General features: G+C 45.3%; 216 protein-coding genes and 2 riboswitches (2 of these 218 cut by a window edge). Of the genes, 32 read left to right on the top strand and 184 right to left on the bottom strand.

Translation table 11 applies throughout. The annotated features are described in order from the left end of the window. The 10 genes from KIK04_RS21355 to pdhA all read right to left on the bottom strand — a co-directional run. Positions 1 to 2222 carry the start of a non-ribosomal peptide synthetase gene (locus KIK04_RS21355; protein WP_232275635.1) on the bottom strand. 13108 nt of this gene lie to the left of the window's left edge, so only the first 2222 of its 15330 coding nucleotides appear in the window; it begins with the start codon at positions 2220 to 2222; its stop codon lies off the left edge, out of view. Positions 2223 to 3119: 897 nt separating this feature from the next. Then, positions 3120 to 3509: a hypothetical protein gene (locus tag KIK04_RS21350; protein ID WP_232275634.1), complete on the bottom strand. Its 390-nt coding sequence runs from the start codon at positions 3507 to 3509 to the stop codon at positions 3120 to 3122. Positions 3510 to 3750: 241 nt separating this feature from the next. Beyond that, a complete protein-coding gene (locus KIK04_RS21345; protein ID WP_232275633.1) occupies positions 3751 to 4515 on the bottom strand; it encodes a thioesterase II family protein in 765 nt (254 codons plus the stop codon). Positions 4516 to 4684: 169 nt separating this feature from the next. Next, positions 4685 to 6172 (bottom strand): glutamate synthase subunit beta, encoded by a 1488-nt coding sequence (locus KIK04_RS21340; RefSeq protein ID WP_232275632.1) that lies wholly within the window; start codon positions 6170 to 6172, stop codon positions 4685 to 4687. 238 nt (positions 6173 to 6410) lie between these two features. Beyond that, positions 6411 to 6902, bottom strand: a complete 492-nt coding sequence (locus tag KIK04_RS21335; RefSeq protein WP_232275630.1) for a dihydrofolate reductase — start codon at positions 6900 to 6902, stop codon at positions 6411 to 6413. A 124-nt stretch (positions 6903 to 7026) separates the two neighbouring features. Continuing rightward, complete coding sequence (thyA, locus tag KIK04_RS21330; protein ID WP_232275628.1) at positions 7027 to 7821, bottom strand: thymidylate synthase; 795 nt, start codon at positions 7819 to 7821, stop codon at positions 7027 to 7029. 221 nt (positions 7822 to 8042) lie between these two features. Then, positions 8043 to 9461 (bottom strand): dihydrolipoyl dehydrogenase, encoded by a 1419-nt coding sequence (gene lpdA, locus KIK04_RS21325; protein WP_232275626.1) that lies wholly within the window; start codon positions 9459 to 9461, stop codon positions 8043 to 8045. A gap of 4 nt (positions 9462 to 9465) precedes the next feature. Further along, entirely contained in the window at positions 9466 to 10758 is a 1293-nt protein-coding gene (locus KIK04_RS21320) for a dihydrolipoamide acetyltransferase family protein (RefSeq protein WP_232275625.1), read from the bottom strand. A 33-nt stretch (positions 10759 to 10791) separates the two neighbouring features. After that, on the bottom strand, positions 10792 to 11769 hold the full coding sequence (locus KIK04_RS21315; protein ID WP_232275623.1) for an alpha-ketoacid dehydrogenase subunit beta: 978 nt from the start codon (positions 11767 to 11769) through the stop codon (positions 10792 to 10794). 142 nt (positions 11770 to 11911) lie between these two features. Next, positions 11912 to 12979 carry a pyruvate dehydrogenase (acetyl-transferring) E1 component subunit alpha gene (gene pdhA, locus KIK04_RS21310; protein WP_232275621.1) on the bottom strand — a complete coding sequence of 356 codons (1068 nt, stop codon included), beginning with the start codon at positions 12977 to 12979 and terminating at the stop codon, positions 11912 to 11914. A gap of 330 nt (positions 12980 to 13309) precedes the next feature. Between pdhA and KIK04_RS21305 the strand changes: the two genes are divergently transcribed. After that, complete coding sequence (locus tag KIK04_RS21305) at positions 13310 to 14038, top strand: alpha/beta hydrolase (RefSeq protein WP_232275620.1); 729 nt, start codon at positions 13310 to 13312, stop codon at positions 14036 to 14038. 106 nt (positions 14039 to 14144) lie between these two features. On the opposite strand, the gene KIK04_RS21300 is transcribed toward KIK04_RS21305, so the two are convergent. Together KIK04_RS21300 and KIK04_RS21295 are read right to left on the bottom strand one after the other, a co-directional pair. Then, complete coding sequence (locus KIK04_RS21300; protein ID WP_232278851.1) at positions 14145 to 14627, bottom strand: low molecular weight protein-tyrosine-phosphatase; 483 nt, start codon at positions 14625 to 14627, stop codon at positions 14145 to 14147. A gap of 28 nt (positions 14628 to 14655) precedes the next feature. Then, entirely contained in the window at positions 14656 to 15261 is a 606-nt protein-coding gene (locus KIK04_RS21295; protein ID WP_232275619.1) for a trimeric intracellular cation channel family protein, read from the bottom strand. A 189-nt stretch (positions 15262 to 15450) separates the two neighbouring features. Between KIK04_RS21295 and KIK04_RS21290 the strand changes: the two genes are divergently transcribed. Then, entirely contained in the window at positions 15451 to 16131 is a 681-nt protein-coding gene (locus tag KIK04_RS21290) for a thiamine diphosphokinase (protein WP_232275618.1), read from the top strand. Positions 16132 to 16266: 135 nt separating this feature from the next. Here KIK04_RS21290 and thiE read toward each other — a convergent pair whose 3' ends face one another. The 28 genes from thiE to metH form a co-directional block, all read right to left on the bottom strand. Continuing rightward, entirely contained in the window at positions 16267 to 17025 is a 759-nt protein-coding gene (thiE, locus tag KIK04_RS21285; RefSeq protein ID WP_232275616.1) for a thiamine phosphate synthase, read from the bottom strand. Then, entirely contained in the window at positions 17015 to 17908 is an 894-nt protein-coding gene (gene thiD, locus KIK04_RS21280) for a bifunctional hydroxymethylpyrimidine kinase/phosphomethylpyrimidine kinase (protein ID WP_232275615.1), read from the bottom strand. The genes thiE and thiD overlap by 11 nt, the downstream gene beginning before the upstream one ends. Before the next feature lie 146 nt (positions 17909 to 18054). Next, on the bottom strand, positions 18055 to 18828 hold the full coding sequence (locus KIK04_RS21275) for a thiazole synthase (RefSeq protein WP_232278850.1): 774 nt from the start codon (positions 18826 to 18828) through the stop codon (positions 18055 to 18057). A gap of 58 nt (positions 18829 to 18886) precedes the next feature. Then, the gene (thiS, locus tag KIK04_RS21270; RefSeq protein ID WP_232275613.1) at positions 18887 to 19093 is read right to left on the bottom strand and encodes a sulfur carrier protein ThiS; all 207 of its coding nucleotides are present in this window, start codon (positions 19091 to 19093) and stop codon (positions 18887 to 18889) included. A gap of 110 nt (positions 19094 to 19203) precedes the next feature. After that, a complete protein-coding gene (gene thiO / locus KIK04_RS21265) occupies positions 19204 to 20424 on the bottom strand; it encodes a glycine oxidase ThiO (protein ID WP_232275611.1) in 1221 nt (406 codons plus the stop codon). 25 nt (positions 20425 to 20449) lie between these two features. Beyond that, on the bottom strand, positions 20450 to 21106 hold the full coding sequence (locus KIK04_RS21260; RefSeq protein WP_232275610.1) for a thiamine phosphate synthase: 657 nt from the start codon (positions 21104 to 21106) through the stop codon (positions 20450 to 20452). 279 nt (positions 21107 to 21385) lie between these two features. Next, positions 21386 to 21493, bottom strand: a riboswitch (TPP riboswitch). 92 nt (positions 21494 to 21585) lie between these two features. Next, positions 21586 to 22554 carry a hypothetical protein gene (locus tag KIK04_RS21255; protein WP_232275608.1) on the bottom strand — a complete coding sequence of 323 codons (969 nt, stop codon included), beginning with the start codon at positions 22552 to 22554 and terminating at the stop codon, positions 21586 to 21588. After that, positions 22541 to 23092: a hypothetical protein gene (locus tag KIK04_RS21250; protein ID WP_232275607.1), complete on the bottom strand. Its 552-nt coding sequence runs from the start codon at positions 23090 to 23092 to the stop codon at positions 22541 to 22543. Before KIK04_RS21250 ends, KIK04_RS21255 begins: the two co-directional genes overlap by 14 nt. Before the next feature lie 10 nt (positions 23093 to 23102). Continuing rightward, entirely contained in the window at positions 23103 to 23483 is a 381-nt protein-coding gene (locus KIK04_RS21245) for a hypothetical protein (RefSeq protein ID WP_232275605.1), read from the bottom strand. 106 nt (positions 23484 to 23589) lie between these two features. Then, positions 23590 to 24066 (bottom strand): ABC transporter permease, encoded by a 477-nt coding sequence (locus KIK04_RS21240; protein ID WP_232275603.1) that lies wholly within the window; start codon positions 24064 to 24066, stop codon positions 23590 to 23592. Positions 24067 to 24155: 89 nt separating this feature from the next. Next, the gene (locus KIK04_RS21235; protein ID WP_232275601.1) at positions 24156 to 26174 is read right to left on the bottom strand and encodes a GTPase SAR1; all 2019 of its coding nucleotides are present in this window, start codon (positions 26172 to 26174) and stop codon (positions 24156 to 24158) included. Positions 26175 to 26215: 41 nt separating this feature from the next. After that, entirely contained in the window at positions 26216 to 28096 is a 1881-nt protein-coding gene (locus tag KIK04_RS21230; RefSeq protein WP_232275599.1) for an ATPase, T2SS/T4P/T4SS family, read from the bottom strand. After that, the gene (locus KIK04_RS21225; RefSeq protein WP_232275598.1) at positions 28053 to 28994 is read right to left on the bottom strand and encodes a hypothetical protein; all 942 of its coding nucleotides are present in this window, start codon (positions 28992 to 28994) and stop codon (positions 28053 to 28055) included. Before KIK04_RS21225 ends, KIK04_RS21230 begins: the two co-directional genes overlap by 44 nt. Further along, entirely contained in the window at positions 28981 to 29712 is a 732-nt protein-coding gene (locus KIK04_RS21220; RefSeq protein WP_232275597.1) for a hypothetical protein, read from the bottom strand. The genes KIK04_RS21225 and KIK04_RS21220 overlap by 14 nt, the downstream gene beginning before the upstream one ends. Next, the gene (locus tag KIK04_RS21215) at positions 29709 to 30968 is read right to left on the bottom strand and encodes an SAF domain-containing protein (RefSeq protein WP_232275596.1); all 1260 of its coding nucleotides are present in this window, start codon (positions 30966 to 30968) and stop codon (positions 29709 to 29711) included. The genes KIK04_RS21220 and KIK04_RS21215 overlap by 4 nt, the downstream gene beginning before the upstream one ends. Before the next feature lie 57 nt (positions 30969 to 31025). Then, positions 31026 to 32591, bottom strand: a complete 1566-nt coding sequence (locus KIK04_RS21210) for a serine/threonine protein kinase (RefSeq protein ID WP_232275594.1) — start codon at positions 32589 to 32591, stop codon at positions 31026 to 31028. A 156-nt stretch (positions 32592 to 32747) separates the two neighbouring features. Continuing rightward, complete coding sequence (locus KIK04_RS21205) at positions 32748 to 33866, bottom strand: SAM-dependent methyltransferase (protein ID WP_232275593.1); 1119 nt, start codon at positions 33864 to 33866, stop codon at positions 32748 to 32750. A gap of 37 nt (positions 33867 to 33903) precedes the next feature. Next, complete coding sequence (locus KIK04_RS21200; RefSeq protein ID WP_232275591.1) at positions 33904 to 34677, bottom strand: ABC transporter ATP-binding protein; 774 nt, start codon at positions 34675 to 34677, stop codon at positions 33904 to 33906. Next, the gene (locus KIK04_RS21195) at positions 34670 to 35119 is read right to left on the bottom strand and encodes a thioredoxin family protein (RefSeq protein WP_232278849.1); all 450 of its coding nucleotides are present in this window, start codon (positions 35117 to 35119) and stop codon (positions 34670 to 34672) included. The genes KIK04_RS21200 and KIK04_RS21195 overlap by 8 nt, the downstream gene beginning before the upstream one ends. After that, on the bottom strand, positions 35109 to 35453 hold the full coding sequence (locus tag KIK04_RS21190; protein ID WP_232275589.1) for a cyclic-phosphate processing receiver domain-containing protein: 345 nt from the start codon (positions 35451 to 35453) through the stop codon (positions 35109 to 35111). Before KIK04_RS21190 ends, KIK04_RS21195 begins: the two co-directional genes overlap by 11 nt. Positions 35454 to 35582: 129 nt before the next feature. Then, positions 35583 to 35888 (bottom strand): hypothetical protein, encoded by a 306-nt coding sequence (locus tag KIK04_RS21185; protein WP_232275587.1) that lies wholly within the window; start codon positions 35886 to 35888, stop codon positions 35583 to 35585. Positions 35889 to 35978: 90 nt separating this feature from the next. Then, positions 35979 to 36758 (bottom strand): DNA-formamidopyrimidine glycosylase family protein, encoded by a 780-nt coding sequence (locus tag KIK04_RS21180; RefSeq protein ID WP_232275586.1) that lies wholly within the window; start codon positions 36756 to 36758, stop codon positions 35979 to 35981. A gap of 87 nt (positions 36759 to 36845) precedes the next feature. After that, positions 36846 to 37685 (bottom strand): TIGR01457 family HAD-type hydrolase, encoded by an 840-nt coding sequence (locus KIK04_RS21175; protein ID WP_232275584.1) that lies wholly within the window; start codon positions 37683 to 37685, stop codon positions 36846 to 36848. A 1-nt stretch (position 37686) separates the two neighbouring features. After that, complete coding sequence (locus tag KIK04_RS21170; protein WP_232275582.1) at positions 37687 to 38586, bottom strand: DMT family transporter; 900 nt, start codon at positions 38584 to 38586, stop codon at positions 37687 to 37689. Further along, positions 38577 to 39662 carry a Gfo/Idh/MocA family protein gene (locus KIK04_RS21165; RefSeq protein WP_232275580.1) on the bottom strand — a complete coding sequence of 362 codons (1086 nt, stop codon included), beginning with the start codon at positions 39660 to 39662 and terminating at the stop codon, positions 38577 to 38579. Before KIK04_RS21165 ends, KIK04_RS21170 begins: the two co-directional genes overlap by 10 nt. Positions 39663 to 40023: 361 nt before the next feature. Next, a complete protein-coding gene (locus KIK04_RS21160) occupies positions 40024 to 40884 on the bottom strand; it encodes an Mbeg1-like protein (RefSeq protein ID WP_232275579.1) in 861 nt (286 codons plus the stop codon). 282 nt (positions 40885 to 41166) lie between these two features. Continuing rightward, the gene (rnz, locus tag KIK04_RS21155) at positions 41167 to 42087 is read right to left on the bottom strand and encodes a ribonuclease Z (protein WP_232275577.1); all 921 of its coding nucleotides are present in this window, start codon (positions 42085 to 42087) and stop codon (positions 41167 to 41169) included. 84 nt (positions 42088 to 42171) lie between these two features. Then, complete coding sequence (metH, locus tag KIK04_RS21150) at positions 42172 to 45609, bottom strand: methionine synthase (protein WP_232275576.1); 3438 nt, start codon at positions 45607 to 45609, stop codon at positions 42172 to 42174. A 168-nt stretch (positions 45610 to 45777) separates the two neighbouring features. On the opposite strand from metH, the gene KIK04_RS21145 reads away from it, so the two are divergent. Beyond that, the gene (locus tag KIK04_RS21145) at positions 45778 to 46320 is read left to right on the top strand and encodes an acireductone dioxygenase (protein ID WP_232275575.1); all 543 of its coding nucleotides are present in this window, start codon (positions 45778 to 45780) and stop codon (positions 46318 to 46320) included. A 97-nt stretch (positions 46321 to 46417) separates the two neighbouring features. Here KIK04_RS21145 and KIK04_RS21140 read toward each other — a convergent pair whose 3' ends face one another. The 5 genes from KIK04_RS21140 to KIK04_RS21120 all read right to left on the bottom strand — a co-directional run bounded on the left by KIK04_RS21140 (position 46418) and on the right by KIK04_RS21120 (position 49382). Then, positions 46418 to 46825 carry a FixH family protein gene (locus KIK04_RS21140; RefSeq protein WP_232275573.1) on the bottom strand — a complete coding sequence of 136 codons (408 nt, stop codon included), beginning with the start codon at positions 46823 to 46825 and terminating at the stop codon, positions 46418 to 46420. Between the two features lie 185 nt (positions 46826 to 47010). After that, complete coding sequence (locus KIK04_RS21135; protein WP_232275571.1) at positions 47011 to 47832, bottom strand: HAD family hydrolase; 822 nt, start codon at positions 47830 to 47832, stop codon at positions 47011 to 47013. Between the two features lie 25 nt (positions 47833 to 47857). Continuing rightward, the gene (locus tag KIK04_RS21130; RefSeq protein ID WP_232275570.1) at positions 47858 to 48373 is read right to left on the bottom strand and encodes a methyltransferase; all 516 of its coding nucleotides are present in this window, start codon (positions 48371 to 48373) and stop codon (positions 47858 to 47860) included. 346 nt (positions 48374 to 48719) lie between these two features. Continuing rightward, a complete protein-coding gene (locus KIK04_RS21125) occupies positions 48720 to 48929 on the bottom strand; it encodes a DUF896 domain-containing protein (RefSeq protein WP_232275568.1) in 210 nt (69 codons plus the stop codon). A 72-nt stretch (positions 48930 to 49001) separates the two neighbouring features. After that, positions 49002 to 49382 (bottom strand): LysM peptidoglycan-binding domain-containing protein, encoded by a 381-nt coding sequence (locus tag KIK04_RS21120; RefSeq protein ID WP_232275567.1) that lies wholly within the window; start codon positions 49380 to 49382, stop codon positions 49002 to 49004. 234 nt (positions 49383 to 49616) lie between these two features. Here KIK04_RS21120 and lexA point away from each other — a divergent pair, with 234 nt between their 5' ends. Next, positions 49617 to 50246 (top strand): transcriptional repressor LexA, encoded by a 630-nt coding sequence (lexA, locus tag KIK04_RS21115; RefSeq protein WP_232275566.1) that lies wholly within the window; start codon positions 49617 to 49619, stop codon positions 50244 to 50246. A gap of 319 nt (positions 50247 to 50565) precedes the next feature. Here lexA and KIK04_RS21110 read toward each other — a convergent pair whose 3' ends face one another. From KIK04_RS21110 to KIK04_RS21100, 3 genes are all read right to left on the bottom strand, one after another. After that, positions 50566 to 51024 (bottom strand): hypothetical protein, encoded by a 459-nt coding sequence (locus KIK04_RS21110; RefSeq protein ID WP_232275565.1) that lies wholly within the window; start codon positions 51022 to 51024, stop codon positions 50566 to 50568. Positions 51025 to 51083: 59 nt separating this feature from the next. Beyond that, entirely contained in the window at positions 51084 to 51560 is a 477-nt protein-coding gene (locus KIK04_RS21105) for a hypothetical protein (protein WP_232275564.1), read from the bottom strand. Between the two features lie 324 nt (positions 51561 to 51884). Beyond that, the gene (locus tag KIK04_RS21100; RefSeq protein ID WP_232275563.1) at positions 51885 to 52163 is read right to left on the bottom strand and encodes a hypothetical protein; all 279 of its coding nucleotides are present in this window, start codon (positions 52161 to 52163) and stop codon (positions 51885 to 51887) included. A gap of 177 nt (positions 52164 to 52340) precedes the next feature. Here KIK04_RS21100 and KIK04_RS21095 point away from each other — a divergent pair, with 177 nt between their 5' ends. Then, a complete protein-coding gene (locus KIK04_RS21095) occupies positions 52341 to 52808 on the top strand; it encodes a hypothetical protein (protein ID WP_232275561.1) in 468 nt (155 codons plus the stop codon). 343 nt (positions 52809 to 53151) lie between these two features. On the opposite strand, the gene glnA is transcribed toward KIK04_RS21095, so the two are convergent. The 23 genes from glnA to KIK04_RS20980 form a co-directional block, all read right to left on the bottom strand. Then, complete coding sequence (glnA, locus tag KIK04_RS21090; RefSeq protein ID WP_232275559.1) at positions 53152 to 54480, bottom strand: type I glutamate--ammonia ligase; 1329 nt, start codon at positions 54478 to 54480, stop codon at positions 53152 to 53154. Positions 54481 to 54515: 35 nt separating this feature from the next. Beyond that, complete coding sequence (locus tag KIK04_RS21085) at positions 54516 to 54926, bottom strand: MerR family transcriptional regulator (RefSeq protein WP_232275558.1); 411 nt, start codon at positions 54924 to 54926, stop codon at positions 54516 to 54518. Between the two features lie 257 nt (positions 54927 to 55183). Next, the gene (locus KIK04_RS21080; protein WP_232275556.1) at positions 55184 to 56443 is read right to left on the bottom strand and encodes a methionine gamma-lyase family protein; all 1260 of its coding nucleotides are present in this window, start codon (positions 56441 to 56443) and stop codon (positions 55184 to 55186) included. Positions 56444 to 56586: 143 nt separating this feature from the next. Beyond that, positions 56587 to 57870 (bottom strand): GTPase HflX, encoded by a 1284-nt coding sequence (gene hflX, locus KIK04_RS21075; RefSeq protein ID WP_232275554.1) that lies wholly within the window; start codon positions 57868 to 57870, stop codon positions 56587 to 56589. Between the two features lie 138 nt (positions 57871 to 58008). Continuing rightward, positions 58009 to 60093: a TerD family protein gene (locus KIK04_RS21070; RefSeq protein WP_232275552.1), complete on the bottom strand. Its 2085-nt coding sequence runs from the start codon at positions 60091 to 60093 to the stop codon at positions 58009 to 58011. Positions 60094 to 60523: 430 nt separating this feature from the next. Further along, positions 60524 to 61384, bottom strand: coding sequence for a CPBP family intramembrane glutamic endopeptidase (locus KIK04_RS21065; RefSeq protein ID WP_232275551.1), 861 nt, complete (start codon positions 61382 to 61384; stop codon positions 60524 to 60526). Positions 61385 to 61409: 25 nt separating this feature from the next. After that, positions 61410 to 62060, bottom strand: coding sequence for a TetR/AcrR family transcriptional regulator (locus KIK04_RS21060; RefSeq protein WP_232275549.1), 651 nt, complete (start codon positions 62058 to 62060; stop codon positions 61410 to 61412). Positions 62061 to 62897: 837 nt separating this feature from the next. Next, positions 62898 to 63698 carry an SIR2 family NAD-dependent protein deacylase gene (locus KIK04_RS21055; RefSeq protein ID WP_232275547.1) on the bottom strand — a complete coding sequence of 267 codons (801 nt, stop codon included), beginning with the start codon at positions 63696 to 63698 and terminating at the stop codon, positions 62898 to 62900. Positions 63699 to 63701: 3 nt separating this feature from the next. Further along, positions 63702 to 64256, bottom strand: a complete 555-nt coding sequence (locus KIK04_RS21050) for a non-canonical purine NTP pyrophosphatase (RefSeq protein ID WP_232275546.1) — start codon at positions 64254 to 64256, stop codon at positions 63702 to 63704. A gap of 9 nt (positions 64257 to 64265) precedes the next feature. Continuing rightward, positions 64266 to 65255 carry an amidohydrolase family protein gene (locus KIK04_RS21045; RefSeq protein ID WP_232275544.1) on the bottom strand — a complete coding sequence of 330 codons (990 nt, stop codon included), beginning with the start codon at positions 65253 to 65255 and terminating at the stop codon, positions 64266 to 64268. Positions 65256 to 65539: 284 nt separating this feature from the next. Then, a complete protein-coding gene (locus KIK04_RS21040; RefSeq protein WP_232275542.1) occupies positions 65540 to 67552 on the bottom strand; it encodes an ATP-binding protein in 2013 nt (670 codons plus the stop codon). Positions 67553 to 68160: 608 nt separating this feature from the next. Then, positions 68161 to 68472: a hypothetical protein gene (locus tag KIK04_RS21035; RefSeq protein WP_232275541.1), complete on the bottom strand. Its 312-nt coding sequence runs from the start codon at positions 68470 to 68472 to the stop codon at positions 68161 to 68163. A gap of 107 nt (positions 68473 to 68579) precedes the next feature. Beyond that, complete coding sequence (locus KIK04_RS21030) at positions 68580 to 69569, bottom strand: AAA family ATPase (RefSeq protein ID WP_232278848.1); 990 nt, start codon at positions 69567 to 69569, stop codon at positions 68580 to 68582. A 111-nt stretch (positions 69570 to 69680) separates the two neighbouring features. Continuing rightward, positions 69681 to 70361, bottom strand: coding sequence for a YdcF family protein (locus KIK04_RS21025; protein WP_232275540.1), 681 nt, complete (start codon positions 70359 to 70361; stop codon positions 69681 to 69683). Between the two features lie 76 nt (positions 70362 to 70437). Continuing rightward, on the bottom strand, positions 70438 to 71169 hold the full coding sequence (locus KIK04_RS21020; RefSeq protein WP_232275539.1) for a peptidylprolyl isomerase: 732 nt from the start codon (positions 71167 to 71169) through the stop codon (positions 70438 to 70440). Positions 71170 to 71219: 50 nt separating this feature from the next. Next, a complete protein-coding gene (locus KIK04_RS21015; RefSeq protein ID WP_232275537.1) occupies positions 71220 to 73916 on the bottom strand; it encodes a PBP1A family penicillin-binding protein in 2697 nt (898 codons plus the stop codon). Positions 73917 to 74128: 212 nt separating this feature from the next. Beyond that, positions 74129 to 74371 carry an RNA chaperone Hfq gene (hfq, locus tag KIK04_RS21010; protein ID WP_232275535.1) on the bottom strand — a complete coding sequence of 81 codons (243 nt, stop codon included), beginning with the start codon at positions 74369 to 74371 and terminating at the stop codon, positions 74129 to 74131. 50 nt (positions 74372 to 74421) lie between these two features. Then, on the bottom strand, positions 74422 to 75360 hold the full coding sequence (miaA, locus tag KIK04_RS21005) for a tRNA (adenosine(37)-N6)-dimethylallyltransferase MiaA (protein WP_232275534.1): 939 nt from the start codon (positions 75358 to 75360) through the stop codon (positions 74422 to 74424). Beyond that, positions 75353 to 76144: a class I SAM-dependent methyltransferase gene (locus KIK04_RS21000; RefSeq protein ID WP_232275532.1), complete on the bottom strand. Its 792-nt coding sequence runs from the start codon at positions 76142 to 76144 to the stop codon at positions 75353 to 75355. Before KIK04_RS21000 ends, miaA begins: the two co-directional genes overlap by 8 nt. A 74-nt stretch (positions 76145 to 76218) precedes the next feature. After that, on the bottom strand, positions 76219 to 78420 hold the full coding sequence (mutL, locus tag KIK04_RS20995; protein ID WP_232275531.1) for a DNA mismatch repair endonuclease MutL: 2202 nt from the start codon (positions 78418 to 78420) through the stop codon (positions 76219 to 76221). A gap of 402 nt (positions 78421 to 78822) precedes the next feature. Further along, entirely contained in the window at positions 78823 to 81756 is a 2934-nt protein-coding gene (gene mutS / locus KIK04_RS20990) for a DNA mismatch repair protein MutS (protein ID WP_232275530.1), read from the bottom strand. A gap of 86 nt (positions 81757 to 81842) precedes the next feature. Then, entirely contained in the window at positions 81843 to 83663 is a 1821-nt protein-coding gene (locus KIK04_RS20985; protein WP_232275529.1) for a putative amidoligase domain-containing protein, read from the bottom strand. Between the two features lie 192 nt (positions 83664 to 83855). Continuing rightward, complete coding sequence (locus KIK04_RS20980) at positions 83856 to 84425, bottom strand: outer spore coat protein CotE (RefSeq protein ID WP_232275528.1); 570 nt, start codon at positions 84423 to 84425, stop codon at positions 83856 to 83858. A gap of 432 nt (positions 84426 to 84857) precedes the next feature. Between KIK04_RS20980 and KIK04_RS20975 the strand changes: the two genes are divergently transcribed. Further along, positions 84858 to 85505, top strand: a complete 648-nt coding sequence (locus tag KIK04_RS20975; RefSeq protein WP_232275527.1) for an isochorismatase family protein — start codon at positions 84858 to 84860, stop codon at positions 85503 to 85505. A 174-nt stretch (positions 85506 to 85679) separates the two neighbouring features. Here the strand turns inward: KIK04_RS20975 and KIK04_RS20970 are convergent, their stop codons facing one another. The 5 genes from KIK04_RS20970 to KIK04_RS20950 all read right to left on the bottom strand — a co-directional run bounded on the left by KIK04_RS20970 (position 85680) and on the right by KIK04_RS20950 (position 92338). Then, on the bottom strand, positions 85680 to 86666 hold the full coding sequence (locus tag KIK04_RS20970; protein WP_232275525.1) for an aromatic acid exporter family protein: 987 nt from the start codon (positions 86664 to 86666) through the stop codon (positions 85680 to 85682). A 177-nt stretch (positions 86667 to 86843) separates the two neighbouring features. After that, positions 86844 to 87767, bottom strand: coding sequence for an ABC transporter permease (locus KIK04_RS20965; protein WP_232275523.1), 924 nt, complete (start codon positions 87765 to 87767; stop codon positions 86844 to 86846). Continuing rightward, positions 87764 to 88549 carry an ABC transporter ATP-binding protein gene (locus KIK04_RS20960; RefSeq protein ID WP_232275522.1) on the bottom strand — a complete coding sequence of 262 codons (786 nt, stop codon included), beginning with the start codon at positions 88547 to 88549 and terminating at the stop codon, positions 87764 to 87766. The genes KIK04_RS20965 and KIK04_RS20960 overlap by 4 nt, the downstream gene beginning before the upstream one ends. 24 nt (positions 88550 to 88573) lie before the next feature. Beyond that, positions 88574 to 89581 (bottom strand): ABC transporter substrate-binding protein, encoded by a 1008-nt coding sequence (locus tag KIK04_RS20955; protein WP_232278847.1) that lies wholly within the window; start codon positions 89579 to 89581, stop codon positions 88574 to 88576. Between the two features lie 1239 nt (positions 89582 to 90820). After that, entirely contained in the window at positions 90821 to 92338 is a 1518-nt protein-coding gene (locus KIK04_RS20950) for a carboxypeptidase M32 (RefSeq protein WP_232275520.1), read from the bottom strand. A gap of 137 nt (positions 92339 to 92475) precedes the next feature. On the opposite strand from KIK04_RS20950, the gene KIK04_RS20945 reads away from it, so the two are divergent. From KIK04_RS20945 to KIK04_RS20930, 4 genes are all read left to right on the top strand, one after another. Then, positions 92476 to 92829 (top strand): iron-sulfur cluster biosynthesis family protein, encoded by a 354-nt coding sequence (locus tag KIK04_RS20945; RefSeq protein ID WP_232275519.1) that lies wholly within the window; start codon positions 92476 to 92478, stop codon positions 92827 to 92829. 18 nt (positions 92830 to 92847) lie between these two features. Beyond that, positions 92848 to 93480 carry a beta-class carbonic anhydrase gene (locus tag KIK04_RS20940; protein WP_232275517.1) on the top strand — a complete coding sequence of 211 codons (633 nt, stop codon included), beginning with the start codon at positions 92848 to 92850 and terminating at the stop codon, positions 93478 to 93480. Positions 93481 to 93570: 90 nt separating this feature from the next. Next, on the top strand, positions 93571 to 94656 hold the full coding sequence (locus KIK04_RS20935) for a permease (RefSeq protein ID WP_232275515.1): 1086 nt from the start codon (positions 93571 to 93573) through the stop codon (positions 94654 to 94656). Between the two features lie 42 nt (positions 94657 to 94698). Next, on the top strand, positions 94699 to 95664 hold the full coding sequence (locus KIK04_RS20930) for a TIGR03943 family putative permease subunit (RefSeq protein WP_232275513.1): 966 nt from the start codon (positions 94699 to 94701) through the stop codon (positions 95662 to 95664). Between the two features lie 124 nt (positions 95665 to 95788). Here KIK04_RS20930 and KIK04_RS20925 read toward each other — a convergent pair whose 3' ends face one another. Together KIK04_RS20925 and KIK04_RS20920 are read right to left on the bottom strand one after the other, a co-directional pair. Further along, on the bottom strand, positions 95789 to 96925 hold the full coding sequence (locus KIK04_RS20925) for a CobW family GTP-binding protein (protein WP_232275512.1): 1137 nt from the start codon (positions 96923 to 96925) through the stop codon (positions 95789 to 95791). Between the two features lie 127 nt (positions 96926 to 97052). Beyond that, positions 97053 to 98528, bottom strand: a complete 1476-nt coding sequence (locus tag KIK04_RS20920) for a DHA2 family efflux MFS transporter permease subunit (RefSeq protein ID WP_232275510.1) — start codon at positions 98526 to 98528, stop codon at positions 97053 to 97055. 123 nt (positions 98529 to 98651) lie between these two features. Here KIK04_RS20920 and KIK04_RS20915 point away from each other — a divergent pair, with 123 nt between their 5' ends. Continuing rightward, positions 98652 to 99197, top strand: a complete 546-nt coding sequence (locus KIK04_RS20915) for a PadR family transcriptional regulator (protein ID WP_232275508.1) — start codon at positions 98652 to 98654, stop codon at positions 99195 to 99197. Positions 99198 to 99394: 197 nt separating this feature from the next. Here the strand turns inward: KIK04_RS20915 and KIK04_RS20910 are convergent, their stop codons facing one another. Continuing rightward, positions 99395 to 99937 carry a DUF309 domain-containing protein gene (locus KIK04_RS20910; RefSeq protein WP_232275506.1) on the bottom strand — a complete coding sequence of 181 codons (543 nt, stop codon included), beginning with the start codon at positions 99935 to 99937 and terminating at the stop codon, positions 99395 to 99397. A 195-nt stretch (positions 99938 to 100132) separates the two neighbouring features. Between KIK04_RS20910 and KIK04_RS20905 the strand changes: the two genes are divergently transcribed. The 3 genes from KIK04_RS20905 to KIK04_RS20895 all read left to right on the top strand — a co-directional run bounded on the left by KIK04_RS20905 (position 100133) and on the right by KIK04_RS20895 (position 101394). Further along, entirely contained in the window at positions 100133 to 100588 is a 456-nt protein-coding gene (locus tag KIK04_RS20905; RefSeq protein ID WP_232275505.1) for a hypothetical protein, read from the top strand. Positions 100589 to 100591: 3 nt separating this feature from the next. Then, positions 100592 to 100882 carry a YxcD family protein gene (locus tag KIK04_RS20900; protein ID WP_232275504.1) on the top strand — a complete coding sequence of 97 codons (291 nt, stop codon included), beginning with the start codon at positions 100592 to 100594 and terminating at the stop codon, positions 100880 to 100882. Positions 100883 to 101160: 278 nt separating this feature from the next. Beyond that, positions 101161 to 101394 carry a 3-dehydroquinate dehydratase gene (locus KIK04_RS20895; RefSeq protein ID WP_232275503.1) on the top strand — a complete coding sequence of 78 codons (234 nt, stop codon included), beginning with the start codon at positions 101161 to 101163 and terminating at the stop codon, positions 101392 to 101394. Between the two features lie 9 nt (positions 101395 to 101403). On the opposite strand, the gene KIK04_RS20890 is transcribed toward KIK04_RS20895, so the two are convergent. From KIK04_RS20890 to KIK04_RS20875, 4 genes are all read right to left on the bottom strand, one after another. Next, positions 101404 to 102315, bottom strand: a complete 912-nt coding sequence (locus KIK04_RS20890) for a YncE family protein (RefSeq protein WP_232275502.1) — start codon at positions 102313 to 102315, stop codon at positions 101404 to 101406. Positions 102316 to 102346: 31 nt separating this feature from the next. Next, positions 102347 to 102991 carry a DUF1796 family putative cysteine peptidase gene (locus tag KIK04_RS20885; protein WP_232275501.1) on the bottom strand — a complete coding sequence of 215 codons (645 nt, stop codon included), beginning with the start codon at positions 102989 to 102991 and terminating at the stop codon, positions 102347 to 102349. A gap of 129 nt (positions 102992 to 103120) precedes the next feature. Further along, on the bottom strand, positions 103121 to 103549 hold the full coding sequence (locus KIK04_RS20880; RefSeq protein WP_232275500.1) for a hypothetical protein: 429 nt from the start codon (positions 103547 to 103549) through the stop codon (positions 103121 to 103123). 101 nt (positions 103550 to 103650) lie between these two features. Then, on the bottom strand, positions 103651 to 105705 hold the full coding sequence (locus tag KIK04_RS20875) for a sensor histidine kinase (protein ID WP_232275499.1): 2055 nt from the start codon (positions 105703 to 105705) through the stop codon (positions 103651 to 103653). Between the two features lie 244 nt (positions 105706 to 105949). Between KIK04_RS20875 and KIK04_RS20870 the strand changes: the two genes are divergently transcribed. The 4 genes from KIK04_RS20870 (at position 105950) to KIK04_RS20855 (ending at position 109784) form a co-directional block, all read left to right on the top strand. Beyond that, positions 105950 to 106648, top strand: a complete 699-nt coding sequence (locus KIK04_RS20870; RefSeq protein WP_232278846.1) for a response regulator transcription factor — start codon at positions 105950 to 105952, stop codon at positions 106646 to 106648. Positions 106649 to 106749: 101 nt separating this feature from the next. Further along, on the top strand, positions 106750 to 107613 hold the full coding sequence (locus tag KIK04_RS20865; RefSeq protein ID WP_232275498.1) for a class I SAM-dependent methyltransferase: 864 nt from the start codon (positions 106750 to 106752) through the stop codon (positions 107611 to 107613). 1 nt (position 107614) lies between these two features. After that, the gene (locus tag KIK04_RS20860) at positions 107615 to 108328 is read left to right on the top strand and encodes an RluA family pseudouridine synthase (protein ID WP_232275497.1); all 714 of its coding nucleotides are present in this window, start codon (positions 107615 to 107617) and stop codon (positions 108326 to 108328) included. Between the two features lie 139 nt (positions 108329 to 108467). Beyond that, a complete protein-coding gene (locus tag KIK04_RS20855; protein WP_232275496.1) occupies positions 108468 to 109784 on the top strand; it encodes a CapA family protein in 1317 nt (438 codons plus the stop codon). Here the strand turns inward: KIK04_RS20855 and KIK04_RS20850 are convergent. Continuing rightward, positions 109762 to 110247, bottom strand: coding sequence for a MarR family winged helix-turn-helix transcriptional regulator (locus KIK04_RS20850; protein ID WP_232275495.1), 486 nt, complete (start codon positions 110245 to 110247; stop codon positions 109762 to 109764). The two genes, KIK04_RS20855 and KIK04_RS20850, sit on opposite strands and share 23 nt — an antisense overlap. 253 nt (positions 110248 to 110500) lie before the next feature. On the opposite strand from KIK04_RS20850, the gene KIK04_RS20845 reads away from it, so the two are divergent. Then, positions 110501 to 110668, top strand: coding sequence for a hypothetical protein (locus tag KIK04_RS20845; protein ID WP_232275494.1), 168 nt, complete (start codon positions 110501 to 110503; stop codon positions 110666 to 110668). Positions 110669 to 110705: 37 nt separating this feature from the next. Here the strand turns inward: KIK04_RS20845 and gyrA are convergent, their stop codons facing one another. From gyrA to KIK04_RS20780, 13 genes are all read right to left on the bottom strand, one after another. Continuing rightward, positions 110706 to 113153, bottom strand: coding sequence for a DNA gyrase subunit A (gyrA, locus tag KIK04_RS20840; RefSeq protein ID WP_232275493.1), 2448 nt, complete (start codon positions 113151 to 113153; stop codon positions 110706 to 110708). A gap of 12 nt (positions 113154 to 113165) precedes the next feature. Then, a complete protein-coding gene (parE, locus tag KIK04_RS20835; protein WP_232275492.1) occupies positions 113166 to 115157 on the bottom strand; it encodes a DNA topoisomerase IV subunit B in 1992 nt (663 codons plus the stop codon). A gap of 148 nt (positions 115158 to 115305) precedes the next feature. After that, a complete protein-coding gene (locus KIK04_RS20830; RefSeq protein ID WP_232275491.1) occupies positions 115306 to 116295 on the bottom strand; it encodes an ABC transporter permease in 990 nt (329 codons plus the stop codon). Further along, a complete protein-coding gene (locus tag KIK04_RS20825) occupies positions 116288 to 117253 on the bottom strand; it encodes an ABC transporter ATP-binding protein (RefSeq protein ID WP_232275490.1) in 966 nt (321 codons plus the stop codon). The genes KIK04_RS20830 and KIK04_RS20825 overlap by 8 nt, the downstream gene beginning before the upstream one ends. 30 nt (positions 117254 to 117283) lie before the next feature. Further along, entirely contained in the window at positions 117284 to 118102 is an 819-nt protein-coding gene (locus KIK04_RS20820) for a GDSL-type esterase/lipase family protein (RefSeq protein ID WP_232275489.1), read from the bottom strand. A gap of 166 nt (positions 118103 to 118268) precedes the next feature. After that, positions 118269 to 119450, bottom strand: coding sequence for a formate-dependent phosphoribosylglycinamide formyltransferase (gene purT, locus KIK04_RS20815; RefSeq protein ID WP_232275488.1), 1182 nt, complete (start codon positions 119448 to 119450; stop codon positions 118269 to 118271). Between the two features lie 88 nt (positions 119451 to 119538). Next, positions 119539 to 121410: an ABC transporter ATP-binding protein gene (locus KIK04_RS20810; RefSeq protein WP_232275487.1), complete on the bottom strand. Its 1872-nt coding sequence runs from the start codon at positions 121408 to 121410 to the stop codon at positions 119539 to 119541. Then, complete coding sequence (locus tag KIK04_RS20805) at positions 121407 to 123320, bottom strand: ABC transporter ATP-binding protein (protein WP_232275486.1); 1914 nt, start codon at positions 123318 to 123320, stop codon at positions 121407 to 121409. Before KIK04_RS20805 ends, KIK04_RS20810 begins: the two co-directional genes overlap by 4 nt. Before the next feature lie 376 nt (positions 123321 to 123696). After that, the gene (locus KIK04_RS20800; protein WP_232275485.1) at positions 123697 to 127587 is read right to left on the bottom strand and encodes a dynamin family protein; all 3891 of its coding nucleotides are present in this window, start codon (positions 127585 to 127587) and stop codon (positions 123697 to 123699) included. Between the two features lie 83 nt (positions 127588 to 127670). After that, positions 127671 to 127943, bottom strand: a complete 273-nt coding sequence (locus tag KIK04_RS20795; RefSeq protein ID WP_232278845.1) for an NAD/NADP transhydrogenase alpha subunit — start codon at positions 127941 to 127943, stop codon at positions 127671 to 127673. Between the two features lie 54 nt (positions 127944 to 127997). Next, positions 127998 to 128666, bottom strand: coding sequence for an endonuclease III (gene nth / locus KIK04_RS20790; protein ID WP_232275484.1), 669 nt, complete (start codon positions 128664 to 128666; stop codon positions 127998 to 128000). An 89-nt stretch (positions 128667 to 128755) separates the two neighbouring features. Then, on the bottom strand, positions 128756 to 131554 hold the full coding sequence (locus KIK04_RS20785) for an S-layer homology domain-containing protein (protein WP_232275483.1): 2799 nt from the start codon (positions 131552 to 131554) through the stop codon (positions 128756 to 128758). A gap of 237 nt (positions 131555 to 131791) precedes the next feature. Further along, positions 131792 to 134266 carry a S8 family serine peptidase gene (locus KIK04_RS20780; RefSeq protein ID WP_232275482.1) on the bottom strand — a complete coding sequence of 825 codons (2475 nt, stop codon included), beginning with the start codon at positions 134264 to 134266 and terminating at the stop codon, positions 131792 to 131794. 366 nt (positions 134267 to 134632) lie between these two features. Here KIK04_RS20780 and KIK04_RS20775 point away from each other — a divergent pair, with 366 nt between their 5' ends. After that, positions 134633 to 135382, top strand: a complete 750-nt coding sequence (locus tag KIK04_RS20775) for a metallophosphoesterase family protein (protein WP_442951188.1) — start codon at positions 134633 to 134635, stop codon at positions 135380 to 135382. Between the two features lie 99 nt (positions 135383 to 135481). Here KIK04_RS20775 and KIK04_RS20770 read toward each other — a convergent pair whose 3' ends face one another. The 6 genes from KIK04_RS20770 to KIK04_RS20745 all read right to left on the bottom strand — a co-directional run bounded on the left by KIK04_RS20770 (position 135482) and on the right by KIK04_RS20745 (position 143123). Next, complete coding sequence (locus tag KIK04_RS20770; RefSeq protein ID WP_232275480.1) at positions 135482 to 136327, bottom strand: MetQ/NlpA family ABC transporter substrate-binding protein; 846 nt, start codon at positions 136325 to 136327, stop codon at positions 135482 to 135484. Continuing rightward, positions 136324 to 136992 (bottom strand): methionine ABC transporter permease, encoded by a 669-nt coding sequence (locus tag KIK04_RS20765; protein WP_232275479.1) that lies wholly within the window; start codon positions 136990 to 136992, stop codon positions 136324 to 136326. Before KIK04_RS20765 ends, KIK04_RS20770 begins: the two co-directional genes overlap by 4 nt. Continuing rightward, the gene (locus tag KIK04_RS20760) at positions 136989 to 137996 is read right to left on the bottom strand and encodes a methionine ABC transporter ATP-binding protein (RefSeq protein WP_232275478.1); all 1008 of its coding nucleotides are present in this window, start codon (positions 137994 to 137996) and stop codon (positions 136989 to 136991) included. Before KIK04_RS20760 ends, KIK04_RS20765 begins: the two co-directional genes overlap by 4 nt. A 94-nt stretch (positions 137997 to 138090) precedes the next feature. After that, a riboswitch (SAM riboswitch) is annotated at positions 138091 to 138201 on the bottom strand. Positions 138202 to 138283: 82 nt separating this feature from the next. Continuing rightward, on the bottom strand, positions 138284 to 140668 hold the full coding sequence (locus tag KIK04_RS20755) for a S8 family serine peptidase (protein ID WP_232275477.1): 2385 nt from the start codon (positions 140666 to 140668) through the stop codon (positions 138284 to 138286). A 348-nt stretch (positions 140669 to 141016) separates the two neighbouring features. After that, positions 141017 to 141583 carry a GerMN domain-containing protein gene (locus KIK04_RS20750; RefSeq protein ID WP_232275476.1) on the bottom strand — a complete coding sequence of 189 codons (567 nt, stop codon included), beginning with the start codon at positions 141581 to 141583 and terminating at the stop codon, positions 141017 to 141019. 76 nt (positions 141584 to 141659) lie between these two features. After that, positions 141660 to 143123 carry an N-acetylmuramoyl-L-alanine amidase gene (locus tag KIK04_RS20745; protein WP_232275475.1) on the bottom strand — a complete coding sequence of 488 codons (1464 nt, stop codon included), beginning with the start codon at positions 143121 to 143123 and terminating at the stop codon, positions 141660 to 141662. 608 nt (positions 143124 to 143731) lie between these two features. Between KIK04_RS20745 and KIK04_RS20740 the strand changes: the two genes are divergently transcribed. Together KIK04_RS20740 and glpK are read left to right on the top strand one after the other, a co-directional pair. After that, positions 143732 to 144436: an MIP/aquaporin family protein gene (locus KIK04_RS20740; RefSeq protein ID WP_232275474.1), complete on the top strand. Its 705-nt coding sequence runs from the start codon at positions 143732 to 143734 to the stop codon at positions 144434 to 144436. Positions 144437 to 144826: 390 nt separating this feature from the next. Beyond that, positions 144827 to 146371 carry a glycerol kinase GlpK gene (gene glpK, locus KIK04_RS20735; protein ID WP_232275473.1) on the top strand — a complete coding sequence of 515 codons (1545 nt, stop codon included), beginning with the start codon at positions 144827 to 144829 and terminating at the stop codon, positions 146369 to 146371. A gap of 85 nt (positions 146372 to 146456) precedes the next feature. Here the strand turns inward: glpK and KIK04_RS20730 are convergent, their stop codons facing one another. The 3 genes from KIK04_RS20730 to leuC all read right to left on the bottom strand — a co-directional run bounded on the left by KIK04_RS20730 (position 146457) and on the right by leuC (position 149908). Further along, positions 146457 to 147686, bottom strand: coding sequence for a DUF5780 domain-containing protein (locus tag KIK04_RS20730; protein WP_232275472.1), 1230 nt, complete (start codon positions 147684 to 147686; stop codon positions 146457 to 146459). Positions 147687 to 147860: 174 nt separating this feature from the next. Further along, a complete protein-coding gene (gene leuD / locus KIK04_RS20725) occupies positions 147861 to 148466 on the bottom strand; it encodes a 3-isopropylmalate dehydratase small subunit (protein WP_232275471.1) in 606 nt (201 codons plus the stop codon). A gap of 17 nt (positions 148467 to 148483) precedes the next feature. Further along, entirely contained in the window at positions 148484 to 149908 is a 1425-nt protein-coding gene (leuC, locus tag KIK04_RS20720; RefSeq protein ID WP_232275470.1) for a 3-isopropylmalate dehydratase large subunit, read from the bottom strand. Positions 149909 to 150039: 131 nt separating this feature from the next. Between leuC and KIK04_RS20715 the strand changes: the two genes are divergently transcribed. Then, positions 150040 to 150972: a LysR family transcriptional regulator gene (locus KIK04_RS20715; RefSeq protein ID WP_232275469.1), complete on the top strand. Its 933-nt coding sequence runs from the start codon at positions 150040 to 150042 to the stop codon at positions 150970 to 150972. A gap of 160 nt (positions 150973 to 151132) precedes the next feature. On the opposite strand, the gene KIK04_RS20710 is transcribed toward KIK04_RS20715, so the two are convergent. Continuing rightward, a complete protein-coding gene (locus tag KIK04_RS20710; RefSeq protein WP_269670969.1) occupies positions 151133 to 151993 on the bottom strand; it encodes a carbon-nitrogen family hydrolase in 861 nt (286 codons plus the stop codon). A gap of 106 nt (positions 151994 to 152099) precedes the next feature. Between KIK04_RS20710 and KIK04_RS20705 the strand changes: the two genes are divergently transcribed. From KIK04_RS20705 to mtnB, 8 genes are all read left to right on the top strand, one after another. Then, a complete protein-coding gene (locus KIK04_RS20705) occupies positions 152100 to 152651 on the top strand; it encodes a type IV secretion system protein VirB6 (RefSeq protein WP_232275468.1) in 552 nt (183 codons plus the stop codon). A gap of 159 nt (positions 152652 to 152810) precedes the next feature. Further along, entirely contained in the window at positions 152811 to 154004 is a 1194-nt protein-coding gene (locus KIK04_RS20700; RefSeq protein ID WP_232275467.1) for a pyridoxal phosphate-dependent aminotransferase, read from the top strand. Positions 154005 to 154577: 573 nt separating this feature from the next. Continuing rightward, positions 154578 to 155675 carry a glutamate 5-kinase gene (proB, locus tag KIK04_RS20695; protein WP_232275466.1) on the top strand — a complete coding sequence of 366 codons (1098 nt, stop codon included), beginning with the start codon at positions 154578 to 154580 and terminating at the stop codon, positions 155673 to 155675. Between the two features lie 52 nt (positions 155676 to 155727). After that, on the top strand, positions 155728 to 156975 hold the full coding sequence (locus KIK04_RS20690) for a glutamate-5-semialdehyde dehydrogenase (protein ID WP_232275465.1): 1248 nt from the start codon (positions 155728 to 155730) through the stop codon (positions 156973 to 156975). Between the two features lie 56 nt (positions 156976 to 157031). After that, positions 157032 to 157913, top strand: coding sequence for a pyrroline-5-carboxylate reductase (gene proC, locus KIK04_RS20685; protein WP_442951116.1), 882 nt, complete (start codon positions 157032 to 157034; stop codon positions 157911 to 157913). Further along, positions 157910 to 159124 (top strand): 2,3-diketo-5-methylthiopentyl-1-phosphate enolase, encoded by a 1215-nt coding sequence (locus tag KIK04_RS20680; protein ID WP_232275463.1) that lies wholly within the window; start codon positions 157910 to 157912, stop codon positions 159122 to 159124. The genes proC and KIK04_RS20680 overlap by 4 nt, the downstream gene beginning before the upstream one ends. A gap of 2 nt (positions 159125 to 159126) precedes the next feature. Continuing rightward, complete coding sequence (locus KIK04_RS20675; RefSeq protein WP_232275462.1) at positions 159127 to 159795, top strand: 2-hydroxy-3-keto-5-methylthiopentenyl-1-phosphate phosphatase; 669 nt, start codon at positions 159127 to 159129, stop codon at positions 159793 to 159795. A 78-nt stretch (positions 159796 to 159873) separates the two neighbouring features. Further along, positions 159874 to 160539 (top strand): methylthioribulose 1-phosphate dehydratase, encoded by a 666-nt coding sequence (mtnB, locus tag KIK04_RS20670; RefSeq protein ID WP_232275461.1) that lies wholly within the window; start codon positions 159874 to 159876, stop codon positions 160537 to 160539. A gap of 66 nt (positions 160540 to 160605) precedes the next feature. Here the strand turns inward: mtnB and KIK04_RS20665 are convergent, their stop codons facing one another. The 76 genes from KIK04_RS20665 to ypeB all read right to left on the bottom strand — a co-directional run bounded on the left by KIK04_RS20665 (position 160606) and on the right by ypeB (position 230359). Further along, positions 160606 to 161313, bottom strand: a complete 708-nt coding sequence (locus KIK04_RS20665) for a 4'-phosphopantetheinyl transferase family protein (RefSeq protein WP_232275460.1) — start codon at positions 161311 to 161313, stop codon at positions 160606 to 160608. Between the two features lie 77 nt (positions 161314 to 161390). Further along, positions 161391 to 162065 (bottom strand): DnaD domain-containing protein, encoded by a 675-nt coding sequence (locus tag KIK04_RS20660; protein ID WP_232275459.1) that lies wholly within the window; start codon positions 162063 to 162065, stop codon positions 161391 to 161393. Between the two features lie 192 nt (positions 162066 to 162257). Then, positions 162258 to 163553: an asparagine--tRNA ligase gene (asnS, locus tag KIK04_RS20655; RefSeq protein WP_232275458.1), complete on the bottom strand. Its 1296-nt coding sequence runs from the start codon at positions 163551 to 163553 to the stop codon at positions 162258 to 162260. 32 nt (positions 163554 to 163585) lie between these two features. After that, on the bottom strand, positions 163586 to 164782 hold the full coding sequence (locus tag KIK04_RS20650; protein WP_232275457.1) for an acetate/propionate family kinase: 1197 nt from the start codon (positions 164780 to 164782) through the stop codon (positions 163586 to 163588). Then, on the bottom strand, positions 164779 to 165651 hold the full coding sequence (locus KIK04_RS20645; RefSeq protein ID WP_232275456.1) for a 3-hydroxyacyl-CoA dehydrogenase family protein: 873 nt from the start codon (positions 165649 to 165651) through the stop codon (positions 164779 to 164781). Before KIK04_RS20645 ends, KIK04_RS20650 begins: the two co-directional genes overlap by 4 nt. A 132-nt stretch (positions 165652 to 165783) precedes the next feature. Further along, positions 165784 to 167316, bottom strand: coding sequence for an AAA family ATPase (locus KIK04_RS20640; RefSeq protein ID WP_232275455.1), 1533 nt, complete (start codon positions 167314 to 167316; stop codon positions 165784 to 165786). Continuing rightward, on the bottom strand, positions 167285 to 167845 hold the full coding sequence (locus KIK04_RS20635; RefSeq protein ID WP_232275454.1) for a quinolinate synthase: 561 nt from the start codon (positions 167843 to 167845) through the stop codon (positions 167285 to 167287). Before KIK04_RS20635 ends, KIK04_RS20640 begins: the two co-directional genes overlap by 32 nt. 228 nt (positions 167846 to 168073) lie before the next feature. Further along, complete coding sequence (locus KIK04_RS20630) at positions 168074 to 168595, bottom strand: cell wall elongation regulator TseB-like domain-containing protein (RefSeq protein WP_232275453.1); 522 nt, start codon at positions 168593 to 168595, stop codon at positions 168074 to 168076. Positions 168596 to 168609: 14 nt separating this feature from the next. Then, positions 168610 to 169920: an amidohydrolase gene (locus KIK04_RS20625; RefSeq protein ID WP_232275452.1), complete on the bottom strand. Its 1311-nt coding sequence runs from the start codon at positions 169918 to 169920 to the stop codon at positions 168610 to 168612. Next, the gene (locus tag KIK04_RS20620; protein WP_232275451.1) at positions 169917 to 170564 is read right to left on the bottom strand and encodes a redox-sensing transcriptional repressor Rex; all 648 of its coding nucleotides are present in this window, start codon (positions 170562 to 170564) and stop codon (positions 169917 to 169919) included. The genes KIK04_RS20625 and KIK04_RS20620 overlap by 4 nt, the downstream gene beginning before the upstream one ends. Before the next feature lie 13 nt (positions 170565 to 170577). Then, on the bottom strand, positions 170578 to 173448 hold the full coding sequence (gene dinG / locus KIK04_RS20615; RefSeq protein WP_232275450.1) for an ATP-dependent DNA helicase DinG: 2871 nt from the start codon (positions 173446 to 173448) through the stop codon (positions 170578 to 170580). A gap of 152 nt (positions 173449 to 173600) precedes the next feature. Further along, the gene (locus KIK04_RS20610; protein ID WP_232275449.1) at positions 173601 to 174284 is read right to left on the bottom strand and encodes a tetratricopeptide repeat protein; all 684 of its coding nucleotides are present in this window, start codon (positions 174282 to 174284) and stop codon (positions 173601 to 173603) included. Between the two features lie 202 nt (positions 174285 to 174486). Beyond that, positions 174487 to 174870 carry an aspartate 1-decarboxylase gene (panD, locus tag KIK04_RS20605; protein WP_232275448.1) on the bottom strand — a complete coding sequence of 128 codons (384 nt, stop codon included), beginning with the start codon at positions 174868 to 174870 and terminating at the stop codon, positions 174487 to 174489. Between the two features lie 52 nt (positions 174871 to 174922). Further along, positions 174923 to 175804, bottom strand: coding sequence for a pantoate--beta-alanine ligase (panC, locus tag KIK04_RS20600; RefSeq protein ID WP_232275447.1), 882 nt, complete (start codon positions 175802 to 175804; stop codon positions 174923 to 174925). Then, positions 175801 to 176694: a 3-methyl-2-oxobutanoate hydroxymethyltransferase gene (panB, locus tag KIK04_RS20595; RefSeq protein WP_232275446.1), complete on the bottom strand. Its 894-nt coding sequence runs from the start codon at positions 176692 to 176694 to the stop codon at positions 175801 to 175803. Before panB ends, panC begins: the two co-directional genes overlap by 4 nt. Positions 176695 to 176960: 266 nt before the next feature. Next, on the bottom strand, positions 176961 to 177929 hold the full coding sequence (locus KIK04_RS20590; RefSeq protein ID WP_232275445.1) for a biotin--[acetyl-CoA-carboxylase] ligase: 969 nt from the start codon (positions 177927 to 177929) through the stop codon (positions 176961 to 176963). Continuing rightward, the gene (locus tag KIK04_RS20585) at positions 177926 to 179347 is read right to left on the bottom strand and encodes a CCA tRNA nucleotidyltransferase (RefSeq protein ID WP_232275444.1); all 1422 of its coding nucleotides are present in this window, start codon (positions 179345 to 179347) and stop codon (positions 177926 to 177928) included. Before KIK04_RS20585 ends, KIK04_RS20590 begins: the two co-directional genes overlap by 4 nt. Further along, positions 179344 to 180510 (bottom strand): N-acetyl-alpha-D-glucosaminyl L-malate synthase BshA, encoded by a 1167-nt coding sequence (gene bshA, locus KIK04_RS20580; RefSeq protein ID WP_232275443.1) that lies wholly within the window; start codon positions 180508 to 180510, stop codon positions 179344 to 179346. Before bshA ends, KIK04_RS20585 begins: the two co-directional genes overlap by 4 nt. Before the next feature lie 92 nt (positions 180511 to 180602). Continuing rightward, complete coding sequence (gene bshB1, locus KIK04_RS20575) at positions 180603 to 181310, bottom strand: bacillithiol biosynthesis deacetylase BshB1 (RefSeq protein WP_232275442.1); 708 nt, start codon at positions 181308 to 181310, stop codon at positions 180603 to 180605. After that, a complete protein-coding gene (locus KIK04_RS20570) occupies positions 181310 to 181732 on the bottom strand; it encodes a methylglyoxal synthase (RefSeq protein WP_232275441.1) in 423 nt (140 codons plus the stop codon). Before KIK04_RS20570 ends, bshB1 begins: the two co-directional genes overlap by 1 nt. A gap of 76 nt (positions 181733 to 181808) precedes the next feature. After that, on the bottom strand, positions 181809 to 182615 hold the full coding sequence (gene dapB, locus KIK04_RS20565; protein ID WP_232275440.1) for a 4-hydroxy-tetrahydrodipicolinate reductase: 807 nt from the start codon (positions 182613 to 182615) through the stop codon (positions 181809 to 181811). 33 nt (positions 182616 to 182648) lie between these two features. Continuing rightward, positions 182649 to 183014, bottom strand: a complete 366-nt coding sequence (locus KIK04_RS20560; RefSeq protein ID WP_232275439.1) for a nucleotide pyrophosphohydrolase — start codon at positions 183012 to 183014, stop codon at positions 182649 to 182651. A 150-nt stretch (positions 183015 to 183164) separates the two neighbouring features. Further along, on the bottom strand, positions 183165 to 183998 hold the full coding sequence (locus KIK04_RS20555; RefSeq protein WP_232275438.1) for a sporulation protein YpjB: 834 nt from the start codon (positions 183996 to 183998) through the stop codon (positions 183165 to 183167). Positions 183999 to 184051: 53 nt separating this feature from the next. Continuing rightward, on the bottom strand, positions 184052 to 184717 hold the full coding sequence (locus KIK04_RS20550; protein ID WP_232275437.1) for a DUF1405 domain-containing protein: 666 nt from the start codon (positions 184715 to 184717) through the stop codon (positions 184052 to 184054). A 198-nt stretch (positions 184718 to 184915) separates the two neighbouring features. Continuing rightward, positions 184916 to 185791 (bottom strand): menaquinol-cytochrome c reductase cytochrome b/c subunit, encoded by an 876-nt coding sequence (locus tag KIK04_RS20545; RefSeq protein ID WP_232275436.1) that lies wholly within the window; start codon positions 185789 to 185791, stop codon positions 184916 to 184918. A 16-nt stretch (positions 185792 to 185807) separates the two neighbouring features. Further along, a complete protein-coding gene (gene qcrB, locus KIK04_RS20540; RefSeq protein WP_232275435.1) occupies positions 185808 to 186479 on the bottom strand; it encodes a menaquinol-cytochrome c reductase cytochrome b subunit in 672 nt (223 codons plus the stop codon). Between the two features lie 21 nt (positions 186480 to 186500). Beyond that, positions 186501 to 187034 (bottom strand): QcrA and Rieske domain-containing protein, encoded by a 534-nt coding sequence (locus tag KIK04_RS20535; RefSeq protein ID WP_232275434.1) that lies wholly within the window; start codon positions 187032 to 187034, stop codon positions 186501 to 186503. 177 nt (positions 187035 to 187211) lie between these two features. Continuing rightward, the gene (locus tag KIK04_RS20530; protein WP_232275433.1) at positions 187212 to 187658 is read right to left on the bottom strand and encodes a DUF2487 family protein; all 447 of its coding nucleotides are present in this window, start codon (positions 187656 to 187658) and stop codon (positions 187212 to 187214) included. Positions 187659 to 187770: 112 nt separating this feature from the next. Then, the gene (locus KIK04_RS20525) at positions 187771 to 187950 is read right to left on the bottom strand and encodes an IDEAL domain-containing protein (RefSeq protein WP_232275432.1); all 180 of its coding nucleotides are present in this window, start codon (positions 187948 to 187950) and stop codon (positions 187771 to 187773) included. A gap of 25 nt (positions 187951 to 187975) precedes the next feature. Next, a complete protein-coding gene (locus KIK04_RS20520; protein ID WP_232275431.1) occupies positions 187976 to 188485 on the bottom strand; it encodes a gamma carbonic anhydrase family protein in 510 nt (169 codons plus the stop codon). Positions 188486 to 188558: 73 nt separating this feature from the next. After that, positions 188559 to 189716 carry a hypothetical protein gene (locus KIK04_RS20515; protein ID WP_232275430.1) on the bottom strand — a complete coding sequence of 386 codons (1158 nt, stop codon included), beginning with the start codon at positions 189714 to 189716 and terminating at the stop codon, positions 188559 to 188561. Between the two features lie 145 nt (positions 189717 to 189861). Then, complete coding sequence (locus KIK04_RS20510; protein WP_232275429.1) at positions 189862 to 190470, bottom strand: histidine phosphatase family protein; 609 nt, start codon at positions 190468 to 190470, stop codon at positions 189862 to 189864. A 27-nt stretch (positions 190471 to 190497) separates the two neighbouring features. Then, the gene (locus tag KIK04_RS20505) at positions 190498 to 191085 is read right to left on the bottom strand and encodes an anti-sigma factor family protein (protein WP_232275428.1); all 588 of its coding nucleotides are present in this window, start codon (positions 191083 to 191085) and stop codon (positions 190498 to 190500) included. After that, on the bottom strand, positions 191085 to 191669 hold the full coding sequence (locus KIK04_RS20500; protein ID WP_232275427.1) for an RNA polymerase sigma factor: 585 nt from the start codon (positions 191667 to 191669) through the stop codon (positions 191085 to 191087). Before KIK04_RS20500 ends, KIK04_RS20505 begins: the two co-directional genes overlap by 1 nt. Positions 191670 to 192116: 447 nt before the next feature. Continuing rightward, positions 192117 to 193211, bottom strand: a complete 1095-nt coding sequence (locus KIK04_RS20495; protein WP_232275426.1) for a prephenate dehydrogenase — start codon at positions 193209 to 193211, stop codon at positions 192117 to 192119. After that, the gene (hisC, locus tag KIK04_RS20490) at positions 193208 to 194305 is read right to left on the bottom strand and encodes a histidinol-phosphate transaminase (protein WP_232275425.1); all 1098 of its coding nucleotides are present in this window, start codon (positions 194303 to 194305) and stop codon (positions 193208 to 193210) included. The genes KIK04_RS20495 and hisC overlap by 4 nt, the downstream gene beginning before the upstream one ends. 88 nt (positions 194306 to 194393) lie before the next feature. Continuing rightward, a complete protein-coding gene (gene trpA, locus KIK04_RS20485) occupies positions 194394 to 195224 on the bottom strand; it encodes a tryptophan synthase subunit alpha (protein WP_232275424.1) in 831 nt (276 codons plus the stop codon). Further along, on the bottom strand, positions 195199 to 196464 hold the full coding sequence (gene trpB / locus KIK04_RS20480) for a tryptophan synthase subunit beta (RefSeq protein ID WP_232275423.1): 1266 nt from the start codon (positions 196462 to 196464) through the stop codon (positions 195199 to 195201). The genes trpA and trpB overlap by 26 nt, the downstream gene beginning before the upstream one ends. Next, entirely contained in the window at positions 196427 to 197215 is a 789-nt protein-coding gene (locus KIK04_RS20475; RefSeq protein WP_232275422.1) for a phosphoribosylanthranilate isomerase, read from the bottom strand. Before KIK04_RS20475 ends, trpB begins: the two co-directional genes overlap by 38 nt. Then, positions 197212 to 198069 carry an indole-3-glycerol phosphate synthase TrpC gene (trpC, locus tag KIK04_RS20470; RefSeq protein ID WP_232275421.1) on the bottom strand — a complete coding sequence of 286 codons (858 nt, stop codon included), beginning with the start codon at positions 198067 to 198069 and terminating at the stop codon, positions 197212 to 197214. The genes KIK04_RS20475 and trpC overlap by 4 nt, the downstream gene beginning before the upstream one ends. After that, positions 198059 to 199108 (bottom strand): anthranilate phosphoribosyltransferase, encoded by a 1050-nt coding sequence (gene trpD, locus KIK04_RS20465; RefSeq protein WP_232275420.1) that lies wholly within the window; start codon positions 199106 to 199108, stop codon positions 198059 to 198061. The genes trpC and trpD overlap by 11 nt, the downstream gene beginning before the upstream one ends. After that, positions 199105 to 200745 (bottom strand): anthranilate synthase component I, encoded by a 1641-nt coding sequence (trpE, locus tag KIK04_RS20460; RefSeq protein ID WP_232275419.1) that lies wholly within the window; start codon positions 200743 to 200745, stop codon positions 199105 to 199107. Before trpE ends, trpD begins: the two co-directional genes overlap by 4 nt. Before the next feature lie 496 nt (positions 200746 to 201241). Beyond that, positions 201242 to 201610 (bottom strand): chorismate mutase, encoded by a 369-nt coding sequence (gene aroH / locus KIK04_RS20455; RefSeq protein ID WP_232275418.1) that lies wholly within the window; start codon positions 201608 to 201610, stop codon positions 201242 to 201244. A 2-nt stretch (positions 201611 to 201612) separates the two neighbouring features. Continuing rightward, complete coding sequence (aroB, locus tag KIK04_RS20450) at positions 201613 to 202758, bottom strand: 3-dehydroquinate synthase (protein ID WP_442951115.1); 1146 nt, start codon at positions 202756 to 202758, stop codon at positions 201613 to 201615. Positions 202759 to 202779: 21 nt separating this feature from the next. Beyond that, the gene (gene aroC / locus KIK04_RS20445) at positions 202780 to 203949 is read right to left on the bottom strand and encodes a chorismate synthase (protein WP_232275417.1); all 1170 of its coding nucleotides are present in this window, start codon (positions 203947 to 203949) and stop codon (positions 202780 to 202782) included. Positions 203950 to 204197: 248 nt separating this feature from the next. Next, complete coding sequence (locus KIK04_RS20440) at positions 204198 to 205046, bottom strand: CheR family methyltransferase (RefSeq protein WP_232275416.1); 849 nt, start codon at positions 205044 to 205046, stop codon at positions 204198 to 204200. A 173-nt stretch (positions 205047 to 205219) separates the two neighbouring features. Next, positions 205220 to 205663 carry a nucleoside-diphosphate kinase gene (gene ndk, locus KIK04_RS20435; RefSeq protein WP_232275415.1) on the bottom strand — a complete coding sequence of 148 codons (444 nt, stop codon included), beginning with the start codon at positions 205661 to 205663 and terminating at the stop codon, positions 205220 to 205222. 99 nt (positions 205664 to 205762) lie between these two features. Then, entirely contained in the window at positions 205763 to 206737 is a 975-nt protein-coding gene (gene hepT / locus KIK04_RS20430) for a heptaprenyl diphosphate synthase component II (RefSeq protein WP_232275414.1), read from the bottom strand. Positions 206738 to 206745: 8 nt separating this feature from the next. After that, complete coding sequence (locus tag KIK04_RS20425; RefSeq protein WP_232275413.1) at positions 206746 to 207633, bottom strand: menaquinone biosynthesis protein; 888 nt, start codon at positions 207631 to 207633, stop codon at positions 206746 to 206748. Next, complete coding sequence (locus KIK04_RS20420) at positions 207608 to 208243, bottom strand: UbiX family flavin prenyltransferase (protein WP_232275412.1); 636 nt, start codon at positions 208241 to 208243, stop codon at positions 207608 to 207610. The genes KIK04_RS20425 and KIK04_RS20420 overlap by 26 nt, the downstream gene beginning before the upstream one ends. Further along, positions 208237 to 209112, bottom strand: coding sequence for a UbiA-like polyprenyltransferase (locus KIK04_RS20415; RefSeq protein WP_232275411.1), 876 nt, complete (start codon positions 209110 to 209112; stop codon positions 208237 to 208239). Before KIK04_RS20415 ends, KIK04_RS20420 begins: the two co-directional genes overlap by 7 nt. Next, positions 209105 to 209851 (bottom strand): demethylmenaquinone methyltransferase, encoded by a 747-nt coding sequence (locus KIK04_RS20410; RefSeq protein ID WP_232278842.1) that lies wholly within the window; start codon positions 209849 to 209851, stop codon positions 209105 to 209107. The genes KIK04_RS20415 and KIK04_RS20410 overlap by 8 nt, the downstream gene beginning before the upstream one ends. Positions 209852 to 209942: 91 nt before the next feature. After that, positions 209943 to 210803 carry a heptaprenyl diphosphate synthase component 1 gene (locus tag KIK04_RS20405; protein WP_232275410.1) on the bottom strand — a complete coding sequence of 287 codons (861 nt, stop codon included), beginning with the start codon at positions 210801 to 210803 and terminating at the stop codon, positions 209943 to 209945. Between the two features lie 91 nt (positions 210804 to 210894). Next, entirely contained in the window at positions 210895 to 211518 is a 624-nt protein-coding gene (locus KIK04_RS20400) for a hypothetical protein (protein WP_232275409.1), read from the bottom strand. Between the two features lie 68 nt (positions 211519 to 211586). After that, positions 211587 to 211817 carry a trp RNA-binding attenuation protein MtrB gene (gene mtrB, locus KIK04_RS20395; protein WP_232275408.1) on the bottom strand — a complete coding sequence of 77 codons (231 nt, stop codon included), beginning with the start codon at positions 211815 to 211817 and terminating at the stop codon, positions 211587 to 211589. Between the two features lie 111 nt (positions 211818 to 211928). Next, entirely contained in the window at positions 211929 to 212201 is a 273-nt protein-coding gene (locus KIK04_RS20390; RefSeq protein WP_232275407.1) for an HU family DNA-binding protein, read from the bottom strand. 284 nt (positions 212202 to 212485) lie between these two features. After that, positions 212486 to 213499, bottom strand: coding sequence for an ABC transporter permease (locus tag KIK04_RS20385; RefSeq protein WP_442951114.1), 1014 nt, complete (start codon positions 213497 to 213499; stop codon positions 212486 to 212488). Then, entirely contained in the window at positions 213499 to 215025 is a 1527-nt protein-coding gene (locus KIK04_RS20380) for a sugar ABC transporter ATP-binding protein (protein WP_442951187.1), read from the bottom strand. The genes KIK04_RS20385 and KIK04_RS20380 overlap by 1 nt, the downstream gene beginning before the upstream one ends. A 178-nt stretch (positions 215026 to 215203) precedes the next feature. Continuing rightward, entirely contained in the window at positions 215204 to 216349 is a 1146-nt protein-coding gene (locus tag KIK04_RS20375) for a sugar ABC transporter substrate-binding protein (protein ID WP_232275406.1), read from the bottom strand. A gap of 223 nt (positions 216350 to 216572) precedes the next feature. After that, positions 216573 to 218051 (bottom strand): stage IV sporulation protein A, encoded by a 1479-nt coding sequence (spoIVA, locus tag KIK04_RS20370; protein WP_232275405.1) that lies wholly within the window; start codon positions 218049 to 218051, stop codon positions 216573 to 216575. Between the two features lie 403 nt (positions 218052 to 218454). Then, positions 218455 to 219189 (bottom strand): hypothetical protein, encoded by a 735-nt coding sequence (locus KIK04_RS20365; protein WP_332329983.1) that lies wholly within the window; start codon positions 219187 to 219189, stop codon positions 218455 to 218457. Positions 219190 to 219230: 41 nt separating this feature from the next. Further along, the gene (locus KIK04_RS20360; protein WP_442951113.1) at positions 219231 to 219587 is read right to left on the bottom strand and encodes a 2Fe-2S iron-sulfur cluster-binding protein; all 357 of its coding nucleotides are present in this window, start codon (positions 219585 to 219587) and stop codon (positions 219231 to 219233) included. Between the two features lie 76 nt (positions 219588 to 219663). Further along, entirely contained in the window at positions 219664 to 220266 is a 603-nt protein-coding gene (locus tag KIK04_RS20355) for a nucleotidyltransferase family protein (protein ID WP_232275404.1), read from the bottom strand. Positions 220267 to 220368: 102 nt separating this feature from the next. Next, on the bottom strand, positions 220369 to 220668 hold the full coding sequence (locus KIK04_RS20350) for a 2Fe-2S iron-sulfur cluster-binding protein (protein ID WP_232275403.1): 300 nt from the start codon (positions 220666 to 220668) through the stop codon (positions 220369 to 220371). Positions 220669 to 220689: 21 nt separating this feature from the next. After that, the gene (locus KIK04_RS20345) at positions 220690 to 220869 is read right to left on the bottom strand and encodes a DUF2768 family protein (RefSeq protein ID WP_232275402.1); all 180 of its coding nucleotides are present in this window, start codon (positions 220867 to 220869) and stop codon (positions 220690 to 220692) included. A 124-nt stretch (positions 220870 to 220993) separates the two neighbouring features. Beyond that, a complete protein-coding gene (locus tag KIK04_RS20340; protein WP_232275401.1) occupies positions 220994 to 221272 on the bottom strand; it encodes a stage VI sporulation protein F in 279 nt (92 codons plus the stop codon). Between the two features lie 75 nt (positions 221273 to 221347). Next, complete coding sequence (locus KIK04_RS20335; RefSeq protein WP_232275400.1) at positions 221348 to 222391, bottom strand: NAD(P)H-dependent glycerol-3-phosphate dehydrogenase; 1044 nt, start codon at positions 222389 to 222391, stop codon at positions 221348 to 221350. Then, positions 222381 to 222992 carry a glycerol-3-phosphate 1-O-acyltransferase PlsY gene (gene plsY, locus KIK04_RS20330; RefSeq protein WP_232275399.1) on the bottom strand — a complete coding sequence of 204 codons (612 nt, stop codon included), beginning with the start codon at positions 222990 to 222992 and terminating at the stop codon, positions 222381 to 222383. The genes KIK04_RS20335 and plsY overlap by 11 nt, the downstream gene beginning before the upstream one ends. Before the next feature lie 14 nt (positions 222993 to 223006). Beyond that, positions 223007 to 224329 (bottom strand): ribosome biogenesis GTPase Der, encoded by a 1323-nt coding sequence (gene der / locus KIK04_RS20325; protein ID WP_232275398.1) that lies wholly within the window; start codon positions 224327 to 224329, stop codon positions 223007 to 223009. Positions 224330 to 224435: 106 nt separating this feature from the next. Beyond that, positions 224436 to 224663: a hypothetical protein gene (locus KIK04_RS20320; RefSeq protein WP_232275397.1), complete on the bottom strand. Its 228-nt coding sequence runs from the start codon at positions 224661 to 224663 to the stop codon at positions 224436 to 224438. Between the two features lie 472 nt (positions 224664 to 225135). Then, positions 225136 to 226347, bottom strand: coding sequence for a 30S ribosomal protein S1 (rpsA, locus tag KIK04_RS20315; RefSeq protein WP_232275396.1), 1212 nt, complete (start codon positions 226345 to 226347; stop codon positions 225136 to 225138). A 134-nt stretch (positions 226348 to 226481) separates the two neighbouring features. Further along, positions 226482 to 227081 (bottom strand): lysophospholipid acyltransferase family protein, encoded by a 600-nt coding sequence (locus KIK04_RS20310; RefSeq protein ID WP_232275395.1) that lies wholly within the window; start codon positions 227079 to 227081, stop codon positions 226482 to 226484. 5 nt (positions 227082 to 227086) lie between these two features. Then, the gene (gene cmk / locus KIK04_RS20305) at positions 227087 to 227788 is read right to left on the bottom strand and encodes a (d)CMP kinase (RefSeq protein ID WP_442951112.1); all 702 of its coding nucleotides are present in this window, start codon (positions 227786 to 227788) and stop codon (positions 227087 to 227089) included. 136 nt (positions 227789 to 227924) lie between these two features. Continuing rightward, on the bottom strand, positions 227925 to 228167 hold the full coding sequence (locus KIK04_RS20300) for a hypothetical protein (protein ID WP_232275394.1): 243 nt from the start codon (positions 228165 to 228167) through the stop codon (positions 227925 to 227927). Between the two features lie 68 nt (positions 228168 to 228235). Beyond that, positions 228236 to 228883 carry a flagellar brake protein gene (locus KIK04_RS20295; protein ID WP_232275393.1) on the bottom strand — a complete coding sequence of 216 codons (648 nt, stop codon included), beginning with the start codon at positions 228881 to 228883 and terminating at the stop codon, positions 228236 to 228238. Positions 228884 to 229018: 135 nt separating this feature from the next. Then, entirely contained in the window at positions 229019 to 230359 is a 1341-nt protein-coding gene (gene ypeB / locus KIK04_RS20290) for a germination protein YpeB (RefSeq protein ID WP_232275392.1), read from the bottom strand. Between the two features lie 72 nt (positions 230360 to 230431). Here ypeB and KIK04_RS24260 point away from each other — a divergent pair, with 72 nt between their 5' ends. After that, on the top strand, positions 230432 to 230554 hold the full coding sequence (locus KIK04_RS24260) for a hypothetical protein (protein ID WP_269671044.1): 123 nt from the start codon (positions 230432 to 230434) through the stop codon (positions 230552 to 230554). Positions 230555 to 230664: 110 nt separating this feature from the next. Here the strand turns inward: KIK04_RS24260 and prsW are convergent, their stop codons facing one another. After that, positions 230665 to 230686, bottom strand: the 3' portion of a protein-coding gene (gene prsW / locus KIK04_RS20285) for a glutamic-type intramembrane protease PrsW (protein ID WP_232278836.1). It continues 704 nt past the right edge of the window; only the last 22 of its 726 coding nucleotides appear in the window; its start codon lies beyond the right edge, outside the window; the stop codon is at positions 230665 to 230667.

Here is a 230686-nt window from a genome sequence, read left to right as displayed (position 1 = left end):
GCTAATCCCTCCGGTACGACTAATTGTTCGCCAGCGGTAATGATATGGCGTACACACGTTGGAAAGCGCTCAGCCAAGCCGCTCTCCATGAACAAAAACTTGGTCAACGCTGTTGGGAACAGCACGACATCGATATGCCAACGATTAATAAATGACAACAAGTAGTCCGTATCTTTTTTCGCTTCTTCGTCAATAACGAACAAGCACCCACCCGCAGCAAGCGTAGATAAAGTCTCCAAATAAAACATATCAAAGCTGCTTGTGAAGTACTGAAGTACGTTCTTGTCGTACGGAATATTAGTATCCCTATATTGAAAATGTAGCAGATTGACCATATTGCGGTGCTCAAGGATTACACCCTTAGGCTTACCTGTTGTCCCAGATGTATAAATAATGTACAACGGATCATTGGACGCTCCATTTGACACCACATTAGAGACGTCTTCAATCCCCTGATTGTGAGTGAGGCCAAGCAATTCTACATCTGCAAATTGTGCCTGTACCTGCTCGATTCGAGTCGCTTCAGTAAGCAGTAACCGAATGCCGCTGTCCTCCATCATGTATTGAATACGATCAACTGGATACTGTGGATCGATTGGGACAAGGCAACCTCCCGTCTTCAAAATACCAAGTACCCCGGCTACCATATCCGGTGAACGATCCGCCATTAGACCGACAACACTTCCGGACTTCACACCCCGTTGTTGCAAGGATCGTGCGATTCGGTTAGCTTGCTCATTTAGCTCGCGGTATGTGTATTGCTTATCTTCACCTACAATCGCTACTTGCTCAGGAGTTTTCACTGCCTGTTCTTCAAACATTTGATGGATCGTCTTCTCTTTTGGATAATCCGCTGCTGTATCATTAAAGACGTTTAAAATTTTATTTTTTTCATCTTCGCTAATTAATGAAACATCGCCAATTTTTTGCTGTGGGGCGTTAATAATCGACTCTAAGGTTGTAATGAACTGTTGGATGATTTGCGCAATTTCATCTTCTTCAAATAGATGAATGCGGTAATCAAAATCCAGAATGATTTGTTTTTTATCCATAAACTCCATAATATGAATATCCAAATCATTAACGACTTCACCACAAAATTGATTTTGAAATTCTACACTTAAATCATTATCTAAATGCACAAAACTCATAGGCTGATATTGAATCGTAACGCCAAATAGATCCTCGATATCGCCGTGTGGTTGAGCCTCTTTCAGATCTTGGATCAGTTTATTGTAAGGATACCGCTGATGACGTAAGATCGATGTCTGATCCTTCGCAACGCTCTTCATAAATGGAATGATATCCATCTCTGGATCTACGAACGAGCGTGTCGTAACCGTACTTACGAACATTCCTAACATCTCTTTTTCTTTTTTAGTTACCCGATTTGCGTAGAACGTTCCGATTCCAATGTCGTTCTGATTCGTTATTTTGTGGATGTAAATGTACAATACGGATAAAAAGTAAGTGAGTACGCCGATATTGTTTTGTTCACAAAATGCTTTAATGGCCTGATAATGTTCATCGCTCAGCGTTATCGCTTTCCGTCTCGCTGAAGTGCTCATCGTTAGAGGATTGTATGACTTCAACCCTGTTACCTCAGGTAATGTGCTGAACTTTTCTAACCAGTATGATTTATCTTTTTCATGACGATTTGACAGTTCATACTGCTGCTCTTCATGAATAAAATCGATGTAAGAGTGGTTCGGGCCTTTCTCAACGAACACCCCATTCGTCAATTCCAAGTACGTTTGGACAATTTGATTTCCGATTATATTCATAGAAATACCATCTGAAATAATATGATGCGTTCTAACATTACACCAGTACTCTTCGTCACTGATCTTCAAAAAGGTTATCTTATATAGAACCGAATCCAACAGCGTAATAGGCATCTGGTTATGCTCCTGCTGCCACTCTGTTGCTTTACTTTCCTGTCCGTCTTGAGAAAAGTCAATAACTTCAAATTGTTTTTCGATATAATCTTCTACATATTGTTTAGGAACCCCATCTTCGGCAATGACTTTAATCCGGAGACCGTCATTTTGCTTAATTAACAATTGCATAGCTTGCATAAAAGCGTCGATGTTCACATTACCTTTGAGCTTCATTGTTCCAGAAACGCCAGAAACGTTTTTGCCCGGGTAAAATAATTCGGAGTACCAAATTCTTAATTGGGGATGTGTTAACGAAAACGACTGAATGATATCTTTACTCATATCTCTGCACCTCTTGTAATCAATGATGATTTTTAACATCATTTCATTAAGTTGACTTATAATAAATCCTTACTTCGGCAAATGCTTGATTGGAATACGTACACGCCGAATTGATTTTGCTTCGTCATGAGATGTTTGAAAGATACATGTTAGAGATGCACGGCATCATCTAACTCGGTATTACAAGTTCACGTTCGAGGGAATGGAACAGGATCAAAAGTTAAGAAAGAAAATTTGCGCGGATACTGTACGATAATCATCTTGAGACTAATCTGTCGATTGAAACACACCCTCCTTTAATGTATATTTTTGTTTAAAATAGGCTCAAATACAAAATGATATAAACATTATTAATAATATCATAGTTATTATATATTTAATTATAACTATATAATATTTAACTAATCTTTAAAAACGAAACAGAAAACGATAATAGGAATACGGCCTCAGAACTTGCTCAAATAGAGTGTCGGTTAACCATGAAGTTGGCGAGTTGTAAGAGGAATTAACGGTGCTATTTTACGAAGACAACAGATATACAGAACTTACTTAACAGTTAATTTCATATGCAGATACAAAACGCGATACTGTAGCCAAATACTAAGAGGAGTGTATAACAGGGAAGCCTTACATTGTTAGTCGCGTGGGAACGGTCATATACATGGAAAAATAAAAGTGTTAAACATCATATTACACTCATTTCCATATAAGCATGAACTTTTTGAATATGTGTAATTAGTGCTGATTATGCCTTATTGTATAATATTTGTATATCTCGTTTTTTTGAGGCCTTGTTATTAATACTTCTAGCTAATCAAGCATACGAAGAGCCGCGACTAATGTATCGATAGACGCAGCCCCATTGATTAGTAATATGCCATTTTCATTATATGTTCACTATTGGTAGAATTCATTTCTTGCAGATATGACCCGTTGTTCTTCTAGCTCGGCAATAAAGTCGCTTGCGTGATCCACTCGCAGCACGATTTTCGAAATCATTTTCTTCACTCCATACGAGCCTTGCATTTGCACGGGCTCCTGTAAGCAAATTTCAAACTGTGGGGCATCCAAACGCATCAACGACACAAATATGTCGTCCGGAACTTTCGCCCCTAGCTCAAAAGACTTGGCTTCATGTACGGCTTCGATATTGTCCAATCTAACGGTGACACTTCCTTGGAAGCCTAAATTCACTTGCAGGTGATGATCGAACAGGCGATGCGGTCGATGCTCAGACGGAGTTATAAAATAAGTTAAAGCGATGGCAAAAACATACCAGACATACACCTATTCTCTCGGCATTGATCTTGGACGCGCACATAACAAGTAGAACGTGGACGGTATGAGTACGATCATTCCTAAGTTAGAGCTCATAATAACGGTGTTGCTTACATTAAACTGTCGAAGTAAAAAGAAGAGGCCGCACGTTAGTATAGCCGTGAACATCAGAAATAAGAGCAGAAAAAGAACATGGGATGTTTGTTTAGGTTTCTTGTTGGTTGGAGTAGTGTGTATTATGGGCAGCTCATCATCTAATCCCATACGGTTGTGTTTCCAACTTTAGTTGGTTTAAGATAGCAGAAATGATTGCAGATTGTTGTTCATGAATAAAAAAGTGATTTCCCTCGAACAGCTGAATATGCACGTCTCCTTCTGTATATTGCCCCCATTCCGCCAAAGCATCTACACTTACTCTCGGGTCATGCGTGCCACCAAACACGGTAAGCGGGCATTTAAGCTTGTCCTGCTCGATAAATTGATACGTTTCACACACTTTAAAATCGGCTCTAATGCGCGGTAGCACCATTTTCATCAATTCCTCATTTTGCAAAAGAATTTCAGGCGTGCCTTGCATTTTCCTAAGCTCCTCCGTGAAATCAGAGTCAGATAGACGATGGAGCTCACGTGACAAAAGAGGAAGATGCGGTGCATTTTTAGCTGAGACAAACAAATGAGTTGGGCTGACTTGATACTGACGAAATAGTTCTCTTGCCAACTCAAAGGCGATTAGTGCGCCCATACTGTATCCGAAGAAAGCGAATGGCGTACGGATCATTGACCTCATTTCAGGCAAAATCGCAGCTATGATGGCAGATAACGATTCTAACGGTTGTTCTACAAAGCGATTTTCTCTCCCCGGCAATTGCACAGGACATACTTGTATACCAGTTGGAAATTCTTTTTGCCAAGTCTGATATATAGAAGAACCTCCTCCTGCATAGTGAAAGCAAATCAATCTTAAATCAGGATGGTGATCTTCATTATCTTTGAAAAATAAGGTTGGTGAATGCACGGAAGCACCTCTCTACATGTGATTTTATTTGTTAAATAATGTATACCAATTTATTATATCTCAAATTATTTTTACTGTGCAACTCCTTTTACGATGGAGCTTAGCCAGAACTGTGTAAACAAAAAAACTGCGCTTAAATAAAACTTTAGCGCAGTTTAGTACATTCTTATTATGGCAGCAACGAGCTACCCATTAAATATTTATCCACTTCACGAGCCGATTCGCGGCCTTCATTAATCGCCCACACGACTAAACTTTGTCCGCGACGCATATCTCCTGCCGCAAATACCTTCTCCACATTCGTTCGATATTCGCCATAGTTCGCCTTTACGTTCGTCCAACGATCTGTTGCCAATTGGAATTGCTCAATCAGCGTTGCTTCTGGGCCGTTGAAGCCGATTGCGATCATGACTAGCTGTGCTGGGAAGACGCGCTCCGTACCTGGAACAGGCTTATAGGTTTTACGACCAGTCTCATCGACGGAACGCTCAATTTGCACCGTATGAAGCTCTTTAACCTTACCGTTCTCATCCCCAATGAACTTCGTCGTCATAATCGAAAATTCACGTGGATCGTGTCCGTACAATGCTTTTGCTTCCTCATGCGCATAATCAAGTGTATACACATTAGGGAATTGCGGCCACGGATTCGCAACAGAGTCACGCTCAAGCGGCGCTTTCGCGTGCGTACCGAACTGCGTAACACTGCTGCAACCGTGTCGAAGTGCTGTCGCAATACAGTCGGTGCCCGTGTCACCGCCACCGATAACAATAACGTCCTTGTCCTTAGCTGAAATGTAGTTACCGTCCTCTAAGTTCGAGTCCAAGTAGCTCTTAATCGTTCCATTCAGGTAGTCCATTGCATAGTGAATGCCGTCTAAATGGCTGCCTTCAATATCGAATTCACGCGGCTTTGTAGCACCGCCACACAGCACAACCGCATCAAATTGCGACAGAACCTCTTGTGCGGATATATCCTTGCCAATTTCCGTGTTGACAACAAACTGTATGCCTTCTGCTTCCAATAAATCTACCCGGCGCTGCACGACTCCTTTATCCAATTTCATGGACGGGATTCCGTAAGTAAGCAAGCCGCCAATCCGATCTGCACGCTCGTATACCGTCACCGTGTGTCCAGCTTTGTTCAGCTGCGATGCACACGCCAAGCCTGCAGGGCCCGAACCAACTACAGCTACACGCTTCCCTGTACGCTTTGCTGGTGGCTGTGGCTTTACCCAGCCTTCATCAAAACCGCGATCAATGATCTCTTGCTCAATCGTCTTAATCGTAACCGATTTGCCGATTAGTCCCACAGTGCAGGAGCCTTCGCACGGTGCTGGGCACACCCGTCCTGTAAATTCAGGAAAGTTGTTCGTCTTATGTAGACGATCCAACGCTTCATGCCATAACCCGCGAAACACAAGGCTATTCCACTCTGGAATCAAGTTGTTAATGGGACAACCTGACGTTCCACCAGTCAATTCAATGCCCGTGTGACAATATGGCGTACCGCAATCCATGCATCGCGCACCTTGCGTACGCAGTTCCTCTTCACTCAAATGCTTGTGGAACTCTTCCCAATCATTCAATCGCTCCAACGGGTCACGATCAGCTGGGATTTGTCTAGTATACTCCATAAAGCCCGTAGGTGTTGACATGCGTTCTCCTCCATCCGTCTGTCCGTATCTCTTTTCATGTAAGCTTATATAACATATTAAACGGTGCCGGAAAAAGATGCAATAAATAAATTGCAAGCTTCGACATGAGATTTCCCCATATGTTACAGAAATTGAGCACAAATGAAAATGGAGAGAAAGGCAGATCATTTGCACTCTTTTGCAGTTACGCATTACTAGAGCACAGAGATCGGTCTTCTCTCCATATTTATACTATGTTTTAGCTTGTAGATTTGCGCCTATATGTTAAAAAACGGTGCGCATAGCGGTTTTTCTCATCGACTTCACCAGTAACTTCGCTCACCAGTTCCCACAAGGATTCGTCGTAAGGTGGAAAATAATCCTCACCTTCGAACTCCTCCTCAATTTCCGTTACAAGCAGCTGATCCGCGTGTTCCATAAATAAGTCGTATATTTGTGCCCCGCCAATAATCATCACTTCTTCGTTCGGTGCTAACGCAAGCACGTCATCTATGCCGAAAATCACTTCAGCATCCGGCACGCTCCAATTCGAATTACGTGTTAATACGAGATTGCGACGCTTAGGCAGCGCCTTTCCAAACGATTCAAACGTACGCCGCCCCATCACGACCGTTTTACCGAGCGTCTGCTTACGAAAATACGCTAAATCGTTCGGCAAATGCCATGGCAATGTATTATCTTTTCCTATAATACGCTGCTTATCCATCGCCCAGATCATTGTAATTGGCATCCTATATTCTCCTCTCCTCTTGTCCACCGCATACAGACAAATATGAAGCAGAATCATTGAAGTGCTGATTGAAGTGCTAATCTAAATATTCAAAATACTCCATATACTCTAAACACTTACATGCTTACACCGCTACCGGCGCTTTAATCGTTGGATGATGTTCATAATCTGCAAATTCAAAGTCTTCAAATGTATAGTCGAAAATAGATTCCGGCTTACGCTTAATGACAAGCTTAGGCAGAGGTAAAGGCTCACGCTGCAATTGTGTGTTCACCTGCTCCAGATGGTTCGTGTAAATATGAACATCTCCACCCGTCCAAATAAACTCACCTACCTCAAGATCGCACTGTTGAGCGATCATATGCGTCAACAGGGCATAACTTGCGATATTGAATGGCAATCCCAAAAACGTATCTACCGAACGCATGTTAAGCATGCAACTGAGTTTGCCGTTTGCGACATAAAATTGGAACGCATAATGGCATGGCGGCAACTTCATTTGATCGACTTCGCCCACATTCCATGCCGAAACGAGCAAGCGGCGTGAATCAGGATTTGTCTTAATTTGCTCGATTACGTTCGTAATCTGATCGATCACACGTCCATCTTTCGTTTCCCAGTTCCGCCACTGTGAACCATATACAGGCCCTAAATCCCCGTTCTCGTCCGCCCATTCATCCCATATCCGCACACCGTTATCCTTTAAATAACGTATATTCGTATCTCCGCTCAAAAACCATAGCAGCTCGTGCACGATCGATTTTACGTGCAGTCGCTTTGTCGTTACAAGCGGGAATCCATTGCTTAAGTCAAAGCGGAGCTGACGTGAAAACACAGAAATCGTACCTGTACCTGTCCGATCCTCTTTATGCACCCCATTGTTCAATACGTCTTGAAGCAGCTCTAAGTATTGTTTCATCTCATTTACCCTCTTTCATTCCGATCGATATCCTTATTCAGTTTAACATTCTGTTTGCAAAAAATCATTATTGTGCAGTCCAACATTTCTGTAAACCGCATCCTAACATGATGGGTTACATAAAAAAATCCCTCACAGCTATTGGCTGCGAGGGGAACAAAAAAGCATCATTATTCAGAACCGTAACAGAATTATAACAGAACCTTCAGAGAGATAGGAGATTACTTACCTACCGCGTGAATCGGGTGGCCCAGCACAACTTCTGCTGCTTCCATCACGATTTCACCAAGTGTTGGGTGAGCATGGATTGTCAACGCCAAATCTTCCAACGTTGCAGCCATCTCAACCGCCAAGCCCATTTCCGCGATCAAGTTGGACGCTTCTGGTCCAACCATTTGCGAGCCAAGCACGATGCCTGTCTCTGCGTCAGCAACGATTTTCACGAAACCGTCTACGCTGCCGCCGAGGGACAGAGCACGGCCGTTCGCTGCGTACGGGAACTTGCCAGATTTAACTTTGTAGCCTTTTTCTTTTGCTTCTGTTTCAGACAGACCAACGCTAGCGCATTCTGGATCTGTGAAGCATACAGCTGGCATAACTTTGTAGTCAACAACGCTAGGCATACCTGCAATCGCTTCAGCCGCTACTTTACCTTCGTAGGACGCTTTATGCGCCAACGCAAGACCAGGAACGATATCGCCGATAGCGAAGATATGAGGTACGCTTGTGCGTCCTTGGTGGTCAACTTCGATCACGCCACGGTCAGTCATTTTAATGCCAACCAAGTCAAGACCAAGTTCACCATCTGTGTTTGGACGACGGCCAACTGTTACGAGCAAGTACTCAGCTGTAACTTCTTTCGTTTCGCCACCAACCGTATATTTAACCGTAACGTCTTTATCTGTTTGCGAAGAGCTTTCCGCTTTAGCGCCTGTAACGATATCGACGTTCGTTTTCTTCATGTTTTTGGACACGATTTGCGTCATGTCTTTATCGAAGCCTGGCAAGATCATGTCTGCGCCTTCGATAACCGTTACTTTAGTACCGAACTTGGAGTACATTTGACCAAGCTCTGCACCGATGTAGCCACCGCCGATAACGATCATGCTCTTCGGAATTTCAGGAAGCTCAAGCGCTTCTGTCGAAGACAAGATGCGTCCGCCGAACGGGAATGCTTTCAATTCGATCGGGCGGGAACCTGTAGCGATGATACAGTTCTTGAACATGTAACGTGGCGCTTCTTGGTCGTTAAACACACGCGCTTCGTTTTCGTTGATGAACATGCACTCGCCTTGGAATACTTGAATTTTGTTCGCTTTCAAGAGCGCACCAACGCCGCCTGTCAGCTTTTTAACTACGCCAGCTTTGAACGCTTGAACTTTTGTAAAGTCAACTGTTACGTTCTCCGCTTGAATTCCGATATCGGAAGCGTGTTGTGCTACTTCGTATTGATGCGCTGCACTGATCAACGCTTTAGAAGGAATACAGCCACGGTTCAAGCACACGCCGCCGAGTTCCGACTTATCAACTACGAGTACGCTTTGACCTAGTTGAGCAGCACGAATAGCTGCTACGTATCCACCAGGACCTGCGCCGATTACCAATGTGTCGATTTGTAAAGATGCGTCTCCTACTACCATTAGATTATACCTCCATGACTAGCAACTCAGGGTTAGCCAGCAACTGTTTGATATAGTTCATAAAGTTTTGTGCAGTAGCACCGTCGATCAGACGGTGGTCGAAGCTCAAGGACAATGCCATTACTGGCGCTGCTACGATTTCGCCGTTCTTCACAACTGGCTTCTCAGAGATACGGCCAGTACCCAAGATCGCAACTTCTGGGAAGTTGATGATCGGAGTAAAGAACATACCGCCAGCGGAACCGATGTTTGTGATTGTGATTGTGGAGCCTCTCAACTCGTTCGGGCCAAGTTTGCCGTCACGGCCGCGTGCTGCCAAGTCACGAATTTCGTCAGAGATCATCCAGATGCTGCGGCGATCTGCGTCCTTAACAACAGGAACGATCAAGCCGTTGTCTGTGTCTGCTGCGATACCGATGTTGTAGTACTTTTTGTACACAATTTCTTGTGCTTCTTCGTCGATCGTTGCGTTCATCACTGGGAATTGGCGGCAAGCTGCTACCAAAGCTTTCACGATGAATGGCAAGTAAGTAACTTTCTTGCCTTTTTGCTCCATAACTGGCTTCAAGCGGTTGCGGAATGCAACAAGCTCAGTTACGTCCACTTCGTCCATAATTGTAACGTGTGGAGCTGTGTAAGCAGATTTAACCATCGCATTGGAAATCGCTTTGCGGATACCTTTGAATGGTGTGCGCTCTTCTTCCACGAAACGATCTGCTGCTGGAGCTGCCGCTGCTTTTTTCTCAGCTGGAGCTGCTGCTTTTTCGGAAGCTGCTTCTTCAGTTTTAGCTACTGGAGCTGCCGCTGGAACGCCACCTTTAGCAAATGCTTCTACATCTTCACGTGTAATTTTGCCGTTGTTGCCTGTTGCAGGAACTTCAGCGATGTTTACGCCAAGGTCACGAGCAAGCTTACGCACGCTTGGAGTAGCCAAAACTTCACGGTTAGGTGCTACTGGAGCTGCCGCTGGTGCAGCTGCATCCGTTGTCGGAGCTGCTGCTGCCGGAGCCTCTTCCTTCGCTTCTTCAGCTGGAGCAGCTTGCTCAGGAACGTCGCCTTCTGCGTCGATAATCGCAACAACTTCGCCCATGTGCATAACTTGACCGTCTTTTGCAAGAACTTCAAGTACTGTTCCGTTTACCGGGCAAGGAACTTCAACGATAGCTTTATCGTTTTGTACCTCCATGATGATATCATCATCTGTTACTTTGTCACCCGGTTTAATAAGCATTTTAATAATTTCGCCTTCATGCAATCCTTCGCCTAGCTCAGGAAAGCGATACTCGAATTTTGCCACAGGGATAACCTCCTACTCTCTATCGGTCCTTCTTTAGAAGTTCAATACCTTGTTAACTGCCGCTACGATGCGCGCAGGGTTAGGCAACCATTGATCTTCGATTTGTGCAAATGGATAAATCGTATCTGGACCAGCAACGCGAAGAACTGGAGCTTCAAGATGAAGAATAGCCTTCTCGTTAATTTGAGCGATAACTTCCGCTGCAACGCCGGATGTTTTTTGTGCTTCTTGAACAACAATTGCACGGTTTGTCTTTTTAATGGACGCAACAATTGTGTCAATATCAAGCGGCATCAATGTGCGCAAGTCGATAATTTCTGCTTGTACGCCTTCTTTTTCAAGTTCAGCAGCAGCTTTCATCGCTGTGTGCACCATCAAGCCGTAAGCCAAGATTGTAACGTCTTTACCTTCACGTACAATGCTAGCTTTACCAAGTTCAACTGTGTAGTCGTCTTCTGGAACTTCTGCACGGAATGCATGGTACAAGTTCAAGTGCTCCATGAAGAATACTGGATCGTTATCACGAATCGCAGCAATCATCAAGCCTTTAGCATCGTAAGGGTTCGAAGGAACTACTACTTTGATACCTGGTGTTTGAATCATCAAACCTTCCAAGGAATCTGTGTGCAATTCCGCAGCTTTTACGCCACCGCCGAAAGGCGTACGGAATACGATTGGCGAGTTGTAACGTCCGCCAGAACGGAAACGCATACGTGCAGCTTGTACGCACATTTGGTCCATTGCTTCGTAGATGAAGCCGACGAATTGAATCTCAGCTATTGGACGGAAGCCTTGGATACCCAAACCTACTGCCAAACCACCGATTGCAGCTTCTGCAAGTGGTGTATCAAATACACGATCCTCACCAAATTCTTTTTGCAAACCTTCTGTTGTACGGAAAACACCGCCAACATGACCAACGTCTTCACCGAAAATAATGACGTTAGGGTCGCGCTTCAACTCAACGCGCATTGCGTCGCGAATCGCTTCTTTCATATTCATTTGTGCCATTGCTTCGTGTCCTCCTTACCGTTATCGCAAAGCCTTGCATACAAGGCTGGAATCTATATGTCGGTGCCAAGCAGTGTTGTACGCTGTACGGTATACAAAGTACGTTGTACACACTCTGCCCAGCCTATTTGCTAAGTATTAATTATTGAAAGTCAGCTTTTTGCTCTTCCAAATGTTGCGGAGTCGTTTCGAACATCGTGTCGATAAGACCAGCAACTGTCATTTTTTCTGTTTGCTCTGCACGCTTGATCTCTTCGTTGACTTTCGCTTTCGCTTCTTCTTTCACGCGAGCTGTGTCTTCTTCTGTCCAGAGACCTTTTTTCTCCAAATATTTACCAAAGCGAACGAGTGGGTCTTTAATAGCCCATTCAGCTTCTTCATCTTTGGTACGGTATTTAGAAGTGTCATCCGCCATGGAGTGTGGACGGTAACGGTAAGTCAATGCTTCGATAAGTGTTGCACCTTCACCTTTGCGTCCGCGCTCAGCAGCCATTTGAACAGCTTTAATAACTGCAAGTACGTCCATTCCATCGATTTGCAATCCCGTAATTCCGACAGCAATCGCTTTATGTGCGATAGATTTCGCAGCTGTTTGCTTGGAGAACGGTGTTGTAATTGCATAGCCGTTGTTTTGTACAAAGAAGATAACTGGCAATTTGTAGGCACCTGCGAAGTTCAAGCCTTCGTAGAAGTCGCCTTCGGAAGATCCGCCGTCACCTGTGTACGTGATTGCAACTTGAGCTTGCTTTTTGAGCTTGAAGCCCATTGCGATACCCATAGCATGCAAAATTTGCGCACCGATGATGATTTGCGGCATCATAACGTTTACGCCAGCTGGAATTTGTCCACCATGCTGATGACCACGGGAGTACAAGAACGCTTGGTACAGCGGCAAGCCGTGCCATACGATCTGTGGCATATCGCGGTATGCTGGTACGACAAAATCTTCTTTTTGCAAAGGATAAACACTACCTACCATAGATGCTTCTTGACCAGAAACTGGTGCATAGAAACCTAGACGACCTTGACGGCCCAAGTTAATAGCGCGGTCATCCCAAGCGCGAGTAAATACCATACGGTACATAATTTCTTTCAGTTGATCGTCGCTCAAATCCGGTACCATGTCCGGATTGACAACTTCTCCTTCAGGAGACAAGACGGATAAAGGTGTTACGTCTTCCGTCTGAACTTCGAAATGGAACTTGCTCATCTGATTTTCACCTCAATAAAAGTTTGAAGATTTTGTTGCACTGTTATAGAATCATTATACACCTGTTTTAATCATTTGGTCAAAACAAAACGCGAAAAAATTGAACATTTTGTAGAATTGTAGTTATAACAGTTCGAAATTGGCACTATAACAGTGTACAACAAAGTTGTCGAAGTTGTGAACATTTGGAACTCGCTAATCCCTTTCTTCCTATTAAAAAGGATCGTTTCTTGGCATTGTCCATTCTTTTAGCGAGGCCGGCACAAAAAACGTTATGAATAATAGTGTTGACCAAAATCAACAAATTTTTGCATGTAGGCGGTGACCTTAATGTCTGATTCATCTTTGTTCAAGCGTACAATTGTAAAACATGATATCCCAAGCTTCCATCTCGGGGAAAGTCGACACGTTCGAGTGTACTTACCACCTGGATATCAAGAAATGCTTAGCTACCCTGTCGTGTATTGTCAGGACGGCGAGGACTTCTTTAACTTCGGTCGCATTGCAACGCATGCCAACCGACTTATATTAGAAGAAGATATGGAGCCCTTCATTATTGTCGGTGTAGATGTGGATAAAAAAATTCGCACCTCCGAGTATGCACCAGACGGAGATCGCTTCGAGTCATACTGTAAAGCCTTTGCCGAAGAAATCGTTCCTACAATTGAACGACTGTATCCGGTTCGTACGGATTGGACGGACGTCATCCTTGCTGGAGATTCGTTAGCAGGCACCGTATCGCTCCATCTTGCGCTTCAGTATCCAGAGCGCTTCCGTCAAGTTATTGCCATGTCCGGCGCTTACTATTCGGCCTCACAGCAGTTGATTGCGGCGGAACGTGACTTGTCATGGCTGCATATGCACATGATTGTCGGTCTGCAAGAAACAGCGTACCCGACAGATCGCGGAACGTTCGACTTCGTTGATTTGAACCGAACAGCTAAGAAATTGCTGGAGGAGCGCGGTGCTAAGCTCCATTACGAAGAAATGGACGGCAACCATTTGTGGGGCTTTTGGCAAAAGCATCTGCCAGATGCACTTAAATATTTTTTAATGTAGAAAATGATTAATGATATTAAATATTTCATTTTCCACATGAAGCACAAAAGAAGTGACTCGTCTGCATAATCGAGACGGCACTTCTTTTTTACATGGAATTCACTTTTTATTTGATCTGAAGCTGATGATCCGTCACAATTTGCGCTAACAAACGAGCGCTGCCGTCGTTTATGAGCTTGTACACCTCATCGAAATTTCCTGTATGGTACGGATCAGGCACCTCAGTAATAGGTTCTTCTGGCAACAGCGACATAAAGCGGATAATAGAGCCCGTTGCTTTGTTCGCTCCTTTCCATGCCCGCACATTTCTTTCGTTACTACTATCCATACATATGATATACGTAAACTGAACGAAATCTTTCGGCACAACTTGTCGTGCCTTCATCCCTTCATACGTAATTCCCAGTTTATCCAAAATGGCACGCGTTCCTTTATGCGGTGGATGCCCGATATGCCAATCCCCTGTACCCGCAGAGTCAATCTGAATCTGTCTCGCTAAACCAGCCTGGCGAACATGTTCACGAAACACAGCTTCTGCCATCGGTGAACGACAAATATTACCTAGACATACGAATAGAACTTGTATCATCATACCCTCTCCTTACTTGTTTCATTTTTTAAAGCGAACGTTTTGGAGCCGACCAATTATAATAAACGGACAACATACGAAACATGACGACGGAAGTAAACAAAATAAGCAGTTCAATTGTCGTATTCGCCCACCCTAGTGCGATAAATAAACCTGCTAAAATCGCCCACAACGCATAAACTTCATGCTGGAGCACAATCGGTTTCCGCCCTGCCAATATATCTCGTATAATTCCTCCGCCTATTCCAGTCAGCATCGCTGCAACCACGACTGCACTTACGGGGTGATTCATCTCGACAGCATACATCGCTCCTTGAATGGCGAAAGCTGACAGTCCGATTGCATCAAAGTACACTTCCGTTTTGCGCCACGTTTCGATCCAGCGAAGAGGGACAACAAACAATATTGCAATTGAAATCATCGCTACGGTCAACAACGTATTTTGCGACCAAAGTGTAGTAACAGGAACGCCAATCAATACGTTTCGCACAACCCCGCCACCGAAAGCAGTAACCATCCCGAGTACAAAAATGCCGAGCGCGTCATATTTCTCTTCCATCGCGACAACCGCACCTGAGAGTGCGAAGGCAATCGTACCAATAAAACTGAACACTGTAAAAATGTCAACGTCCATCTGTGCTGTGACTCCTCTTCGCCGCTGGTCTACATATTTTTTTGACAAAGCAAACTTTCATTATTGTATCTGCTGTGCGAAATTCGTTCAAGCTAGAATTTCAGTTCAAAAATAAGCTATACTTGTATGATGAAGTGCGGCTAGTGAAAGGTTGTACATACTGTAGTTTAACGTAAAGGAAGGTTTGTCATGCTGGAGTCATCCAAGTCACAGAAACAAGACAACTATAATCATATCGTTATTTTTGCCGGCGGGCAGTTGCATACAGAACTTATTCTTTATACCGATTCAGCGGATTTCATTATTGGTGCGGATCGAGGAGCGTTATTTTTAATATCACACGGTATTATACCCGATCTTGCAATTGGGGATTTTGATTCGGTTACAGACGAAGAACGAGCTCTGGTTGAATCGACAAGCAAGCGGTACGTCGGTTGTGATGCGGTTGATAAAAATTACACGGATACGGAGCTGGCCTTCCAAACCGCTTTGAGCTATAAGCCTGACCTCATCACGATTTGCGGAGCGACTGGCACGCGGCTTGACCACACATTAGCGAATATTCATCTGCTGCGTCAAGCTGTTGAGGCTAATATCATGTGTCGAATTGCGGATAACAACAATTTAATCATGTTAACTAAAAAGGAGATCGTCGTTTCAGCCCAGCATTTGCAGCATTTCAAGTACGTCTCGTTACTCCCGCTAAGTATGGAAGTGCGAGGCATTACACTAAGCGGATTTGCTTATCCTTTGCAGGATGCGACTTTGCAAATTGGCCAGTCCGTAGGCATTAGTAATGAACTTGTTGCTGCGACAGGGAGCATTCGCATTGTTTCAGGTTATTTACTCGTTATTTGCAGTCGCGACTAGCAACTATATGGTAGAAAGAGCAGGGCACATCGCAAATCGAATGAATCGTAAGCTTTTGTGCCGCTCTCCTCTGCACCATTTCGCATCATCTCTGCAACTTTCCATACCTTCTGCAATTTTTTGCTTAACCACGCATTACCGTTGCTTATGAAGAACCACTTCTTTTTTTAAAGCCTTAACAGTTGAAAATACATCGCTTGCACTTGCAATATGACTTACAACGGCAACTCCGTCAGCCCCTGCGTTCATAACCTGCTGGATACGTTCAACCGTAATCCCTCCGATCCCAACCATAGGAATGGTCAGTTCCGCTGCGCGTATGGCAGCAATAACTTGTGGTCCTTGGACGGGACGAACATGAAGCTTCGTATTTGTCATAAACATCGGACCTACACCAATATAATCGGCGCCTAAAGCGACCGCAGACCGCGCTTCCTCCACGTTGTGAGCGGACAACCCGATCATCGCGTGCGGCATTTTTCGCCGCGCTTCCGCAAGGGGCATATCCTCTTGACCCAGATGAATCCCGTCGGCATCTACCACAGTAGCTAAATGTACATCATCATTCACAAAAAAAGGAACGGCATAAGTACGGCACAGTTGTCGAAGTTGTAGTGCCAATTCGAATCGTTCTGTAGGCGTTAGCTTTGATTCACTGGGCTTTTCGCGATATTGAAAAGATGTTATGCCTCCCCTCAATGCGGTAACCAACACGTCAACAAGCGTGCTACTTGCAGGAACATTGGCAGTTCCCGCCACAAACATAACCTGGCACATGTCTGCTAGAGCTTTGTTTGTCGAGGAAATACGGTTTTGCCGCTGCTCACACTCACCCTTAGCTTCATTTTCATTACCCTTCTCATCAGTCCTACTTCCTAACTGTTCACTTTGCATATTGCTGTCCCTCCAGTTGAACGGTCTTATCAAGTGGAGTCGGCTCCAATCGAGCTGCATTCCATTGTTCTGGCTTTAGCTGCATGTACAGACCACGCTGCGCCCAATGGTTTACTGGGCCGTGTCCATTTCCAATGCCAAGCGGATGTGCAATCGCAAGCTGGATATACGCTTTGGCACGTTCAAATGCGGTTGTCGGTTCTGCACCTGACGCTAACGAGGCTGTTATGGCAGCTGAGAGCGTACAGCCTGTGCCATGCGTATGAACTGTTGCAATTCGTTCACTGCTGTACCAGCGTGCTTCTTCTCCATTAAATGCGAGATCAGTCGCATGTTCTTCATTATCGTCATGGCCGCCTTTGATGTACACCCATTTTGCCCCATATGCATGAATACGACGGGCGGCCTCTAGACGATCCTCCCGACTTTGAATCGTCATCTTGGCCAGTACTTCTGCTTCGAGGAGATTCGGCGTTACAACCGTCGTTAGCGGAAGAAGTTGCTCGATCAGGGCCTCTGCAGCATCTGATCGCAGCAAACTAGCCCCACCTTTCGCAATCATCACCGGATCGACGACAATATTGCGCCAATGATAACGTTGAATGCGGTCGGCAACGAGGCAAATCGTATCCTTATCGTAGAGCATCCCTGTCTTTACGCCGTCTGGTCGGATGTCGTCTGCAATAGCATCAAGTTGAGCAGCTACTTCTACCAGTGGTAATGGAAAGACGGAGTGTACACCCAGCGTGTTCTGAGCTGTAACGGCTGTTATCGCGCTCATGCCATATACAGCACACTCCTGAAACGTTTTTATGTCTGCTTGAATACCTGCGCCACCGCCGGAATCGGAACCGGCAATCGTCAGCGCTGTCTTGATATGCATTCGCTCCCCTCCTTTCTGTGTGGTGTTTTTCCTGCTCCTGCTTGCAATGTTTGTGGTATGGAAATAGGTATGGACTTGGATATGATTAGGGTTACCATTACTGTTGTCCATTGTTGCTACGGTTACGGTTATTGTTACGCTTACTGTTATTTAACTAAACCTTCCATTGGACTGCTGGCCGATGCATAGCGCTTCATTGGAACACGACCTGCTTCATAACCGAGTCTGCCCGCATGTACAGCCCATTTCATTGCTTCAGCCATGCGAACGGGATCTTGGGCACCAGCCACGGCAGTATTTAGTAGAACTCCGTCTGCGCCTAATTCCATCGCCTTCGCAGCATCACCAGGTGACCCGATTCCTGCGTCTATGATAACAGGAACATTAGCCTGTTCAATAATAAAAGATAAGTGCAATGGGTTGAGCAATCCTAGTCCAGTACCAATTGGAGATGCTCCAGGCATAACTGCGTGAACCCCTAGCTGCTCTAAACGCTTTGCCAGTATGACATCATCTGAGATGTATGGTAACACGATAAAGTCTTCATCTAGCAGCATTTCACAGGCGCGATACGTTTCAATCGGATCTGGCAGCAGTGTTTTCATATCGCCGATCACTTCTACTTTAATCATGTCACAAAGTCCAGAGGCTTTAGCAAGGCGAGCGATGCGAACCGCCTCTTCAGCTGTCGATGCTCCTGCTGTGTTGGGCAGTAAGGTATACTTATTTAAATCGAGCTGTTCCAAAAAGTTCGGCTGCTGCGGATCGTAAATGTTCATACGTCTTACAGCGAACGTCAAAATTTCTGATGCAGAAGCGTCTATGGCTTGCTGTTGCATAGTAAAGTCGGGAAACTTTCCGGTTCCGAGAAGCAACCTCGACTTAAAAGAGTACGGCCCTATTTGCAACTGTTCTTTCATTTGCTCTTTCAACTGCTCTGCCAACTGCCCATTCAACTCCAATTGGTCCATATTCAAATTAACCCCCTCCGACAAAATGTACGATTTCGATTTTGTCACCATGTTGAATTCGTTTATCGACATGCTCGGTTTTCATCACGATCTGTTCGTTATGTTCGACAATAACGATACGATTGCTCATCTGCAGCCACTCCAACAAGTGCTGCACGGTATGAACTTCTTCTGGTATGTCCATGAATTTTCCATTAATAGTTAGTTGCTGCATACGAATCCTCCTGTTCTTTGAGATGAAGCGGCATAAATGAAGGCACCCTTAAAGGCATTAGTAACGGCATTAGCGACATAATTTGTGAGTGACTTCATCCAATGGTCAATTTAAGTCATACGAATCTCGGCATTCATTTGTGCAGCAGGATGTATTGACTTGGAATGTTGTCTATCCGGACTGAATGCCGCCAACATCTCCCACGGCATATGTTCCTTCGCCGCTCCCGCTAATAACCATTGCGCAACCCCTTGTGCCGTTGCGGCACTGAGCAAAATCCCATTGCGGTAATGCCCGGACGCCATCCACAACCCTTCAATGTCCTCCACCGGCCCTATGTATGGCAATTCATCTGGCGTGCACGGGCGTAAACCTGCCCAAGCTTCCACGAAACGGGCATCTGCAATAGACGGCACATATGCAGTTGCCTGCTCGATCAATCGCTGCACAGCTAGCGCACGAACATGGTGGTCATAACAATGCGCGTTAGACGTGGCACCGATATAAAAATACCCGTTTCCTTTCGGAACGATATACGTTCCCGCTCCATAAACAACTTGCTCCAAATGAATGTTATGGGATTGAACAACGACGAGTTCGCCTTGCACAGCATGTAATGGAAGGTCTAGTCCGAACGATTGGGTAAACATAGCGCTTTCCAATCCAGAACAGATAACAACGTGGTCAGCATGCCACACCCCGTCCATCGTCTCCACACCAACAACGCGGCCTTGCTCGTGCAACAGTCTCACTACGGCACGATGCTCTAGCAATTGCGCACCATGAAGACGTGCGCTTGTTGCTAATGCTTGCATCAGCAGCGTCGGCATAACGTGGCCTTCCTCCACATAGAAGGCTCCAGCAAGCGAATCATGAAGCGCCGGATACAGCCGTGCTAGTAGATCGCTTGCAAGCCAATGGCTGCTAGCAGCAGCTGTATTATCAGCAAATGCTGCGGCAGCATGCAGTTGCGCTTCGATTTGCTGCACATTTTCATTCGTCGCTACAGGTATTAACAAGCCACGCAGTCGTAGCTCTACATCCACATGGGCACACTCCCATAGCTCTTCTGTCCAGCTAGGAAACAGCGATTTGCTCAAGCATGCAAACTGAGCAAGCTCCGGCTGAGCAATACGCTCCGCAACAGGTGCCAACATTCCAGCGGCCGCGCAACTCGATCCAGAACCGATCGTTCCTTTTTCCAGCAGCGTTACACGCACGCCACGCTTACTTAATTCATAAGCAACACTACAACCAATTACTCCACCCCCAACAACGACCACATCCGAACTGTTAACCTTTTTCCCGTTGTAAGTTAACCCGCTCCCCATACAACCCCTCCTCGTTTCCGTTGGCTCAGTCGGACAATTTACCTCTAGCGCATACCGCAGCATGCAGCGCATCACGAAACCGTTGCACGGAGCTGGCAGGATTGTCTGCCCCCCAGATGGCCGACATAACAGCTACTCCTGAAGCGCCAGCTGCAATTACTTCTATTACGAGCTCTTCTTTAATGCCGCCTATTGCAATAGTAGGAATATATGGCACAGCATCACGACATGCACGCAGAGCTGTGATCCCGCGCGGTGCTAAGCCTTCTTTGGATGCAGTCGGATAAATGTGACCAAACAACATATAATCTGCTCCCGCAGCAGCGGCGCTTCGAGCTTCTTCAGGATTATGCACCGATACACCTATAGCTAACTGTGGAAATGAAGTTCGTATGACATGAGCAGGCAAGCTATGATAAGCAAGCTGTACGCCTCGTACATGCAATGCGGCTGCAACGTCTACGCGATCATTAACGATAATTTTGTGCATCGACACGCCCGCATGCCTACAACGTTCAACAACGTCCCAAATTTGCCGAGCCGACCACTGCTTTTGCCTAATGTGCAATACATCGACCTTGTCATGAATTTCACATGCAATATGTACGATCTCATCTGGGAGAACGGCATCAGGTGTAACAACATGCAGCCACGGCTCGATCAATCCGTTCACTTCCTTCATTATTTAAGCTCGCTAATTCTCGATATTTCTCAATATTTCCACACAAAAAAACCACTCTCACGTAGAGAGTGGTTATGATCGTTGGTTGACCATAACGAGTGTCAAAAACTTGGAAGCAGCTCAGCTAGTCAACTTGTCGTGGCACAATGATACGTCCCTAGCGGACGGAACCACGTGCACAGTTGATATTCGCAGTATCATACAGACAATGTATTCGTCTGCCCAGCATGATTGAGCTTGCCAATTCGTTAGACACATCATTTAATGGTTGTCGTTCTCACCAATCAATCCACACTTCCCTACGCTGGCATAATCCAGATCAGGTGCTAAGGGTCCGAAGCATTTGCTTCATCTCAGCCATCCAAGATGGCACCCCTAGTGATAGATATGTATTCTTATTGTGCAATGCTCCGTAAGTGTATCACGATTTTTTTCGTTTGGAAAGAACTTGTTACCAAATTACCCCTGCATATTTTCCACTATTTACACCGCTTCGGATAATACCCTTGTTTTGCTGCTTCACGCGCACCTGTGAACGTTTCCTCGATCACTATCGGCTTACAAGCTTGAGGATAAGCAACCTTTATCCCCTGAATAGTCGTACCATAGACATACTCATTCCTTATTAATCTTGCTCCACCTAACGCATAATTGTTGTAACGAGCCGTACCCATCGGCAATCCCTGAACGAAAGCGATAATACCTACATCGTCTATTGAATTATGCCACTCCTCTGTTGAAATGGTCGGCAGTGTAAATGTGTATGCAACACCGTTTCGTTTTGACCACTCATTGTGCAAATTAATACGATAAGCTACATCTTCTTGTACCCGATTAACAATCATCGTACGGCGCACAGCATCAAACGATTTTTCATCTTGCAAAAGCGGAATATGAGTCGACAATTGCAATTCACGTTGGTATCCTCTAATCCATTGTCCAGTGGTGGTGTACACCGTAACAAAATCATCTAGTGTAAATGAGAACACGTTTCCATGTGGATCAACATAACTGTATGGCCGTTTAGGCATCCAAACATGTGTGAACTGTACTTGTTGTTTCGTATCGACAAATTGTTCCTCAGCATACAGCTCATACCCGTCGTAACCGAGCAAGAGCACGACTGGAATATAATTTTTCAGTTGTAATTGACTAATAGGATCAGTCACAATTTGCAAATTAAGGTGCAATGAACGAAAAAAAGTTTGCAGCGCCAGCTCTTTGTTTAATTGTAGCCGTTTATCCGATTCGTACCCCTCTTCTGCCTCTTTCCAAACTGCTGATTGCTGAAGAATCAAGGCTGCATCATCGACAGCCGTATTTAACATCTGATTGTATTTTTGCTCCGTATGTAAATTGAACATTTGTTCTTGCGAATAAAGACGGTTATGCCAAAAAAAAGGCGACAAAATAAGTACGAAAAAAATAGCTAATTTAATAGTCTTCATTACGCACCATTCCCCCTACAGGAATGACGATCTTTTCATTTGAGCTTAAAGATTGAGTTAAAAACTCGTGCAACACTGTCGCTTTAGTGCGGTTTGCATTGTTTACGATAACATTAAAATAATCGCCAGCTTTCATCTCATAACGACGACTAAGTGCATCCATAGGTTCTTTAGAATCGGGGAACATCACCAATAATATACCCTCCGTATTTACAAGCTCATGATGGACAAGAAAATCATTTTTAAAGCTTGATGCATGATTCGGATCTTCATAAAGGGGATCATATTTCTTCTGATAATGCTCCATTTGTACATGAAACATATTTCCGGTTTGCTCCAACTCACGTGTAAAATCTACATACATTTGCGGCGTAACGAACCCCTTGTCCCGTGCAGCATCAACAAAAGCAGTTACACTTTTAAACACATACATGGAAGAAATATCATCCTGTCGCTGAAAAAAGTCCATTAGCGGGTAAATGAACAATAGCAAAATGCACAGCAGCACACCTACAAGCTTTTCGATTGAATTTGACACACAACTCCCCCTAGTCGTAACGAAGACGTACGAGCTTGCCCACTTCATCTCGTATTTGAACGACGCTGTACCTTTTTTGCGTTGCTATAAAAGATAAATCTAGTGAATCAATAGCTGTGTCCGGTCTAAAAAGATGCCCTTCCACTTCGATGTCAATACTCAGCTCGGAAATGAACCTTATCATGTGTACAATTTCAGCACCTAAAATAACCGGAGCTTGAGCTTGTGTCAAAGTGTGGTTGACGTTGCGATCTTTAATCAGATTTTGTGAAAACAGAGCTGTTATCGTACTCGTATTACTCCGCACTAACTCAAACGATAATCCTAACGCACTCATAAACATGGTGCATGCGACAGCAAACTCAATCATGCTGCGCGTGTTAGCTTCCACAGAACTCCCCCCTTACTTTTAGAAAAAAAGGGTACTTGTTGTATCTGATATCCTAAGTACCCTAACTAATTACCCTAATTATCCTTACACTTGTAACTACCTTAGTTTACTGCTGATTAAAAACGATCCCGCGAATGACATTGCTAGAATCCAAAATGACTTTAGCTTTGAACTTTCCGCTCGGATTCACATATGCATCCTTTGATTCAGAGATAGCCTCCTCGATACTGTCATTCCGATTAGAGCCGTCGAATGTTCCAGCATCTGTAACGCTCAAACCATAATATTGACCTTTATGATTTTTATCACTGAATTTGTTTTTCCCTGTAATAACACGAATTCCAAACTGATCCTGCTTATGAAATTTACGAATCGCATTAATAACTTGCGAACCACTTACTGATGTATTGTCATACACCGTAAAGGATGCCTTACTTAACTCCGTCTGAATCGACGAGAACTCATTTTGCGCCGTTTTCGTCGCTTCTTGTGCGGATACGAACAGCAATACAACGATTGTAATCAAAGCTATTGTTAAAAAAATACCTGCCGCCACCTTGAGAGCCGTCTGTGCATTATTCATTGCTTCAACCCCTTAATTATTATTTAGTCCCATTAATAGTTAGATATCTATTCATTAATTTAGTTATCAATGGCCAATGTCGCGTCCTGTTATAACTGTCTAATCTGATCAAAAGATTGCTGCATCTGCTGCGTACTCATCCACAACAGCGGAATAACTAAGTAAATAAAAATTAAAGCATACATAGGAGCAAATCCAATCCATTGCCCCCAACCCGCTTTGGCGTCAATCGTGCGCTCATGATGCTGCTTACGCATTTCTTGTTCATACAGCCAATCTTGATCTACATCATCGAAAGCTTCCTGAAGCGGTACATAATTGTGCGCCAGCGCAATCCGATCGACGAATCTTACAAAGTCAGGGAATGGCGCGTCTTTTTTCAAGGTGTCAAGCGCGTCATCCGCCCCGCTCTCCCAGTTCAATAAACAGCGCTCCAAAGCTCGTCGATACACGACGGCACTACGCGTCATCCATTCCAGTAACTGCTCAGCCGTCAGTTTACGAAAAGCACGCAGCAGTAGAGCAAGCGAGTGGAATTGGCTTAATTCTGTGCGCATTTCCATTTCTTTAAGCCGAATACGTAGCAGCAGCATCCACACAGGCACGTAGTATGTCGTATAGCTGACGAATAAAATAAGCAGCATCTGTTGCCAGCCTAAGCTATCATTCCGTATTCGCTCAGCAGAATGAACGATCGCTTCAACTGCATGTCCCAAAAAAACATCTCCTGAGCTAGTGTAAAGCTCGCTTATCTCTTGTTGTAAACGTCCCTTCCCTTCAAGCCTGCTCTCATCTTGTACGACCTGCCGCAGCCAATGCTCGTGAGAATGTATCCGTACAGCATTATGGCTTCTGGCATTATATTGAGGATGGTATCCGTGCGCCTGCTCCAAGGATATAAGACGTTCGGCAAGACGTTCAATATGCCAATCTTTAGCCTGTACTTGTAGGAGCACCACGAACACAAATGCCAGTAGCGTTGTTAGTGAGCTATATAAAAGTCGCCGCAAATAAAATCTAGATAGCGGAATCGTTTCATTCGCTTCTTGCAGTCGCTTATGCAAAATGCTCAATTTCCTTACCTCAATACGAGACATCCAGCGCTTAACCGCATGTTGAGCGAAAGTAAGTTTCCAGATCGGTTCATCCCAGCGGCGGCGAGCTTGTTCCTGCGGACGCGGGCGCTCACTCCGCCACTGTAAATATCCAAGCAGTTTATGGCTAGTCAGCACAACAATAAACACGGCAACTTGCAGTGACCAACCTAATTTACTGTCATAAAAGGCATCCATAGTCGGAAAATGAGTTCTAGCCCACATTTCTAATGGATCTGCAAACAACACAGGAGCCACCGCAATGACTTTCAATCCTTTTAATAAATAATCTAGCTTTGTTCGCAATACGACCTCGGTTTGCATTTCTTGCACTATCATTGATATGCCTTGCAAATAAGACGACCCTTTTTGCTGTGGCGGATCACCGTACTCCGCCACTAACCGCGATAACCCTGCGAATAGTTTGTAATGCCGATTGGGAGCCGCTTCCTCGTATGCTGCAAGCGCGACATCTGGATTTGGCTCTTGCAGCATTTGAAGCAGCCGCTGCATATGCGGGGCCGCATACGCAGCAGCACGCTCCAGTGCTTCCTCGAGCGCAGATTCAACGATGCGGCATCGATGGTAAGACTGGCGGACATCGGCCAGCACATAAACGGATTGACGCAGCAATTGAAGCTCAGCTCGCTGAATGACGAAATCAGTATACAAACTTTCAGCAACACTAAGCAGGACAATAAGCATCAACCAAGACAGCACATCCTGCTCAAATGATAAAAATAAGCCCAAGGCCATCATCATAACGAGACTACTGCCAACAATAATAGCCGCAGTCTGCTCCCTTAGCTTCCACTCATCGTAAGAATAAACAGGAGCGAGTTGTTCCCGAACGGAACGCGCTTTAATGCGAACGAGTGGCAACCTAATAAACAGTACGTATAACCGTCGCAACAGCTGTCTAAGCACCTTCTTCACAGAAGATTCAGCACTCAACGTAATCCCTATTTGCTGTCGCTCTTTACGCCTAGCCATTTTCCATAATAAAAAACTCATTAGGACACATAAAAAAGCAATAGTGATTAGCCAAGTTGTATTCATGCGCTCACAGGCACCCTCCCTTCCTGGGCCAGCCAATCATAAAAACGCTGTTTATCCAAAGCGGTCATATGCGTAGCCATATCCGCTACTTGCCCCGCAGTCAAACTGTTAACCCATATGTAGCTACCATTCCGATACTCCACAATGTTGCGGTATTGAAACTTTCGTGATCGCGTGAAATGACGAACAGCTGAAGCCGTTGTATGTATAAACTGTCCCCAGTTCGCCCCCTGTTCCCCTTGCTCAGCTTGATCTAATAAAGCAAAATCTTCAGCAGCAGCTTCAATTGGAATACATTCCGTAATCCGCTCAATATAACGTTTCCCATCTGCACTTCGCGCTAAATGAATATCAAAATGTATGACGTTAACGACCTGTTGCTCAGCTACTTGCTCGTTATGAAACATGCCTGTTTTTAATAATGAATTGCGAAGTGAGAACACGAGGTCTGAAAACGTCTTCGCATGATGTGTGAACACCGTAAACAAGCTCGCTACTTGCGCCATCTGCACCATCCATGCTGCAATAGGGTCTGTTGCGACTTCTCCTAAAATGTGTACAGTGCCGTCCGTTTTTTTCTGTACATCCAACCCTGCCTGTCCTGTAATTCGTTCTGTTTCGCGTAACGTTAAAATATTTCTGTCCGGGTAAATACGGCGCAAATTCAATTCAAACGCCTGCTCCTGCACACGCAGTGTATGGAAGCTGTATATCGACTGCACTAATGCCATGAGCATTGTTGTTTTTCCTGAACCTTGCGCACCCGTAATCGCTGTAATACGTGCTCCTTTCATCATAAACTGTAGCAAGCGTATCGGAATTTCCGCATTTCGGTCTGTAATCAGATGCTCAAGCGTCGCATGCTCAGCGTCAAATTTGCGAACAAAGAAAGCCCAAGATTCACTAAAAGGTGGTCTAAGTACGACAACTCGCGAACCGTCCTTCATATCATTCACTCGATACCCATCCGCTTCCGTTAACGGCCCAGGAGCACCATATTTATAGATGTTATGACAAACCCTCTTCAACTCTCGTTCACTACCGAACGATAAAAAAGCTAGTCGAATTGATTTTCCTCGGTAAAAAATCCACACGCTATCATGCGCATATATCGGCACAGTACCTTTTCGAACATGACCTGTTATCCCGTTCACGCCCCCAGACACCCCGTCTATACACATGTCACGAATTTCATCGATCACAGAGAAACCTTTAAACCGTTGATAGAGACGTTGTGCGATTATGGCCAATTTTTCTTCGTTCGTAAACGTAAACCTCTCTTGTCTAAAAGCAATCTCTACGTCCTGCACAGTAATGACATAGCATTGCTCATCCTTGCCAGAAAGGTCATCTAACTTTTTCAATTCGTCCCAGCTATACGCTTGTATAAGTTCATGCAACGCATCATAGCCACAACGACATTTATATCCGAATAGCAGCAAATCAAATTTGTCAGTAGCGGACAATTGCGCGGGCTGTTCAAAATCTATTAATTGGTTCATTTGATTAGCCGACAATTTTACATGCTTGACCAACATATCGACGATCACGTCTTTAATGAATTCTTTGTCTGCCGGATCCCCGCTACAACAGCCTTTTAAAGCTTGCTTCAATGCTAACCGCCGCTGATACTCTCGCTTGAATTTTTCATCGTCTGCAAAATAATCAAGTACAGGCTCTGATGTCCATGATTGAAATGATTCACGTACAACCGTATCAAGTTTATCCCATGTCCAATGATGATCGGGTTGTGAAATACGCTGTCTCCTCGTTTGACGCCACCGCCATATGAACCAACCTGCAGCGATCACAATCATGCCAATGAGCAGCCACTTAACCACTTCGGTCACGCCCTTCTGTCCATGCGGGACGTTCATTCATGCCCGACTCTTGCATAACATACTGCGCAAGTCGCAACATATGCTTGACTAAGGCCGACTCTTTCCCCTTTTCATAAAGTTGGCATTGTCGTATAAACCAAGTAGTCATATTTCCATCCTCATGTGCATTTCGATACGCTGTCACATATGGCATAGCAAAAATAGGTTGGGGCAACTTAAATTTTCGCCGTACATTTGCAATATTCCATCGCGCCATTTCATCATAGGCGCCTATCACGTACGCTGAAGCACCCTGACGCCCTTGATCCACCAGTGCTTGCTCAATAAGTGCCTTTTGCTGCGGGAGCACAACAATTTGATGCAGCAAATGTGATCGCACATCGTTGTGTATCAGCTCTGCAACGCGCTTATTCGCCTTTGGCCCCCCTGCATAGCTACCTTGCATACGTACATTGTCAGCCCACAGCACAATGTCATAATGAAGAGCCCCTTGTTCCAGCAGCGCAGCTATCGTTTGTTGCGTTTGCTGGTGCGTAGCCGTCATATTCAGCGTGGCCGTGGCAGCTTCTAGACTCGAATCATCATATCCTGGCAAAATGTCTAAATTGCGCATGACGGGTATCGTACAAGAAATAAGCAATGACGGATTCAGCCGACCGTGAACAGCCAAACGTTGCAAAGCATCCCAGCCATTTGGGAGTAAAGTACTGGATGGATTCACACTGCTCGATTCATTAAAATGATTCATGTCCAGTTCGGGTTGATGCCCCGCAAACATCTCCTCTACCCCGTCTCCCCTGCGACCAAGATGAGCGATCAGCACTTTGAACCCAAACTGCCAAGCAAGGATCATGCCAAGGCAAGCCGTAATCGACGTAACACCTGTGCATCCGTGTACACCTGGTGTTACAACCCAATTTTTACATGGCAGCATAATTAGTACGTCCCTTCCGGTCAGTTTTGAGGCACTGCTTCCATGACTTGTCTGCGATCGGGCCAACAATCAGTTCACACAATTGCCGCCATGCTATTTTGGTCTGTTTGGCATATTCATGCAAAGCGATAAACTCCTCATACTCATAGGTTAGCTTCGCTACCCAATCCACTTCGTCATCAGGAATTGAAATAACCGCTGACGCCCATTCATGAGTAAATGCAGAACGATACCGCTCCGCAACAAACTCGAAATCATCATCATCCAGCTCTCGCAGCATAACGGGTATAAACGTTAATTTCTCTTCTTCGTTTTGCACAATATTAAACGTGTGCAGCCACTCTATATTTTTGTGCACACAATACCTCTCCATCGTTTGTGTCAACAAACGATGTTCAGCTTCAGACCAACGCTGTGGCTCACAAAACACAACCCGATCCGTATCAACGATAACATCGTCATACATAAACACCGACTCGCCACTACAAGCTGTCCGCTCTTCAAGCTCCTCCCAATTCATAATGTTCACAGCGACATCAAAACCGCTCCAACTCACAATTTTTATTTTTTCTGCCCACTTTCCAATTCGATAACTCATCCACTGTGACGTCGTCGCATCAACTAAGAGCACTTTACGCCCTAAGCGCGATAAAATGGTCGCAATCGCAAGTAAATGGTCGCTCTTATCACAAGAACCGATAAATATCGTCGTCTTCATCGTACTCCCTCCACCCCATTTCGCTGCATCTCGGTTTGACTGCTAGCATTTCGTTGGCTATCTTGTGGGACTTGCTGCCCTTCAACGTGATGATTGGCACCCTTATCATCATTCTGATTTCGTTTCGGATCTAGTTTCGAATCTGCCGGCTGCTCTTTCTGTTGCTCTTTCTGCTGGTCCTGTTTCTGATCAGCCGAAGGAAACTGCTTCTGACCTACAAACGGTGCCGTTCGGCTTGATTCAGGACCAAGGCCTGTAAATGGAGAATAAGAATAACCTGCCGGCCCGTAACGGGCTGTGTCATGTGTTGCGGGCTGTTCTCCATTCCCAGTATTCGTAGACGTATGACTTGCTGTATTCGTATGTGAGCTATTTGTGCCATTAGATTGCGGATAAGATGATGAATAAATCGTTGAACCTGCGCTGTTTCCTTGCACAGCATCCTTTTTACGCTCTTCGACCCATTGCCGCTCTAGACGTTCACGAGCAAATGTAGACAATGCAGCACTGGCTCTTTTGACAATATGCGGCTGTTCCGAAATAAGCTTCTGCACCGCTGCATTTGGTGGATAATTGACGGGGGCTTTCTTTTGCATGTGGGGCTCTACGTAACGCACCGCATACAATTGACCTCCGTTCACATAAGCGTCGACACAAGCGCTTGAGATCGTTAACAATTCTTGCTCATCCAAGTGCATCCATAGCGTCGGTAAGACCAGCCGCTGAATAGCCTTGTGTGACAGAACAACGTAATCTTGACCGTTTTGAAAACGAATGCGCACATCAATTCGATCCTGAGTGGACAGCGCGAGCGGAAGTTGAATCACGTTCGTTTCGATCCATCTCGTATCATCGCGTAACTTAACTTCGTCGTAGAGCATCGTCGGAATAATCGCCGTTTGGGAACTGACATCAATTTTGAGCACTTTTCCGACAATTTCATTTTCATGCTGAAGACGTACTTTGGGGACATTATCCATATTCATATCTACTCGGCGAACATCTTCAGCACTGATTCGCTTTCCTGCTGCCAAAGAATCACTAAATACCCATACAGATGCTTTTCGCTTTTTTTGTTCATCTGCTAATCGCTGCAAGCGCTCAATCTCCGATTCGTACTGATCTTTTATCGCATCTCGTTGCACAACCATTCTCGATTCAACAAAATAAATGTACCCTCCGAACAGCAGCCCCACCGCCAGTGCGCCGGATGCCGCTGACCAAGCTAATTGCTTTTTTCTTCTCGTCCATCGCATAATTAGACTCGTCGGCTCCTTTCTATGTCATCTCATTGCCTTTGGCCATTACCTTCATTATCTTTTTCGAAACCATTCATGGACAGTTCGAAACCAGTCCGTCCAGACACGCTTATTTTTTGTCGTACCTAACAATTGCGCTAACCATTCTTCACTTTCTGTAAACTCAAACGGGCGCGCACATGTTGGAATTAAGACAACGCGCAAATCGTTGCACATTTTAGCCGCTGACCATTGCAAATCCTCGCGCTTATTTACTTGCCTGTGACAACTTCCATGCGGAGCGGCCAGTAGCCATCCCTTCCAACCACGAGCCTGAAACTGTTCGACTATGCCGTATGTTTCATCCTTTCGCCAAGGCATTGTTGAACAAATAAGTACGGGCGCATGTGCACGCATGAACTCACTTATCCGTTCCTCTGTACCTAGCAAGCCTAAATCAAGTACGATGAAATGGAACTCGGCTTGCAATATCGGAACAAAACTAGGTTCACTCCCCCAAGCCATCATCGTCACCCCATACAACCGTTCGCGTGCTGCCGCAACAGCACTAGGTTCGCCTTCATAATCTGCTCGTAGCTGGCTAATGACAAGCCCATCACGAGTACCCGCATCAACGTACACCACTTTTCCGTTGCGTGCTTGGCTCAAGCTGTAAGCGGTAAGCAGTGCTGCATGTGTACAACCTAGGCCACGCCCTGCACTCGCAAAAGCGATAACGGTTGCTTTCTCACCAACGTTCATCGCTGTAGAACGAATCCCGCGAAACCGCTGAACAGAAGCTGATTCATCCTCAATCACGTTGCTTATACGTGTATTGGACTCGCTGCCTCCAAAAGACAGCAGCTCTAATTTAAGTTCGTCCGCATCGGTATATCGATCTTCAGGCCGTTCAGCGAGCAGCTTTAACAACACATGTCCGAACGATTGGGGGACGTCCGCCTGCAACAGACGTATTCGCAGCGGCTCCGCTCCCTGCCAACGACCACCTGTAAGCATGTGCGACAATAATGCACCTATCCCATACAAGTCTGTACGGGCATCGCTCTGATCGCCCGTATATTGTTCTGGCGCTGCAAAGCCAATCGTACCGAGCTTCACCGTATCAGCGACCGCCCCCTCTTTCACATTGCGAGCAATCCCAAAATCAATCAGCTTGACGTCATCCTGCCACGTAATCATCACATTAGAAGGCTTCACATCGCGAAACACAATTGGCGGTTGCTGCCGATGTAAATAGGACAGCGCATTACATAACTGAATGCCATAATGAAGTGCTTTCGCAAATGGTACAGGCCCTCGCTTCATCGTCTCCGCCAAGCTTTCCCCCTCCACATATTCCATGACCATGTACGCAAGACCGTATTCGTCTGGCGGAAACAAGTCCACGATAAGCGGCAAATTCGGGTGCCGCAAAGCAGTTAACAGCCTTGCTTCATGCATCAAATGACTAACTTCATTCGGACTTGGCTTCGAAATCTTGACCGCCCACCGCTTTCCCATTAGCCGCTCATCATGGGCCAAATATACCGTACTCATTCCACCTGCACCGATACAATGCTCGATGCGATAACGCCCATGCAACAGCTTCCCTGCCGGCAATGTTGGCGTTAATTGCGACACAATACCCCTCCTCCAAAACGAAAAAAAGCATCCCGAATACGAACCTGTACAGGTCGTAATCGGGATGCTTTCCCTATTCCATCATTTGGTTATGTCGTTATTGTAGTAGAGTCTTGACTACTTGTCTACTATTTTTTGAAAATACAGCTGGACTGATTAATATTTCATCATGTACAGCGTAATTTCGTCACGGTTGTGGAACAATTGCTTCGCACGCAAAATATGCAAATGCTGCTCGTACATTTCCGTCACATCGCGAATCGTTTGCAGCGGCTTTTTGTGCATCAGCTTCAACGTAACAATGACCGTACCACCTGGCTTAACGGCATCCAACAGCTGATATACGAGCTGTGCGGTCACCTTCGGACTCCAACTCATATCGCAGACGAGCAAGTCGAATTCATTCGATTCAAACGCAACGTCGGCTGCATTTTTCCCATAATACTGAAGGTTGGGATGATCCATAAGCGATGGATGCATCTTAGCTGGATCTACAGCCGTGACAAACACACCACGCTCCAAGAGGAGGCTTGTCCAGCCGCCGGGAGCTGCTCCAATATCAAGCGCCGTATGGTATGCCGAAAAATCAAGCCCAAACGTCTTCTCTGCTTCAAGCAACTTAAACTTAGCGCGTGAAATTTGACCGTCTTCCCGCTGGAAACGCATCGCTCCACCTGACCAGTCGGAACCGTTCTCCTCTGGAGTAGACAACCCCGCATACACGACTCCGTCATGGATATAAAGGGATACAACAAGCTCAGCAGCCTGCAAGTTATGCGTACCATTTAACTGTTCAATAGCTTGAACTGTGGCATCACGTAGCTGACGCTCATCGCTGCCCGCACCGCTGCGGCGCACATGAACAGCAATAGACTTGCCTTCCAGCGTCCATTCCCGTGCAGCCATAACCGTGTTCAAACATTCTAACAGCTCAGTCGTTTGCCATAATGCAGCTTCAACTTCAGCACCACCGTCAACATCGGCAGGTTCTGCCTGTTGTGCTGCATTTTTATCCACAAAAGTAGCCTGAACAGGCTGAAGATGACGTACAAAAATAGTAGGCTCGTTGCGCATCCAAGACCATACGTCATCATGTGAAACGGGAAGCTCCATCAAAGCTACTTCACCTGACAATAAAATGCGGCTTTTTAATTGCCCAAAACGACGGCGTAGCTCTTCTTGCGCATAAGCGATATAACCATGATTAGCCGTCACGACCCAATGTGAGCCCGGCGTATAATGTTGTTCCAGTTGTACGTTCTGTAATTGATTCAATCGATTTTACCCTCCAAAAAGTAACCTTAACACTTCGTTAAACCGTACTGCCAACTCGAGTCCAAGGCCGATCATTTACCCAATCTACTTGCAGTGACAAATCATACGTCTGCGATAACAATTGCGGACGCAATACTTCATGCTTCGGGCCAGCAGCGACCATACGTCCTTGATGCAGTAAGGCAACATGCGTAAACAACGGCGTTATCTCTTCCAAATGATGCGTCACATAAATAACGCTTAACTGCCGATGCAGCGTAACTTCTAAATCTTCCAGCAACTTTTCGCGCTCAAATAAGTCAAGACCCGCACACGGCTCATCCATGATGAGCAGCTTGGGTTGGCCCATTAGCGCGCGCGCGAGCAATATTTTTTTACGCTCACCTTGTGAACAAACGGCCAGCGGCTGATCAGCTAGATGACCAATACCGAGTCGCTCCAGCAAGTCATGAGATTGTTCTTTAATATTTTCAGGAATATGTTCATAAAAACGTAAAAAAGCAAATGCACCTGTTGCGACAATCTCCCAAACCGAGTCAGTCAGCGTTAATTTTTCGACAACAGACTGGCTAATGTATCCGATCTGCTTACGTACTTCACGTACATCTGTCTGACCATACGTTTGCCCCAGCACCTGAATAGTCCCTGAACTTGGGAATTGGTAAGCGGTCAGCAGTTCCAGCAGCGTCGTTTTTCCTGAACCATTACGACCTAATAGCACCCAATGTTCCCCATCGTTCACTTGCCAATTAATATCATTCAAAATATGACGTTCTTCTCGCTGAAACGATACATGACTAACGTTAATCATCCGCTCTCCCGCCTTTCAGACGTTCATACAAATACGTTACGGAATGAAATGCATACACGTACTGAATATCGCTTTCCTGCACAACTTGCTCAGCCTCACGTGACCATAGCAGCAAGCACGGAACACTTTGAATACGCAGCCGCTCGGCCGCTTCCCGCGCAGACTGTACATTCAATTTAGCTAGTCGAAGTTCCGACATGGCCGCAGCAACGATCGTCAACATTTGTTCGGCCAGCTTACACGTGCCACACATCGGTGAATAAATGTATATTCCGTCCCAAGATGACGCGACTAGTCCCGAATCTAATGCTTCCAACAGCTCCGCTTGTGAGCATGAAACAAACGACGAGCTAGGGAGATTCCCTGGCTCGCTTGACTCCTGCTGCTGGCGCTGCTGCTTCTGTTGCTGCTCCTGTTCATTCATTCCCTGATCAGCGGTCATGTTCAACTCTAACCCGCTCCAGCACAGCATCAGGCATCGGGCCACTTATAAGTTGTACGTGTTCAGGCTTGCTCGTATACAACAGTTCATACATGCGCTGCTTGCCAATAAGGCTCGATGTATGCAAATATATCGCTTGTGAAGGATACGCCTTCCTCCGAACCATTTCCATGACGAGTTCAGTTCCTGTTGGCTCGCCTGGCCCAAGATCGTGATCCAACGATAAAATGCCTACTTCCTCTTCTTCCAGCAGCAACAAACATTCTTCCATATTTTTCGCTAAAGCAAATCCGGCCGGACAACGCCGCCAGTCATCTAAATATACATGTATCATATTGACCTCATGTCAATTATAAATTTTTAATCTACGTCGTTTAACGACATTAATAATTTCTATTCTAAACATGACCACCGGCACCGTTTTTCCGTGTTTTCAATACGATCAGCTTGTCCCGCAAATCAGCTAAGTGCAGTAACACAGACATGCTTTCCCAACCGATGTAATCGACACCGATATTTGCATGACGATCGCTACGGGAGGCAATTGTAGCAAACATGCCCCCGAATCCTTGCCTTTGTACGCATCAACATAAACGACAATGCCTACTGAAATACAAGCTTCCGCGATCATGAAATCATGCAATAAAGATTGAACAGTTAGCTGAAATGCATCCGGAGAAGTTGAAAATCCACAGCTACATTTGTCGGGCCAAGCCGTCTCGACCGCACGCTCATCCCCACCTCTTAACGACCAATGACAACCGTACATGAAACGTTGTTTCTCGGGATCGCGCTTCATTTCCCTTTCAGCCGGATGCATTTCGATTTTATAAAGAAGTAATGGCTTGTTTAGAAAAAATTATAGCGATTGACACTTTGGACAAAATGTCATGGCACGAACACCACTGCCAACTTCTTCGATTATGGATTGACAACTTGTGCAATGCTCGCCTACTTTTCCATGGACGTGTAAGTTTACCTCTTCACCAGCTTCAATACGATCAATAGCGTCTTCCAGTACCGTAATCGTGGCATGATATAACGTATCCCACTGATCGTCTGTCAGTGCTTCTGTCTTGGCAGAAGGGTGCAACCCCGCAACAAATGCAATTTCTTCTGCATAGCGACTACCTATACCTGCAACGATAGCTTGATTCGTCAATGCTGATTTAATCGTTACCCGACGTCGTGCAAAACGTTTACGGAACGCTTCACTATTCAGATGACGAGATAGCGGATCAGATCCGAGCGCCTTCAAATCATCGTCAAGCTCTCTAGCACTGAGCCAATGGAGACTGCCTGAACGAGCCCCGTGGATGATAAACGAACCTTTTTCCGTATTTAAAATGAATTGTGCGCCCTTCGTGTCTACCTCTACTTCCATATCGGTTAGTGACGTTAATTCTGCACCACCGCCTACTTGTATAGACAAGCGACGTCCATCATCTAAATGAAAAATAATCGCTTTTCCACGTCGTTCTACAAACAGTACCTGACGGCCAACAACACCATTATCCAACTGTTCGCGATCAATATTCAACCATGAATCACGCTGGATGTGAATGCTTTTAATCCGTTGACCGACGATCCACTTATTTAATTTTCTACGTAATCCTTCGATTTCCGGGAGTTCCGGCATCGAGCATCTTCCTTCCTGTTCACATAATCATCTATTTTTTGCAAAGACGCTCAATTAACACGCTTTGAAAGTCAAAAATGGTTCACATTATATCGTAGCGGATACTTCTTCTATAATCCATTGTCTGATCTCTTGTAAATTATGGAACACGAGATCTGGGATCACACCAGACTTCTCTTTATACGATGCAAAATTGTTTGGTGTGGTCACACCTGTGTACACTAATGCCGTACGGCAGCCTACCTGAGCACCCGCTTTCATATCGGTTAACATATTGTCGCCAATGACAATAGCCTCCTCAGCCGAGCATCCAAGACGCTCTAACGCTGCATTCATAATAATATGACTAGGTTTACCAATTACGACTGGGTCTACCCCCGTAGCCGCTTGCAAAGCTGCGCCGATTGTACCTGCGCCTGGGGAAATTCCTTTATCCGAAGGCAGCATGAGATCGGGATTTGTTAACACAAACGCCGCACCGCGCAATATAGCTGCCGAGGCAGCTTCAAGCTTCGCATAAGATAATTGGCGATCAATGCCTTGCACGACAACGCCGATATCGGTTGTCCATGCCTCTTCCACACAATCCGTCCAGTTCGCCCCAGAGTCACTTAGCGCTTGTTGTAACCCTTCTTCACCAATGACAAACACTTTTTGCTTCGTATAATGTTTCTGAATATACGATGCAGCAGCTTGCGCAGAGGTGAGTACATGATCGTCACGTGCGTCGATGCCAATTGAATTTAGGAACTTTGCAACAGCCTCTGGTGTCCGGGATGAATTGTTCGTGACGAATAAATACGGCACATTCAATTGATTCAGCGTTGCAATAAGTTCGTTCGCTCCTTCGATCATCGTCGAGCCATGATATAACGTACCATCTAAATCAATGAACGCTCGTAGTCTTTGTTGTGTCTCTTTGTTCATTTCATGACAGCGCCCTTTCTTTGTTCATGCGTAATATTCCAGCTAATGTAAACCCGAACACCCCGATCATCACGATTGCGGCACCAAGCCATTGTGCCCCCACCATCTGTTCACCTAACAGAAAATAGGCAAACGTTCCGGTGAAAATCGGATTTAAATTTAAAAATATACCGGCTTGTGTTCCCCCAACTTGTTGTACGCCCACATTCCAGAACAACATCGCTAACATCGTTGAGCCAAAGCTTATGTATAAAATACTACTCCAAAACGTCATATCACCGGATAACGTGAGCAGCTCGTCCGTTTTAAACGGAAGCAAGCACACCACGCCAAGCACACCGCCCCAAAAGGTGGACATATACGGGGACACATAGCGCAAGGCCCATTTTCCCGTGACCGAATAAATTGCCCAAAATGCAACCGCACACAACATCCAGAGATCGCCCACGTTAAATTGCAGCGACCACAGACGGCTCATTTCCCCTCGCAACAGGAACAACAACGCGCCACCGAGTGACACGATCATAGCAACCACTTGCCATCGGTTAAGCCTTTCGCGGTATATGATAAAGCTAAGCAGCGCAATCGCTACAGGATTAAGAGCTGATATTAACCCCGTATTCGTAGCCGTCGTCTGCTCTAATGCCATAAACATACTGACGTTAAACAAGACGACTCCCGTTAACCCCATTAAAGAAAGGGGCAACCATGCTTGCTTGGGCGGCAAAATACGGCGTTCCTTCAGCCAAACGATTGGCAGCCAGAACAATACAGCAATCCCCCAGCGGCAAAGGGTTAAAGTTAACGCATCTGCATGCTCGACGAGTAGCTTGCTGGCAACAAAATTGCCGCCCCACAACATGCTTGTGAATACGAGAAGCAAATATATTCCTACCCGCACGGATTTATCTTTCTGACGGAATCGACCCATTTTTCAACGACTAATCCGTCTGCCAACGTTGGCGCTAATTCATCCCACCGCGAATCCCCTGTATATCGCAAAATAAAATGATGCAGTGCTGCAAAATGGCTATCCTGAAACAGCCCCATCGTCGCTTTATCATCTGGCAGTAAAGCAAGGCACGCAGGTTCAGGGATGATGCCAGACGTTCCATTAATCAAGTGGACCTTCGGATGCTTATCACGCTCCAGATCGCATGTAATGCTACCTTTCGTACCTACAATGTCAATTCGGAATGCATCTGCACCGTACGCAATACGAGATAATTCAACAAGACCGCGCACACCACTGGCAGTCTCATACGTCATTGCCGCCCAATCATCAACTTGGATATGTACTCGTTCTGTTGCTCCCGCAGAAGCTGGGCGAGAAGGTACAAACGTATGCGTCTGTCCGTTTACAGATGTAAACTCACCAAACCAGTGCCTAATAAGATCAAGTGCATGCACACCAATGTCAGATGTGGCCCCACCGCCAGACAAGTTATCGCTCAAGCGCCAACTAAATGGACGATTTTCGTCCAAATAACCTGAACGCAAATAGGCTATTTTGCATTGTAGTACATCACCAATCATTCCAGCCTGCAAAGCAGAGCGTATACGCATCACTGCTGGATGATAGCGGAACACGAATGCTAGCTGCTGTGGATAGCCGTGCGGAATGTCGTGCAACAGTGCAGCTGTCGCTTCCGCACTTTCGGTCACAGGCTTCTCACAATAGATCGCACGCTCGTGGCGTACGCATGCCTGTACTTGCTCCGCATGCAGTGCATTCGGTGTACAAATGCTTACTGCTTGCACGTCTTCGCGCAGCAATGCCTCCTCCAAGTTATCCGTTACGGTACGGAACCCAATTTGGGCCGCTTGCTGAGCAAGCTCTTCAGGCCGTCGCGTTACTAGCGCAGCTAAGACCGGCGTTACCGGAAGCGGCTTAATGATGGGCAGCGTTCGCAGCGCAACCATATGTGTTTTTGCAATCGTGCCGAAGCCGACAATCGCAAACCCAAGCTCCTTCATGCTTGAACTCACCTTCTTCGTATCTATTGTGTGGAAATAAAAGAAACTTACAGTCTAGTATAGCTTTTTTCATTGTAATGAACCGTCTCCTTGCTTGCAACCGTTCATTCCATATCGGTTATGTTCGACTCGTTGTGACAACGCCATCCGTCGAATGCTGATTGTTATAGACTGTTCAATGCACAAGCCCATTCCTTATGTCATTTCCTGCGATTTCCCAGGAAAAGTTGCTTGCCAGCTACCTGCAAACCGATGATTTGCATCGCACAACGCAAAAAATAAAATCAGCCAGAACACTCTGGCTGACCTTATCATACAACACTTTTCAAGTTATCTCTTCGACATCTGAGCATTTTATTTACTAAATACGATGTGCATAGAAGCCTAAAATGCTGTGCGAACCATGATGGCCCTTGTTTACGATGCGTTGCTTGCCTCCAACATGACCATCAAAATAAACATCGCTGACAAGATCGGAAACAACGGTGTAGTTCGTTATTTTTTTATACTTTAAAGCTTTGTCCCAATCTCTTTTACTAATAAAAGCATCATATTTCTCTTGGCCTCTTTTGTTCGGGTCCCAGAAACCAGGCGCATTGAATGTTTCTGTATTAAGTAATCTAGATGGTTTGATTAACCGGTTTTCTCTAATTTGATAGGTCATGTTTTGAGCAATCCAACCACCCAGCGAATGCCCTGTAAGTGTAATATCGTAATTTGGATATCTATCAGCCACTTTTTTCACAAAATATTTTGCATCCACGAGCTGGTTTCTTTTCGAATTTTTATCCAAAGCTAACTCCATGTCCTGTTTAATATCACTGATATCTGTTGCTTCCGTGCCGCGAAAAGCGATCACTATTTCAGTCGTTTTTGGATTTTTAAATGCGATCCCATAAAAACCACTTCTACGCTCATTCAACACATCCGCTATGATCCAATCATTCATTTTATCAATCGAAGTTTTGCTTGAGCGGTAGCCTTTCTGGTCCATGTCCGCAATTTCTTTTAACAGTAATTTCATCTGCCGATCATCTGCTGGGATCCTACTGATTTTACTTCCCTCATGACGATCAAAATTAAAATACGCATAATGGCTTAATCGTACTAAATCAATGGTAGAAGCGCTCCCTGAAAGAGCCTTGGCTTGATTCACCCCCATTTCTGGCAGTAATGATAGCGATAGCAGAAATGCCAACAACATGAACGATACTTTCTTCAAATCAACAACCTCCTCATGTTTATTTGCTACTTTCGCAAATAGCATTAGGAATTATATTCTATAAGTTTACTTATTTTCCCTTCACTTAAATTGAACAAATTAGATAAAGTTTTTATAACTGAAAATAGCAAAAAGCACCCCTATGGGGCGCTTTAATCGTTACGTATCTATTTCGCATCGGACAGCGGATTTTGTCTGCTCCTGCGATTTCCCAGGAAAAGAAAAAGAAACGGTTGCCCGTTTCACATTCTCAATGTATGTGCCAACTCTGATCACGCTTCATTAGTCAAGCTCAATAACAGCATGCTCATCCGCCAATACCGTATTTGGAAAAATGGACTTCGCTTCTTCTAGCAGCTGTTGCATCTGATCATCATCTTTGTAGCGTGAGCTAAAATGAGTGAGCACTAGCTTTCTCGCTCCCGCATCACTTGCAACCTTAGCGGCTCCCATAGCTGTGCTATGGCCAAATTCACTAGCGGACTCTACTTTTTCCTCCAAAAACGTGGCTTCATGCACAAGCAAATCCGCATCACGTCCTAAACGAACTGCATTTTCACACAAGCAGGTGTCACCTAAAATGGTCACCGTTCGCCCTGGCACAGGTTCACCAAGGACGGATGCCGCAAACAATAACTCACCGCTCGGCAACTCGATGTCCTCGCCGCGTTTTAATTTGCCATACAAGGGGCCTGGCGCGATACCATGCTCCTGTAGCAACTCAAACTTAAGCTTGCCTGGACGGTCTTTTTGTTGAACCCGATAGCCAAATGATGGCACTCGATGCTCTAATGGTAAAGCCGTCACACTAAAAGTATCATCCGACCATACGACTCCCTCTTGAATTTCTTCAATGTGTAGCTCGTATGGCAAATGGGTCTCGCTAACCTCAAATGCCGTTTCTAAAAATCGCTTTAATCCAGTCGGACCAAACACCGTCAATGGTGTTGTTCCCCCTTGAAAAGCTCGACTGGATAACAGTCCAGGAAGACCAAATAAATGATCGCCATGCAAATGAGTAATAAACACAAATTCACATTTGGACAGCTTAATTGGGGAACGAAGCACCTGATGCTGTGTTCCTTCACCACAATCGAACAGCCAGAACGTTCCACGTTCATCATACAGCCTTAAAGCCAAGCTACTAACGTTCCGCCGTGTTGTCGGCATTCCTGCCCCTGTTCCTAAAAAATATACGTCCATCACTTCACCTCAATCAACCATCCCGCCTCATCTCACCCTAACATGAAGAGGCGGCGATGCGCTTATCTATCATGATTAATAATATTATGCCTTTTCTACATTGAAATATTGGGCTTGCGGATGAGCAAATACCATCGCGCTAACTGACGCTTCTGGCTCCATCATAAACCCTTCTGTTAGCTCCACCCCAATATGCTGTGGCTCCATCAGCTTGAACAATGGCTCCTGATCTTCCAAGTTCGGACATGCTGGATATCCGAAAGAGACACGAATTCCTTGATAACGAGCGCCAAAACGTTCCTTCATCGTCATGTCATCACGGTCAGGGTACCCCCATACATCGCGCATCATATGATGAACTTGCTCCGCCAACCCTTCCGCCAGCTCTAAAGCGACTGCTTGAATGGCGTGCGATTTTAAATATTGTCCCTGCTCTTTTAGCTGTTCTGCCCGTTCTCGAATTCCTTTGCCTGCTGTTACAACTAGGAAGCCCACATAATCCATGACCCCGCTATCTTTTGAGCGCAAAAAGTCCGCCAAGCATAAATAAGGCTCAACCTGCTGCCGCGGGAACGTGAATGTGTGCAATACCCGCTCCTTATTTTCAGGATCATAAATATGAATCGAGTTTCCTTCCGATTGCGCTGGGAAAAAGCGATACATGGCGTTCGCTTGCAGCAGACCATCTTTGCCGCCTTCACGGAAAATATCGTCTACGACTTCTTTAAGCTCCACTACTTTAGGGTCGCGTTCTTTAAGTCCTTTTTCAACTGAACCGCGTAAGCCTAAGTGATGTCCAATTAGCATTTGCAAATTGACATACGGTTGAATTTGATTAATTGGAATGTCCCGTAATACATGACGATCAAGATCAGGCGCGACGTACACATTCGCGTCTTGGATTGCAGAACGTTCCACACGCGTTTGCTTGGGCAAGGAGGTTTGTTCCTCTCCCTCTCGTGCCAAGCGCTCCTTATGCGCGCGCAGCTCTTCAACGAGCCGCTGTCGGCCCTCGGTATCCATTATTTTATTAGCTAAATCTAGGCCATCCATCGCATCTTTGGCATAAAGCACTAGACCATCGTATTCGGGGCTAATCCGATTCTTCGTGAACTTGCGCGTCAATGCCGCGCCACCTACTAGAATAGGCACATCGATTCCAGCGGTACGCAAGTCTTGCGCCGTGATGACCATTTGCTGCGCGGACTTGACTAAAAGTCCGGACAAACCGATCGCATCGGGCTTTTCACGACGGCAAGCTTCAACTATTTGATCAGGCGGAACTTTAATACCTAAGTTCACAATCTGGTAACCATTGTTTGCCAAAATAATTTCAACTAAGTTTTTGCCAATGTCATGCACATCGCCTTTTACTGTTGCCAGCACAATTTTACCTTTGACGGCTGACTCGTCTTTTTCCATAAACGATTCCAAATAGGAGACGGATGCCTTCATAACTTCTGCGCTTTGCAGCACTTCAGCAACAATCAACTCGTTATTATTAAATAACCGGCCTACTTCACTCATACCTGTCATAAGTGGCCCGTTAATAATTTCAAGTGGGCTATACTTCGTTAATGCCTCAGCCAAATCAGGTATAAGTCCTTCTTTCGTACCTTCAACGACATAAGCAGCAAGCCGTTCATCCAGCGTCAGATTACTCTTTATTTCTTTTTTCTCTACTTTTTTATTCCGAAATTGAGCGACAAACGCAGCCAACGTCTCATCACTCGTCTCATATATTAACGCCTCAGCCATTTTACGTTCATGTTCCGGTATCGAAGCATATCGCTCTAGCTTCTCCGTGTTCACGATGGCATAATCCAACCCTGCTTTCGTACACTCGTACAAAAATACCGAATTTAGCACCTCACGGCCAGCCTCCGGCAATCCGAACGAAACATTACTTAATCCAAGGACGGTTTTCGTAGCGGGCATAGCTTCCTTAATTAATCGAATTCCTTCAATCGTTTCCTTCGCTGATCCGATATATTGCTCATCCCCTGTACCGACTGGAAAGACGAGCGGGTCAAAAATAATATCCTCAGGTGGAATTCCGTATTCATTTACTAAAATATTATAAGATCGCTGAGCGACTTCCAACTTATCCTCGCGGGTAATGGCTTGTCCTCGCTCATCGATCGTGCCGACGACTAACGCGCCCCCATATTGATGAACGAGTGGAACGACTTGCTCAAACTTTTCTAAGCCATCTTCTAAATTAATGGAGTTAATAATCGCTTTTCCTTGCGTGTACTTGAGCGACAACTCGATAACAGACGTATCCGTAGAATCAATTACGAGTGGTACCTTCACTTTTTTCACAACTTCTTGTAAAAATAGTGCCATGTCCACAGCTTCGTCCCGGTCAGGGTCTTGTAAGCAAACATCTATGACGTGAGCACCATTTTTCACTTGTGCTCTGGCAACTTCAGCCGCTTCTTCGATTTTCCCTTCAGCAATGAGCCGTTTAAACTTTCGTGAGCCAAGCACGTTTGTGCGCTCACCGATCATATAAGGGCGTCCTTCATCCTCAATATATACCGTATCTATACCTGAAACGGCTGGTGGATGGCTGCCGTATGCAGTGCGCGGCTTATATTGGCTAAGCACTTCTCTTAGCACACGAATATGCTCAGGTGTCGTTCCGCAGCAACCACCTGCGATGTTGAGCCAACCTTGCTCAGCGAACGTCGCAATTTTGCGGGCTAACGACTCCGGAGATTCGTGGTATTGACCATTCTCATCTGGCAAGCCTGCGTTCGGATAACAGCTCACTGCTGAATTCGCAATTGAAGAGAGCGTGCGCAAATGATCGCGCATAAATTCAGGCCCTGTGGCACAGTTCAAACCGATCGAGATTGGACGCAGATGTTCTAACGATACGTAAAATGATTCGATATTTTGACCTGCCAAAGTTGTTCCCATCGGCTCAATCGTACCCGAAATCATCAAAGGTAGTTCCACACCCAGCTTTTTATAAGCACGCTGAATGGCAATAGCTCCTGCTTTAACGTTCAACGTATCTTGCGACGTTTCTAGAAGAATCGCATCAACACCTGCCTCAACTAAGGCCACCGCTTGCTCATAATAACTTTCCACCAATTCATCAAAGGTGACACCACCTGTAACAGATAACGTCTTCGTCGTCGGACCTATAGCTCCGGCCACATAACGAGGCCACTCCGGTGTACTAAATTTTGCAGCCGCATCAACCGCCAGCTTAGCAGCCGCAAGATTGATTTCCCGCGCTCGGTCTTGCAAGTCGTATTCAGCGAGTACGATACTAGCCGCGCCAAACGTGTTCGTTTCTAATATATCAGCACCTGCCGCTAGGTATTGTTCGTGAATGGATTGAATAACATCAGGACGAGTCAGCACGAGCATTTCATTACAACCGTCAAGATGCTCGCCTCCAAAGTCCTCAGGTGTCAGATCCTCTTGCTGAATCATCGTTCCCATCGCGCCGTCAAGAATGAGAATTTCTGCTTGTAATCGTGTCTGAATTGCCGGTTTGCTCATCCGTCTCCCACCCTTATCTATCAAGAAGTTAGACACTAGTGTAGCAGAACTGCCTGATTTAGGAAAGACCATCTACTTACATCTAACTGAAAATGTTTCTTGCCCAATCTTTTCCTCTGTACTATAATACCTAGTAAACCAATCATCTTTACGAAATGAGGGACGCACATGGCACAAATTCGCATTCGTAATACGAACGAACTCATTACCGGTGAGCAAAACGTTCGTTCTTTTTTAGACGAACAAGAAGTGTTATACGAACACTGGGATCCAACGAAGTTAGACGAATCGCTGCGGGAAAAATTTGTCCTTTCTGATGAAGAAAAGCAAGCGATTTTGAACACGTATGACACAGAAATTCGCGACTTAGCTGGCCGCCGTGGTTATTTAACGTGGGACATTGTGGCTTTGTCAGATGCGACCCCTAATCTAGATGAACTTCTAAAAAAGTTCGAGCAGGTTCATACTCATACGGAAGATGAAGTTCGCGCCATCACAGCGGGCAATGGTATTTTTGTCATTAAAGGCGCAGATGAGGTTGGCTACTTTGATGTCATTCTTGAAGCAGGTGACGTCATTTCTGTCCCTGAACATATTCCGCACTTCTTTACATTAGTAGAAAATAGACAAATTGTAGCGGTTCGCTTGTTTATAGAAACAGAAGGCTGGATTGCACATCCGTATCAAGATGAATCCTTTCAAAAAGCATAAGTAGATAAGTAAAAGGGTTACCTCAACCGTTGTCATTCATGACCGGCAGGTAACCCTTTGTTGTATCTGTATTTTAAGGTCCAACTATTTCATTGGATTATTTCACTTCAATCGTCTTATTCGGCATGGAATGCATGCCATTAGCGGAAACGTGAGAAATAACTTTGTATTTCCCTGCTTTATCAAACGCTTTTGCAAGCTCATAATTGCCCGCTTCTTTATGTTTGACGCTTATTTTTTCCGATTTTCCACTTTCGTCAACGATTTCAAACTCCACTTTTTCCGCATTTTCAACAGCCTTCTCGCTTAATGTCACGTTCGCTGTCATGACAACCGACGCGTTCACCTTTGCTGTTTGTGGTACAGTAAGTTCTACTTTAATGAGTTCGCCTGTCGTCTGTTCTTTACCGTGACCTTCGTGACCCCCGTGGCCTGCATGATCCCCGCCACAACCTGTCGTAATAGCCAATATAAGGCTTACTGCTACAGCAGCTCTTTTCCACATGATTCATTCATCTCCTTGTATCTTCCATGCAACATTAGATCTTGTATTATTATAGACAACTTTAGCCTTTTACGAATGACTCCTTCGGGCTATATGTCGTCCTTTCATGTGACGATACTGTGTCAAAACATAGTGGTCACAAATGAAAAACAGAACCTGCATAGTTATACAGGCTCTGTTTTTTACTATTTAGAATTCAATTCTAATTGTTTCTTATTAATCGTTTCAATAATAGAGAATAATTCAGAGAGATGGCGAACTTCATACTCTGGCTGTATAGAAGCGGAAAGCGACTTATCATTCCGGTTAATCCAAACGTTGTGCATTCCGACTCGTTGCGAACCTAATATATCCGTTGTCAACTTATCTCCGACCATAACCCCTTCGTGCGGTTCAATGTCAAGCAAAGAAAGTGCATGATGAAATAAACTAACTGCAGGCTTACCTTCCGCATGATCCCCGGAAATAACAATATGTTTAAAGTAAGGCTCCAGCTCTGGAATACCGTCAAGTTTTTCTTGCTGCAAGTCAGGAGACCCATTTGTTAACAAAAGTAATGGGTACTGCTCCTTCAATTGGGCTAACACGGTAAACGTTTCTTCATATACATACCGACGAGCACGGCGCTCACTCATAAATCGCTCTGCTAATTGTGCCCCTAACTGTTCATCATGAATACCGCATGCTTTTAAACCTTGTGTCCATACAGCTGTCCGATAAACAGGTACGATTTGCTCCATTTTTCGAAACTCCGCGTGTTCGCCTGCCTTAAAATGTCCCCATAACGCTTCAAATGGATTAATTCCTATCATTTGCGTAAACGGATATGTATCATAGGTAGCATACAATTGACGAGCATAATCCTGAACTGCTTGCATTAACTTCTCAGCATCTACCGCTGTTTGCGCAACAGCAAATTGGCAAGTGTGATAAAATGCCTCTTCAACACTGCGCTCATCCCATAACAAGGTGTCATCTAAATCAAACAATACCGCTCGAATCGCCATCTCGATTTCTCCCCTATTTAGATTACTACTTTGTTACCCGCTCGAATGCGATGCCATGCTTTTGAGCAAAAGTTGCAAGACGTTCACTCATAGCACTTGTATCATAGCGATTCATCGCGCGGGAAAACACCCAATTTCCGCCTTTATTTTTATGCTCAACAATGATGTAGCCTGGTTGGGCCACAATTTTTTTCATATCTTCTGCTTGCAATGTACGCAATCGATTCCAGCGAATCGTAGACAGACTGTCCTGCGATACACGTAAAAAAGGACGACGGAAAATAAAGATCAATCCCAGTCCCCCGTAACAAACAACTGTTACCCAGTAAAGCAACGGTGATTCCTTAACACCTGCTACAGCACCTAACATCGCGTATATAAGCGCGAATCCGATAAGTACAATCGGTAAAATGATACTCCGACCTTTAAACTCATCAAATCGGTCGCCAGGTGACTGAATCATCGTTTTCCCTTGCTTGCTTAGTTTCTTGTTCAATTGTGTGCTGTTCTTTCGAACTTTCCGTTCCCAACTGCGTGACATAGACGTTGTAACCCCCTAAAAAATAGACAGTAAGCGTTGAATACGCTCGATAACACGACTTCCTTAATCGTATGCGATAGTGCTTTAAGCAAACAACGTAATTGACACCTTCTATGAAGGTTGAACTTACGGACAGCAGTTCATTTATATGAATAAGGCGATATAAGGAAAATGTACTTCAAACGTCACATATGTCATGACAGTTTGTTCCATCTTCCTGCAATCGCCTTATCGATTATAATTTCAGATGCCCATAAAACACCAACATCAGATGTCAATATAGTAGCTACTCATGAATAAAAGGATGATTAGTCATCTAAGTAGCATCAAACCCACTGTCCTATAATTAATGAACGACAGGCTTGGAGTCGTTATTATCTTGTTCGTCTTCAACCCACTGAATCGTGTCCAAGTTGTTACGCACTTGTTTGCGGAATTGTACAAGATATTTCTCTCGTAATTGTGCACGTTCAGCCAATTCTTCTTCGGTCAAGCCAACAGATTTGTGCTTACGTGCCAGTTCATTGATGCGTGCAATCATTTGATCTAAATTCATACATTACCTCCGTAAATACTGGCATACTCATTACTTTGACACGGAGGTGCAGGCTTGTCAAGTTAAGTGACACTATCTAGAAGTATTAATACTTGGAGTCAATAGAGGAATATGTATGGTGTCTCCAATCTGAAGCACTTTATTTTGTATCCCATTATTTTTAATTATTGTACTTACATAGTTACGAATATCGATTTCATTCGGGCAATATTGCTTTGCAATTCCCCACACCGTATCCCCTGGCTGCACAATTACTTTCTTATATGTAATAACATAATCGTCCTGAGTAGTATCTCCCCAAGCTTGCACGATGCCAGAACATACGACGAACATAAGCATCATCATAAGCGCAAGCAAGCGCAGACGCCTCATTCGCTTGCGTCCTTGAGAAATTTTTTCAAACGATTGAATTTGTGTCTTTTCATAAATAGAACGATAAGTTGTATATATCATCGCACTAATCCCCCAAACGTGTGTTCTTAAATTTACTGCCAGCTAAATTTAACACGAACAAACGTTTGTGTCAACGACAAATTAGAACATAAGTTCTCTTTTTATTATCTTTTTCTACATATTAAAACCGTCTGAATAGCTCTCCAAACCGCATCATTAAAGAACTTATGTTTGTACGAACGGTAGTTCTATGGTATAATTTTGACAAAAGCGTATTCATTGGAGATGATATTTTTGTCTAAAATTTCTAGCCGTCAACAAGCCATTCTTGATTTTATACGTAACGAAGTACGCGCTAAAGGCTATCCTCCTTCTGTTCGTGAAATTGGAGAAGCTGTTGGACTAGCTTCAAGCTCTACTGTTCATGGACATTTGGATCGTCTAGAGAAGAAAGGATTTATTCGTCGCGATCCAACTAAGCCACGTGCTATTGAACTGTTAAGCCACGAACAATCAGAGAAGGTACATGAATTTAGTCGTACGATCGCACGTGTTCCGGTCGTTGGTAAAGTAACAGCCGGTGAACCAATCACAGCGACTGAGAATATTGAGGATTACTTCCCTCTCCCAGCACATATGGTTGGTGACGATAATAACGTGTTTATGCTGTCTGTAATTGGAGAAAGTATGATTGAGGCAGGCATACATAACGGTGATTACGTTATAGTTCGTCAACAGCAAACTGCTAACAATGGGGACATCGTCGTCGCGATGACAGAAGATGATGAGGCTACTGTAAAGACGTTTTATCGCGAGAAGGACCATATTCGCTTGCAGCCGCAAAACCCAACGATGGAGGCGCTCCGTCTGAAGAATGTTTCGATTTTGGGTAAGGTAATCGGTATATTCCGGGACATACATTAGATAAAGCAGCACCTTGCAACAAAGTTCGGCTCACTTGAGAGATGGACTACGATGTTGTATAGGTGCTCTTTATCTTTTAGGGATTCGTAAATTAACCAACCAATTTAGTCCTCGTGGGCTTTACGTGCTGTACCAACTCCCTAGTAAGGTGATTCGCCTCGAAGATGACCAAATCATTTGAGATCAATTTTTCCCTGCTCAGGTATTGACTGTTCGAAAAATCTTGAGAATTTTAGTTCCTTCTAACCTGCTCACTTATTACACCTTCTCAACAAAATAAAAAGCACCACAATGGGTGCTTTAAAAATGGCAATAAAATTTACATATTCAAGAATGAGTGGTACAACTTATATTGTCCGTTCATTCCATTTTTCGATTCCACAACATAATATACTGTTGCTCCTGGAGGGATAATCACCTTATTTATCTGTTGAATACTACTTCTTGACCCCCCAGAATCCTCTAAATCTTTTGCGATAAGCAAATCAAATTCTTTTCCATTATTGTAATCAACAATCATTCCAAATCTATATCTGCAATCGAGTCCCATTGGGGTTAAAAAATTATATGAGTACTTCATTGTGCCTGTATTGTTAGTCCATTTATACCAGTCTTGATCCCCAGCACCTTCTATAACCAAGCTCATCTGTTGTCCAAATGGAATGTCCATTGCATTCTGCCTTGTGTCAGCTATACCTTTAGCAGCAAACGCCGAAGGATCCATAACCGTCATACTAGCAGCCAGCATGAGTATTGCTAATAACTTTTTAAATTTCATGCTTACAAACTTCTTATTTACACAATAATTGTTTAACCACATTCACGATTTTATTCTTTTTAAAGGTCTGATGAATGGAGACCAATTGTATACTGACTCCCACCAAATTTTGTAGAATCGACCTTGAAATACGCCGTAGCCCCTGGTGGAATAATTGCTTGAATAAGCTGAGCACTATAAGAGTTAAGAAAACCCGCGTATACCATGTCCGACTCATAATCATAGTTACTTGCCGTTCTATACTTATACTTAAATCCAAATCTAAAGTTTGATTCGCCATTATTCGGTTGCACATGTGTGTTTAATTGCTGAAATTTACCTGATTTATTCGTGTACTTAAACCAATCTTCATCTGTTGGACTAGAAAGAAAGTGAGTAAATGAAACTCCAGGAATAAGATCAAGCGCCTGGGCTTGTGTATCACCCACCCCAACAGAAGTAGTCCCATAATCACTTGCAAATGCAGATGGTGATGATGCAAGAACCGTCAAACTACTAGCTACCATCAAAATCGCCAAAAGTTTTTTGAATTTCATATACAAACCTCCTAATGAATTTGTTTGGTATATTCCCATATATACCCTTTACAAAATATCACAAATTATTAGGTTTGTATATAATACTACCCAGTACATATTTTATATCCTGGCTCTCCTAACGGGTTGTGCCTTAGGATGTGACCATGTGTCCGCGTGTTGCCTTGCTCTATCATTCGCGTTAAAGTGTGCTCGCTCCACGATGTCTGCAACGGTGTCGAAGAACACCTCGTCAAGGCCAAGCCCAAGAATCAAACGTACATATTCGGGAAGTAGAAGGCTGCGGTAATGCGCTTGACTTATATCCATTTGATATGACTTCCATTACGGGAAGCGATACGGCGCACATTTGACGTGGAAGCAGTCACTTGTACATAATTGATTCAAATATGAGACGGCTTCATTTGCTTGCATCGTGGGCAGATAACCGACCACTAACGCTCCCTTAGATTTGACTGTCTTCACCATTTCTTTTGTTAGAACGTTTGCCTCCATGATGACCAACCCGTAATCAGCTAATTTAAGCTGCTGTTCTGGCGTCGGGTTCTCGTAAAATACACGATAACTTTTTACTCCTTCTAACCTACTACTTACTTCCCGCACCTCTCTCACTCCCCCAACAAAAATTAAAAGCCACCCATATGAGCGACTATCCGATGTCTAATTATGCTGTTATATATGTTTTCGTAAGGGAAATATTTTTTGCCTATAAAGAAGGGTTTTCGATAACAACATAGAATATGTTAATTATTTCTATTATATCCCTCAGGAGGTTTTTACATGAAGAAGAAATTATCTTTATTACTACTATCACTTGCCATGTCATTCAGCTTAGCGATTCCAGCAAGCGCTTCTATTAACGACCCTGATGAGCCGATGAATAATAATTATCTTACAGCTCCGGTTATCGAAAATAAGGCTAATCCAAGTGGCGGGTACGTTCTAGGATACATCCAACAAAATGACGTCGATTACTACAGCTATACATCAAAAACTGGCGGAAAAATAGAATTTATTTTTGCACCTCCTGATAAGCAAAAATATGTGGTGCTAGTAACTAAGAAAAGTGATAATGGTGGGACCGGTCAAATTCCAACACAAGTTGGAAGATTTATTGAGAATGGGGAAGCTCAACAATTTGGTTTTTACCCAGAACCAAACACCGAATACATCATTCAGATTGTCGGTTGGCAGGGTATCTTTAATCTATCATCGACCTATTACTTATATGTAACTCAACACAGATAACATATAGAAAAAACTGCCCTAGTTTGATGCCAAGGGCAGTTTTTTCTATATAAGTAATCAAATAAATCCACTTGGATAATATGATGACGTAGCTTAGTGTCAGCCGACTCCACAAACCACTGTACTGATCCCTTGGCCAATTCTAGCAACTCTGCTGTCTCAGCGTATAATAAGGCCGTTCCCTCAAACCATTTCATAGCATTCACTTTCCCTTGGTGTGAGCTGTCCCCAAGCAAAAATAGTTGGGCATTTGTTGGGCAAGTAGAAAAAGACAAGTTTAGTCGCAAAAATGCTAAAAAACATAAAAAACCCTCACGCCAGACGGCGCAAGGGTTAAAAGGTATTAGTACAAAGTCATATACTGATCGCGTTCCCATTGGTGAACTTGCGTTCTATACATATCCCACTCAATTTCCTTCAGCTCTAAGAAGTGCTGCAAAGCATGCTCCCCTAAAGCATCGCAAATAATATCATTACGCAGAAGCTCTGTCAAAGATTCTTGCAAGCTTGCAGGCAAGCTTGGAATACCTTCTTCAATCCGCTCTTCTTCTGTCATCACATAGATGTTGCGATCCGTCGGAGCTGGAAGTGGCAATTGATTCTTAATGCCGTCCAAGCCCGCTTTCAAAATAACAGCCAGCGCCAAGTAAGGGTTAGCCGATGGATCCGGGTTACGAACCTCGACACGCGTGCTCATTCCACGCGAAGCTGGAATACGAACCATTGGGCTACGGTTACTTGCAGACCATGCCACGTAACAAGGCGCCTCATAACCTGGCACCAAACGCTTGTAAGAGTTAACCGTTGGATTCGTAATGGCTGCGAATCCACGCGCATGCTTCAGAACACCTGCCATAAATTGACGAGCAGCTACACTCAAGCCGAGCTTATCCGTTTCTTCGTAGAACGCGTTCTCCTTGTCGTTGAACAATGAGATATTACAGTGCATACCCGAACCATTCACACCGAACAGCGGCTTAGCCATAAACGTTGCATGCAAGCCATGCTGGCGGGCAATCGTTTTGACGACGAGCTTGAACGTCTGAATTTGGTCGGCTGCTTTAATCGCATCCGCATATTTAAAATCGATCTCGTGTTGGCCAGGAGCTACTTCGTGGTGAGAAGCTTCAATTTCAAAGCCCATCTCCTCAAGCTTCAATACGATTTCACGACGGCAATTCTCACCTAAATCAGTTGGAGCCAAGTCAAAATATCCACCCTGATCGTTCAGTTCCAGTGTAGGGTTGCCTTTCTCGTCCGTTTTGAACAAGAAGAATTCCGGTTCTGGACCTACGTTCATCGCTGTATAACCAAGTTCCTCTGCTTCTTTCAAAGCACGCTTCAGGATACCGCGCGGACAACCAGCAAATGGCGTTCCGTCTGGCATATAAACATCACAAATGAGACGAGCTACACGGTCTTCTTGCACCCAAGGGAATACAACCCATGTGTCCAAATCAGGTACGAGATACATGTCAGATTCTTCGATACGAACATATCCTTCGATTGATGAACCGTCGAACATCATCTTGTTGTCCAGCGCCTTAGGCAGCTGGCTCACCGGAATTTCCACGTTCTTAATCGTGCCCAGCAAATCGGTAAATTGAAGACGAATAAAACGAACATTTTGTTCTTTAGCAATGCGCTCAATGTCTTCTCTTGTGTAACCCATAGGAACCTCTCCTTTTTGGCCTGGATTAAATCAATCTATGGTTTAAAAAATCGGGAAAGCTCGCCTTGAATAAGCGATACTTGGCCCGGTCTCTTGCCAGCCATTAGTTGCTGCTTCAGCATGCGGTGCAAATGTGCATCCGAAAGTTCCTTGCGCTTGCTTTCAGAATCTGGACTAAGCACGGTTGCTTCATCTGACTCTTTCGTCACAGGATTCAACACTTGCTTAATACCAGCAATGTTAACGCCCTTTTCTATGAGCGCTTTAATTTCAAGTAGTCGTTCCACATCATTAAACGAGAACAGCCGTTGATTTCCCGATGTGCGGGCAGGCATTATCAACTCATGCTGCTCGTAATATCGAATTTGACGTGCCGTCAAATCGGTCAATTTCATAACGATGCCGATCGGGAACAACGCCATATTTCTGCGAATTTCATCTCCCATCGCTCATCAACCTTCCTCTGTCATCCATGTACTTTGCTTACCTCATTGTATCCATTGTTCGAAAAAGTGTCAACACATGTTAGATAAACTCACAAAATTATTTTCAGAGCGCCTACACAGCTACTTTTAACACGTTTCACTACGCTTTCGCTATGCCTTCGCTATGCCTTCGCTATGCCTTCAAAACGTCTTCCGAACATCTTCAGTACGTCTTCAGTAAGTCTCCACAACGAATTTACAGCACTACCATGTCACTTTTACAATTCCAAAAGCTCTCTATCCAGCATCGTCTGCAGCGCCATCAATGCCCCCAACTTCGCATGCGCATAAGTTAGACCACCTTGCATATACGCCGTAAACGGTTCCCGAATAGGTGCATCAGCGGACAACTCCAAGCTGCCCCCTTGAATAAACGTACCTGCCGCCATAATGACAGGGTGTTCATACCCTGGCATATCCCACGGCTCCGGAACAACGTGTGCATCGACAGCAGACGCACGCTGAATGCCTTGTACGAATGCAATGAGATGCTCAGCAGAACTAAACCGGATCGCTTGAATCAAATCAGTACGCGGCGCCTGCCAATGTGGAGACGTGTTAAAGCCCAGTTCCTCAAACAGCGCTGCCGCAAATACGCTGCCTCGCACAGCTTGACCTACAATGCTTGGTGCCATAAACAATCCTTGGTACATCGAGCGAGTCATACCTAACATCGCACCGACTTCACCACCGATACCAGGCGCCGTCAACCGATAAGCTGCTGCATCCACGTAAGCTTTTTTACCAACAATGTAGCCTCCTGTAGCAGCCAAGCCACCACCAGGATTTTTAATGAGCGAGCCAGCCATGATATCTACGCCGACTTCTGTCGGTTCCATAAGCTCCGTAAACTCGCCATAGCAATTATCAACAAACACAATCAAATCAGGCTTGATCGCCTTTACGCGTGCAACCATCTCACCAATTTGCTCGACTGTAAAGGAAGCACGCCATCCATAGCCGCGCGAACGCTGAATGCCGATTACTTTTGTCTGCTCCGATATTTGCGCCTCTACTTCATTCCAATTAATAGAACCATCCATAGTTAGCTCTACCTCATTGTAATGAACACCCCAGTCACGTAATGAACCTGTACCATCATCCACCTGACCGATCACTTTATGCAGGGTGTCGTAAGGAGTTCCCGTAATGTAAAGCAGTTCATCACCTGGGCGCAACACGCCAAACAAGGCTGTACCGATCGTGTGTGTTCCAGAAACGAAATGCGGACGCACAAGTCCAGCTTCTGCACCAAATATTGCGGCGTACACTTCATCCAGCACTTCACGTCCACGATCGTTATAGCCATAGCCGGTAGAACCAGCAAAATGATAATCACTTACTTTGTGCGCTTGAAACGCGCTTACGACTTTCCATTGATTGCGCTCAGCAATTTGCTCGATATGACGGACTTGTCCAACAATTTTTTGCTCGACTACCGCTTCTAAATTCAATAACTTTTCTGAAAATTGCAACATTTTTCACTTTCCCCTTGCCTATTCATGGTTGTTTATTTTTCTAATTCGACTGCTAGAGCCTCGTCTGAACCGATCGTGCGAAGCTGCCCATCTGTCCAACTCCCAGCAGCAACCGCAGCGATGGGCCGGCCAAGGCCAGCCCATTACACTTTATATTCTGCTAAGCGGTAACCGTGTTGCTCCGCCTCTGCTTTATTCAAGCGAACTTGCAAAATCAAATCGTTATCTTCAACGTCCTGTTGAAGCACCTCGCCCATCCGATAAATGAGTGCGATTAAGTCCCCACGATCTGCTGGAATCCGGTACGATTCCGTCTGCCCAACAAGCTGTTCTTGTACAACTAAGCGGACTCTGCCCAGATCTGCTTCATCAAGCGCACTGATCAGCAGATGCTCTTCGTTTTGTGGCAGAAGTTGACGTTGCTCGTCCGTGCAAGCATCTTTTTTGTTGTAAAGCGTAATTTGTGCTTTCGCACCAGCGCCTAGATCTTGCAAAATTTTACTAACAACTCGCATTTGATCCTCACGCATCGGTGATGAAGCATCTACAACATGCAACACAAGATCCGCTTCATTAACTTCCTCAAGTGTTGCCCGGAATGCAGCAACAAGGTCATGCGGCAAGTTCTGAATAAAACCTACTGTATCGGTTAAGACAACCTCTTTGCCGTTCGGGAGTTCCCACGTGCGCGATGTCAGATCTAGCGTCGCAAACAATTGGTTCTCTACATACACGTCAGCCGCCGTCAATTGACGCAGCAACGTGGACTTGCCTGCATTCGTATAACCAACGAGTGCAACTTGATACACGCCACTTTTCTTTCTACGTTCACGGTGCAGCACACGATGGCGGACCACTTCCTCAAGCTGGCGCTTCAAATCGGAAATGCGATCACGAATATGGCGGCGATCCGTTTCTAGCTTGGTCTCACCTGGACCACGTGTTCCGATTCCACCGCCTAGACGGGATAAATTTTTGCCGTGGCCAGACAAGCGCGGCAGCAAATAGGACAACTGTGCCAGCTCAACTTGAATAATACCTTCACGTGTCTTCGCACGCTGCGCAAAAATGTCCAAAATAAGCTGTGTACGGTCAATTATTTTGACGTCGAGCGCTTCTTCCAAGTTGCGCACTTGCGCACCTGATAAATCTTGGTCAAAGATAGCTGTTGTCGCGCCCAGCTCATCAATGATGGCTTTCAGCTCCTGCACTTTTCCTTTTCCGATAAACCACTTTGGATCACGTGTTTCCTTAGACTGCGTCAACGTAGATACGACTTCTACACCTGCTGTCTCTGCCAACTGGACAAGTTCGTCCAGCGAATTTTGCGGATCAACGCCGCTGCGTTTAACATCATCCGTTATTAAAGTGACTAGCACCGCGCGATCAGGGATATTTGAATTTGTATCATGAGTTGTATTTCGCATTTGTGTACTCTCCTTCAACTGTCACTATGATTGCTTATTAGCGGCAGATGCCACCATGACAGGTACATGTTAACCAGTATACCTTATTTTCGCTTACATTTTAAATATTGTGGGCACAAAGTCCATTATTCGATCTGTTTATAAATATTCAGCAATTATCGTTTCATACGCATATGGTGTAATGCCTTCCGTTACTGAAAATACAGTGTCTGCCTCTTCACGATTGTCAACCATAACTCCTCTGGCTAACGCATGGAGATGGAACAGCTCGTATAAGGTCGGTTTAGCAATTGTCGTCATTGCTTTTCCCATTAACACCATTCCCTGTTGATTTCCTTCTACATTATTGTGGTATTCTGGGTGGTTCCTGAGCGCCAAATCAGACCATATGACTTTTCGTGCAGCTAGATCGAGTATGACCGGAATACAAATTTGTGTATCCGCAGATACATCAATCTTGTTCACAACCGTTGCAGGTTCAAAAATTTCACCAGACTTCGGGCGATCCCGCAGCATCCACCCAACATAACATTCAGGCAGGTTACAGTAAGCTTGATCTGTAAACGACATCAATGAGGCGACAACGTACCGCCCACCACTTTTCAATATCGAGTCGATATCTAAATCAATAAACTCACAAGCACCATGGGGTGCAGAAGTAATGTCGCCACTATGTGCCGCTCTATAAGTGCTCGATTTTAGATTCGTATATGAAATATGCTCTACATAATTCCAGTGCTCGTCATACATGACCGCTGATAAATCAATATCTACTCTTCCTGTTGGTGTTCCATTTACTGTTCCTTCTTTCCACCAAGTGAACAACCGAATCGTATGTCCCGCTTCGATCACGAGCTTGCTTCCGCGCGCAACCGTATGAAGCGATTTACTGGCCGAACGCTGTGAAAATGGAACATTAAAATCGTGAAGCTGACGATCGATGTAAACTTTACCCAGTGGTGTTAAATTGGAGAATCGATTCACTAACTCCGCTCTGCACCTTTTTACAAGCTCATCACATGAACACTGGTCAATTTCCGCTAATTGATTTTCAATTGCCACACATTTCGCCACATTTCCTTTTGGGAAAAATGTCCGTAATTCATGGTCGTTATTGCGATTCGAAAAATGAGCGATAAGTTGCAGCAATACAGGTGAAGAACACGCTTGGATCACATGTGCAAAAGACTCAATTACAAAAGTCGGGTTATCACTTATACGAAGTAAATGATCGAGCCTTCTGGCAAATTCACCTGAGCGAGTCTCTAATAGCTTAACAGCAGCATAAGTATCTTTGGCGGCTAAATACTTCTCTAATTTTGAGTTAAACGTTTCAAACGTTTTATTATTTCGTATAATATCAAATGCTTCCCTAGCTTTATGGAATCGATGTTTGTATTCATTAGGATGCAAGATCTCGCCGATTCTAATCCAACGCTGCTTATAGCGAATCATATCTTCAGTTAGATTCGGACATTTTTCCAACAATTCTAATAACATTCTTCGTTCTTTACGTTTGAACTTTATGTATTTCGTATTTGCGGCTAGGCTTACATCACCATCTGATAACGACGTAATCAGCCGTAATACATCAGTTGCTGTCTTCACGTATTTTTTCACATGATTAATGGATGCTTTATCGTACTTGATTAGTAATGCTACAACGAAGCCCACGTTTTCTTTTAAATAGATTTCTTCTGGTAAAATGTCTTCTATATGCTCGTAATTGCAAATGGCCCATTCAATGTCGGCTTTATCTTGTTCTGAAATGGACGTTTTAGCTTGAATGAGGTGTTGAATAAGCTCGTCAAATTCCTCGTCCGTACCTAAATCGATGACTTTTAATGCATGTTGTTCATTTAATGGGATGGTATCTTCCTTGCTATACGATGGTAACAATCCGGTTAGGTAGTGAATAAGCGCATTAAGAAATAGCTCTGAGTCATCTGCACTCATGACTTGTGAGGGGAAATTAGGATACATCGGAGTGTATTTTTTGTTAGCGCCTAACATCTTGCGCAGTTCCAGGGTAATCATATTGCACCATTCAACAAATTCGATGGTCGGGAGTGTCTTAACCGTGTTAAGCAACTCTAATGATAAGGTATAGCCCAGAGACTGAATATGATGCAGGCCCGTTGCAAGAACTTGCTTATCTAGTTGACTATTCCTATTATGTAGAATCGTTTTATTTTTTCTTCTCAAAAAAATTGTATTTTTCATAAGATGCGCCAGGAGAATGTTCCTTAATCTCCATTGTTCAAGTAGATAGAAGGAAATATGTAACCTGACTATCTCCTCTCTATGTTTAAGTGTATTAGGAAATTAGCACCTCTAAATTCGCATCATGAAGGTAGAAGGAAGAAGTGCTATAGCCTAATAAGTTCAGGAAATTTATAACCCTAAATTAATTTTTGCTATTAGAGTAGAAGGAAGGATTATAATAGCCTGAATGTTTTGTTGCTCGAATATTAAATATACCATCATCATCCAGAATTATCAATAGTGGCTTTGTTGCTGTGCTGCTTTTTGGAAGATTAGTTTCAGAGTGAAGGAAAAATATCATAGTTTATTTCATTAACACCAAGAAACAGGTATACCTTGTTGAGCAGAGGTTCCACCATGCAAGCTCCTAGCTTGGGTACTGATTCTATTATATATGCAACTTCTCAGTCTTTTGTAATCTGCTAGCATTGGCAGTCTTTACTATCGGCTTGATCCGAAGCAGCAAAAATGAAAATACGAGTCCAATTAGAAGTGCTGGTACAAATTGTAGCGCATTAAATAAATCGGTCCTTATAATAACACTATGTGCAACATCTGAAAAAAAGGTGTAAGCCCAATGAAATAATACTACTGCAAACAAATTTTGATTTGTTTTGATATAGATGTAAGTATAAATGAAACAACTGCTCGTAATGGATATCATGAAAGTAAAAAATAACTGTTGATGCTCATGCTGATTCGTACCGACGATATAAAACAATGGCAAATGCCATAAAGACCAGACTACCCCAATTATTAAACTCGCCATGTTAGGGCTTACAATGTTTAACAACCTTTTTAAAGCAAAGCCTCTCCAACCATACTCTTCTGATAAGGGGCCTAGTATTAGCAAAGGAAAAATAGTAGGTAGTACAGACAAAAATGCAGCGTAATAAAAGTGTCCACCCGAAGCTAAATTGATAACCATCCAAGATACAGAAAAATAGGCTGCTGTTAGAACAATAACCGAAGCCCACTTAAATCCAATTTTAATCCGAAATGCTTCCTTCATAAATGGTTTAACTTGTTGTTTACCTTCAAAAACAGATGTCAGAATGATACCTGTTATCGAAGGGACAAAGCCTCCTAGCATGAACAATATAATGGCCCAAATCGGTCCAACTGCCCCACCTTTAAAGCCGATAGTTGGAATTCCCCATAAAGCAAGCGGCCCCCAAAATACAAATAAACTTAAGAAAATAGTAATGATGAAAAATACGATAACCTCTTTTAATTTTTTATTTTTCATACATAGTCCCCCAAGGAAATTTTAATTATTTAACCCCTAACATATGTACAACCGAGCAGGATATCATCTTAAACATTTGTCTGACATCAATAGGATTGGCATTGACGTTATAACATCTTTGCATGACTACTTTATGAACGGCACCATCAATGGAGGTCAGAATAAAAGTAAAGATATCATGTAGCGGAAAGACCGTCTGAAGCTCTCCCTTATTTACGCCTTTCGTTATCTCATTAAAAAGCGTGCTTATAAAGTATTGACCATTTTCCTGTTCTGTGAGACTGCTTTTGAACTTTTCTGACTTTTCAGGGTGATTGGCATAATATACAGTAAGTTCGAATTGAAATTTGCCCAGTGTAGCTGGGCTGTTATGAATATAATTTGCCAGAAAATCAAATAGAGCTTCGATGGTACGTACTGTTGTATTTGTACTTGCAATTAGCTCATCAATTTGATGCTTATAATTGTTTCTAGCTGTTTCTCTATTAAGTAAAGCGATAATCACTTCATCAATATCACCAAAATATCGATATATCCCCCCTTTGCTTATACGCGCTTCCTTAATCACATCTAGCATCGTCATTTCATATAGTGGTTTTTGTTGAAATACTACAAAGGCTGCATCTAATATTTGTGCCTTCTTTTTATGAATATAGTCTTCATTTACTTTTGGCATTAGCATCTCTCCTTTTTAAAATGAGATACCTCTCATTTTTATATTCTTATCTTAATACGAATAACAGTTAATATCAATATTAAAATGAGAACATTCTCATTTTAAACGTATATTTATGATATCCGGCTCCGGTACTACGATTGCTGCTGAAGCAAATTCTGTTTATATGGATATGATTCAAATAAGCGCGGATGAATACAAGAAAAAGCAACGACAACATATAAGGACTATATGCTCTTCTCTGGAAGTAATATCAAAATCGATGGAATCATGTTCGAGGGCGTAGATGTTACATCTCTGGAAGCCAGATTAGCGGTACAGGGGCAATATCGGGCTCGGCAAAATAACATATTCATGGTCATCAAATGAAAAGTCCCTTTGATACAGAAAAGACGACCTTCACTCTTTTTTAGGGCGAGGGTCGCCTTTTCTGCATAAATGCAAGCTTATATGGCTTGGTTTCATACGTCATCAACTCTTTGATTAGACGTGTTTGAGGCTTTCATTGGCTTGCAGTAACATTCCTGCAAGACCCATGTTCAGCTAGAGAACACCTAAACAACACCCGCAACGACGAAAAAAGGCTACTCCGCAAGAGACGACTAAAAAGCATCACTCTCTCTCCCGAGCAGCCTTCCTCACACGAGGCGCATTTTCCATCAACAAAGTAAACTCTCTTACGCCATAATCTACACCCAATTTTTTCGCCTTACTTATGATATGGTTCACTATATCACTTATTAAGCGAAAAATGCAAAGCAACACTCTTGTCGAGTGCAAATTTACAGATTTCATTCTCTACTTATTCTCAATCGAGAGGTCGGCATAGAAAAACATTCATTTGTTAACCTCTTGCAATAGCTTCTCTAAAAACATTGGTAGTGCAGTGTTAGGATCATCAGAATCTGCGACAATTACTTTTACTCCCCGTTTTTCTAGCACTAACTCTTGAATTGGATTCGGCTTTAGAAGAAACAAATACGATGTTGGTTTTCTATTTGCATAAGAAGAATCATCCCATATTTTCTGTAATTTATATAATAAATACCTAATGTTAATATCAGATAGACTATATCCAATAAATAATATAGATTTCCCAAGAGTATCTGATCGTAATTTAATATCCAATGGCCCTTCAAAATCTAATCTATCAAAATAACTAGACTCAGTAAGAACCATAGAGTTGTCATCATCAAAATCACCATGAAACTTTATTAATTGTGGTTTTCCTTCTTTGATGTTTCTAAGATCACCAACATTTTTTATCTTAATTATTTCTCTTGTATAATACTGATAAGCTTTTTCGATCCATCTATCATAGTTTGTTGTATATATTATTGGAAAATCTAAATCAACAATAAATTTATGTGCAGGTGAATCCTCTATTTTAACATTTGTATGCCAATTGATATCCATCCAGCTTCTTAACTCACCGATAGAACCTTTCGATGAAGTATAATACTCTGCGAGAGCAAGGGAGTCACCAAACATATTAAAAATTTCTGGATCATAGCTAATCTCATTTGCAATATGATTAATTAAACTTCTCCATGTAGGGAGCCCTAATTGAGCTGAAAGACCTGCACCTGCGAATAAAATAACATTTCTATTACGAATTGATTCAACGAGTTCTTGCATGACTTAATTGCCTCCTTTAATTAAATACGATGCAAAACTACTTAAAGCCATCCTCCTCATTGATATTTCATTCTTTCTATCGCCCAACTCGGCAAAGGTTTGATCAAATCCATTTGGAGTAAAAATACAGTCCCATTGAAATTCTCTGTTTCCTCGTGGCTCTGAAGAAATTTCGCCATCAATCTCGCCGTAAAAATAATGTATCTTATTCCCATCGCAATAACCAATTGTTGTTTTGGCTGTGACGGACTTATTGTCTATTTCTTTGAATAATTCGGAGAATTTATCTGCTTGTAGTGTATCCCAAAATATCTGAGTTAGTCCTCCGGGAAACCCATTTAAATATTTTATGTATAGTCCTGTATGTTCAACAAATAGCGGTCTTCCAATGATGTTAAAAGCCTTTAAAACCTTATCTCTAATTAATTTTTCAGATTCATTTGTTTGCAATTCCTCGATTTTAATATTGTATGGAATAACATTTATGCCTGAATCACTTAATATAAGCTTCGCTTCCTCGATTTTAAACTCATTTCCAGAAATAAATCTAATATCCATAAATACCTCCTAATTGAATTTCCTAAAAGAATATGATGTTGAATTCGCTATTATTTTATTGAGAAGTGTTCTGTCACCAAAGTGCTTCAAAAATACAGAATACTCGTCAGTTAGTGTAATGTTGTGAACTCTAGGATTATCGGTACAGAGAACAAATGGGATATCATGTTCAATAAACATTGATATGGGATGACTAGTGATTGATGAACAGCAACCTGACATTATATTACTAGTTAAGCATACCTCAAGACAGACATTCTTTTCTTTAATAAGTTCAAGTATTTTATTTGACTTTGCAGAGGCTAATCCATGTCCTATTCTATCTGCCTTACATTCATTAATCGCCCATTCTACATTTTCTTCATTGCCTGTTTCACCTGCGTGAATTGTAACTCCAAGCCCAAGATCGAACTTTACATTTAGAAAAAATTTGGATAAATCTCGCTTGTTTAAGATGTAATCTTCATCTCCAGATAAATCAACACCAACAATTACTCCGTTTGAATTAACTTTTTTTATTGCTGAAATTAGGAGGTGTGCATCTTCATTTTTATATTCATGCCTAGTTAATGAAAGGATTAATCGCGCATCAATATTAAACATTTCAGAAGCTACATTTATACTCTCTAACAACCATAAAAGCGCTTCCTCTAGGGAAATATTATTAATTCTACCAATATAAAACGGGGAATTTCTTATCTCAATATATCTTACATTATCTTCAGACAATTTTTTAAAAGCTCCAATCATCATAATCTGTAACGAGTTATATCCAACAGGTAACAGCTTGAATATCCTCCATGGTTTAAAATACTCATTTAAACCGTTTACAGAATCTAGTATCTGAAGATCTACTTCTAAATCTAATCCTGAAGGCACAGTAATATCGAGCTCGCTTATAAGTCTTTTAATAATATCTGTAGGTACCGCTCCATTAAAGTGGACATGCAAGTCACTTTTTGGTATATCTTCTATATTGAGAAAGATGCTATCATTCAAAACAATATCCTCCGTCTTCGAATTTACCAATTCGAAAATAATTAATAATATATCATGTTTTGAAATGTATTCGCCCTGCTTATGGTAGGATTCAACGTATCGGTCTAACCCGAATTTAAAGGCACCCAATTGGGTGCCTTTATCAATTTAGAGCGGCGAGTCGTGGTATAATCTCAGCTCATTCATGGTGCAATTAATTAAAAATTCTCCTGTGGCTTCATGTCGAGAAGACTACTGGTAGCTTGAGCATAATTGTTAAAAATTCAGCGCCCATACGTGCACCTTTATTTTCTGGGAATGACATATTGTTCTGGCATTATTGCTGTGTTTTTCTCTTGATTTTCAATAATTTGACCAGCATGTTCAAAACGATCACTTAATTTCGCCCTTTCTAGTTGCAATTTTTCGTCTAGATATTTATGCCTAATTTCAAACTCGGTAAAGATGTCTGCCCAAGTCTTTATATAAACTTTGAACTTTCCTGTTTTAAAAACTAGCCCCTTTGAGCGTTCACCATGGTTAGCGGCGTTCTCTAACAATTGTTCAATATATCCTGTCTGATCAAACTTATTTCCAATCAGAATAAACTCCCACTGCATTTGTGATGCATTGAATTCTTGTTGACTGAGAATTACTTGTAGGTAGCTAATAACTTGATCATATTGCTTTTTACCAAGACTAATCGATGGATGCTTTAATTCGACAACAATGTTGCTAATCTTTTCGACCTGTTTGTCTACTCTAACCATAAAGATATCCATTTCTTTAAGTTTATCAGGATGATCGATTTTCGCTTCAATTTCAACATTTGTTAGTAAATGTACGTATCTTCTCAATGCTTCTTCAAATTTAGGTTCGGCTGCTGTGACAAGATGATATTGTTCACCGAAAATCCAATAATGCTTTTCAATAAACTTTTGTAAATGATTAACTTCATTAGTTCCCAGATCCTTACGAAAAACCATTTCCTGTAGATGATTTATTGCCTTAAATCGATCTTGTATCAAGCGAATAGTTTTAATAACACTTGATAAGTGATTAGTCTTTAGCATTTCTGTTAGCTCTTTTCGCTCCGTACTATCTAACTCAACAATGCCATTAAGAATATCGAAGAGCTTTTCTCGCTCCCCTGCATCCATAATTAGATCGAGAAAGCGAACAAATGTTTTTTTCTGTTCAACATTCATTTTAGCAAAGATTTTAGGTTCCACTTGGTACAACTCTCGAACTAAATTCTCAAGTTCTTCCCTACGGACTTCATCCCATGGATTTTCTCCGTACTCCGGAAACGCTTTTACAGCCTTGAAATCTTGAATAATAATATCAGTGTATTTTATTAAGAAAGGTTTTCTTTTATTTCTAAGATAATCAGTCAGTTTCTCGATCATAAATTTATATTCATCTGATTCAATACTGTAACCAAAAAGCATTTGTTCCCCTTCTTGAATATCGCCGGACGCAAAATCATCAAAAATATGACTTTTAATATATACACTATGGTAAAATGAATCGCCTTTATTGTTAAATTTTGTGTTTGTTTTATGTTTCTCATTATTGTTTGAATCAATAAAGTAATATTTCGAGTATTCGTGATTCAACTTCTCGTTCCAACGCACATATTTAATAGTAAACGAATTATCCTTCTGAGGGAAATCAAACTCATTATATTCAATTTCACCTATAATGCTATTGTAATCTAAGAGTTTCCCATTTATTTTAATCTTATATTGTTGACCTGAGTACAATTCTAAATACCATCCAAATTCACGACAAAGAAATTTTTTTATTTCAACTATATTAATGCTTGTCTCGTAAATCCCTTTAAGAATAACGCATGTACCGCAATCCTCTTCCACTATATCAGGGTCGGTTATGCTGTATGTGTCAAGACTGTTTCCCTTTATATGTATCGAGTATTTTTTATTTACTGATTCATCTTCAAAAACGGTTATCCACTCGGCTTCGGAACAAAAACGATGAAATGTCAACCGTCCTATACCATTTTTTCCATGAGTAGTGGATAGCATTTTTCTTATTCGAAGAGTAGGATCAATTGATTTATCAGACTCAAAGAAAGGTGTGAATTTCCCCTCGAGATCTTGAATCTTTATTCCATACCCATTATCAGCAATTCGTATTTCGTTAATAGAACCAAATTCGTTTTGATTTGTTTGAAGCTCAACTGTTGTTGCTTTCGCATCAAAACCGTTCCAAATATATTCAGAAATCGATTGTAAGTATGTGTATTTTTTAAGTGACTTTTTTATCCCTTTAGTAGAGATCTGAATTTTCTTCATACTCTCAGTCCACTCCAATCACATCCATTATCACTTAATTGTATTCCAATATTTTCTTTTTGTATATATGAATAGTGGGCCTACTATTTTCGGAACATTTACAGTGTCCTCACCCACCACAATATTACAATTGCACATAATCATTCTCCTGTTAGATTTCCATTAATTGAACTATAGTTTAATGTGATTTACACAACAGAGAGGAAGATTTAATATGCTTAAAAAAGTTAGTAGTGATTGTTTTTTCACTATTACTATTCACCAGACCCAGCACATCTACATACACGTGTGGTACATCAAAAGAATACTACTGGGAACCCTAATAAAAAGGGATTGGGCTCATATAGAACTTTTACGTAAATTCTTTAAGGTAAAGAAGATAGGAAGTTTACATTTTGGTCTCTTTAATGCACATGGGAAAAAGATTTTTGCACCGAAATTTAGAAACCTCATATTAGTAGATGAAAACACTGCCATAGCTCAATTACCAGTCGGAAATACTTCTGATACTCTTTTTTTATAAGTAGTACTTACAGTCCAACCATCATCCAGAATTATCAATACAGCCCTTGCTGTAGTTCCAATTAAAAATAATTAGACTCCTTCATTTAGTAGCTTATGAGGGTTTTAACTCCTACCTCTTCTACCTCATATAATTTAAGATTGTTATCTCCAAATCCAATCTTCTGCTTTTCATTAAGAAATACAATTAAAGTAGTCCCTTGGTCCCCAAACAACATTTGTTCTTTCGAGAAAGTAATAACTAACGACTTTGGAGAGTGTTTGATAAGTGTTTCTTTTGGTTCAGCCGTACATTTACTACAATCAACACTTTTAGAAGCAATTCCATCAAGCTGTTCGCGCGTTTTATTGTATACACGAGAATCTTTACTTATCGCCTTATGCTCTTTATCATACAAAAAAACAGGAATACCTTGTTCAATCCATACAAGGCATCCCTGCTATTTGACATTAGACGAGCTTGAAGGCACTTCTAAGTCATTTAAAAGTAGTTTTTAGGTACGCTTCACAAAGTATTAAAAGCATCTTGTGCTTCATACGCATCTTGCTTGGTGTAAAACAAAAAATCTTCATAAACAAGATTTTTTAAATTATTATGCGTCATTTTCCCTTTGTGATTTTTAACCAATCTAACTGCCTGATTACGCATCGCTCTTTCAAGTATATTTCTTACATATCGAGCGTTACTAAAATTAAAGTTTATTGTTTTTTCTTTGGAGATAAGCTCTTTAATTTTAGCTACCGCTTCAGGCAGTATAATATACTCCCTCTCAAAAGCCATCTTATACGTGATTTTCAGTAATTCATCCACACTATAATCAGGAAATTCTACATGCATCGGAAAACGAGAAGGAAGCCCCGAGTTGCTGCTCAAAAAATCATCCATCTCACTCGGATACCCTGCTAATATTAAGATGAACTCATTACGAAAATCCTCCATACCTTTTACAAGGCAATCTATAGCTTCTTTACCAAAATCCTTTTCCCCACCGCGAGCTAAGCTGTACGCTTCGTCAATAAACAGCACGCCACCAAGCGCTTTTTTAATTAAATCACGCGTTTTCTGTGCTGTATGTCCAATATATTCGCCTACTAAATCTGCACGCTCAACCTCAAGCAAATGTCCTTTTGACAGTAACCCCATACTTCTGAATAGCTTTCCAATGATTCTTGCTACCGTTGTTTTTCCCGTACCGGGGTTTCCCTTGAACATCATATGATACACATGCGAGTTAACTTGCAGCCCTTCTTCTTTACGAATTTTTTGTATTTTTAGCATGGCGTATATTTGAAAAATGATTTCTTTTACTTCCTCCAGCCCGATCATTTCATCAAGTTCGCTGAAAATTTCCAAAGTCTCATCACTGTTATCATCATGACTCTTGCTTTCGGTTAAGGGTACATCCAAATAGCGTTCCTGCTTGTCAGTAGTCGTATTGAACACGATGCTTATTTTTCGGTCTTGCGTTGTAATCGAACGGTTATCATTTCCCATCATAATCACTTCCCACCAAAGTTTGTAAGTGAGCAATGAATGTGTGTATGTTAGAGCTCGCTCTCGCTATGCAATCATATGTATTCAAGCAAGGTACAGGTTATTAGCAGATTACATAAGCCACAGCTGGTCCCATTTCCACTTCGTATAGGCTAGCGACTCACGCGAAAAATGCCATACGGTAGAAAGCACGCGACTTTCCGTCGATTCAACGGTTGGATGAGCATAACCTAACGAAGTAGCGATTTCATAAGCTCGAGTTGCGTGAAAATCGTGCGTCACTATGGTAGCGCTGCTCCATCCTTGTTGTTCAAGGAAAGGTTGACTAAACTTCAAATTCTCTAATGTGCTGGTAGATTTCTTTTCCAACCAGATTCGATCTTCTGGAATACCCTTCTTTATTAAATAAGCGGCCATTCCTTCTGCCTCACTCAATCGTGATTGCGGTGTATCCAAACCACCTGTGACAATAATGTTCTTAAAACGACCACTCTCGTAGAGTTGAAGCGTATAGTCGAGTCTTTCTTTCAGCCCAGGACTTGGCTCATCTCCCCATAAGGAGGCTCCTAGCACGATTCCAACATCGGCGTGAGTAGTCTTATAAGGCCCACCTTCTTGAGCTATTTTCCATTGTGTAAATGACAACCAAATGATTGCTGAAAATAGTAAGCTGCCACCAATCGACAGCAGTCGCTTGAGCCAAGGCTTAGAGCGTTGCTTCGCATGTAACGCACTCTCTATGTTTACTGTTGATTCGCTACTCGTTCGCTGCTGTTCTATACCGCTACCCACTGTATCTGATCCCTCCCGTATTTGCCTATGAAAAATGCGCGCAATATATAAATTGCACGCATTCATCTTCGTTCTATTACGTTGTTTCAATCGTTACAGATTCAATTTTTATTTCCGATGCAGGTTTACTTACCTCACCTGTATCTGGATTAGATTCCACTGGCGTTTTGGCGATGCTCGTCACGATATCCATACCGTCTTTTATTTTGCCGAAAATCGCATACGTCGGATTTTGATCTAGACCTGCTGCGTCTGCTCCTGTGCAAATAAAGAACTGGCTACCTGCGCTGTCTGGCGCCATCGTACGCGCCATTGCAACAACACCTGGCTCATACGAACGCTTCACATTATACTCATCTTTAATCGTATAGCCAGGGCCGCCAGCACCTGTTCCGAGCGGGTCCCCTGTTTGCACCATAAAGGATTCAATAATGCGATGGAACGTTACGCCATCATAAAACTTCTCATTTGCTAAAAAGACGAAATTGTTCACCGTTTGCGGCTGTTCCTTCGCAAATAGCTCAATCGAAAATTCACCCTTATTCGTCTTCACTTTTGCCACATAATTTTTAGTCGGATCAATCACCATTTTCGGTGGTTCACTCCAAGACTTTGTAGGCTTGGATGAGCTGTCCTTGCTATTACTTGATGGTTGTTCGGTGCTGGAACCAGTCTTACCCTGCTCGTTGGCTACAGCTCCACCCGGTGTTTGTTCAGCTTGCGGCTTATCACCGCAAGCTGATAGCAAACTAACAGCAATTATAGTCAACAACAGCAACATACTGCTACGTTTCATCATACGTTTCATTACCATCTAACTCCTCAACTGAGCATTTATTGTACTGCGTTATATTCTATTTACGTACCGTTATTCCCATTGTTGTTGGGAGTATTGCCTTGACCATTATTGTTACGATTGTCAGCACCATTGTTGCCATTGCCGTTTCCATTACCGTTACTATTTCCGTTGCCATTACCATTACCGTTACCATTTCCACCGCCGTTGCTGAAGCCATTTATGCTTCCATCACCGTTTGAGGAATTTCCTTCACCAGATCCAGGATTCGGCGTTATCTCCCCCGTACTGCCGTCCGGGTTCTGCCCCTGCCCTTGTCCCTGACCTTCTCCTTGATCCGTTCCTTCGCCCTCGGAGCCGTCTTCTCCTCCACCTGGTGTGACACCGCCACCATTGTCAGGATTCGTCGGATCGGTCGGTACATCTGGATTTGTTGGGTCAGTAGTTGGAGGTTGGACCGGATCTACAGGCGGTTCAATCGGCTCTTCCACTGCAATTGCAACCGTCACCTCATTCGATCTCGGTGTCTCTTCCTTCTTCTCACCCACGTTAGCTGTCACATAATATTGATACGACTCACCTGCAAAGACACCGATATCCTCAGCGTTCGTTTCTTTGAGGCCGCTCAACAATTTCGTATATGCGCTGTCTTTAGACGATTTCCGATACACGTTGTACGAAGCATCGCCCTCGCTCACGGCTTTCCACGACAGTGCTACCGTCTTTGTATTTTCCGAGTAAGATGCACTCAGCCCAGATACAGCTTGCACCGGCTTCGGTTTTTCTTTAATGTTGCTTGGCGTTTTAAAGCTGCCTTTTTTCTTTTTACTAAGCGCCTCAGACATTACCTTACTAAACATGCGTGCCGTTTGGTCACTACTCGTTTTTAACACATGGTTACGATCGGTCTTGTCATAACCCATCCACACAGCAGCTGTCCATTCTGGCGTATAGCCAACAAACCAAACATCACGATTACCCGGTCCGTTATAGCCCGGAACGGCATGCTGCGTCGAACCTGTCTTACCCGCAACCTCACGGTTACGAATACGTGCATCTCTACCCGTACCGCCCGTCACGACATCTTGCATCATTTCCGTCATATAATGAGCCGTTTGTTCACTCATCACTTGCTTTCCTTCCGGAACTTTGTATGCATAGAACTCTTTATGATTACGATCTTCTATTTTTGTAATACTGTATGACGGGAAGAAATCACCACCATTGGCAAAAGCGTTATACGCTTGCGCCATATTAAGCGGCGACACACCACGCGACATACCGCCCAAGGAGATCGACAGATTGTAATCCTCTTCTTTTTTCAGAGGGATACCTAAGTTCTGAGCGAACTCAAACCCTTTAGCTAAACCGATCTCATTCAACAGCCATACTGCTGGCATGTTAACCGAACGCTTTACCGCTGACGCCATATCCATCGAACCTGTATAGCGCTGACCGATGTTGCTTGGACAGTAACTGCCAAAGCATTCTTTCTTGTTGCTTAGCGAGGACCAAGGGAAGTATTGCCCTGTTTCCAATGCTGGAGCAAACGAAACGATAGGTTTCATCGATGAGCCCGGCTGACGCGCAACAGTAGCACGATTCAACCCTTTGCGCTCATAATCACGTCCACCCATCATGGCTACGACCGAACCATCCGCATGATCGGTGATGACCATGGCTCCTTGAGCCTTGATTTCATCTTTACTCTTTTCAAACATGCTGTCGTCGTTAAACGCTTCGAACATGATACGCTGTGCATCAGCATCCATCGTCGTGTAAATGTGATAACCACCACGATACAGCTGATCTTCAGATAAGTTCGTTTTATCGACCGCTTCCTCAACCATATAATCAATAAAGGATTGATAGGGAGTGGTGTCTACTTTTTTATTCGTAGATTTCTTTTCTTCGTGCTCATAATTGACTTCCGCTGCTTCTTTCGCCGCGGCCGCTGTTATAAAACCTTGATCTTTCATCAGTTGCAAAATAACTGCACGCCGATCCTTCGACTTATCTGGATTGTTGATCGGGTTATAGTGCGTTGGTGCCTTTGGAATGGCAGCCAACGTTGCAATTTCCCACGTCTGAAGATCATTCAAGTCTTCTTTCCCAAAATACTTAATCGAAGCCGCCTTGATGCCATATGCACCTTTACCGAAATAAATTCGGTTCAAATACATCGTCAAGATTTCTTCTTTCGTAAAATGATTCTCAAGCGCTAACGATATCGACACTTCCGTCGCTTTACGGAAAAACGTCTTATCGCTCGTTAAGAACATATTTTTCGCTAGCTGCTGCGTAATCGTACTACCGCCTTCGACGAGGCTGCGCGCCATAATATCCTTAACCATCGCTCGACCGATCGACCACAAATCAACACCTTGGTGTTCATAAAAGCGTCGGTCTTCTGTCGCGATAAAGGCATCGCGCACTTTTTTTGGAATATCTGCCGCCTCGACAATTTCCCGATTTTCAATCCCATGGCCAAGCTTAGCAAGTTCTTTACCGCTATTGTCATAAATAGTGGAGATTTCGGCCATTTGGAACATATCTGCATCTTTATATTGTTTCATCAAGCGTTCGCCGTTTAACAATACATATAAGTAACCACCAACGGCACAAAATACAGCAAATGCAGCTGTAAAGAACATAATCCAAAAGGACTTTTTCCAAGACCATTTATTATTTCGTTTCTTAGGTTTCTCTCTCGTATTCGCAGAGCCCCGAGTAGATCGGGGTACCGTTTTTTTCGTCACTCTAACCGACTCCCTTTTCCAGACTGAACCTCTCTCTGTATGATGTGTTTTATTACAGTATCATTGAACAGCGGTCTATTTCTATTTCAATAAGACTCACAATGAAAAGAACAACCCTTCAAGGTTGTTCAGCAGCTGCGCTATCCCATTAGACGTGCAAGGGGGGCAAAAAGTTTCACCTTCTGCCCCACCCCAATTTTTACATTTCGATATTAAGCTTCGTTCTGGTGTTCTTGCTGCATCAGGGATACGTTCCGTTGAGGTGTGAACGTTGAGATAGCATGTTTGTACACCATCTGCTGACGTCCGTCACTATCAATGACGATTGTGAAATTGTCAAACGCGCGGATAACACCGCGGATTTGGAACCCGTTCGTTAAGTAGACCGTGACTGGAATGCTTTCCTTGCGCAATTGGTTCAAGAACGTATCTTGGATATTAATAGATTTATTCATCGTCCGTACCCCCAATAATCATGAGATTGTGTTGAAATATATTCAACCTCTTACCGAAACTTTCCTGCTACGATACTACAAATTTGTGAGAAATGTTGTTCGTGTTGCTCAACTTGCGTCACGTCGACCCACTCAATATCTTTCATATGACGGAACCAAGAAAGCTGGCGTTTCGCAAAACGACGCGTATCGCGCTTTAGACGCTCCACAGCCGCTTCCAATGACCATTCTCCGTCCAAATATGCCGCAATCTCCTTATATCCCAGCCCCTGCATGGATACAAGTTCACGGGTGTAGCCGCGATCAAGCAATTGGCGAACTTCATCAATCAAGCCTTGCTCTAACATAATATCAATACGCGCCTCTATTCGTTTATAAAGCATTTGCCTGTCCATTGTCAAACCGATGATGCACAAATCATACACGGCCTCACGCTGTTGTGCGGCTAATTGTGCGGACATTTTCGTTCCGGTTAGACGAAATATTTCCAGAGCTCGAATAATGCGTCGTTGGTCGTTCGGATGCAATCGTTGAGCAGATTCAGGGTCTACCTCTGCCAATTTGGCATGCAATGCGTCTGCTCCGTATTGCGCTGCAAATGCCGTCATTTCATGTCGAAATGGTTCATCTGCACCACTTTCACTAAATTCATATCCATAACAAACAGATTCTACATAAAGCCCTGTGCCTCCAACGATAAAGGGGAGACGCCCCTGCGCTGAAATATCTGGTATAAGTTGTCGACAATGGTCTTGAAACTCAGCGACGGAAAAAGGTTCGTCCGGATCATGAATGTCCATAAGATAATGAGGAACGCCTTCTCGCTCTTGTTCCGGCAACTTTGCTGAGCCAATATCCATCCCACGATACACCTGCATACTGTCTCCTGATATGATGTCACAGTTAAACGCTTTAGCCATTTCCAAACTTAACTTCGTTTTGCCGACAGCAGTCGGTCCTACGAGCACAAGCAGTCTCGGTTTATTCACTGTTGTTGTCGGCAATTTCAATCACTCCATAAGCCAATTTTGAACCCGTTCGCACAAGCCGTGTAAATCCAAGTCGTGCAAATTCTTTGCTATATCTCAGCTCTTTCATCACAACGGATTTGCGTGCTACACGACAAGCCTCCGCAATGACATCATGCGCTAAAGCGTCATGATTCGCCAATACTCGCAATGGATTGATCGAGCTGGACTCTTCCACGGGTGAACGAAACATAGGGTCAAAATATACAACATCGAACGAACGATCAGGTAACGATGCTAACAATTCTCCATGATGCGCATATCGCATTTCAATCCGTTTCATTGCTTGACTGACAATTTCATTCTCCGTCTCATATAGCTGTAGTCCCATATGAACGACCGCATAAAGCGAATGCTCGCTTTCGACCGCGGTCACGGAACCAGACTCTCCGACTGCTACCGCAAATACAAGTGCGTCAGACCCAAGACCTGCCGTGCAATCTAGCACGGTATCGCCTGGTTGTACGCCCGAAGCTTCGATCATCGGGTCGCTTTCACCGGATAGCAATCGTTTAGCTCGTAAATATGCCATGCTCGGATGGTACGTAATATCCGCCTTATTGAGCTTCTTAAAGCGCGCGCCAGCATTTGACAAGACTAAAAATTCATCATCTGCATACTTTCGCTGCATTCTTGGCAGCGAGTCGTTGCCTCTTTCCAAAAATGGGTATCCAAGCTCCACCGCCAATTGCCGTGCTTGCTCGATGATGTGCGGTGATGTGGCATCACCCGTCGTAATTATCATAGTTCCTCCTCATTATATACGGGGAAGAAAGCGAAATACAAATCTGCATCGCAATTCTACCTATCACATTGGTGTTACATAATACGTTTAAACATTTTTTCCAGATCGTGTGTCGTAAATTTAACGACAATCGGTCTTCCATGTGGGCATGTATAAGGCTGATAACATTTGCCCAAGCGCGCCAGCAACGTTTCTGCCTCCAATGCAGACAATCGTTGATTGGCTTTAATAGAAGCTTTGCAAGAGCACATAATGGCTGATGCTTCACGCATTTTAGCAATGTCAGGTGCCTTCTCATTCAGCACCCAGTCCGTCATTTCTTGAATGACAGACAATTCATCCCCTTTTGGGAACCAATACGGATGAGCCCGTACAAGAAACGTCTGTCCACCAAAAGGTTCTAATATTAATCCAGCCTGCTCTAAAAATGCCATTCGGTCACGAATGCGAGCAGCTTCCGCAGGCGTAAATTCCAATGTCAATGGGAGCAACAGCTCCTGTATAGCGTCTGCTGGCTTGCCAAATTGTTCAAAATAGTACTCATAATTAATTCGTTCATGCGCAGCATGCTGGTCAATCAGGTACAAACCTTCCTCATTGTTCGCGATTAAATAAGTACCGTGTAACTGGCCAATATACGATAACGCAGGAAAAGGCGGCAACTGCGTATCCTGTTCTGTTCGCATCCATTCTTTCCAATTGGATGCGTTGGAGAGACCTTCCCGCTTGATGGATGGGTTACCACTACGAGCAGCTGAGTCTGATTTTCCATTTACATTTTCTTTAATATGAGATTGACTTGGATGAGATTGAATTGGAGCATCTTTATGAATTTCACTCTCTCTAACGAACATAGGCCTATCTAGTGCTGTCGTTGGATGAACAGGTTCCTTAGTCACGCCATGACTCACATCCTGACGTTGCTCCCTATATTCGACACGCTCTCGTGTACCACTAACATTCGATTCTTTTTGCCCGTATTTAGCAGCTGTACCGCTTGTGTCGCCCCTGTCGGATGATGTCACATTTGGTTGCGCAAAATTTGTCGCCAACTGCCCTTGTTCGTATTTTTCAAGCGACCGTTTATTCAATATTTCGACATCTGCCTGTTGTGCACGCCTCTCATCTGAGGCCTGTACCGCATCTGACGCTTGTGCCATCAGTGAGCCTCTTGGCGTGAGTACTTCCCCGCTCGCATCAGCTGCTGTCATCCATTGCAGCTCAGTCTGTTGCACAAATGTACTTATTTTAGCTTGGTTAGGCGTTGTCGCCACTTGTGGAATAAGCTGCTGGGACTGAACGATGGCACGTACCGCTTCCTCCACAAAAGCGCTTAGCTCCGTTTCTTTACTAAACCGTACTTCCATCTTGGCCGGATGAACATTGACATCGACTAAGGATGGATGCATCTTAACATGTACGACGATAATTGGATAGCGATTAATAGGCAACAAAGTATGGTACGCTTTCATAACAGCTTGATTCAAAGTGAAACTACGTACATAGCGACCGTTAACGAACCAAGACATCGCATTTCGATTAGAGCGCGTTAGTTCAGGTTTACCCACGTAGCCTTCCAATTGAAAATCCAAATGGTCAGCGTTTAATTTGATCATTGCTTTAGCGGTATGCACACCGTAAATAGCCGCGATGACTTGCTGTAAATCACCGTTGCCAATCGTCTGTAACAAGTTGTTGTCATTATGTTTCAACGTAAAAGCAATATTCGGATATGATAAAGCTAGCCGATAAATTAAATCAGAAATATGACCCAATTCAGTCTGTATCGTCTTCATATATTTTAAACGTGCAGGTGTATTAAAAAACAACTCACGCACTGTAAATTGCGTACCTTGCATCGCTTGTGCAGCCTCATTTGCAACGACGTGCCCACCTTCGATCACGAAGCGGCGCCCTAATCCGTCGGACGTGGCAGATGTGAGCAGTTCTACCTTGGCAACAGCGGCAATACTCGGCAAAGCCTCGCCACGAAAGCCGAGACTACGAATCGCAAATAAATCTTTAGTCGCGCGAATCTTGCTCGTCGCATGGCGTAGAAATGCGGTTTCAACATCATCCACCTCAATGCCCGAGCCATTATCTTTGACCCGAATCAGCTGCAATCCGCCTTCTTCGATGGTGACATCGATCCGCGTACTGCCTGCATCAATAGCATTTTCAACAAGCTCTTTTACGACTGAGGCGGGACGTTCCACCACCTCCCCGGCCGCGATTTGGTTTGCAATATGCTCGTCCAACACTTGTATGATGGCCAACGTTATTCCCTCCTCAATAAGCTATTTTTCGTTACCTAATATTAAATAAGGACCGTTCCTGTTCTTCATCAGTGGAAAAAGACAACGAAGTCTATACAAAGGTGGACATCAATAAGGTATGTGTCCATGTGGACATCAATAAGGTATGTGTCCATAACCAACTTACAGCACATATCAACTACATATAGCGCAACACCCACTCTAACACACTACATATGCGATTCCCGTAGTAGCATGACGCCTATCTACTTATAGCAATTGTGTCCACCATTTGAAAGACATGCGCGTGAGAATATCCACTTACTAAGGACATTGTCCGAAAGACTTTAATCAAAATACGTACTAAAGCATAACCGGATTGATCCGAGCCGAACCAAATCAATCCAACGCCATCCCGCTAACCTAATCTAACTTAACTTTACGTGCCTGCTTCATTAACTCATGCAGCTTGTTCATCGCTTCCAACGGTGTTAGCGACATCACATCTACTTCTTGCAGCTTCGACAACAACATACGTGTCTGTTCATCGATGACAGGTTGAAGCGGATGCTCCGACTGTTTCGCATGATCTACGCGACCTGCTTGAGCTGCTTGATCATCGTGACCTGCATAATTCGCAAGATCGGTGTGAGCCGCGTGATCTGCTCGTAATGACTGCGCGGATTGCCCTACATTTGCAGGCGCAAGCGCTGAGCTATCTTCTTTACGCTCTGCCACGGCCTGTGCAGTTGGGGCAGATTCACTCCACCCGAACAGTGACAACTGCTCGATAGGGGCCTCGCTGGCCCCGCTGTGCGCAGGCTGCTGGCCAATGCTGAGCAGCTCATCATTGTTAGCTAAAGCTGTGTGCTCGCTTGCTATTAACCCACCGTTCATTTCATCTTGCGAACGAGAAGAACTTGAAGCAGGCAGCACCGATTGCTCGACAGGCTCATTATATTGTGGTACCGCCTGCTCGTAATGAGTTAGCAGTGAATAAGCCCGGTCGATAATCGTATTCGGTAATCCAGCCAACCGTGCGCAATAAATACCGTAGCTTGTACTTGCCGCACCTGGAATAAGCTTGCGCAAAAAGGTGACATCGTTGCCGCTTTCCTGCACAGCCATGCACACATTTCGCAAACGTGGCAAACGATTTTCCAAATGCGCTAACTCATGAAAATGAGTCGAAACTAGCGCTTTACAGCCAATGCTGTCGTGAACGTATTCAATAACGGCCTGCGCAATGGACATCCCCTCACTCGTTGACGTTCCCCGACCAAGCTCATCAATGATAACTAAGCTGCGTGGCGTTGCATTAGCCGTCATCACCTGAATATCCATCATTTCAACCATGAACGTGCTTTGTCCGCCTATCAGATCATCGGCAGCTCCAATTCGCGTAAAGATACGATCAGTTAGAGATAGCACAGCCCGTTCTGCTGGTACAAAGCAACCGATTTGCGCCATGATGCAAATCAGAGCTACTTGGCGCATGTAGGTGCTTTTACCGGCCATATTTGGCCCCGTAATAAGCATCATGGCAGCCTCATGCTCGGTGAGCAGCGTGTCGTTGGCCATAAATGAACCGTTCTCCATTACCGCCTCAACGACTGGATGGCGCCCGCCATCAATATGAATGTCATATCGATCGGTCAACTGTGGCTTCACAAAACGATGCGTAGCACTGACAGCCGCCAACGACTGGTAAACGTCAACCTCGGCGATCGCTTCCGCCAACGACTGCAAGCGTCGAATCTGGTCAGCGATCCGCTGACGAAGCGCTGAAAATAACTCATATTCCAAGCCGACCATTTTATCTTCGGCTTCCAAAATAAGCGCTTCTTTCTCTTTCAGCTCCGGCGTTACGAAACGTTCCGCATTCGCCAATGTTTGCTTACGCTCGTACCGTCCCTCCGGCAGCGACTGCAAGTTAGCCCGTGTTACTTCAATATAATAGCCGAACACTTTGTTGTAGCCGATTTTCAACGATTTGACGCCTGTAGCTTCACGTTCTTTCCGCTCCAACTCCGCAATCCAACGTTTTCCGTTCACGCTCGCTTCACGCAACTGATCCAAATAGGCGTCGCAACCCGGCTTAATTAGTCCTCCATCGCGAACCGACACAGGCGCTTCATCCATAATGGAGGCCTCGATCCACTCCGCCACATCTCCACAATCATCTAGCTGTTCGACACGTTTACGCAATGTGCTAGACGACGTATTCGCACATAACTCTTTCAGCGCAGGGACGCGCAGCAAAGAGGCTTTTAAAGCGACGAGATCGCGGCCATTTGCCGAACCAAACGCAATACGCCCTACGAGTCGCTCCAAGTCATAGATAGCCGCCAACTGCTCACGTATTTCTTCACGCCAAATGAGCTGATTATACAACGTATCTACCGCTTCAAGACGCGCTTCAACCGCATTGCGATTCAGTAACGGCTTGTCGATCCAACGACGCAATAAACGTGCGCCCATGGACGTTTCTGTCTTGTCCAGCAGCCATAGCAGCGAGCCTTTTTTCGCTCGCTCACGTACGGTTTCAGTTAGTTCCAAGTTGCGACGAGTGAACGGATCAAGAACGAGAAATTGATCGGGTTCATAGCTGCGAACCGTCGTCAATTGCCCGAGCGAACGTTTCTGTGTTTCGCGCAAATAATCCATCATCACGCTAATGGCAGCCTGACGTTCTTCATCAAGCCGCGCCCAAGTGGAGTCACCGAATTGTTGACGTACAAGATCGTCAGCACGACCAGACCAAGTGGTGAACAACACCGCCTTACTCCACGCTTTCGTAAATGGCTTCGCTTGCTCAAGCAGCGCTTCGTGACCGATAATTTCTGACGGCATATACACGTTCAACTCATCCAACAACCAAGCCGGATCTGCCTGAGCCGAGCTGACCACCATTTCCCCTGTCGACAAATCACAGGCTGCTAAAGCATACAGCCCTTTTGTCTCAGTCAAACATAACAAATAACGATTCGATTTATCGTCAATCGTCTTGCCTTCCATCACGGTTCCAGGCGTAACGATGCGCACAATATCGCGCTTCACGACGCCTTTTGCCGTAGCAGGGTCCTCTACTTGTTCGCAAATCGCAACTTTGTAGCCCTTTTCAATGAGTCGTTGAATATAATTTTCCGCGGAATGGTGTGGAACGCCACACATCGGAATGCGCTCAACACCGCCTCCTTCGCGGCCTGTTAACGTAATTTCAAGTTCGCGTGACGCAAGTATCGCATCTTCAAAAAATAGTTCATAAAAATCGCCTAGACGGAAAAATAAAAATGCGTCCTTCGCTTTTTCTTTGATCGCCAAATATTGCTCTATCATCGGCGTATGCTTCGCCATATGCACCCTCCGTAACTGTAAATAGAACTTTATTATAGCAAAAAAAAAGCGCGGACTCACGCCGCATTTCAGTTCAACGCTTATTCTTATGTAGAATCGAGCCATTCCAGTCGAATATCGGCCTCTTCATCCCAGCTCCAACCTATCTTAATTTTGGTGTGCAACGATTGAAGACGCTCCAATTCTGAGATAGATGAGGCATCAACGACTGACGATTCTATATTTTTTTCAGCTTGCACACATGTCATAATTTCGGTTAATAGTTCACAAGCAATTGCTCGCAGCTCATCCGACAACTGGGAGTCATCTTGCGTTACCAACCTTTTTTTCTTACTCGTCCTCAAAGTCGCCTTGTTTAATACGAGTGAAATCATGTCGTCCCTGACACTATCTCGGCGCTGCAAGCTGCGCCAATGTTTCACTACAGCCTGCACAAGAGTAAGCACTTCCAGCGTAAAGGATGGAGTTACCATAAAGCTAGGAAGTGAGCGGTATTCGAATCCACCCTCCCCACCATGCGCTTGCTCCCGCACGTCGCCGAAAGCGCCGTATTGCGGCCGACGTCTGTGCCCTCGCCTATCTTCCATCAATGACAAAGGAAGCGTAACATACGTATCTAGAACACGAATCCACTCAGTTGACGGAGAAAATCCGCTAAAATGTATATGTCCGCCCAACGGAAAATACCCACGCGGTTTACTACCAACTAACCAACTTAAAGCTGTGCCTGACGTTACTGGGCGTGGATGAGTATCACGTTCACTATTTTTTGAAATTGGGGCCTGTTTATTGCATATGTAGCGCCAAGCCAATCGGACAGCCTGATGCAAATGTTGCAACAGTTGTTCGGGTGAATGGGCTGGCTTAGGCCTTAATTCCATCAGCGGATGGATTACTTTACCTCCAAAGCGTACTGCGTCACATCCAGCTACCCCCCCGATCGGTAAATGTCGGGATGCAGGTACTAACTTCGCCCGTGCAGCATCATACAAAATAAGTTCCATATCAAGGCCAAACTTCACCTTGGCCTGATCGTTATCTCCTTGCCACTGTGCCAGCTCCTCTTCCCACTGCTGCGCATAGGCTTCAGCTACCCATTCCGGTAGCTGTGCGGGAACAGGTTCCACACGTTCAACAACATCACCTGCCTGCGGTTCGTCTAATACCCCCGTAGGCCAAGCTTGCTCATTGCCTTCTTTGTCTTGCGGATTACAGCTAATTGTAACAGCTACAGTGTCCCACCCCAGCGCGTATGCCGCCCGCGTCGCCATACGGCTTAAACGTCTAAACGGTGGCTGCTGCCAATTCAAGAGTGGCCGGTATAAATAGTGGCCCGAAAGTGTTCGGCTACAATGAGCAGCAGCCACAACACGCCATTGATTCACCCAAAAACATATCGTACGCACGTAATGATGAGCGTCACTAGGAGGCAAACCACGCCAAGTCGCATGCTCCGCTGTAGGTACGCCAAAGCATTGCAGCCGCGCACGCATTTGTGTATCGTTCCAGCATCGTCCATAACGGTTGAGAACGATAATGCGCCCGCGCCGCTCGATACGTGCCACCCATTGAGCCAACTGGTCCATCCGTCGACCGCGTTGCGATGTGGCACGTTCTAGGAGTGGCAGGCTAAAGCCGGCGCCATTTTCCGACCAAACTACAATAAATGGCGCCTCTCCAATCTCTCCGATCTCTCCGGTTTCGCCATTTGCTCTAAGTTTCCTCTTCACATTGCTAAATGAAGCCTTTTCCCCGCATTGACTCGATAAACAGATCTTATGCCAGTCTTTTTTCAACCATAGTGCGGGGATGTGCTGGTCGCCGCATAGTACAATTCTGTTATTCCCTTCCTTTTTATCGTGTACATCTGAACTGCTCGCTACTCTGGTGTTCTCACCCGTCAGCATCTTGTAGATTCACCCATCTTCACCCTTCCCGTTTCATTCACTAATGGAAATAAATGATGCGGGCAAGCCCATTTTTAGAAAATATAAAAAAAGGAGGGCTCCCGCCCTCGTCGCTGTCGCTCGTGCTGCATATGCTTAAGTATAAAGCCCACGAAACAAGAAACCGCCGCAAACGGCTTGCGGCGATCGCTCTTACACTTCGTCATCCGATAACTCCGGGTCCAAATCATCATAGTCGCCGCCATCACTGCTCGTATTGGCGAAGTCAAAATCTTTGTCCTCGTAATCTGGAACACCATTAGGATGTACACGTACAAATACCTTCGTCTCCGCCACCATTTCCACGGCGAACTCGCGTTCAACGCGAATGGAAACACTCGTTCCACTTGCCGATACGCTGGCCTCTACACAGTTCGGTTCTTGAACCGATTCGGCAGTCACCTCTTCCGTCGAGGTACGGTGCCTAGGGTCAACGTACGACAGTGGAACGAGTTCTACATAAGAAATAGATTCTTTTGCAACATCTGTCTGTGAATTATTGCTGTATGAATACCAGATGTTAATGTCGTAAGTACCGATGACCTCAATGCCATCTCCAGCTCTCACCGCTTCATATTGATGGTTTATAATCCATGCCCCCAATATGCTGGTCGGATTATGAGGCGGAGTGACCTTATGTGTGACGACGGAGAACTTACGACCCTTGCCGCAGACCGCTTTCGTGATGATTTCCCGCCAATGATGTCTATCTGTAATTGCCATCTTGTGGACCTCCTCCATACAATCATTCACTTAAAGTGTATGCAGGACATAGGCGAATGTTGATAACCCTGACTAGAATAAAATTATTATATCTTCGCGTCCCATATAAACTTTGCTTTTTTAATGTTTTCTTGCTAGTCAACTAAGATGATTCCCTATGAAATTAGGGTGAATTATGTATAGCGCTTACCATGGAACCTGCTCTCAGTGGCCGTCGTTTCCACTACTACATTACGCCATGACACCCTTGAATTATTCCAACATAACCATTTGTAAGTTTTTCTTTACGATGCATGCCATACGCTTGACATATATCTTGATATCGTTTATCTTTAATTCAAGATATATGAGCGAACCTACTCGGAACATAGAAACACACATAGCAAAAACAACGCTCGTATATCCATCCAAACTTTGAGGAGGAAATAAATCATGACAAATGAACAAAAAAACGTGTTTATCGACCCCAAGGATGCTGCGCTTTTGCTAATCGATCACCAAAGCGGCCTGTTTCAAACGGTACAGGATATGGATGTGACAACGTTGCGTAGAAACGCAATTGCCCTTGCGAAATTGGCAAAATTGACTAACATCCCGACCATTACGACGGATTCTGTGCCTTCTGGACCGAACGGCCCACTCATCCCAGAAATCTCAGCAATTTTACCGAATATCGTGTATGTACCGCGCAACGGTGAAATTAATGCATGGGATAACCCCAATTTCGTAAAAGCGGTAGAAGCGACGGGTAAGAAGACGTTAATTATTGCAGGTACGCTTACGAGCGTGTGCATGGCGTTTCCAACCTTATCCGCTTTGGCAGCGGGTTACAAAGTGTACGCTGTCATTGATGCATCGGGTAACTGGAGCAAAATGGCGACAGATATTACATTAGCACGCATCGTGCAAGCTGGCGCGATTCCAATTGATACGTTGGCGCTTATTGCCGAAATTCAAGGTACGTGGAATCGCCCGGATGCTCAAGAATTTGCAACTGTGCTAGCCGAATTGATGCCTAACTACGGCCTTTTGATTGAAAGCTTCCAAAGAGCATTCAAAGAAGGCCAATCTTCTAAATAAGGCTCATTTACGCAGCCCGATTGCAATCCTTACTGCAATCGGGCACTTTGCAGACAGCGCGTACACTGCATATGAAAATTACGTAAATTACGTAATTTACGCAAAAAAATTCCGTTTAAGCGATCATCATATTGATGAGCTTAAACGGAATTTGTATGTGCACAGCAACGCGGATCAGCTTCGAGTTTGCGTCTGTTTTTTATCTTTTTTCGCGATTTTTAAATATTGCTGTAACTCGCGGCATACTTGCAACACCGCTGCGCGCACCTCAAACTCCTGCCGACTGGAAGGTAAATCCATAGCCCGAAATTGATACTCTGTTGTTTGCAGAAGCCGCTCTGTTTTTCCTGTATAATACGTTTCTTTGACGTCAGCGCTTAGCTGATCGAATAAATCGGCTACCAGATCACATTGCGGGAAAGATTCATACACCTGAGATAGCAACTGTATCATATTTTGCACACTATCCAACTGCGTTTTGCGCATATAAAAATAAATAAGCCTCTGCTCGTCCTGCTTACTATCATCGGAACGCATAAGCCGATTTTCTAACTCACGCGAAGCAAGCGAGATGCCCTCCTTAATCTTTGCATTCGCTTCGATCAGCTCCTGACCGTTCCAAGCATATTCAGGATGACGCAAATTTCGGCTAATTTGTACAAATATAAGGGAAAACAGGTTGTCCACTTCTGTACGTATATGTATAAGCTTGTCTTGTTCATTTGGCATGTAAATTAAATTAACGATGCTGGCAGCGCCGAGTCCAATAATGAGCAGCACAATTTCATTTCCGACGTTTTGTAACGTGAGTATACCTTCGCCAAAAATGTGAAACACAACGACAGAACTCGTTATAATGCCTTCCTTCACATGAAACCTAACGATCACAGGAAACGCGATCAAAATATATAGCGCTAACACCCAAAGATGGAAACCGAGAAATCCGAATAAGAGCGAAGCGAGCAGTAGTCCGATAAGAGAGGCAAAAAAACGAGCGTATACCGTCTGCACGCTGCGCTTGCGCGTAACATCAACGCCTAATATTGCCAGCAAACCCGCTCCCAATGGGTTTAACGCTCCCACCAAATCAGCAATGACAATGGCTAGAATGGTGGCTATTGCTGTCTTAATTACGCGGATACCGATAAAGCCAAAAACCATAAGCCACACCTCATTTTGTATGTAACGTAATCGTGATGTTGTCCCTTCATTATAGATAGCTCAGGCTAGATGTGCAAAAAAAAGTGCAAAAAAAGAAACGCCACCATAATGCAACGCTTCCCTACTACGATATGCTGTTATCATAATCATTCTTATCGATTTCCAACCGCTATTTGCTCACTTGCGATAAAGTAATTTGTGTTCTGCATAAACAACAGCTTGATACATCAATGTGGCAACAACTGCGATCACGACGAGGGATGATAATACTAATGTAAAATTAAACACTTGAAATCCGTACATAATTAAATATCCTAAGCCCATTTTTGAAACTAAAAACTCACCGACGATAACGCCAACCCACGACAAGCCAACATTTACTTTTAATGTGGATACAATAGCGGGAAACGAGGCGGGTAAAATAACTTTTTGAAACACAACTCTTTTCGTCCCGCCAAATACACGCACCACTTTAACAAAGTTCGCGTCTACCTCACGAAAACTGTTATACACGACAATGGTCGTAATAATAACGGTAATGGACAACGTTGTTGCCACAATGGACATAAAGCCTGGACCGAAACCGACGATAAATATAGGTCCCAACGCAACTTTAGGCATACTATTAAATACGACCATGTACGGATCAAGTACACGGGCGAGAAATTCAGACCACCAAATGAGAATCGCAAGCATGGTACCAAAAACAGTACCCAGTATAAAGCCGACTATCGTTTCTCCAACCGTCATCGCTAAATGCGGCCACAGCGTGCCATTTACGATGTCCTGCACAATTTGCGCGCCAACTTTGCTTGGATAGCTGAATAAGAGAACATCAATCCATTTTAATCTCCCTGCCAATTCCCATAGGCCTATACTGGATACAAGAATAATAAGCTGTGTGAGCAGTACGTAATTCGAAAAGGCTTTCCGTTGACGTTTGTAGTTCGCAAACGTATGTGCAACGAGTTCTGTCGCCTGTTGGGCACGCGCTTGACTAACTGCTTGACTATGAATCGCACAACCCGCAGCACTTGATGCGGAAGAAGCTCCCTGCTCTGGCTCATGATCAGCGTGTCCATGTTGATTAAAATCGGTCATTTTAAAGACTCCTCTCGATCGGAATCTTCCAGCTCACGCCACAATTCGTGAAATAAGTCGTTAAATCCTGGCTGCTCACGCGCATAAAAAGGCTGAACTTCCCTGATTGCCTGTGGAACTTCAAACGACCGACGCACACTACCAGGATCGCGATTGAGCACAATGACGCGGTCACTTACAGCAATCGCTTCTGACAAGTCATGGGTCACAAGCACAGCTGTCTTCCCGTGAGCCTGCAACGTCTCGACAATAAGGTCCTCTAATTGCAGCTTCGTCTGATAATCAAGCGCTGAGAACGGTTCATCGAGCAGCAGCAGCTCTGGATCTGTCGCTAAGGTCCTGACAAGCGATACCCGCTGGCGCATGCCGCCAGACAATTGCTGGGGGTATAGCTGCTCTGTCCCACCTAAGCCCATCCCTTCCAGCAAACGAATAACGCGCTCGGTCGACTGCTCATTCAAGCTTTGCTTCAGCTCCAAGCCGATGCAAGCATTTTCTAATATCGTTCGCCATGGGAACAAATAGTCTTGCTGAAGCATATACCCCACACGCGGCGACGGACCATAAACAGGCTCACCATAAATAGAGGCTACGCCCTGCGTTGGCTGTAACAATCCAGCCATAATAGATAGCAAGGTTGTTTTACCACACCCGCTTGGCCCAACAAGGCTGACAAACTCTCCCGGCTTAATGGCGATCGACAGATCGTGAATGGCAAGCTTTGCCGCACGTTCCGTCACATATACATGAGTGATTTGATTTAACTGCACTGCTGAAACCATTCACCCGCCCCCTTGCATGCACCATTAATGGATGTGCTGCTTCGCCTGCACAGCAAAGTCATTGTTAACAATATCCGTTATTTGCACGCGCTGCTTTAGCTCGCCCGCAGCGTCAAGCACTTCCAGCAAGTTGTTCCATTCTTGCTCATCTATTACAGGATCGAGAGCGAACGATTGCTGCTCTTGATATCGTTTTACAACATTCGTGATAATGGAATGATCAATATCTTTAAAGTACGGTGCAATCACGTCTGCAACTGCCTGTGGAGAGTTGGACTGCACCCACCGCTGTCCCCGATAGACAGCGTTCGTGAACTTTTGTACGACCTCTTTATGTTGGTCGATATAACGTTGCTTCGCCATATAAGCGGTGTAAGGTAACCGCCCGCTTTCCTTGCCGAACGAGGCAACAACGTGGCCTTTGCCTGCTTTTTCAATAATAGAAGCCTGTGGCTCAAATAACTGCACATATTGACCTGTCCCCGATGCGAAGGCGGACGCGACATGTGCAAACTCAATATTTTGGACTAAGGTTAAATCTTTGGCTGGGTTAATCCCGTGTTTATTGAGTACGAATTCACCCGCCATTTGCGGCATCCCGCCTTTACGTTGGCCAAGGAAGACACTCCCTTTAAGCTTCTCCCAGCTGAACGTTGCCTGCTTTTCCCGTGCTACGAGAAAGGTGCCGTCCGTTTGTGTGAGTTGAGCAAAGTTGATTACCGGATTTTCCGCGCCCTGCTGGTACACGTAAATGGAAGTTTCGGAGCCGACAAGCGCGATATCGATCGCATCGGACAGCAAAGCTGTCATCGTTTTGTCTCCGCCAAACGTCGTTTGCAACTGAACATCTAAACCTTCTTCATGAAAATAACCTTTGCTCAAGGCCACATATTGCGGTGCATAAAAAATAGAGCGTGTCACTTCGCCTACTTTCACCTTTATGTTCCCACTCTTCTGTTGGCTACACGCACTCAATAGCGCAGACAAAGATAATGTCGCAACTAGTAACCAAACCCATAGTCGACAACGCATTGCCATAACCTCCTTTCATTCATTATGGTGTGGAATGACCCTTCCCTTTTACTTGTTTCACGAATGATATTACGCTTTCGAATAGCGGAAAAGGCAACTGGCACTGATCGCACCCTATCACGTAAATGACGCAAATCGCACACCACTCCCTACAGCAGTCTATGCACGAATGCGCTTATTGGTTAAACGCCCCGCATATGATGCTCGCTGCACATAAAAAAAGAAGAGCCACTCGTTTGAGAGTAGCTCTTCAGCTTGTCGAGAAACCTCTGCTTGTTAAGACGAGGGTTTCTCTTCATTGAGATAGCGGTAAGCAGCTTCGCCCTTATCGGTTGGTACTCAGTTGATCCCTTGTGCCCTAACCGTTGGTGATCAGCTGACGGTGGTCAGCTGAATCACTGTGCCTCCTCTCCTAACGGTTGCCACAGTTGTTATTTCAGCGAATATGCACCCATTCAACATGTAACGGTTATGAGGACGCTTATTACGATGAAAACAGCTGGATTTTGAATGAAATTCGAGAAATAAGCTCACCTATAACCGTTAGAAATCAAAACGAGCTAAATCTGGCGATATAGCCACTATAGCAACCGTTAAGAACTAACTTTGCCTTCTAGGCAGCTATTTTTATTCTCATAACATTCAATACGACACCGCGTTAATATTTTACAATACAGGTAACTATTTATGAACGGGTGATGTTTGATTATGCTGTGTTCCAAGCGGGGAAGGCCACAATCTTACGGATTCGTCTCTATTGAGAATTTACTTCCTCAGGATCATTTGCTCTGAACGCCAACTGGAACGCGAAACTCAAACCAATCCAGCTTACCGCTAGTTCTTAAGGTTAGGGCTGACTGATCAAGTTCCCTACCACACGACCATTAGCTGGAAAAGACGAAAAATTATATGCACGAGCTTAATGCAGCGGTAGAGGAGGATTCAGAAGGAAAACCAAAAAGCGCTAAAACGAGAGCGGAAATGTCCATGATTATATGCCGTATTTGTCGCACTTGGATTGCCTAGAGAAACGGGTGTCCCCCCTTATGATTCGCTTCGGTATCTGAAAAAAAATAAGAAACCCAAGTCTTGAAAAAAGACAGGGGTTTCTCGACAAACCGAAGAGCCACTCGTCTAAGAGTAGCTCTTCTTCACGAAGCTATTACATGCATGATAAACGTTTAATTAAGCAGTAATAAATGATTTATGATCCACCATTACTGTGTTACAAATACTGCGTTACAAACCGTATACATCTTTCGTCTTCGCCGTTAAATAATCGACCAAATATTGCGGATTAAGCGGCTCCCCTGTCACGTTCATAATGATTTCTGACGGTGTCTGCAACTTGCCATGCTTATACACTTGCTCGGTCAACCACGCCGTAATAGGCAACAAATCGCCCGCTTCGACCAGTTCATCGACATTCGGCATCACTTTGCGCAAAGTTGCCATCATCTGTGCACCGTACATATTGCCTAGTGAATAAGACGGGAAGTAGCCAAAACCACCACCAGACCAGTGAACGTCTTGCAGCACACCTACCCCATTATGAGCAGGCGTTATGCCCAAGTACGATTTATAACGCTCATTCCACACTTCTGGCAAATCAGCAACGTCCAAATTGTCGTTAAATAGCATCTTTTCAATCTCGTAGCGAATAATAATGTGCAAGTTATATGTAACTTCATCAGCATCGATACGAATGAGCGACGGCTCGATACGATTGATCGCACGATAAAAATCATCAGCCTTCACGTTGCTCAACTGCTCAGGAAACGTCTGCTGGAGCTGTCCGAAGTAGCGCTGCCAGAACGGACGACTGCGTCCGATAATATTTTCCCAGAAACGAGATTGCGATTCGTGAATACCCATAGACGTTCCGCTGCACAATTTCGTACCGACGAGGTCTCTGCTTATATTTTGCTCATACAAAGCGTGACCACCTTCGTGCAGCGTACTGAATACGGCATTCGAAACATCATTTTCAAAATACTTTGTCGTGATACGCACGTCACCGACATTAAGTCCAGTTGCAAACGGATGTGCACTCTCATCCAATCGACCTGCATCAAAGTCATACCCGATCGCACGTAACAGGTATGCATTGAACTCCTTCTGCTGCTCAATCGAGTAAGATTGCAGCAAGAACTCAAACTCCGGCTTGTTTGAAGACGCTTCCACAGCTTGTACAAGTGGAACAAGCTGCTGGCGCAACTGGCCAAACGTTTCATCCAACTTCGCCACAGTCAAGCCAGGCTCGTACATATCAAGCAGCGTATCGTAGCGAGTTTCTTTAACTCCCCAGTAATCGATCAACTGCTGCGTCATTTGCACGGTTTTGGCCAAATACGGCTTGAACATATCAAAGTCCGCTTTCTCTTTGGCATCTTCCCAGACCGTCTCCGCATGGGATGTGTGCACAACGTACTCCTCGTACAATTTTTGCGGTATTTTACAACTGCGATCATACTCTTTACGAGCTTCTAGCACCATTTTTTGCGTGATGGGGTCTAACGACTCCAACGTCTCGCTTTGTTCTAACTTATTCAAGCAATCGCCCATTTCATCGGAAACAGACAGCTTGAATCTTTCGCCTGACAACGCCCCGATCGTGTTGGAGCGAATTTCTGCACCTTTTCGCGGTGCTCCCGTACGCAAATCCCAATTCATCAATCCGATTGCTTCATCATAGCTTTCAATTTTGCTTACAATATCGCGGAACTGCTGTATAGTTGTCTCATTTGACTTACTCATGCTTTTCCCCACCTCTGCTGCATTTGTACGATAACTGGTGTATAACTTGTCTCCTCTTGATGATACGTGGTGTTAACGATATAATCAACATTCAATAGCGCGTAAATGAAATCCGGCAATATAAAGGATGTGGCGTCATGTATATGGAACTTACGGAAGAAGCCTTATTACTACTACAGCAGCGCGTAGGCAATGATCATGGCCTAGTCAAGCTCGTGTTCGACACAGAAGGCTGTGGATGTGCTGTTAATGGCGTGCCTGCCTTGTGGCTCGTTGATGAGCTTGCGGCTTCAGATGAACAATTAGAAAGTAATACGAATTTTACTTTCATTATTGATCGACATCATTTAATCTATTATGAAGAGCGAATTAAATTACATGCTAACCATACAGCAGGTACTTTTCGGTTGAGCAGCGCACAACAAGTTTATTCTATTCATGTAAAATGCGTGGATCGTCGCGTCAGTCATAAATCATCGTCGATTGGTTAAGTTTGAGGAGGTAGTACGATGTCCAACATGTTCGAAATATTAGATTACAATCGTGAGTTTGTGAACAACAAAGACTATGAACAATTTTTAACGAACAAATTTCCTGACAAAAAAATGGTCATCTTCACATGTATGGACACCCGCTTGGTGGAGTTGCTCCCAAGAGCAATGAATTTGCGTAACGGTGACGCTAAAATTATTAAAAATGCGGGGGCTATTATTTCCCAGCCTTTCGGGAGTGTTGTCCGCAGCGTGCTGGTTGCTTTGTATGAACTAGAGGCGAACGAAGTCGTCGTGGTCGGGCACTATGAATGTGGAATGACCGGTTTGAATTCCGAACAAATTATTAATAAGGCGAAGAATTTAGGTGTCGAAGATGTTGTGCTGGACACGCTTACGAATTCCGGCATTAAGCTTCATGATTGGCTCCGCGGCTTTAACAACGTGCATGAGGGTGTACTGAATAGTGTAAGTATTTTGCGCAACCACCCGCTTCTCCCCCCAACGATTCCTATTCACGGGATGATTATTCACCCAGAAACCGGGGCTTTGGAGTGGATTACGGACGGATACCGCTATTTGCAGGATAAAGCGAATGCGAAGTTAGAAGCTGCTGCCAGTTCAGAGCATTCTCCTTCTGCGACACGGTAGTGATTGGGTTGTACAGGAGTGGGTTGAATCCTACTCCTTTTTTTGTTAATATAATTCGTAATGATTACGCAAATGAGAGGTGAACCGTAATTGAGCACACCTACCCGTGTCTCCACAGCTACTACCCATACGCCTTCCGCTGCTACAATTGTCCCATTACTCATCCCCTTGTGTATCGTAGGCGGCATATTTTTAAGTACATTAACGCTCTCAGACGCTCCGATGAACGACATATGGACACCGGTAACAACCGTTTTTGTCAGTATTATTTTAGAAGCTATGCCCTTTCTTCTGTTAGGCGTCATTGTATCTTCTCTCTTGCATGCTTTTGTATCGCCCGAACGTATTCGATTACTTACTGAACGGGTACCCACCTTCGGCCTAGTGACATTAGCCTCATTAGGAGGACTTATCCTTCCTCTATGCGAATGCGGAATGATTCCTATCATACGTACACTCATTCAGAAAAAGCTGCCGATTCCCGTTGCGCTCGTCTACATGCTGGCTGCTCCGATTATTAATCCAATCGTAATTAGTTCAACGGTGGTCGCCTTTCCACAAGCTGCTGAAATGGTGTGGGGACGTGTAGCTGTCGCACTCATTGTCGTACTATTCGCAGGTTGGCTATACTTGTTGTTAGAACGGCTATTTACTCATCGTTTGCCTGCGAATACGCTTACTCACTCGATGCTGCAAACGTACACCAACGACGCTTCACCGGTTCACACACACACCCATACTCACTCTGATCGTCCCACTCGACTCTCACGACTCCGTCACTCCATTGAACATATGGGACAAGAATGGACAGACACCGCACTTTTTTTAGCATTGGGCGCTTTTATTACAGCTCTATTTCAAACTCACGTTCCGCGTAACTGGTTTTTGGATGCAGCGTGGATGAACGGCCCAGCAGAGCATTTTGGCTTTATGGGACTTGCCTATGTCCTATCGCTTTGTTCGACTTCTGACGCTTTTATTGCCAGTTCATTTTATTCGACCGCGGCACCACCTGCGCTGTTAAGCTTTCTCGTGTTTGGACCGATGCTTGATTTGAAAATGACATTTATGATGATGACTGTGTTTCGCAAACGTTTTATTATCGTCTTCACTTTACTGTTAGCTGGAGTCATTCCGTTCGTTAGTCATTTCGTGTATAAATGGCTGTCTCATTAACGTGTAGCGCTACTGTTGAACTTCAATCAAGGAGGGATGTCGATGTCGGTACGTTCAGGAACGATTTCCATGTGGCTGCAAGCAGGTACTTGTATCGGTTGGTCGTTATTTATTACGGTATTGTCAACGACAAATCAATTACAGCTATACATTTCGCCCAGTATGACACGGTACGTAAAGTGGACTGCGCTTGGGTGCTACATACTTGGAGCGGCCTTAATCCTCATCGGGTGGCTGACGAGAGCAGAGTCTAAACCAGACGCTGCCCACGAACATTTGCATGTCGGCTGCGCTTGTGGCACAGATACCCCACAACCGAATAAAAATGGCCGCGTGCTGCTGACTTCCGTTATTTTGTTAGCTCCAATCGGAATGTCGCTCATCTGGCCAGCAGAAGCACTTGACAGTAAAGTAGCTGAAAATAAAGGCATTCAGTTCCAGCCATCTGCCGTCGTACTGCCACAAGCGACGGGCAAACAGGCAGAACCTAAGCCACAGAACTCGGCTAGCGTCGCTCCGACTGCACCTATTCAGTCAGATACCCAGTCTAGTAAGACCAGCCAAATGCCGGAGTTTCCCGCAGATGAATTTACACAGATGTATGCGGATTACGCGAAACAAATTTATGTGCAAGACGAAATCTTTATTGAAGACAACCATTTCATGGAGACGATTATGACGCTTGATTTATTCCGTGAGCAATTTACAGGCAAACGGATTACGTGGCAAGGCTTCGTCTATCAATCTGACGACATGAAGAAAGGTCGCTACGCGATTTCGCGCTTTGTCATGCAGTGCTGTACTGCAGATGCAGCACCGTTCGGACTGCTGATCGATAACAAGACGAAGCGTCAGCTTAAAAAAGATAGCTGGGTCGAAGTAAGCGGCAAAATGACGATCGGCAAGCAAGGCGAAGCGGCTGTAATTGTGATGCAGGTCGATCGCATCACATCGATTCCGAAAAAAGAAGATCCTTACGTCTATCATAATTTGGATTTTGGCATATAACTGGAATATTACAGGGATATAACTGTAATTTAACGGCTAACGAACAAAAAGAGGCCCCGTCGAACGTGAAGAAGTACTCAACGTCCGACGGGGCTTGTGCTATGATTCCACTGCCTTATTAGGTTTAAGGCTGCTCGATAAGCGTTTGCAGCGATCGTTGCAAATGAACAGCATCCAATTGCTCACCGATGACGACTACGACGTCCTGAACGACGCCTTGCGGCGTGATCGGAATGAACTCAGTTGCCCGATATGCAAATTGGAACATGTAACGTTTCGTCACATCTGTAAACGTGACGATACCTTTCGCACGATAAGCTTGCTGCGGCAGTTCATGCAGCCACTGCTCAAACTTCTCGCTATGAACAGGGCCGGACAATGGATACGTCCACACGGTTACATGATGGTGAGCGCGAGCCATTTCGCCTCGTACGCTGTCACCTCGTTCAGTGTCACTTTGCCCAACTGCGCCGTGATCACATGCAGCGTCATACTCATATGTAGAGTCATGCTCACATGTAACATCGTGACAACCACAAGCTGCATGCGTCTCCGCTGTGGAAGATGTAGGCGATGTGGGCGATGCGGACGCCTCATACACCGCATCTTGGCGCACTTCATAAGCCGACGCACACCATTCGAACAACGTGTTGTCCACTTCAGCACGTTGGGCAACCGCTATTTGTGCGGTTCCATTCCAATCGAGCAGCCACTGCTTGACCGCGTTCAATTGCTCAGCAGATACAAGATCCGCCTTATTCAGCACAACCATGTTCGCTGCACGTACTTGCTCTTTTAACAAGCGCGTTATTTTAGTTGGCTTAACTCCTGCTTCAGAGCTGTGCAGCAGATCGGATAAATGCTTCGCATCTCCAATCGTAACAATCGCGGATAGCCGCAGCGGTGAATAGATGGATACTTCTGTGATCGAATCGACCAATTCCATCGGTTCAGCTATGCCCGTACACTCCACAAAAATAATATCTGGACGCTCCTCATTGGCCAGCTCATACAGCTTAACACCAAAATCGCCGCGGATTGTACAGCAAATACAACCGCTTAACATTTCGGTCATTGCCACCTCCGAAGGCAGCAGTTGACCATCTAAATTAACGTCCCCTACCTCGTTCATGACGACTGCTGGCTTCCAGCCTCGTGCAAAGCTCTCCTGCACCCAGCGTTGCAGTAATGTTGTTTTTCCGCTGCCTAAAAAGCCTGACAAAATAATGATGGGAATCGGTTTAGCTTCAAGTTGATCCATGTTGAGCACCGCCTATACAAATAGTTAAGGTTGAATAATATAGAGAACGTTCACTATTCATGTTCAATTGAACATGGATGAACGAAAGCACGTAAGCACGGGTGAAGCGGTGAACGGGAGAAATCACTTACATAGACCGCTCATTTGTCGATGCTGCCTGCGCCTCGTTGTCTGCATACGCTTTGGATCGTCTTATAGCAAACACGAGCGGCACAACTGCGATGATGACAAGTACGGCAATTATAAAAGCATCGTGAACAGCCTTGGACACAGCTACAGTTGGTGCGGACTGACTAAAGTAAGCCGTATGCTGATTCATATATACCGTCGTATATATTGCAATCGAACATGCACTTAACAGCTGTCTAATCCAGCTGGATAACGCTGAAGCTTGCCCAGCCTCATCTACTGCCAACGTTTCCATCGCTGCATGATTAGCCGTAACGGTAGCAAAGCTAACCCCGATGCTGCGCACAGCCAACCAACCGATAATAATCGCATAAGATGTATGCTTCTCCACGAAACAGAGCATCGCGGTGCCGAATATCATGAGGCTTGTACCGATTATAAGTAGCAATCTCGGCCCACACACATGATACAACCTCCCGACAAATGGAGCAAGCACGACCATGATCAACGATGGTGCCAGCAGCAGCAAACCTGTCATCGTAGCCGACAATAGCTGCACTTGCTGTAAAAATAATGGCATCAAATACGTGGTTGAATACAAACTAAGCGTCAATCCCCCACTCACGATCGTCGCATTACGAAATTGAGCATTGCGAAACAACGACCATTCAAGCAACGGTGACACTCCCCGCATGCCGTTCCTAACAAACACAGCCAGCAGCATAGCTCCCATCAAACATGCTGCGATTGCCATCCCATTAACGCTACCCTTATTCGTTAGTTGGCTTAGTCCAACTAATAGCAACATACTCGCTCCAACAGATAACATAAATCCTAAAGCATCAAAAGGCTTTTTGTCGAGCGATGTCTGCTGAGCAGGAAGAACGATATATGCCGCATACGCGCAGGCAAATCCTAACGGAGCTGTCGTATAAAAGATAGAACGCCAACCAAACATATCGACAAGCCAACCTGCCACTGTAGGTCCAACAGCAGGTGCAAGCATAGCAGCCGTCGACCATAGACCGATCGTGACGGCTTGTCGCTCCTTCGGCAAGTACTGATAAATAATCGTTATGGATAGCGGTGTTATTAGACCCGCACATATCCCTTGCAGCACTCTTGCAACGATTAATATGTCTACAGTCAAAGCGGTGGCACAGAAGAGGGTTGATATACCGTATCCACTTAAACAGGCGACGTAACAATTTCTAGCTCCAAAGCGTGCCACGCCATCGCCAGCAAGCGGTACAATTGCACCCGAAGCAATCATAAAAGCGGTTAATATCCATTGTGCATGTGGCAGTTCAATCGCAAACGAATTCATCCATGTCGGAAAAGCGACAGGTATACCACTAATCCCATACATGGATAAAAATGTTCCAATTAGGCTAATGGCTACAATCCCCATTGTTCTGGATGCATGCCTAGATGATTTCGATGTGTGCAGCCTATTTTGCACATGACGAACCAAATTTGCATCCCCCTCTTGCTAATATGTATTTTTTTACATATAATGTTCGCACAGACTTGAATTCAGGTGAAGTTTGATTGTGGACGAGCTGCTTGAAGCAAGTCGTTATTAGGAGGTGTCGTGATGTTAAATACGTTGTCTTATGGCTTACTAGGCCTACTCGCAAGCGAATCGTGCTCCGGTTATGATTTGATGCTGCGCATTCAACCATTTTGGCAAGCTAAGCACAGTCAAATTTATCCGTTGCTTGCTAAGCTCGAACGAGAAGGCTATGTGCATTTTGTTCGAATTGAACAGCGCGACAAGCCCGACAAAAAAGTGTACTCCTTGACGGAACGTGGCAAGCAGGCCGTCATCGAGTGGGTTGGCGAACCTCCAGCTGAGCATACGTTTCGCGACGAGTTAAGCTTAAAGGCAAAATGTATTTGGATGACGGATCGTGAAATTGTGATTCCATTATTTCTTACTCGTTTAAAGCAGCTAGAAGCGAAAAATGCCTATTATGAAAAACTGCTATCCCGCATTCCCGAAGCAGAGCGACATGTTCGTTCCCCTCAATTTGGCGATTACATCCTGTTGCATCGTGCATTGTCATTAGCAAACGCCCAAATCGAATGGTGCAACTGGGTCGTCAATATGCTCGAAACCGAGATTGCAGCTTCATCATAAACATGTTCCCGAATCCCGAAGTGCGTACATATTCAAACAGCTCATACTCCATGAAGCTCGATGAATGATCAACATGTCCACACTTCGGGTCTGTGGGGCCTGATGACCACATGCCAGCCCCGTGCGAACCATATACGAACCATATGCGAACCATAAGCCAGCCATGCCCCAGACATGTACCGTCAATTCGGCCACGATTATTGGTTACGCAAATTCCATGCTTCTTGCCTAGCAACTATAACCTCTGTCCGATCACGCAACTTATGCCGATGGACAATGTCATCCCCTAATTCTTGAATAGGCACACACCATGTTAAGCCGTCAGCTGCACATTGTGCGTAACAAGCGGCAAGCAACGCCTCGTCCTGAATAGGCAAATTCCATCTAGACTCTTCTTGTTGACCAAATCCAGACTGAGACTCATTGCCAGCTTGATTACACCATTGAAGATGCTGATTAATAAGAGCTTGAAGGCTCGTTCCGTCTATCCCCAGCTTATCCCAAGGTACCTGCTCGGCATGTGTGAGTGCACTTGATAACATTTTACGTGCGCCTGCCAAATTCCCACGTCGCTCGTGATAGAAGCCGACCGCAATTTGTACAAGAGCTAACCACCAACGCTTACGTTCTGGATCCGCTTCTTCTTTCCATGCTTCTTCCATAATTTCATGACACTCAAACCAATCGCGAGTCGCGTGAAATTGAATCAAATATTGTACATATTCCTCCGAATATGGCATTGTGTATCCTCCTTGCCAACGTGCGATTGTTGCTGTTTCCTTTTTACCGTATCTTACTACTAACATTGTGCATACTAATGAACTACTATGTATTGTAGCAAGAACCACTTTTTTTTGAAACCATTTTCAACACTAGTCCGTATCTAATATTCATATAACTGGTCAATAAGGTCAGACATCTTAGGGAGGCAGCATATGCGCAAATTATTTACAGTTATGATGGCCATTACACTATTGTTTTCCGTTGCAGCACCAGGTGTTGTAGACGCGAAACGTGGAGGCTCGTTCAAATCAGGAGTACAGAAGTATAAACCCGCTCCTAACAAACCTGATAGCTCCAGTAATGTGAATCGCTCAGACAATTTGAAATCTAACAATCCAGTGAAATCAACGAATCCAGCTGGACAGAAACGTGGATTTTTCAGTGGCGGTAGCTTGATGAAAGGTCTTATGATTGGCGGCTTGGCAGGTCTTTTGTTCGGCGGACTATTCGCTAACATGGGTATCTTGGGCACCATTCTCGGTCTTATCGTAAACGTGCTGGCATTAGTGTTCCTATTCTCACTTGTTATGTTCGTTGTACGCAAAGTACGTGATCGCCGTAAACAAACACAAACTAACAACGGTCCGAATAACGGTCGGTGGAATTAATTCATGCATAGACGATTGAGCATGGATGAAATTGTCAACGCAATTTGTCTTCATATGGCGATGCGCAGACAGGTTCAACCTAGTGATGTTGAAGTCGAATTAAATTGGGACGAACAATACGGCTTTACGGCTGAAGTATGGATATCAGGCCGTCAGCAGTATTTGGTCGAAGCCAATATGCTCGAAGCAATCGAGCAGTACGTAAATCGCGAGTATGGCCAACGTGTGTTCCGCCACCAAATCAAGCTTGATGTTGATGATGAGATGTGGGCAGACATTCATACTGACATGTAATTGAAAATAATAGCACAATCTGGCGACGACGCATAGGAAGTTTATTTCATAGCTTCTACATATGCTCGTCGCTTTTTTTAACCCATTCGACCATTCATCCAGCCTCCTTTGCACATTTTAGCCTCTCAATCTTTTACGCTTAGCACAAGTGCGATCATTTTTCCACAAAAAAAATGCAACTTGTAACAACATTGTAGCCAGTTTTTAAGGTGAATTTAATGTTCCCGACGTATCATATACATATCGGAAATAGATTGATCGAGGAGGTCTGTTACGAAATGACAACGACTTACATTGAATTCCAGAATAAACGCATCCCAGTTTTTTGCACAAATATATCACACAAAAATACGTTCACTCTTTTAAAAGATGCTTTAAATCGTAAAGTGAGTAGTGGTAAACGTGCCATTCGCACATGTCTAGAAACACTGATCAGCATTGAAATTGTCGGTTCAGAAGCTATTTTGCATTCTAGACGTGAAACTGACACCTTAGCATTATCGCTATATTAATCTTAACTTTTAGTCGAGCAGTCGTACACGTATTGGTTTATGAGGCAATTGTACAGCATGCTCTATCATTTGAGTATTCCAATTCCACCAACACAAAGTATAGGGGGGCCCATAAGAAATAAGCAGCCTCTCTCCGCTCGACTTATGGATTACAGGATGGAGGCGGCGCATCTTCCTCGGAAGGGAAATGTGCCGTTCTTCTTTGCGACTAATCGGATTAATTTGACTTAGAGCATGCTCCTCTTTATCGTATACGAACAATAGACCACTTTGCTCATGCACCCATATTTGTTCTGGTGCCTCTCCTAGCATAATAGGCTGTGCCAATACCTCCCAATGAAACAAATCAACAACTCGAACTAATTCTTCCGCAGCACAAGCCACATAAACATAGCGCTTATCATGGCTTTCGCACATGCTGGATACAATCGTCCCTATTGCAAGCTCATTTACAACACGTTGCTGATGTAAGTTTACACATTTAATCGCAGTCGTGGCATCACTCGTTACAAGGACGTGGCATTGATCAGACAGGACTAGCATTCGCATCGGATTGAACCCGAGCGGAATGCGCTCTGATACAGCTTCCATTGAGCTGCTCAAATTGACAAGTCGCAGCGCATGATCCTCCGCAATAGCCGCTACACATGGATTGAGACCTGTATACCCACTTAAACAAGCGAGATCGTCTGCGCCTAACCTCACTTCTAATTCTGAACTTACCCACTTCCCTTTTATAAAAGAAAAGCACTGAACCGATTTATTTTCCTTACTCCCTAATACCACACATGTACGATCCTCCGTAACGTCACAACTATCATATTTCGGCCCTAACAACGGGTATCGAAATACGCTTTCCAACTGCTCATTCAATAGAACAAGATCATTAGCGCTATTTAAAAGAATAACGGATAAGGCCATTTGATCACCTCACCTCAGTGAAATTCAATAATTACATCTCCGTGCAGAACGTTACGTGTCGGAGCAACGAATCCCATGCATCATTGTCACCATACCACATCTCGCCTACTGGCATGTTAAACTCGTGATAACGCCAACCGTCAAACTCCTTACTCCCTTGGCTTTCAAATGCACCTGTATGCTCCTGAGTGAGTATCAACTCATTGATACCAGCGTCAGATCGGTACGGCTTAATCGCATGGATCAGATTCGCAATTTCTTGTTGCGTGTATCCTGAACGAATCATAAGCAGGTTGTCGCAACACATTAAATCTTTTTTAAACTTTTTTATTCTGCGTTGCAGCTTGTCATAAAAAAAACGATAATTGTGTAGCGGTTTTTCACCAGCTACGACAGGAAAGTCGTGAAAAGAGTGGCAGTTCGATTTCTGATCCACAACGTGATAAAAAAGTCCATTTTCCGTTACACTTACAACTTTAAGCTGATCACGAAGCATAAACGCTTCAAATCCGGACTGAATCAGTGCCGCCGTTTGGCTCAAATCGGGCAGATCGAACCAATCTAGTGGATAGGAAACGTCTCGTAAACCAAGCCTTCTTAATTGATAGGCAACCTCACAATTTCTTCCGATACCGATGATTGCATCGTAGCTGCCTACAGGCATGTTATCGTGCACACTCATCCCCTCCTACCAGTATATGCAAGCACAAGGAATTTCTACTGTGCAGCAACCTGTTCGAAATAAAAAAGGTCGAGTCTATTAAGACTCGACCTGAACATCGAAGCAGATTCGTACTCTTCTCTATTAAGGACTTGCGTAAGCGATCGCTTGGAAGCTTTCAGGACCAACACGGTTAACGCTGACGCCAATACCAGTCACAGCGATAAACGCTTGATAAGTTACGAAATTAGGCGTAGTCGGTACATTGAAGTCTACTCCCGAAACCGTAAATGAAACCTCAGTTAAAAGAGTAGCTGGTGTCGTAGTAGTCCCTGAGTATACAAGTACACTACCATTGCGAACGATTGTGATCTCAGCAGTTCCCAAAACGGCAAGTACCGTAGCCAGTGTAACTGTCGCGCTAAAATGCACATTTGTTCTGTTCGTACCTGCATTGGATATATCCAAACCTAGTGTACCGAAGAGCGCCGGAGTTGTAGTTGCAGCCACTGTGATTGAATTTGCATAACTCGCATTTTGTGAAAGTTGACCATCTAAAAATCTTGATGCCATTATTATCACCCCCACTATCAATATATGAAAGGTGAAGAGAATGGTATGGACGAAATGAGGCCAAGTTATTAAATTAGACGTTGTGCATTTAATTCCGAATCCTATTTCATATAAACCGGCAATACAATATAGATCGTACAGCCTTGCCCCAGCTCACTTATTGCTCCAATCTGCCCAGCATGCTGCTCCACAATTTCTTTCGCGATTGCCAGACCTAACCCGCTACCACCCGTCGAAGAGTTACGAGATTGGTCTTTTTTATAAAAACGCTCGAAAATGTACGGCAAATGCTCCATTTCCATCCCAACTCCCGTATCGGTTACCTCGATCCGCAATGTCGGTTCGTGAGGCCGAGACTCATAATAGAACCGAATTGAAATCGATCCACCCGTAGGCGTAAACTTCACGGCATTGTATATAATGTTATCAAATACTTGTGTAATCCGATCCAAATCAATGCGTACATTTAAACTGACCGGGGCAACGTCTCGATACGTTAAATTGTAACAAGCAAATATAAGACCCCGCCCACGCAGCTCTAGATCGTAGTTCTCCTCCAGATGTGAAATCAAATGTTCGAGCAACATCTCTTCCTTAATAATATCGACTTGTCTAGCTTCCAGCTTAGACAATTCAAATAACTCCCCAATTAAGTGATTCAGTCCATTAATTTTTGCGAGCATTAACTTTACATATTTCTTTTGTTCCTGCTTATCGGTGATGACGTCATCTTGAAACGCTTCTAAATAACCTCTTATTAGCGTCATCGGTGTTCGTAGATCGTGCGAAATGTTCGAAAATAAATGCCGCTTGGAATTTTCCATACGCTCTAGCTCCATATTTTTCAGTTCCAAATGCTCGTTTATTTTAATGAATTCTGCGGTTCGCTGCTGGATTCGACCCTCCAAGCCATAATTGAGCGTTTTAAGTGCTTGAGATACGGATTCAACTTCTTGTATCGCCTTAGAATAACGCAGCGAAATCATTAGGGATTGAATAAACATACATAGCACAAGCCCTACGGGTGCTAAATCGCGAATACGTGCCATTTCATGATAATACACAATATCATTAATAATGAGTACGGCCAGTACGGTGAAACCGACAAGCGAGACGACTGCACCTAGTCGTTGCTGACGGACAGCCATAATGTTCACGAACAACCCGTACAAAATCGCAGCCATAAGATAGGCTTGATAGACGATTAAACCCGCACTAAACACGACTGTAGGTGCGTAAATCGTAAATAAAAGGAAGGCGGCCCCACACCACATCAACACCGTAAATGGCCGAGTCGGGGCATCCTCACGGAATAAACTGCGGAAATAGCCACAACCAGCCATGGCGGCCACGATCGTGGTGCAGTACTCTAGCCGCAGCGCAAAAGTCCATGATGAGGATGGAAACCAATGATTGAGCAGCACTTCGCCTGTTGTCAAAATACGTATCGCCATCGAAATACAAAGCAATCCAAACAATAAAGTAAACCAGTCTTTTCGCCGCATCACAAATAAACCACCATGATATAAACCTACCATGATTAAGCAGCTAAAAAAGAGCGTATCCCGTATCGTTTCCGATTTATTTTTACGACTGATTTGCTCAAATTGACCAAATTTAAGCGATTGCCAAATCCCACCGCGGAAGTGATGAAAATTCGCGACTTGTAGCACGATCTCGGTTTCATTATCTCTGGATGGTATAAAAGCAATACGCTGCTTCATAGAAGGCCGCGTCCGTTCTTCGGTATAGGATACATCCCCTTCACGTAGCGAAAGCTTTCCATTGATCCACATCGCATATGAACTAGATATGTTAGGTACCCAAATGCCGTACATGGAATCTCGAGCGCTCGTAATGACTTTAAGACGATACGTAGCGTAACCCCTTCCTGAGAGCGGCGAACCAAACAATTTCATTCGATTCCACGAAAGCGGAACTTGCGCATACAACGTTTGTTTTAATGGGTTACTCACAGCATTTGGTCCGTTCAATTCTCTCCATGCGAACTCCCATTTTCCATTCAAAGGAACTGGACCTTGCTGCGAAAAGTTCCATCCTCTTAAATCCAATACCCCATTTTGGGCTTGTGGGGCCAGCTTATAATTGCTCATACTGCCGAACAATTGCACGACTAAAATCGTGATTACCGTCATCGTAACAATAATATGAAAGGAAACTCGCTTAATGCTAGCGCACCCCCCTGATTAATCTACCATTTCATACTATATACCAAATATTTACGATCATCTAGCGGCCTAGCAAAAAAGGTTCCTCCTATGAGCAACCTCTTCCCCCAGACATCCCCAAGTAAATATTAGGATCTAAAAAGGGTGTAATTAGCAATTTCCGACGAAATTCGATATAATCGTATTAAGGTTGGAGGTGAAAGAAATCGTAATGACCGATTATAAAATATTGATTGTGGACGATGAAGTGGAAATTACAGAGTTAATATCGCTATATTTGAGACGGGAAGGTTATGATATCTATGTAGCCGACAACGGGGTTGATGCCTTGCAATTGGCAGCAGATGTTCAACCTGATCTCATTATTTTGGACATTTTACTCAAATCACTCGATGGATTAGAAGTATGTAAAGAGATTCGTAAAATATCGAATGTACCTATCTTGTTTATTAGCTGTAAGAGCGACGATGTTGACATTATTCTCGGACTCAATGTGGGCGGTGATGATTATATGACCAAACCGTTTAGCCCGAGTCAACTCGTAGCGAGGGTGAAGGCCCATTTACGTCGGACCTCATTAACGCAACAGGCTCGTCCAGACCAGCAGCACATCATTACTTCCCAAGGACTGGAAATCGATTTAAATAGTCACTCCGTTAAAATTAACGGAAGCCCTATCGCTTTATCAGCAAAAGAGTTCGACTTGTTAACTCACCTCGCTCAAGCACCTAACAAAGTATTCAAGCTCGAACAACTTTATCAACTTATTTGGAATTCTGAAAGCTTTGGGGACACCCGCACCCTAATGGTGCATATTAGCAATTTACGTAAAAAAATCGAAGTCGATCCGACCAGCCCGCGTTATATCGTAACGGTTCGTGGCGTCGGCTATAAATTTCATCACGAATAGTTATAGCGCTATAAATAAGCCCTCTCTAGCATGATGGGGCTTATTTGTAGTACAATAACGCATATCGACTTCATTGATTTAAGGAAGGAAGACATTAATTCATGTATATGGCTCAAGATTGGAACGACTATGAACTGATTGACACAGGAGGAGGAGAAAAGCTAGAGCGCTGGGGTGACGTTGTCCTCCGTCGTCCTGACCCACAAATTATTTGGCCGCTTGAGAAAGAAACAAATAACTGGCGCAATATTCATGGTCATTACCATCGTAGCTCCGCCGGCGGTGGACAATGGGATATGAAAAAGCCTGTCCCTGAGCGGTGGACGATTCGCTACCGTGATTTGCAATTTTATATTCGCCCGACTAGCTTTAAACATACAGGCCTGTTCCCTGAGCAAGCCGTTAACTGGGCGTGGATGATGGACAAGATTGCGCAAGCAAATCGTCCTATTAAAGTACTTAACTTGTTTGCCTACACGGGAGGCGCTTCTGTCGCTTGTGCTCATGCTGGCGCTGAGGTATGCCATGTTGACGCAGCTAAAGGCATGGTTCAGTGGGCTAAAGAAAATATGCAGCTGTCCGGTCTAAATGACCGCCCAGTGCGCTTTATTACCGATGATGTATTTAAGTTCGTGCAGCGCGAACAACGCCGTGGCAACAAATATGATGCCATCATTATGGACCCTCCATCCTATGGACGTGGGCCAAGCGGCGAAACGTGGAAGCTTGAGCAAAACTTATACCCATTCGTGGAGTTCTGTACGACAATTATGTCGGACAACCCACTCTTTATGCTCATTAACTCGTATACAACGGGCTTGTCTCCTTCTGTACTCGACAACGTCTTGTCCATGACGATGAAGAAGCGTTATGGTGGAAAGCTTACGAGCGGAGAAATCGGACTTCCTATTACGCAGTCCGGATTAGCACTTCCATGCGGCATCCTTGGCCGTTGGGAGGCGTAACATGAATTCTGGCCATCGCGGAGCTATGCCGCACGTTCCCGTCTTATATGAAGACAATCATGTGCTCGTGGTGGAAAAACCCGTCAACGTGTTATCCCAAGCCGATGACACGAACGATCTCGATATGTTGACGATATTGAAGCATGACATTAAAGAACGGTATAACAAGCCAGGAGCCGTCTACCTTGGACTCGTCCATCGACTGGATCGGCCTGTTGGCGGTGCTATGGTGTTTGCCAAGACATCAAAGGCCGCCTCGCGCTTGTCCGATGTCGTACGTAGACATGATCTCGGCAAAATATATATGGCCGTCGTGCACGGTTCTCCTTCAGCAAAGCAGGCGACATTAACGCATCATTTGCTAAAGGACACCCAGACGAATACGGTGAAAGTAGTCGCGCCAGGCACGCCTGGCGCTAAAGAAGCGAAGCTAGATTACGAAGTCATGCATACGCATGACCATTTGTCTCTAGTCCGCATCCGATTGCATACAGGACGCCCCCATCAAATTAGGGTGCAAATGCAAGCGATCGGCTGTCCGCTGTACGGTGACCAGAAATACGGCGCGAAGCTGAACCGTCCTGGTCAGCAACTTGCGTTATGGTCGGTGAACTTGTCTTTCCCTCATCCTACGACTAAGGAACGGATCGAATTCAAGTCAGCACCACCCAATGAATTTCCATGGAATTGCTGGGATATGGGGACGTTACTATAACGTCCCCCTTTATTGGTGTGACCGAAATTGTTAACGATAAGCCAAAACGAACGAAACAGCCGAGCATAGTTGGATTGAAGCGTTGTCCTTTTTACAGACTTACGGAATCATTATAGGTTTTTTGAAAGGATAGATAGAGATGAAACATATAAGGAAACGATCGCTGGCCTACTTAATTATTATTATTGCGCTTTATACCCTAAGCGGTTGCAACGCCAGTACCAACACCCAGCAAGTGAACGAACTCCCTCGAACTGGACAGCATCAAGAGCAACAGCCACCGTTAGGTAGCGCAACCACAAGCAGCAGCAATCCGCACAAACAGACACGCACGAATACACAGTCACAAGTACATTTACAATCCAACGAGAGCTCAAATACAGCGCCATACTCGCACTCTGCAACATTGCTAGCAGTCGGCGACGTTATGATGCATTCTACCCAATTTCCATCTTATTACAATAAACAGAGCGGCACTTATAACTTCCGTCCATTTTTCACCCAAGTTAAGCCTATACTCGAAAAAGGAGACTGGATTTGGGCGAATTTAGAGACTCCATTGCTTGGTGGCGAACGAGTATATACAGGCTATCCTATGTTTAATGCCCCACCTGAACTTGCGGATGCGCTTAAATACGCGGGCTTTAACATTGTGACAACAGCGAACAATCACGCATTAGATCGACGTGAAAAAGGAGCTATACGCACTCTCGAGGTCCTAAAAAAGCGCGGGCTCGTTACAAAAGGAACGTCCGCCTCCAAATGGGAATCGGAGCAAGCGACGATCGTCGAAAAAAATGGAATTAAATTGGGGATTTTAGCATACACTTACGGAACAAATGGTATTCCTTTACCGAAAAAAAAGCCGTATATCGTCTCGCTAATCGACGAGCAGCGTATGATTAAAGATATTCAAAAAACAAAGCAGGCAGGCGCAGATGCAATTGCCATTGCTCTTCATTTTGGGCCGGAGTATAAGACAAAGCCCACCAATGAGCAAGTAAAGCTGGCCCGCAAGCTTGTTCAAGCTGGTGCAGATATTATTCTCGGCGCACACCCTCATGTGCTCCAGCCCTATGAGCAGATAACAGTCAAAGAAGCAGACGGCTCGACACGTGAAGCGATCATCATGTATTCACTTGGCAATTTTATATCCGGTCAAAAAGGTAATGGCAAAGATGTCGGAGTTATTTTTGGAGTTGAAATCGTTAAGCATATGCCTGAAAATCGGATTGAATTGCGTAAGATTACGTCAGAGCCGACTTGGGTACATATTAGCGGTACGAGAAATAAACGTAAATACCGTATCATTCCGATGACAGCAGCCGTAACTGCTCGCAACGATAAACAATTAAGTGCTGCCCATTATAACCAGCTAGGCAGTATGTTGAATAACACGAAGAAGCATCTTAAATCGATGGCTGCTGTACCAATCACAGTGAATGTGTTGGAATAGAAGCCGATTCTAATACGGGTGAAGTCACATTTTCAGCAGTCTCGGAAGTAGATTGAGGAGGATTTGATATTTTACCTAGAAGTACGATAAACAATTGCTGATTGTGCGCCGAAATCCGATTGAGAACCTCGTTCCAATACGTCTCTCTAATCGTGATCCCTCGGCGCATTTCTTGTTTTCCGAATGGGGTTGCTTGAATCCACACGATACGCCGATCGTAAATATCGCGTTCTCTAACAATAAGAGCATTCTTCTCCATACGATCCAGCAGCGTCGTAATAGCAGCAGGAGTCGTTGCCAAATGCGGCAGCAAATCTGAAGGTTTAACACGCCCATATTGCTCTACCCACTCCAACACCGTTAATTGACTTTCCGTTAAGCTCGGCGCTAAAGATTCATCCATCACGTGCTTATAATCTTTAGAAAGCTTCGCCCACAGTTTAGCAAAATCAGAAGCGTGCATCGCGTGAACTCTCCCTTCGTCTGACAGCTATTTGCTTACTTTGTTTAGAAAATTATACCACATTACAAGTAAAACGATCATTACTTGTCCATAAAATGGTTCGTTATTTTTATTTGAAATTTAAATCCATAAATAGATATTATGTTCAAATTTAACTATTTATCGGATTATCGTCACCACTATTAGTCGTTTGACATACCATGAAATAGGCTAACATCACGTCTGTTATCGCCTGTGAGAGGAGGACGCAAAAATGGAGGAAAGGAAATCTCTAATCGTACAGAAAGCTTTAGAGACAGGCATAGTAAAAGACCCACAATGGTTCGAGCGATTGGATGAGCCCGTTCCCATGTGGGTCCTATTAGAAATCGTATTGCGGCTGCACGATGTATTCGATCCACCACATAAGCCTTTTGACTAATTCATTACCATTACCTTAAAGACAGGAGCATGCGAAGTCATTGCTGGCCCGTAAAATGAGTAAAGGTATCTGTAATATATTGCTCTTTGTCCAGCGATATTAACGAACGCCCTATGGCCTTTCTATCCGTTAACGGTGCATGCTCCGTAATAAGTTGATGCGACTGCCCTGTGTTCGTCACAATCGTGAGCGGATACGCTTCTTTACTAAAGAATGCTCCAACGAGCTGGGAGCCGTTCGGCTTCACGCGTTTGCCTTCTTTAAATTCAAACGTAGCCATCCCTTTTCCGCCCCGGCCCTGCGTCGGGTAATCGAGCAGCAACGAGCGCTTACCCCAACCAATATCGGTCAGTACCGTAATTTCGCCCTCTTCACCAGTTACGCGAATGGCCGCTACGATTTCGTCATCATCTTTAAGCTGCATACCGCGTACGCCACCAGCAGCGCGCCCCATTGGATTCACTTCCTCTTCTGCGAAGCGAATACCCATACCTTGCTTCGACACGAGCATCATGTCCTTCTTACCGTCGCTTACCTGTACAGAAAGCACCTCGTCACCGTCTGCCACCTTACACGCAGCCACAGCGCCTGTTCGTTTCGTTTCGTATTCTTTCAACAGTGTACGCTTCACTTGCCCACGGCGTGTTACAAACATGAGCGCAGCCTGTTCATCCTCGAACGATTTAACTGGAATAAGACCTACAATGCGGTCTTCTTTCGCCATCGGAATGACGTTGACAATTGCTGTTCCATTATCTTTCCATTTGAATTCTGGCACGAGATGGACAGGCAATGAGAAGTATTGCCCGCGCTGTGTAAACAGCAACAGCTTATCAAGCGTATTAATTTCAAGAATCGTGCGAATATAGTCGCCTTCTTTGACCCCGGAGCTATCCCATTCTCCGCCGGAACGGGTAAAGGACAGCATACTCGTACGCTTCAAATAGCCATCGTTCGACAGTGTGACGATAACGTCTTCCGCGTTCACCATGACTTCAAGGTTCACTTTGATTTCTTCAATTTCACCTTGCACGACTGAACGGCGTTCGATGCCGAAACGATCCCGAATATCTTTTAATTCTTTTTTAATGACCGAGAAAAGCTTTTTCTCACTATCTAAAATGGAACGCAAATCTTCCACTTTTTTGCGAATCTCGTCTAGCTCTTTCGTTAATGCTGACAATTCCAAATTCGTTAGACGATACAATTGCAAAGTAAGAATCGAGTCCGCTTGGCGCTCGGAGAAGCCGAACTTCTCTATCAAATTGTGCTGCGCGTCTTGACGGTTCTTGGACGCTTTAATCGTTGCGATAACCTCATCCAAAATGTCGAGCGCTTTGACCAAGCCTTCGAGTACATGAGCCCGATCTTCTGCGCGTCGCAAGTCGTAACGTGTACGACTTGTCACGATGTCCTTCTGATGGGCAATATACGCATCAAGCAACGCCTTCAGCCCAAGCTGCATCGGCGTCTTGTTCACGATCGCGACCATATTGAAATTGTAGGCGATTTGCAAGTCGGTCTTTTTAAGCAAATAATTCAGAATGCCTTGCGCATCGGCCTCTTTTTTCAACTCAACGACAATACGCATCCCGTCGCGTCCGCTTTCATCGCGGACTTCAGCAATGCCATCCACCTTTTTTTCCAGACGAATGTTTTCCATTGCTGTAACTAGACGTGACTTCACAACTTGATACGGAATTTCCGTAATGACGATTTGCTCTCGGCCACCACGAAGCTCATCAATCGCTGTCTTCGCGCGTACGTAAATACGCCCTTTTCCTGTGCGGTATGCTTCGCGTATCCCATCCTCACCCATAATAATGCCGCCAGTAGGGAAATCCGGACCTTGCACAATTTTCATTAAATCATCGATTTCAAGCTGTGGCTTGTCAATAAGCGCGATAACAGCATCAGTCACTTCACGTAAGTTGTGCGGAGGAATTTCTGTTGCGAAACCGGATGAAATGCCGCTTACCCCATTGACAAGCAAATTGGGAAAACGGGAAGGCAATACGGCTGGCTCTTCCGTTGTATTATCAAAGTTCGGCCGGAATAGAACCGTATCCTTCTCAATATCACGCAGCAGTTCGATCGCGATCGGCGACAGACGTGCCTCCGTGTAACGCATAGCTGCTGGCGGATCATCGTCTATCGATCCCCAGTTGCCATGGCCGTCAACGAGTACATGGCCCATTTTCCATGGCTGTGCCATGCGAACCATACCATCATAAATAGGTCCATCCCCGTGCGGATGGTAGTTACCCATGACGTCACCGACTGTTTTCGCCGATTTGCGATACGTCTTATCGTGTGTGTTACCGGATTCGTACATGGCGTACAGGATACGACGTTGTACCGGCTTGAGACCGTCCCTGACGTCGGGAATGGCGCGGTCTTGAATGATATATTTAGAGTAGCGTCCAAAGCGATCTCCAACTACGTCTTCCAAGAACGCGGGTTTAAATTGTTCTGATACGCTCATGATCTCACCTTTCTATTCCTCAAACTCCATGAAATCTACGTTCTCGACGATCCAACGCTTACGCGGCTCGACCTTGTCGCCCATTAGCGTCGTGACGCGACGCTCTGCCTTTGCAGCATCGTCTATTTTCACTTGCAACAAAGTACGGGTTTCCGGGTCCATCGTCGTTTCCCATAGCTGGTCTGGATTCATCTCACCAAGACCTTTATAACGCTGAATCTCCGATTGTGGCCCAAATTGCTTCAAGTAATTACTTAATTGCTCCTCAGTCCACGCATAGCGTACGGTATTCAACTTCCCTTTTTTGTGTGTAATTTTGTAGAGCGGCGGCTGTGCGATATATACTTTGCCCGCATCGATCAACGGTTTCATATAACGATAGAAGAACGTCAGAAGTAGTACCTGAATATGCGCGCCGTCCGTATCCGCATCCGTCATAATGATGATCTTGGCGTAATTGCTCTCATCCACCTCGAATTCCGGACCGACACCTGCGCCAATGGCGTGAATGATCGAACGGTACTCATCATTTTTCAATATATCCGCCAACTTCGCTTTTTCGGGATTCATCGGTTTCCCTTTGAGCGGAAGAATGGCCTGTATTTTCGAATCGCGGCCTTGCTTGGCGGAACCGCCTGCTGAGTCACCCTCAACGACGAACAGTTCGTTGCGCGTGTAGTCCTTCGACTGCGCTGGCGTAAGCTTACCGTTCAGATTGGAGCTTTCGCTCCGTTTCCTACCGCTGCGTATATCTTCACGTGCTTTACGTGCAGCTTCACGCGCTTTAGAAGCTTGAATGGCCTTTTTCATCAGCATTTGCGCCGTTTGTGGATTTTCCTCTAAGAAAATTTGCATTTGTTCCGTGACAATAGCGTCAACCGCTCCACGTGCAGATGCACTACCGAGCTGGTCCTTCGTCTGCCCAACAAACTCCACATCAGACATTTTAATGTTAATAACAGCCATCATACCTTCACGCAAATCACTGCCCTCAAGGTTTTTGTCCTTTTCCTTCAGCAGCGTATTTTTACGTGCATACTCGTTCATCACGCGGGTAAACGCCGTTTTAAAGCCGGTTTCATGCGTACCGCCACCACGTGTTGGAATCGAGTTCACGAATGACACGATCGTTTCTGTATATCCATCATTATACTGATATGCAATTTCAACTTCGATGTCTTCTTTTTCGGAAGCAAAATGAATGACTTCATGAAGCGCTGTCTTGCCTTCGTTCAAGTACGCGACAAATTCGCTTGCGCCACCTTCATAACAGAACGCATCTTGTTTACCCGTTCTTTCATCTTTTACCGTAACTTGCAGGCCAGAGTTCAAGAACGCAATTTCTTGCAACCGTTCTGACAAATTATCGTAGCTCAAGTGGATGTTGCCGTGGAACACTTTCACATCCGGCTTGAACGTAATTTTCGTTCCCGTACGATTCGTATTACCTATCACTTCCAGCCCTGTTACAGGCTCACCGACATGCTCTAATCCTTTTTTGTCCGTCCAAGTTTCGAAACGCTGACGATGGATTTTTCCATCTCGATAAATTTCAACTTCCAGCCATTCCGACAAAGCGTTGGTCACAGACGCGCCTACGCCGTGCAAACCGCCAGATTTCTTATAACCCGCGCCACCAAACTTACCTCCGGCGTGCAAAATCGTAAATACGACTTGCGGGGTCGGGACACCCGTTTTATGCATACCCGTCGGAATACCGCGACCGTTGTCGCGCACCGTTACCGAATTATCTCGGTGAATCGTTACATCGATCTGAGAGCAAAATTTGGCAAGATGCTCATCGACAGCATTGTCTACGATTTCCCATACCAGATGATGAAGCCCCGAGGAGCTTGTACTTCCTATGTACATCCCCGGACGTTTGCGAACCGCGACAAGCCCTTCGAGCACTTGAATGTCGTCAGCCCCGTAATTAGATGCACGATTGCCCACGGCACCCTTATCCTCCGGCTGCTGTCCGAACACATCGACTTGCTCGACCATTTATGCTCCTCCTTCAACAATACATGTTTAGCGTTCCAACTTCTTCTATAAGGAGTTGGCAAAAGAAAATCTGTCGCACCCGGATACTGGAACCATATTCCATACCCATAACCCGGATGCAAACAGATGTTTCGCATTCTTGCTTATTTTAATTCAAAATGTCCTGTTTCGTAAAGACGCGGAATGCGACAAACAATGCAATACCTCCCCAAACGGCCAGAACCGCCAAGGAAAACGTTAACGTCATTCCCTCCACAGGAGAGGGTGTACCGGACAAATAATCCGTCAATCTTAAGTTTAACATAAATAAGTACTTTGCAGTCGGCCAAGATGAGGCCATATTGTACAAAATCGTCCCTGCAATTAAAGAGGCCATCAAAGCAACGATACTTGCCGCCGTACTACGTACGAGTACAGATACCATAAATCCGAGCGCAGCGACAACGATGCTGGAGAACCAGATCAACCCGCACTGCATCAGCAGATAGAGCCAGGAAGGCAATATATGAACCGCATCAAAGTTTACATCCGATCCGGCACTTGAAAATCCCGAGAAAATGGGCATTTTCCATCCACCGTAACCGAATACAGCGCCCGAAATCAAATAAGATAATAGCGCAGTCAGTACAATAATGACAGCCGTAAACAACATAAGCACGATCCACTTACTCATTAAAATTTTCCAGCGCCGCACTGGTCTTGTCAAGAGCAGCTTTATCGTTCCTGTCGATCGTTCTGACGACACAATATCACTAGCAATTGCCATAATTAGCAGCGGTATAAACAGCGTGGCTGAACTGCTCATAAATGTACGTGTGAACGTGACGCCGTTCGGCTCACTCGGATTCACATCATGGTCTAAGTAATATTGCAGTTGCTGCAGCATGATCCGGCGGAATTTTTTCCACTCTTCTGGAATACGATCACTGCCGAGCGAGTTCTGGTAATCCGTAATTTGCTGTTGCAGCTCCAATCGCCAGTCTTGATTGAATTTTTCCCGATTGTTCTGAGCCGTTTTCATCTGCGCATACGTAAACACAGGGATCATAATCAAAAGAATGAGGACGACGATATGAAAACGCTGCTTCTTCAGTACTTTGATCGTTTCGTTCTGAACGAGCGGTAACAGGCTACTCAATGCGCTCCCCCTCCGTAATCTCTAAAAATAACTGTTCAAGCGTTGGCATCACACGCTGAATCGCCTCTACCTCAATACCCGCTTCCATTAGCTTACGGTTCAAATGTGGAATACGTTCAGCTGACATTTCCGTCAACAGCGCATAGTCAGGAAGACCTACTAGCACAGATTCATCAATTAACGCATCCGCACGATCAATAAATCGCACATCTCCATTCGCAGCTAACACATCACGCGTCGTCTTCGCAGGTTGGGCCTGCCAAATAATATACGGCTTACGGTCAGTCAGTAGTTGCTTGACATCGCCAACAGCGAGCACTTCACCATGACTAATAATCGCGACACGATCGCACATTAATTGAATTTCACTGAGCAAATGGCTGGACACGAACACAGCCATGCCACTGTCTGCCAGCATGCGAATAAAGGCACGCAGCTCCTTTATACCTAACGGATCAAGCCCGTTCGTCGGCTCATCTAAGATAAGTAGCGCAGGCTTTGCCAACAGTGCTTGTGCGATACCAAGACGCTGCCTCATCCCTAGCGAGTATGTTTTCACCTTGTCGTGGATACGCTGTGACATACCTACGATATCGACAACTTCTTCGATGCGCTGATCGCCAATGCCCGGAATCATGCGCGCAAAGTGTTCTAAATTTTCCCAACCTGTCAAAAAGCTGTACATCTCTGGATTTTCAACAATAGAACCGACATAGCGCAGCGCCTTCTCTGGCTCACGATTGACATCAAAGCCACACACTTGAATTCGGCCTGCGGTCGGTTTGATTAAATCGACTAGCATGCGAATCGTCGTCGTCTTACCCGCACCGTTCGGTCCTAAAAATCCGAAAATTTCACCAGCACGAACATCAAACGTTACATCTTTAACGATCGTTTTTGGCCCAATATTTTTTTTCACCTGTTGTACAGATAGTACAATAGACCCTGTTGAACTCATCGAAAATGATTCCCCCTTCCTAGGAAGCTGTTAATGTATGCTTTGTACGATCCGCTTGGCAATTGCCTCATATCCCTTATCATTTGGATGGAAATGGTCAGATGATAAATGTTTATTTATATTTTGCTGGAACAAATCATGCGTAGGCACGAGTACCATATTCGGGTCTTTATTGATGATTTGATAGGCCTCATCGTTCCACTTTTGCACGACGGAATTACCGATTTCCCGCATTTCTGCTAGATCAGCAAACGGATTGTACAAGCCCGCGTAGACGATCCGTGCATGTGGATTCCATTTTCGCAAGCTAGACAATACTTGGGACAAATGCGGAATACTTTTGTCTACTTTTGCAAGCATCGCTTCTTTATCCAGCTCTTTATCACTTAATTGGTCGGCTTGAGCGCTTTGAAACAAGTCATTCCCACCGATCGTTAATAAAATAACATCTGCCTGCTTCAAGGTATATCCCATACTTTGTTCTTGCAAGCGCTGTGACAACTGATCAGCACGCAATCCGTTTATACCTAAATTGTTAAGTAGGGTGACAGGCTTGTCCTGCTCCTCTTTCAGTAAACGCACTACGCGACGCACATAGCCGTCTCCTGTACCGTCCCCCGTACCCCGTGTCAATGAATCCCCTATTGATACGATTCGAATCTCATTGCTATTTGCCTCATTTTCAACTTTAGGCGTATTTTCCGTAGGCACCTGCGCAAATGGGACAGAGGCAGGCGATAAAATATTGGCTACACCGAAGCCAAAGCCTACTACGAGCACAAGTGTAGACAATAAGCCGCAAAGCGCCATTATTCTCCATTGGCGTGATGTCGATTTGTTGTTCTTCATAGTTTCCTCCCATGTATGATCTGTATTTACAATAGCGGGTCAGAACATGTTTTGCAAATGTAGACACGAAGCTGCTTTGTTTTATCTTCAACACAATAGAAAAAATGGGTATTAAAAAAAGCACGACCTCACATGAGATCGTGCTTTTCGGAAAAAATGGTATCGTTTATGAGTACGATATCGTAATCGATTGTGCAGCAGCTTTAGCGCGCGCTCGTGCCTGTTCTACCTGCTCAGCCCCACTTACACACACGCCCACACGTCTACCAGGCCGTGCTTCTGCTTTGCCGAACAAGCGCACCTGTGTATGTGGCTGCTGTAGCGCCTCCTCCACACCATGGAAGGCGTAGTTCGTGCAGAGCTGCGTCGCTTTGATGACAGCTGACGCCCCAGGTGTCATCAACTGTACGTGATGAACCGGATATCCCAGCACCGCACGCACATGGAGCGCAAACTCAGATAAGTCCTGACTCACTAACGTTACAAGCCCTGTATCATGCGGTCGCGGCGACACTTCACTAAAGACGACACCATCTGCCGTCAAAAATAACTCAACGCCGTACAGTCCATATCCGCCTAACGCATCTGTAACCGCACGTGCGATTTCCTGCGCCTGTTCCAACTGATGCGCACTCATCGGATGCGGCTGCCACGATTCGACATAATCGCCGTCCTGCTGCACATGTCCAATTGGCGGACAAAAAACAGTGCCGGACACGGAACGAACGGTCAGCAGCGTAATTTCAGACTCAAACGACACGAATGATTCGACAATGACTCGCGCTGATTTAGCACGTGCGCCATCCATCGCATATGTCCAGCAGCGCTCAACGTCAGCCAGCTCCCGACAGACGCTCTGTCCCTTGCCAGAGGAGCTCATAATCGGCTTAATGACACAAGGCACGCCGATTTCTGCTACCGCTGCGTGCAACTCTTCCAAACTATTAGCGAATGCATATCGAGCCGTCGGCAATCCAAGATCCTCAGCAGCTAAACGGCGAATCCCCTCACGATCCATCGTAAGCTGTGTAGCCTTGGCTGTTGGCGCGACGCGATAGCCTTCCTGCTCTAGCTCTACCAGTGCCGAAGTTGCAATCGCTTCTATTTCTGGCACGATAATATCGGGTCTCTCTGCATAAACAAGCTCTTTTAATGCATTTGCATCAAGCATATCCACCACATAACTACGATGTGCCACTTGCATGGCAGGCGCATTTGGATACCTGTCAACAGCAATCGTCTCCACCCCAAGCCGCTGTGCTTCAATTATAACTTCCTTGCCAAGCTCACCCGCTCCTAGCAGCATCATCTTTTTCGCTTGCGGACATAAAGGTGCCCCGATTGTCATTACGATCCTCTCCCGTAAAAAAAGTCGAACATTCTACAGCTATTTTCGCTTATTTTACGGATTTAATCAATAACAACGGGGCAAAAAGTTACATATATTTGTATTGAGCAGCAATTAATCCGAAATATATACCTTGATGTTTCATTAATTGTTCGTGTGTGCCTTGCTCCTGAATCGTCCCATGGTCAAGTACAATGATGTTGTCACAGTGACGAATCGTCGACAACCGATGGGCAATAATGAACGATGTACGACCTTGTAGCAACGTTTTAAGCGCTTCTTGGATATGAAGCTCCGTCTCCGTATCAATGCTTGCCGTCGCTTCATCCAAAATTAAGATGCGCGGATTCGCAAGCAACGCGCGCGCAAATGAAATCAGCTGACGCTGCCCCATCGACAGCGCGTTGCCTCGTTCTTGCACCTCCGTATCGTAGCCGTTCGGCAGCTTAGCAATAAATTGGTGCGCATACACAGCCTTCGCCACCGCTTCGACCTCTTCATCTGTCGCATCTAAGCGGCCAAAGCGGATATTATCACGAATCGTACCCGAGAAAATAAACGTATCTTGCAGCACGATGCCTACCTGTGATCGCAAGCTTTCCAAGGTCACGAGGCTAATATCTTCACCATCAATGAGAATTCTTCCTTGTGTCGTGTCGTAAAATCTACACAGCAAATTGATAATCGTACTTTTCCCCGATCCTGTGTGACCTACCAACGCAATCGATTGCCCTGCTTGGGCACCTAACGATACACCTCGCAGCGCTGGGCGTCCGGCTTCATACTCGAATACGATATTTTCAAACTGAACATCCCCACGAATTTGCGGCAATGTCTTCGCCTGCAAAGCTTCCGCAACCGCAGGCTGTTCATCCATAAATTCAAAGATGCGCTCTGAGGAAGCCATTGCAATTAGCATTTGCGAGTACATCATGCCTAAACGATTGATTGGCTCCCAGAAGTTTCCGATATATTGCGCAAAACCGAACAAGATACCGACCGTGATGACGCCCGTTTGCACTAAATGCGAACCGTACCAGAACAAAATAAAGGCGCCGATTGCACTCGTAATCTCGATGACAGGCCCAAACGTCTGATTGAGCGTGGTCGCACGGTCCCAAGATTTTTTATTAATCGTGTTCATCGTCTTAAAATAATCCATATTCGCCTGCTCTTGCGTATACGCTTGCGTGACTCGCATACCTTGAATCGCCTCATTTAAATGCGAGTTGATTCGCGACTGCTTTATCCGCACATCTTGCCACGCGGAACGAATATGCTGGCGCAAACGGGTGGAGATGATGAACATAATTGGAACCGTAATCATAACGGCCAACGCCAACTGCACGTTATAGAACAGTAAGATGATAACAATGCCGAGCAGTTGTACACAATCAAGCAGCAAAATAAGAGCCCCATTCGTAAACAGCTCCTGTAAGGAGTTAACATCGTTCGTAATGCGTACGAGAACAGAGCCTGCTGGACGTTTATCATAGAAACCAAATGATAGCTTTTGAATATGTTTGAACAAATCTGCCCGCAAATCATAAATAATACGCTGGCCGATTACGTTCATAAATTTAATGCGGAAACTGTTCGCAATCCATTGAACGACGTACAGTCCCAAAATAAAGCCTGCAACCGTATACAGCAATCGCAGCGATGGGGCTGCGTCCTTCGGTGCGATAGCATGGTCAATCGCATAACTAATAAGAAACGGAATCGCAAGTTTCGTCAACGTGCCAATGAGCATGAAGACGAATAGCAGCGGCAGTAGTTGACGCTTATAAGGCTTCATATACACGAGCAGACGGCGCATTTGTGACCAGTTAAATGGCTTTTCAATGGCATTGTCATCTTGGTAGACGAAGCGTGTGCGCCGATTCGCTTTCTGTTGTGCGAATTCGTTAGCGCTATCGCTATTCAGTGAATTTTTTATGGAGCTGTTCATTTGACTCATACTCTCACCTGCGCTTTCATACCGTCACACTTATCTTTTAAATCCTCGCGTTTATCCGCCGCTTTCTCTTGCTCGTGCTCGTGCTCGTGCTCTCCAGATTGTGCAACAGAACTTACAACAGTACTTACAGCAGAACTTACAACTGAATTTGCAACGGCGTCTGCAAAAGAAGTACGGTCCATCTGATCGGCATACTGTATATGGTAAACATCTTGGTACGTACCTGGCACTGCAATAAGCTGATCATGCGTTCCACGCTGAACAATATGGCCTTGCTCAAGTACGATAATTTCGTCTGCATGTCGGAGCGAAGAAATGCGATGTGCAATAATAAACACGGTTCTACCTTGCATGACTTGTTGAAAGCCAACCTGAATTTCATGCTCCGTCTCCATATCAACCGCACTTGTTGCATCGTCGAGCAGTAATATTTTCGGGTCTTGCAATAACGCACGTGCGATCGCAATTCGCTGTTTTTGGCCGCCTGATAAGCCGAGTCCACGCTCACCGACAACCGTATCGTATCCTTGTGGCAGTTCCATAATAAAATCATGTGCCTTTGCCAGCTTCGCGGCGTGGACAATATTCTCATCGGAGACGTCATTTCGTCCGTACGCGATGTTGTTACGAATCGTAGATGAAAATAAAAACGTTTCTTGAAATACAGCTGCCATCTGTTGGCGCAAACTTTTTACATCCACATCACGTATATCGTGGCCATCCAACGTAATTCGACCGGATTGAACATCATATGCCCGCATCAGTAATTGAATAATGGTTGATTTTCCGGAACCCGTGCCACCCAATAGGCCGATTATTTTACCTGCTGGCGCTTCAAGTGTAATGTGACTAACCGCATCTGTCTCACCTTCGTAACGAAAAGACACATCATGAAACTGTACATATCCCTGAACATCTTCATCGTCTAACAGCAAGGGCTGCGCCTTATTTTCTATGTCAATCGGAGTGTTTAACAGTTCCAGAACTCGCTCACCTGATGCTTTTGATTGTGTATAGTTGTTAATATGAAATCCGATTTGCCACATAGGGCCGATTATGTACCAGATCATACTGAAAAAAGCGACAAGTTCACCGAGCGTCAACGATCCGTCAATCACGAGCCTGCCACCGAACGTTAACAACAATACGATGCAGATACACGCCAACAACTCCATGAATGGAAAAAAACGCCCCCATAAGTTTGCTGCGTAAATTTGATTATCTTTATAAGCTTCATTGCGAATAGAGAACTTATCTACTTCGTGGGACTCACGTGCAAATGACTTTACGGTACGCACACCTGTGATGTTTTCTTGTACTGCTGTCGTCAAGCGGCTGAAGGTTTGACGCATTTCACGAAATGCGGGATGAATTTTAGATTCAAAACGAAATGCTGTAAAAGCGAGAAGAGGAATCGTAACTAGTGTTGCCAATGTTAATTGCCAGTTAATGGATAGCATCATCATAGCGCCAAACGCAACCATGAGCACCATGTTCAATATTTGGGCCAGACCGAAGCCGATAAAGTTGCGGATACCTTCTAAATCTGCCGTTAAACGCGACATCAGATCGCCTGTGCGCGCTTTGTCATAATAACGAAACGAGAGCTGCTGCAATTTGTCGTAGCTATCATTTCGCATCGTAAATGCAACGTAGTTGCCTAGACGCCCGCCAAAATAGCCGTGCAAAAATTGCAGGGTGCCCTTTATGCTGACGACAACGACGACCGTTAACGCCAACCAAGGCACCCATCCGTATTTCTCCTTACTAATGACCTCATCAATTAAAATTCGCAACAAGTTCGGATAAATCAATCCGAGTGCCGTTGCTGCAATTAAGCATGTAATCGACGCGAACAGTAAAGATCGTTTGGGCCAAAAGTAGATAGAAAGCTGCTTTAACACGTTCATGGGTATCCTCCTTCCTCAACACGTTATTTTTGTATAGTAGTTTAAAAAAGGTGATGCGCGCTACACGATCATCCTTTTCAACTAACGCTGTGATGAGGTGAAAAGTAGTTTACCACCAAACCAATCTCGACCGCAAAACGATTGTACTCGCATAAATTGGAGTATCGGCTTATGAAAGAACATTTAAGTGGATAAATCAACCAATCTCTTTGAAATAATCGTGTTTGCTTAGGACTTTGTATAATTTCGAGCTTGCTTGCACATAAAAAAGCTTGTTGTATGCACCAACGATACGCATACAACAAGCTTACACATTTCTTATTTCACGATATGTCACACTATAAATATGGCAACCACTATGGCAGCCACACTTCATTTACAGACGTGATTGCTGGATTTGTTTCAATGCTGCTGCAATTGGTGCCGGGTCGAAATCAACCGAACTAGCTGCTTCCAAACTGTCCGCATGACGACGTACGACATGCGTCAGTTGTGCCTCCAACTCGTGCAGAAGGGCTGACGATTGCTGCATCATATGATCGATAAATAGTTCTCGATGCTGCTGGACTGCACGCTGCACCGCTTGCATGGCCTGTTCCTCTAGCGCGCGCTTAAGCTCATCACGGCCACCAGCCTCAAAAAAAGCTTTGCTGTTGCGATAGTACCCGCGGAGCCAACGTACGTTCACTTCGGGCACCCAAGCGCTATCTTTGACGTCTGGGGTTGGCCAAGCCGTAAACGGCTCTAGCGTCACATCGCAGCCTGGCAGCTTCTCATTCAAGGTTGGCACAAAGCGACTCCAATGTGCCTGAATAAGCCGTTTGCTCTGCTGTTCCAGCCGCAACGTAGTCGCGTATAGCTCGTTTAGCAGCTCTTTTGTGAAGGTTCGAGCCCATTCTCGATAACAGTGCTCAAGAGCGGCATCGATATTGCGCTCATCCTTACGCAGCGATGCTGGATTAAAGGCATAAGCAAACCAATCACCGAAGCGGAACTGCAAGCGTTGACGAACATGGTACAGCAATTCATCAGCTTCTTGCGTCACAGCTTGGCGTTCATCACGGTTCACCCATGTGTCGCATGCTTGCAGCAGCTCAGCTTCCATCTGGCGAATATGTGCGGCTTGCTGAACACGAGCGTCAGCATCTGCATGCGCAGCATTCCACATCGCTTGCAGTTGCCCTTCGGCTCGCAGCAAATCAGCTTGCGCTGCCTCGACTGCCATTCCTGCCAGCTCGTCGGTAGCAAAGCGCATAAACGCCTGCTCGAACGCCGGTATGCCTGAGCGTTCCAACATTTCCTGTCGACGCTGCTGCTTAGCCTCCAGCGCCTTCAAGCTAGACACAGGGAACAGTCGGGGCGAGCGGATGCCATACTCGTGCAAGCGCCCGCTTACATAGTCGGTAACGCTCTCCAATTCTTCTTGCGAAGCAGCCAAATCTGCTGCATTGACGAGGAAGAACATTTTATCGAGTTCGAACGCGTCTTTCACTCGTCCCAATTGACTCAGGAACTGGCGATCCGCCTGTGAAAACGCATGATTATAGTACGTGACGAACAAGATTACGTCCGCATTTTTAATGTATTCAAATGCAACCCCTGTATGTCGAGCATTAATAGAGTCCGCGCCAGGTGTATCCACAAACACAAAGCCTTCAGCCGTCAGCGGACTGTCAACGTGCAGCTCAATTCGCTCTACAAAAGCAGAACGAGATTCGTCGGCCACATACTGTCGATATTCACGCTCATCGACACGTAGCGATCCGCCTAAGTGGTGACGCGCAGCATCGTAACCGCGTTTCACCGCTTGAATGAAGCTGAAATGCGGGCGCCCCGACGGGTGCAGCATGTCTGGCTTCCAACGATCAATCGCTTTAAGCGCCTGCTCCATCGTAAGCTGATCCGTATTTCGTTCTCCGATGCTTTCTAGCGCATAGCGAATATCATCCAACATGCGGGCTTCACTTTTCATCAACACGCGCGCTGTTCCGTGCGGATACTCCTCCGTTGGCGCACCAATCGTATTGATAGCAGCCGTAGTTGGGTTTGGTGATACTGGTAAGGCATCTTGCCCGATCAGCGCATTCGCAAAAGACGATTTCCCTGCGCTGAACGCACCAAACAGCGCTACGGTAAAGCGGTTAGCTTGCAATCGCTGCGCTTTGCTGCGCATGCTTGAAGCTAATGCTTGCACGCTAGGCAGCTGTTCTAACGCGTCCGCAGCTTGTTCCAGCTGCGTAGCGGTATGGAGTAGCTTGCTCCGTGCATGGCTTGTTTCTGTACGCCCTTCATCAGCTACCGCCCCCGACCCGATAGAGCTCGTAGGGTCTATAGAGTCTGTAAGTTCTATCGGGTCTACATGGCCTGTAGTTTCCATAGACGCTATAGATTCAACTGGATCATCGGAACCACGCTGTTCCCTAATCCCGTCTACAAGCTCCCCGCTGCCCACTGTATCCACATGTAACAAGTTGTCCGAACTTCCAGACGTGCCCCCATCTGTATCGGACTGCCCAATCACTGATTGATTAATCTTAAGCTCAATAGCTTCTACGCTTGGCATATAACTTGACCATCCTGTTGCTTCGTCACTAGCACGCACTGAACCCAGCTCAGCATGCATACGCGCTGATTGCGCAGCTAACTCTCGCTCCCGCTCCGCGATCGTTTCCTCGACGGCCAACAGTTGAGCAAGTCGCACCTGCTCCTCCTGCAACAGATCAGCTTGCACCAGATGTTGTTGTCGCTTGGACTCAAGCAGAGGTTCAGCGACTACCATCGCTGCACGCCTTATCATAGCCTTAGCCTCATCGCTAATCGTGCGGCTGTAATTAAGCGTATACTCCGCAGAGCCCCATGAACCAGCCTGTACCGACTTGGCCAGCCAGTCTGCTGCCAATTCCGGTAACGCCGCTTCCATGTTAGCTGCCCATTCGATTTCATCCTGACCCGCAGCTTGCGCCAGCTTCCGCACCATCTGGATCACATGCACGCCCACATTGGCACGCACGCCCTCTTGCCATTGCTGTGCAAACGCGAGCAAGCGCCGCTCCCGCTCTGCTTGCGTCTTCGCAGTAGTAAACAGCAGCCCTACTTTAAATCCAGGCTTAAGCGTCTCCAAATACGACTGCGCCAAATCACGCGTGACAGCAGGCGTAACGTTAGCATCGCGCAACAGCTTCGCTAACTCTTCGTTAAACGGCCCCCGTACATGGTCAGCCTGTTGCCGTACGGTATCAAGCTCATCGCGCACGTGCATAAGCTGCTCACGGCGTTCAGCAACAACATCCTCGCCACCAGCTTCCTCTATCCAAGCCGCTCGCTGCTCAGCCAATGGCGCCGCCAACAAATGCATATGCTCGCGTATAAGTTCGCTCGTCGCTTGCTCTACACCGTAACGAACAATCTGTTCCCGTTCAGCTATTAGTTCCTGCAAATAAGTAGTAAACTTCATCCATTCATTATAGGGATGTTCCGGTTGTTTAACGGTCACAAAAAAGACAGCTGCTGGCTGCAATTGCCACGCTTCAAGCGCATTCCTAACATCCTGTTTATAATCCGAAAAAGGCAGCTCCTGCTCCCGATGCTTATCAATTTGATTCACAATCCAAATAAGCGGCTTCCCTGCGTCAGCCACCTTCTTCGCGAACGCAAAGTTAAATTCAGACTGCACATGATTATAGTCTGTCACATAGAACACGACATCGGCTAAGTGCATAGCAGATTCCGTCGCCTCACGGTGCGCTTCATCAGTCGAATCGACGCCTGGCGTATCTAGCAGTGCAGCCCCTGCGCGCAGCCAATCGACTTCGGCAAATAACGTCACGCGCTCGATCGACTCTCCATCACGACATACGGCCCCTAGCGATTCCAGCGACACCGACTCGCTTCCTCCGTCCCTGCGCACCACTTCAGCTCGGCTTTGGCCATATCTTACCGTCACAACGTTCGCACTTGTCGGAATCGGACTAGACGGCAACAAAGGTTGTCCACACAGCCGATTAATAACACTCGATTTTCCCGCTGAAAAATGGCCGCAGAACGTCAGCATCAGCGTTCGGTTTTCCCATTTGCCAGCCAACTCGACTAATTTGGCCGCACACCGTTCATCTCCAGCTTGTCTCATTTGTGCAGCCATCAGCGACAGCTGCTGTGCCAAGCGATCTGTAGTAATATCCTCAATACTATTTCCGTTTACATTCCCGATTGGCAACTTACGTTCAGACTTATGTACTTCTACATGCGGTTCCTGCTCTTTATGCTGCATTAACCTGATCCCCCATTACACGTAAATAAAAAAAGAAGAAACCGAACACGTCGGCTTCCTCTTTTTGCCTATGCATTCGGTTTCTAGTGTACCATATTTTGCTCTGTCGGAATAATAATTTCAAACTGCTTGCCATGCTGCAAAATCGTAATGTTGTGCTCTTTTACGCGCATCACTACAACGTCCAACTTTTGGCGCATACGTTCTACGTACTGATCTGGCACTTCGCCAGCAGCATATACCGTAATACCGTCTACTTCAATTTCTTCATCATCTTGCAAAGGGGTATTCATTACCTTTTCATAAATATCAGAAAACTGTTCAAAATTGTCTGTATACACGGAAATACATTTCAACACAACCGACTCCTATCATAAGTGCGCAGTATGTAATCATTTGTCGCACATGGTTTACTGTACATTTTTTCTTTTTTTAGGCATTTTCATACGTATTTTACCCTCTTTACAATCTTCAAGCAGTGGACAAGTTTCGCAGCGGGGTGACTGCGCCTTGCAATGGTAGCGTCCGAAAAAAATAAGTCGATGATGCGTGATCGTCCACTCATCTCGAGGAATCTTGCGCGTAAGCTTCTTCTCGACTTCCAGTACGCTGTCGTTCTCGTCAACAAGCTTCAATCGTTTGGACACGCGCTCGACATGAGTATCCACAGCCATTGCCGGAACATCAAAAGCGTTAGACATGACGACGTTAGCGGTCTTGCGTCCCACTCCTGGCAGTTCGGTCAACTGTTCATGCTTGCGCGGTACTTCACCATTGTATCGCTCCAATAGGATGAGACACAACTTCTGAATATTGTTAGCTTTGTTGCGGAACAAACCTATTCGCCGGATATCTTGCTCCAACTCTTCCAACGGAACAGCCAAGTAATCTTCAGGACGTTTATATTTTTGAAACAGTGTCGCTGTTACCTTGTTCACGGTTTCATCCGTGCATTGAGCTGACAGCAAGACGGCGATGGTCAATTCGAACGGATTAGCATGGTTCAGCTCGCAATGTGCGTCGGGGAACATGTCAGCAATCGTATCTAAAATCCGACGAACACGTACGCTCGTAGCCATAAAGCAATCCTCCCTGGTAATACTTTCTAATCTCGTAAAATAAACCGTCTCACCCACAGGATGAGACGGTCGTATCCATGCCTATAACGTTAAGACACTTTCTCAATCTCCACTACTTGGTCCTTAATAACATACAATACGATATCTGAGTTGTCTTGTAAAGAGCTCACATTTATCTTCTGGCCTTTTTGATGCACATAAGCGTTAGGATGAAGCTTAAAAATAAAGCTTGTATCGGCCATTGAGCGTTTAACGTAAACTTCATTTGTCCGCGAATCATGCTTCCAGAACGTGCGTTTTAATTCCTTAACATGACGAATAATCGTCTTGTCATAAATGTCTTTACGTACTTCGACACGGTCACCGACTTTAATCGCATTCAAATTCGTTGTAGAGGAATTGTCTACGAGAATTTGCGTACCGGTGCCTACTTGGTAGATCGACATTTGCCCTGCACTGTCTTTGACCATCATAACACCTTTGCTCGTATCAAGCGAGTCAATCGTGCCGTATACGACCGAAGAGCGGCTCATTTCAACGACCGTTCTGCCGTCCATCACAACGTTATAATACTCATTAGGTCGTACGTCAGACAATTTCACTAGTTCTCTAGCCATGTTCTTCACTGGTGCCGTGCCAACGTAGAACTCCTCAATCGTGTTGCTATTTGTGCGGAAGCGCACACGGCCATTATTCGTATCCACAGATTCGACCTCAAATTGCTCGTTCGTGCGTACGGAAACAGCACGTACCGTCTTCTGATCATCTTCAAAATGAACCGTAATATGTTGCCCGTTGCTAATGTCCGCCAATTTCGCATTCGTTTTGCCATAAATTTCAACGTAAGACAAATCTTTGCGCATTGGTATCGTAACCGTTTGTCCGTTCACCAACTTCAGCGTCAACGTATTCGCAGCTGCACTTGTATACATAAACGTACCCTCTGTTTTATGTACGAATTGAACCGCAATTGCGTTGCTGCCAGAATATTGTATATTCGCTTTGCGTTTTTCATTGAGCATAGAAGCCAACTCATCGATATTTAGCTTCGAACCGTTATTCTCGATTCTAGTCGCGCCGTTAATCACAAATACACGCGGCAACTGCTTATCGACTTCAACCGTAAGGTATCCTCTTTGCTTGTCGAAGCTAACAACTTGAACACCTAACAACATTTCGACTTTGCGGTTCACTAGTTTAATACGAGTAACCTGATTTTCACTATTGAGCGTCAACTCGACGCGGTCACCGTTTTCTCCAGCGACCAACTCGTCGAACGAAGGGTTGTTCATTCCTTCTAACACAATCTCAAAGTTATGAGCCAACATTTTCGTTTCCAAATTGTTATTGTCCTGTTTAACCGTGATGCTCGTTCTGTTCGCACCTTTATCAAAAAGCACGCCCGAAATCATCATCTCGGAAACGGAAGTCAACTCAATATTCGTTACGATGCTATTTTTAACGGTATAGTTAATAACACTGTTGAGCTTTAAGTCTTTTAGACCGTTCGCCATCAGCTTATTTTGGTAACGAATAACCGCATCTTCAGCGACCGTGAACGTCTCTTTAGCGCCACTTTCCGGCTGAATCGTTACTTTGCGGTTTGGCGTATCAATTTCCGTTAGAGTCCCTTTTGTTGACTTATTGACAGGACCTGATTTCACCTGCAACTCAATCACTTTGCGCTCTTGTGAGAACGTTTCACGCTTAATCACAATCGTGCTTTCAGGCGTGATTTGGGAAGCGCTAATCACATTGCCGCCTGCATCCTTAATAACCGTGTCCTTGTTGAACACGAGTTGCTCCAAATCTTCGCGACCTGGGTGTTTCAAGTATATTTTGCTCTCCGAAGGCGCGACATATTTGACCGATGACTCCGATACATCGACTTTCGGCTCGGCATCTACTAATTCAACATAGGTTGCAACGCTGTTTCTACCAATAATGCGCACTTTCATGTACAAGCCCAAATCTTTCAGTACGATTTGCTTGTCCCCATCCGTGCGGTAGATCATCGTATTTTTGTCATGACGATACGTTTCTGTCTGACCGTCTTCACCATATAAACGCAGCTCTTGATCGGATAGCGCCATCACATATCCGTATCGTTCAGCGGCGTGCTTGACAGTTGTGACCGATTCCCCACGGCTGAAAAATGTCGCCATTTGCGCGCGCGTCACTTCTTTGAGCGGTTCAAATTTATTACCAGCCATACCCGTAGCAAGCTTGAGGTCAACGGCTGCATTTACATAGCCACGAGCCGAAGCGCTAATTTTGCTGTTATCTGCAAAAGTCGTTTGTTTCGTCATGCTCTTCAACGCATCGTCTTGCTTTTTCACAGCACGGACGAGAATTTTAGTTACCCATTCACGTGATGCCTTTTGATCGCCCCACGGCTTCTTAGGATCAGGCTTGAGAAGTTCCTCTTCCTTCGTGAGCAACCCTTCCTTAAAGGCAAGTACGATATACGGCTTAAAATAATTCCCTACTTTAAAATCTTTCGGTAAAGAGGCATTATCGCCTGTCTGCAGCTCGCCTTCCAATCCCATAAAGCGGATTGCCATCGTCACAGCTTCTTGCTGCGTGACAGGATCGTTAGGACGAAATTTACCATTGTTTCCTTGCAAGATACCAAGTGCAGCCAATTTATGTATATGCTTCTCTGCCCAGAAGCCAAGCTTCACATCATTAAATACCGGGCTCACACCAGATGTTGATGTTGTGGTTGATGTTGTTGTGGTCTTCGTCGATTGTGTCTTCGTGCCGCTGACCTTGGACGGCTCGGCTGCGAACACTGTCGGGGCTGTACCGATCGTTAGCGAGACTGCTAACAGAGCACTACCCCATTTCTGTACTGAACGTGTTCGCTTAGGTTGGTTTAATTGCATATTGCATCTCCTTCCAGAAATTTTCCGTTAAGAGGGTATAATTCGACAAGTACAGGAATGATTCCTGCCTTGTTTATGAAAAATATTGTGAGACTTCCATAGAAAGCGTCAAATCATGGAGCCTCGAACACGAAAACGCCCCTTGCCAACTGGAAAGTCGACAAAAGGCGCTCCAACATTTACTAATCATTTTTATTCACAGTTTTTTCGATTTAATGGTAGGAATTACACTTTGTCTCATTTTTTCACAACAGACCACAATGCCGGTACCACAGTCGGCTCCCAGCCTGAGAGCGAAGTGTGTCCAATTACACAAGTAAAGAGCGCGTTCTCAAATGCAACTATATCACCAACTTGATACGTTTGCTGAGGCTGCCATACTTTCGTTGGTGCAGTTGGAGCTGGTGTAAGCTGCACTTGCAAAGCCTGACTGAGCGGTGACACATTGCCTGCCTTGTCCACGGTTTGTACTGTAAATGTGTACGGAATAGACGGCTGCAACCCTGTTACCGTGAAGGAAGCCGTTACACTTGATCCAACAAGTGTTGCACCATTAAAAATGTTATAGCGAATCCCCTGAACGGTGCCATTCCCGTCCGAGCTATTCGGATTATTCGCTTCATTAAATACATTCGTATCCGACCAACCCAACGTCACGCTGTCATACGTTTGCGCTGTGACGCTTAGCTGCTCAGGTGCTTTTAAAGAAACAGGAAGAGACTCAGCCCCCAATGTGCTGCTTGTGATGTTAGCCCCTTGCCCAGACACGACGAGCGCAAATGGCTGTGTTTGCTGCGGCACATTGTACGCTTTAACGGTTACTTGGTACACTCCCGTTTGTACGTTGTTCAAATAGACATTTTCCACATTATTAATTCGATCATATACCGCGCAAGTACTGCTAGCCGTATTGGCTGCGAAGCAATTTCCTTTAAAACGCTCCCCGTTTGGCGCAACCACTTCTACGTCTAAGTCATTGACAAGCAATTTGGTAGCTTGGACAGCACCTTGATAGTCATTCCAAACGGTAGAAATTTTAAGCGGTTGACCGCTCTTTGCTTGAACGGAAAAAGTTACAGCATCTCCCGTTTTCAAGCCTGTACCATAGTCAGCGAAATCTACTGTTCTACCATTAGTAGGAAAGAGAGAGTGTTCGAGATCGACTTTACCCCAGCCCGTCTCTCTACTCATCCAACCGTAACCGACATCCTGTGCGCCGTTAATTAATGTTGCTTTAATGAGCGCCGCTGACGGCGTTACTTGCTTCTGCTCGATAAAATGCTGGCGCACGATTGCCGCCGCTCCTGCTACAGCTGGTGTAGCCATTGACGTTCCCGACATCGTTGTATAGTTCGCATTGTCCGCATACGGCCGTGTGCTCGAAACGGAGGAGCGCGCAGAAATAATTGAAGATCCGGTTGCGACTACATCTGGCTTGATACGCCCATCTATCGCAAATCCTCTACCGGAAGTAGACGCGATTTGGTTAGGTGTACTTTTTAATAGATTCCCGACTGTAATCGTATTTTTCGCATTGCCAGGTGCGGAAATCGTATTGCTTCTGCTGCCATCATTGCCTGCGGCAAACAAGACTGCGAAATCTTTGTTCGCAAATGTGTACTCATCTACACGATTCGAATTCGCATTGTATGAGTAATTAAAGCGTGAGCCCCATGAATTCGTATGAATGCTGGCCCCTAGCGACTTCGCTGTACCGAACAAATTACGGACATCTCCAGCGCAAATGCTTGTCCCGCCGCAACCGATCGCTTGAAACACCATTTTCGCGCCAGGAGCAACGCCTTTGTACTGTCCGTTCGACATCTTGCCTGTTCCGAGCACTGTGCCAGCTACATGTGTCCCGTGACCATTCAAATCGTGCCATGTACCTGTTGGATTAGCGACTGGCGTAGCATGCAATTGACCTTCAAAATCTTGATGCAGCGTAGTTAAATCACCAGAATCTAGACCGCTGTCTGCAACAGCAACCACTTGCCCTTTTCCATCAAAGCCTTTGCTCCATGCCCCATTAGGTGAAGAAGCCTTGACTTGTGCAGATACAAAATCATTAAACAGTTCATCTTGCGCCTTTGGTTCAATATATGTAACGTCTGGATGTTGGAGTAATGCAGGGATGATTGCTTCTTCAAAAGAGGCTTCTATCGCGCCTTCATACACTTGCAGTGAGGTTACGTTCTGTGCATGCAGCCACGCTGTGACATTTGATTCTTTTCCTTTAAAAATGGAAATAATATAAATACGGTTAGGGTCGGCTCCGTGTGGATCTTCACCTACACCTGTAGATAACAGCGAGCCGCCTTTCCATTCTGCCTGATAAGGAGTTACGTTATAAATGAGGTTATTCGATGCTAGTAGATTCGCCTGCTGCGGTGAAATCGTAACCAAGTAAGCGAAGTCAGGCAAATATTCACCAATAACTGCCCCATGGTCAATTAACACCTGTTTAGAGCTTTCAGAAATGACGTCTTTAAATTGAACGACGTACAATTTAGGCTGCTCACTTGCCTCACCTTCGGAAAAGCTCTCGCCCCATAGGCCATCTTGTAAATTAATACTGCCCGATTTCAAATGTAGCAATCGCTCCGGTGACGCTTGCGGCTGCTGGGAGCCGGCTTGTGCAGATACGACTGGCGACAATAAGCTTAACGCCATTACGAGTGATAGAACAAAAGAAAGTTTACTTTTCATCATGATCCTCCTCATTATTATTCAACTTGTGTCGACCCGTTGTTCCTTTTACTAATGTTTCACCTCGCATCACTCTCGTATTTTGATAACGATAACATTTACATGTTTTCCTTTCGCTGCACACAAAGTTTCTATGTGAAACATATGAATGTATGAACCAATAATAAAATAATTACTTCAGCGTTTCAATAATTTTTTTCAATAATTTCCTATTCATCGTTTATTCATTTGCCATAAGATGCTAGATTTAACGTTTAACATGATCATTTCACGGTGTAACAGTACTTTTGAATCAAGATAAATCTCATATACGTAGGTATCATTTATGAGATACAATGTAGTAAGCTGCATAAAAATGAGGTGATTAACATAAAGGATACGAATTCAATAGCTGTCATTTCTGATATACATAGTAACAGCTATGCGTTGGAAGCCGTCCTGCGTCACATTGATGCGCGCGGGATTAAGACGATTGTAAATTTAGGAGATTCGTTGTTTGGTCCTATCAATCCCCTCCAAACAGCACAATTGCTCATCGATCGATCAGATATGATTCACATAATGGGCAATTGTGACCGCTACTTACTTCAGGATCAGATGGAATCCGCAACTTTTCAATATGTAAAATCGCTGCTTACTCCACAAATCGAACATTGGCTTCGATCTTTTAAAAAGACGTACATATTTGAAGATATCTTATTTTGTCATGGGACACCTTTTGCAGATGATGTATATTTGCTAGAGGAAGTGACACCGTTTGGTGTAATTGAGAAGAGTTCTTCTGCCCTTACGTCCGAGCTGGCTCCAATTACCCAATCTCTCATTTTTTGTGGACACACTCATTTGCAAAAATCAGTATGGCTGCCGGACGGAAAATGGATCGTTAATCCTGGAAGTGTCGGCCTTCCAGCCTATTATGAGGATATACCTTATCCTCACGCTATGGAGTCTATGACTCCTCACGCCAAATACTTGACTGTAAGTCGACATGAGCATTCATGGCGTATTGAACATATTTCACTTCCATACGATTATGAGCAAGCCGCTCATATTGCAGCGCAACATGGACGTCACGATTATAGTCATGCCATTCAACATGGCAAAGCCCTAGTTAGCTAGTGATACAAAGCAAAAGGCTGATTGCCGCGCATTTCCCCAATCGATTATTCATTCGCGCTGCGCAATCAGCCTTCGTCCATTATGTTATTTCGTGTACACTTACAAATCTTGAATGTCTTCGATTGGAACGTTGACCGGAATTACCGCTCCTTTATCGCGGTCGATCCGATATTGCTGCACCTCTTTCGATTGAACAGCTTGTACAATTTTCGCGAAATCTTGATTATCTTTATCCTTCGTACGTGCAGCGATAACATTAATGTAAGGTTTGGCTGCTACATCGTTCGGATCTTCTTTGTAAAGCGGATCTTTTGCCGGGTCCAGCTTCGCTTGGACCGCAATACCATTGTTAATAACTGCTGCTGCCGCATCGTCTAACGTACGTGCAGTATGACCAGCCGTCACAGGCTCAATAATGAGATTTTTCGGATTTTCAGCAATTTGCTCAATGCCGCCCCGCGGATCATAATTAGGCTTCAACTTAATTAAGTTAGCGGATTGAAGCAGCTTTAAGGCACGAATCGAATTCGTAACGTCGTTCGGAATCGTAATCGTTGCACCATCTGGAATTTCGCTGAGCTGCTTATGTTTTTTCGAATATACACCCATCGGGGCAATCGCGGTCGATCCGATAGCGACAATATCAAGCTGATGATCACGCTTAAATTGATTCATATACGTAATCGTCTGAAACACATTCAAATCAATTTCGCCATCATGCAGCGCTTTGTTCGGTTGGACATAATCGTTGAACTTGATAAGCTCTACTTTAATGTTGTCAGCATCCAGCTTTTTTTGCACAATTGTCCACAAATCAATTTCGTCCCCGTTAACTCCGACCTTCACAACTCGCTGGTCGCTGCTCGCTTTACTTCCACAACCTGTTACCACACTTAGCAAAAATAGTGCTGCAAATACTGCCGCAAAAATAGTACGTTTCTTCATCCTCTTCTCCTCCTAATTGTACGTGATAATGCGTTGCCTGCGCTTTGGATCAACTGGACAAGCACAACGAGCAGGACAACCGTAACTACAATGACTTCCGTTTCAAACCGTTGATACCCATACGTGATCGCTAAATCACCGATGCCTCCTGCGCCGACCGCACCGGCGGCCGCACTTGCACCGATCAGACCGATCGTCGCTGTCGTAAACGCTAATATTAATGACGGGACCGCTTCAGGAATCATGAAGCGCCACACGATTTGCACTTTTGTCGCCCCCATCGCATGGGCAGATTCGATAACACCCTTGTCCACTTCCAATAGAGCAGCTTCGATTAAGCGAGCTAAATAGGGACCCGTGTATATAGACAGTGGCACAATTGCTGCCGCTACGCCGATCGACGTTCCGGTAAGCAACCGAGTCAATGGGATGATCGCAACAAGTAAAATAATAAACGGCACCGAACGCGCAATATTGATCACAATATTGAGCACATGAAACACGAAATAGTTCGCCCAAATCCCACCAGGCCGCGATATGACTAAAATAATGCCGAGCGGCAAGCCGATTAACGAGCCAAACAAAAGCGATCCAAGTACGGTATAGAACGTTTCTTCACAAGCCTGCCAAAATTGCGGCAATATAAGCTCCCAACTCAAATTCATACGGCTACCTCCTTAATCTCTACGCCTTCACGCTCAATAAACGCTAACGTTTTGTCGCGCTCACTCGCCGCACCCTCTAAAGCAACAATGAGATTGCCGTACGGTTGCGATTGTAGTTCAATGATCGAGCCGTATAAAATGTTTAAGCGTATATCAAATTGTCTAGATACTTCGCTCAGTAATGGCTTGGCTGTTTTGTCTCCCCTAAAAATAAAGCGGTATAACTTTTGGTTCAACAAATGTTTGCTGTATGACGCTGGATAATCGTGCTGAAGCACCGTATTAACGAAATTTTTCGTCACCGCATGCTCCGCATTTGTAAATACTTCATACACAGATCCTTGCTCAACAATCATGCCATCTTCCATTACGGCAACCTTGCTACACAAATCTCGGATCACACTCATCTCGTGTGTAATGAGAACAATCGTAATACCATACTTGCGATTAATTCGCTTAAGCAGCTCCAAAATCGTCGCTGTCGTTTCAGGATCAAGTGACGATGTTGCTTCGTCACACAACAGAATGTCAGGATCGGTAACAAGCGCTCGCGCAATCCCTACCCGCTGTTTTTGCCCACCGGACAATTGCCCTGGATATACATCCTCTTTACCGGTCAAACCAACAAAATCAAGAATCTCTTTCACTTTCGCTTGGACTTGTTGCTTAGACTGTCCATCCAAATAAAGTGGCATTGCGACATTGTCATATACGGTTTTGGCCGATAGTAGATTAAAGTGCTGAAAAATCATACCAATCTTTTTACGACATTGCCTCAACTCCTTCTCATTTAAAGTAGCAATATCCACTTTGTTAATGAGTACAGCGCCTTCTGTCGGCACTTCTAGCTTGTTAATACAACGCAGCAACGTACTTTTACCCGCTCCTGAGAAGCCAATAATACCAAAAATGTCTCCTCTCTCGATGTGCAACTGAATATCTTTCAGTGCATGTGTAACTGTTGCTCCGGTAAACACTTTTGAAACTTGCTTAATCTCAATCAACGGGCATCCCTCCGAAAAAAAATAGAGCTCTTTTCGCCTAGACGAAAAGAGCTCCTTGACATCATGTTGCATAACATCCATAACATCAGTTCAGCACTTATCTGTCAGGCATTCACCTGCTGGAATTGGCACAGTTCTATAAAAAACATATAGAACCGCTGCCGAGGTATCGTAGGGCCAGTCCCTCCACCTCTCTAGATAAGAAACATTGATATTAAATTATAGTATTATAATAGGAATTGTATGCTTTGATGTCAATCTTTTTTTTCAGACACGTTTTTTGAACATTATTTTTGCGTCCAGAGAGCAGGCACTGCTACTGGGTTCCCACCGTTTGCAGACGTGTGTGCTTGCAGAGCTTGATAGGTCTTATTCTCAAATGAAACGATATCATTCACGTTATAAGCTTTATCCGCTTGCCATGCCGGAACAGCTGGCTGTGCAGTGACTTTCACCGTCAAAGCAGTGCTTCCTGGGGAAACATTCTGCGTGGCGTCTTTCACTTTGACCGTAAAATTGTACGATTGCTCAGCTTGTAAGCCATTCACTTTGAACGTTTTGGTTGTTGATGTTCCAGCTAATACGTTGCCGTTGTAAATGTCATACGAAGTTACAACTTTATTCGTATTAGGATCATTCCAAGTCAACGTAACCGAACCGTATGTTTGCTCTGTTACCGATAAGTTAGTCGGTGCCAACAACGCAGCTACCGGCTCTTCGTTTGCACTTGCTGTTAATGCAGCATTACTGCCCGTTACAACGAGTGCAAATGGCTGTGTCAAGCGTGGTACGTTGTACGCTTTCACTTTGATTGTGTACGTACCTGCACCAGCAGTGTTGAAATACACGTTCTCAACATTGTTTGCTCTGTCAAATGAAGCACACGTTGTGGCTGCTGTGTTGCTGGCAAAGCAGTTGCCTTTGAACACTTGACCAGTTGGGGACGTTACTTCCAAGTCCAAGTCATTGACTAACGCTTTAGAAGTTGACACAGCAGCTTGATAATCGGTCCATACTGTGGAAATTTTGAGTGGTTGACCGCTTCCAACCGTAACTTTGTACGTTTTTACCTCTCCTGTACGGAGACCCGCAGTCTGATCAACGTGTTGAGCTTGAAGTCCGTTTTCAGGATACAGCGACGATTGAAGATTTACACGTCCCCAACCTGTTTCACGGCTGCCCCAACCGTAGCCGATATCTTTAGCGCCATTGATTAATGTCGCTTTTACTAATGCAGCGGATGGTTCGATGCGTTTAACGGAATTGAAATATTCACGAACGATTGCGGTTGCACCTGCTACAGCTGGTGTAGCCATTGAAGTTCCGGATAAGGTTGCGTAAAACTCGTTAGGATTGCCGACTAAGGAGGAGATTGAGGATCTAGGTGAGACGATGGATGTACCTGTAACGACTACGTCGGGCTTAACACGTCCATCGAACGTAAAGCCGCGGCTGGAGTATGAAGCGACTTGATTCGGGTTCGTTTTAGCCAAACTTCCGACAGTAATTGAATTTTTCGCTGTACCTGGAGTAGCTACCGAGTTATTGCCCCAGCTGCCTGAATTACCAGCAGCGAACAAAATATTGAAGTTCTTGTTGCTAAATGCATATTCATCGACTTTGGCAGCGTTGCTGTTATACGAGTTAGAAGAAGCTCCCCATGAGTTGGTGTGGATTTTGGCGCCTAGTGCTGCTGTATCACCGAATAGTGTAAGCATGTCTCCAGGGCAGATACTGTTGCCACCGCAGCTGATTGCTTGGGCTACCAACTTTGCACCAGGTGCAACTCCTTTATATTTCCCATTCGATTCTGCACCGTTACCGAGTACTGTCCCTGCAACGTGCGTACCATGACCATTTGGATCTGACCAGTCGCCTGGAGTTCCTCTGTCAAGCGGGGTTGCGTGAAGCTGACCTTCAAAATCTCTATGCAGAGCTGTTTCATCACCTGAATCAAGTCCGCTGTCACCCACACCAACCACTTGCCCTTTGCCTGTTAGTCCGCGGGCCCATACGCCTGTCGGTCCAGAGGCTCCTACTTGGTTGGCAACAAAATCGTTTGATGTCGTATATTGAAGTTTTGGTTCGATGTAAGTTACATCTTCATTTTGGAGTAGGGTTTGGATTTGTTCGGAAGTGAGTTTGGCTTCAACGATGCTGTCGTACACTTTCACATCGTGAGATGATTGGCTCTTAATGAACGAAGCGACTTTGGACTCGCTTCCTTTGAATGTGGAGATGACATATTCGTCAGGGATGATACTATCAGTTGTGGAGAATGTTCCTTCTTTCCATGCTGGTTGGAATCGAGTTACGCTGTGGATGAGGTCGTTCGTAGCGAGTTGACTGGCTTGCTTACCATTAATGCGCACTAGATAGGCGAAGTCGGGTAAATAATCGCCAATCTCGGCACCGCTAGTGAGTAGGAGCTCCTTGGACTTCTCGGTGATGACGTCTTTGAATTGAACAACATACAATTTCGATTCATCTGATTGGTCACCGTTGAAGAACTCGTTCGAAGGGTTGGATTGTAAATCCACATGTCCTGACTTTAAGTAGAGTTTCGGTGCGAGCGGTTGCTCTTGGGCGGCGAACCCGGTTGGTAAAAATGCTGGTGAGAATAGAGTTACGGTTAGTGCGACTGATAATCCAATGGCAAGCTTACGTTTCATTCTGAATCCTCCTTTTAAATTGGTACTTAGTTGGAGAGCATTGCAGTGTATCAACGAAGTCTTGTAATTGTTCCTCCTTTCCAGCCTCCCCATGTTTTGGGCGGTAGGCTTAACAGAATAATAACGCGTGATTTTATAAATTACAATAGCTTTTGTCAAATTTGTTACAATGAAAGGGATGTATTTTTTCAGAAAATTTGAATATATGATGTCTTTGCCACAATTTCGTCACATTATAGACACAAAAAATGAGGAATCCGTAGATTCCTCATTCTCTTCACGCAATATGGATGACTCACATTAAGAACATTTTGTATGTCACTTGATGAGTTCGAGATTAGTTCGAGATTAGTTCGAGCGCTTGATCGGATGATCCAGCGTCACATGTCCCATTAAGCTTTCAGTCGCTTTTCCATCGATCAAAATATCAATTGCTTGCACTTCATCGAATTGGAATATCGTCTTCGTCATCGCGTCCAATGCAAGCTGCTCACCACCAGAACCCAAGTTAGCTTGTTGCGGAATGTGCACATCAAGCGTCAACGTACCGTCTTTCATGACGATAGACTTGAACTGAACATTTTCCCACAACGCAATCGTATCTGCTTGGTCGGTTTGTTTCAACGCTTCTGCAGCTGCTTTATATTTCTCTTCCTCATTCGTAAATGAGATCGTCTTATTGTACGATTTGAGCTCCATAAGTTGGTCATCAGTCACGTACACCTGAATAGACTTTTCTTGCTTGTTCGCTTGTTTAGGCGGTTCCGACTTATGGCCTGGCTGTTCCGTCTGAGAATTGCCTTCGGTGGTCGGCTGACCGCTATTATTCGGCGTTGTCTCTTTGCCTATACATGCTGTCATTAGGGAGACGGCAAGTAGAACAACTGCTACGCCCCACCATTTTTGTTTAGTCATTTGGCATCGACCTCCTCTACACCGTACATAACGTAGCTACCTGACTAGAAGTTTCAACGTTTTATATCATTATAGTTTAAGATAGTCCTAAATATGCTTTAATCCCTTTAACGACATTTTCTGCAACGCGCTGCTGGAATGACTCACTGAACAGCTGCGCCTCATCGCCAGAGTTAGTTAGATAGCCAACCTCCAATAATACAGCAGGCATCTTCGTTTCTCTGACAACATGGAAATTGCCTGTTCTTACTTTTCTATCATTGAGCTGTGTACCTTGGACGAGATGTTTATGCAAAACTTCTGCCAACTTCTTGCTATCTTCGCGCCAATAGTACGTTTCCGTTCCACCTACAGTCGGCCTATTATCGATGCTGTTAGCATGAACGGAGACAAACAAGTCGGCTCCTAAATTGTTAGCCTGTGCAGCACGTTCTTTGAGTGCACGGAACGTATCATCTTCACGTGTCATAACCACATGGAAACGGCTGTCTTTGCGCAGCAATTCTGCAACTTTCAAGGAAAGTCCCAAGTTAAAATCTTTCTCATAGCGCTTGCGGACGCTTACTGCCCCCGAATCGTGCCCACCATGACCCGCATCAATCACGATAGCGTATTTGCCTTTTGGCTTCGTCGGTTTGACAGGATCTGTCGTCCCGCTCGAATTTGGCGTAAAGGCAATGGATAAAAGACCTTGCTCATTGTAAGTAATTTTGTTCGCAAGTGCATGATTCGCATCAATCACAAAACGTACCGTATTCGGTTGGTCGCTAAACTGAGCAAAGCGAATACGCTGTACATCAGGATACTCTGTTACGACTAGTTCCCCTTGCCCGTCAGCGTTAAAGCTGTATTTTTCAAAGAAGGAATTAGAAAATACGCTGTACGGCAAGTCAATGACAACACGATCAGGCGAAGTCATCGTTGAAATAATTGGCGTCACATTGCGATCCATAGCGATATGTAATTCATTGTCAAAAAAAGATACATCATTGATTAACGCATCCGGCGTGGATGGCGTTTCCCCTGATCCATTTGACGAGTTGTTGCCGTTGTTGCTGTTGTTACCATTATTTCCGTTACTGCCTGTATTGCCCGAGTTACCGCCTTCATTCGGTGTCGGCGGCGTTACTGGATCTACTCCTTGTTTTTCAGTAAACAAGTATACCGATTTCGTATCATTGTCCCAAGAAACTTCCATTCCCGTGCTCTCCCCGACAAAGCGCAGCGGCACTAGGACCGAAGATCCACTTAATACCGGAGGCGTCGTGAGTTGAACATCTTTACCATTTACTTGTGCAGTCTTCTTGTTGACGGTCAAGCTCATTTGTTGCTGATCACCATTTATGGCAACCGTTCGCGCCTTTGCATCCCATCCTACCTTGAATCCTAGCTCTTCCGAAACGACGCGAATCGGAATCATGACGGAATTGTTCATCATCATAATTTTTTCCGGCAATTTCAGTGAACTGCCGTTCAGATACAAGCTCGGGTCAGTTGCAGCTTGTCCGATGTTAGGAAAAAGAAAACAAACAAACATCATTAACAACAAACTTCCATATAACCTTTTTTTCCTATTCTGCATCTTCACCTCTACATCCTTTCGTCATGTTCCGCTCATTCCTAATTGTCTATTAAGAACGGACGTATATTTAGACGAATCAAATAGACAAAAGTTGCGTCATTTCAACACTTTTAGGGAGAAAATAGGCATCCATATTTAACCTGTTTGATTCGATCTGCGGCCTCATTTTTCATTTCGCCGGAGGAAATGATCACGATATGCCTTTCTATGAAAGCTTTAGGTATCGTTGTCGCCCATCATTTCGGTATCTAATTCATATAACGGTCAACTGCAAGAAAAATTACATATCTACTCAAAAAAATGGTTAATAAAATTTTGATTGCGAAACGTATTAGCTTCGCATATACTGTAGTCAAGTTAATAGTAAACGGTTACAAGAGTCACGGAGATGACCGCTTCATAACTTTGCCCCGGCAAGGTTCTATGATGCTGGTCCATCTCCTTTTTTGCTTTGTAACGAGGAGGGTTTATCCGTTTATGGTCAGAACACAGCATTGACTTCGAGGCAATTCATGTTTCCATTCATTTTGTAAGCGTTATCAAATATACTAGAGGAGGAAGCTTTTGTGACACCATTTTGGGGAGAATTAATTGGAACGTTATTGTTAATTGTGTTAGGTGACGGCGTCGTAGCCGGCGTATTACTTCACAAATCGAAAGCCGAGAACAGCGGTTGGATCGTGATAACACTAGGTTGGGGCTTGGCTGTGGCAATAGCTGTGTATGCGGTTGGTGCCGTTAGTGGCGCACACTTAAATCCAGCCGTAACGTTGGCGCTCGCCACTACAGGCGCCTTCGCTTGGGATCAAGTGCCGCTATATATCGGCGCGCAAATTATAGGTGCATTCCTTGGAGCAGTACTTGTCTGGCTGCAATATTTGCCGCACTGGAAAGAAACGCAAGATCAAGGCTTGAAGCTAGCTGTCTTCGCTACCGGCCCTGCGATTCGCAGCACAGGAGCGAACTTACTTAGTGAAATTATCGGTACATTCGTGTTCGTATTTAGTATGCTAGCTATTGGTGGCAACCAGTTTGCGGCCGGATTAAATCCACTTATCGTCGGTTTTCTCGTCGTGAGCATCGGGTTATCTTTAGGGGGAACGACTGGATACGCGATCAATCCAGCACGTGATTTCGGGCCGCGTCTCGCCCATGCTTTGTTACCTATCGCTGGCAAGGGCTCGTCAGATTGGAGCTACGCATGGATCCCAATTGTCGGGCCTATCTTGGGCGGCGTGCTTGGTGGACTCGCTCATTCGTACTTTTTTTAAACGGACTGGCGCTCGACCATCATTAAGGTTGACTTCGTCCTTTGTGCACGGAATTTAAAGTTAATTGCCTTTCAAATAGTGGACACGATTGTCGTAGGGAGACACCGCTCCTCCTACTCGCAAACTTCCATTATGAATCTATATATCGTGTGCAGGACACATCATTACCCTAAATATGGATGATCCAACCTGATATTTCGGCTGATATCGGCCGGTTCAACTTCACGATGGATGTCCACCTTTGTATAGACATATTCTGTGTATTTGTCTACTATGGAAGAACATTTCCATGTGAAAATCGTTTAAAACGATGGATTCGGATTGTTTCATACGTTTAAATTCGTTAATCAGACATGCAAACTGTATAGCCATCATGGGGAGGTTATGAATATGGATAAAAAATATGTTCTCTCATTCGATCAAGGCACGACAAGCTCTCGAGCTATTTTATTTGACCAGGCAGGGCAAATCGTTAACGTTGCACAAAAGGAATTTACGCAAATATACCCTCGCCCAGGTTGGGTTGAGCATGACCCGATGGAAATTTGGGGCTCACAAAGTGGCGTTGCCCGTGAAGTATTGGAACGTGCAGGCGTCAGGCCACAAGAAATTGCAGCCATCGGCATTACAAACCAAAGGGAAACCGTTGTCGTTTGGGATAAGCAGACCGGAAGACCGATTCATAACGCAATCGTGTGGCAAGATCGCCGTACATCCGCTATCTGTGATGAATTAGTGGCCAATGGCTTGAAAGAAAAAATCCGCAACAAAACCGGGCTTGTTGTCGATGCTTACTTCTCTGGAACGAAAATAAAATGGCTGCTTGACCATGTAGAAGGAGCTCGGGAGCGTGCCGAGCGTGGTGAGCTATTATTTGGCACGATTGATACGTGGCTGATGTGGAATTTGACTCGTGGCAAGACGTTCGCCACCGATTACTCAAACGCTTCACGTACGATGCTTTATAACATTCATACGCTGGAGTGGGATACGGAACTATTGGAGTGGATGCAAATCCCCGCTTCCATGCTCCCTGAAGTGAAGCCTTCAAGCGGTATATTCGGCTATACCGACGAGCATACATTTGGCGGCGCTGAAATACCGATTTCCGGTGTGGCCGGCGACCAGCAAGCAGCCTTGTTTGGGCAAGCGTGTTTTGAGGCTGGGCAAGCGAAAAATACGTACGGCACAGGTTGCTTTATGCTTATGAATACAGGCGAGCGAGCAGTGACATCTGAAAGCGGCTTGTTAACGACGATCGCTTGGGGTATTGATGGCAAAGTTAACTATGCGCTTGAGGGCAGCATTTTTATAGCAGGTGCAGCGATTCAATGGCTGCGTGACGGTCTCAGACTGATTGATTCCGCCCCTGATTCGGAATATTATGCAACGAAAGTAAAAAGCTCCGACGGCGTGTACGTTGTTCCTGCCTTTGTTGGCTTGGGCGCACCGTATTGGGATATGTATGCACGCGGTGCCATTTTCGGGCTGACGCGCGGTACCAGCAAAGAGCATCTAGTGCGTGCAACGCTTGAGTCTTTAGCTTATCAGACGAAAGATGTGTTAAGCGCGATGGAAGCCGATTCCGGTATACACTTGCAGGCGCTACGTGTTGATGGCGGTGCTGTGGCGAATAACTTCCTTATGCAATTCCAAGCTGATATGCTTGGCGCTAATGTAGAACGGCCTAATGTTACCGAAACGACAGCATATGGCGCTGCATGTTTAGCGGGCTTAGCTGTGCAGTTCTGGAGTAAGGACGAAATGACAGCAGCTACGAACTTAGACCGGGCGTTTGCGCCTCAGATGGATGAAGCTGAACGAGGCAACTTGTATAAAGGCTGGAAGAAAGCTGTAAAGCGTACAATGGACTGGGAAAAAGAAGACGAAGAGGAACGTAAAGAGTTACAGCAAGAAATTGTAACACGCTCCTAATTCGCCTCACATTACAAGAACATAAATGCCCCTCATCGATTGGAACCGTGTAGTTCCTATGCGATGAGGGGTATGGTGATTATGACTATTTAGCTCTCCAGACGGAGCCGTCAGAATAGCGTACCGATGTAATCTTGGCATTTGCTTTTACTGTATTATCGTGTAAGAACATATCCCAAGTATATGAGGCAGAACTTCCAGTACCTAAATCTGCGTGCTGAGCTATCCCTTTAAAATAGCTTCTCTTATTAATCGAGTTACGAACGACTCTATCATATGAATCATACCCGATTAACGTGACCTCAAAAGCTACGATGTTTTTTTCAGTTACATTTTTCACGCTCACTTCAATTTCAGGCGTACCAATGGAGTTATACGAAACGTTCACATCTAACACCTTTAATGGGCGATATTTATTGTTCTTTAATTCTTCTTTTAAATTTTGCTTGTACTTTCCTCTTAATTTAACGAGCAGATCGTATTCCTTTTCCATCAAAAAAAGAGCATCTTTCAAATGCGACGGTGTTGAATAATAGGCTATATCTTTTTCAAAGTGCTCATTTTCAATCGTTTCATATCCTTCATTACCGTACTTCTCCAAGACAGTTCCTAAATACATACCATCTAATTCATATGGGAAACCTTCTTTTAATGCTATTTCCGCGGTTTTTGAATGATAGAGATAGTATAACGTCTCTCTAATTTGTGTTATTTTCCCGTCCTTCATAACCAAATGAATAAGCTCTACCTCTTGTAGATTCGAACCGCTTAAATTATAAATCTTATTATCGGTGAGAAATAAGTTCATCTTATTGTTATATGTATTATTTACAGCTAACTGAAGATTAATCTTGTTCCCCTTTTGACTCGATTGACCGAATACCGACAAATCACTAAATCGAATCACGTTTTTATTATCGATTTGATACGTTGTCACTTTACGATTTTCAATATAAACACCCATGTTCGTGTACGAAACACTCTGTTTAGTTGCAAGGGTTGGCTTAGCTGCGACTAAGGACGCTCTTTTAATCGGCTTACTCGTATTGCGCGACACACGAATGAGATTCGATCCTTTACTGTGTGTTACATCAAACCCGTACTGATTCAGATCACTGACCGAGATCCAAGAAGAGTTGCGAAAAGAGTATGAAGGAACTTGTACGCCATTAATCGATAACGTTGATTTCTGCTGCTGCAACTTCCCTATTGCAGCGCCTGGCTTCAGTTGCAAATCATACGCTGATGCCAATGCACCTTGTGACATGAACAAAAGCGCAATAAAACAGACGGTCATTGTCATTTTTCTAATCATCTCTCTATACCCCCAGAAAAAATCGTATCAAGCAGACTTCATTCTAGCATGAATAAAAATACGCTCGTAGAAAATGACTAGAATAAATGCATTTATTATCCAAAAATAAAAAAGTCCTCTCTCGTCACTTTCGATGACGATGAGAGAACCCCTTACCATGTGTCATATTCGTAATTACGTGTACGCTACTCGCTTCGCATGTACCTGTTCATACGCCGCAATGGCATCATCATGCTTAAGAGTCAATCCGATGTCGTCCAACCCTTGCAACAAAAATTGGCGGCGATGCTCATCCAAGTCGAACGAATATGCAAGTCCGTATGAATCGGTAATTGTCTTCTTCTCCAAGTCGATATGCAGCGCGTAGCCTTCATACTTAGCCGTGCGCTGGAACAGTTCTTCAACTTGTTCTTCTGACAATATGATAGGCAAGATGCCGTTTTTAAAGCAATTGTTATAAAAAATATCTGCATAAGACGGTGCGATTACAGCCTGATAACCATAATCAAGAATGGCCCATGGTGCATGTTCACGCGATGAACCGCAACCAAAGTTAGCACGAGAAATTAAGACGGACGCCCCTTTGTAACGTGGCTTGTTAGGTTCAAACGTCTCAATCTCGTTGCCTTGCTCATCAAAGCGCCATTCATAGAACAAAAATTGACCAAACCCGCTTCTTTCAATTCGTTTTAAAAATTGTTTCGGTATAATAGCATCGGTATCTACGTTCACGCGATCTACTGGCGCGACAATTCCCGTTAAAGTCGTAAATGGCTGCATCGTCCGTTCCTCCCCTTCTAATTCAGTACTTCCGTACGAATTTCCCAATTGCGCACATCGACGAAATGACCCTTAATCGCTGCCGCTACTGCCATGGCAGGCGATACCAAGTGCGTGCGTCCGCCTCGGCCTTGACGGCCTTCGAAGTTGCGGTTCGACGTTGATGCACAACGCTGCCCTGGCTGAAGCACATCTGGATTCATCGCCAAGCACATACTGCAACCCGCATCACGCCACTCAAAGCCAGCGTCGATAAACACTTGATCCAAGCCTTCTTGTTCGGCTTGAATTTTTACACGACCTGAGCCAGGCACGACGATAGCCGTCACACTGTCTTTGACTTTATAGCCTCTAGCTACTTCAGCCGCAGCTCGCAAATCTTCAATCCGGCCGTTCGTACACGAGCCGATAAATACATAATCGATGGCAATGTCCGTAATCGGAGTGCCTGGTGTTAAACCCATATATTCAAGCGCTTTTTCAGACGCTTTGCGTTCATTTTCCGTTGTAAAATCTGCGGGATTAGGCACCGTCGCTGTTACATCTGTACCCATACCAGGACTCGTTCCCCACGTCACTTGGGGGATCAAACTGTCTACATCAAACAGCTCGACACGATCATAAGTCGCGCCCTCATCCGTCGTAAGCTGCTCCCACGCTCTAACAGCTTCCTCGAACAATTCACCTTGCGGAACGTATTGACGTCCGCGCAAATAGTTGAACGTCGTCTCGTCGGGAGCGATAAGACCAGCACGCGCACCGCCCTCAATCGACATGTTGCACACGGTCATGCGCTCTTCCATCGAAAGACTGCGGATCGATTCACCTGTATACTCAATAACGTAGCCCGTCGCAAAGTCTGTACCGTATTTTGCAATCAGTCCCAAGATCATATCTTTTGCCGTTACGCCTGGCTTACGTTGCCCGACAAACCTAATTTCCATCGTTTTTGGCTTCGCCTGCTGCAAACATTGCGTCGCCATCACGTGCTCAACCTCGCTCGTACCGATACCGAATGCGAGTGCGCCGAATGCGCCGTGCGTGGACGTATGGCTGTCACCGCACACAATCGTTTTCCCTGGGTGCGTCAAGCCAAGCTCTGGCCCCATGACGTGGACAACCCCTTGATCCAAGCTGTTCAAGTCATACAAGGTGACGCCGAAATCTGCACAGTTTTGAGATAATGTATCAATTTGCTGCTTCGAAATCGGGTCCGTAATATTGAATCGATCCTTCGTTGGCACGTTGTGATCCATCGTTGCAAACGTCAAATCAGGACGACGCACTTTGCGTCCACTCAGTCGCAAACCTTCAAATGCTTGCGGTGATGTTACCTCATGTACCAAATGAAGATCAATATACAAAATGCTAGGCTTACCTTCTTCGCTTACAATGACGTGCTGGTTCCAAATTTTTTCAAACATCGTCTTTTTCGCAGCCATTTTCCTCACCTCGTACGCGATTCCCGCGATCTCTTTTCTTTGTGATTCAATATAGCATTTCTTTCTTCATTGTTCCAAGATATAATATCTATAAAGACAATAGGATCTACCTATAAGAAAAGAGGAGTACGATGGAATTTCGCCAGCTGCAGTATGCCATTCAAATTGCCCAAGAGCGTAATTTTTCGCGTGCAGCTGAAAAATTGCACATTGCGCAGCCTTCTTTAAGCCAACAATTATCGAAACTGGAAAAAGAGATCGGCGTGCTACTGTTCCAGCGCACAACGAATTCGGTCGAATTGACCCACGCAGGCAGTGTTTTCGTAGAGCGTGCGCAAAAAATTGTCGACTCTATTGAGCAGTTAAAAAATGAAATGTCTGATATTAGCCAGACGAAAACAGGTAAAGTCGTTATTGGCACGATGCCGATTACCGGGTCCCACATTTTGCCGCACGTACTGCCGCAATTTCATAAGCGTTATCCCGAAATCGAGCTGGTGTTAAGTGAAGAGTCGACAACCGTCAATTTAGAAAAAATGACTGCACAAGGTAAAAATGACTTATGCCTCATCTCGCTACCGCTTGTCGAGCCCTCGCTTGCGTACGAGCCAGTTGTTGATGAAGAAATTGTGCTTGCTGTGCCACCAGAGCATCCGCTTGCAGCAGGAGTGGGCAATGGTCACACGCGTGCAACTGAAATATCCTTATCCGAGCTGCGGAATGAGCCATTTGTATTGTTGAAGCGCGGACAAGGATTCCGTCAGTTGACGATTGATTTATGTCGGGAAGCTGGATTTGAGCCGCGAGTCGTATTTGAAAGTAGCAATATCGAAACCGTGCAATCGCTCGTTGCCGCAGGCATGGGATTATCACTAGTGCCTTCATTTATTGCGTCAGCACCACGAACGGAATTTGTTCCTGCCTATATTCCGCTCGTCGGACGCCCTTCTCGCACGCTCGTCATTGCGTATCGTGATGGCAGATATATGTCACAAGCAGCGGAAGCGTTCAAGCAAACGTTTAAAGATGAGATTAGGAAGCAATTCGGGAATCGAGTAAAGTAATCTACGCAAAAGAACCTGCCTGTAAACCAGGCAGGTTCTTTGTTATTTGCTCGGACTCTTCCAGTCACCTTCGGACTCTTTCAGTCACTTTCAGACTCTTTCGGTCGCTTTCAGTCACTTTCGGTCACTTTGAGACATTCCTCGAGCACCCCTTGGGCACTCATTGATATAACGATTCTCGACGGTCAGCAAATACAGGGATTCGCGCACGCACTTCTTCCACAAGCGGTAGAGAGAGCTGTCCCGTCACAAACTCCGCCTCCTCCTGCCCTTCAGCCACCGTTTCACCCCATGGGTTTAAAATGACAGAGTGGCCAAAGAACGCCGTACTTGCACCATCATCACCTATACTCGTCCCCACCCGGTTGCACGCTACAACGTACATTTGATTTTCGATTGCTCTGGCTGTGAGCAATGTCCGCCAATGATGCAGACGCGGATGCGGCCATTGGGCTGGTACGAACAGTACTTGCGAACCTTGCAGCGCCAGTGTCCGAACAAGCTCCGGAAAACGTAAATCGTAACAAATGATAACTGCGCAAGGTACACCATCTAATGAGAAAGTGCCTAAGCTGTCTCCTGCTGTTAAATGTAAGTGTTCATTCATGAGTTTGAACAAATGGGTCTTACTATAGGTTGCAACGATTTCTCCGTTTCGGTTCGTGATGTACACCGTATTCGTTACATTTGCTTGTGATTGTACGTTGGATCGAACCGCGACTGATCCGCCAACAATGTTTACCTGATAGCGCTGTGACAGCTCGCTTAGCAACGCTTGCGTCCGCTGTCCATCAAGATCCGCCAGCTCATGAATACGTTCCAAGGCATAGCCCGTATTCCACATTTCTGGTAGTACAATGACGTCAGGACGCGTCGAACTGCGCTCCATCGCTTCACGAATCTGATGCTCTACTTGTGCAAAGTTATGCTCAGGATCACCGATTCGAACGTCCATCTGAATGACGCACACGTTCCACTCCTGATTCAACTGCTGCTGTGCTTGCTCCTCAATCACGTACACCCACACCTTCCTAAGTCTGAAATGATGGTAAAGATGGATAGCTTTACGTTTCATCATACCTTTTCATGGAATGGAGTCAAGATGGGTACAGTAAGGAAGATATATAATGAAGCGCCAACTGCGCGCAATCTATGCAGGTGAAGGGAGCAACTCCATTATGAAACTTAAATCGCGTTTTGCGTACTGTATTACTCTGTTCACGATGTTCTGTCTGCTGAATGGTATCCTCGGCATAAGCGGCATCGCTGACAACTACGTTCACGCTATGAAGCCAGAGGTGAACAGTAGCTTGCCACCTGTTCAGCTGTTTGATATGCGCCAAGAACGGATCGTTAAAACTATACCTAACACCGAACAATTCCAAACCGAAGCTAAAAAATGGTTAGCGTCCACCACAGGACTCTCGCCACAAATTTCAATCGGCGAGCGTTGCGGATACATTGTGCGCATCCCGCTACGCGGAGCCGTTTCCGTGCCGTTGCAGAATGCATCACTGTCTGTAAATGATGTATTTCTGCTCTACTGCCCTGACAAGGAGCCGTTGCTGCTCGTATTTTCAGCCGATCGCAAACCGTTTATGCTCCAATTCAGTGCCAATGTTAAACCGTTTATGGAACAGCTCCTTCAGCCTTCATCGCCAGGGTCGACTCGCGAATAGCGAAATAAATGGGGTCTATTTGTCATGCATGAACAAAAAATGATGTACACACCCGGTAAAACATGCTAAATTATCGTTATTATTTCGGAGTAAACAGAGCTGTATGTTTGGTTTATAACGTTCGATACGATATTTACATGTTGCGGAGTGAATAATATTATGACTTCATTTTCAGATCAAACGTTTCACATTAAAGCTGCGAAACGGATGGATAGACTTCCGACCCAATTTTTTGCACAGCTCGTACAAAAAACGAACGCGCGCATCGCTGAAGGACACGATGTCATTAATCTCGGTCAAGGCAATCCAGACTTGCCGACGCCGTCAAATATTGTAGCAGCGCTGCAAGAAGCTGCAGCCAATCCGATGTATCACCGCTACCCTCCTTTTAGCGGATACCGCTTTTTGAAGGAGGCCGTCGCAACACGCTACAAAGAAGACTATAATGTCGTATTAGATCCAGATACAGAAGTAGCCGTATTGTTTGGCGGCAAAACAGGGTTAGTTGAAATAAGTCAAATTTTGCTCGACAAGGGCGATGTCTGCCTCGTCCCTGACCCCGGATATCCCGATTATTGGTCCGGTGTCGCGTTAGCTGAAGCCGAAATGGTAATGATGCCGCTTGAAGCATCCAACGCTTTTTTACCTGATTACAGCGCCCTGTCAGCAGCTGACCTTGAGCGAGCTAAGCTAATGTTTTTGAATTATCCGAACAACCCGACGTCGGCTACCGCCCCTCTCTCATTCTATGAGGACACGGTGCAATTCGCTGCCAAGCACAACATTGTCGTTGCGAGTGATTTTGCCTATGGCGCAATCGGTTTCGACGGTCAGCAGCCAATAAGCTTCCTTCAAACACCTGGCGCGAAAGAGGTCGGCGTCGAGTTCTACACGATGTCGAAGACATATAACATGGCAGGCTGGCGTGTCGCTTTTGCAGTTGGCAACGCAGAAATTATTCGCCTGATTAATTTAATGCAAGATCATATGTACGTTAGCTTATTCGGTGCTGTGCAAGCCGCTGCTGCTACAGCGCTTACCGATTCGCAGCAAAGCGTACGTGATTTAAGCGCTACGTACGAACGGCGCCGCAACGCGTTGTTCGCCGGTCTAGAGCAGATAGGCTGGCAAGCGACCAAGCCAGCTGGTTCATTCTTTGCTTGGCTGCCGGTGCCAGCAGGATACACTTCAGCAACTTTTGCAGATATTGTGCTTGAGCAAGCAAATGTCGTTGTCGCCCCAGGAATCGGCTTTGGTAAGCATGGTGAAGGATATGTCCGTGTCGGCTTACTATCCAGTGAAGAACGACTCGTTGAAGCGGTGACTCGAATCGGACAATTGAAGTTATTTTAGGGCGTGTTGGATACGTCATCTAGCTTCCCACCAAGCTATGGAATATTCCTACATATTCCTTTACATGTACAGGATTCCCGTGGTATGCTGAGCATACTTACATCTGTATAAGATGTTTCAACTGCAACGTTTATATCGTGTATAACGAACGTGATGACAGGACCAGTAAGCAATGCGCGTCGCGCACAGAGAGCAAATGCCAGAGGCTGCAAGCATTTGCCGTTGAACCGTTGCTGAACCCTATCCTCGAGCGGTCAGTAATAGCTAACGCTGTTCACTGAACGGAGCCTCCGTTATAGGCTTAAAGTGGATAATTAAACGAGAAGCTTGGCTGTCATACCATTTGCAGCTGCTCGTTTAACTTCAATGAAGGTGGTACCGCGGAAGCAAGACTTTCGTCCTTTACAGGATGAAAGTCTTTTTTGTATACTCTTTTGTAGACTTTTCACAGCTTTTCAAGTTGTCGGACCACCAACACCGCTAATTGTTTAGCGCGCCATAGCTGCAGCAATGATCAACGATATACATTGTAACAGTCAAAAATTAGATGGGAGTAAAGGTGGAGATGCTATTATGCAACGAATCGTAGTCAAAATTGGAAGTAGTTCTTTGACATCCGACCACGGCGGACTGAACCGAGACTTTATCGGTTTCTATGTTCGTGAAATGATGTCATTAATTGAAAGTGGTGCTCAAGTCGTTGTCGTGACCTCAGGGGCAGTCGCCGCTGGATTCACACATATTGGATATGAACAACGACCGAAGCTTCTTCATGAAAAACAGGCAGCAGCCGCAGTCGGGCAAGCTCTGCTCATGCGTGCTTACCAAGAACAGTTCCAACAGTTTAACGTGCCTGTGGCACAAATCTTGCTCACGCGGACAGACTTCGCCAGCCGCAAGCGCGGCCAAAATGCGCATATGACCATTGAAGAGCTGCTCAGACAAGGCGTCGTCCCTATCATTAACGAAAACGACACCGTTTCCGTAGAAGAACTTAAATTTGGCGACAACGACTCCTTGTCCGCGCTTGTTGCTAACTTAGTACACGCAACACGCCTCGTCATCATCACAGACACAGACGGCCTGTACACGGCTGACCCCCGTCACGATCCGAACGCCAAACGCTTTGACCGTGTAGAGCAGATTACGGATGAAATTTACGCCTATGCAGGTGGATCTGGCTCTAGCGTTGGGACTGGCGGAATGCGCTCCAAGCTGGATGCTGCGCGAATAGCCATGCGTGGTGGCGTACCCGCGTTTATCGGTAAAGTAAGCGAGACAGCTGATTTACTCGCCGCAGTACAAGGGCAAGGAAAAGGAACATACTTTGACTCCCACCTGCACGCATTACCGATGAAAAAACAATGGCTTGGCTTTCACTCCACGCCACAAGGCCGCGTCTTTGTCGATGACGGCGCGGAGCAAGCGCTAACGGACAAAGGCTCCAGCCTACTACCAGCTGGCGTGCATGAAGTAATCGGTGATTTTCACCCTGGTGATGTCATCGAAGTATTTGGCACGAACGGCCGTACAATTGGCCGCGGCATCGTCAACTACGGCGCTGCCCAACTGCGGATTGCAGCGGGTTGGTCAAGCGAGGAAGTGCTTAAACGGCTAGAAGTTCCACGGATCGAAGTTATTCATCGTGACGAATGGGTTACATTAAAATAAGTGCACGATACAAATAGCATTACCAATTGACTATTTTACGGAGGTATTCAAAATGAGCGAGGTACGACAAAAAGCAACCTTAGCCAAGCAAGCTGCATTCGCGATGAATCGCTTATCTACTGAAGCAAAGGACGCAGCGCTGCTCAAAATGGCCGATTACTTGCAAGAACGAGCTGAGTCTATTATCGAAGCTAACAAGTTAGATTTACAATATGGTGAGCAACAAGGCACTAGTCCTTCCTTGTTAGACAGACTTGCCTTAACCGAAGAACGCATTGACGACATCGCGGAAGCGTTGCGGCAAATTGTAGAACTGCCCGATCCGGTTGGCGATGTGTTGGATACGATTAAACGCCCTAACGGATTGCACATTGAAAAAACACGTGTTCCGCTTGGCGTCATCGGCATTATTTATGAAGCACGCCCTAACGTAACCGTGGATGCGGCAGGTTTATGCTTGAAGACCGGCAATGCGGTCGTCTTGCGTGGAGGTTCCGCTGCTTTGCACTCCAACCGACGTATCGTTGAAGTACTGAAAGAAGCGTTAGCCACAACAGAGTTGCCTGTCGATGCACTTCAGCTCATTGAAGACCCAAATCGTTCATCCGTAGACGAGATGTTAAAGCTGAACGGTTTGCTTGATGTCATCATTCCACGTGGAGGCGCCTCGCTCATTCAAAATGTGGTCAGCAATGCCACCGTGCCCGTTATCGAAACAGGCGCTGGTATTTGTCATACGTTTATTGACGAGACCGCTGATCCGGATATGGCTGAGTCGATTGCGTTTAACGCCAAAGTACAACGCCCATCGGTATGCAACTCGATGGAAACGCTGCTCGTGCACCGTGTGTACGCAGAACGGTACTTAACAGGCTTGCTAGAGGGCTTTAACGTACGTAATGTCGAAATTCGCGGTTGTGAGCGCACCGTACCTTTTGCACCATGGGCTATCGCCGCTTCCGAGCAAGATTTTGCTACAGAGTATAACGATTATATTTTAAATGTACGCGTCGTTGAATCGCTGGATGAAGCACTTGAGCATATTGCGCAATACGGTACGAAGCATTCGGAATGTATCGTAACCACAACGGTTGCACACGCTGAACGCTTCTTGCAAGAGGTCGACGCAGCGGCTGTATATCATAACGCCTCTACTCGCTTCACAGATGGCTTTGAATTTGGCTTTGGAGCGGAAATTGGCATTAGTACGCAAAAGTTACATGCTCGTGGACCAATGGGCTTACCTGCGCTTACTTCTAGCAAATACCGTATTTATGGAGATGGACAAATTCGCGTATAACTTTTTCATATAGACAGCGATGGATTGGAGATATATTGTGGAGAGGAATGAATGCTATGGAAGAGCCAGTACAGCAATCTGAATTGGAGCTTGAGTCGTTTCGAGCGCTTCGCTTCACCTTTTATGGTGCCGGATCTATGGCTGAAGCATTTGTCCGCGGGATGCTTGAACGCGGATTAACGAGCGCAGACCGCATCGGCATGTTAAATCGCAGCAATCAGGAACGGTTGTCCGAATTGCACAATCGCTATGGGGTACGCGTTGCTAATACAACAATCGAAAAAGAAGAACTGTTAGGTATCGCCGATATCGTTGTTCTAGCCATGAAGCCAAAGGATGCGGCAGGAGCAATTGCAGAACTTCGACCTTTGCTTCGTCCTGGCACTCTCATTATTTCCGTCATTGCCGGACTTTCGCTTGCAACGATGCAACACCTACTTGGCCAATGTCCGATTGTGCGCACGATGCCTAACACATCAAGTACGATTGGGCTTGGTGCTACAGGTGTATGTACATCTGTCGAAGTCAGTGATGAACAGCGGCAAGCGGCACTAACGATGCTGCGTGCCGTTGGCATTGTGATTGAAACGGACGAACCGCTAATTGATACGGTTACTGGGCTTTCCGGCAGTGGACCTGCTTATGTATACTATATGATGGAAGCGATGATCGAGGCTGGTGTGAAAGGCGGACTGACACCCGAGCAAGCCCGAGAGCTGACCATGCAAACGGTGCGCGGTGCGGGTGAAATGGTTCGTGTAACTGGTGAGCAACCATCAGATCTGCGACGGAAGGTAACATCCCCGAACGGAACAACTCAAGCAGCGCTTGCAGTACTAGACGATTATCGCTTTACCGAAGGCATTCAATCTGCTGTACATCGTGCACGCGAGCGTGCACAAGAAATGGGAGAACAAATTGGGAGGGATATTCGATGAGTGATCGCGCTGTCGCGACATACCGCCTATATGACGACCGGGCTGATTTTCACAAGAAGGCGGAAGGCATCGCTGTCGGCTTAACCGTTGGCAGCTGGACCGATTTACCGGAAGCAAAGCGGGCATCGATGGCACAACATCTCGGTCAAGTCGTGTCGGTTACGGTATATGAATCCGACCTGCCTGGTGAGCGGTACGCAGATATTGCAGTCTCGTACCCTGACCTTAATATTAGTCGCGATTTGCCTGCTTTACTCGTGACGGTATTCGGCAAGTTATCTATGGACGGTCGAATCAAGCTTATAGACCTACAATGGTCCGCTTCATTTGAACAGGCATTTACAGGGCCTAAATTCGGTATTACAGGCATACGCCAACTGCTAGATGTTCAGGATCGTCCTCTCTTAATGAGCATTTTCAAATCAGTAATTGGTCATGATTTACCAACACTGAAGGAGCAATTTTTACAGCAAGCCTTAGGTGGCGTCGATATCATTAAGGACGACGAAATCTTGTTCGAGAACCCGCTCACGCCGATTGACCAGCGTGTCCGTGCTTGTATGGAAGCGGCTCAACAAGCGGAACAGATCACTGGCAAAAAGCTGCTTTACGCAGCTAACTTAACGGGATCTACGTTCGGTTTACGTGATCAGGCGCTACGTGCAATTGATGCCGGAGCGAATGCGCTGCTCTTTAACGTACTTAGCTATGGCTATGACGTATTACACGCGCTTAGTAACGACCCGGATATTCAGGTGCCGATTGCAGCTCATCCAGCCCTAGCTGGCGCGATTTACCCTTCGCCACATCAAGGCATTGCAGCACCGTTATTGCTCGGTAAGCTTATGCGTCTTGCCGGGGCGGATCTCGTATTGTTCCCGTCCCCTTATGGCTCGGTTACGATGCCTCGTGAAGAGACGCAAGCGATTAAAGCCGCGCTGTTGGACGAGAGCTACACGAAGGTGCGCACTAGCTTGCCTGTGCCTTCAGCGGGCATTCATCCTGGGCTTGTTCCGTTGATCGTGCGCGATTTCGGAATCGACGTTGTCGTCAATGCCGGCGGTGGCATTCACGGTCACCCACAAGGAACTGCCGCAGGCGGACGAGCCTTCACGCAAGCCATTGAGGCTGTATTGCAAGAAACCGATTTACATACTTTTGCCGAAAGCAATGAGGAATTACGCACTGCCTTACAACTTTGGGGGAGCTGACTATGACAACGAATCCGACAACTAGACGCAAGCGGGTCATCTTTTGTGATTTTGATGGTACGATAACGGCGAATGACAATATTGTTGCACTAATTAAACATTATAGCCCTGATGGTTGGGAAGTCATTGTAAAAGACATCATTGAAGAGCGCAAGCCGATTCGTCAAGGCGTAGGAGAGCTGTTTGCCCTACTCCCCTCTTCGCTACGTGACGAGGCTATCTCACAGGCGATTGCGCAAGCGCAAATTCGGGACGGATTCGCAGAATTCATCCAATTTTGTGCCGATGAAGACATTGAGTTCTATGTAACGAGCGGTGGAATTGATTTCTTTGTGTATCCGCTATTGGAGCCGTTCGGTATTCCACGCGAACGGATATATTGCAACGGCAGCGATTTCAGCGGCGAACGCATTCGCATCACTTGGCCGCACGCCTGTGAAGAGCCATGCACCAACGAATGCGGTATGTGCAAGACGACAATTGTACGCCGCTTCCCTGCATCTGAATACGAGCGTATCGTCATTGGCGACAGTGTAACGGATTTTGCAGCCGCTAAAATCGTCGATTTCGTCTATGCCCGCGCTCAGCTTATTGATAAGTGCAAACTGCTAAACCTGAATTATTCACCATTCACAACATTCTATGACATTATGAATCATATGAAAAAATAACGATGCCGCATGTAACCATGCGGGCATGCACAAGTACACCACTGCAAATACCCAACATGCGGAAGGGGCACAGCCATCATGACGACTACCGATTTAACATTAACATTGGAGCAAAAACAACGAGCTTTGCAGGAGCTACGATCCATAAAGGAACAATTTGCAGCACGGAATTGGTTCCCGGGGACGAGCGGAAACTTGTCGATTCGGGTTGGCGACATTCAAGATGAACGCTTTCAATTTGCGATCACAGCTAGTGGTAAAGATAAATCGGTACATACGCCAGAGGACTTTTTGTTCGTGAATGAGCACGGCACAGCTACCGAGACAACGGGATTAAAGCCGAGCGCGGAAACGCTTATTCATTGCGAAATATATCGTATGACGGGGTGCGGTGCTATTTTTCATGTCCATACGATCTGGAATACGATTGTGTCTGATCTATTCTGGGAGCGCGGTGCAGTTCCTGTACAAGGCGTTGAGCTTATTAAAGCGTTTAATATTTGGGAGGATGAAGCCCATATCGATGTGCCGATCGTTCCCAATTATACGCATATTCCGAGCATCATCCCTTATGTTACAGACAAGCTTAATCCGGTTGTTCCTGGTATTTTGTTACGCAAGCATGGCATTTATGCATGGGGAGCAAATGCTTTTGAAGCAAAGCGTCATTTAGAAGCATTTGAGTTTCTGTTTGAGTATGTGTATCGGATGGAAGCGTTGCGCAGAGGTGTGAACACGAACTAACAAGTATAAAAATAAGCGCTTGTGCAGGACCTACGTTCTGCTACAAGCGCTGTTATGTAATCCTTACTACAAACGGTTCGTAATTGCATCTACCCACTCGTTTAAATCGATAACGTTTATCGTGCGCGGAAAATCACCTAAATTCGCTTCACTAGCGCATACCGAGCATTTATAATGTGCATCAATCTCATATTGCTTGAACGTAAACGAAGTTGGATATTGCTCACTTATGAGTTCAAATGCATCCCCTAGATCCCTAATCGAAAAATGATCCAACGGTATTGAAAGACCCATTCCAACCGCTTTAATATAACTTTCTTTTAATGTCCATATACTATAAAAATAAGTCTGTCTTTGCTTGATGGGCTGTCTGAATAAGTCAACACTTTCTGCTGGCGAGAAAAATCGCTCGGCAATGCCTAGATCGATATGTTGAATGTGTTCGACATCAATACCGACGGGAAGATGATTTACGGCTGCAACTACCCAATCCCCCGAATGCGAAACATTAAAATGAACGTGCTCTACATCCCGTAATATCGGCTTTCCATATGCATTGGTATCGAAGTGAAGGTCTTTGTTTGAGGCTTTTAACTGTTCACACAACATTTGCCTTGCCAACACATCAGCAACCAAAGAACGCTGTGCATCTTCTAATCTGAGATATTTCTTGATTCTTTGTCTTTTTTCCGCGGTTACAAGCTTCATCAGTCGTTCAAATTGTTCGTCGTGCAACGGCTGCTGCACATTTATCGCACAAATATTAACCATCATACCACCAACGTGTTCGTTTTTGTCATCCCATGCGTTTCTATTATATCACACTAAAAAAAACTCCGTATACAACCTAATTAACGGCTGTTACGGAATTTTTGCGAATGCGCTTTAGCCTCTTCAATAGTTCGCACACGATTGCGACTCCATTCGAGCAAGATACGATCGATATATCGAAAATGTATTTTACCAGCAAATACTGCTTCCTTAAGCGCTAACAAGATAAGATCTTCTTGGTAACGATCCTGATCGATCCAGCCTGCGATCGTTTCGCATTCCATGGGAGACAACGGCCTACCAAACTCTTTTTCAAAAATGTCAAATAAATTCGGCTTGTCTGATTCTGATGCTGTTGCAGCCCGTTGACGCTGCCGCTCTGCACGTACTTCCTCGGCCATTACAAGCCCAAGCTTCTCCCATAAACCGTTCAAATTGTAGCGTTCATATTGAATGTCCGTTTCCGGATCAATTTCTTCATCAATCGCCAGAAGTCCTTCTTTCATCATTTTCTGCAACGATGTAATGACAGCATCTGGCGCCGAACCCATCCTTGCTTGTAGCTCGTCTATAGTCGGAAAGTCAATAAACTCCTGTTGTTTGTAACTAATAAGCTGAATGACTAGCATGACGTCTGTATCGGACAGGTGCAATTGGCGGGCGTGTTTAATTAGCGGATAAGGCACTTGCACTTGCCCTGTCTGCATCCCCATAGCCATTCCTTTTGCAAAGGTGCGAAAAGCTTCTTCGCTCACAGCATGTCCTCCTTTCTTAACTCATGACTTTATTGTCTCATAATACGTGCCGGATGATAAGTTGAAATCAAAATTACACATAAAACGAATAAAACTATGTAAATCAACGATAATTCGATAAAAAATCCCGCACCACGAGCAATCGCGATGCGGGAATCGATGTTCATTTCAAGTAAAATGAGCTCATTCGCGTTACGGATACAAACGGTACAACGTACGTGGGAACGCAATCGTTTCACGAACGTGGTCAAGACCGCAAATCCAAGCCACTGTACGCTCTAACCCAAGGCCAAAGCCGGAGTGAGGCACAGAACCGTATTTGCGCAAATCAAGGTACCATTGGTACGCTTCAGTAGACAATTCATGCTCACGGAAGCGCTCTTCCATCAACGCAGGATCGTCGATACGCTGAGATCCACCGATAATTTCACCATAGCCCTCTGGAGCGATCATGTCTGCACACAATACAACGTCCGGACGGTTAGGATCTGGCTTCATATAGAATGCTTTAATTTCGGTTGGATAATGCGTAATAAATACTGGTGTTTCGTATTTTTCCGCAATCGCTGTTTCGTGCGGAGCACCGAAGTCTTCACCCCAAGGGATGTCGAAACCTTGCTCTTGCAAAAATTTAATCGCGTCATCATACGTAATGCGTGGGAACGGAGCAACGATTTTTTCAAGCTTCGAAATATCACGCTCTAACGTTTCCAATTCCGCACGACAGTTTTTCACGACCGATTGCACAACATGTGCCACGAATTGCTCTTGCACGCGCAAGCTCTCTTCATGATCCACGAACGCCATTTCTGGCTCGATCATCCAGAACTCGATTAAGTGACGACGAGTTTTGGATTTCTCAGCGCGGAACGTCGGTCCGAACGAGTATACTTTACCGAGCGCCATTGCCGCAGCTTCCATGTACAACTGGCCGCTTTGCGTCAAGAACGCGTCTTCTTCAAAGTATTTCGTATGGAACAAGTTCGTTGTTCCTTCGCAGGAAGATGGCGTCAAAATTGGCGGATCCACCAATGTAAACGAACGATCATCAAAGAACTGCTGAATCGCACGAATAATCTCGCCACGAATCGTCAAGATTGCGCGCTGTTTTGGCGCACGAATCCACAAATGGCGATTGTCCATCAAGTAGTCAACACCATGCTCTTTCGGTGTGATCGGGTAATCTTGCGTCAACTGAATAATTTCTACGCCCGTTACCGTCATTTCATAGCCGGATTTCGAACGTGGTTCTTCACGAATAACGCCTGTTACATACATCGAGCTTTCTTGCGTTAAGCTCTTTGCCGTTTCCCAAATCTCTTCTGCTACATCGCTTTTCACGACTACACCTTGAATATAGCCTGTTCCGTCGCGCAGCTGTAAAAATTGAATTTTACCGCTGGAACGCTTGTTGTGAAGCCAGCATCCAATGCGAACTTCGCTGTCCACATGACGGCTTACTTCGCGGATGACACTTGTCGTCGCCATCGTTTCGCTCTCTCCCTTATACGTTAGTTGAATTATTTAGCGAGGCGATACGTATCGCGCGCAATCATCAGCTCTTCGTTCGTAGGAATAACGAGTACTTCGATCTTCGAATTCGGCGTCGAAATGCGACGAGGCTGCTTGGAGCGTACTTTGTTCACTTCCAAGTCGATTTCCACACCAAGATACGTCAGCTTCTCACAGATCATCTGACGCAACTCAGCAGAGTTCTCACCTACACCCGCTGTAAACACGATTGCATCGGCACCGTTCATCGCTGCAACATATGCACCGATATATTTACGAATACGATACTCATACATTTCGAAAGCTAACGTCGCGTTCGGCTCGCCTGCAAGATAACCTTCAGTAATTTCGCGCATATCGCTAGACATACCCGAAATAGCTAGCAAACCACTGTGTTTGTTCAACATCGAGTTTACTTCATTAACAGTCAAATCTTCTTTGTTCATCGTAAATGGCACGATAGCTGGGTCCAAATCACCACTGCGTGTTCCCATCATCAAGCCTTCGAGTGGCGTCATACCCATTGTTGTATCAACGGATTTACCGCCTTCGATTGCTGTCAAACTACCGCCGTTACCGATGTGGCACGTAACGATTTTCAATTGCTCAAGCGGACGCTCCAGCAAATCAGCTGTACGCTTGCTTACATAATCATGCGATGTTCCGTGGAAACCGTAGCGACGGATTTTGTGCTTCTTGTAAAGCACCTTCGGAATAGCATACATGTAAGCTTTTGCCGGCATTGTTTGGTGGAACGCTGTGTCAAACACAACCGCTTGCGGAACGTTCGGCATGTTCGATTCTGCTGCTTTAATACCCATCATACAAGCTGGGTTATGAAGCGGTGCCAAGTCGAACAAGCGACGAATTTCCGCTTTAACGTCCGAGTCAACAAGTACAGAGCTCTTGAACGTTTCGCCACCGTGTACGACGCGGTGACCTACCGCTTCGATCTCATCGATGGACTTCACGACACCAACTTGCGCATCCGTCAACTTATCCAACACTTTACGGATTGCTGTTGTGTGCTCCAAAATTTCACTAACTTCTGAAATTTCTTCTGCATGGTGCGGTTCGTGAACGAGAATGGAGGAATCCATTCCAATACGTTCTACACGACCGGATGCCAATACAGTTTCGTCTGTCATATCGTACAATTGGTATTTGAGCGAGGAGCTGCCCGCGTTAATTACGAGAATTTTCATAGTCTATCCCCATCCTTGTCATACTTGAAAAATCCTTCGCCCGTCTTTACACCGAGGTGGCCAGCACGGACCATCTTTTTCAACAATACGGACGGACGGTACTTGATGTCTCCGAATTCGCGGAACATGCGCTCCATAGCCGCAGATACCGAATCAAGACCGAAGCGGTCTGCCATCTCAAGCGGTCCATACTGGAAATTGTATCCGATTCTCATCGCATTGTCGATATCCTCAGCAGAAGCGACACCTTCTTGCAATACGTGCAGTGCTTCGTTGATCAAAGTACAGATCATGCGCGTAGTAACAAAGCCTGGGGACTCGTACACCATGACGCCTTTTTTCTGTACAACTTCTTCAACAAAACGTTTCGTTTCACTGAAAGTTGCTTCAGAAGTTTTTAACCCACGGATAATTTCGCACAAGTCCACTTTAGATACGGGATGAATAAAGTGCATGCCAATAACGCGCTCCGGATACTTCGTCGTACTCGCCAGTTCCGTAAGCGACAATGTGGATGTGTTACTTGCCAAAATGATGCTGCTTGGGCAGACGCGATCAAGTTCTGCAAACACTTCTTTTTTCGCATCCAAGTCTTCAGTAATCGTTTCGATGACCATATCGCACGCGCTAAGTTCCGCTAAATGCGTCACTTTATGTATGCGCGACAAAATTAATTTTTTTTCCGCTTGGGTGATAGCCCATTTCTCAAGTTGCTTATCCAAGCTTGTTTCGATCATTTCATATGCATGGTCCAGCTTCTCCGACGATTGTTCCACCAACAGCACGTCCAGACCTTTGACAGCAAGCATTTCTGCAATGCCTTGGCCCATTGTACCGCCGCCGATGACGCCGATTTTTTTGAAAAACATGGTCTCTTCCACCTTTCAATAATGCTATGCTCTGCTAGTGTACCCGATAAACAGGTATCGTTATCAGTGCATAAGTACCTTATTCTATCTTATCATGAATTTCTGAAAGAAAAAGAAAAAACCAGTGTATTTTCACACTGGTAAATGTTTCTTGTCACGAATCAGACATCTAAAATGTTCACCTGTCAAGTTTTCCTCACGTATGAGTACGTCCAGACAGGACATAAATACAGTTCTTTGCGTTTCGAGCATCGTATGGGTTCGATCTGTTAGTTCAACCATAATCGCCTTTGTCGCGTCGGACAAGGCATCTGGTGTCACATTTTTCAAACGCACTATTCCTAATTCGGTTAGGCCTGCATTGATCATCGTATCGACAATATTTAACGACTGGTCAAAATCACCTTGCGAGCCCGTGCTGCGATTTCCGTAGAACATTTCCTCTGCTACAGCACCGCCAAGTGCAATCATGATTTGCTCCTCTAAATAGGGCTTCGTGTACAAATAACGCTCCTGCTGCGAATGGTGGCGCACATAACCAAGCGCTTTGCCACGTGGACTTAACGCCACTTGTGACACACTCCCCGGTCGTACAGCTTCGGCGACAAGTGCATGTCCAAGTTCATGAATAGCAACACGTCGGCGCTCTTCATGGTTTGCTTCCCGATCCGTCTTCTCGCCCAACATCACTTTATCTATGGCTTGTGACATATGCTCCATCGTGATCTGCTTCGCCTCTGCGCGCATGGCGTAAATAGCAGCTTCATTCAGCACGCTTTCGAGCTGTGCTCCAGAGAAGCTGAACGTCTCCTCCGCTATACGATTTAAATCAACATCAGCAGCGAGTGGTTTATTTTGTGCATGTAGCTGAATAATGTGCAAACGCCCTTTTTTGTCCGGCAAATCAACTTCAATGTGACGGTCAAATCGACCTGGCCGCAGTAATGCACTATCCAGCATCTCTTTACGGTTAGTAGCCGCCATCACAAGTATCCGCGGTGATGAATCACCATACAAACCGTCCATTTCGGTGAGCAACTGATTCAGCGTTTGATCGTACTCCTTCTGCTGACCGCCTTCTCGTTTGCCGCCAATGACGTCAATTTCATCAATAAAAATGACGGCGTTTTCTTTTTTCTGTTTTAAGGCAAGCTGTCGTGCCTCCTTGAACAGATCTCGAATACGCCCAGCACCGACACCGACGTACATTTCGACAAACTCACTGCCTGATGAACCGACAAACACGGCATCCGCATAGTGCGCTGCTGCTTTCGCCATTAACGTCTTGCCCGTACCGGGAGGACCTGCCAGCAAAATTCCTTTTAACGGCCGGATGCCGAATTGGCGAATTTGTTCCGGTTTGACCAAAAAGTCCAGTGCTTCCACTAATTCTCGCTTCGCCCGCTCGTGTCCACCGATTTGCTCAAATCGAATGTTATCGATCGCGCTCTTGTTAGTAGCTCTACGCTGTTTTAAACCGCCAAAACCGCCTGCTCCACCTTTATCCCCGCCACGCATTCGCACCGCGATAACTAGCGCCGTTAACGCAGCGCCAACAATAAGCACCGGCCAAATATTAATGCCTTGGAAAGTAAGAAACAGTATCATTGGCACAGCTATGCCGATTGCCCATTCAGTCCAGCGTAACCAATTTTGCTTGTTCATTTGGCCACACCCCCATTTTCTCCCCTTGCAATGGTAATAACACGGTTTTTATTCCTTTACCATCTTTTAGCGTCACATATACAAAACGCTCATCCATTTCGGTCTCAACGTTCACCGTCGTCTGTTGTGTCAACGCTGTTAACTGCTTCGGAATATCACTATATTTTTGATGAACCATCGCTTCCGCAACTCCAAATATAGCCTTAGACCATATTTGCTCAAGCCGTGGAGTGGATTGCTCATTTATCATTTCAACACGAATGCTACGACCTTTTGCACGTTTATCCGCTTCTTTGTAAGCAGCTTGTACCAACTCACGTACATTCGCCTCTGGTTTCGCTTCTAATTTTACGACTACCGATTTCTGCTGCAAATCCACTTGCACCTGCTTTGCCAACTTATGCTCTTGAATGGCTTCTGCCAGCGGCTGCTCTACCATTTTGGTTTCATACAAGTGCCAACCGCCAAACAACACGGCCCCAGCAAGCGCCATAATGGTTACGGTTGGAATTGGTCTAATTTTAGCCATGTTGCTCCCCCTATCGCATCTATAAATCGTTTATACTTCATGCCCTTTGTGATACGTTACTATGACTATTATTTTGTATATCATCTTATATATCTGTAAATATATATTTAAGTATATCATATATTGCACAACGTACCGTATGCAATGTGTGGCAAAGCGATCAGCTGAAACAAATAGAGGGCCACTCCTCATGTCATAACTGACACAAGAAGCAGCCCATAGCAGCAACTATTGATTCGGAAGCGGATAAGCTTCCCCGATTGGATGACCCGTTTTCACATCAAAAAAATGATAGTAGTGACGATTTACTTGTTGTTCATCCTTACGCTCAACGAGCGCTTGCCACACATATTGCTTATCTTTAACGCCTCGCACGAGGCGCACAATCTCTATATCGTTATATTGCTGCTGAAGCTGGGCCTCAATTTGTTCCTTAGCGACTACCTTGCTCGCTGGCAGAACGGATGACGATTCAGGACCCACCCATACAATCTGCTCTTCGTTTTGTGCATCCAGCCCCGAGACAACATAATAGACCGATTCCCAAACCGATTTCTCGATTTTGTTAATATGGGTCAAAGCAACGACTTTGTTAGCTCGTTCGATAACTTGTTGTTCGTTCGCCCATTCATCCTGATGAATATACTTAAAAAATTGAACCAGTGCAACAATAACAATGATTAACATAAAAATAGTGATCGCGATCCACTTTTTACGGTTTGTCCGCCGACGCGGCCCGCTTCTTGCCATACGTATTCCCCCGCTTACCGCTTCAGCAATTGTTCAAAGCATTGCTGAGCTTCATGACGAATACGTTCTTCGTCCATCGTTAGGCACTCGCTGTTCTTCACAACTTGGCGTCCGTTTACCCAAACATGTTTAACATCTTTAGCGGAAGCCGAGTACACCATGTGAGACACAAAATCCGTATGTGGAATGAAATGAGGCTGATCGATATCGACTGCTACAAAATCGGCCTTCATGCCCGCTTCAAGTAATCCCACATCAGCCAATTGAATCGTCTGCGCACCGTACAAAGTACCCATACGCAACGCTTCAGCAGCTGGAACAGCAGTCGGATCACCGGAGACACCCTTATGAATAAGTGCTGCCAAACGAATTTCCTCAAACATATCTAGATTGTTATTGCTAGCAGGTCCATCCGTGCCTAAAGAGACAACGATACCTGCTTTCAACATATCCACTACACGTGCTATACCACTCGCCAGTTTCAAGTTACTGCCTGGGTTGTGAGATACAGCTACCTTGTATGTTGCCAGCGTCTCAATCTCTTCATCTGTTAAATGGACAGCATGCGCGACGAAGGATGGACGGCTGAAGAAGCCTAGCTTCTCCAAATGCGCCACAGGACGCAGACCGTAATCAGCTACATTCTGCTCTACTTCGGCTCTCGTCTCCGACATATGTGTATGAAGGGATAGATCCAAGTCGTGCGCCGCCTGTACAAACTTCTCAATAAAGGCAGGTGGGCATGTGTATGGCGCGTGCGGCGCGAGCATTGTTGTAATACGTCCATCCGCCTTGCCATTCCAATTTTGTGCGAATTGAATCGCCTCATTCAGCTTGTGCTGTTGCACATCCTCTGGACAGAGGCCGATAGCTCCACGCATCAGTCGTGCACGAATGCCTGACTGCTCACTCACTTTTGCGACTTCATCCATATGGTCATACATATCAACAAATGTCGTCGTTCCGCCTTTCAACATCTCTAAGACGGACAACGATGTTCCCCAATATACGTCTTGGCTCGTAAACTTCGCTTCCATTGGCCACATTTTTTCTTGCAACCATGATTGCAACACCATGTCGTCGCCGTAACCGCGCAACAGGGACATAGCAGCATGTCCATGCGTATTCACGAGTCCTGGAAGGAAGAACAATCCTTTACCATCTATGATTTCAGCCTCGTCACCTTCATACTCAGTTGGCAAGTTCTCTCCGATATAAACGATCTTATCATCTTCAATAACCATGGATCCTCGTAACGAGGTTTGAGAGCTATTTGGGTTTAACACGGCAAATATGCCGTTGCGAATAATCGTACGTTGTGTCATTCTGCAGCCGCGTCCTTTCCTGATTCGGTTAAATAATAAGCTAAACTGAACAAATCCGTCGTGAAATCAGCCGTGTGCACACGAATATGCGACGGAACTTTTAAAATGACAGGTGCAAAGTTAAGAATCGCTTCAACTCCTGCCTCAACGAACTGATCTGCGACTTGCTGCGCTTCAGCAGCAGGTACGGTTATAATACCAATCCGAATATGATGATTCCGCACCGTGGGGATAAGATCGCCCATCGGAAGCACCGTATGATTGTTAATGAGGGACCCGATTTTAGACTCATGTGCATCGAATACAGCAACGATTTTCATATTATCTTTTAAGTAGGCCGTATAATTGCACAACGCGTGTCCAAGCTTACCCGCACCAACTAAACCAACGTTAACGACTTGGTCCAACTTAAGTATATGCCGTATTTGTTCGATTAAATAAGAGACGTCATAGCCGATACCTTTACGGCCAAAATCACCGAAATAAGCCAAATCTTTACGGATTTGTGCTGGATTCAAGTCCAATTTTTGCCCTAAATCTTGAGACGATACCGTTAATACTTCACGCTGCTTTAATTCAATCAGGTGTCGCAAGTAAACCGGCAAGCGTCGCACGACCGCTTCCGATATTTTCATACTTTTCATTGCAAGTCTCCTCTCATTGCTCCGAATCGTCTTTCTTGTTGTCCTCTAACCAAGTTTGAATACGCGGTACTAAATGTTCCGTAGCCATATGTTCCATCTTTGGTCCCGGTAACGAGTACAAAAAATGCTTTCCGTAGCTCGTCTCTATGACGCGCGTATCGTAGATGATGACGATGCCTTTATCTTGAGTGGTGCGGACAAGACGTCCGAAGCCTTGCTTAAAGCGAATTACAGCCTGCGGTACAGAATATTTGCGAAACGGGTTTTGATTTTGTCTCTTTAAGCGCTCTGATTTTGCTTCAACCAGCGGATGGTTAGGCGGCTGGAATGGAAGTCTAACGATAGCTAAACACATCAGAGCATCACCTGGGATGTCGACTCCTTCCCAGAAGCTGCTCGTTCCAAGCAAAACAGATGCAGACTGGTCACGGAATCGACGAGTCAATTTACTCCGATTACCGCTATCAATGCCTTGTCCGAGTACCTGAATACCTTCGACGCTTAGCGATTCCTTTAGCGGCTCGTACACTTCACGTAGCATTCGATACGACGTAAATAAGACAAGCATGCGCCCTTTAGTCACTTTAGCGACTTCAGCTAATGATTGAGCAAGCTTATTGTTGAATTTAGCGTCGCTCGCTCCTTTGACACTCGGAAAATCACGCGGGATCACAACGAGTGCTTGCTCGCGATAATTAAACGGTGACTGCAAAATAACCGTATGCAGACGCCCATCCTTTTCCGCATCTTTCAAACCGATCTGCTCAGCCACAAAATGGAATGACTTATCTACCGACAACGTAGCGGACGTCAAAATGACGCTCTTTTTCGGTTCAAAAAAGTAGCGTTTCAACGCTTCGCTCACATCAACCGGCACAGCGTAAAGCTGCATCGATTTGGCCCGATATTGGCTGTTGCCTTCCATCCAGTAGACCGTCTCTGGATCTGTCCCCTGCATAAACAAGCGGAAATCGTCGCGCACTTGACCGAGTTCCTTAAACAGTCCAGTAACGTCGACAACGACGCTTTGCAGTTCGTCATCGTCCATGTCTTTCCATTCTTGGACTAGCTTCTCGCCAGAGCGAACGATTTCGTTCAAGCGCGTATGAATGTCTGCCTCAATTTCCGTAACGTCATTCCACGTCTCTGGACGCTCACCTGACTTCAAGCGCAATACAACTTGTCCGGCTTCGATTTGGCCAGTTTCATTAGCTGGAAGCAACTGAAACAATTGGTCATGCAAGCGATCCCATTGCTCTTTAACATTCACAATTTGCGTCAGCAGCTTTTCAATGCCTTCCGCCCAAATAAGCGCTTTTTCATTTCCAGACAATCGCAGCACTTGTTGGAGCAATATTAACGCTCCGTTCTTGCTGTCTTTAAACAACCTTGTCATCGGATGGACTAACGAGAAGTATTGCACATGCGTTCCTAAGTGCTTACCTGCCGTTTCCTCAAAATGATGAGCCTCATCTATGACCAAATGTTCATACGTCGGCAACAAGCGATGTTCAGCAATTACATCCGTAAACAAAAGAGAATGGTTCGTAATAATGACATCGGACAAATTGGCATCATTCTTCGCACGATGATAGAAGCAACGACGGAACCAAGGACAAGCACGGTTCAGACACGAATCGCTATCGCTTGATACCGTATCCCAAAAATCAGGTCCCTTATGCACGAGGTGGAGTTCCTCATCGTCACCATGCTCCGTGTGGCTTAGCCACACGATCATCTGTGCAGCAGTAAGCACATCGTCGCGCGCATGTGTATACTCACTGTTAATTATTTTATGTTCAAATTTTCGCAAACACAAATAGTGACTGCGACCTTTTAAGACAGAAGCTTTGAATGGAACAGGCATAATCTGCTCAAGCAATGGCAAATCACGCTGTCTAAGCTGTTCCTGTAAATTGATCGTGTGTGTACTTACGATTACTTTTTTCTCTTGTTCAATACTATAGTAAAGCGATGGCAGCAAATATCCTAACGATTTACCTGTACCAGTTCCTGCTTCAATGAGCAAATGTCGATCATTATCTAAGCAGTCCATTACCTCGTTAAACATTTGCTCCTGCGACGCTCGCGGCTCGTAATTGTCCAGCATAGTCGATAAATTCGATCTCACTTGATCCATAAAAGATTGGAACGACACCCCTTTAAGCGGGCTTTGTTCCGATGGGTCGCGCGGAAGTTGCGTTTCTGTCCAATCATTTTGTTTCAACACGAGCTGACGGAACGGGTGGTAGCCATCGTTATCATCCCAATCGGCAACGTTGCGTTCCCGCTCTTGCAGCTTCTGTTCAAACAACCATTTTAAGTCGCGTTCCTCTGCTCCAAATACGTCCACTACACGCTGCAATGTTAACAACGGTAAATCATCGATTGCCTGCATACAGCGCACAAATACGTCAGCTGTCGCTTTCGCGTCACTATCAGCTTGGTGAGGACGATCATGTTCAATTCCAAATTGATGCGTCACAGCCCCCAATTGAAAAGAAGAGAGCGAAGGAAATAAGACACGCAGCAACTCGATCGTGTCTAAAATACGGCCCGTAAAAGGCAAATATCCGGTCTGTTCCAATGCGCGAGTCAAAAATTGATAATCAAACGCAATATGATGACCGACTAGTACGACATCACTTAATAATGGGACTAGCCCCGTCATCGCTTCATCAATATCAGGCGCATCCTGAACGTCAACATCACGAATACCCGTTAGCTGTGAAATAAACTCCGGTATCGGTATAGTTGGGCGAACGAATGAATGGTACTCACGTTCCACCGACAAATCATGTCCTAATACGGTTAAACCAATCTGTATAATTTCATCACTCGGCTGATTTCCGGTCGTTTCAAAATCCAGTACGGCGAATCTCATCTTGTAGAATTCCTCTCACAAATTACTGCTATTAGCATAACAGATGTTCGGTCGTTTGGAAATGAGTAGAGGGAAACATCTGTACGTATTTTTACGTACTTGACGTTTCCCTCTTCTTCTCCATTGGGACGACTCATATGGTCATTCGTTCATTAGGCCATTTGCGCCATCCGTTCACTGCCATAATGCAACGTACCCTTTTTTCCCGAACACGCCTTCAAGTTTTGTAACGCTTCTTGGAGGGTTGGGTCGGTTTGGTACGCTTTTTCAAAAAATTGCTGCGCCTTATCAAATTGCAAATCCTTCGCGTATATGCAGCCAAGCGCATTATAGGATAGAGCCTTCAGCTTGTTGTCCTCGGTTAATGGAATAATAAAATTAAAATGACGACATGCTTCTTGACTACTTCCTAAATGCAAATGCGACATGGCTAACCAGCCGCGTGCCGTTAAGCTGTCCGGCTGATGTTCCACAGCCAGTTCAAAGTAACGTACCGCATGCTTGAACATATTTAACGCGAAGTAGCCTTGACCGCGCTGCAGCGGATCTCCGTAATCGAGCATTTGCGGTGCCGCTTGTTTCGTACTTCCGGCAGGTGATCCAACCGCATACGCCGTTACAGCAGAGGCCGCTGCGCCAGCATCTTTGGCGCGCGGTCGAACTTCAGCCAGCTTCTCTTCGAAGCGCAGCCACTCATCAACAATATGATCGCTCATGGAGCTTAACAAAGACAGTTGCCGTTCAAGCTCTTGCTTCTGCTCTCCTTGCGCGGACGAATATTGCTCACTAATTTCGTCCAATAACAAATTCATCGTTTCGAATACTTGTTGCAGCACGATTCCATCCCACCTTCACGAGTGATGCGTATCGTTGACTTGTCCTTTTTAAGCTCACGTACATTTTGTGTCTTCCGGGACAATTGTATGCGGTGAATCATTGCTTAAAATAATGAAACACCATTCCATCGCAACAACAATAAGAAACGCACTGCTTGAAATTGGTTATTGGCATTAATGTTACAAGATACCAAATAAATGGTTAGCGAATCGTAGCATGCAATTCTTCATGCGCCAATTCAACTGCTTTGTTATGCTCGTCAACAAACACCACTTTTGGATCGTACTTACGAGCTTCTTCATCTGTCATTGACGCATAAGAAATGATGATAACATTATCTCCAGGCTGGACGAGACGTGCTGCTGCACCATTCAAACAAATAACACCAGAATGACGCGGCCCTTTTATGACGTACGTCTCCAAACGAGCACCATTGTAATTGTTCACAATTTGAACTTTTTCATTCGGAAGCAAATCGGCTAATTCCATCAAATGCTCATCGATCGTAATACTGCCTACATAATTCAAGTTCGCCTCAGTCACCGTTGCACGATGAATTTTTGATTTCATCATTTCACGAAACACCGTATTTCCCCCTCTATATGTTGAGTAAATGAGTATAAGTACGAATCGGATATTACGCGAACAATAAACGATTATCAATAAGACGTGTGCGTCCAAAATGGACAGCCAGCGCTACGATCACTTGGGTCTGCGACTGTACAAGCGGCTCGTTAGTTAGCTGCGGCTGCAAAGATGGAAATTGCAGCACTTCAACGTAGTCTATTTTCGCCAAAGGCTTCGTTGTAATCGTTTCTTGTAACACCGTTACTAAATCCGCGGCCGTGAGGCTAGGATGTTGTTCGAGCAGAGCATCAATCGATTGGAGCGCTTGCGACAACACAAGGGCTTGCTCACGTTCCTCAGCACATAAATAGACGTTACGTGAGCTGAGGGCGAGTCCATCCTGTTCGCGAACGATTGGGCAAGGTACGATTGTCAGATCAAAGTTCAGATCGTCAACCATTTGCTGGATAACGGCCACTTGCTGAGCGTCTTTCATGCCGAAGTAAGCCCGATCTGGCTTCACGATATTAAACAGCTTTGCCACGACCGTCGTTACACCATCAAAGTGCCCTGGACGGGATGCTCCACACAATCGCGCGGATACATCTGTAACTTGTATCGTCGTTTTGCGAGCGGACGGATACATAATATCAACCGTTGGTAAAAATACAACATCCACACCGCATTGTTCCGCAAGCTGCAAATCCCTTGCCTCGTCACGCGGATAACGATCCAAATCCTCATTAGGTCCAAATTGGATCGGATTCACAAAAATACTTAGCACCGAAATGCTACAATCTTTCGCAGCTCTCATCAAGCTAGCGTGTCCCTCATGTAAATACCCCATTGTGGGCACGAAGCCAACGGATGGAACGATTCCAGCAGCGATTTGCTGCTGCTTAAGCGTGTTTACTGCGGCACGCATATCAGAAATAGTACGTGCAATAATCATGTATGCTGCACCTTCTTATTGCTTACGCTCGTTCCGTTAGCGTTACCGTACAAACTTTCTACAACTTCATCACCAGCGCTAAAAGTGTGTTCAGGAGCTGGAAACGCCTGTTGTTTAACATCTTGCACATACGCTTGAATGCTTTCGCGAACTGTTGCACCGATATCTGCGTACGTTTTGACCATTTTTTTCTCACGATAGCTCGGATCATAACGCAATATATCATGGTATACAAGCACTTGACCGTCACATTGTGCGCCTGCGCCAATACCAATTGTCGGTATAGATAAACGTTCGGAAATGTATGCCGCTACTTGATCCGTTACGAGCTCAAGTACGATACCAAATGCTCCTGCACGCTCCAAGGCGAGCGCGTCTTCAAGCAAACGCTTGGCATCTTCCGGCGTCTTCCCTTGGATTCGGTAGCCTCCCAATTGATGGACAGATTGTGGTGTCAAACCGATGTGGCCTAACACAGGCACACCCGCTTTCACGCACGCATCAACCATCAATGCAATTTCACTACCGCCTTCCATTTTCACTGCGTTTGCAAATCCTTCTTGCATGAGTCGGCGCACACCGTACATCGTTTCCTGTACCGTGCTGTGATACGTCATAAACGGCATGTCAGTTACAACAAACGTATTCGGCGCTCCGCGACGTACTGCACGTGTGTGGTACACCATGTCGTCTAATGTTACTGGCAGTGTCGAGTCATACCCGAGCACTACGTTCCCCAGTGAGTCACCCACCAATATCATGTCTACATCTGCTTGTTCAGCCAATGCAGCAGACGGGTAATCATAAGCAGTTACCATGGCGATTTTATCGCCCTGCTGCTTCATTGTTTTCATTTTCACGATTGTGAGTGGCTGTTTGTTCTTTGTCATAAGATTCGTCATCTCCTTATAACTCTTATTTTGCGCAAAACAAAAAAACCTTTTAGCGTTCCCACTAAAAAGGTTCCAGAGCAAAAAAGAGGTCGCATGCGGACGTCCTTCTGTCTCGGTCCCTTCGGCTCAGAGCAGAAACGTTCACCACGTTCGTCAAGGAATATGGACTTGTGAACACGGTTTCATTGTTTCACTCGGTAAGTGCGGTTCCTTGCGGATACCGCCCACCGAGGATAGTATATCAGAAAAAGCGTTACATTTCATTAAGCAAAATGCACATCTCCAGAAAAAACTTTACGGTAACAGCCGTCTTGTCCCAATAAGACAAGCGCTCCAGACTCGTCCAAGCTTTGGGCTATGCCCGTGACGACTCCATGCGGCGTATCGACGCTGACCATGCGGCCAATCGTGATGGATTGCGCCTCCCATAATGAGCGTATCGGTCCAAAGCCTTGCTCTTCATACAAATGATACAACTGTTCAAATTCAAACAGAAGCTCTGCGATCAGTTGCGCTCGGTCCCATCCATGGCCAGTAACTTCGCTTAAAGAAGTCGCGATTTCGCGCAGCTCTGGTGGATAATCGTCAGCGCTCAGGTTTGCACTGATGCCGATGCCCGCAATAACACTTAGCAGCCGTTCATCTTCTGCCTGTGATTCTAACAAAATCCCACACACTTTACGTTCATTCACGAGTAAATCGTTAGGCCACTTGATACCGACTTCAACTGGATGCATTTTTTTAATGGCTCTGCATATCGCAACAGCTGTAAGTAGCGTTAAATGCGGCGTAAATTGTAGTGGCATGCTTGGCTGTAACACAACGCTCATCCAAATGCCTTTGCCAGCAGGTGAATGCCAATTTCGTCCCCTACGGCCTCTTCCACCGGTCTGCTCTTCGGCGATTACAACAGCGCCTTCTTTGGCACCTGACAATAGCCAAGCAGTTGCTTCATTTTGTGTCGATTCCGTCTTCCACAAGATTCGCAACTGACGACCAAACGATGTTGTACGCAGTTTACTAAGCAGGAGCTTCTCGTCTAGTCGTGTAGGTTGCTGTAACAAGCGGTATCCTAGCTTTGGTACCGCATCAAATTCATATCCTTTTGCGCGTAGGCGGTTAATTTGTTTCCACACCGCTGTCCGACTTATACTTAAGTGTTGGCTTAACTGCTCGCCTGACACATATTCGTTCGGATGCTGCGCTAGCAATTCCAGTAATCGGTCTGTCATTGTTCCTCCAACCTGTGCTCAATCCACTTTAACAATCGTATCCGGTCATTCGGAAGTTCTTTTAAAGCGATTGCCATCCATGCTGCTTCAAGCAACGATTTTAACCATGACCCACTCGGACGGCTCGTCATTTGCAAAATATCCGTACCGCTGATCGCAAGGTCACGCAAGCTACGTACGGGTATGTCATCCAGCCACGCTTGCCCTTGTTGCAAAAGAATACACTTTAACTCATCTGAACCGGCAGGAGTTAATAATGTTGCTGCTGGCCTTGTTGACACCGTTAACGCAGCACAACATTGCAACCATTGTTGCAGCGCCTCTTCACCGCAGCTGAATAAAGTCCCCGCCCACATACACTTGAGTGCGAATTCAGCCACTTTCTGACTTCCCATCAACTGCTTATCCACATCTATTCGTTCCGTGTCATTCTCGATCTCCGCATGACTCATACGACTATCGCACGCCACACGCGCCTTGTGCTGCTCATGTGCCGCAACAAGTTCCTGCACCCTTAAAATACGCAGCAGTCTATCTTGCTGCGCGTTTGATAAACGAAGCGCATTCATAATACGCTTCGCTTCTGGCCCCTCTACGCGATGCCCGAGAAGCAGCACCGCAAAACGAAGGTCAGCACCGTCTACCTTTTCAAGCGCACACCACAACGGCGCCCAATGCTCCACTCTTGCAGACGCCAAACACTCAAGCGAATCTTTCGTATGCGTTAAGAGGCCGCTTCGTACGAGAAGCACCCAACCACGCACTGGCTGCGGACCAGCTGTCATTTTCCACAACTCATCACGTACACGTTCCATTGCGATGTGCTGTAATTTCTCGCGGTGCGTGCGAAGTGCACGCCACGTCGACTTGACAATCCGCGCCTCCAAAATAGAAGCAAAGCGTATGCCTCTTAGCATACGCAATGCATCTTCTTGAAACCGCGCCTCCGGATCTCCTACGCAGCGGATACGGCGTGTTGCCACATCCGTCTGACCCTGGAATGGGTCATGCAGCACACCTGCAGCGTCCAACGCCATCGCATTCACGGTAAAGTCACGCCGCAGCAAGTCTTCTCGCAAATCATCAATGAACTCGACCTGCTCAGGTCTGCGAAAGTTCTCATACGCTGATTCTTTACGAAAAGTTGTTACTTCATAGGCATGCCCCGCAGTAAGAACAGTGACTGTTCCGTGCTCCATCCCAGTAGGGATTACACGTTCAAACATAGCTGCGACTTGCTCAGGCAAGGCTGAAGTAGCAATATCAATATCGTTAATCGATCTCGACATCACCAGATCTCGGACACAGCCACCGACCATGTAAGCTTGGTATCCACGTTGCTCCAGCATTGTTACAACGCCAATAGCTTCTTCCCACATGGATCCTTGCATTTGAACACTTAACTGTTCGGTCATCATAGCTCACAAGTCGCTCGCTCAAACGGCGTAACCGTTTTTCCGAGTACACGATAATAAATTTCTTCGTATTTTTGCGTGATCAAGTCGTTACAAAATACGTTGCGAGCCCGATGCAAGCATGCTTCACGCATCTTCGCTGCCAATTCATCATTGGACAACAATTCAATCGCATACTGGGCCATTAAATCGGTATCGCCAATAGGCGCTAAATATCCCGTCTCCCGATGGGAAATCAACTCTGGGATACCGCCTGCTTCCGAGCCGATCGTCGGTACTCCGCAAGCCATCGCTTCAAGCGCAACGAGACCAAAGCTCTCTTTCTCGGAAGGCAACAGCAACACATCTGCCAATGAAATGACTTGCGCAATTTCGTCCTGTTTCCCTAAAAAGTGAACGCGATCCTCAAGTCCCATTTCACGAATTTTACACTGTACCTTCGGCATATCCGGCCCCTCGCCTACGAGCATTAAGCGCGAAGGCACTGACTCGTGAACACGGGCAAACGTTTCAATAACATCCGTAACCCGTTTGACCGGACGGAAATTAGAAATGTGCATCAAAATTTTCTCATGCGGAAAGGCAAAATCCGATCGCAATTGTGAGCAATCACGCGGATAGTAGACTCGTTTATCGACAAAGTTATACGTTAAGTCAACCTCGCGCGTGATATCAAGCAACTCTCTTGTTTCACGAATCAAATCGCTAGACACCGCTGTAACCGCATCACTCTGATTAATCGCGAACCGAATCATATCTTTAAGCGATTCATCTTGGGCCAATACCGTAATATCTGTACCGTGAAGCGTTGTCACGACCTTTAGATGCGGAGCCATCTGCTTCGCTAAATAAGCACAAATCGCGTGCGGAACTGCATAATGGACATGGAGCAAATCCAGTTGCTGCATGTTAGCTACTTGTGCCATTTTACTCGCAAGGGATAAATCATAGGGTGGATATCGGAATACATAGTAATCGTTAACATCCACTTCATGATAATGAATATTTTTTTGAAAGGTTGACCCTAGGCGAAACGGAATATTATGAGTTATAAAATGAACTTGATGTCCTCGCTCTGCAAGTAGCTTCCCTAACTCTGTAGCAACGACGCCGGAACCACCTAACGACGGATAACACGTTATTCCGATTTTTAATGAATCGTTCAAGTCGTTTCCTCCTCAACTTCGCGCTCCTGCATCCACGACTTATTTCATTAGAAAATGACTAAGTGACTGAATAGTTGAAGCTAATTCTTTTTTTATTTAAACAATGATACTTGATAAGGTCCTTTTAACATAAAGCCTTCAGCGTAGGCCATACCGCGTCCTTGACCTAGCAGCGCATCTCGAGCCTCCACACGTTCAACGTAACCTTGATTCAACGGAGTGGCAACTAAATCGTCGCTTCCGTTCGGTTTCGTAAATTGTGACTCATAGGCCAACAACGATTGCCGCTTCTGTTCGTACACATCGGAAATATCGAGCACAAGCTGCGGCGACACCGAATCATTAATAAAGTAAAAATAAACTTGCTCGACTTGATGTGCTGGCATCTCCGGCATATACCTACGCAGCTTGGCGTTGAACACGGCCTCCTGTACAATGCGGCTGCATTGAATATGGTCAGGATGCCTGTCCTCCCAATAAGGCATAAACACGATACGTGGTCGATGATAGCGTATCGCTCGTACTACAGCATCAATATGCTCTTGCTCAACACGAAGCCCTCGGTCAGGCAGGCGCAAATTGTCACGAACCGTGACATTCAGCGCCACGTTTGCCCGCTCTGCTTCTTGCTTCCGCAGCTCAACCGTACCGTTAGACGACATTTCTGCTTCCGTTAAATCAATAATACCAACGCGATATCCAGATGCCGTATGCTTTGCGATCGTGCCACCCATCCCGATTTCAACATCATCGGGATGAGCACCGAACGCTAAAATATGTAACGGCTGCTCGGCAATCATTATTCACTCACTCCCGGCTTGTACTTATCAGCAAGCTCACGCCATGCAAAATCGCCACGCTCCAAAGCCTTCACCAAAATTTCAGCAGTCGCAATATTCGTTGCGACAGGGATACCTTGTACATCACAAAGACGTAACAAAGCGATAATGTCCGGTTCGTGTGGTTGTGCCATCAGCGGATCACGTAAAAATACGATCAGATCCATCTCATTGTCCGCAACTAACGCACCGATTTGCTGGTCACCACCTAGTGGGCCCGATTTAAACCGATGAATATCGAGCTTTGTTTGGTTCATAATACGTGTGCCCGTTGTGCCTGTCGAAAATAAGCGATGACCATGAAAGACATGCTCATAAGCAATTACGAAATTAACGATTTCATCCTTTTTACGGTCATGTGCAATAAACGCTATGTTTAACATGTTGAAACCTCCGTTGTCTATGCGATGATGTAGGAATTACGCTTTAGTGTACAAAGTCAATGAAGACAATGTCACATTAGTCGTCTAACAAATGTTCAAACCCATATATAAGTTCATTCAACGTCATTACCTTTTTCACGGCAACATTTACACCTGGCATATAACCCGCGCGCTCGTAAGAGTCGTGACGAATTTTAAGCGATTGGCCATAGCCGCCAAAAATAACTTCTTGTTGCGCGAACACACCTGGCAAACGAACGCTATGAATGCGGAATCCGTTATAATAGCCCCCACGCGAGCCTTCGATTTTTTCTTCCTCATTAGGATGCCCTTGTCTCTTCTCCTCACGCACTTGCGCAACCAATTCTGCCGTTTTTACAGCCGTTCCGGATGGAGCATCAAGCTTTTGCTCGCCATGATATTCAATGATTTCAAGGTCTGGAAAATACTTCGCCGCTTGCTGAGCAAAGCGCATCATCAAAATAGCTCCGATTGAGAAGTTTGGGGCGATAAGCCCGCCTAAACCATTTGCTTGCGACAGCTGTTGCAGCTCTTCAATTTGTTCTGGGCTGAAACCCGTTGTGCCGATGACCGGACGCACACCGTTTTGGATCGCTAATAACGTATTGTTCATTACAGTATGTGGAGTTGTAAAATCGACCATAACGTCGGGCTTTACATCTCGCAGTGTCTTTTCCAAGTCTGATGTCACAAGAACACCACTGTTCGCTAGGCCTACTAAAGATGCGGCATCAACTGGACCCGCCGAAGGATCAACGGCAGCTACCAGCTGCAATGTTTCATCTTCCAGCACCATTTTAACGACTTCTTTCCCCATGCGGCCACCTGCGCCACTCACTGCTACACGAATACGTTCCATCATCGATTAACACTCCCCAGTTATCGTTTGTTTATGTTATTGATCAATTTTTGTCCAGCGATTTGCATCGCGTGTATTAAATTTGTGCATCACTTTATCATGCGCTGTTGCGAGATCAATGCCGAGAGAGTTGGCAAAACAGATCAGAATAAAGAGCAGGTCACCCAGCTCCATTTCAATGGAATTGTCTGCTTCTGTCGGCTTTTTCGGCTTTTCCCCGTGATGATGGTTTACTTCGCGGGCCAATTCGCCAACTTCTTCAGCTAAGCGAGCCAACATCGCTAACGGACTAAAATAGCCTTCTTTAAATTGAGATATGTAAACATCAACCTCTCGCTGCATATCTGCTAGCGATTTATTGTTGAGCAATTTTAACAGTTCGGCTCTCTCTTTGTCGTCCATGCAATCCCCTTCTCCATGTCATTCTGCTACTATGTTATCGTAAAGCATGGTGGAAAACAAATGCTTTTTCACAGGAGCATACGCGTCAAAAAAAGACAACAGGACCCAACTTGCGGATTCATTCATAAATCCTACAGGTTGAGTCCCATTTTATTTTTTCGGAAAGCGGTGACTATAAATTGCATACCGTTCGTATCGATATTTAAGAATCGCGACATAAGTTAATGAAATACCTACTATAAGTGCTAACGTAAACATCCATCGTAGCGGGACATCTTGCTCTTCCACCGGAACAAACGTCGTCTGTTCAACCGTTTTACCGAATAAGTGCAAGAGCCATGATTCACTATGTGTTGACACACTTCGCTGAACATCTATCCAGAGCAAGGTGCCTTGCAAGCTTTGCTCCACCATTTTGACTGTAGAGTTGATCAAATTCATGACTCCAGTCGATCGTTGAATCGCCGCAGCAGGCCGGATGCGATCTAGGTGCTCCAACCATCTCTGTGAAGCCAGCTTCCACTCTGACTCCTGCTTGACTGTTATCATCTGCTTTAAATCTTCGCGCAGAATCGTGTCATATTGCAACCACAGCGCTTCCTGCGGATGCACAAGCGCATCTGCTGCCAGCTTAAGCCTTGCTGTGAAATGAATGAGCTTTTGCGCATCCCGCTTGGAAGCGTATAAGTGTACATATACTTGATTCGCCGCCTCGCTTATCGTTTGCTCAATAGCTGGCGAGACCTTATGTTCAACCACTTGCTTGGAAATATCGTTCCGCATAAGCATATGTAAATGCCGCATCGTACCTTTAGCGGCAGACATGTCTCCTGCCACCACTTGTCGATACAACTTGTCTGTCTGTATATCGAAGTTTCGCCAGCCTGTTGATGGTGTCGACGAATAATTATCGTATAAGGCTTTAGCAGTGCCTGTCCCGTGCAAACAAATGAAGCCGATTAGTATGGCGATAAAAATACGCATATAAACATCCCTCCATTACCATCGTATGGAGAGATCACAATCGTTAGAACCGTTTACATTGGAATCCTAAAGTTATCCACTCTAGTAGCATAGCGGGAACAATAGCGGTATGCACACCAAGACACAATTCCGGATAGTGCGGTAAGACTTAATGTGAATAGAAAAATAATTTGCAAATCATCCATTAACGAAATATGAAGAGCGGGAAACACACCATATGTATAATCAACGACATCATTTAACCAGGTCCAGCTTAATGCTACAAGTAATGCACCCTTGCCAAAGGTGAACATTCTCACAAATAACAGTGCTTCAACTGCCATTGCTAGGTGGGAGCTTATTAGCATCCAATCCTGCCATACGATCGCCTTACCTTGTGCGACACTGGCTACAATCATTACGCAGGCCCATACGCCGTATTTGATAGAAGTGACGACAGCTAACGCCTCGATGCACTTTCGAAATATGCGCACGAACGTACTCACAGGTTGTTTCTTGACGATTAAAAAAAGAAGCGAGACTGTAAAAAACAAACTGGCTGTAGGACTATCTGGTACAAAAATAAATTGCCATGCAGGGTGGTAGTTCCACGTAAATTCGAGCTGCCCTTTATACCAGTAGTAACCGTATAAGGTACCCACTAAATTAGCGAACAACAAAGTCCATAACACCCATTTTTGTGTTAAAAAAGCGCGGGAAAATAACAACGAAAACTTCATGCAACCACTCCTGCTAAGTAGTGAACTTACATTCATCGGTAAATCGAGTATTTTCTAAGATGTAAATGATGAAGAGATAGGGAGCTTGCTGAGATAAATACAATCAATTCGTTCATGTAACTACAAATCAACGAATCAATTACTTTAAATAAAAGCCTGACCGAATAATTTCGGTCAGGCTTAACTAACAAATCTGTATTATTGTGCTTTTTGCTTAGCAAGCCAATCTGCGATATTTTCAACGTCTTGGTCACTTAGACCTTTCTGTTTCATCGAATCGCCCATTGCTGGCATATTGCCTTTACCGTTCTTCATAACGTCCAAAATTTCTTCCTTGGACATCTTATCACCGATACCGCGCAATGCCGGAGCTGCGCCGCCTTTCATATCAACACCGTGACATGATAAGCACGTGGCTTTTTTCATATTTTCCATAGCAGGGTCGTCTTTTTCAACGATCGCTACTTCTTTGTTTTTCTTTTCTTGACCTGTAGGCAAACCTTTTGCTGCCTTTTCTTTCATTTTCTCCACACGCTCAATGTGCTGTGGAGTCAGTCCTTTTGCCTTCATTTCATCCTCGTAGTGAATCCAAGATACACGCGTCAAGTAAGTAATTGCAACAAGCGTCAACAACAGGGATGCTGTCGCAATTGGACGTCTGTAAAAACGACGCTCTTTACCTGTATCAAGGAATGGTGCCAACAACAAGCCTCCGAATGCGAGACCTGGCATCAACATCGTTCCCATAATGATGTAATCCCCAGATGCGAAAGGATATTTAAGCAGCTGGTATAAGAAAAGGAAGTACCAGTCTGGTATAGCTAGAAAAGATGTGTTATTAGCGTCAGCAGGATAACCAAGCGGTGCTGGATGAGCAATCGTCAATACTAAAAATCCGACGAGAGCCACACAACCAACCATCCATTCTTTCAAAAGAAAGTTAGGAATAAACGCTTCGGACTTTCCAGGGAAAGCTGTGTAGTCTGGCTGCTTAAGCGGCGTACTTCTTTGCTTTACCCGAGAATCCCCGACGTACACGATTTTTTCATTTGGATCTGACTTTCCGTGTGCCATCTTGGCCCCTCCTCTCTTATAGCGGTCCCGAAATACCTTGACGACGAATCATAATAAAGTGAGCGCCTAACAAGGATAACAAGGCCGCAGGTAAGAAGAACACGTGGATGGCAAAAAACCGGGTAAGCGTCTGCGCGCCTACGATCTCGCCGCCCTGCATCAATTCTTTCATGTGCGGTCCAACAACAGGAATCGTGTTGGCAATCTCCATGACTACCTTTGTTGCAAAGTACGCTTTATCGTCCCAAGGCAACAGGTAGCCCGTCAAACCGAGTCCGATCATGACGAAGAAAATAAGCATACCAACTACCCAGTTCATTTCACGAGGAGCTTTATAAGATCCTGTGAAAAATACACGCATCGTATGTAAGAACATCATAACGATAACGAGGCTGGCGCCCCAATGGTGCATACCGCGCACGATTTGGCCAAACGCAACCTTCGTCTGCAAATACTCAACGCTGTAATAAGCGTTAACAATGTCCGGAACATAGTACATCGTTAAGAACATACCGGACAAAATCTGGATGACGGTAATGAAAAACGTCAAACCCCCGAAACAGTACACAAACGCAGAAAAATGGTGCGCTGGGTTGACATGTTCCGGAACTTCATGGTCGGCAACGTCTCGCCACATTGGCGTGATATCAAGACGCTCATCGATCCAATTGTAAACTCCTTTAAACATCTGTCCTTACGCCTCCTTTAACTACACGCGTTTGTTCGGCACAACTTGACCAAGGTACACGAAACCGTTTTCGATTTTTATGTTGTAATCATCAAGCGGTGCCAAGGCTACGGCTTGCTGCTTACCATCTTTCGTATAGTGTGCGCCGTGACATTGGCAGAAGTACTGATCTTTGTGACTTGCACTTCCGTTCCAGTCTACTGTACAGCCTAAATGCTTACAAATTGGAGACAACGCGTAAATATTGTTGTTCTCATCTTTGCGAACCCAAGCTGTCATTGTAGCTTTGTCTTCATACCAACCGTCAAATCGTGTCAATTCAAAATTGAACTCTTGCGGTTCGTTCGTAATTTTAGCTACTTCAACTACTTTTACGAACGTCTCGCCACCCTTTTTCTGCAACAGCGGGTCCACTGCAAATCGAATCATCGGTAACGCTGCACCAGCGGCCATAAATGCGGTCGTTCCACCCAAGGTGTAAGCAAGAAATTGTCGACGCGACATTTCTTTGCGCGCTTTGTGAGGTTTGTGCTCGATCTCATGCGGATTGCTCATACTGTCTTACCCCCTTTACGCAACCGTTCTCGCAACTTACTATGAACATAATCACATTCTAACTAGGACATCACTATAATATCCCAGCGCTATGAAAGCGTCAAGAATTTACCAATGTGTTTAGGCTGTGTAAAGATTGCCACTACGCGAAATGTTGAGATTTTGTCACAATTACACTCAAACTTGAGAGCGCTCCCATAACAGTCTGATTTTTTCCTTAATTGCTAAACGATACGCTCCAGCCTCCACTTCACCAAGCGTAGACGGCGTTAATACTAAATCTGCTTGCTGCAACTTGTCTACTTCCAGATTGGCGTCAGCTGACATCACGATGACAAATTTAAACCCTGCCGTCGATTTCAATTGCTCACACGCGGCGTTAATCGCATCAAAGCGTGTATCGCCTTCTGTTTGCTCTGTCACAAAATGATAAGCAGGGTACGTTACCGTACGTCCGCGGAACGGAATTTCGACAAGATCAAGCCAATCTCGTAACCGCTCTAAGTACTCAACCGCCTCTATCGGCGACTCTTTTCCTATCAAACCTGTTACGGGTAAAATAGCCGTGTCTAAATACGGCTGCAGCTCTTCCCACTGTTCCTTCGTCAACTCACTGAATTTCATATGCGTCTCCTCTCTCTTCATCCTTCTATCTCTCTACTCCATTATACTGATTCATTCAAATATTCGCACAAAAAAATGAAGAATCGCATAGTTGCGTTCTTCATTTTACGGGTTATTGCAATGTTTTCAATTCACTCGTCAATTGCTGAAATGCAGCTTCATCGCCAGCAACTAATGCTTTGTCAATTGCCTCGTAAATACGCTCTGTGCGATACTTTTTGATCGCATTGTCCCATATCATTTCCGCCGTCAAACTGAGCATCGCTTCATATGTTACTTTCATTTTATCCATAGGACGCACCTCCAACCAAGAACGATTAAGAGATCCTATATTCCTTTCCTTTCACCACATAGCTCTCCGTTGTTCTCTTCATGCGTTGTAAGTCTGCTTCTGTCAGCTCGCGTATGACACGTGCGGGTGAACCGAGAGAAAGAGTATAGGCTGGTATTTTTTTATTTTCGGTGACGACTGAACCTGCCCCTACTAAAGCATATTCACCAATTTCGGCGCCGTTCAGTACAATCGCCCCCATGCCAATCAATGTACCATGGCCTATCGTGCAACCGTGAATAATTGCACCGTGACCGACCGATACGTCATCTGCGACGAGCAGTGGCTGATTCGTATTCACATGACCCACTACACCGTCTTGAATGTTTGCGCGATCTCCAATTCGGATTGGAGCCAAATCACCGCGCAGCACAGCATTAAACCAAATCGTAGCTTCCTTGCCAATGGTAACGTCACCAACTATTTTGGCCCCGTCAGCGACATATGCTGAACCATCAACAGTTGGCAGTATTCCTTTGTACGGCACATACAACATCGCGCCACCTCCGACTCGACCTCATCACTCCGGTATAGATTGGCATCCTACGGAAAATTTCGGTCTCATCGTATCAATGGAGTTTTCGATTGTCAATGGCAATTCGAATCTTATCGTCGTGCGCGACATAAACGCCTTGTATTATTTTTTGTCCGCCTTTAGTTGTTTGCATCACTTGTCCAAACTCCGAGTGCTCCCCTAATCGGAGCAACCCCAGATGAACCATCATCATAAGCATACGCTGTCTAAACACTGCTGACTGACTGTCAAAATAAAACGGCTTCACAAATGGCAGCAACGTTTTTTCTAATGAATCTACAGTTGTCCATGATGTGGTACACAGGCTGATCCAATGTACAAGCGATAATAAATTGGGAATCGCATTTTTGTACATTTTTAACCAGAAACGATAAACGTTAACTGCGGGTTCTACACCGCCTTTCGCCATTCGTTCTTCTCCGCTTATCGACAAGCTTAACTTGCCATCCCATTCTTCGATCCAGCCTTGAAAGAAGGCGTAATCGTAAATGAGTGAAAATCGATTCGGATAGTCATGAAATCTTCGACCGTAACCAAATCTCCATTCTCCTTTACCAACTGGGCACTCTTGAATGGCAAATAACTCAAACAGTTGCTGCTGTTGACGCTTGTACAGCACACCCTCACCATTCAGCAGTACGTTTTCCTTATGTACAAAATGTAACAGGTGAACTACATCTTCGCCGATACGTCCGTCTTCATCCCGATAGGCTTGCGGCTCTGTTACGGCTTCAAGTTGACTCACAAATGTATGCCGCAGCACTTCTCGAAAACGATCCTTCAAGTCAACAGGCACTTGAAACAAATACTTCGTCTGTTGACTGCACCCGTTAAACAACCACCCGCTATGTTTAAATTTCGCAATCGTGTCACGCGGATTGCCACTTGGAGAAGACACTACAGCCTGACTATCGTCGGCATGCTTTTCAAATCGCGTTTGCTGTACGCGTGCAACAAGTTCTTCCAAACTAAACGAAGTACGCTGTTCGAACAAAAGCGAATTAAGAAACCGCATTTCCTCCAGTGACATTTCACGCACGTGCCGTTCAAAAATTTCCTTTTGACCAAGGGTGGACAAAATCGATTGAATCAGCTCGTGCTTGGAATTCGTGTTGCAAACACAATTGTAACTGTCAGCAATGCGGGCTAACTGTTGGATGTCGGCAAAGCTAAGCATTTCTGCTAAGTTCACGTACTCCCTCCATTCCCACTAGCATGAACTCCCAAGCCGGGTCTTGTTGTACATTAACCAGTATTGGAAAAAGAGCAACATTTATTCAGTAATTTGAGAAATAAAAAAAGCATGCCCTTGGGCATGCTTCTGTAAAGCAATATAATTAGCTCGTCAATTCCATTGAGGATCTCGACTCCATATGTTGTGTACAGTTGAACAACTGTGTGCGCCAGCCTTCTGGATGTCGCTCCAATACAGAAAATGACATGTTTCCGATATGCTCATTGCTTGATTCACCGTGCAAGGAAACGAACAATTGAGCTAGCCAACTACCGTGCGTAATAGCAAGTACGGACTTGCCTTCATACTTCTGATATAGCATCTCAATGCACGCTACAGCGCGTTGCAGCAGCTCATCATTTTTCTCTTGTCCAAGGTCGCGCGTTCGCCAATCGGTTCCCCATCGTTGTTCACGCTCTTCAGGTGTTGTGCCTTCCACTAGTCCGAAAAATCGCTCCTCTAGATGACGCTCTGGTTTCTCCACAGGGATACCTAAACGATTCGCAATAATGAGTCCTGTTTCATCGGCACGTTGAAGTCCACTTGTGACGACAACGTCAAACTTGTGCGCGTCATGAAACAATCTTTCAGCCAATCGATGGGCTTGCTCCCGTCCTGACTCGTTCAACGGGATGTCCGTTCGACCTTGAATCTTGCCTAATACATTCCAATCTGTCTGACCATGACGAACTAATCCTAATGTGAATTGCATACGTTCTCCTCTAGTTGTATGTCATTCTCAATGTCGTACGCGAGTTAGCCAGTTCAACAACATGAGTGCGAACGTAACACCAAATAAGGATAGCGCTATCCAATAGTGTGGCACCGCAGGCACAACTTGCAATAGAACTGGTTCGCTAACGCCTGCTACTGGTACATTGATTGAAACCGATTCCCATCCTTCTCCTACCCCTGCTACTGAAGTAGGAATCATGCCGCTCAGATGTTCCATATTGGACTGTTCGCTGCGTACGAGCAGGACGGTTAGACTGCTCAAAAAAATAGTTAAGCAAAAAGCAATTAATCCCGATAACATTTTGCGCGATCGTAACGAAAAGGTTTGAGAACGCTGATGCACCGGTACAAGCCAGTCTTCTTCTTTGAATATACGTTCCATCACGTGATTAGACTGAAAAGGAGAAGAGGCTGACCACTCTGGTTCACTAGTCAACTCATCTTCCCACTGCTCACTTGCCGCCCATACGGCATACATCTCCGCACAAGCCTGGCACCCGCTTAAATGCTCCTCAATCACTTGACGTTGCGGATCATCAATCGGCATATCTTCATACATGGATATGCAATCGAGCGTTTCCGCACATTTCATTAGCCGTTCATCCCTTCAATCCCGGGCTCAGTCACATAAGATTCCAACTGTATCTTAATGCTAGCTCTGGCACGGAACAACAACGATTTGACCGAACTTACCGTCTGTCCTAGAACATCGGCAATTTCTTGATAATCCAGCTGGTCATATTCGCGTAAAATAAGGGCGGAGCGTTGCTTGTCTGGCAATCGATTAATTGCTTCACGCACCAAGGATACTTTCTCACTGCGTAGTAGCGCGTACTCTGGCGCTGCCTCACGCGGTGCTTCAGGCACGATGCTGTTGTCCTCATCGAGGGACATTTGTATACTGCGCTGCTTTCGCAACTCACTCAACACCGTATTCCTTGCTATCGTATATAGCCATGTTGAGAAGAGAGCATCTGACTCTCTAAAAGTATGTAAACTGCGATATGCCTTATAGAACGTTTCCGCGCATAAATCTTCAGCGAGCAATTCCAACTGGGAACTTTTTAACATATGAAAAATAAATGATAGCACTTTACGTTGATAACGATTCATTAATATCGCGTACTGTTCAACGTTGCCGTCTTTAATATCGCGAATTATTTGGGAATCGGTCATGGATTGCGAACCTCCTTGCTTTCCATTTCCATCCCGATGCGCTACTCTGTAAGGTTATACTCATCTTAATGGATAAAGTTGCGGATCGAGAAAAAAGATAGATTCGTATTGTCGTATCCTCAATAAACGTTGCTCATATTCGGGGTATTGTCGGGTTCATTTTGCATGATATACGTGTGTCGAACATAACTATTTCGTATTTTAGCACAGGACGGGCTCGCTGTAAGTTAAATTTTTTTAAGAATTGATGATGAAACCTTAAATTCAAACCAAAAATTGGGCAAAAAAAAGACGCCACCGAAGTGGCGTTGTGCGATTATGCACTCATTTTGGATAGGAGTGGAGAGAAACCATACTGTACCTTTATTATATTGTATACGTTTTCATTTTGTCAATAGAATGCCTTAAAAATTTTCTTCTATTCTCATATTTTACCTCATTAAGGCATTAAACATACACAGCATGACCATTTGCTTTGAGCAATACACTTGCCCTATCCGCATCTTGCTGCTGGCGAAAAGAGAGTCGCAGTACACCAGGAACGTCTTCCCTACTCTCGATAATTTGCAAATTACTCAAGTTAATTTCGTGATTACCAAGCTCCGTTGCAATTTTACCGATGATACCTGGGTGGTCAGGAACATCCATATAAATATCGTACAAAGCATGGATAGCGCCTTTACGTCGCTCCGGCATCCGACTACGAAATTCGCCTGCTTCTGCAAAAGCTTGCATAATAGCCTCGCCGTCTAATTGTTGGAGCTGTGCAATAAATTGGTCTGCTCCTAGCTTCAATTCGTCCAACAGCTTTAATAACACGTCACGGTTATTGAGCAAAATATCACGCCACATCACTGGATCACTTGATGCGATACGCGTAATATCGCGGAATCCACCTGCCGCTAACAGCGCGTGAAGCTCATTGCCCTCATTATATTGACGGACTTGATTGACGAGCGTCACAGCCACAATATGCGGCAGATGGCTGATGGCACCGACGACTCTGTCGTGTTCAAGGGGATCCATCTGAATGATGTGCGCCTTCGTATACCGTAAGAGCGAGGCGAGTCCATCATACGCGTCTTTGTTCACATTTTTTTCAGGCGTTAGCACGTAAAAAGCATTTTCAAATAGCAGTGTAGAAGCTGCTTCAACACCAGAACGCTCTGAACCAGCCATAGGGTGACCACCAATAAAATGAACATCGGTAAATTCCAATTCACGTGCACAACGTGCTATCGATGCTTTCGTACTGCCTACATCCGTAATGACGCATCCTTGCTTCAATGGCAAGTTACGCAACGTGACAAGGATACTTTCAATAACCCCAACGGGTACGCACAAAAAAATATAATCCGCATCTTTTACGGCTTCCTCAAGCGATGTTGTAGCATGATCGACAACACCACGCTCCAAACATGTAGCAGCTAGCTTAGAGTTAGGCACGTAACCCGTTACAACATGATCAGGCTTGTCTTTAAAAGAAAGGGCGAGGGAGCCCCCAATCAGTCCCACGCCCAATATTGCAATATTAATGCTCATGATTTCACCTGCGTCTCTGCAAGCACTTGCTCCAAAGCAACGATCAATGCCTCATTTTGCTCTTTACTACCTATCGTAATTCGCAAGTGATGCGGATACTTCTGATGTCCAGCCCGCGTAATGAAACCTTTGCGCAGCAGCGCATCGAATGCAGCGACAGCTGGCAAGCCAACATCAACCATAATAAAGTTGCCATGGGCAGGAAAGCTGCTCAATCCGAGACGTGCAAACTGCGACTGCAAGTACACGATTCCTTCGGCATTGCGCTGGCGGCACTCCGCGATAAATGCTTGGTCTTGCACAGCTGCAAGAGCAGCTACTTGCGCGAAGCGCGTCGTATTGAACGGCTCCCGGACTTGATTAATCGTATGAATAACGTCAGGATGACCAACACCGTAGCCAATGCGAAGCGAAGCCAATCCGTATATTTTTGAAAACGTTCGTAGCGTAATTAAGTTCTTATATTCACTTAGCAGCGGTAAAGCATCTGGGAATGTTGGGTCGGTCACATATTCACAGTAGGCTTCATCTAACACGACCAGCACTTGATCGGACACACGCTTCATAAATGAATGCAATTCGTCGGCTGACACGATTGTGCCTGTCGGATTGTTAGGATTGCAAATGAACACAAGCTTTGTTCGTTCATTGACAGCCGCAAGCATCGCTTCTAAATCATGCCCCCCGTCGCGCAACGGAACTTCAATCGTAACTGCACCTTCAATATCCGCATTATGCTTATATTGCGGGAAAGTCTGGTCGGCAATAACGATCTCGTCACCTGGAACGAGGAAGGCACGACAAAGCATTAAAATAACTTCGTCTGAGCCCGCTCCAAAAATGATTTGATTGCTGTTCACACCTAAGTGCTGTGCCACCGCAGCCGTAAGTGCTACTGCGGCACCATCAGGATACAAGCTCGTATGTTGAATTTCATCAATAAGCGCTTGTTTAACTTGCGGTGAGCTGCCAAATGGATTTTCATTAGAGGCAAGCTTAATGATATTCGACAGCCCTAGTTCACGTTTCACTTCATCCGTTGATTTACCCGGCTGGTACACAGGTAGATGTACGACATTTCGTTTTGGTTGCATCTATATACCACCTCTCCATGCTTTGCGATTGCGGCACGCTAACGCTGATAAGCTAACATGCTTTACAGATGCAAAGCGTCTAAGTAAGTTAGTCCTGCTTTAATTGTCGCACAAAATCACAAATTTGCAAGACCCCTTTTGCAGAAGTAGCTGGATTTTCGAGCAAAGGCAGCGCAGCTTCGATTTGACGCACGACGGCACTGCCAACAATGACGCCGTCACAATGTGGTGCAAAGCGCTGTACGTGCGCAGCTGTAGAGATGCCGAAACCGATCGCAATCGGCAATGATGTGCTCTTTCTTACCGCGTGAAGAAAGCTCTCGACTTCATCGCCGAATGAATCACGCATGCCGGTTACGCCAAGCGATGACACACAGTATATGAAGCCTCGACCGTGCTCGACGATGCGTGCAATGCGCGCCTCGGACGTCGGCGCGACAAGCGGAATAAGATGGATGCCGTATCGATCCGCAACGATACGGATCGGTTCACTTTCTTCGATTGGCAAATCGGGTATAATGATACCGTTTATATCTGCCTCGGCTGCCGCTGTGAAGAACGGGTCTAAGCCATATTGCAGTACGGGATTGAAATACGTAAACAATACGTACGGGATATTAGCGCCCGCTCGGCGTGCTTCACGAACGACGTGGAAGCTGTCTTCGATCGTCACGTTATTTTTTAACGCTCGCGCAGAAGCTTTCTCAATAACAGGGCCATCTGCTAACGGGTCTGAATACGGAATACCCAGTTCGATCAGGTCCGCACCCGCCTGCTCCATGCCGAGCAAGAGCGCAACTGTACTTTCCAACGTTGGATCTCCAAGTGTAAAAAATGGCATTAAAGCCGAACGGCCTTCATTGCTCAAACGTGCAAATGTGGAATCAATCCGGTTACTCTGCTTCTGCTGTAGAGTCATCGTCGTTACCTCCCAGTACATCCATTATCGTTGCCACATCTTTATCGCCTCTGCCGGATAAACAGATGACAAGCAGTTGATCCGCACTCATTTGTGGCGCAATCTTAACGGCGTGTGCAATCGCATGCGCGGATTCAAGCGCAGGAATAATCCCTTCCTTACGGCTCAAAAATTGCAACGCATCCAACGCTTCCTGATCGGTAATCGGCTCATACGTAGCACGTCCTGAATGATTTAAGTAAGCGTGCTCTGGGCCAACACCTGGATAGTCTAATCCTGCTGATATCGAATGTGCATGCTGCACTTGTCCATGTTTGTCCTGCAATAAGTAGCTCATCGAGCCTTGGAACACACCTGGCGTGCCGAGAGTCATGGTCGCTGCATGATACGGGGTATCAATCCCTTTTCCAGCTGCCTCTACACCTACTAGCTTGACACTTGGATCTTGAATAAATGGATAAAACATACCAATCGCATTACTGCCGCCGCCGACCGCAGCGACACAAACATCGGGCAGACGGCCTTCTGTTTCAAGCAGTTGTGCACGTGTCTCGTCCCCAATAATCCGTTGGAAATCGCGCACCATCATAGGATAAGGATGAGGGCCCACGACAGAACCGAGAATGTAGAACGTATCGTGGACGTGACTTACCCAGTAGCGTAAAGCCTCATTGCCTGCATCTTTCAGCGTACGTGAGCCTGACACGACCGGAATGACCTCTGCTCCTAGCAATTGCATCCGAAACACATTTAAACGTTGGCGTCTCATATCTTCTTCGCCCATAAATACTTTGCATTCCATCCCAAGTAGTGCTGCAACCGTTGCTGTGGCGACACCGTGTTGGCCTGCACCCGTTTCAGCGATCACTTTATGCTTGCCCATGCGCTTTGCCAACAAAGCCTGACCGATCGTGTTATTAATTTTGTGCGCACCCGTGTGGTTTAAATCTTCGCGCTTTAAATATATTTTCGCCCCGCCTAACGCTTGCGTTAGCCGTTCTGCATAATATAGTGGAGTCGGTCTACCCGAATATTGCTTAAGCAAATATATCAATTCTGTCTGAAAATCAGGCTCGTTAATATGATGACGATACGCCTCTTCCAACTCGATAAGTGCATTCATCAACGTTTCAGGGACAAAGCGACCGCCAAATGAACCAAATCTACCATTTTCATCTGGTAGCGTTCGCTGCTGCTCGTCGCTATTTTTTTGTGTAAGTGGTTGTTCCGTGTATGACATTTCCCCTCACCCTTTCGATAAATGATTTTATTTTTACGGTGTCTTTCACACCATTCGTTTCAACACCACTCGATACATCTACCCCAGCTATGGGATAACTTGCTGTTAATTCCGACACGTTGTTCGGATCTAAACCTCCTGCTGCGTACAGCGGTAACGACAACGTTTTCGCTTGCTCCATGTAGTTCGGAATAACACTCCAGTTAAACGTCTTACCGGAGCCTCCGCCTTGGATTGGATCATGCGTATCCAACAACAACACATCCGTGTATGGAGCAGCATGCACAATCGCATTCCATCCGCCTAAGGCTGGATCAGCATCTCTTTCAACCGACGTTGCTGACAAAATCGATGTGCTGATAGGCACGGTCAACCAAATACGAACGTCCCAGTTCGATTTGATCCATTTCAACAGCTGCAAGCCTTCACTTGGAGAACCAACTGCACGCTCTGTTGCCTCAACACCACTCGCAACCGGAACATGTAAAGGCATGTGCAATTGAATCGCATCCAGTGGCACCGTATTTAGCACAGCAGCAAGCTCCTCCTTCTTCGGGCTGGCAAATACACCTACAAACTCTGGGCACTGTTCAAATTCAGCACGCAGCTGTTGTATGATGTCGCTGCCTAAAGACGGAGCTATTTGTCGCCTGCTTGGGGCAAATACGAATCCAATCTGATCCGGCTTCAACCTTGTGACCACACGTGCCGTTTCCACATCTTGCAATCCGCAAATTTTTACGAAAGTCATCGTGACTGACTTCCTATCCCTAATTCCCCTGGTTGAAGCTCTTGTGTTGCAAATTGTCGGGCATCAAGTCCGCTCATTAAATGTTCCACCCCGCCACGAACGTCAGCTTGCCGCATAAAGTGCTCGCCAACGAGAACAGCGTCTGCACCGATCTCGGCCAGCATCGTTAAATGCTCCGGCAAATGAATTCCACTCTCGCTAATGTACACACAACCTTCTGGGATAAGCGGCTTTAATTTGCTCGTCTGAGAAATATCTGTCACAAACGTGTGCAAGTTGCGGTTGTTCACTCCGAGTAGCTTGACCTGTTCAAGTTCTGCTACTCTACGCAGTTCCGCTTCGTCATGAACCTCAATCAACGCCTCCATCCCTAAATCAAGGGCGAGCTGATTCATCCGCTTCAATTCATCGTCATTCAAAATGGCTGCGATTAGCAATACCGCATCAGCACCAAGCAATCGAGCCTCCAAAATTTGCAGCTCATCAATAATAAATTCTTTCCGCAAAAGCGGTAGAGTCGTCAATGCACGCACCTGCTGCAAGATTTCATTTCCACCTTGAAAATAAGTCCGATCCGTCAGCACAGACAATGCGTCTGCGCCAGCGGCAACATAGTCCTTTACAATTGCAGGTGGATCAAAATCGGCGCGAATCAGCCCTTTTGAAGGAGATGCTTTTTTTACCTCTGCGATAAGACCTACTGAACGCTTCCGACCGCTCGTTAACGCAGCGCTTAACGATTGGCAGTTCGTCGTTAAAGCGGCAATGCGACGTTCAGCTTCTGCCCGAGATAGCTGCTGACGCAGCTCTGCGACTTCCTCGCGTTTCGTAGCTACAATTCGTTCAAGAAACATGACTTAATCCCCCTGTCGTCTCAATCCACTGCTCCAGCTTCGCATAAGCACGACCGCTATCGATCAATTGCTCCGCCGTTCTCACACCTTCAGCAATCGAATCTGCTTGCCCGGCTACATAAATGCATGCGCCTGTGTTCGCTAATACAATTTCGCGATGAGCGCCTCTTTCTCCTTGCAGCACTCGACGGATGAGCGCCGCGTTCGTTACGGCATCCCCGCCCAGCACCTCTGTTAACGGCTGCGTGTGCAAGCCTAATTGTTCTGGTGTAATCGTATATGTCCGCAGTTCCCCGTCTTTCAACTCACTGACACGCGTAGGTGCGGACAAGCTAATTTCATCAAGTCCATCTTCACTCGCGACGACTAGCGCTCGCTTTAGGCCAAGCTCCCTCAGTACAGCCGCAATCGTGTCAGTCTTCGTCTGATCGTAAATACCGAGCAATTGACGATCTGCACCTGCTGGATTCGTCAACGGGCCAAGCATATTGAACACCGTACGCACACCAAGCTCTTTGCGTGGTCCCGCAGCATGCTTCATCGCTGGATGAAACATTTGCGCAAACATAAAGCAGATGCCGATACGATCCAAACAATCAGCAGCTTGCTCGCTGCTCAATTGAATTTGCACACCCAGCGCTTCAAGCACATCTGCACTGCCCGCACGACTAGATGCGGAGCGGTTGCCATGCTTTGCCACACGTACAGAACCAGCTGCGGCGATAATTGCCGATACGGTAGAAATATTGAATTTATGAATGCCCGAGCCGCCTGTTCCACAAGTGTCCAACAATCGTTCACGAGTTGTAACTAGCTGATTAGCACGACTGCGCATCGCCTGTGCAAACCCGACGATCTCCTCCACCGTCTCCCCTTTAAGGCGGAGCCCAGCTAACAAGGCACCGATCTGTGCTGGCGTAGCATAGCCATCCATGATGTCCTGCATCACTTGGCATGCCAGCTCTCTACTTAAGTGCTCCCCAGCCAATACGCGGCTCAACGCCTCTTTTAGGCCATTTTGCTCGATTGTGGACGTCATACGCTCAGCTCCTTTCGATGCAGCTCTTCAGTTGCTGAATGACTCATCTCTGTGTCGACGTAATAGTCCCAGTTCACAGGCAACGGCCGCTTCTCTAGCGTATTCACCGTTGCAGCCTCAACACGGTCAGCGATGTCAGTGCTAAAGACTCGTTCTGCCATTTCAATCGCGACAAGCAAAGCCTTCGCTTTATTGACCGTCTCTTCGTACTCTTTTTCCGGTACAGAATCCCACACAATGCCTGCACCCGCCTGAACGTATGCTGAGCCACCTTTAAAAATAATCGTACGAATCGTAATACACGTATCCATATTGCCGTTAAATCCTAAATATCCGATTGCCCCAGCGTAAGCTCCACGCGCTTCCCGCTCTAGCTCTGCGATAATTTCCATGGCTCGCAACTTAGGAGCACCGGAGACTGTACCTGCTGGCAAGCAAGACAGGAAAGCATCAAAAAAGTCTTTATCCTTCCGCAACGTTCCAGAAACGTTGGACACGATATGCATCACGTGCGAGTAACGCTCGATATCCATATACTTGTCGCAACGTACCGAGCCGAAATCGCACACGCGACCAATGTCATTGCGGCCTAAGTCCACAAGCATCAAATGCTCAGCCCGCTCTTTTTCATCTGCCAACAGTTCGCGTTCCAACTCCATATCTTGCTCTTCCGTTTTGCCTCGCGGTCGTGTCCCTGCAATCGGACGTGTCTCCACTCTATCTCCATTTACACGCACGAGCGCCTCCGGTGATGTTCCGACGATCGTCTCATCTTCCATTTTCAACACGTACATGTAAGGTGAAGGATTCGTCATCCGTAGCATCCGGTACACATCTAACGGATCAACCGTCGTTTTTCTTTCAAACCGCTGTGAAAGTACAACTTGAAAAATATCGCCGGCCAAAATATATTGCTTCGCCTGATCCACTTTGGCGATAAACGACTCTTTTGTCTCGTTCGAGCGTACAGGACCGATATCGTCAATTCGCGCTAAAAAAGCATCCGAGTTCACTTGCTTCTGCCGTGGCAACGGCGCTGTTAGCTTCGCTTGCAGCTGTAGTAGCTTTTGACAACTCTCCTCGTAGCGAACACGAATCATCTCATCGGTGTCGTCAGGCTGAATGTGTATGTTCACAATAAACTGCATTTGCTGTCTGACGTGGTCAAATACGACCAACTGATCACAGAACATAAATTGAATGTCGTTTGTGTGCATGTCATCTACAGCATGCTGCGGCAACCGCTCATATTGCTGTACTAAATCATATCCAAAAAAACCGATAGCACCACCAGTCAGCGGGGGTAATCCATTAATTTTAGGGCTGCGGTAACGGCGTAGCAATCGTTTAATCGCTGCAAGCGGCTTTTCTTCGATATGCTGCTCAACTCCATTTTCAATGACAATAAGCTTGCCATTTTTGCCTTGAAATCGAAGAAAAGGTGTTGTGCCGATAAACGAATGTCGCGCCCACTGAATGCCCCCCTCTACACTTTCCAGCAAAAAGGAAAACGGTTCGTGCTGTAAGCGCTGAAACAGGCTTATAGGTGTTTCTGTGTCAGCCATGACGGTACGCGTAATCGGTATCACATTATATTGTCGGGCTAATTGTATAACTTCTTCAACTTGGGGATTCATCGCTTTCACTCCTCATGTCCGACCACGATGCATTCGATGTGCGATCACGTGGCTCGGTTTATTATCCTTACAGTGAGCTGCAAGTTTTATGAAGGTGTCAGCAGAATCAACTCCCAATGTGCCATCCATGTACATGAATAGCGCATTAGTGGTCAATTCTGCATCAAAAAAGCCTCTACGCATGGTAGAGGCTTGAATCATTAGCGATGAAATTGTGATGAGAGAAATTGGGTTGGAACCAAAAGAAACGGTTGTAAGGTATAGCGAAATAACATCTACCCAAGATATAGAATTGTGTAAAATAAATACACGTATCCCATCTTATGATAGCTGCGCTACATCAACTACTCGTTCTTTGTCTCCACTCAACTACACTAAACTAGGCTAAACTCTGCTCATCTCAATCTCAAACTAAACTCTGCTCAACTCTGCTGATTCCAACTATACATGAATGATCGAAAGAGGTCAACGCCTTTAATTGCCTTTTTTTTCAACTTTAACGACTTACCAGATCCGGCCGCAAGCTTTTAGCATTACGCAAATAAATATGGTTAATGTCGGCTTGCTCTTTGGCCGTATTAATCATGACCATTAAGCGAATACAGCGTGGTAAGCTGCCTTGTACTGGAATTTCGACAGCACACATAAGCGGCACGAGCTCCCAGCCAGACATTTCACGAATAGCGCGTGCTGGAAACGTTGCATCTAAATCCTCTGTCATCGTAACCCATACGCTCGCAATGTATTCCGGTTGCACATCATTTTGCTCCACAATTTCTTTCAGCAATTCAATAGTCGCTTCTAGTATTTGCGCGCCATCATTGTGCTCAACTGTTGTTGCCCCACGAATTCCTCTTACGTACATGCTTATCCCGCCTCCCGTTTTAGTTGTTCCACGATATCTCGCACAAGCTCGATTGGCACATCCTTGCGAATGTCAACTTGCCCGATCGAAGTTGGTACAACGAACATCGTCCGACCTTCGCTAAACTTTTTATCGTGCATCATCGCGGCTAGAATAGCATCCGTATCATAATGTGACGGAATCGTCGTCGGCAGGCCTAGCGCTTCAAACATCGCCTTCGTCGTTGCTGCAACGTCAGTTGCTGTCCCTAAACGCTCGCCAATTCGTGCAGAGCCAACCATTCCAATCGCAATCGCTTCACCATGGAGCAGCTCATTGTAACCACCAACTGCCTCTAAGGCATGTCCAATGGTATGACCCAAATTGAGAATGGCTCGCAAGTCGTTCTCACGCTCATCGCGTGACACCACTTCGGCTTTAACTGCACAGCCTTTATATAATCCATAAGATAATGCCGCTTCGTTCCCTGCCACTAATTGAGCTGCGTTGTCTTTGCACCAATAAGCAAATTCCGCATCCCAAATGAGGCCATGCTTCAACATTTCCGCTAAACCAGCCCTCACTTCACGATCTGGCAAGGTAGCTAGTGTTGCTGTATCGTACAGCACCGCTTCAGGTTGATAAAAGGCACCGATAATATTTTTGGCCAGTGGATGATTCACCGCCACTTTGCCACCCACACTACTGTCATGTGCCAAAATCGTGGTCGGCACCTGAATAAATCGAACTCCACGCATATAAGTAGCTGCGACGAACCCCGCTAAATCGCCAACGACACCTCCGCCTAGCGCAATAATCGTTGACTTACGGTCTAAGCCTGCTTGTAATGCAGCCGTGACGCACTCCTCAAAGACGCCTAGCGACTTAGATGACTCTCCAGCTGGAATAACATGCTCAAACACACGATAGCCCGCTTCTCGCAGCGCTTCGACTGCTGTATTTAAATATCGGGGTGCTACATGCGAATCTGTAATAATAAGTAATGGGCTACTATTCGAAATGTTCAACAAGGCAAACGCCTCTCCAATTCGATTTAGCAAGCCGCTACCGATCCAGATCGGATATGAACGTTCACCTAACTGTACAGTTAGTTCGCTAGCGCCTAATTGCTCATTTCGCTTTATTTCATCGTGCTTCAAGACGCTCACCTCTACATTATGCTCGCCGCATTAGTAACGAGCTACCTGCTCGTTGAAATTGTTAATGTTCGCTTGAATCTCCTCCATGGAGTCGCCGCCGAACTTTTCTAACAATGCTTTGGCCACTTCCCAAGCCACAACATGTTCCATAACGACGCTAGCCGCAGGAACTGCGCATGCATCGGAACGCTCAACTTGTGCCGTAAACGGCTCTTTCGTATCGATATCTACGCTTTGCAATGGCTTATACAACGTTGGAATCGGCTTCATTACGCCGCGCACGACAATCGGCATACCGTTCGTGATGCCGCCCTCAAAACCGCCAAGACGATTCGTAGCACGTGTATAGCCGTTCTCTGCGTCATACAAAATTTCATCATGCACTTGCGATCCACGCAAGTGGCCTGCCTCAAAACCAATGCCAATTTCAACACCTTTAAACGCATTGATAGACATAACCGCTTGTGCAATTCGTCCATCAAGCTTTCTGTCGTATTGCACATAACTGCCCAAGCCAACAGGTACGCCTTCGATGATGCATTCCACAATGCCACCGATCGAATCACCTTCGGCTTTAATTTGGTCGATGTAAGCTTCCATCTTCGCTTCTGTATCTGCATCGACTACCCGCACGGAGGATTGCTCTGTGCGTTCGATAATTTCATCGATAGGCAAGTTATGGGCAGGTGCCTCAATTTCGCCGATACGAATAACCTGTCCGGCAATTTTAATGCCAAACGCCTCCAACAGCTGGCGAGCTACTGCACCGACCGCTACACGCGCTGCTGTTTCGCGAGCGCTGGAGCGCTCTAGTACGTTTCGCAAATCTTTGAGCTGATACTTTAGACCACCGTTCAAATCAGCATGACCTGGACGTGGACGATGAACACGGCGCTTTTCTTCGTCCGTGCCTTCGATAGGTTCCACGTTCATAATTTTCGTCCAGTGTTTCCAATCTTTATTTTCAACAACGAGCGCAATAGGTGCACCAGTTGTACGTCCATGGCGCACACCACCTACTATTGCTGCTGTGTCCGTTTCAATTTGCATACGACGTCCTCTTCCATACCCTTTTTGACGACGTAGTAGTTGATCATTTAAACGTTCAAAATTGATTTCCAAGTTGCTAGGCATTCCTTCAATGATTGCAGTCAGTTGAGGTCCGTGTGTCTCCCCTGCTGTCAAGTAACGTAGGCTCACTTGCTTTTCCCCCTTTTAAGCGTTTGTGCTGTGAACGACTAAAATCTTTCGATCCTTTTGCTCATTATAGTATAGCCGTTTCCGTTTGACAAGAAAGCAATCTACAAAGCAAAAGCACGTACCATACACGCATAAACGTGCATGAGACGTGCTTTTGAAGGCAAATCGCATCGTGTAACATGGAATGTGTTACGATTTAAAGAATTTCTACAAATGACCATCTGATTACATAGATTAACGTTGATGCTTTATAGCTTCGCACTCGTGCGTCGATAGAAAAACGTTTCCATTGTTTCTAATCCATACTGTCCAGGGTTAAAAATTTGCTCTGTGCTCCCTACAAACAGCACGCCTCCCGGACGTAGCGACTGTGCAAACTTCATATACAAATCATGCTTCGCTTCTTCTGTAAAATAGATCATCACATTGCGACAAATAATGAGATCTAGATTCGATTCAAATCGGTCTGTAAGCAGGTTCTGCTTACGGTATTGAATGGAGCGCTTTAAACGTTCTTCGATTCGATACCCTGCCTGATCTTCCTTAAAGTAGCGCTGCTTAAAGTCGACTGGCACGTCTTTCAAAGAACGTTCTACGTACCACGCATCTTTGGCACGAGCCAAAGCATTGTCATCTAAATCGGAAGCATCCACTCGTGCTTGTTGTAGCAATCCCGCATCGTCCAGTATCATGGCTAGCGTGTATGGTTCTTCCCCGGTCGAACAAGCGGCACTCCAGCAATGCAAGCGGCGGTTCGTCTCAGTCAACATGGGCAGCACACGCTCTTTCAGCGTTATCCACCGCAATGGATTACGCCAAAATTCGGATACGTTTATCGTCATTCGATCAAGAAATTCAGCTAACAATCGCTTATCTTGCTTAATTCCCTCGAAAAAGGCTTGGAACGAGCTGTATCCATTTTTGATACGAAGCGTGGTCAAACGTCGACGCATTTGTGCTTCTTTGTACTGGGCCAAATCAATTCCTGTTAGTTTCCTAACTTGGTCCACGAAAAAAATATAATCTTGATTGTCCGCTTCACTATACGTGATTGTAGCTGATGATTCTGGTACGAGCGGATCTAGTCGTTCTCGCATGTCATTCACTCTCCGGCGCGTATGTAACAACCGTTATTACTTTATGTAATAAAAAAAAGAACACGGTCGAATATAACGTATTCGCCGTGTCCTTCCTATTATCCTGCTTCATGAAAGAGCTTACATAAAACTTCAAAAAATGACGGTCGCCTATTTGCAACCGATAATACCCATTAAATCCAAGGTTGAACTGCGCGCGAATACGTAAGCAATTCACTGTCAGAGAACAGATTCGCAATTTCACGCGCTGCACTCTCTGGTGCGTCGGAGCCATGTACCAAGTTAAAGTTCGTATGCGCTGCAAAATCTCCGCGAATCGTTCCCGGTTGTGCATCTGCTACTTTCGTCTTGCCGATCATCAAGCGCGACAGCGCGATAACGTCATCGCCTTCCCATACCATACCGAATACAGGACCGGATGTGATGAAGTCCACCAACTCGCCGAAAAACGGCTTTTCCGCATGCTCTGCATAATGATGTTCTGCCTGTTCGCGCGAGATGACCAATAATTTACCTGCTACGAGTTGAAATCCTTTACGCTCGAAGCGGCTAACGATTTCTCCAATTAATCCACGCTGCACGCCGTCTGGCTTTACCATGATGAATGTGCGTTCCATACGTTCACTCCTCAATTGACATGAAGTTGTCCAACGAACGTATTATACCAAATTTTTCATCATTGTACATCCATTTCGTGCAAATTTTTTGGAAAAATTTTAATGGCTACGTTTGGCGATAAAATGGGCAATATCACGCAAATGCTTGCGCGCTTTAATGTCCGGTAGCTCGTTAAGTGCAGCCATCGCCTTGTCTATGTAACGTGCAGCCATCGCTTCTGCACGTTTAATGCCGTCGCTTTGGCGAACAAGCTGTAGCGCATAATCCACATTTGTTTCGCCATTGCATTCTCGAATACGCTTAATTTCTTGCAACAGCGGATCATGTGTTGCGTGTTCTTCAAGCGCAAACAGAACGGGTAACGTAATATTGCCTTGACGTAGGTCGTTACCTGGAGGTTTGCCCAACTGCTGTTCCGTACCTGTTAAATCAAGCACGTCGTCCCGAATTTGAAACGCCATGCCTACATTGTAACCGTAGCGATACAACTGCAAGCTATGCTTCGACTCCACTCCCGCAGCCAGAGCACCCAACTGACAACTAACTGCGATAAGCAATGCTGTCTTGCGACGAATACGCAGCAAATAGTTGCGTGTCGTCTGCTCCACGTTAAAGAAATCACGAATCTGTTCCATTTCGCCGATACACATCTCCACCATCGCCTTCGAAAGAATACGATGGATGTCTAAGGAACCAAGCTCTGTAACGAGCATCAACGCTTTGGCGTATATATAATCCCCTGTGTACATGGCGATGCGGTTATCCCATTTGGATTTCACAGTCAGGTGACCACGACGCATTTCAGCATCGTCAATGACATCATCGTGCACAAGCGATGCCATATGAATAAGCTCCAATGGAACGGCAATGCATTTGAGACGTTCTAAATCATAAGTACCGAATTTGCCAGCCAGCAATACAAAAACAGGCCGAATTCGCTTGCCACCTGCTTTAAGCAAATGGAGTGATGTCTCGTTTAGCAATTCGTGATCGGTCGTAATAGTCCGCTCCAATTCGCGTTCAATAAACGAGATATCTTTTTTCATTTTCGCGTAAATGTCCAACAGTTTCATGCCTTCACCTAACCAACCATATTTTCTGACCACAGTTCTAGATGAACTTGATGGTCTATTAGCCCAAGCTCGTACGCATATTGGAAGTAAAGCTGCAAACCTTGTTGTTGCGGGCGGTCAAAGTCATAATTCAGGTGTGAAAAATAATGATGCCAATACGCATGCGTGCCGCCTATCGTCTGCACCGCTTCTTCGATGAGCGGCGTCGGATCAGCTAAGCTGCGCAGCTTGCTTTGTTCAAACGCTTCCACGATTTGTTTGATGTCATCGGGATGACGTTCGATGACTTCCTTCCTTACTGCCCACACGGCAAACGTCATCCAGTGCCCTGTCCATTGACGCCAGCATTCGCCAAGATCGATAACTTCGTACGTCTTGTTCGCCCATGAAGCACGAATAGCGTGATCACCGATCAGCAGCGCACCGTCCGCGACTTCCATCATGGCATCCAAATCAGGCGCCATCGGCACGTACGTCGGTGTCTCTTCGTAACATTTTTGCGCAATAATTTTGAGCAAGTTCACGGATGTTTCCGATGTCGTCGTCAACGCGATCGTTCCACGCAGCGCTTCGCGCAGCGGTTTTTTTAAGAACAATAATATCGAGTTGACCCGACCGAGTGCACTTACCGACAAGTTCGGAAACAGTGCATAGCGATCGCTGGATTCGCCATAGGCAAATGAAGAAATCGGTCCCATATCAATTTCGCCAGTACGCATCGCCTGATTCAAGGTTGATGGAACAGCAGGCACTAGCTCAAGTGGAGCTTTCGTTAGCGCTGGACGAAAATGATAAAAGATAGGCCACACGTTCGTGTAATCGATGCGGCCGATCCGGATTGGTGATAAGCGGTTATGATGTTGATGCTCACTACTGCTCTGTTCCTGGTTGTACATCCGAGTCACCCCATCTTGTAAACAATTGATGTTCAATATGCACATTGTCCAGCACTTTGCCAACAAGGAAGTTCACTATATCATCCAACGTTTGTGGATGATGGTAAAATGCTGGCATTGCAGGGACAATGCGTACACCTAAACGCGCCAGCTTCAGCATGTTCTCCAAGTGAATCGCATGCAGCGGCGTCTCTCGCGGGACGATAATAAGCGGACGACCTTCCTTCAACATGACATCTGCCGCTCGACCCATCAAATTGTCGGACGCCCCGTGTGCAATCGTGGACAGCGTCCCCATGGAACACGGCATAATGATCATGCCTTTTACGCGGAAAGAACCACTCGCGATGCTAGCTCCAATGTCTTGTACGGGATGATACTGAATATGCTCGGCCCGTTCGCCAAAAGCGCGTTCAATCGCCTGCTGACGTTTTGTGACTTCCCAACCAAGCTCTTCTTTTAATACCCGCCAACCAGCATCCGTAATAATGAGGTGGACAGCATATCCCGCATCTAGCAGCGACTCAATGAGCCGGATTCCGTATATGGAGCCACTAGCACCGGTAATCCCCACAACCCAACGTTGCTTGTTATTCACCTGTGTCACCATAAATGAAGCACCAACAAATCAAGTAATGTAAAACCGAACACAACCATGCTCAAAATACCGTTCATCGTGAAAAATGCGGTATTCAGCTTGCTTAAATCATGCGGCTTCACTAATGAATGCTCATAAATAAGTAGTCCGCTTGCAATGATCGTACCTACTAAATACCACCAGCTTAGATCCGTCAAAAATACGAGTAAAATAAAGCCTAATGCAGTGACGACGTGAAATCCTCTGGCGATCCATAAGCCCTTTGCAATTCCAAAGCGAGCGGGTATAGAATGTAGTCCTTCTTCTTTATCAAACTCATAGTCTTGACATGCATAAATCACATCGAAACCAGTCGTCCAACAAGCCACAGCTAAGAAAAAGATGATCGCGGTCCAGCTAATTTCATTGGTGACAGCGACCCAGCCCCCCAATGGAGCAAGCGCGATCGTCAAGCCTAACACGACATGGCATAACCACGTAAATCGTTTCGTGAAGGAATAGAACACAAGCATAAATACAGCAATGGGTAGCAAATAGAACGAAAGCGGCGTCAAATTCGCAGCAGCCCAAAATAATAATCCGAATGAGATTGCTGTGAAAATAATGACTTCGCCCGCTTTGAGCAAGCCTGCTGGAATAGCGCGCGTTGCAGTTCTGGGGTTCTTGGCATCAAAGGTAGCATCGATAAGCCGATTTAACGCCATGGCTGCACTGCGTGCCCCGACCATTGCAACGAATATCCATCCCCATTCAGACCAAGTGGGAAAGCGTGATTCCAGTACCATTCCCCCAAGAATAGCCCCCATAAACGCAAACGGTAAAGCAAATAAGGTATGCTCGATTTTGATCATTTCTAAAAAAATGCGTACTTTTTTAAACATGGTGATTCCCCTTCGTACTTTTCGTGCCGATATGCGTTGCAGCAATGCCCCAGAATAATGGATGGGCTTCTACATCAATCAAGCCAATTTCGCGGTAAATGGCCGCCAGCTCTTTATGGTCCGGATACGTGACCAAAGATTCCGGCAGCCACTTATACTGCTCATATCGTTTTGCAATTAATTTGGCTGCCAAGGGCATTACATGTTTAAAGTAGAAATAGTATATCGCTTTAAAAGGCTGCCATGTCGGCTTGGACATATCCAAGCATACGACCTTCCCACCCGGTTTAACAACACGCTGCATTTCACGCAGCACTTGTCGTAGATCCGGTACGTTACGCAAGCCAAAGCCGATTGTTGCATAATCAAAGCTGTTATCTGGATACGGAAGCGCCATTGCGTTTCCTTCCACAAGCGTAACCTGCTTGTCCAAACCAAGATTGCTTATTTTCTTCTGCCCGTATGTGAGCATATGTGCGCTAAAATCAAGGCCGACGATTTGACCTGTACCACTCGTTTCGGCAAGTGAAACGGTCCAATCACAAGTGCCACAGCACACATCAATCGCCGTATCACCTGGCTGCACATTCATCTTCTTCATCGTAAAGTTGCGCCAAGCCTTGTGCCGGCGGAAACTTATAATGTCGTTCATCAAATCGTACTTCGGTGCGATGCTTTCAAACACCTGATGTACATGCTGCTCCTTAGCCTTGCCAGCTTTGGGCGAATGCGTCTCCACGTTAGTCACCAAGTCCTTTCATCGCCTCATCATGTAAATTGTGTTACTGTCAAATGGACAACACCGTGTCTGCAACCGGATGTCATGCGGACTACATCATTGCCGTGGCGTTATTTCCACCTGTCAACAACGAGTGGAACCGTGTAGCCACCTGCTTGTCCCATGACAGGGTTGAAGCCGTTCGAGCAAATTGAGTTTGGAGTCGGTCTTCCGCTGCTCGTACGAGAACTGCGATTTGCTGCTCCAACTTATACTTTTGCTGCCACGTTTCCCATGTTGACGAATCGTAGCTCCGTTCCTTGAGCATTTGACGCTCCTCGTCCGTTCCTAACTGCCACACCATCCAATAAGACAGGCTATGTTCAAACTGCTCAAACGAATGTGCACGCTGACGCTCTTGCTCCACAATCTCTAACTCTGTCACACAATGGAGCAGTGATTCCAGCATCTCTGCGTCTGATCCGTTTAGTCGCGCATGAAAGGAGCGAAACAGCTCTTTATGAATCGCGGTACGTGAGTGAATATACTGATCTGCTGACATAAACAAGCGATTCATTTGTTCCATCATCGTCATTTTCATGCGATTTACTTCACATACTGCTTTGCTCAACACACGAATCACGTCTATTTGACCTGCTTGTGCGAGCAAATGATAAAATCGGCTGCTAAAGTAATCTCCCGCAAGAACCTTCAGCTGGCGCGAGCGCATGTTGCGGTCATGGCCCTTTGCACTAGCCATTTCAACCGTATCATGCGTATCTAAACCGTTCTGAACGAGGGTTGTAACGAGTGTGTACAACTCACTGTGCTCAGCTGTTTGAGCGTTCCGGTTTAAGAAGGCGAACAATAACTCTCCACGTGCGTCTGGATACACGGGGAGTGCAGTGTGGGCCTGAATCATATCATGTTCAACATACTTTTGTGCTAATTGCGGGATACGATAACCATTCATGTAAGTGCCTCCGACTGTTAGCGGTTAGTCATCCTGAAGGATGTCGCAATCTAAACTATTATATCATATGTTTAAAGAGATACGGACATTTTTATTGTACAAAAATCGATCCGAACTGTCGCTTCCAAAGCGGGGTATATGTCATACGAAGCGCTTGCACGGTATCACTATTCGATGTGGCCATGCCTTGCTTCAATGTGAGAATGCGTTCGGCTGTTGCTTGCGACTTCAATGCATCCATCGCCAGCAAGACATGCTTTTTGACTGCTTGTTCGTCGTGAATAAGTATCCGCAAAAATAAGCGTTCCACATTGTTCGTCTCAACAAAGCAAAACCTCAACAATTCCGCCATATCCTCATAAACGATGGCCGGATTTAATGCAGCAGCTGACAGCTTCAGATCAATCGCCAACCCTTTATCATGGAATGCGACCCGGTTAAGCTGTAAGGACAACGAAAGCTTGGACAATACATCCACGAGGCTATGCTCCTGTAATGAAATCGTACCATGAGTGTGTGTCATGGCAGTCAAATCATGTTGGCGGTGAAGCTTCTGCTGCTCACCCGCTGCCAAAATTCCAAGCCCGGAAGTTATGGCAACGACTGCCATGATGGCTAATAGAACTAGCTTTAACGGCCTTACATCACGTACACTTCGCATTTTTCCACCGTACCTTTCGTCTATGCCATCAATAGCAGCGCCCGCCCTATTCATTCAGTGTGGGCGCTGCTGTCGATGTCCATACCTTATTGTACAATGAAAAAAAGCAGGCTATGCCTGCGTTATTCGTCGGTGTGTACTGTGCCGTGTTTTGTCATTACATACGCTTTACCGCGTATTTTGATCGCAGAGGTATGATTCGTAAATTGCGCAATAAGTACTTCGTTCTTATCTAATTTTTCCGTATGATGAAAACGGGTGTCCTGTCCTCGTGTCAAACCGATGACTTGCACCCCTTGCTCTTTCGCCTTAATGACAATGAAGTCACTCTGCAAGTCACTTTGCGTGTCCATTGTTCGTCCCTCCGTTTGTATCGTACGTCACGTGGTAAGGAGCGAAAGCCGCGACGACATGTCGCGGCTTTCGCTTGCGTTCCCTTACTGGACATTGTTATGTAAGTTAGCTTATTTGATGCCGTCTTTAAGCGCTTTGCCTGGTTTGAACGCCGGTATTTTGCTAGCTGGAATTTCGATCTCTTCACCCGTTTGTGGGTTGCGACCTTTGCGTGCAGAACGTTCCCGCACTTCGAAATTACCAAAACCAACCAATTGCACTTTGTCTCCGTTTTGCAATGCTTCTGAGATCGCGTCGAACACTGCGTCCACGATCTTCGTTACGTCCTTCTTGGACAATTCCGTTTTTTCCGATACTTCAGAAACTAATTCGGATTTGTTCAACTTATTCACCTCCTGATACGAGTCAATACATCAAGTTTGAGTCTTTATCCATTGTTTTCACTGTTTTTTGTAAAATTATACATGCCCACGCTGGAAATTGTACACATTCCACTTACAAATGAACGGTGGAACAAATTTATAGTAATATACCGACTTCACAATTGCAAGAGGATATGTATACTCTTGACACTCCTGACAAGATCTCAATACGGTGATAACGTCATTTTTTTATTTTTACGTGCTTTTTGTATGAACTATGACAGTGCGGTTACGGATGATAAAGCTTATGAAGCAGAGCGAGTCCGCTGCACGACATAGTAGGTAACAGCAAGTGCGAGTACGAGCACCGTCCCTTTTACAATGTCATGCGTGTAATATTGTAAGTTCATCATCGTCAGACCATTGACAAGAATGCCTATCAGCACGGAGCCAAAGAATGTACCTATGATGTTAGGTTTGCCTGCTCCGAAGACGGAATAGCCGACGAATACCGCTGCCACGGCCTCCATCAGTAAGGGCGCTCCCGCATCAATTTGTCCGCCCGCTCGTGCTGCGAACAACAGTCCGCCCATAGCGGCAAATAAACCTGACAGCACGTATGCTATCGTACGTATTCGGTTTACCCGAATACCCGATAGCCTTGCTGCTTCTTCATTACCGCCAGTCATATACATTTGCCTTCCTACGCGTGTGTACGTCAATAAAATATGAATACCAGCTACAGTAACCAACATAAACACAACCGCTAGTGGGAGCGTAAACGAACCGATATACAAATCGCCGTTACCTAGTAATTTAAAAGAATCATACACCGTTCCAGGCGCTTTCGTTCCATCCGGCATTTGCATATGATCATACACCGTATACCCGCGAGTATACGTCTTGTGGATCCCAGCTACTATGTACATGACAGCTAACGTCGCCAGCAAGTCTGGAATGCGCAATTTCACGATGAAAAAAGCGTTAAGTAAGCCTACCGCAGCCCCCACGAGAAGCGGAACGACGATGACTAGTGCTAACGGAAGCTCGTACCAAATCATTAATGAAGCCGTCACAACTGTCGTTAAGGAAACGGTCGAACCGACGGATAAGTCAAATCCATCGACAATAAGCGATAATGTGACACCAATTGCGACAAAAGTTACAATCGATATGGAACGCAAAATATCTGCGATATTAGCACTCGTAAAAAAGTACGGCAACTGAATCGAGAAAAAAATAATGACACCAATAATGACAAAAATAGCGCCGTAACGGAACAAAAATTGCATCAGTTTATCTTGGATGCTTGACCTCATTATTCATTTTCCCCTTCCTGTCCTGCACTCGCGTAGAACAATAACTGCTCCTGTGTAACTTCATTACGCTCAAATTGTTTGACGAAAATACCATCACACATGACAATAACGCGATCAGCAATACCTATTGCCTCTCCAAACTCACAGGTCAAGTAAACGATCGATTTTCCTTGCTCGGCTAATTGCCCGATAATGCGAAAAATGTCGCTTTTTGCGCCGACATCTACGCCTTTTGTCGGCTCGTCCAGCACATACACGGCCGCATCCGTTTCTACCCATTTACCGATGGATACCTTCTGTTGATTGCCACCGCTTAAATATTTAGATGCAATAGCATCAGTAGATGCTTTGATACCGAAACGCTCAATGATTCGTTGGGATAACAGTCTTTCTTGTGCGCGGCTCACAAAACCGCCTCGACTTAATTTCCGTAACAGCGGCAAGCTAAGGTTAGTTCGCACAGATTCATGTACAAAGATCCCTTGCTTCCGCCGCTCTTCTGGTACTAGCACGATACCGTTGGCAATGGCATCTGCTGGCTGCGCGATCGTTACGCGCTTATCGTTGATAGTTATGGCCCCAGCTTCCATCACATCCGCGCCGCCCAGCAAGCGGGACAACTCCGTTTTCCCTGCACCAACTAGGCCGACAATACTCACGATTTCGCCTTGTCGCACGTCTAAATCAACACCGCGTACTTTGTTCCCTGCACGCAATCCTTCTGCGCGTAGCACAATAGAACCGCGCACTACGTCAACCTTCGGAAACGGCTCATTAAACGTACGGCCTAACATTTGCCGAACCACTTCATCCGGCACGGTATCACGTATGGCCGCTTCGTATACGTGCTGTCCATCTCGCAACACCGTTAAACGATCGCACTCCGCGAACACTTCTGGCAAACGATGCGTTATAAAAATAATGACCTTCCCTTGCGCTCGCATTTGTCTCATCACACGAAACAGTCTTTCCGTCTCTTCCTGACTAAGTGGTGCTGTCGGCTCATCAAACACAATCACTTTCGCCTGCTCGACTAATGTGCGAGCGATAACGACCATTTGCTTTTCAGCTAAAGTCAGCTGATCGACCCGCTTGTGCAGTGGAATGTGTACACCCAGCTCCGCTAAAGCTTGCTCAGCTTCGCGAGCGACTTGCTTGGGGCGCACCCAGAGCGATCCTGCAGCGATGCGGTCAAGCATGACATTTTCGGCAACACTTAATTGTGGAATGAGTGCAGTATCAACCTCTTGATACACACAATGAATGCCTCCGCGCTTTGCATCAAGCGGGGACCCAATCTTCAGCCCTACGTCATCTAGTGCTACAGTTCCTTGGTCAGGCGAATAAGCGCCTGACAGCAGTTTCATGAGCGTACTTTTGCCCGCTCCGTTTGCACCTAACAGCGCATGGATTTCTCCACCATGCGCTGTAAAATGAACATCATGCAAAACGGGCACTCCATTAAAGGACTTGCGTATGTTACTCATATGCAGCATAGACGTTATATGCGGCACGTTAATAGGCATACCTTGCTCGTTAAGCTTAGTTCGTACATGCTTACTCGTTGACTCATTGCCCGGTTCTATATCGTGAGACAGATCTACCTTTTGAGGAAAAGTTTCCATTTCTCTTTCCGTTTCCACTTCCGCATACTGCCTCCAAATATCACGTCTTGCTGCATATGTCATCTGGCGTCACTCCGCATTATTTATACTCGCTCATCCAATCTTGTTCACCTTGTTTACTACCACTCCAACCTGCAATATGCTGACTAAGTTCGTTCGTCGATACTTGCTTATCTGCTGGCAATTCATTACGGTGAATAAATACCGGTTCAAGCTTCACCGTAGCCGCTGTCTCTTCCCCGTTCAATTTCTGATACAAATATCGCACTTGCACACGACCAATATCTTTCGGATCGACAGCTGCCGTAGCTACCCAAGGATTATTTTTATCTTGAAGCATTTGCAAATCCTCATCGCTCATATCAATGCCGTACACCTTAATTTCCGTTCGTCCAGCTTGCTGAATGGCACGAGATGCCCCTTTTGCGAATTCATCCCATGCTGTCCATACAGCTGCAATGTCGCCTTTATTCGGATGTTGTTTCAAAATAGCTTCCATTTTCGCTTGCGTATCGAGCGCTGTATTGTTAGTCGCTGCACCAAATGCCGCAACCTCTTTTATATCCGGATATTTCTTCAGAAATTTCTCATATGCCAGTTGTCTACGCTCCATCGGTGCAAAGCCAGCTACCCAAACCTTGACAATATTCCCTTTGCCGCCAATATCTTTTGCCAATTGCTCGAGCGTCATCTCGGCCATCTGCTCGTCACCTTGCTCCAACACCGTAACACCTGGCACGTCGAGCAAAGCATCGAATGCGACTACTGGAATTTGCTGCTGCAACGCCTTTTTTACCCCAGCTTCTAACGTTTGCACATCACCATGATCAGTTAAAATAGCGTCAAACTTCTGGTTTACAGCCATATCTAATTGTGAAGCCATCTTCGCTTTATCATTTTCAGCCACAAATGTCGTCAGTTCACCGCCAAATCGTTTTACTTCTGCTTGAACCCCTTCTAAGTATTGCTGTGAAAATGTTCCTGTATTGAACTGCATTACAAGTGCAATTCGTTTCCCACGTAAATCCGGCTTGTTTTGCTCACCACTGCTGTTAGCAGCTGTCTTTTCAGTCGATGATGATTGGCTCGCAGGTGGCTCCTGCGTGGAGCTTGTCCCACTTTGTTTCACTCCACACGCTGTTGTCAGTAATGCCATACATGCCAGCAGCGTGACTACCAGCCGCCTCGTTTGATTTCGCTTCTTCTCATTTCGTTGCTTTAACATTTCCCGTTCCCCCTAAGTTCTCCGCAAAATGAATGCTGATCAAGCGGCATATCCATCATTTTCCGCAAATCATTATTCCATACTATAACGACTAATTCCGAGTTTGTAAATCGGTTTTATTATATTTTTTATCTTCCTTATAAAAAAAGCAGGTTAAAAACTGCTTCACTACTGTGAAGTCAGTCTTTAACCTGCTTGAACGAGAATACGGTTTGCATACGCGCTACAAAATAATCGCTATTAATCCACCAGATCCTTCGTTTATAATACGGCCGAGCGTTTCTTGCAGCTTATAGCGTGCATTGTCCGGCATCATCGCAAGTTTACCTTGTATACCTTCGCGCACGATGGAATGGAGTGAGCGCCCAAAAATGTCCGATTCCCATATTTTTGTCGGGTCATTCTCAAAATCTTGCATAAGATAGCGCATAAGCTCCTCGCTCTGTCTCTCCGTTCCAATAATTGGCGCAAATTCGGATTCCACATCGACGCGAATCATATGGATAGACGGTGCGGTTGCCTTCAAACGTACGCCAAATCGTGCTCCTTGACGAATGAGCTCTGGCTCATCGAGCGCCATCTCAGACAACGTTGGCGCGGCGATCCCGTAGCCTGTCGTTTTCACCATTTCTAAAGCCCCTGCGAAGCGATCATACTCCCGTTTCGCATGTGAAAACTCCTGCATCAGTTGCAACAAATGATCTTTGCCGCGAATTTCAACGCCGACGACTTCCATCAAGATTTGGTCATACAGTTCGTCTGGTGCATACAAATCAATTTCTGCTACACCTTGACCCATATCCATCCCGCTTAAGCCAGCTCGAACGATAAAGTCATATTCCATAAAATGCTGCACGACACGATCGACGTCACGCAGACGGCGAATGTCTTTCACCGTATCCCGTACCGAGCTCTCATAACTTGTACGTAGCCAATGGCTATCATGTAATACCATAACCCAGCTCGGCAAGTTTACGTTCACTTCGTGAACCGGGAATTCATACAGCACTTCGCGAAGCACGCCCATGACGTCTTCTTCACCCATCGTTGCTGCACTTAGCGCCATAACTGGAATATCGTATTTTGCTTGTAATTCACTACGAAGCGCTTGCGTCTCGTCACTACGTGGACGAGTAGAGTTTATGATTAGAACAAATGGCTTACCTACTTCCTTCAGCTCATTGATGACACGTTCTTCAGAGCTGACGTAAGAGCTACGCGGAATTTCAGCAATCGTTCCATCCGTGGTTACGACAACGCCAAGCGTCGAATGTTCCTGAATAACTTTGCGAGTTCCAATCTCAGCTGCCTCCTGGAATGGAATTGGGTCTTCAAACCACGGCGTGTTAATCATGCGAGGACCGTTTTCATCCTCGTAACCTTTAGCGCCCTCAACTGCGTAACCCACACAGTCGACTAACCTAACGTTTACGTCTAATCCGTCGGCCACTTTAATTTGCACCGCACTGTTCGGTACAAATTTAGGCTCCGTCGTCATAATGGTCCTGCCGGCAGCACTTTGCGGCAGCTCGTCAACAGCACGAAGCCGATCCGATTCATTCGCAATGTTAGGTAACACGACGGTTTCCATAAACCGTTTAATAAAAGTCGATTTCCCCGTGCGGACCGCACCGACGACCCCGAGGTAAATATCCCCGCCGGTACGCTCGGCAATGTCTTTAAAAATATCCACCTTCTCCATTTGATATTCCCTCCTCAAATAATTTCTGACGGACATGGAGGCAACCGCACGCCTCCGCCTTCAGAAACGATTGGCACCGTTGCTAGAATTGAGCTGTTGCCGTTGTCGCCAGTGTTCGCCGCCGAGCTTTCACGTCGTACAAGGCATTACGACGCAACTCGTACATGCTTTTGGACTAGTAACATCTTATTTAGTAGTTAGAAGAATTATGACAAGGTCCATACATTTTTTTATTTATAACGAACGTATGTCTTCTAAATCAGATATATGAAGCTTTCTTAAAAGTATGCCGATATATGAGATAAAAAGGGAGACTTTATGTCGCAGCACGAAAAAACGTCTGGCAAATGTGAAAGGAATCATTCCACATTGTCCAGACGCTTCAATGAAAGCATATGAGGCATTATTTGTTCGTAGTTTGCTCCGCTACGGGCCAAGGAGCGTTATCTTTCCATACATAAGGCACAGACTTGACTGGGACGTAAAAGGACTCCTCTGTCAGCAGCGGCCTTAAGTCTGTTTCTTTGCCCGTTGGTTTCTTGTTGGTACGTTCAACAAGCTGCATAATTTCCGTTGCATAGTCGACGTAAACGTTTCCAACTTCATCCATCATCAGGCGAAGCGGCTGCCCGCTAAAAGGGTTCACTGCATGAGTTGGCCCTAAGTCTAGCGCTTGTTCATCTACCGTGTAGAACCCTGGGTATAAGAGCTGCCCCTTCGGGAGCGACTTCATTGTGCTTAGTTTCATTTGCACATCGTTTACGCGTTGTGAGACTTTTAAATCCATGATGCGCACAGTTGGATCAGTCTCCTCATTAATAATGAGATAATATCCCGTACCACCTTCTTCAAAGGCGCTGCGCGGAATTTCACTTATAAATTGTTGTCTTTTTAATTGTTGTAAATCGATCCGAAACTTTTCATAGCGCGGTACTTCCATACCACTAGTGAGTATAGGTAGAACTTTTTTTTGCTTATAATACTCATCTATTGCACTTTGTACGAGAAGAACACCTTCCCGTACTGCCGCTTTATTTTCTTTGCGTACTTCATTAGGGGAAAAACACCCTTGGAGGATCATGCTGACGAATAAAATGACAACAATAAGCATGATTCGGTTACGCTTCACTTCATTCACTCTCTTTTCTATTCATCTCATTAGCAGGCCTGCTCCGCCAACTACCATAGTTGATCATCATTTTGCTGCTCCAGCTGCCTTCTGATCGCAGCTTTGAGCGGGTCCTCTGGCACATGCACGTTCACGGTGCCAGCTTCACCGGTTAAGCGGACTTGACAGGCAAGCCTTGTACCTGTCTTTTGTACGGTTCCTAGCTTGCGACGTTCAGCTTCAGTTGGAGGATGTAGCAACCGGTCCTCACCTTCGACGACTACTTTGCACATTAAACAACCTGCTTTACCGTCACAACGCGAACGAATCGCTACCCGCGCTTGCCGAGCTGTGTCTAACAATGTGAGATGCGGCTTAGGCAATATGGAAGTATTAGCTGGCATAAAATGAACTTGCGTCTTAAACAAACAAAACTCCCCTAACCTAATAATCGTTATCGTCGAGCCGTCAACTGCGCCATTGCCGATGCTGTGATCATAAATATTATATCGCTTTAACAATGTCCGGACAGCAGAGCAACAGTTGATCCTGTAGACCCTGTTGCGGGTTGCAATGCGCTAGCACGGCGCGAAGCGCAGCAACATGTCGTACTTGGTGAAGGTTCATCGTTCCGGCAATAGCCTGCACACGATCCTCTCGCTCCCTTAAAAGGTTAAATACGAGCTCATGCGCAAGCGGCATAAGACGGATCGTAACTTCGCCTACTTGAGCTTCGACCGAGTGCTGCCAGAGCGACTTCCGAACAGAAGTTTCATAGCAGCACAACGACGTATGCACAACAAAATCACCAACAAGCTCAATCGTTGCTTCATTCCATTTGTAATGACTGAGCAGTGATAAATATCGCTCTGTTTCGTCCCACTTCGGTTCATCAACGGACCATTGTAACCAGTTGGAATGGAGCAGTTTCGCATCGGCTTGATCGGCATATATGTCGATATCGCGTGGCTCGCGACCGATACATACATCCTGTAGAGCCAATCCGCAGCTGCCACCTAACATCCAACGGGCATCATTATCCGCTGATCGAACCAAATGCTCGATAGCTTGTTCAAGCTTCTCAGGCAAGTTAGACTTATTAACCATTATACCTACTCCAATACAGTGAGTTAGTGAGCTCCCCACTAGCTACGTTTCGCTTAGAGGCGAGGGCGTTGTTTCAACTAGACACAGCTGTGTTGCAATCACTTAAAAATAAGGCTTGTACACGGCTCGAATAGCTCCGTCTGATTCAATGACCGCCTGACATGCCAATCGATAGCCTTGAACAAATTCTTCTTCGTCCATGCGATCCCATTCTGCCTCTGTTATATCATTAAGCAGTGTCTCACCCTCATCGATTAAGCAACGACAACGTGCGCACGTGCCGCGCTTACAAGCACTTCCCCAATCCACATCTGAATTCAGAGCTGCATCTAGCAATGTGCTGCCAATCGGCACGGTGACAGATACTTCTTTAGTACGCCCTTTAAGCTGAATCTCCGCCATATTGGCCCTCCATTTCTATCGTTAAATAATCGACACAAATCCGTATAAAATACCAAACAATAGCATGACAAAAGATACAATAGATAACACCGTCCGTATCCATCCTTTTGTCTTATGACGCGCAAACATAATAAGAAAAGCTGAACCCGCCATTAGTCCAATTCCGATAAATGATACCCACATTTTTGTTAAAGCGCTCATTGTCGACTCTCCCATTCATCCCAGACTGTCCTTATTATACCATCCACCCAAATAGAACAAAAGACGACACCGCAGCCATTTTTGTGGCTAACGTTGTCGTCTTTGTTGCAAAATATTCGCAACATTATCTTTTTGAAATCAGTTTCATTAACGTTTCTAAGCTGTTTGCATTAACACCTGAACGCTTCACTGTATTCACAATATCGTTAACAGTAGATTCGGATACAGGCAAATTCGCCATGGCCGCTACTTGCTTAATTAACTGGCGTAGTTGTGCCTCATCTGTTAGCGTGGAAGGTTTCACATTACCTGCAATCTGTTTAATTTGATTCTCGGTAATTGGCTTGCCTACCTTTTTGTTAATTGCATTAAGCGCATCTTTAGGAAACTTGTCGTTCGACATGTCGTCCCTCCTCGGGTCAGTACTACTCTATTGTATGAGCAGACCCGAGTAATGGTGAAGAGACTGTACGTTTGCCTATTTATCGATCAAGTCCATACTCATTTTTTGTACTTCCTCAAGCTCGTTCTTTCTGACGCGCCCCATCAAATGTTCAACAGCAGTCTTTGCATCTCCGTTTTCGAACAATACACGATGCAATTGCTCTACAATTGGCATTTGAATTTGACGACGTTCCGCAAGCTCATACGCTGCCTTGGTGGTCCGAATGCCTTCAACAACCATCCCCATACGGCTTAGTACCTCGTTTACAGGAACCCCTTGCCCGATCATCGATCCTGCCCGCCAGTTACGGCTATGCTGGCTTGTACAAGTAACGACTAGATCGCCTACTCCGGCCAAACCCGCAAATGTAAGCGGATTTGCTCCCATGTCCACACCTAATCTCGCGATTTCGGCTAATCCACGGGTTATAAGGGCTGCCTTAGCATTATCGCCGAAGCTTAATCCGTCAGATAGCCCTGCCCCGAGCGCAATAATGTTCTTTAACGCTCCAGCCAGCTCTACGCCAACAATATCTTGATTCGTGTACACACGAAAATACGACTCGTTCATAAACAAATCTTGCGCCCGCTCCGCTGCATCTAATGAAGTTGACGCAATAACAACCGTAGTTGGACATTGACGCACAACTTCTTCCGCATGACTTGGTCCGGACAGCACAGCAATGCGGTCTGCTCCACATTGCAGCTCATCCTCAATGACTTCGGACATACGTTTCAACGTTTCCGTCTCAAAGCCTTTCGTCGCATGGACAACGATCATGTTATCCTTCCAGAACGGCTTCATTTGACTTGTAACGCTACGCATCCCCCCAGAAGGGGCCACAATTACGCAAGCAGAAGCGTCCTTCATCGCTACTTCGATCGAAGTCGTTGCAACGATAGCAGGATGTAAGTGCATCTCAGGCAAATACTTTTCGTTCGTATGATGCTCGTTAATTTCATTGGCTTGCTCTGCATTGCGAGTCCACAGGTACACCTCGTGCCCGTTATGTGCCAGCACTTGACTAAGCGCTGTACCCCAACTCCCTGCAACGAATACTGCAACTTTACCGAACACGCCCTGCCCCTCCCTCTTTTGAACCTAAGCGATTTTCCGTCCCTTTAATAAGCTTCTGAATGTTGCCTCGATGACGGTAAATTGCTAATGCACAAATAAGTAGGCTGCCAACCAAAATGGCTGAATCGTAGCGGAACAATAAAATAAACAGCGATGTACCAGTAGTAAATACCAGTGAGCCTAAAGAAACATAACGAGTCCATGCGATTACAGCTATTCCAAATATACCAGCAATCAGTGCAGGGTAGAAAGCTAACAACGCTAATACACCTATCGTCGTTGCGATTCCTTTTCCACCTTTAAACCGGAAAAATACAGGCCAGTTATGACCCACGATAACGGCTACGCCACATGCAACATGAACCCAAGTCTCGTCAGACAACAGCCAGCCAATTAAAATGGCAGCAATACCTTTACAAGCATCCAGCAGTAACACTGCTAAACCTGGTCCTTTTCCTAATACACGTAGCGTATTTGTCGCTCCGGCGTTGCCGCTGCCATGCTGACGAATATCCATGCTGTACATATTTCTGGCAACAAGCATACTAAAGCTAACCGAGCCGATGAGATAACTGATCACGATTGCGAAAAGAGATAGCATCGATGTGTCAACTCCTATTTGTCGTCAGATTTACGACGAGTGAACAACCGCATTGGCGTTCCCTCGAAGTCGAAAGCTGCCCGAATGCGGTTCTCTAGATAACGTTCATAAGAGAAGTGCATAAGTTCCGGCTCGTTAACGAAAATAACGATCGTAGGCGGCTTAACTGCAACCTGTGTAGCATAGTTAATACGCAACCGCTTGCCCTTGTCGGTAGGCGGTGGATTGTATGCTACTGCATCGGAGATGACATCATTCAGCACATGCGTCGGAATTCGTTTCGAATGTTGTTCAGCGACATGCTGAGTGACTGGCAACAGCTTATGTAAGCGTTGCTTCGTTTTTGCCGACAAAAATACAATCGGTGCATATGACATGAACAAAAAATGATCGCGAATTTTTTGCTCAAATTGTTGCATCGTTTTATCGTCTTTTTCAATGGCATCCCATTTGTTAACGACGAACAGCGCAGCCTTACCCGCTTCATGCGCGTAGCCAGCAATATGTTTGTCTTGTTCAATGATGCCTTCTTCACCGTTAATAATGACGAGTACAACATCAGCACGCTCAATTGCCTTCATCGAACGCATGACGCTATACTTCTCTGTCGTTTCGTATACTTTGCCACGTTTACGCATACCTGCTGTGTCAATGATAACGAATTTTTGACCGTCTTTTTCAAACGGAGTATCGATCGCATCGCGTGTCGTACCAGCGACATCGCTAACAATGACACGTTCTTCGCCTAAAATGGCATTTACAAGTGATGATTTACCTACATTTGGTCGTCCAATTAGGGCAACTTTAATGACATCATCCTCATATTCATCCTCAGCTAGTTCTGGTACATTGTTAATAATTACATCCAATAGATCGCCAATGCCTGTACCATGCGATCCCGAGATCGGAATTGGTTCACCGAAGCCTAGATTGTAGAACTCATAAATATCATCCATACGGCTGAGATTGTCTACTTTGTTAACAGCAACAATGATTGGCTTGCCAGAACGGAACAACATCTGTCCAACTTCTTCATCGGATTGAGTAACGCCAGACTTGCCATCGCACATAAATACGATTACGTCTGCTTCCTCAATTGCCAGTTCCGCCTGCGCTCGAATAGAACGAAGAATTTCATCTTCGCCATCAATTTCGATACCGCCAGTGTCAATTATGCTGAACGGCTTCCCGTTCCATTCACTCGTACCGTAAATACGGTCGCGTGTCACGCCAGGCTTATCCTCCACGATTGCCAATCGGTCGCCAATGATGCGATTAAAAATAGTGGACTTGCCGACGTTCGGCCGCCCGACAATGGCAACAACGGGTTTTGCCATGCAGTTCACTCCTTCATTAAGTACACACTTGTACACATATACACGTACAACATCATATCAAAAAAAACGTTACTTGGCTAACGAAACTGAAATTAGATGTTTCATTTCATGTTCGTTTACTTTCTGTATAGCGAATTGTCTCGATCCATTTGACAAAGACAGAACCTAATCTAACCGCTATTAATGCCATCCACCAGCTGTCTTGGATGGCCGGACTGCCCAGTTGCAGAACGGTATGCAAGCGAAGCTGTACAAGCAGCTCCCCTAATGCTAATCCGCTTGTCACAATTGCCCACTGCACAGAAACAGGACGTGAAACGGATAACATTACCATCCCACACATGAGAGGAACTACCCAGATTGAACTTCCCATTTGGTTATTCATTTGTATTCCTTGTACAAGTTGTGTCCATAATACGACTGTGCTTATAAACACAATATGTCCAATGTTTGTAAATATAGACCACGTATTTCGGGATATAACTAAGATGGAGAGCGAAAGGAAGCAACATGTAAACCAAGCCAGATTGACGAAGAGGGCTGGTAGAATAGATATGGTAATTGGATTCAACACGATCCATGCGCCCATAATGGTGATAATCCATTTCCAACCTATCTGCTGCAACAAAACGTTTTTCCAGCCGCTACACAGCAATATGGTCACACACAACCAACATACATAAGAAAGCACGCCTGGTGTCAATGCCGATCCCCTCCCGTTCATCACAATCGCAAGCTCTGCTTATTATTTGAACGGGACAGCAAAAATAATCGGCGGACTCATCGAGTCCGCCGAACGTAATGTTTTATTTCAGTTTGCCGAGCATGTCGCCGAAACGCTCACCCAATGTAACGCTCATGCCTTGGTTGCTCAAGGATACGTTAGGGTTATTGTTCAAATCTTCCTTGAACACTTTCTTCTCCTGTTTTGGCGCTTGTGCTGGAGCTTCTTCTGTTTCTTTGATGCTCAAGCTAACACGCTTTTCAGCAGGATTGAAATCCAACACTTTTACTTGAACCGTTTGGCCTTGTTTCAATACTTCATACGGTGTTGCAATATGACGATGTGAAATTTGAGAAATATGAACCAAACCTTCTACGCCTGGTGCAACCTCAACGAATGCACCGAAATCAACAAGGCGTCTAACTACGCCACTAATGATTTCACCAGTCTTGATGTTGCCAGAGGATTGCTCCCAAGGACCTGGTTGAGTAGCCTTCATGCTCAAGCTGATTTTACCGTTTGCAGGATCAACTTTAAGCACTTTTACTTTCACCTGTTGGCCTTCTTGAACAACGTCAGCCGGCTTATCAACATGCTGCCATGCGATTTCAGATACGTGAACCAATCCATCCACGCCACCTACATCAACAAATGCACCAAATTGTGTCAAGCGTTGTACGGTACCTTCCAACTCTTGACCTTCTTGCAAGTTGGACAAGATTTGCTTTTTATTAGACTCAAATTCCGCATCAAGCACTTCTTTTTGAGACAGGATCAGCTTATTGTTTTCACGGTCGATTTCTTTAACTTTAACACGTAGTGTCTTTCCTTTGTAATCACTGAAATCTTCTACAAAGTGACGCTCTACCATGGAAGCAGGAATAAACGCGCGAACGCCAACGTCCGCTACAATACCGCCTTTTACAACGTCAGAAACGGTTACTTCGAACACTTCTTGTGATTCGAAGCGCTGTTGCAATACATCCCAAGCTTGCTCGCTATCAACTTGACGCTTAGACAATACAAGTCGCTCCTTTTCGTCGTCAATGCTCACGACTTTGCTTTCTACTTCTTGACCGATTTGTACAGCATCAGAAGCTTTATCTACAGATACAGCGGATAATTCACGAACAGGAATAACGCCGTCGTATTTATAGCCAATACTTACAAATGCTTGATTGTCCTCAATTTTGACGATTGTTCCTTTGACTGTGTCACCTTTTTTCAGCGCCACGATGTTGTTCAAAGCATCTTGATTTGTCGTTTCAGCTGATACCTTTGTTTCTTCGGACATGTAAATTACCTCCTCAATTGCAACCCATTTATTGAAACATGCCCCAGATAGGAGCAAGGATCAAAACATGTTCACAAAATAACGTGAAAATAATACCTGTAGTATCTTACCAAATTATAAAAACATGCATCACACTAACGAGAGGTTGTCGGAGCCATTTCGGCACGAAGCATCTCATTGATGTGCGACATAATACGCTCTGTAGCTTGTTCTAATACTTCGCCGCCTTTTAATTCGACCAAATCAGACAGGTCAACTGGTGGCCCGTATACGACTTTCATTTTACGAAAAAGTTTGTATTGCCCGCAAATCGCGACTGGCACGACCGCAGCACCGCTGCGTAAGGCAATCATGGCAGCACCTTTCTTCGCTTCAACTGCGCCATCCATGTTACGAGTACCCTCTGGGAAAATAGCCATGACTCCCCCATCCTTCAGCAATTGAAAGGAAGTACGTATCGATTCTTTGCTGACGCCACCACGTTTAACAGGAAAGGCTCCTAGCGCTTTAATTAAACGGCCTAGCAGCGGGATGTCGAACAGTTCCTGTTTGGCCATAAAGCGAATTTGCCTATCTATCCAAATGCCCATGGCAGGAGGGTCTAAGTTGCTGATGTGATTGGAGCAGAGTAGTACGCCGCTATCTTTCGGTATATTCTCTAGCCCTTTCACTTCGAATCGGAACAGTAGCTTGTATATAACACGAAGCAGCTTACAACTGAACGTATATAGCATATATTTTACTGCTCACCATCTTTCCTTAAAATAGCACGTTGAACGATAACGTTCACGACCTCGTCAATGGACATGCTAGACGTATCTAACAAAATGGCGTCATCCGCTAGTCTAAGCGGGGATATTTCACGAGTTTCGTCTTGACGATCCCGCTGCTCGATATCGTGCATAAGCTGCTCTAAGGTTACATTTTCCTTATCCATATATTCCACATAGCGTCTGCGCGCGCGTTCTTCGACAGAAGCTGTTAAAAACCACTTGAATTCCGCATCTGGGAGAACGTGTGTACCGATGTCTCGACCATCCATTACGATGCCTTTCTGTTCGGCCATTTGACGCTGCATATGTACAAGCTTTATGCGAATAGGTTCGAGTTGAGCAAACAGAGATGCGAACTGGCTGATCTCTGGTGTGCGAATCGTTTCTGTAACGTCTTCTTTATTCAGTAGAACCGTCTGACGTTCTGAACCTGGCAACAGTTCCAAGTGCAGTCGCTGCATTTCAGCTACAGCTTCTTCCACTTGATCTGGCTGAATGCCAGTGCGAATCATATGTAATGAAACCGCCCGATACATGGCTCCCGTGTCGATATAGACGTAACCTAACTCACGAGCAACGTGACGAGCAACCGTACTCTTTCCTGCCCCTGCAGGCCCGTCGATTGCGATATTCATGCGTGTTGTCATAACTTTAGAAGGTGATGTCAACGGGTCTGACTCCTTTCCCTATTAGAGCATCATGAAAAAAGCAGGCATTGCCTGCAACGTGAAAATTATACCACACAACATTTACGGATGCAAAATGACAAACGTCAATTATGCGGTACGAATGCACGACACCTGATCATTTCATCTCCATATGTACGCGCCATTGAGAAGTCCCCTCTAATTGCTCAACACCATTCATAATGGTTCGAATAGGAGCCCACAGTAGTAATAACTGAATAAGTGCGAGTAAAACAATACATACGATACATAGGCGACTAATGATGGTCGCTACTTTATCCCATGTGTCAATCGTAAGCCGACGTTTGAACTGTCGCTTATAACGCTTTAATTGTGAAAGCATGTTTAGCGAATGAAACACAGACAACACCTCCGTTTAGTACTCGGAGCTAGTTTGGTTTCATTTAACACATGTTATGCAATCACTCTTTATTTCCTCAAGTCCAACTGACGCTCAAAACAGTATCGAATCAGACGTTGCTGCTCCACATCTGCAATGCGATCAAATTTCATCATTACAAGCTGCTGTTCTTCATTTACCGATTGCAACCTTATGATCTCTCCAACAAAAAAAATATGCTCAATAGCTCCACTCTTAAACGGGGCAACTAGCCAACATTGGATTTTTTGTAGTTCCGTTAATTCTTGTTTAATATCCATCATAAACGAAACGCCTCCCCCGCTCACATCCTCTGTAAACGCGAGAAACTTCACTCCATCTTCTGTTCGTAACGCCATTTCAAGCTTGGCCTGTACACGCAAATAACTGCGACGCTGCATTTTTGTCATCCAATGCGGTTCCGGTTTGCGCAAACCCATTAATCTTACTCCTTGATCTTGCTTCGCCCCGATAACTGCCGTGCTAAAATGCCACTTCACGCCCTCAATTTGTGTATAATAAACGTCCAATTCTTCTCCAGATATAAAGAAACCATACTTTCCCGTTGTTTCGTTTATAGGTATCTCAATCCATAGGCTCGTTTCGTCGATATCAGCAACCCGTGCTTTGTATTCTGGATTGCCATTTTGCGAGCGCGTCGATTGAATCATGATTGTATCACTTACATTTGGTAACATTTACTCACCCTCCATACTAATTATAGCACGGCAAATGCTCCCTCAAAAGAAAAAGATGACAACGCTGCATCTATTGCCCATATTCGTCGGGAATAGGAGCTGATACAGCATTGTCATCTATGAAAATGTACATCTTTAACCCGAAATAAGCTTCATTTCCTCCATGGACTCTTCCGTACCATTATCAGCATTGATATAAATACGGTAGGCTGAACCGTTTACTTTGCCGCCAAATTCATAACAAAGCACTTCTTCACCTGAATCGTTTTTGATTAGAGACAAGCGGTCAAACAACAAATTCAATTCGGTATTAAGCGCAGCCTGCGCCTGGCTTTTGGTTAGCTTTGGCTTCGGTACGCTGCGATTTTTATCCTCATAAACATAATCCGTTGCTTGCAAGCCGGTAACTTCACCTTTGTCTAAGGCAACACGTACGCTAACCTGTTGAGGATAAACATATACGTTATCCTTTACAGGTACAAATGTAAAACTGCCCACGTTGTTGCGCTCATTGTAACGCACAGCATCCATCTCAGGGTAGTTGTGACGTCTTAAAAATTGAAGCGCTTTCTGCTCCGCATCTTGCGCGGAAACTCGCTTGGCCCCGATTTGACGTGTATCGATGAAAGACATGAGCTGACCTTGCTTCGTATAGTCCATAGACAGAGAACCGTTTCCATCTTTGTAATTGGCAGTGGCAGTATAGGACTCATAATCCGTCTTCTTGCCATTTTCTTTCACTTGAATGGGCTCGTTATTTTTGTGACCCAAAAACTGCTCCGCTTTCGCTTTAACTTCATTCGCTGACATCGGATTACCTTTTAGCATTTTGACGGAGCGCTTCGTGTAAATATTCGCAACAGACGGGCCCCAGTTGATCTCGGGATATTCACTTACTTTTTTATCAACCGTCTTGAATCCGTCGATAATCGTATTGTCCAGCGCCTTCTGCTCGGAAGCCATTGCCGTTTCGACGTCCATCCAACGTAAATTTTGACTAATAACTTTTTCCCGAACCTGCTGTAAATCTTTTGAGATTTGATCTGAGTTCTGGTACAAAGATTTTAACGTGTTCATCTCATCAGTAGACAACGGATGTTTGGTTAGATCTCTAACTGATGTACGGTATGCAAAATTGGAGATACGAGACAGAAAATCCTCTGTCTTGTTAAAAGGCATTAACGTAAGCGGCAACTGGTTAATTTCGTTTTGTGCTTCACTTGTCAGTCTCCACACGTTCACTAAGCCTTTACGCTGCATCCCTTGCGACTTAGCGTTTACGGCCAGCGTCTGACCTAACTCACTATGTAGCTTATCAACATGAAACGTTAAGTCGTGGAAGGCTCGCTGATATTGGTTTTCGGCTTTGATAAGGATGGAGTTCTTCTCCTGATTCTCCTGATACCCCCACACAATGGCCCCAATAAATAAGAGCGTGACGATCGGAAACATCACAGCACTAAATCGTTTATACATGGTACAAACGTCTCCCTTCATAGCAAATTGTGCATGTAACTGCTCTTAGTTTGCTGGAAAAGGAGGTGCTTTATGCATCGTTTCCGTGTCACGCTCTTATATCGGCAACTCATCTACAAGAAAATGTTCGCTATTATCGCACAGGCACTGTTTAAATCCCGTTTCGATCCTGCCCTTTTCTCGTTTGCCTCGTAAAACAAACTTTTCTCCACACTGCTTGCAACGAATGGTTACTTTAATTCGCATATGAACGCTCCTTCTGCTTCCAAAGCCAAAAGTATTCATATGCAGTTTCGCCAAAATTATTACATTTTAACCTCTTCTTCC

The organism is Paenibacillus sp. 481 (genome assembly GCF_021223605.1).
Lineage (GTDB): Bacteria > Bacillota > Bacilli > Paenibacillales > Paenibacillaceae > Paenibacillus_B.
This window is presented reverse-complemented; position numbering and strand designations above follow the sequence as displayed.

Excerpts from the sequence above, each read along its gene's own strand:
- KIK04_RS21340 (WP_232275632.1), bottom strand. The coding sequence starts at position 6,172 with ATGTCAACACCTACGGGCTTTATGGAGTATACTAGACAAATCCCAGCT.
- KIK04_RS21335 (WP_232275630.1), bottom strand. The coding sequence starts at position 6,902 with ATGCCAATTACAATGATCTGGGCGATGGATAAGCAGCGTATTATAGGA.
- thyA (WP_232275628.1), bottom strand. The coding sequence starts at position 7,821 with ATGAAACAATACTTAGAGCTGCTTCAAGACGTATTGAACAATGGGGTG.
- lpdA (WP_232275626.1), bottom strand. The coding sequence starts at position 9,461 with ATGGTAGTAGGAGACGCATCTTTACAAATCGACACATTGGTAATCGGC.
- KIK04_RS21315 (WP_232275623.1), bottom strand. The coding sequence starts at position 11,769 with ATGGCACAAATGAATATGAAAGAAGCGATTCGCGACGCAATGCGCGTT.
- pdhA (WP_232275621.1), bottom strand. The coding sequence starts at position 12,979 with ATGAGCAAGTTCCATTTCGAAGTTCAGACGGAAGACGTAACACCTTTA.
- KIK04_RS21305 (WP_232275620.1), top strand. The coding sequence starts at position 13,310 with ATGTCTGATTCATCTTTGTTCAAGCGTACAATTGTAAAACATGATATC.
- KIK04_RS21300 (WP_232278851.1), bottom strand. The coding sequence starts at position 14,627 with ATGATACAAGTTCTATTCGTATGTCTAGGTAATATTTGTCGTTCACCG.
- KIK04_RS21295 (WP_232275619.1), bottom strand. The coding sequence starts at position 15,261 with ATGGACGTTGACATTTTTACAGTGTTCAGTTTTATTGGTACGATTGCC.
- KIK04_RS21290 (WP_232275618.1), top strand. The coding sequence starts at position 15,451 with ATGCTGGAGTCATCCAAGTCACAGAAACAAGACAACTATAATCATATC.
- thiE (WP_232275616.1), bottom strand. The coding sequence starts at position 17,025 with ATGCAAAGTGAACAGTTAGGAAGTAGGACTGATGAGAAGGGTAATGAA.
- thiD (WP_232275615.1), bottom strand. The coding sequence starts at position 17,908 with ATGCATATCAAGACAGCGCTGACGATTGCCGGTTCCGATTCCGGCGGT.
- KIK04_RS21275 (WP_232278850.1), bottom strand. The coding sequence starts at position 18,828 with ATGAAAGAACAGTTGCAAATAGGGCCGTACTCTTTTAAGTCGAGGTTG.
- thiS (WP_232275613.1), bottom strand. The coding sequence starts at position 19,093 with ATGCAGCAACTAACTATTAATGGAAAATTCATGGACATACCAGAAGAA.
- thiO (WP_232275611.1), bottom strand. The coding sequence starts at position 20,424 with ATGGGGAGCGGGTTAACTTACAACGGGAAAAAGGTTAACAGTTCGGAT.
- KIK04_RS21260 (WP_232275610.1), bottom strand. The coding sequence starts at position 21,106 with ATGAAGGAAGTGAACGGATTGATCGAGCCGTGGCTGCATGTTGTTACA.
- KIK04_RS21255 (WP_232275608.1), bottom strand. The coding sequence starts at position 22,554 with ATGAAGACTATTAAATTAGCTATTTTTTTCGTACTTATTTTGTCGCCT.
- KIK04_RS21240 (WP_232275603.1), bottom strand. The coding sequence starts at position 24,066 with ATGAATAATGCACAGACGGCTCTCAAGGTGGCGGCAGGTATTTTTTTA.
- KIK04_RS21235 (WP_232275601.1), bottom strand. The coding sequence starts at position 26,174 with ATGAGTTTTTTATTATGGAAAATGGCTAGGCGTAAAGAGCGACAGCAA.
- KIK04_RS21230 (WP_232275599.1), bottom strand. The coding sequence starts at position 28,096 with ATGAACGTCCCGCATGGACAGAAGGGCGTGACCGAAGTGGTTAAGTGG.
- KIK04_RS21225 (WP_232275598.1), bottom strand. The coding sequence starts at position 28,994 with ATGCTGCCATGTAAAAATTGGGTTGTAACACCAGGTGTACACGGATGC.
- KIK04_RS21220 (WP_232275597.1), bottom strand. The coding sequence starts at position 29,712 with ATGAAGACGACGATATTTATCGGTTCTTGTGATAAGAGCGACCATTTA.
- KIK04_RS21215 (WP_232275596.1), bottom strand. The coding sequence starts at position 30,968 with ATGCGATGGACGAGAAGAAAAAAGCAATTAGCTTGGTCAGCGGCATCC.
- KIK04_RS21200 (WP_232275591.1), bottom strand. The coding sequence starts at position 34,677 with ATGATTAACGTTAGTCATGTATCGTTTCAGCGAGAAGAACGTCATATT.
- KIK04_RS21195 (WP_232278849.1), bottom strand. The coding sequence starts at position 35,119 with ATGACCGCTGATCAGGGAATGAATGAACAGGAGCAGCAACAGAAGCAG.
- KIK04_RS21190 (WP_232275589.1), bottom strand. The coding sequence starts at position 35,453 with ATGATACATGTATATTTAGATGACTGGCGGCGTTGTCCGGCCGGATTT.
- KIK04_RS21185 (WP_232275587.1), bottom strand. The coding sequence starts at position 35,888 with ATGTACGGTTGTCATTGGTCGTTAAGAGGTGGGGATGAGCGTGCGGTC.
- KIK04_RS21180 (WP_232275586.1), bottom strand. The coding sequence starts at position 36,758 with ATGCCGGAACTCCCGGAAATCGAAGGATTACGTAGAAAATTAAATAAG.
- KIK04_RS21175 (WP_232275584.1), bottom strand. The coding sequence starts at position 37,685 with ATGAACAAAGAGACACAACAAAGACTACGAGCGTTCATTGATTTAGAT.
- KIK04_RS21165 (WP_232275580.1), bottom strand. The coding sequence starts at position 39,662 with ATGAAGGAGCTTGGGTTTGCGATTGTCGGCTTCGGCACGATTGCAAAA.
- rnz (WP_232275577.1), bottom strand. The coding sequence starts at position 42,087 with ATGGACGTATATTTTTTAGGAACAGGGGCAGGAATGCCGACAACACGG.
- metH (WP_232275576.1), bottom strand. The coding sequence starts at position 45,609 with ATGAGCAAACCGGCAATTCAGACACGATTACAAGCAGAAATTCTCATT.
- KIK04_RS21145 (WP_232275575.1), top strand. The coding sequence starts at position 45,778 with ATGGCACAAATTCGCATTCGTAATACGAACGAACTCATTACCGGTGAG.
- KIK04_RS21140 (WP_232275573.1), bottom strand. The coding sequence starts at position 46,825 with ATGTGGAAAAGAGCTGCTGTAGCAGTAAGCCTTATATTGGCTATTACG.
- KIK04_RS21135 (WP_232275571.1), bottom strand. The coding sequence starts at position 47,832 with ATGGCGATTCGAGCGGTATTGTTTGATTTAGATGACACCTTGTTATGG.
- KIK04_RS21130 (WP_232275570.1), bottom strand. The coding sequence starts at position 48,373 with ATGTCACGCAGTTGGGAACGGAAAGTTCGAAAGAACAGCACACAATTG.
- KIK04_RS21125 (WP_232275568.1), bottom strand. The coding sequence starts at position 48,929 with ATGAATTTAGATCAAATGATTGCACGCATCAATGAACTGGCACGTAAG.
- KIK04_RS21120 (WP_232275567.1), bottom strand. The coding sequence starts at position 49,382 with ATGATATATACAACTTATCGTTCTATTTATGAAAAGACACAAATTCAA.
- KIK04_RS21110 (WP_232275565.1), bottom strand. The coding sequence starts at position 51,024 with ATGAAATTTAAAAAGTTATTAGCAATACTCATGCTGGCTGCTAGTATG.
- KIK04_RS21105 (WP_232275564.1), bottom strand. The coding sequence starts at position 51,560 with ATGAAATTCAAAAAACTTTTGGCGATTTTGATGGTAGCTAGTAGTTTG.
- KIK04_RS21095 (WP_232275561.1), top strand. The coding sequence starts at position 52,341 with ATGAAGAAGAAATTATCTTTATTACTACTATCACTTGCCATGTCATTC.
- glnA (WP_232275559.1), bottom strand. The coding sequence starts at position 54,480 with ATGGGTTACACAAGAGAAGACATTGAGCGCATTGCTAAAGAACAAAAT.
- KIK04_RS21085 (WP_232275558.1), bottom strand. The coding sequence starts at position 54,926 with ATGGGAGATGAAATTCGCAGAAATATGGCGTTGTTCCCGATCGGCATC.
- KIK04_RS21080 (WP_232275556.1), bottom strand. The coding sequence starts at position 56,443 with ATGTTGCAATTTTCAGAAAAGTTATTGAATTTAGAAGCGGTAGTCGAG.
- hflX (WP_232275554.1), bottom strand. The coding sequence starts at position 57,870 with ATGCGAAATACAACTCATGATACAAATTCAAATATCCCTGATCGCGCG.
- KIK04_RS21070 (WP_232275552.1), bottom strand. The coding sequence starts at position 60,093 with ATGAAAAATACAATTTTTTTGAGAAGAAAAAATAAAACGATTCTACAT.
- KIK04_RS21065 (WP_232275551.1), bottom strand. The coding sequence starts at position 61,384 with ATGAAAAATAAAAAATTAAAAGAGGTTATCGTATTTTTCATCATTACT.
- KIK04_RS21060 (WP_232275549.1), bottom strand. The coding sequence starts at position 62,060 with ATGCCAAAAGTAAATGAAGACTATATTCATAAAAAGAAGGCACAAATA.
- KIK04_RS21055 (WP_232275547.1), bottom strand. The coding sequence starts at position 63,698 with ATGCAAGAACTCGTTGAATCAATTCGTAATAGAAATGTTATTTTATTC.
- KIK04_RS21050 (WP_232275546.1), bottom strand. The coding sequence starts at position 64,256 with ATGGATATTAGATTTATTTCTGGAAATGAGTTTAAAATCGAGGAAGCG.
- KIK04_RS21040 (WP_232275542.1), bottom strand. The coding sequence starts at position 67,552 with ATGAAGAAAATTCAGATCTCTACTAAAGGGATAAAAAAGTCACTTAAA.
- KIK04_RS21030 (WP_232278848.1), bottom strand. The coding sequence starts at position 69,569 with ATGGGAAATGATAACCGTTCGATTACAACGCAAGACCGAAAAATAAGC.
- KIK04_RS21020 (WP_232275539.1), bottom strand. The coding sequence starts at position 71,169 with ATGAAACGTATGATGAAACGTAGCAGTATGTTGCTGTTGTTGACTATA.
- hfq (WP_232275535.1), bottom strand. The coding sequence starts at position 74,371 with ATGAATAAATCTATTAATATCCAAGATACGTTCTTGAACCAATTGCGC.
- KIK04_RS21000 (WP_232275532.1), bottom strand. The coding sequence starts at position 76,144 with ATGATAATTACGACGGGTGATGCCACATCACCGCACATCATCGAGCAA.
- mutS (WP_232275530.1), bottom strand. The coding sequence starts at position 81,756 with ATGGCGAAGCATACGCCGATGATAGAGCAATATTTGGCGATCAAAGAA.
- KIK04_RS20985 (WP_232275529.1), bottom strand. The coding sequence starts at position 83,663 with ATGCTGACGGGTGAGAACACCAGAGTAGCGAGCAGTTCAGATGTACAC.
- KIK04_RS20980 (WP_232275528.1), bottom strand. The coding sequence starts at position 84,425 with ATGGCAATTACAGATAGACATCATTGGCGGGAAATCATCACGAAAGCG.
- KIK04_RS20975 (WP_232275527.1), top strand. The coding sequence starts at position 84,858 with ATGACAAATGAACAAAAAAACGTGTTTATCGACCCCAAGGATGCTGCG.
- KIK04_RS20970 (WP_232275525.1), bottom strand. The coding sequence starts at position 86,666 with ATGGTTTTTGGCTTTATCGGTATCCGCGTAATTAAGACAGCAATAGCC.
- KIK04_RS20965 (WP_232275523.1), bottom strand. The coding sequence starts at position 87,767 with ATGACCGATTTTAATCAACATGGACACGCTGATCATGAGCCAGAGCAG.
- KIK04_RS20960 (WP_232275522.1), bottom strand. The coding sequence starts at position 88,549 with ATGGTTTCAGCAGTGCAGTTAAATCAAATCACTCATGTATATGTGACG.
- KIK04_RS20955 (WP_232278847.1), bottom strand. The coding sequence starts at position 89,581 with ATGCGTTGTCGACTATGGGTTTGGTTACTAGTTGCGACATTATCTTTG.
- KIK04_RS20950 (WP_232275520.1), bottom strand. The coding sequence starts at position 92,338 with ATGAGTAAGTCAAATGAGACAACTATACAGCAGTTCCGCGATATTGTA.
- KIK04_RS20945 (WP_232275519.1), top strand. The coding sequence starts at position 92,476 with ATGTATATGGAACTTACGGAAGAAGCCTTATTACTACTACAGCAGCGC.
- KIK04_RS20940 (WP_232275517.1), top strand. The coding sequence starts at position 92,848 with ATGTCCAACATGTTCGAAATATTAGATTACAATCGTGAGTTTGTGAAC.
- KIK04_RS20930 (WP_232275513.1), top strand. The coding sequence starts at position 94,699 with ATGTCGGTACGTTCAGGAACGATTTCCATGTGGCTGCAAGCAGGTACT.
- KIK04_RS20925 (WP_232275512.1), bottom strand. The coding sequence starts at position 96,925 with ATGGATCAACTTGAAGCTAAACCGATTCCCATCATTATTTTGTCAGGC.
- KIK04_RS20915 (WP_232275508.1), top strand. The coding sequence starts at position 98,652 with ATGTTAAATACGTTGTCTTATGGCTTACTAGGCCTACTCGCAAGCGAA.
- KIK04_RS20910 (WP_232275506.1), bottom strand. The coding sequence starts at position 99,937 with ATGCCATATTCGGAGGAATATGTACAATATTTGATTCAATTTCACGCG.
- KIK04_RS20905 (WP_232275505.1), top strand. The coding sequence starts at position 100,133 with ATGCGCAAATTATTTACAGTTATGATGGCCATTACACTATTGTTTTCC.
- KIK04_RS20900 (WP_232275504.1), top strand. The coding sequence starts at position 100,592 with ATGCATAGACGATTGAGCATGGATGAAATTGTCAACGCAATTTGTCTT.
- KIK04_RS20895 (WP_232275503.1), top strand. The coding sequence starts at position 101,161 with ATGACAACGACTTACATTGAATTCCAGAATAAACGCATCCCAGTTTTT.
- KIK04_RS20890 (WP_232275502.1), bottom strand. The coding sequence starts at position 102,315 with ATGGCCTTATCCGTTATTCTTTTAAATAGCGCTAATGATCTTGTTCTA.
- KIK04_RS20880 (WP_232275500.1), bottom strand. The coding sequence starts at position 103,549 with ATGGCATCAAGATTTTTAGATGGTCAACTTTCACAAAATGCGAGTTAT.
- KIK04_RS20875 (WP_232275499.1), bottom strand. The coding sequence starts at position 105,705 with ATGACGGTAATCACGATTTTAGTCGTGCAATTGTTCGGCAGTATGAGC.
- KIK04_RS20870 (WP_232278846.1), top strand. The coding sequence starts at position 105,950 with ATGACCGATTATAAAATATTGATTGTGGACGATGAAGTGGAAATTACA.
- KIK04_RS20865 (WP_232275498.1), top strand. The coding sequence starts at position 106,750 with ATGTATATGGCTCAAGATTGGAACGACTATGAACTGATTGACACAGGA.
- KIK04_RS20860 (WP_232275497.1), top strand. The coding sequence starts at position 107,615 with ATGAATTCTGGCCATCGCGGAGCTATGCCGCACGTTCCCGTCTTATAT.
- KIK04_RS20855 (WP_232275496.1), top strand. The coding sequence starts at position 108,468 with ATGAAACATATAAGGAAACGATCGCTGGCCTACTTAATTATTATTATT.
- KIK04_RS20850 (WP_232275495.1), bottom strand. The coding sequence starts at position 110,247 with ATGCACGCTTCTGATTTTGCTAAACTGTGGGCGAAGCTTTCTAAAGAT.
- KIK04_RS20845 (WP_232275494.1), top strand. The coding sequence starts at position 110,501 with ATGGAGGAAAGGAAATCTCTAATCGTACAGAAAGCTTTAGAGACAGGC.
- gyrA (WP_232275493.1), bottom strand. The coding sequence starts at position 113,153 with ATGAGCGTATCAGAACAATTTAAACCCGCGTTCTTGGAAGACGTAGTT.
- parE (WP_232275492.1), bottom strand. The coding sequence starts at position 115,157 with ATGGTCGAGCAAGTCGATGTGTTCGGACAGCAGCCGGAGGATAAGGGT.
- KIK04_RS20825 (WP_232275490.1), bottom strand. The coding sequence starts at position 117,253 with ATGAGTTCAACAGGGTCTATTGTACTATCTGTACAACAGGTGAAAAAA.
- KIK04_RS20820 (WP_232275489.1), bottom strand. The coding sequence starts at position 118,102 with ATGAAGAACAACAAATCGACATCACGCCAATGGAGAATAATGGCGCTT.
- purT (WP_232275488.1), bottom strand. The coding sequence starts at position 119,450 with ATGACAATCGGGGCACCTTTATGTCCGCAAGCGAAAAAGATGATGCTG.
- KIK04_RS20810 (WP_232275487.1), bottom strand. The coding sequence starts at position 121,410 with ATGAGTCAAATGAACAGCTCCATAAAAAATTCACTGAATAGCGATAGC.
- KIK04_RS20805 (WP_232275486.1), bottom strand. The coding sequence starts at position 123,320 with ATGAACGTGTTAAAGCAGCTTTCTATCTACTTTTGGCCCAAACGATCT.
- KIK04_RS20800 (WP_232275485.1), bottom strand. The coding sequence starts at position 127,587 with ATGCAGCATAAAGAGCAGGAACCGCATGTAGAAGTACATAAGTCTGAA.
- nth (WP_232275484.1), bottom strand. The coding sequence starts at position 128,666 with ATGGCTACGAGCGTACGTGTTCGTCGGATTTTAGATACGATTGCTGAC.
- KIK04_RS20785 (WP_232275483.1), bottom strand. The coding sequence starts at position 131,554 with ATGCAATTAAACCAACCTAAGCGAACACGTTCAGTACAGAAATGGGGT.
- KIK04_RS20780 (WP_232275482.1), bottom strand. The coding sequence starts at position 134,266 with ATGATGAAAAGTAAACTTTCTTTTGTTCTATCACTCGTAATGGCGTTA.
- KIK04_RS20770 (WP_232275480.1), bottom strand. The coding sequence starts at position 136,327 with ATGAAGAAACGTACTATTTTTGCGGCAGTATTTGCAGCACTATTTTTG.
- KIK04_RS20765 (WP_232275479.1), bottom strand. The coding sequence starts at position 136,992 with ATGAATTTGAGTTGGGAGCTTATATTGCCGCAATTTTGGCAGGCTTGT.
- KIK04_RS20755 (WP_232275477.1), bottom strand. The coding sequence starts at position 140,668 with ATGAAACGTAAGCTTGCCATTGGATTATCAGTCGCACTAACCGTAACT.
- KIK04_RS20750 (WP_232275476.1), bottom strand. The coding sequence starts at position 141,583 with ATGACTAAACAAAAATGGTGGGGCGTAGCAGTTGTTCTACTTGCCGTC.
- KIK04_RS20745 (WP_232275475.1), bottom strand. The coding sequence starts at position 143,123 with ATGATGTTTGTTTGTTTTCTTTTTCCTAACATCGGACAAGCTGCAACT.
- glpK (WP_232275473.1), top strand. The coding sequence starts at position 144,827 with ATGGATAAAAAATATGTTCTCTCATTCGATCAAGGCACGACAAGCTCT.
- KIK04_RS20730 (WP_232275472.1), bottom strand. The coding sequence starts at position 147,686 with ATGATTAGAAAAATGACAATGACCGTCTGTTTTATTGCGCTTTTGTTC.
- leuD (WP_232275471.1), bottom strand. The coding sequence starts at position 148,466 with ATGCAGCCATTTACGACTTTAACGGGAATTGTCGCGCCAGTAGATCGC.
- leuC (WP_232275470.1), bottom strand. The coding sequence starts at position 149,908 with ATGGCTGCGAAAAAGACGATGTTTGAAAAAATTTGGAACCAGCACGTC.
- KIK04_RS20715 (WP_232275469.1), top strand. The coding sequence starts at position 150,040 with ATGGAATTTCGCCAGCTGCAGTATGCCATTCAAATTGCCCAAGAGCGT.
- KIK04_RS20705 (WP_232275468.1), top strand. The coding sequence starts at position 152,100 with ATGAAGCGCCAACTGCGCGCAATCTATGCAGGTGAAGGGAGCAACTCC.
- KIK04_RS20700 (WP_232275467.1), top strand. The coding sequence starts at position 152,811 with ATGACTTCATTTTCAGATCAAACGTTTCACATTAAAGCTGCGAAACGG.
- proB (WP_232275466.1), top strand. The coding sequence starts at position 154,578 with ATGCAACGAATCGTAGTCAAAATTGGAAGTAGTTCTTTGACATCCGAC.
- KIK04_RS20690 (WP_232275465.1), top strand. The coding sequence starts at position 155,728 with ATGAGCGAGGTACGACAAAAAGCAACCTTAGCCAAGCAAGCTGCATTC.
- proC (WP_442951116.1), top strand. The coding sequence starts at position 157,032 with ATGGAAGAGCCAGTACAGCAATCTGAATTGGAGCTTGAGTCGTTTCGA.
- KIK04_RS20680 (WP_232275463.1), top strand. The coding sequence starts at position 157,910 with ATGAGTGATCGCGCTGTCGCGACATACCGCCTATATGACGACCGGGCT.
- KIK04_RS20675 (WP_232275462.1), top strand. The coding sequence starts at position 159,127 with ATGACAACGAATCCGACAACTAGACGCAAGCGGGTCATCTTTTGTGAT.
- mtnB (WP_232275461.1), top strand. The coding sequence starts at position 159,874 with ATGACGACTACCGATTTAACATTAACATTGGAGCAAAAACAACGAGCT.
- KIK04_RS20665 (WP_232275460.1), bottom strand. The coding sequence starts at position 161,313 with ATGATGGTTAATATTTGTGCGATAAATGTGCAGCAGCCGTTGCACGAC.
- asnS (WP_232275458.1), bottom strand. The coding sequence starts at position 163,553 with ATGGCGACGACAAGTGTCATCCGCGAAGTAAGCCGTCATGTGGACAGC.
- KIK04_RS20650 (WP_232275457.1), bottom strand. The coding sequence starts at position 164,782 with ATGAAAATTCTCGTAATTAACGCGGGCAGCTCCTCGCTCAAATACCAA.
- KIK04_RS20645 (WP_232275456.1), bottom strand. The coding sequence starts at position 165,651 with ATGTTTTTCAAAAAAATCGGCGTCATCGGCGGCGGTACAATGGGCCAA.
- KIK04_RS20640 (WP_232275455.1), bottom strand. The coding sequence starts at position 167,316 with ATGAACAAGCAAAATTGGTTACGCTGGACTGAATGGGCAATCGGCATA.
- KIK04_RS20635 (WP_232275454.1), bottom strand. The coding sequence starts at position 167,845 with ATGGCTAAAATTAGACCAATTCCAACCGTAACCATTATGGCGCTTGCT.
- KIK04_RS20630 (WP_232275453.1), bottom strand. The coding sequence starts at position 168,595 with ATGGCAAGAAGCGGGCCGCGTCGGCGGACAAACCGTAAAAAGTGGATC.
- KIK04_RS20625 (WP_232275452.1), bottom strand. The coding sequence starts at position 169,920 with ATGACACAACGTACGATTATTCGCAACGGCATATTTGCCGTGTTAAAC.
- KIK04_RS20620 (WP_232275451.1), bottom strand. The coding sequence starts at position 170,564 with ATGAAAAGTATGAAAATATCGGAAGCGGTCGTGCGACGCTTGCCGGTT.
- dinG (WP_232275450.1), bottom strand. The coding sequence starts at position 173,448 with ATGAGATTCGCCGTACTGGATTTTGAAACGACCGGAAATCAGCCGAGT.
- panC (WP_232275447.1), bottom strand. The coding sequence starts at position 175,804 with ATGATTATTGCACGTACTATTTCTGATATGCGTGCCGCAGTAAACACG.
- panB (WP_232275446.1), bottom strand. The coding sequence starts at position 176,694 with ATGACAAAGAACAAACAGCCACTCACAATCGTGAAAATGAAAACAATG.
- KIK04_RS20590 (WP_232275445.1), bottom strand. The coding sequence starts at position 177,929 with ATGACAGACCGATTACTGGAATTGCTAGCGCAGCATCCGAACGAATAT.
- KIK04_RS20585 (WP_232275444.1), bottom strand. The coding sequence starts at position 179,347 with ATGATGACCGAACAGTTAAGTGTTCAAATGCAAGGATCCATGTGGGAA.
- bshB1 (WP_232275442.1), bottom strand. The coding sequence starts at position 181,310 with ATGATTGCCGAGCAGCCGTTACATATTTTAGCGTTCGGTGCTCATCCC.
- KIK04_RS20570 (WP_232275441.1), bottom strand. The coding sequence starts at position 181,732 with ATGTTAAACATAGCGTTTATTGCACATGACCGTAAAAAGGATGAAATC.
- dapB (WP_232275440.1), bottom strand. The coding sequence starts at position 182,615 with ATGATGGAACGTATTCGTGTAGCAGTGAGTGGCGCAGGTGGCCGCATG.
- KIK04_RS20560 (WP_232275439.1), bottom strand. The coding sequence starts at position 183,014 with ATGGACGACAAAGAGAGAGCCGAACTGTTAAAATTGCTCAACAATAAA.
- KIK04_RS20555 (WP_232275438.1), bottom strand. The coding sequence starts at position 183,998 with ATGCGTATTTTTATCGCCATACTAATCGGCTTCATTTGTTTGCACGGG.
- KIK04_RS20550 (WP_232275437.1), bottom strand. The coding sequence starts at position 184,717 with ATGAAGTTTTCGTTGTTATTTTCCCGCGCTTTTTTAACACAAAAATGG.
- KIK04_RS20545 (WP_232275436.1), bottom strand. The coding sequence starts at position 185,791 with ATGGCACACGGAAAGTCAGATCCAAATGAAAAAATCGTGTACGTCGGG.
- qcrB (WP_232275435.1), bottom strand. The coding sequence starts at position 186,479 with ATGTTTAAAGGAGTTTACAATTGGATCGATGAGCGTCTTGATATCACG.
- KIK04_RS20535 (WP_232275434.1), bottom strand. The coding sequence starts at position 187,034 with ATGAGCAATCCGCATGAGATCGAGCACAAACCTCACAAAGCGCGCAAA.
- KIK04_RS20530 (WP_232275433.1), bottom strand. The coding sequence starts at position 187,658 with ATGAAATTCAGTGAGTTGACGAAGGAACAGTGGGAAGAGCTGCAGCCG.
- KIK04_RS20525 (WP_232275432.1), bottom strand. The coding sequence starts at position 187,950 with ATGGATAAAATGAAAGTAACATATGAAGCGATGCTCAGTTTGACGGCG.
- KIK04_RS20520 (WP_232275431.1), bottom strand. The coding sequence starts at position 188,485 with ATGTTGTATGTGCCGTACAAAGGAATACTGCCAACTGTTGATGGTTCA.
- KIK04_RS20510 (WP_232275429.1), bottom strand. The coding sequence starts at position 190,470 with ATGCAATTCACATTAGGATTAGTTCGTCATGGTCAGACAGATTGGAAT.
- KIK04_RS20505 (WP_232275428.1), bottom strand. The coding sequence starts at position 191,085 with ATGAAATGTGCGGAAACGCTCGATTGCATATCCATGTATGAAGATATG.
- KIK04_RS20500 (WP_232275427.1), bottom strand. The coding sequence starts at position 191,669 with ATGACCGATTCCCAAATAATTCGCGATATTAAAGACGGCAACGTTGAA.
- KIK04_RS20495 (WP_232275426.1), bottom strand. The coding sequence starts at position 193,211 with ATGAGCATTAATATTGCAATATTGGGCGTGGGACTGATTGGGGGCTCC.
- hisC (WP_232275425.1), bottom strand. The coding sequence starts at position 194,305 with ATGCAACCAAAACGAAATGTCGTACATCTACCTGTGTACCAGCCGGGT.
- trpA (WP_232275424.1), bottom strand. The coding sequence starts at position 195,224 with ATGACTCTACAGCAGAAGCAGAGTAACCGGATTGATTCCACATTTGCA.
- trpB (WP_232275423.1), bottom strand. The coding sequence starts at position 196,464 with ATGTCATACACGGAACAACCACTTACACAAAAAAATAGCGACGAGCAG.
- KIK04_RS20475 (WP_232275422.1), bottom strand. The coding sequence starts at position 197,215 with ATGACTTTCGTAAAAATTTGCGGATTGCAAGATGTGGAAACGGCACGT.
- trpC (WP_232275421.1), bottom strand. The coding sequence starts at position 198,069 with ATGTTTCTTGAACGAATTGTAGCTACGAAACGCGAGGAAGTCGCAGAG.
- trpD (WP_232275420.1), bottom strand. The coding sequence starts at position 199,108 with ATGACGTCCACAATCGAGCAAAATGGCCTAAAAGAGGCGTTGAGCCGC.
- trpE (WP_232275419.1), bottom strand. The coding sequence starts at position 200,745 with ATGAATCCCCAAGTTGAAGAAGTTATACAATTAGCCCGACAATATAAT.
- aroH (WP_232275418.1), bottom strand. The coding sequence starts at position 201,610 with ATGTACGTAAGAGGAATTCGTGGGGCAACAACAGTTGAGCACAATGAT.
- KIK04_RS20440 (WP_232275416.1), bottom strand. The coding sequence starts at position 205,046 with ATGCGAGAACGACTAGATCCGCTCGTACCAGAATCATCAGCTACAATC.
- ndk (WP_232275415.1), bottom strand. The coding sequence starts at position 205,663 with ATGGAACGCACATTCATCATGGTAAAGCCAGACGGCGTGCAGCGTGGA.
- hepT (WP_232275414.1), bottom strand. The coding sequence starts at position 206,737 with ATGAAACTGTTGGACATTTACGCGAAAATGAAAAAAGATATCTCGTTT.
- KIK04_RS20425 (WP_232275413.1), bottom strand. The coding sequence starts at position 207,633 with ATGTACAACCAGGAACAGAGCAGTAGTGAGCATCAACATCATAACCGC.
- KIK04_RS20420 (WP_232275412.1), bottom strand. The coding sequence starts at position 208,243 with ATGGTGACACAGGTGAATAACAAGCAACGTTGGGTTGTGGGGATTACC.
- KIK04_RS20415 (WP_232275411.1), bottom strand. The coding sequence starts at position 209,112 with ATGTTTAAAAAAGTACGCATTTTTTTAGAAATGATCAAAATCGAGCAT.
- KIK04_RS20405 (WP_232275410.1), bottom strand. The coding sequence starts at position 210,803 with ATGAATGGTTATCGTATCCCGCAATTAGCACAAAAGTATGTTGAACAT.
- KIK04_RS20400 (WP_232275409.1), bottom strand. The coding sequence starts at position 211,518 with ATGAATAGGGCGGGCGCTGCTATTGATGGCATAGACGAAAGGTACGGT.
- mtrB (WP_232275408.1), bottom strand. The coding sequence starts at position 211,817 with ATGGACACGCAAAGTGACTTGCAGAGTGACTTCATTGTCATTAAGGCG.
- KIK04_RS20385 (WP_442951114.1), bottom strand. The coding sequence starts at position 213,499 with ATGAGGTCAAGCATCCAAGATAAACTGATGCAATTTTTGTTCCGTTAC.
- KIK04_RS20380 (WP_442951187.1), bottom strand. The coding sequence starts at position 215,025 with ATGCCTATTAACGTGCCGCATATAACGTCTATGCTGCATATGAGTAAC.
- KIK04_RS20375 (WP_232275406.1), bottom strand. The coding sequence starts at position 216,349 with ATGTTAAAGCAACGAAATGAGAAGAAGCGAAATCAAACGAGGCGGCTG.
- spoIVA (WP_232275405.1), bottom strand. The coding sequence starts at position 218,051 with ATGGAGAAGGTGGATATTTTTAAAGACATTGCCGAGCGTACCGGCGGG.
- KIK04_RS20355 (WP_232275404.1), bottom strand. The coding sequence starts at position 220,266 with ATGGTTAATAAGTCTAACTTGCCTGAGAAGCTTGAACAAGCTATCGAG.
- KIK04_RS20350 (WP_232275403.1), bottom strand. The coding sequence starts at position 220,668 with ATGGCGGAGATTCAGCTTAAAGGGCGTACTAAAGAAGTATCTGTCACC.
- KIK04_RS20345 (WP_232275402.1), bottom strand. The coding sequence starts at position 220,869 with ATGAGCGCTTTAACAAAAATGTGGGTATCATTTATCGGAATTGGACTA.
- KIK04_RS20340 (WP_232275401.1), bottom strand. The coding sequence starts at position 221,272 with ATGTCGAACGACAAGTTTCCTAAAGATGCGCTTAATGCAATTAACAAA.
- plsY (WP_232275399.1), bottom strand. The coding sequence starts at position 222,992 with ATGCTATCTCTTTTCGCAATCGTGATCAGTTATCTCATCGGCTCGGTT.
- der (WP_232275398.1), bottom strand. The coding sequence starts at position 224,329 with ATGGCAAAACCCGTTGTTGCCATTGTCGGGCGGCCGAACGTCGGCAAG.
- KIK04_RS20320 (WP_232275397.1), bottom strand. The coding sequence starts at position 224,663 with ATGGTAATGTTATCCGTTTCACGTCCTGTTTCTGTGCAGTGGGCAATT.
- rpsA (WP_232275396.1), bottom strand. The coding sequence starts at position 226,347 with ATGTCCGAAGAAACAAAGGTATCAGCTGAAACGACAAATCAAGATGCT.
- KIK04_RS20310 (WP_232275395.1), bottom strand. The coding sequence starts at position 227,081 with ATGCTATATACGTTCAGTTGTAAGCTGCTTCGTGTTATATACAAGCTA.
- KIK04_RS20295 (WP_232275393.1), bottom strand. The coding sequence starts at position 228,883 with ATGTTACCAAATGTAAGTGATACAATCATGATTCAATCGACGCGCTCG.
- ypeB (WP_232275392.1), bottom strand. The coding sequence starts at position 230,359 with ATGTATAAACGATTTAGTGCTGTGATGTTTCCGATCGTCACGCTCTTA.
- KIK04_RS24260 (WP_269671044.1), top strand. The coding sequence starts at position 230,432 with ATGCATCGTTTCCGTGTCACGCTCTTATATCGGCAACTCATCTACAAG.